Annotated in this window: 163 protein-coding genes and 19 pseudogenes (1 of these 182 cut by a window edge); 86 read left to right on the top strand and 96 right to left on the bottom strand. The window is 63.7% G+C overall.

Features of this window, described 5'->3' with window-relative positions; translation table 11 throughout:
* The 6 genes from tssG to tssB all read right to left on the bottom strand — a co-directional run.
* Positions 1–190, bottom strand: partial view of a type VI secretion system baseplate subunit TssG gene (tssG, locus tag OEJ37_RS02190; protein WP_263343027.1) — the beginning only. It extends 833 nt beyond the left edge of the window; only the first 190 of its 1,023 coding nucleotides appear in the window; its start codon is at positions 188–190; its stop codon lies off the left edge, out of view.
* Positions 178–1,920, bottom strand: a complete 1,743-nt coding sequence (gene tssF / locus OEJ37_RS02185; protein WP_263343026.1) for a type VI secretion system baseplate subunit TssF — start codon at positions 1,918–1,920, stop codon at positions 178–180. The genes tssG and tssF overlap by 13 nt, the downstream gene beginning before the upstream one ends.
* Before the next feature lie 25 nt (positions 1,921–1,945).
* Positions 1,946–2,392, bottom strand: a complete 447-nt coding sequence (gene tssE, locus OEJ37_RS02180; protein WP_175919789.1) for a type VI secretion system baseplate subunit TssE — start codon at positions 2,390–2,392, stop codon at positions 1,946–1,948.
* On the bottom strand, positions 2,385–2,876 hold the full coding sequence (tssD, locus tag OEJ37_RS02175) for a type VI secretion system tube protein TssD (RefSeq protein WP_174421098.1): 492 nt from the start codon (positions 2,874–2,876) through the stop codon (positions 2,385–2,387). Before tssD ends, tssE begins: the two co-directional genes overlap by 8 nt.
* A 216-nt stretch (positions 2,877–3,092) precedes the next feature.
* Positions 3,093–4,607 carry a type VI secretion system contractile sheath large subunit gene (tssC, locus tag OEJ37_RS02170; RefSeq protein WP_411859228.1) on the bottom strand — a complete coding sequence of 505 codons (1,515 nt, stop codon included), beginning with the start codon at positions 4,605–4,607 and terminating at the stop codon, positions 3,093–3,095.
* A gap of 23 nt (positions 4,608–4,630) precedes the next feature.
* Complete coding sequence (gene tssB / locus OEJ37_RS02165; protein ID WP_174421090.1) at positions 4,631–5,125, bottom strand: type VI secretion system contractile sheath small subunit; 495 nt, start codon at positions 5,123–5,125, stop codon at positions 4,631–4,633.
* Positions 5,126–5,471: 346 nt separating this feature from the next.
* Between tssB and OEJ37_RS02160 the strand changes: the two genes are divergently transcribed.
* The 4 genes from OEJ37_RS02160 (at position 5,472) to tssA (ending at position 10,546) form a co-directional block, all read left to right on the top strand.
* Positions 5,472–6,283 (top strand): IS5 family transposase gene (locus tag OEJ37_RS02160; protein ID WP_263343024.1). Its coding sequence is split into 2 segments (ribosomal slippage): positions 5,472–5,820 and positions 5,820–6,283, totalling 813 coding nucleotides; the frame shifts between segments, so codons are not numbered across the junction.
* A gap of 8 nt (positions 6,284–6,291) precedes the next feature.
* Positions 6,292–8,082: an ATP-binding protein gene (locus OEJ37_RS02155; protein ID WP_263343023.1), complete on the top strand. Its 1,791-nt coding sequence runs from the start codon at positions 6,292–6,294 to the stop codon at positions 8,080–8,082.
* Positions 8,079–8,816 (top strand): response regulator transcription factor, encoded by a 738-nt coding sequence (locus OEJ37_RS02150; protein ID WP_174421093.1) that lies wholly within the window; start codon positions 8,079–8,081, stop codon positions 8,814–8,816. The genes OEJ37_RS02155 and OEJ37_RS02150 overlap by 4 nt, the downstream gene beginning before the upstream one ends.
* Positions 8,807–10,546, top strand: a complete 1,740-nt coding sequence (tssA, locus tag OEJ37_RS02145) for a type VI secretion system protein TssA (RefSeq protein ID WP_175919785.1) — start codon at positions 8,807–8,809, stop codon at positions 10,544–10,546. Before OEJ37_RS02150 ends, tssA begins: the two co-directional genes overlap by 10 nt.
* Before the next feature lie 252 nt (positions 10,547–10,798).
* Here the strand turns inward: tssA and OEJ37_RS02140 are convergent.
* The 10 genes and pseudogenes from OEJ37_RS02140 to OEJ37_RS02100 all read right to left on the bottom strand — a co-directional run bounded on the left by OEJ37_RS02140 (position 10,799) and on the right by OEJ37_RS02100 (position 19,415).
* Positions 10,799–11,114: pseudogene (locus OEJ37_RS02140) on the bottom strand (hypothetical protein).
* 62 nt (positions 11,115–11,176) lie between these two features.
* Positions 11,177–12,379, bottom strand: coding sequence for a YadA-like family protein (locus tag OEJ37_RS02135; protein WP_411859227.1), 1,203 nt, complete (start codon positions 12,377–12,379; stop codon positions 11,177–11,179).
* Positions 12,380–13,201: 822 nt separating this feature from the next.
* A pseudogene (locus tag OEJ37_RS35010) lies at positions 13,202–13,873 on the bottom strand (WH2 domain-containing protein); the annotation flags it as partial.
* 128 nt (positions 13,874–14,001) lie between these two features.
* Positions 14,002–14,375, bottom strand: a pseudogene (locus OEJ37_RS02130) (autotransporter strand-loop-strand O-heptosyltransferase); the annotation flags it as partial.
* A gap of 48 nt (positions 14,376–14,423) precedes the next feature.
* Positions 14,424–14,760, bottom strand: a pseudogene (locus OEJ37_RS02125) (N-acetylmuramoyl-L-alanine amidase); the annotation flags it as partial.
* Positions 14,761–15,123: 363 nt separating this feature from the next.
* Positions 15,124–15,405 (bottom strand): LacI family DNA-binding transcriptional regulator, encoded by a 282-nt coding sequence (locus OEJ37_RS02120; protein WP_263343019.1) that lies wholly within the window; start codon positions 15,403–15,405, stop codon positions 15,124–15,126.
* 82 nt (positions 15,406–15,487) lie between these two features.
* A pseudogene (locus OEJ37_RS02115) lies at positions 15,488–15,835 on the bottom strand (transposase); the annotation flags it as partial.
* A gap of 90 nt (positions 15,836–15,925) precedes the next feature.
* Positions 15,926–17,962 (bottom strand): WD40/YVTN/BNR-like repeat-containing protein, encoded by a 2,037-nt coding sequence (locus OEJ37_RS02110; protein ID WP_175919783.1) that lies wholly within the window; start codon positions 17,960–17,962, stop codon positions 15,926–15,928.
* Positions 17,963–18,056: 94 nt separating this feature from the next.
* Positions 18,057–18,409 (bottom strand): annotated as a pseudogene (locus OEJ37_RS02105) (transposase); the annotation flags it as partial.
* Between the two features lie 244 nt (positions 18,410–18,653).
* Entirely contained in the window at positions 18,654–19,415 is a 762-nt protein-coding gene (locus OEJ37_RS02100; RefSeq protein WP_174418859.1) for a YdcF family protein, read from the bottom strand.
* 709 nt (positions 19,416–20,124) lie between these two features.
* Between OEJ37_RS02100 and OEJ37_RS02095 the strand changes: the two are divergent.
* From OEJ37_RS02095 to OEJ37_RS02085, 3 genes and pseudogenes are all read left to right on the top strand, one after another.
* Positions 20,125–20,380 (top strand): annotated as a pseudogene (locus tag OEJ37_RS02095) (IS6 family transposase); the annotation flags it as partial.
* A gap of 44 nt (positions 20,381–20,424) precedes the next feature.
* On the top strand, positions 20,425–22,089 hold the full coding sequence (locus tag OEJ37_RS02090; protein WP_175919858.1) for a ShlB/FhaC/HecB family hemolysin secretion/activation protein: 1,665 nt from the start codon (positions 20,425–20,427) through the stop codon (positions 22,087–22,089).
* Between the two features lie 112 nt (positions 22,090–22,201).
* Positions 22,202–24,727 carry an inositol polyphosphate kinase family protein gene (locus tag OEJ37_RS02085; RefSeq protein WP_244130804.1) on the top strand — a complete coding sequence of 842 codons (2,526 nt, stop codon included), beginning with the start codon at positions 22,202–22,204 and terminating at the stop codon, positions 24,725–24,727.
* 162 nt (positions 24,728–24,889) lie between these two features.
* Here the strand turns inward: OEJ37_RS02085 and OEJ37_RS02080 are convergent.
* A pseudogene (locus tag OEJ37_RS02080) lies at positions 24,890–25,788 on the bottom strand (IS3 family transposase); the annotation flags it as partial.
* A gap of 761 nt (positions 25,789–26,549) precedes the next feature.
* Here OEJ37_RS02080 and OEJ37_RS02075 point away from each other — a divergent pair.
* A complete protein-coding gene (locus tag OEJ37_RS02075) occupies positions 26,550–26,936 on the top strand; it encodes a cupin domain-containing protein (protein WP_244130796.1) in 387 nt (128 codons plus the stop codon).
* Here the strand turns inward: OEJ37_RS02075 and OEJ37_RS02070 are convergent.
* A complete protein-coding gene (locus tag OEJ37_RS02070) occupies positions 26,917–27,138 on the bottom strand; it encodes a hypothetical protein (protein ID WP_175919779.1) in 222 nt (73 codons plus the stop codon). The genes OEJ37_RS02075 and OEJ37_RS02070 overlap by 20 nt on opposite strands.
* Before the next feature lie 210 nt (positions 27,139–27,348).
* On the opposite strand from OEJ37_RS02070, the gene folE reads away from it, so the two are divergent.
* Complete coding sequence (folE, locus tag OEJ37_RS02065) at positions 27,349–27,975, top strand: GTP cyclohydrolase I FolE (protein WP_175919778.1); 627 nt, start codon at positions 27,349–27,351, stop codon at positions 27,973–27,975.
* Positions 27,976–28,067: 92 nt separating this feature from the next.
* Here the strand turns inward: folE and OEJ37_RS02055 are convergent.
* Together OEJ37_RS02055 and OEJ37_RS02050 are read right to left on the bottom strand one after the other, a co-directional pair.
* Positions 28,068–28,319 (bottom strand): annotated as a pseudogene (locus OEJ37_RS02055) (transposase); the annotation flags it as partial.
* A 1-nt stretch (position 28,320) separates the two neighbouring features.
* The gene (locus tag OEJ37_RS02050) at positions 28,321–32,250 is read right to left on the bottom strand and encodes a hypothetical protein (RefSeq protein ID WP_263343017.1); all 3,930 of its coding nucleotides are present in this window, start codon (positions 32,248–32,250) and stop codon (positions 28,321–28,323) included.
* Positions 32,251–32,779: 529 nt separating this feature from the next.
* Here OEJ37_RS02050 and OEJ37_RS02045 point away from each other — a divergent pair.
* Positions 32,780–32,941 (top strand): annotated as a pseudogene (locus OEJ37_RS02045) (IS6 family transposase); the annotation flags it as partial.
* Between the two features lie 12 nt (positions 32,942–32,953).
* Here OEJ37_RS02045 and OEJ37_RS02040 read toward each other — a convergent pair.
* The 12 genes from OEJ37_RS02040 to sctU all read right to left on the bottom strand — a co-directional run bounded on the left by OEJ37_RS02040 (position 32,954) and on the right by sctU (position 43,866).
* On the bottom strand, positions 32,954–34,069 hold the full coding sequence (locus OEJ37_RS02040; RefSeq protein ID WP_175919776.1) for a hypothetical protein: 1,116 nt from the start codon (positions 34,067–34,069) through the stop codon (positions 32,954–32,956).
* A gap of 265 nt (positions 34,070–34,334) precedes the next feature.
* Positions 34,335–34,790: a CesT family type III secretion system chaperone gene (locus tag OEJ37_RS02035; RefSeq protein WP_174418850.1), complete on the bottom strand. Its 456-nt coding sequence runs from the start codon at positions 34,788–34,790 to the stop codon at positions 34,335–34,337.
* 112 nt (positions 34,791–34,902) lie between these two features.
* Entirely contained in the window at positions 34,903–35,190 is a 288-nt protein-coding gene (locus OEJ37_RS02030; RefSeq protein ID WP_174418849.1) for a hypothetical protein, read from the bottom strand.
* Between the two features lie 126 nt (positions 35,191–35,316).
* The gene (locus OEJ37_RS02025; RefSeq protein WP_174418848.1) at positions 35,317–35,565 is read right to left on the bottom strand and encodes a type III secretion protein; all 249 of its coding nucleotides are present in this window, start codon (positions 35,563–35,565) and stop codon (positions 35,317–35,319) included.
* A gap of 55 nt (positions 35,566–35,620) precedes the next feature.
* Positions 35,621–36,670, bottom strand: coding sequence for a secretion protein (locus tag OEJ37_RS02020; RefSeq protein WP_263343016.1), 1,050 nt, complete (start codon positions 36,668–36,670; stop codon positions 35,621–35,623).
* 141 nt (positions 36,671–36,811) lie between these two features.
* Positions 36,812–37,534 carry a hypothetical protein gene (locus tag OEJ37_RS02015; protein WP_244130794.1) on the bottom strand — a complete coding sequence of 241 codons (723 nt, stop codon included), beginning with the start codon at positions 37,532–37,534 and terminating at the stop codon, positions 36,812–36,814.
* Positions 37,535–37,769: 235 nt separating this feature from the next.
* Positions 37,770–38,033 carry a type III secretion system export apparatus subunit SctS gene (gene sctS, locus OEJ37_RS02010; protein WP_174418845.1) on the bottom strand — a complete coding sequence of 88 codons (264 nt, stop codon included), beginning with the start codon at positions 38,031–38,033 and terminating at the stop codon, positions 37,770–37,772.
* Between the two features lie 22 nt (positions 38,034–38,055).
* On the bottom strand, positions 38,056–38,706 hold the full coding sequence (sctR, locus tag OEJ37_RS02005; protein ID WP_174418844.1) for a type III secretion system export apparatus subunit SctR: 651 nt from the start codon (positions 38,704–38,706) through the stop codon (positions 38,056–38,058).
* The gene (gene sctQ, locus OEJ37_RS02000; RefSeq protein ID WP_244130793.1) at positions 38,690–39,691 is read right to left on the bottom strand and encodes a type III secretion system cytoplasmic ring protein SctQ; all 1,002 of its coding nucleotides are present in this window, start codon (positions 39,689–39,691) and stop codon (positions 38,690–38,692) included. Before sctQ ends, sctR begins: the two co-directional genes overlap by 17 nt.
* 299 nt (positions 39,692–39,990) lie before the next feature.
* Positions 39,991–40,665: a type III secretion system protein SctP gene (sctP, locus tag OEJ37_RS01995; protein WP_174418842.1), complete on the bottom strand. Its 675-nt coding sequence runs from the start codon at positions 40,663–40,665 to the stop codon at positions 39,991–39,993.
* A gap of 15 nt (positions 40,666–40,680) precedes the next feature.
* The gene (gene sctV / locus OEJ37_RS01990; protein ID WP_263343014.1) at positions 40,681–42,792 is read right to left on the bottom strand and encodes a type III secretion system export apparatus subunit SctV; all 2,112 of its coding nucleotides are present in this window, start codon (positions 42,790–42,792) and stop codon (positions 40,681–40,683) included.
* 15 nt (positions 42,793–42,807) lie between these two features.
* Positions 42,808–43,866, bottom strand: coding sequence for a type III secretion system export apparatus subunit SctU (sctU, locus tag OEJ37_RS01985; RefSeq protein WP_174418840.1), 1,059 nt, complete (start codon positions 43,864–43,866; stop codon positions 42,808–42,810).
* 286 nt (positions 43,867–44,152) lie between these two features.
* Between sctU and OEJ37_RS01980 the strand changes: the two genes are divergently transcribed.
* The 15 genes from OEJ37_RS01980 (at position 44,153) to OEJ37_RS01910 (ending at position 64,409) form a co-directional block, all read left to right on the top strand.
* On the top strand, positions 44,153–44,722 hold the full coding sequence (locus OEJ37_RS01980; RefSeq protein WP_175919770.1) for an HrpB1 family type III secretion system apparatus protein: 570 nt from the start codon (positions 44,153–44,155) through the stop codon (positions 44,720–44,722).
* 36 nt (positions 44,723–44,758) lie between these two features.
* Positions 44,759–45,145 (top strand): type III secretion protein HrpB2, encoded by a 387-nt coding sequence (locus tag OEJ37_RS01975; RefSeq protein WP_174418838.1) that lies wholly within the window; start codon positions 44,759–44,761, stop codon positions 45,143–45,145.
* Positions 45,146–45,181: 36 nt separating this feature from the next.
* A complete protein-coding gene (gene sctJ / locus OEJ37_RS01970) occupies positions 45,182–46,003 on the top strand; it encodes a type III secretion system inner membrane ring lipoprotein SctJ (protein ID WP_411859219.1) in 822 nt (273 codons plus the stop codon).
* Between the two features lie 14 nt (positions 46,004–46,017).
* Positions 46,018–46,785, top strand: a complete 768-nt coding sequence (locus tag OEJ37_RS01965; protein ID WP_175919769.1) for a type III secretion protein HrpB4 — start codon at positions 46,018–46,020, stop codon at positions 46,783–46,785.
* Complete coding sequence (gene sctL / locus OEJ37_RS01960; RefSeq protein WP_175919768.1) at positions 46,770–47,639, top strand: type III secretion system stator protein SctL; 870 nt, start codon at positions 46,770–46,772, stop codon at positions 47,637–47,639. The genes OEJ37_RS01965 and sctL overlap by 16 nt, the downstream gene beginning before the upstream one ends.
* Entirely contained in the window at positions 47,636–48,985 is a 1,350-nt protein-coding gene (gene sctN / locus OEJ37_RS01955; RefSeq protein WP_175919767.1) for a type III secretion system ATPase SctN, read from the top strand. The genes sctL and sctN overlap by 4 nt, the downstream gene beginning before the upstream one ends.
* A complete protein-coding gene (locus OEJ37_RS01950) occupies positions 48,985–49,512 on the top strand; it encodes a type III secretion protein HrpB7 (RefSeq protein ID WP_175919766.1) in 528 nt (175 codons plus the stop codon). Before sctN ends, OEJ37_RS01950 begins: the two co-directional genes overlap by 1 nt.
* On the top strand, positions 49,509–50,327 hold the full coding sequence (sctT, locus tag OEJ37_RS01945) for a type III secretion system export apparatus subunit SctT (RefSeq protein WP_411859218.1): 819 nt from the start codon (positions 49,509–49,511) through the stop codon (positions 50,325–50,327). The genes OEJ37_RS01950 and sctT overlap by 4 nt, the downstream gene beginning before the upstream one ends.
* 174 nt (positions 50,328–50,501) lie before the next feature.
* On the top strand, positions 50,502–51,953 hold the full coding sequence (locus OEJ37_RS01940; RefSeq protein ID WP_175919765.1) for a helix-turn-helix transcriptional regulator: 1,452 nt from the start codon (positions 50,502–50,504) through the stop codon (positions 51,951–51,953).
* 39 nt (positions 51,954–51,992) lie between these two features.
* Positions 51,993–53,765 carry a type III secretion system outer membrane ring subunit SctC gene (gene sctC, locus OEJ37_RS01935; protein ID WP_175919764.1) on the top strand — a complete coding sequence of 591 codons (1,773 nt, stop codon included), beginning with the start codon at positions 51,993–51,995 and terminating at the stop codon, positions 53,763–53,765.
* A gap of 276 nt (positions 53,766–54,041) precedes the next feature.
* Complete coding sequence (locus OEJ37_RS01930; RefSeq protein ID WP_175919763.1) at positions 54,042–55,439, top strand: hypothetical protein; 1,398 nt, start codon at positions 54,042–54,044, stop codon at positions 55,437–55,439.
* A 285-nt stretch (positions 55,440–55,724) separates the two neighbouring features.
* Positions 55,725–57,548 (top strand): type III effector HrpK domain-containing protein, encoded by a 1,824-nt coding sequence (locus tag OEJ37_RS01925; RefSeq protein ID WP_263343007.1) that lies wholly within the window; start codon positions 55,725–55,727, stop codon positions 57,546–57,548.
* 24 nt (positions 57,549–57,572) lie between these two features.
* Positions 57,573–58,106, top strand: a complete 534-nt coding sequence (locus tag OEJ37_RS01920) for a GNAT family N-acetyltransferase (protein ID WP_244130792.1) — start codon at positions 57,573–57,575, stop codon at positions 58,104–58,106.
* A 1,144-nt stretch (positions 58,107–59,250) separates the two neighbouring features.
* The gene (locus OEJ37_RS01915; RefSeq protein ID WP_174418828.1) at positions 59,251–60,555 is read left to right on the top strand and encodes an amidohydrolase family protein; all 1,305 of its coding nucleotides are present in this window, start codon (positions 59,251–59,253) and stop codon (positions 60,553–60,555) included.
* 218 nt (positions 60,556–60,773) lie between these two features.
* On the top strand, positions 60,774–64,409 hold the full coding sequence (locus OEJ37_RS01910) for a hypothetical protein (protein ID WP_263343005.1): 3,636 nt from the start codon (positions 60,774–60,776) through the stop codon (positions 64,407–64,409).
* A 289-nt stretch (positions 64,410–64,698) separates the two neighbouring features.
* On the opposite strand, the gene OEJ37_RS01905 is transcribed toward OEJ37_RS01910, so the two are convergent.
* The 4 genes from OEJ37_RS01905 to OEJ37_RS01890 all read right to left on the bottom strand — a co-directional run bounded on the left by OEJ37_RS01905 (position 64,699) and on the right by OEJ37_RS01890 (position 69,926).
* The gene (locus OEJ37_RS01905; protein ID WP_263343004.1) at positions 64,699–65,622 is read right to left on the bottom strand and encodes a chlorinating enzyme; all 924 of its coding nucleotides are present in this window, start codon (positions 65,620–65,622) and stop codon (positions 64,699–64,701) included.
* A 113-nt stretch (positions 65,623–65,735) separates the two neighbouring features.
* Positions 65,736–65,990, bottom strand: a complete 255-nt coding sequence (locus tag OEJ37_RS01900) for an acyl carrier protein (RefSeq protein ID WP_263343003.1) — start codon at positions 65,988–65,990, stop codon at positions 65,736–65,738.
* Positions 65,991–66,012: 22 nt separating this feature from the next.
* Positions 66,013–67,509, bottom strand: a complete 1,497-nt coding sequence (locus tag OEJ37_RS01895) for an amino acid adenylation domain-containing protein (protein ID WP_263343148.1) — start codon at positions 67,507–67,509, stop codon at positions 66,013–66,015.
* 350 nt (positions 67,510–67,859) lie between these two features.
* Positions 67,860–69,926, bottom strand: coding sequence for a M3 family metallopeptidase (locus OEJ37_RS01890; RefSeq protein WP_263343147.1), 2,067 nt, complete (start codon positions 69,924–69,926; stop codon positions 67,860–67,862).
* Between the two features lie 498 nt (positions 69,927–70,424).
* On the opposite strand from OEJ37_RS01890, the gene OEJ37_RS01885 reads away from it, so the two are divergent.
* Genes OEJ37_RS01885 through OEJ37_RS01845 form a run of 9 tightly spaced genes read left to right on the top strand, consistent with a single transcriptional unit; the run spans position 70,425 to position 93,726 of the window.
* Positions 70,425–74,897, top strand: a complete 4,473-nt coding sequence (locus OEJ37_RS01885) for an amino acid adenylation domain-containing protein (RefSeq protein ID WP_263343002.1) — start codon at positions 70,425–70,427, stop codon at positions 74,895–74,897.
* 7 nt (positions 74,898–74,904) lie between these two features.
* Entirely contained in the window at positions 74,905–79,437 is a 4,533-nt protein-coding gene (locus OEJ37_RS01880) for a type I polyketide synthase (protein WP_263343001.1), read from the top strand.
* Positions 79,424–83,407, top strand: coding sequence for an SDR family oxidoreductase (locus tag OEJ37_RS01875; protein ID WP_263343000.1), 3,984 nt, complete (start codon positions 79,424–79,426; stop codon positions 83,405–83,407). The genes OEJ37_RS01880 and OEJ37_RS01875 overlap by 14 nt, the downstream gene beginning before the upstream one ends.
* A gap of 42 nt (positions 83,408–83,449) precedes the next feature.
* The gene (locus OEJ37_RS01870) at positions 83,450–86,854 is read left to right on the top strand and encodes an amino acid adenylation domain-containing protein (RefSeq protein ID WP_263342999.1); all 3,405 of its coding nucleotides are present in this window, start codon (positions 83,450–83,452) and stop codon (positions 86,852–86,854) included.
* A complete protein-coding gene (locus OEJ37_RS01865; RefSeq protein WP_244130791.1) occupies positions 86,835–89,165 on the top strand; it encodes a beta-ketoacyl synthase N-terminal-like domain-containing protein in 2,331 nt (776 codons plus the stop codon). Before OEJ37_RS01870 ends, OEJ37_RS01865 begins: the two co-directional genes overlap by 20 nt.
* Before the next feature lie 12 nt (positions 89,166–89,177).
* Positions 89,178–90,770 (top strand): MBL fold metallo-hydrolase, encoded by a 1,593-nt coding sequence (locus OEJ37_RS01860; protein ID WP_263342998.1) that lies wholly within the window; start codon positions 89,178–89,180, stop codon positions 90,768–90,770.
* Positions 90,771–90,774: 4 nt separating this feature from the next.
* Complete coding sequence (locus OEJ37_RS01855) at positions 90,775–91,620, top strand: GNAT family N-acetyltransferase (RefSeq protein ID WP_263343146.1); 846 nt, start codon at positions 90,775–90,777, stop codon at positions 91,618–91,620.
* A complete protein-coding gene (locus tag OEJ37_RS01850) occupies positions 91,601–92,446 on the top strand; it encodes a thioesterase II family protein (protein WP_263342997.1) in 846 nt (281 codons plus the stop codon). Before OEJ37_RS01855 ends, OEJ37_RS01850 begins: the two co-directional genes overlap by 20 nt.
* Before the next feature lie 53 nt (positions 92,447–92,499).
* A complete protein-coding gene (locus OEJ37_RS01845; protein WP_263342996.1) occupies positions 92,500–93,726 on the top strand; it encodes an MFS transporter in 1,227 nt (408 codons plus the stop codon).
* 91 nt (positions 93,727–93,817) lie between these two features.
* Here OEJ37_RS01845 and OEJ37_RS01840 read toward each other — a convergent pair whose 3' ends face one another.
* Complete coding sequence (locus OEJ37_RS01840) at positions 93,818–94,663, bottom strand: TauD/TfdA dioxygenase family protein (protein ID WP_174418863.1); 846 nt, start codon at positions 94,661–94,663, stop codon at positions 93,818–93,820.
* A gap of 668 nt (positions 94,664–95,331) precedes the next feature.
* Here OEJ37_RS01840 and OEJ37_RS01835 point away from each other — a divergent pair.
* Positions 95,332–96,036 carry a LuxR family transcriptional regulator gene (locus OEJ37_RS01835; protein WP_174418816.1) on the top strand — a complete coding sequence of 235 codons (705 nt, stop codon included), beginning with the start codon at positions 95,332–95,334 and terminating at the stop codon, positions 96,034–96,036.
* Between the two features lie 28 nt (positions 96,037–96,064).
* Here the strand turns inward: OEJ37_RS01835 and OEJ37_RS01830 are convergent, their stop codons facing one another.
* The 9 genes from OEJ37_RS01830 to OEJ37_RS01790 form a co-directional block, all read right to left on the bottom strand.
* The gene (locus OEJ37_RS01830; RefSeq protein ID WP_263342995.1) at positions 96,065–96,916 is read right to left on the bottom strand and encodes an alpha/beta fold hydrolase; all 852 of its coding nucleotides are present in this window, start codon (positions 96,914–96,916) and stop codon (positions 96,065–96,067) included.
* A 50-nt stretch (positions 96,917–96,966) separates the two neighbouring features.
* Positions 96,967–98,199 (bottom strand): cation:proton antiporter, encoded by a 1,233-nt coding sequence (locus OEJ37_RS01825; protein WP_263342994.1) that lies wholly within the window; start codon positions 98,197–98,199, stop codon positions 96,967–96,969.
* Between the two features lie 365 nt (positions 98,200–98,564).
* Positions 98,565–100,703 carry a hypothetical protein gene (locus OEJ37_RS01820; protein ID WP_263342992.1) on the bottom strand — a complete coding sequence of 713 codons (2,139 nt, stop codon included), beginning with the start codon at positions 100,701–100,703 and terminating at the stop codon, positions 98,565–98,567.
* An 11-nt stretch (positions 100,704–100,714) separates the two neighbouring features.
* Positions 100,715–104,533: an AMP-binding protein gene (locus tag OEJ37_RS01815; protein WP_263343144.1), complete on the bottom strand. Its 3,819-nt coding sequence runs from the start codon at positions 104,531–104,533 to the stop codon at positions 100,715–100,717.
* Between the two features lie 89 nt (positions 104,534–104,622).
* Positions 104,623–105,519, bottom strand: a complete 897-nt coding sequence (locus tag OEJ37_RS01810; RefSeq protein ID WP_263342991.1) for an MBL fold metallo-hydrolase — start codon at positions 105,517–105,519, stop codon at positions 104,623–104,625.
* Positions 105,520–105,524: 5 nt separating this feature from the next.
* Positions 105,525–106,523 carry a ketoacyl-ACP synthase III gene (locus tag OEJ37_RS01805; protein WP_174418810.1) on the bottom strand — a complete coding sequence of 333 codons (999 nt, stop codon included), beginning with the start codon at positions 106,521–106,523 and terminating at the stop codon, positions 105,525–105,527.
* The gene (locus OEJ37_RS01800) at positions 106,520–107,629 is read right to left on the bottom strand and encodes a 3-oxoacyl-ACP synthase III family protein (protein WP_174418809.1); all 1,110 of its coding nucleotides are present in this window, start codon (positions 107,627–107,629) and stop codon (positions 106,520–106,522) included. Before OEJ37_RS01800 ends, OEJ37_RS01805 begins: the two co-directional genes overlap by 4 nt.
* Positions 107,629–108,516 (bottom strand): hypothetical protein, encoded by an 888-nt coding sequence (locus OEJ37_RS01795; RefSeq protein ID WP_174418808.1) that lies wholly within the window; start codon positions 108,514–108,516, stop codon positions 107,629–107,631. Before OEJ37_RS01795 ends, OEJ37_RS01800 begins: the two co-directional genes overlap by 1 nt.
* A complete protein-coding gene (locus OEJ37_RS01790) occupies positions 108,513–110,168 on the bottom strand; it encodes an AMP-binding protein (RefSeq protein WP_263343143.1) in 1,656 nt (551 codons plus the stop codon). Before OEJ37_RS01790 ends, OEJ37_RS01795 begins: the two co-directional genes overlap by 4 nt.
* Before the next feature lie 624 nt (positions 110,169–110,792).
* On the opposite strand from OEJ37_RS01790, the pseudogene OEJ37_RS01785 reads away from it, so the two are divergent.
* Positions 110,793–111,023 (top strand): annotated as a pseudogene (locus OEJ37_RS01785) (3-hydroxyacyl-CoA dehydrogenase family protein); the annotation flags it as partial.
* A gap of 316 nt (positions 111,024–111,339) precedes the next feature.
* Here OEJ37_RS01785 and OEJ37_RS01780 read toward each other — a convergent pair.
* The 4 genes from OEJ37_RS01780 to OEJ37_RS01765 form a co-directional block, all read right to left on the bottom strand.
* The gene (locus OEJ37_RS01780; protein ID WP_175919750.1) at positions 111,340–112,062 is read right to left on the bottom strand and encodes a hypothetical protein; all 723 of its coding nucleotides are present in this window, start codon (positions 112,060–112,062) and stop codon (positions 111,340–111,342) included.
* Complete coding sequence (locus tag OEJ37_RS01775; RefSeq protein ID WP_263342988.1) at positions 112,053–124,391, bottom strand: LysM peptidoglycan-binding domain-containing protein; 12,339 nt, start codon at positions 124,389–124,391, stop codon at positions 112,053–112,055. Before OEJ37_RS01775 ends, OEJ37_RS01780 begins: the two co-directional genes overlap by 10 nt.
* The gene (locus OEJ37_RS01770) at positions 124,388–127,966 is read right to left on the bottom strand and encodes a hypothetical protein (protein ID WP_254624573.1); all 3,579 of its coding nucleotides are present in this window, start codon (positions 127,964–127,966) and stop codon (positions 124,388–124,390) included. The genes OEJ37_RS01775 and OEJ37_RS01770 overlap by 4 nt, the downstream gene beginning before the upstream one ends.
* 127 nt (positions 127,967–128,093) lie before the next feature.
* Positions 128,094–128,789 (bottom strand): hypothetical protein, encoded by a 696-nt coding sequence (locus OEJ37_RS01765; RefSeq protein ID WP_174418806.1) that lies wholly within the window; start codon positions 128,787–128,789, stop codon positions 128,094–128,096.
* 335 nt (positions 128,790–129,124) lie between these two features.
* Between OEJ37_RS01765 and OEJ37_RS01760 the strand changes: the two genes are divergently transcribed.
* Genes OEJ37_RS01760 through OEJ37_RS01745 form a run of 4 tightly spaced genes read left to right on the top strand, consistent with a single transcriptional unit; the run spans position 129,125 to position 132,993 of the window.
* Positions 129,125–130,045: a DUF6071 family protein gene (locus OEJ37_RS01760; RefSeq protein WP_263342986.1), complete on the top strand. Its 921-nt coding sequence runs from the start codon at positions 129,125–129,127 to the stop codon at positions 130,043–130,045.
* Positions 130,046–130,066: 21 nt separating this feature from the next.
* A complete protein-coding gene (locus OEJ37_RS01755) occupies positions 130,067–131,536 on the top strand; it encodes a carbamoyltransferase (protein WP_175919748.1) in 1,470 nt (489 codons plus the stop codon).
* A gap of 3 nt (positions 131,537–131,539) precedes the next feature.
* Positions 131,540–132,250: a TylF/MycF/NovP-related O-methyltransferase gene (locus tag OEJ37_RS01750; RefSeq protein WP_175919747.1), complete on the top strand. Its 711-nt coding sequence runs from the start codon at positions 131,540–131,542 to the stop codon at positions 132,248–132,250.
* Positions 132,251–132,297: 47 nt separating this feature from the next.
* Positions 132,298–132,993, top strand: coding sequence for a class I SAM-dependent methyltransferase (locus tag OEJ37_RS01745; RefSeq protein WP_174418802.1), 696 nt, complete (start codon positions 132,298–132,300; stop codon positions 132,991–132,993).
* Between the two features lie 8 nt (positions 132,994–133,001).
* Here the strand turns inward: OEJ37_RS01745 and OEJ37_RS01740 are convergent, their stop codons facing one another.
* The 11 genes and pseudogenes from OEJ37_RS01740 to OEJ37_RS01690 all read right to left on the bottom strand — a co-directional run.
* Positions 133,002–133,505, bottom strand: a complete 504-nt coding sequence (locus tag OEJ37_RS01740) for a hypothetical protein (RefSeq protein ID WP_174418801.1) — start codon at positions 133,503–133,505, stop codon at positions 133,002–133,004.
* Entirely contained in the window at positions 133,505–134,101 is a 597-nt protein-coding gene (locus tag OEJ37_RS01735) for a hypothetical protein (RefSeq protein WP_263342982.1), read from the bottom strand. Before OEJ37_RS01735 ends, OEJ37_RS01740 begins: the two co-directional genes overlap by 1 nt.
* Positions 134,094–135,104, bottom strand: a complete 1,011-nt coding sequence (locus tag OEJ37_RS01730) for an NAD-dependent epimerase/dehydratase family protein (RefSeq protein WP_175919745.1) — start codon at positions 135,102–135,104, stop codon at positions 134,094–134,096. Before OEJ37_RS01730 ends, OEJ37_RS01735 begins: the two co-directional genes overlap by 8 nt.
* Entirely contained in the window at positions 135,104–135,763 is a 660-nt protein-coding gene (locus OEJ37_RS01725; RefSeq protein ID WP_263342981.1) for a 2OG-Fe(II) oxygenase family protein, read from the bottom strand. The genes OEJ37_RS01730 and OEJ37_RS01725 overlap by 1 nt, the downstream gene beginning before the upstream one ends.
* Positions 135,760–136,509, bottom strand: a complete 750-nt coding sequence (locus OEJ37_RS01720) for an SDR family NAD(P)-dependent oxidoreductase (RefSeq protein ID WP_263342980.1) — start codon at positions 136,507–136,509, stop codon at positions 135,760–135,762. Before OEJ37_RS01720 ends, OEJ37_RS01725 begins: the two co-directional genes overlap by 4 nt.
* Positions 136,510–136,529: 20 nt before the next feature.
* A complete protein-coding gene (locus OEJ37_RS01715) occupies positions 136,530–137,903 on the bottom strand; it encodes a hypothetical protein (protein ID WP_263342979.1) in 1,374 nt (457 codons plus the stop codon).
* The gene (locus OEJ37_RS01710) at positions 137,900–139,057 is read right to left on the bottom strand and encodes a pyridoxal phosphate-dependent aminotransferase (RefSeq protein ID WP_174418795.1); all 1,158 of its coding nucleotides are present in this window, start codon (positions 139,055–139,057) and stop codon (positions 137,900–137,902) included. Before OEJ37_RS01710 ends, OEJ37_RS01715 begins: the two co-directional genes overlap by 4 nt.
* Complete coding sequence (locus OEJ37_RS01705) at positions 139,050–140,369, bottom strand: B12-binding domain-containing radical SAM protein (RefSeq protein WP_263342976.1); 1,320 nt, start codon at positions 140,367–140,369, stop codon at positions 139,050–139,052. The genes OEJ37_RS01710 and OEJ37_RS01705 overlap by 8 nt, the downstream gene beginning before the upstream one ends.
* Positions 140,366–141,163, bottom strand: coding sequence for a tyrosine-protein phosphatase (locus OEJ37_RS01700; RefSeq protein ID WP_263342975.1), 798 nt, complete (start codon positions 141,161–141,163; stop codon positions 140,366–140,368). The genes OEJ37_RS01705 and OEJ37_RS01700 overlap by 4 nt, the downstream gene beginning before the upstream one ends.
* 16 nt (positions 141,164–141,179) lie before the next feature.
* Positions 141,180–141,824: a 2OG-Fe(II) oxygenase gene (locus tag OEJ37_RS01695; protein WP_174418792.1), complete on the bottom strand. Its 645-nt coding sequence runs from the start codon at positions 141,822–141,824 to the stop codon at positions 141,180–141,182.
* 861 nt (positions 141,825–142,685) lie between these two features.
* Positions 142,686–143,071, bottom strand: a pseudogene (locus OEJ37_RS01690) (ISNCY family transposase); the annotation flags it as partial.
* Positions 143,072–143,830: 759 nt separating this feature from the next.
* Between OEJ37_RS01690 and OEJ37_RS01685 the strand changes: the two are divergent.
* Positions 143,831–145,040, top strand: a protein-coding gene (locus OEJ37_RS01685) for an IS3 family transposase (RefSeq protein ID WP_263342974.1) whose coding sequence is annotated in 2 segments (ribosomal slippage) — positions 143,831–144,150 and positions 144,149–145,040 — 1,212 coding nt in all. Because the reading frame shifts where the segments join, the coding sequence is not laid out codon by codon here.
* A 55-nt stretch (positions 145,041–145,095) separates the two neighbouring features.
* Here the strand turns inward: OEJ37_RS01685 and OEJ37_RS01680 are convergent.
* Positions 145,096–145,236: pseudogene (locus tag OEJ37_RS01680) on the bottom strand (transposase domain-containing protein); the annotation flags it as partial.
* Positions 145,237–145,399: 163 nt separating this feature from the next.
* Between OEJ37_RS01680 and OEJ37_RS01675 the strand changes: the two are divergent.
* A complete protein-coding gene (locus OEJ37_RS01675) occupies positions 145,400–145,984 on the top strand; it encodes a hypothetical protein (RefSeq protein ID WP_263342973.1) in 585 nt (194 codons plus the stop codon).
* Positions 145,985–146,100: 116 nt separating this feature from the next.
* A pseudogene (locus tag OEJ37_RS01670) lies at positions 146,101–146,448 on the top strand (UTRA domain-containing protein); the annotation flags it as partial.
* Positions 146,449–146,605: 157 nt separating this feature from the next.
* On the opposite strand, the gene OEJ37_RS01665 reads toward OEJ37_RS01670, so the two are convergent.
* Positions 146,606–147,214: a recombinase family protein gene (locus OEJ37_RS01665; protein ID WP_174422096.1), complete on the bottom strand. Its 609-nt coding sequence runs from the start codon at positions 147,212–147,214 to the stop codon at positions 146,606–146,608.
* Positions 147,215–148,213: 999 nt separating this feature from the next.
* On the opposite strand from OEJ37_RS01665, the gene OEJ37_RS01660 reads away from it, so the two are divergent.
* From OEJ37_RS01660 to OEJ37_RS01625, 9 genes and pseudogenes are all read left to right on the top strand, one after another.
* Positions 148,214–148,645, top strand: a complete 432-nt coding sequence (locus OEJ37_RS01660; RefSeq protein ID WP_174422097.1) for a hypothetical protein — start codon at positions 148,214–148,216, stop codon at positions 148,643–148,645.
* A gap of 128 nt (positions 148,646–148,773) precedes the next feature.
* Positions 148,774–149,457 (top strand): annotated as a pseudogene (locus OEJ37_RS35005) (ESPR-type extended signal peptide-containing protein); the annotation flags it as partial.
* Between the two features lie 366 nt (positions 149,458–149,823).
* A complete protein-coding gene (locus OEJ37_RS01655; protein WP_411859226.1) occupies positions 149,824–155,634 on the top strand; it encodes a YadA-like family protein in 5,811 nt (1,936 codons plus the stop codon).
* 86 nt (positions 155,635–155,720) lie between these two features.
* Positions 155,721–156,392 (top strand): OmpA family protein, encoded by a 672-nt coding sequence (locus OEJ37_RS01650; protein WP_317891507.1) that lies wholly within the window; start codon positions 155,721–155,723, stop codon positions 156,390–156,392.
* Between the two features lie 214 nt (positions 156,393–156,606).
* Positions 156,607–157,194, top strand: a complete 588-nt coding sequence (locus OEJ37_RS01645) for a hypothetical protein (protein ID WP_263342969.1) — start codon at positions 156,607–156,609, stop codon at positions 157,192–157,194.
* A 77-nt stretch (positions 157,195–157,271) separates the two neighbouring features.
* Entirely contained in the window at positions 157,272–157,580 is a 309-nt protein-coding gene (locus OEJ37_RS01640) for an H-NS family nucleoid-associated regulatory protein (protein WP_175919734.1), read from the top strand.
* Between the two features lie 32 nt (positions 157,581–157,612).
* Positions 157,613–158,047, top strand: coding sequence for a hypothetical protein (locus OEJ37_RS01635; protein ID WP_263342968.1), 435 nt, complete (start codon positions 157,613–157,615; stop codon positions 158,045–158,047).
* A 254-nt stretch (positions 158,048–158,301) separates the two neighbouring features.
* Complete coding sequence (locus OEJ37_RS01630) at positions 158,302–159,816, top strand: PAS domain S-box protein (RefSeq protein WP_317891506.1); 1,515 nt, start codon at positions 158,302–158,304, stop codon at positions 159,814–159,816.
* A gap of 343 nt (positions 159,817–160,159) precedes the next feature.
* A pseudogene (locus tag OEJ37_RS01625) lies at positions 160,160–160,696 on the top strand (recombinase family protein); the annotation flags it as partial.
* A 126-nt stretch (positions 160,697–160,822) separates the two neighbouring features.
* On the opposite strand, the gene OEJ37_RS01620 reads toward OEJ37_RS01625, so the two are convergent.
* Positions 160,823–161,377: a recombinase family protein gene (locus OEJ37_RS01620; RefSeq protein ID WP_174418469.1), complete on the bottom strand. Its 555-nt coding sequence runs from the start codon at positions 161,375–161,377 to the stop codon at positions 160,823–160,825.
* A gap of 305 nt (positions 161,378–161,682) precedes the next feature.
* Positions 161,683–162,003 (bottom strand): annotated as a pseudogene (locus tag OEJ37_RS01615) (aldehyde dehydrogenase family protein); the annotation flags it as partial.
* A 550-nt stretch (positions 162,004–162,553) separates the two neighbouring features.
* Here OEJ37_RS01615 and OEJ37_RS01610 point away from each other — a divergent pair.
* The 4 genes from OEJ37_RS01610 (at position 162,554) to OEJ37_RS01595 (ending at position 165,495) form a co-directional block, all read left to right on the top strand.
* Positions 162,554–163,360: a transporter substrate-binding domain-containing protein gene (locus OEJ37_RS01610; protein ID WP_175919730.1), complete on the top strand. Its 807-nt coding sequence runs from the start codon at positions 162,554–162,556 to the stop codon at positions 163,358–163,360.
* Positions 163,361–163,425: 65 nt separating this feature from the next.
* Positions 163,426–164,112 carry an amino acid ABC transporter permease gene (locus tag OEJ37_RS01605; RefSeq protein WP_263342967.1) on the top strand — a complete coding sequence of 229 codons (687 nt, stop codon included), beginning with the start codon at positions 163,426–163,428 and terminating at the stop codon, positions 164,110–164,112.
* The gene (locus OEJ37_RS01600) at positions 164,109–164,759 is read left to right on the top strand and encodes an amino acid ABC transporter permease (RefSeq protein ID WP_152862232.1); all 651 of its coding nucleotides are present in this window, start codon (positions 164,109–164,111) and stop codon (positions 164,757–164,759) included. The genes OEJ37_RS01605 and OEJ37_RS01600 overlap by 4 nt, the downstream gene beginning before the upstream one ends.
* On the top strand, positions 164,746–165,495 hold the full coding sequence (locus OEJ37_RS01595) for an amino acid ABC transporter ATP-binding protein (RefSeq protein WP_175946199.1): 750 nt from the start codon (positions 164,746–164,748) through the stop codon (positions 165,493–165,495). The genes OEJ37_RS01600 and OEJ37_RS01595 overlap by 14 nt, the downstream gene beginning before the upstream one ends.
* A gap of 307 nt (positions 165,496–165,802) precedes the next feature.
* Here OEJ37_RS01595 and OEJ37_RS01590 read toward each other — a convergent pair whose 3' ends face one another.
* Together OEJ37_RS01590 and OEJ37_RS01585 are read right to left on the bottom strand one after the other, a co-directional pair.
* On the bottom strand, positions 165,803–166,480 hold the full coding sequence (locus tag OEJ37_RS01590) for a hypothetical protein (RefSeq protein WP_263342965.1): 678 nt from the start codon (positions 166,478–166,480) through the stop codon (positions 165,803–165,805).
* 63 nt (positions 166,481–166,543) lie between these two features.
* Positions 166,544–167,404 carry a PhzF family phenazine biosynthesis protein gene (locus OEJ37_RS01585; RefSeq protein ID WP_263343140.1) on the bottom strand — a complete coding sequence of 287 codons (861 nt, stop codon included), beginning with the start codon at positions 167,402–167,404 and terminating at the stop codon, positions 166,544–166,546.
* Positions 167,405–167,796: 392 nt separating this feature from the next.
* Between OEJ37_RS01585 and OEJ37_RS01580 the strand changes: the two genes are divergently transcribed.
* Positions 167,797–168,426 (top strand): NUDIX hydrolase, encoded by a 630-nt coding sequence (locus OEJ37_RS01580; RefSeq protein WP_263342964.1) that lies wholly within the window; start codon positions 167,797–167,799, stop codon positions 168,424–168,426.
* A gap of 36 nt (positions 168,427–168,462) precedes the next feature.
* Here the strand turns inward: OEJ37_RS01580 and OEJ37_RS01575 are convergent, their stop codons facing one another.
* Entirely contained in the window at positions 168,463–169,446 is a 984-nt protein-coding gene (locus OEJ37_RS01575; protein WP_263342963.1) for an AraC family transcriptional regulator, read from the bottom strand.
* A gap of 94 nt (positions 169,447–169,540) precedes the next feature.
* On the opposite strand from OEJ37_RS01575, the gene OEJ37_RS01570 reads away from it, so the two are divergent.
* Positions 169,541–170,374, top strand: a complete 834-nt coding sequence (locus OEJ37_RS01570) for an oxidoreductase (protein ID WP_263342962.1) — start codon at positions 169,541–169,543, stop codon at positions 170,372–170,374.
* Between the two features lie 289 nt (positions 170,375–170,663).
* On the top strand, positions 170,664–171,500 hold the full coding sequence (locus tag OEJ37_RS01565; protein WP_174418478.1) for an alpha/beta fold hydrolase: 837 nt from the start codon (positions 170,664–170,666) through the stop codon (positions 171,498–171,500).
* A gap of 129 nt (positions 171,501–171,629) precedes the next feature.
* Here OEJ37_RS01565 and OEJ37_RS01560 read toward each other — a convergent pair.
* The 9 genes and pseudogenes from OEJ37_RS01560 to OEJ37_RS01520 form a co-directional block, all read right to left on the bottom strand.
* Positions 171,630–171,935 (bottom strand): annotated as a pseudogene (locus tag OEJ37_RS01560) (integrase core domain-containing protein); the annotation flags it as partial.
* A gap of 269 nt (positions 171,936–172,204) precedes the next feature.
* Positions 172,205–172,477: a hypothetical protein gene (locus tag OEJ37_RS01555; RefSeq protein WP_174418479.1), complete on the bottom strand. Its 273-nt coding sequence runs from the start codon at positions 172,475–172,477 to the stop codon at positions 172,205–172,207.
* 560 nt (positions 172,478–173,037) lie between these two features.
* Positions 173,038–173,289, bottom strand: coding sequence for a hypothetical protein (locus OEJ37_RS01550; protein ID WP_263342961.1), 252 nt, complete (start codon positions 173,287–173,289; stop codon positions 173,038–173,040).
* Between the two features lie 174 nt (positions 173,290–173,463).
* Positions 173,464–174,117: a YitT family protein gene (locus tag OEJ37_RS01545; RefSeq protein WP_263342959.1), complete on the bottom strand. Its 654-nt coding sequence runs from the start codon at positions 174,115–174,117 to the stop codon at positions 173,464–173,466.
* A 396-nt stretch (positions 174,118–174,513) separates the two neighbouring features.
* Positions 174,514–175,221 carry a DUF3142 domain-containing protein gene (locus tag OEJ37_RS01540; protein WP_263342958.1) on the bottom strand — a complete coding sequence of 236 codons (708 nt, stop codon included), beginning with the start codon at positions 175,219–175,221 and terminating at the stop codon, positions 174,514–174,516.
* A 7-nt stretch (positions 175,222–175,228) separates the two neighbouring features.
* Positions 175,229–177,400 carry a hypothetical protein gene (locus OEJ37_RS01535; protein ID WP_263342957.1) on the bottom strand — a complete coding sequence of 724 codons (2,172 nt, stop codon included), beginning with the start codon at positions 177,398–177,400 and terminating at the stop codon, positions 175,229–175,231.
* Between the two features lie 247 nt (positions 177,401–177,647).
* The gene (locus OEJ37_RS01530) at positions 177,648–179,060 is read right to left on the bottom strand and encodes a 3-deoxy-D-arabino-heptulosonate 7-phosphate synthase (RefSeq protein WP_263342956.1); all 1,413 of its coding nucleotides are present in this window, start codon (positions 179,058–179,060) and stop codon (positions 177,648–177,650) included.
* Between the two features lie 69 nt (positions 179,061–179,129).
* A complete protein-coding gene (locus tag OEJ37_RS01525) occupies positions 179,130–179,465 on the bottom strand; it encodes a hypothetical protein (protein ID WP_263342955.1) in 336 nt (111 codons plus the stop codon).
* Positions 179,462–180,223 (bottom strand): 2-keto-4-pentenoate hydratase, encoded by a 762-nt coding sequence (locus OEJ37_RS01520; RefSeq protein ID WP_174418483.1) that lies wholly within the window; start codon positions 180,221–180,223, stop codon positions 179,462–179,464. Before OEJ37_RS01520 ends, OEJ37_RS01525 begins: the two co-directional genes overlap by 4 nt.
* 426 nt (positions 180,224–180,649) lie before the next feature.
* Here OEJ37_RS01520 and OEJ37_RS01515 point away from each other — a divergent pair, with 426 nt between their 5' ends.
* Together OEJ37_RS01515 and OEJ37_RS01510 are read left to right on the top strand one after the other, a co-directional pair.
* Positions 180,650–181,129, top strand: coding sequence for a universal stress protein (locus tag OEJ37_RS01515; protein WP_152862293.1), 480 nt, complete (start codon positions 180,650–180,652; stop codon positions 181,127–181,129).
* Between the two features lie 15 nt (positions 181,130–181,144).
* Complete coding sequence (locus OEJ37_RS01510) at positions 181,145–181,336, top strand: DUF2964 family protein (protein ID WP_034184541.1); 192 nt, start codon at positions 181,145–181,147, stop codon at positions 181,334–181,336.
* 126 nt (positions 181,337–181,462) lie between these two features.
* On the opposite strand, the gene OEJ37_RS01505 is transcribed toward OEJ37_RS01510, so the two are convergent.
* Positions 181,463–182,653, bottom strand: a complete 1,191-nt coding sequence (locus OEJ37_RS01505) for a tetratricopeptide repeat protein (RefSeq protein ID WP_263342953.1) — start codon at positions 182,651–182,653, stop codon at positions 181,463–181,465.
* A gap of 421 nt (positions 182,654–183,074) precedes the next feature.
* Between OEJ37_RS01505 and OEJ37_RS01500 the strand changes: the two genes are divergently transcribed.
* The 9 genes from OEJ37_RS01500 (at position 183,075) to OEJ37_RS01460 (ending at position 195,265) form a co-directional block, all read left to right on the top strand.
* A complete protein-coding gene (locus OEJ37_RS01500; RefSeq protein WP_263342952.1) occupies positions 183,075–186,845 on the top strand; it encodes a nitrate reductase subunit alpha in 3,771 nt (1,256 codons plus the stop codon).
* Positions 186,842–188,371, top strand: coding sequence for a nitrate reductase subunit beta (gene narH, locus OEJ37_RS01495; protein ID WP_263342951.1), 1,530 nt, complete (start codon positions 186,842–186,844; stop codon positions 188,369–188,371). Before OEJ37_RS01500 ends, narH begins: the two co-directional genes overlap by 4 nt.
* Positions 188,368–189,063, top strand: a complete 696-nt coding sequence (gene narJ / locus OEJ37_RS01490) for a nitrate reductase molybdenum cofactor assembly chaperone (protein ID WP_263342950.1) — start codon at positions 188,368–188,370, stop codon at positions 189,061–189,063. Before narH ends, narJ begins: the two co-directional genes overlap by 4 nt.
* 24 nt (positions 189,064–189,087) lie before the next feature.
* Positions 189,088–189,771 carry a respiratory nitrate reductase subunit gamma gene (gene narI, locus OEJ37_RS01485; protein WP_174418488.1) on the top strand — a complete coding sequence of 228 codons (684 nt, stop codon included), beginning with the start codon at positions 189,088–189,090 and terminating at the stop codon, positions 189,769–189,771.
* Between the two features lie 9 nt (positions 189,772–189,780).
* Complete coding sequence (locus tag OEJ37_RS01480) at positions 189,781–190,566, top strand: peptidylprolyl isomerase (protein WP_263342949.1); 786 nt, start codon at positions 189,781–189,783, stop codon at positions 190,564–190,566.
* 13 nt (positions 190,567–190,579) lie between these two features.
* A complete protein-coding gene (locus tag OEJ37_RS01475) occupies positions 190,580–191,845 on the top strand; it encodes an MFS transporter (RefSeq protein WP_263342948.1) in 1,266 nt (421 codons plus the stop codon).
* Positions 191,846–191,967: 122 nt separating this feature from the next.
* Entirely contained in the window at positions 191,968–193,689 is a 1,722-nt protein-coding gene (locus OEJ37_RS01470) for a site-specific integrase (RefSeq protein WP_263342947.1), read from the top strand.
* A gap of 240 nt (positions 193,690–193,929) precedes the next feature.
* A complete protein-coding gene (locus OEJ37_RS01465; RefSeq protein WP_175919718.1) occupies positions 193,930–194,253 on the top strand; it encodes a TfoX/Sxy family protein in 324 nt (107 codons plus the stop codon).
* A gap of 91 nt (positions 194,254–194,344) precedes the next feature.
* Positions 194,345–195,265, top strand: coding sequence for a hypothetical protein (locus OEJ37_RS01460; protein WP_175919717.1), 921 nt, complete (start codon positions 194,345–194,347; stop codon positions 195,263–195,265).
* A 25-nt stretch (positions 195,266–195,290) separates the two neighbouring features.
* Here the strand turns inward: OEJ37_RS01460 and OEJ37_RS01455 are convergent, their stop codons facing one another.
* Both OEJ37_RS01455 and OEJ37_RS01450 read right to left on the bottom strand, forming a co-directional pair.
* Positions 195,291–196,442, bottom strand: a complete 1,152-nt coding sequence (locus tag OEJ37_RS01455; RefSeq protein WP_174418494.1) for a branched-chain amino acid ABC transporter substrate-binding protein — start codon at positions 196,440–196,442, stop codon at positions 195,291–195,293.
* Between the two features lie 40 nt (positions 196,443–196,482).
* Complete coding sequence (locus tag OEJ37_RS01450; protein WP_263342945.1) at positions 196,483–197,712, bottom strand: NAD(P)/FAD-dependent oxidoreductase; 1,230 nt, start codon at positions 197,710–197,712, stop codon at positions 196,483–196,485.
* A 231-nt stretch (positions 197,713–197,943) separates the two neighbouring features.
* Here OEJ37_RS01450 and OEJ37_RS01445 point away from each other — a divergent pair, with 231 nt between their 5' ends.
* Positions 197,944–199,356 carry a PLP-dependent aminotransferase family protein gene (locus OEJ37_RS01445; protein ID WP_263342943.1) on the top strand — a complete coding sequence of 471 codons (1,413 nt, stop codon included), beginning with the start codon at positions 197,944–197,946 and terminating at the stop codon, positions 199,354–199,356.
* Between the two features lie 10 nt (positions 199,357–199,366).
* On the opposite strand, the gene OEJ37_RS01440 is transcribed toward OEJ37_RS01445, so the two are convergent.
* Both OEJ37_RS01440 and OEJ37_RS01435 read right to left on the bottom strand, forming a co-directional pair.
* Entirely contained in the window at positions 199,367–201,541 is a 2,175-nt protein-coding gene (locus OEJ37_RS01440) for a DUF4132 domain-containing protein (RefSeq protein ID WP_263342942.1), read from the bottom strand.
* Positions 201,534–201,848 carry a helix-turn-helix domain-containing protein gene (locus OEJ37_RS01435; protein WP_175919852.1) on the bottom strand — a complete coding sequence of 105 codons (315 nt, stop codon included), beginning with the start codon at positions 201,846–201,848 and terminating at the stop codon, positions 201,534–201,536. Before OEJ37_RS01435 ends, OEJ37_RS01440 begins: the two co-directional genes overlap by 8 nt.
* 447 nt (positions 201,849–202,295) lie before the next feature.
* Between OEJ37_RS01435 and OEJ37_RS01430 the strand changes: the two genes are divergently transcribed.
* A complete protein-coding gene (locus OEJ37_RS01430) occupies positions 202,296–203,720 on the top strand; it encodes a PLP-dependent aminotransferase family protein (protein ID WP_263342941.1) in 1,425 nt (474 codons plus the stop codon).
* A gap of 292 nt (positions 203,721–204,012) precedes the next feature.
* Here OEJ37_RS01430 and OEJ37_RS01425 read toward each other — a convergent pair whose 3' ends face one another.
* From OEJ37_RS01425 to OEJ37_RS01415, 3 genes are all read right to left on the bottom strand, one after another.
* Positions 204,013–204,396, bottom strand: a complete 384-nt coding sequence (locus OEJ37_RS01425) for an ATP-dependent protease (RefSeq protein WP_263342940.1) — start codon at positions 204,394–204,396, stop codon at positions 204,013–204,015.
* A 437-nt stretch (positions 204,397–204,833) separates the two neighbouring features.
* Positions 204,834–205,430, bottom strand: coding sequence for a hypothetical protein (locus tag OEJ37_RS01420; RefSeq protein WP_263342938.1), 597 nt, complete (start codon positions 205,428–205,430; stop codon positions 204,834–204,836).
* Positions 205,431–205,622: 192 nt separating this feature from the next.
* Positions 205,623–206,597 carry an alpha/beta fold hydrolase gene (locus OEJ37_RS01415; RefSeq protein ID WP_174418502.1) on the bottom strand — a complete coding sequence of 325 codons (975 nt, stop codon included), beginning with the start codon at positions 206,595–206,597 and terminating at the stop codon, positions 205,623–205,625.
* Positions 206,598–206,679: 82 nt separating this feature from the next.
* On the opposite strand from OEJ37_RS01415, the gene OEJ37_RS01410 reads away from it, so the two are divergent.
* Positions 206,680–207,117: an Rrf2 family transcriptional regulator gene (locus tag OEJ37_RS01410; RefSeq protein WP_263342937.1), complete on the top strand. Its 438-nt coding sequence runs from the start codon at positions 206,680–206,682 to the stop codon at positions 207,115–207,117.
* A gap of 266 nt (positions 207,118–207,383) precedes the next feature.
* Here OEJ37_RS01410 and OEJ37_RS01405 read toward each other — a convergent pair whose 3' ends face one another.
* Positions 207,384–208,292 carry a LysR family transcriptional regulator gene (locus OEJ37_RS01405; RefSeq protein ID WP_263342936.1) on the bottom strand — a complete coding sequence of 303 codons (909 nt, stop codon included), beginning with the start codon at positions 208,290–208,292 and terminating at the stop codon, positions 207,384–207,386.
* A gap of 102 nt (positions 208,293–208,394) precedes the next feature.
* On the opposite strand from OEJ37_RS01405, the gene OEJ37_RS01400 reads away from it, so the two are divergent.
* The 3 genes from OEJ37_RS01400 to OEJ37_RS01390 are packed head-to-tail and all read left to right on the top strand — an operon-like array spanning position 208,395 to position 210,221.
* Positions 208,395–208,838: a DoxX family protein gene (locus OEJ37_RS01400; RefSeq protein WP_411859217.1), complete on the top strand. Its 444-nt coding sequence runs from the start codon at positions 208,395–208,397 to the stop codon at positions 208,836–208,838.
* Positions 208,839–208,866: 28 nt separating this feature from the next.
* On the top strand, positions 208,867–209,295 hold the full coding sequence (locus tag OEJ37_RS01395; RefSeq protein WP_174418506.1) for a nuclear transport factor 2 family protein: 429 nt from the start codon (positions 208,867–208,869) through the stop codon (positions 209,293–209,295).
* Positions 209,295–210,221: an NADP-dependent oxidoreductase gene (locus tag OEJ37_RS01390; RefSeq protein ID WP_263342935.1), complete on the top strand. Its 927-nt coding sequence runs from the start codon at positions 209,295–209,297 to the stop codon at positions 210,219–210,221. The genes OEJ37_RS01395 and OEJ37_RS01390 overlap by 1 nt, the downstream gene beginning before the upstream one ends.
* A 9-nt stretch (positions 210,222–210,230) precedes the next feature.
* On the opposite strand, the pseudogene OEJ37_RS01385 reads toward OEJ37_RS01390, so the two are convergent.
* Positions 210,231–210,476 (bottom strand): annotated as a pseudogene (locus OEJ37_RS01385) (helix-turn-helix domain-containing protein); the annotation flags it as partial.
* Positions 210,477–211,015: 539 nt separating this feature from the next.
* Positions 211,016–212,320 (bottom strand): amino acid permease, encoded by a 1,305-nt coding sequence (locus OEJ37_RS01380; protein WP_254624562.1) that lies wholly within the window; start codon positions 212,318–212,320, stop codon positions 211,016–211,018.
* A 656-nt stretch (positions 212,321–212,976) separates the two neighbouring features.
* On the opposite strand from OEJ37_RS01380, the gene OEJ37_RS01375 reads away from it, so the two are divergent.
* The 3 genes from OEJ37_RS01375 (at position 212,977) to OEJ37_RS01365 (ending at position 215,744) form a co-directional block, all read left to right on the top strand.
* Entirely contained in the window at positions 212,977–214,299 is a 1,323-nt protein-coding gene (locus tag OEJ37_RS01375; protein ID WP_263342934.1) for an NAD(P)/FAD-dependent oxidoreductase, read from the top strand.
* A gap of 36 nt (positions 214,300–214,335) precedes the next feature.
* Positions 214,336–214,689 (top strand): RidA family protein, encoded by a 354-nt coding sequence (locus OEJ37_RS01370; RefSeq protein WP_263342933.1) that lies wholly within the window; start codon positions 214,336–214,338, stop codon positions 214,687–214,689.
* 149 nt (positions 214,690–214,838) lie between these two features.
* On the top strand, positions 214,839–215,744 hold the full coding sequence (locus OEJ37_RS01365) for a LysR substrate-binding domain-containing protein (protein WP_254624558.1): 906 nt from the start codon (positions 214,839–214,841) through the stop codon (positions 215,742–215,744).
* A gap of 200 nt (positions 215,745–215,944) precedes the next feature.
* Here the strand turns inward: OEJ37_RS01365 and OEJ37_RS01360 are convergent, their stop codons facing one another.
* Positions 215,945–216,958: a LysR family transcriptional regulator gene (locus OEJ37_RS01360; RefSeq protein WP_263342931.1), complete on the bottom strand. Its 1,014-nt coding sequence runs from the start codon at positions 216,956–216,958 to the stop codon at positions 215,945–215,947.
* 105 nt (positions 216,959–217,063) lie between these two features.
* Here OEJ37_RS01360 and OEJ37_RS01355 point away from each other — a divergent pair, with 105 nt between their 5' ends.
* The 3 genes from OEJ37_RS01355 to OEJ37_RS01345 are packed head-to-tail and all read left to right on the top strand — an operon-like array spanning position 217,064 to position 219,205.
* Positions 217,064–217,798 (top strand): SDR family NAD(P)-dependent oxidoreductase, encoded by a 735-nt coding sequence (locus OEJ37_RS01355; protein ID WP_174418513.1) that lies wholly within the window; start codon positions 217,064–217,066, stop codon positions 217,796–217,798.
* 12 nt (positions 217,799–217,810) lie between these two features.
* Complete coding sequence (locus OEJ37_RS01350) at positions 217,811–218,578, top strand: SDR family NAD(P)-dependent oxidoreductase (protein ID WP_263342930.1); 768 nt, start codon at positions 217,811–217,813, stop codon at positions 218,576–218,578.
* Between the two features lie 27 nt (positions 218,579–218,605).
* Positions 218,606–219,205, top strand: coding sequence for an NADPH-dependent F420 reductase (locus tag OEJ37_RS01345; RefSeq protein WP_174418515.1), 600 nt, complete (start codon positions 218,606–218,608; stop codon positions 219,203–219,205).
* A gap of 248 nt (positions 219,206–219,453) precedes the next feature.
* Here the strand turns inward: OEJ37_RS01345 and moaD are convergent, their stop codons facing one another.
* From moaD to fdhD, 5 genes are all read right to left on the bottom strand, one after another.
* Positions 219,454–219,711 carry a molybdopterin converting factor subunit 1 gene (moaD, locus tag OEJ37_RS01340; RefSeq protein ID WP_174418516.1) on the bottom strand — a complete coding sequence of 86 codons (258 nt, stop codon included), beginning with the start codon at positions 219,709–219,711 and terminating at the stop codon, positions 219,454–219,456.
* A gap of 58 nt (positions 219,712–219,769) precedes the next feature.
* On the bottom strand, positions 219,770–220,342 hold the full coding sequence (locus OEJ37_RS01335; RefSeq protein WP_174418517.1) for a molybdenum cofactor biosynthesis protein MoaE: 573 nt from the start codon (positions 220,340–220,342) through the stop codon (positions 219,770–219,772).
* Between the two features lie 46 nt (positions 220,343–220,388).
* Positions 220,389–221,513 carry a GTP 3',8-cyclase MoaA gene (gene moaA / locus OEJ37_RS01330; protein ID WP_263342929.1) on the bottom strand — a complete coding sequence of 375 codons (1,125 nt, stop codon included), beginning with the start codon at positions 221,511–221,513 and terminating at the stop codon, positions 220,389–220,391.
* 199 nt (positions 221,514–221,712) lie between these two features.
* A complete protein-coding gene (glp, locus tag OEJ37_RS01325) occupies positions 221,713–222,927 on the bottom strand; it encodes a gephyrin-like molybdotransferase Glp (protein ID WP_263342927.1) in 1,215 nt (404 codons plus the stop codon).
* Complete coding sequence (gene fdhD / locus OEJ37_RS01320) at positions 222,924–223,796, bottom strand: formate dehydrogenase accessory sulfurtransferase FdhD (RefSeq protein ID WP_263342926.1); 873 nt, start codon at positions 223,794–223,796, stop codon at positions 222,924–222,926. The genes glp and fdhD overlap by 4 nt, the downstream gene beginning before the upstream one ends.
* 422 nt (positions 223,797–224,218) lie before the next feature.
* Here fdhD and OEJ37_RS01315 point away from each other — a divergent pair, with 422 nt between their 5' ends.
* From OEJ37_RS01315 to OEJ37_RS01300, 4 genes are all read left to right on the top strand, one after another.
* Entirely contained in the window at positions 224,219–225,619 is a 1,401-nt protein-coding gene (locus tag OEJ37_RS01315; protein WP_263342925.1) for a cytochrome ubiquinol oxidase subunit I, read from the top strand.
* Positions 225,620–225,621: 2 nt separating this feature from the next.
* Positions 225,622–226,629 carry a cytochrome d ubiquinol oxidase subunit II gene (cydB, locus tag OEJ37_RS01310; protein ID WP_263342924.1) on the top strand — a complete coding sequence of 336 codons (1,008 nt, stop codon included), beginning with the start codon at positions 225,622–225,624 and terminating at the stop codon, positions 226,627–226,629.
* A gap of 163 nt (positions 226,630–226,792) precedes the next feature.
* A complete protein-coding gene (locus OEJ37_RS01305; protein WP_263342923.1) occupies positions 226,793–227,713 on the top strand; it encodes a bestrophin family protein in 921 nt (306 codons plus the stop codon).
* Between the two features lie 209 nt (positions 227,714–227,922).
* Positions 227,923–228,309 (top strand): VOC family protein, encoded by a 387-nt coding sequence (locus OEJ37_RS01300; RefSeq protein WP_174418523.1) that lies wholly within the window; start codon positions 227,923–227,925, stop codon positions 228,307–228,309.
* A gap of 127 nt (positions 228,310–228,436) precedes the next feature.
* Here OEJ37_RS01300 and trpS read toward each other — a convergent pair whose 3' ends face one another.
* Entirely contained in the window at positions 228,437–229,450 is a 1,014-nt protein-coding gene (trpS, locus tag OEJ37_RS01295) for a tryptophan--tRNA ligase (RefSeq protein ID WP_174418524.1), read from the bottom strand.
* 203 nt (positions 229,451–229,653) lie between these two features.
* Positions 229,654–229,809, bottom strand: a complete 156-nt coding sequence (locus OEJ37_RS01290; RefSeq protein WP_174418525.1) for a hypothetical protein — start codon at positions 229,807–229,809, stop codon at positions 229,654–229,656.
* Between the last annotated feature and the right edge of the window lie 877 nt (positions 229,810–230,686).

The raw sequence follows: 230,686 nt of genomic DNA, 5'->3' as shown, positions 1-230,686 counted from the left end.
CGATGCGCTCGACGTCGGTGTCCGGAAACGACAGCGCGAGATTCGGCCGCGTGTGGATCGGCATCGTCGAGGCGTTCGTGCTCGCGGCGTCGCCGCGCCGTTCGCGCACGATGCGCCGCAGCAGCCGGATCGCCTGGAAATACGCGAAGTGCTTGGCCTCGCCGAGCAGCACGGGTTCTAGAGCAGGCATTGCGCCCCCATCCGTGGCGGCCACGCGAAGCGCTCGCCGTCGGGCGACACGTCGATTTCGACGCGCGTGTACGTGTTGAGCGCCGCATATTCGGCCAAAAAGCGCTCGAGCACGCAGCCGAACAGATACAGCTCACCCGCGCCGCCGAACGCGTGAGCGCGGCAGCGCAGCGCGACGTGCTGGCCGCTCAGCATCCGCTCGCCGACGACATGCGTCTCGGGGCGCACGTCGACAGATTCGATGCCGTCGATGCGGCGGCGGTCGGCTTGTGCACGCGCGTCGTCGCAGCGCTCGCCGGACGCGTGGAGCGCGAGCATCTGCTTCAGGTTGTCGACGTTGCCAAGCGACAGGAAATTCAGCGCGAGGTGGCCGATGGTGCGCCACAGCAGCGGCTCGCCGAGTAGCGGATCGAGCGGCGCGCTCACGGGCGCGATGTTGGCGAACGTGAAGCGCTCGGGCGAGTTGTCGGTCGGGCGGCACACGTCGCCGATCTTCAGGTCTGTGGCCAGCGCGCCGTTCGTGCACGACAGGCCGATCGACAGCGTTTCCGTCGCGAGCGCCTCGCCGGTCGGATACGCGAGCGCGAGATGGACGTCGTGCCCGTGCCCGTCGAGCGCCGCGCGACGAATCAGGCGGTAGCTCGGGGCGCTCGCGTCGCCGGCCGCGACGCCTAACGGAACGTAATGCCGGTCGACGGGATGGCCCGGGCGATAGCCGACCACGTGATCGACCGAGTAGATCCGGCAGTGGCCGTTCGCGTCGCCTTCGGGTTGCAGCCGGTAGTCGGTCGCACGATGCTCGTGCTGGATCGGCACCGCCTCGTGCGCGAACAGGTTCAGCGCGGCGACGACGTTCAGCCGGAAGCTGTCGCGATCGATGCCGGGCAGCCACTCGGGCGCGCAATCGAGCGTGAGCCACACGCTGAACTGTGCGCCCGAGCGTGCGGCGCGCCAGCGCTCGAGGCCGTTCAGATCGACGAACAGGAATTTCTCCGCGAACGCGAAGTATTCGTGCAGCAGCCGAAAGCCGGGGAATGCGCGCTCGGGGCAGGGCAGCAGTGCGTCGTCGAAGCCAGCCGGCCGCAGCGCGCGGCTGCCAAGCGCGCTGCGCGGGCCGGGCAGATCCGGCGGGCCGCAGGCGATGTCGATCGAAACGACGTGCTGCATCACGAGCGCGAACAGCCGGCTCGCGTGCAGTCGCTCGCCGCCGACGAACAGGCGAATGCGCGTCGCGTCCCATTCGCTCACGTCGATGCCGAGCATCTCGAAGTCGAGCCGCAGCGCTGGCCCGCCGTCCGCGGGCGGCACGAACCGGCAGCCGGCGAGCGCGATCGGCTCGACGACGAGATCGCCGCAGGTGCGGAACCGGCAGGCCGTGCCGTCGACGGGCATCGATTCGATCTCGGTGCCGGCAGCGATCACTGCGCGCTCGCGCAGCGCGCCGCGCGGCTCGAAAGCGATCAGCGTCGCCGCCGGAACCGGGTGCAGCGAATGCGGAAACAGCAGGTGCGCGAGCTCTTGCACGAGCTCCGGCAGGCCGTCGTCGAGCTTCTGCCGCGTAAGCCCTGTCAGGAACGCGACGCCTTCGAGCAGTCGCTCGACGTCCGGGTCGCCCGACGGCGCGCCCAGCATAGGCGCGAGCAGCGGATGCGCGCGACCGAATTCGGCAGCGAGCTCGCGCAGGCGGACGAGTTCGTCCTCGTAATAGCGGTTCAGCGTGGTGGTGGCCATGATGGACGCGCGCGAAATCGCGCGCTCAGGAAATGGTTCGGATGTCGATCTTTCCGTTGCCGCTGACGGTCGTCATAAAGCGCGTCGGCACGCTGCGCGTATCGATCACGATCTGCGCGTCGAGACTGAACTCCAGCGTCGTCGCACCGGGTGCGCGCTCGGCGAGCGCGATGCGCGGCGCTTTCAGCCGCGGCTCGTAGCACGCGATCACGCGTTCGATCTGCGCCTCGATTTCGCTGGCGGACCCTTGTGCGAAGCCGCCCGCGAGATTCGTGAAGTCCGGCACGCCGAAGGCCGGATCGATCGGCACGTGGCCTTGCCTCGTGTTGAGGATGCGGCGAAGGTGATCGATGATCGAGCGCGTGAGCACGTCAGCGGGCGGCGAGCGCTCGCGCCCGCCGCCCGCTTCGCGCGCCGTGATCCGCTCGAGCAGTCGCTGCTCGAGGGCGCGCGCCGGCTCGCGATCAGCCACCGTTCCAGCTTGCTTCGCCCGAGACGCCCGATTCCTTGTGCTCCATATGGAACCCCTGGTACGCGAACGAAATGTCTTCCATGTGGCCGAGCACGCCGTCGCTGCCTTCCTCGTGCGGCTTGCGCGAGTATTCGTCGATGTGGACGACGAGGACGCCCTCGAGCTTGAGCGTGAACTCCAGTTCGGTCACGCCGGTGCCGTCCAGCTTCGGGCGGTAGATCTCCAGCTCGAAGTCGGTCAGCGTCTCGCGCTTGCCGAGCGCTTGCAGGAATTGCGGCGACGACCGGTCCATTTCCTTCGTCAACGTCAACACGCCGCGAGCGTTGGCGCCGGGCGTCATGCCTTCCTGCATCTTGGCTGGCATGTCGTAGTCGTGCTTGAAGGCATAGATGTGGATTTTTCCGTCGTGATTGTCCTGAACGACGGAGCCTTTGATTTCTCCCTGCGTTTTTCCTTTGACCTTCAGATACATTCCGGCCAGCATGGCGGTTTCCTTTTTTGCTTGGCGGCGCGATGCGCCGAGTTGACGGAGATGGCTTTGGCTTCGGTCACGCGCCGCCGGCATCGCGAACGGGATGCCGGCGACGGTTCGTCAGGTATCCGAAACCATCGGCGTGAATGGATTATTGGGCGACGGGGTTTCATTTTCGTTTCGTCGCGATGCGAGATTGTTTCCGATGAAATCCGCGCGACTCACTCGCTAGCGCTTTTCGAGCTTCCCGACGAGCGATAGCGTGAAAAAAGCGCCCATGTACTTGAAGTGCGGCCGCACCTTCATGTCAACGCGATACCAGCCGGGTTCGCCCTCGACGTCCGACACGAGGATCTGCGCCTGTCTCAGCGGGCGGCGGCTGCGCACGCTTTGCGACGGGTTGTCCATGTCGACGACGTATTGGCGGATCCATTGGTTGAGTTCCTGCTCGAGATCGGTGCGCTCTTTCCACGAGCCGATGTTCTCCCGCTGAATTACCTTGATGTAATGGGCGAGCCGGTTGACGACGAAGATGTACGGCAGTTGCGTGCTGAGCCGGTAGTTGAGCTCGGCTTCCTTGCCTTCCTTGCTGATGCCGAAGAACTTCGGCTTCTGCGTGGAATTCGCGGAGAAAAATGCGGCGTTGTCGCTGTTCTTGCGCATCGTCAGCGCGATGAAGCCCTGTTCGGCGAGCTCGAACTCGCGGCGCTCGGAAATCAGCACGTCGGTCGGGATCTTGTTCTGAATCTCGCCCATTGCCTCGTACGCATAGAGCGGCAGATCGGAGACCGTGCCGCCGCTCTTCGGGCCGATCACGTTCGCGCACCAGCGATAGTCGGCGAAGCTCGAGGTAAGGCGCGTGGCGAACGCGAACGCGGCGTTGCCCCACAGGAAATCCGCGTCGCCGGCGTCGACGCGCTCGTCGTAGTTGAAGCGCTTGACGGGCGTCGTGTTCGAACCGTACGGCAGCCGCAGCAGGAAGCGCGGCAGCGTGAGGCCGATGTAGCGCGCGTCCTCGCTTTCGCGAAACGCATTCCACTTCGTGAATTGCGGGCCTTCGAACAGCGACGCCAGGTCTTTCACGTTCGGCAGCTTGCCGAACGAATCGATGCCGAAGAACGCGGGGCCCGCCGCCGCGATGAACGGCGTGTGCGCCATCGCCGATGTGCTCGCGACGTATTGCAGCAGCTTGACGTCTGGCGCGCCGGGGCCGAACGTGTAGTTCGCGACGATCGCGCCGATCGGTTGGCCGCCGAACTGGCCGTATTCGGCCGTATAGACCTTCTGGTACAACCCGGATTTTGTGATGTCCGGCGAATCCTCGAAGTCGTCGAGCAACGCCGCCTTGCCGACGTCGAGGAATTGGATCTTGACGTTCTCGCGGAAGTCCGTTCGATCGATAAGGAACTTCAGCGAGCGCCACGTCGATTCGAGCTTCTGGAAATCCGCATGATGAAGGATCGCGTCGATCTGCCGGCACAGCTTGCGGTCGATCTCGGCGATCATGTCGTCGATCGTCGCCGGGCTCACGGTCTCGACCGGGCGTTTCGGTTGCGTTAGATGCGCGACGAACGCCTGAATGCCGTGGCGCGTGATCGGATAGGCGTCTTCGTCGCGCTTCACGCGCGCGGCCTCGATCAGCTCGTCGAGCAACGATGCGGACGCGGTGGGCGTCGCGACGTCGGTGCTCGCCGAGCTGATCTCGTCGGCATGCTGCGGGGATTGCTCGTGTTCGCCTTCCATGATGGTGTGTTCGGTGTCGCGGTTCATTGGTCGTCGAGATTGAGTTCGGCGAGCAGCTGCTTGCGCGCCGCCTTGTCGGTCACAATCTCCTGGATGCGTTTGCGAAAGCCCGGAATGTTGCCGAGCGGGCTTTTCAACGCCTTCAGCGCGTCACGCAGCTCGATCAGCTGTTTCAGCTCAGGCACCTTCTCGACGATCGCGTCGGGCGAGAAATCGGCGACCGATTCAAAGCCGAGCGTGACAGGCAGACGATCGTCCTCGCCCGCCTGCTCGTCGAGCAGGTTCGGCACGCTGAACGTGAGCTGCAGGCGCTGTGCCTTCATCACGTCGTTGAAGTCGTCCTTGTCGACGTTCACGGGGGCGAGCTCCTCAAGCGGCGGCTTGTCTTCGGCCGTCGAGAATTCGCCGAGCACGAGCACCTTGAGCGGTAGCTCGACTTCTGCGCTCGCGTCGCCCGTGGCCGGCCGATAGACGATGTTGACCCGCTCTTTCGGCGCGACGGATCCGTTCGTTGTCATGGTTGGTTCTCCTCTTCGTTGTCGCTCGCGTGCGACGGTCGTGTCCGGATGTTCTGGGCGTTTTGAATGAAACGTAAAAAGCCGCATCGGCGAGGCCAGTATCCAGGGAAAGACGGAACCGGCGTTAGCCGTCGGGTTCCAATTTTTGGTCGCCGCGTACCGCTTTTGTTGCAAATGAAAAGAACCGCGCGATGCATTGATAATATCGATTGATATTCAAAACAAAGACGGTTTAGTATTCGCCGACTTCTGAGACTTAGAATCTCTAACAAAATTATTTGAGGGGAGGCTGTTAACCCGACGAACGCTCTTTTAACCTCTTCGTTGTTTGGCCGACGAGGAGGCCATGACCAAACCGATACTCGATGACGAATTGTGGTCACTGATCCAACCGCTGCTGCCACCACTGAAGCCACGCCGGACGCGATACCCGGGACGCAAGCCGCTCGACCATCGCGCAGTGCTGACCGGCATTCTGTTCGTGCTGCAGTCCTGCATTCCCTGGGAGATGCTTCCGCAGGAAATGGGCTGCGGCTCGGGCATGAGCTGCTGGCGCAGACTGCGCTACTGGCAACAGGCGGGTGTCTGGGACCGGCTGCACGAGGTGCTGCCGGCGAAACTTCGAGCAGCCGATCGCATCGACTGGTCGCGTGTGGTCGTCGATTCGTCCTGCATTCGCGCAGTGGGATCAGGTCAAAAACAGGACCCAATCCCACCGATCGGGCGCGACACGGTTCAAAGCACCACCTCATTACCGAAGCGCACAGCATCCCGCTCGTGCTGATTCTCACGGGCACCAACCGCAACGGCGTCACCCAACTACTGCCTCTGATCGACGCCATCCCGCCCATTCGTGGCAAGCGGGGACGCCTGCTGTCCAAGCCGGTCATCGTGCAGGCCGAACGCGGCTACGATCAAGGCAAAGATCGAAACCCATTACACGATGTCGGCATCGCAACGCAGATCGCCCGTCGGGATGAGCCGAACGGCAGCGGTTTCGGAAAGACCCGATGGGTCGTCGAACGTACCTTCGCATGGCTTCACAACTTCAGACGCCTGCGCATCCGGTTTGAATGCCTCGCGGCCATCCACGAAGCATTCGTGAAAATCGCCGCTTGCGTCATCTGCTGGCGACACCTTCAAAATTCATTGTGTTAGAGCTTCTTATGCACAAAAATCCCATCGATGCCGGCTCGCCAGCGCGCGTCCGGCCCACACGCATCATGCAGGCGCCGCGCCGCGGTAACCTCGCATTCGCGCCGGGTGGCGCGCTGAACGCGGCGGCGCTGCTGCTGCTGCTGTTCTATGCGAATCATCTGCTGTCGCGGCCCGGCGCGTCCGTGTCGCTCAATCAAACGCTGTCGGCGGTCGTGTGGCCCGCGCCGGTGCTGGGCATCGCGTTGCTGCTGCACTGCCGGCGGCCGCTCGCCCGGTCGTTTGGCGCGGTGGCGCTGTTCGTCACGCTGCTCGCGGCAGGCTCGCTCGATTGGGTGCCGTGGCACATCGACGCGCTGTTCGCGGCCGTCAACGTAGGCGAGGCGATCGCGGGCGCGTGGCTCGCGCGGCGCTACCTGAAGCCAGGCGGCGGCGTGGACACGCTGCGCGGCTTCGCGATGTTCGTGTTGCTGCTGCCGCTCGGCATGGCGGCGATGCACGCGACGCTCGCGGCGGCGATCCTGTCGGTATGGACGAGTGATCGTGAATGGCTGAGCGAGTGGTCGCGCGCGTATGCGGCGAATGCGCTCGCGCTGCTCGTGTTGCTGCCGGTGCTTCTCACGTGGAATGCACGTGCCTGCGTTGCGGCGTGGTCGCGCAGCCGCAATCAACTGCCTGCGCTTGCGACGTTGGGTTCGCTGTGCTTCGCGTGGATTTGGGACGACCAGGTCGAGGTCGCGCGCGTGGTGCTCGTGCTGTCGCTCAGCTGGGCCGCGCTCGAAGGCGGCTTCGTGCTCGTGTCCCAGCTCAACGCGCTCTCGGCGATTGCGTTGATCGCGATGACGCTCGGCGGCCGCGGTCCGTATGCGCCGCATCACGACGGTCATGGTGTTTGGGCGCTGCAGGTCGATCTGATCGGTGTTGCGATCCTGTCGATGTGCATCGCGATCGCGACGGGCGAGCGGCGGCGGCTCGCGCGACAGATCGAACGATCGCGCCGCTTCGAGTCGCTAGGTTTTTTTGCGGGCGGGATCGTTCATGACTTCAACAATGTGCTGGCGGTGATCGATTGTCACGCCGAATACGCGATCGATCAGCTCGCGAGCGGCGCGCGCGCGGACGAATCGATCGGTGAGATTCATCGCGCGGTCGAGCGGGGCCGCGATCTGACGACGCAGATCCTGCTCGCCGCGCGCCGCGGCGAGCCCGTGTTGACGCGGGTGAGCGTCGACGAGATCGTTGACGATGCGCTAGCCGCGATGCCCGCGGCGGGGCTGCGGGGCATCGAGTTCGTTCGGTGTGGAGACGATGCATGCGGCGTCACGCGTCACGTCGCATTCGCCGATCGCAGCCAGATCGTGCGCGCCGTGATGAATCTCGTCGGCAATGCAATGCGCGCCGCGCGTTCGACGGTCGTCGTGCGCATCGGTGCGAACGGCGCAGCAACCGACGGCGGCGTGCCCGCCGACGATACGTTCGACGTCGCGATCGGCGAGCAGTCGATGCCGGGCGGCGTGTGGATCGAGGTGCGCGACGATGGCAACGGCATCGAGGCCGAGCCGCTTGACAGTATTTTCGAGCCGTTCACTTCAACCCGGTCCGGCGCACCGGGCACAGGGCTCGGCCTCGCGATCGTCGCGGGCGCGGCGATCGCGCATCGCGGGCAGATCGCCGTCGCGACGGATCGCGGCGCGGGGAGCCGCTTCAGGCTCACGTTGCCGGCGGCACACGGGACAGGCGCGTCAGGCATGACGGGAGAAGTGGACGCCGGCGCGCGTGGTGTAGTACAGAGGAGGAAATGATGAATGCGACAAGATCGCCGGCGGTGCTCGTCGTCGAGGATGACGAACCGTTGCGGTGCGTGCTGTGCAAATATTTGTCGGGCCATGGCATGGCCGTGGACGGCGTGGGGACGGCGGCCGCGGCCGTCGAATCGGTCGAGCGACGCGAATACGAAATGGTGCTGCTCGATCTCGGTCTGCCGGATGGGGACGGCATCGACGTGCTGCTGCGCTGGCGCGATTCGCAGCGCTTTCCGCTCATTTGTGTGACGGGCCGAAGCGAGGAGGCCGACCGCATCATGGGCCTCGAATTCGGCGCGGACGATTACGTCTTGAAGCCGTATTCGCTGCGCGAAGTGCTCGCGCGGATGCGCGCGCTGTGGCGGCGCGCCGATCCGGCTACGGCGCCCGTGCGGCGCGGCAGGCATCCGCGCGCATACCGCTTCGACGGCTGGACGCTGAACATGGATACGCGCCGTCTGTCGACGCCTGATGAGCAGGACATTCCGCTCACGGCCGGGGAATTCAATCTGTTGGCGTTTTTCCTCGGCTCGCCGTCGCGCGTCGTCACGCGCGCGCAATTGATCGAGTGCACGCGCGCGTTCGATGACGTGTTCGATCGGGCGATCGACGTGCAGATCTGGCGGTTGCGCAAGAAGATCGAGAAGTATCCCAAGTATCCCGAACTGATTCTAACCGAGCGAGGCGTCGGCTATTGCTTCGCCGCGAAGAACGTGGAGACGCTATGGGAATGAGCGAATTGCGTCGGGCGGGCGGCGCGGCGCCGGGTGCTCGCCCGCCGATGGATTTCGACACGCTCGCGGTGCTGGGGCGATCGGACGTCGATCCGGCTGTGCCCGCGGGCGCCGGCGTGCGCGCCGATGCACGGTTCGATGCGTTGCATGCAGAACTCACGAAGCTCGCATCGCCGGGCGCGAGTGGGCATGTCGACTGGAGTGCGGTATTGAATCTTGCCGCCGGATTGCTGCGCGAACGGGGCAAGGATCTGCTCGTCGGCTGCTATCTGGCGGGCGCGTTATTGCAGCTCGGCGGTGCGGCGGGACTGCGCTGCGGGCTCGAAGTCGTCGGCGATCTCGTCGAACGTCATTGGGATGCGATGTCGCCGCCAGTGTCGCGGATGCGGGCGCGGCGCGGGGCGCTGCAATGGCTGCTCGATCGCGTCGACGCGATGCGGGATGCCGCATGCGGCGGCGCTTATGCGGCTGAGCTGGTGGAGCAATTGCGCGACGCTGCGCGGCGGCTCGATGCGCTGCTGGCGCAGCGTGACGACGACGCGCCGACGATGCGCGCGGTAAATGCGTTCGCGAACCGGTTGCCGGTCGAGTCGATCGAGTCTGGCGACGCGAGCGAGACTTACGAGACGAAAGTAAGCGGCGCAATGGGCGAGTTTTCGGCGAGCGTCGCGGCTCCCGAAGTCGAGCACGCACCGGCTGAGCCGACCGGCCCACCGGCGTCGCGCGCGAACGCCGACGCCGCCCACGGACCGACATCGCTTGCCGAGGCGGCCGGCCGCGAACGTGCGCTCGCGGATGCGCTCGCGCAACTGCATCGCATCGCGACGGCGTTCTCGCAAGCCCACTGGGCCGACGTGCGCGGCTTCCGGCTGCGCCGCTTTGCGTGCTGGTCGAGCGTGCACACGCTGCCGGATACGGAAGAGGGCAGTGGCCGGACGCAGCTCGCCGCGCCGAATGCGCAGGTCGTCGACGTGGCGAAAGGCATCGACGGGCACGGCGAGCCTGCGGATGCCGTCCGCTTCGCCGAAGAGCAAGCGCAGGCATTCCCGCTCTGGCTGGATTTGCAGCGGATCGCCGCGCGTGCGCTGGCCCGCGTGGATGGCGATTGCACCGACGCGCAACGTGAAGTGGAAGCGGCGGTGCGTGCGCTGCTTGCGCGGCTGCCGGGCCTCGATTCGCTGAAATTTGCCGACGGCACGCCGTTCGCCGACGACGAGACGCGCGCGTGGCTCGCCGGGCTTGGCGAGCCGGGCGGCGCTGCGAAGGCGGCGTCGATTCCGCCTTCGTCGCCTGCGGCGCTCGCGCCGCCGCTACCGCTGTCGACGACGGGCGAGCCTGAACTGGCACCACGCGATGCGCACGTCGACGACACCGTCGACGATGCGCGCGCGCTCGCCGCAAGTGGTCAGTTCGATCTCGCGCTAGATGCGATTCAGCAGATGATCGATCGCGCGCCGAGCGCCGAACGCCGGTTGAAGGCGCGCATCCGGTTGTGCGAGCTCGCGCACGATCATTGCTCACATGAGATTCCCGACGCGTTCGCGCGCAGCGTGATCGAGCCGATCCGGCGGCATGATTTGCTCGCGTGGGATCCGGAGCTTGCGCTCGATGGCTTGTGTGCCGCCTATGCGCTGCTGATTCGGCGAGATCGCGATTCGGCGCTCGCACGGGCGGTACTCGACGAGATCGCGGGCGTCGACGCGGCGCGGGCAATGCGTTTGTCGATGTGACGCGACACGCTCGGGCCGCGGCGCGGCAGGGTGCCGGCTCGCGCATGCGCCGCGCGAGGCCGCGTCGTTCGATCGCGCGGCGGACGCAGGCGAAACTCGCGGGAAGGCGGCGCGGTTGCTGTCGCGGCGCATGCATCGCGCAGGCGATGAGCGATACGAGCGAAGAACGAGGAGAAGGGAGAGAGAGGCGAGCGAAAAATGCGCCGCGACGCGCCCTCCGCGAACGGTCGGGCGCGTCGCGGCGCGGCCGGATCAGGACATCCGTGAATCGGCGGCCACCGGAGCGGGCCGATGCGCTTGCGCGGTCGTGCGTTGCACGGCGCTCGCGCCGCTCGTGTCAACCAGCGCTATGCGCGCCGATGCGACCGGTTCGGCGGGCGGCGCGGCCTTGATCGTGTTGAAGACGCCCCAGCCGCGATTGATATACACGCCGGTCTCGTGCTCGCCGCTCATCGACCGGATGCTCTCGTTGAATTCCTCCATGTAGGCGGGCCCGCTCCGCGTCGCGAGTGCAGCCGCACAGGCCAGCGATCGACAAAGCGAGCCCCGGAAGGGCTGAGAGAAGGATCGGAAGGTCATCGTGTCGTTTGCCTCCTTGACGATGTGTGCGGTATGCGTTTGCGGACGCGCTTACCATTGCCAGCTCATGCCTACTCCGACCGCATTGCCGCCCTCGCTCATTGCGACGCCCGCGCGCAACTTGAGGTTTTCGCTGGCCCGCGCAGTTGCGCCGAGCGCGACGGCGCGATGGCCCTTGTAGACCGCACCGCCAATGCCGATCGACAAGGTCTTGCCGAGGTCGACATCGGGAATCATTGTCAGTGCGGTCGCTGCGGCGACGCCGGAATACGCGTCGCGCGCGGTGTCGGTGATGCTTTGCTGGAGATCGCCGATGCGCTGGTTCGTGTAGGCGTTCGAATTTGATACTGCGAAATTCAATTGATCGACGTTTACTGCGTCTTTGCCTTGCGTGCCAGGGGCGACATGCGCGATTTGGCGTTCGTTGCCGAGCTGCCCGACCGATACCGTGTTATCGCGGTCGGCCACGGAACCGGCGCCGAGCGCAACGGAGTTATGACCGGATGCGGTTGCTTCTGCGCCGGTCGCAACCGAGCGGGAGCCGTCTGCTCGTGCACGCCAGCCGATCGCAAGCGATTCCTCGCCTTGCGCTCTTGCGTTGGCACCAATCGCTATTGCGTTCAAGCCCGATGCGTCCGCGGCGGGCAACACGGAATTGACCGCGATGTATTTCGCGGATTGCGAAGCCGGCGTGGTGAGTTGGACCACCATTGGCTGAGCGGGCGCGTAACTGACAGGGGCTTCAGAAGAAGGAACCTTCTTAGGCCGGGCCGGGACCAGAGGCGGGGCTTGCAGCAGAAACGGCCCTTGCTGCGCGTCCTCCGGAGATGTGGCGGTCGGCGCAACAAGCTGCGACGCGGCCGGCGACTGTACCGAATCCTCGTGCCGTGGCGACGTTGACTCCTGCGAGGAAGTGGGACGGTTTGGATCCGGTTGCGTCGATTCGGCCGAAGGCAGGGGACGCGGCGATGCAACGTGCTGCGACGCGGCCGGCGACTGTACCGAGTCCTCGTGCAGCGGCGACGTTGACTCGTGCGAGGAAATGAGACGGCTCGGATCCGGTTGCGTCGATTCGGCCGAAGGTAGGGGACGCGGCGATGCAACGTGCTGCGACGCAGGCATTGGCTGAGGGAACGCGTAACCGTCAGGAGGGGCAGAAGAAGGAACCTTTGTACTCGAGGCCGAGACCGGCGGGGGGGGCGGCGGCGGCGGGAAGGGTATCAGAGCCGGGCTTTGCTGCGCATGCTCCTGCAGTGTGGCGGCCGGCGCAATGTGCGACGACGCGGTCTGCGATTGTACCGAGTCCTCGCGCAGTGGTGACGTTGCCCCCGGCGTGGTGGGCTGGGCCACCATTGGCTGAGCGGACGCGTAACCGACAGGAGGGGCAGAGGACGGAACCTTCGTACTCGAGGCCGAGACCGGCGGGGGGGGCGGCGGCGGCGGGAAGGGTATCAGAGCCGGGCTTTGCTGCGCATGCTCCTGCAGTGTGGCGGCCGGCGCAATGTGCGACGACGCGGTCTGCGATTGTACCGAGTCCTCGCGCAGTGGTGACGTTGCCCCCGGCGTGGTGGGCTGGGTCACCATTGGCTGAGCGGACGCGTAGCCGACAGGAGGGGCAGAGGACGGAACCTTCGTACGCCAGGGCGGGGTCCCAGGGGCGGGGGACAGCTGAAACGAACTTTGCTGCGCATGCTCCTGCAGTGCGGCGGCTGGCGCAACGTGCGACGACGCGGTCTGCGATTGTACCGAGTCCTCGTGCCGTGGCCACGTTGGCTTCGGCGCGGGAGTGGGGCGGTTCGGATGCGGTTGCGTCGATTCGGCCAAAGGCAGGGGATGCCGCGATACAACGCTCTGGGAATTTGGCGAAGTACGATGGCCCGGGTCGACCGGCGGAGACGCTGGCTGCGATGACAGTTGCGTTACGGTCGGCGTCGTTGGTGCAGAGTCGACCCACGATGACGCCGAGGGCGATGTGGGGGAGGGCGATTGCTGTTCGAGTACCTTCATCTTTTCGGCCATCGCGCGCTTCACCGCTTCCCCCAGGGGGCCGGCGTCCGAGCTGGGCGTGCTTCGTGCGCGGGTCTGAGCAGATTTCAGTTGCACACCGTTTCTTATATCGGCGAGCAGATCCCCGCGCGCATCTTTTGACGTGGCTCGATTGACTTCCGAAGTCTCTGCCCCGCCTGCGACGAGCGCATTCGCTGGAAGTCGCGTCGATTCGGCCGGAGGCACGGGAAGCAGCGACGCAACGCCCGGGGAATTTGGCGCAGAAGGATGGCGCGGGGAGACCAGCGAAGGCTCCGGATGCGATGACAGTTGCGTTACGGTCGGCGTGGTTGGAACAGAGTCGGCCCACGATGACGCCGAGGGCGAGGTGGGGGAGGGCGGATCCGATTCGAATGCCGATCGCCGTTTGCGCATCGTGGCCGCAATCATTGTCTCCGTAGAGGGGGCGTCGGCCGAGCTAGGCGTGCTTCGTGCGCGGGTCTGAGCAGATTTCAGTTGCACACCGTTTCTTATATCGGCGAGCAGATCCCCGCGCGCATCTTTTGACGTGGCTCGATTGACTTCCGAAGCTTCTGCCTCGCCTACGGCGAATGCCTCCGCTGGAAATCCGAGCGCGAGCGGAGCGATCGACGAACACAATAGACGCGCGAAGCGCCGAGATTGGACAGTCGATGCGCGTTGTCCGGAGTCTTGTCGAGCATGAGGGGGAGGAAGATTTCGATGTTTCGTAGTGGGTTTCATAGTGAGAATGTATGGAATGAATAAATGACCAGGTCAAAAAGCCTGCGCGGTACGCCTGAAGCTGTTCCAGCCGACGAGAGGTTGCCGGAATCAGTCGGCGATAGGATTGTTAGTTGTATGAAGAACCTGGCGATACCACGAACCGATCGAACTTTTCGCTTGATCTGCTCGGCACTCACGAGCCGCCCACATCCGTATTGCCGCAACGTGCCCGCGTGGCGCGGGCACGCCGACGCATCGGCATCGTCGAAGTTCGCGCTCACGCCGTTCCGGCAGCTGTTGCATACATGGGGATTGATCACTCGGTACAGCGTGTCGAACTCGCTGACCGGATGCGTGAATCCGCTGATGAGCACGACGGGTGCGCCGGAAGCCCATGCGAGCCACGCGAGCTCGCCGGGCACGCCTCATGCTGCAGCCACCGCGCGCGCTCGGTCCACGGTGTGCCGGGCGCAAGAGTGTGCGCGGCCTGCGCGAGCGCGCTGCTTTCGTCGGCAACCTCAGCGAACGCGTCGAACTGACGCCTGAAGACGCGCTTGCCGCCCGCGTCGATCTCGATGCCGATCGAGCTCGCATTGAGCAGGTGCTCGCCCTGCCAGTCGCTGATGCCCGCGTACCACGCGCGCGTCGATTCCGGCGCGCGCGTGTATACGCGAAGGCGCTTGCCTTCGTCGGCCGCATCGGGCACGAGATAGTGCGTGCTGACGGGCCGCGTCGGATCGGTGAGCAGCGCGACGGAGCGCGCGAGTCCTGGTTCGGGACGCAATCGACATGTCGATCACGACGCCATGCGCGCCGCCGGCGGTGCACAGCGATGCGCGCGCAATGAATCGGCGGCGTTTTGCGTTCGCGATACCGTCGCGTCGTGAGTGGCGTGGTTGGCTCATTTGGTGGTTCCTCTTGGGCGAGCGCCAGGCGCGATCCCGGTGACGGGACGACCGCGATTCGCATCGCGATGCGTACACCGACAGAGCAGATTCGGTAGCGGTGGCGCCGATCGCCCGGTAGATCAGTCAGCAGCGCGATTATTTCAAGCGGCCGGTATTTGGGCGTCGGGGAAACAACCGATATTGAGCGATTCGAGCGCGTCGCTTTGATCGATGTCGGAACGCGCGCGAGCGTCGGAAAGCCGCGCGGGCGGAATCGGCCGAAGGCCGGAGCCACGGTGCGAGCTCGACCACCTTACCTCCGTCGACTACGAGGCCAGGTTGATTGCCGCATAAGTTGCTGTACGTCAAAACGAGGCAGCGTCACATCGGTTCCAGCAGAACCTTGTAGCCGTGCGCGTGACATGTCAGGTTGACGACCGCAAGAAACCTCGGAATGTATGCATGTACATTGACGTTCGCGTGGTCGCCTTGCGGGATCAGGAGTGCGACGGGTCGTGTCGCACCGCTGACCAGCGAGCGTGCCATGGCGTTCGGCACATAGCTGAGCCGGTTTGCGGCAAGCAATATGCGTTCGCGCGTTTCGAGGCTGATTCCCGTGTCGGGCACGTTGTTCAGCACGAACGAAACGGCGGTGCGCGACACGCCCGCAGCTTTGCTACCTGTAGCAGCCCGATAGCATCCGACGCAGGAACCGATTGCAGCGGCTGTTTCGGGACCACATTGACTAAGAAACGGTTTCAAAAGAAGGCTGCTCGGCGCGCCGGAGGGTATTCGAGCAGATCAGGCAACAACCGAGTTTGAGGAACGCGTCGTGAATGTCAGCGCGCCGCTCGAAACGAATACGGAGGCGGCGCAAGTGATGCAGCCAGGCATGCGTGCGTTCAACGACCCAGCGATATTTGCCAAGGCCGCTGACGTGTTCGGTGCGGCGCCTGGCGATCACCGGCTCGATACCGCGCTTGCGCAACGCTCGTCGATGTCGCTCTGAGCCGTAACCTCGATCGGCGTAGACCGCACGCGGTCTGCGCAATGGATGGCCGCTCAATCCGCGAATCGGCGGAATCGCGTCGAGTCAGGTTACGCAATCGCTCTCAAACCCTCCACGGTTTTCCGCGATGAACCGAAAGTTAACAGCCCCACGGGGCCTTTTTGAAACCGTTTCTTACTGAAGCGGTATGCTGCTTTTCAGAATTCCCTGTCCATAGGTAGAGAAGTAAAGCAGGCCATTAAGCCACTGCACCCCGGTGAACTTATGGGTGATCAGCCCCGTGTCGAGGCGCTCCCAAGTCTCGCCCAGATCCTTCGACAGCCATGCGCCGTTGTTGCTGCTCGCCAGCGCAAGGTAGGGCGTGGGGTTGCCGGTGGAATTGATGGCGAGCATATTGAATGACGTTGCCGGGACAACGGCAACCTTGGTGAAATTGCGCCCGCCGTCGCTACTGCGGTAAACGCCCGTGCCGCCGCTGACGCTTGTCGCAGCCACCACCGTCTTGCCGTCCAGCGGATTGATCACTACGCTAATCGCCCCCGACGCAGGCAGTCCGCTTGCCTTGGTCCAGGTGGTACCGCCATCAAAGCTGAACGAGACGGCGTTGTTGCTTCCGCCATCGCCAACCGCAATATGTTTCCTGTCATTCGGGTCGATCACCACCAGATAGGCGTTGGTAAAGGGCCAACCCGTGTTGGAGAACGAATCAGTCCCATCAGGGTTCTTTAGCCCGCCAATCGTACTGATGACAACGGGGCCAGCCGCCACATACAGGGTGGTTGGTGTGACGGGATCGAAGGCGGCGAGACTCGCCTGTGTAACGTTCGATCCAAAGTTGGATTGCTTATTGACGGACTTGCAGCCATCCGTTGACGCGTAAAGCCCCCCATTAAAGCCATAGCAGCGCTGCGGATTCGTCGGGCTGAAGGCTGCACTTCCATCCTCACTGATACCCAGGCCATGCCAGGTCTGGCCCGCGTCATTGCTGGCCTGGGCCGAATAGTCCTGCACCATGGCAATCATCGATTGGCCGTCATTTGACACAGCAAACCCGGTGATCCAGCCAGCCTTGACGTTTGGAGTCATCGCAGTGAGTTTCCCCATGCCGGTCGAGCACGGGTCCAGCACATACAAGCCTTGATCCGACCCGAAGTAGCACCGGTCTTCGCCCGCCCCATTCGGTTCTACATCGATCTCACGGGTGTCGACGTTACCAGGTACGGAGGTATAGGTCGGTGGATTGCTGCCGTTTGCCGTTGTCCAGTTCGTGGTTCCGTCACCGGCAACGTAAACCCGGTCAGGATGGGTGCTGCTCGGAACGACAACTTGTACGCCAAGACCGTTATGCGGCAGCAGGGTGAAGGTTAGCCCGCTATCGGTCGATACATACAGCGAGCCACCATACCCACCGTCAAGTCTTGCGTAAATAATGCTCGGCTTGTCCCGCCGGATCGCTAGCTGGCGACCGGCAACGGGCTTGCCGGTGGAATCAAGCATCGTCGATATGTTGGTCCATTTTCCGGTCGCTGCAACCAGTGAGTACAGACTCGACCCAAGTGCCGCGAGGGTCGTGCCTCCCCCGGAATCGATTGCGGTCGCCGAACCCGCCAAGGACACACTCCAGGTCAGCCCCGCGTCGGTGGAAGCCAGAACGCCCGCATCGGTAGAGGCGTAAGTCGTTTTTCCTACTTGCACAAAACCGTTGACGCCGGCGCTACGGATTTTCGTCCAGCTTCGCCCGCCATCGGTTGAGCGATAGATGCTGCCGCTCGCCCCGACCAGCGCGACTGACGGCACCGCATTGGGAACGAACCACACCTTTCTGACCGAATTGGCGATGAGTCCATCCGGCGTGACGAGGCCTGTAGTCGCCGGCTGCCAGGTGCTGCCGCCATCCGCGCTGCGATACAGCCCGCCGTTCGCATCGCCAACCAGCATCTGCTTGGGATTGGACGGATCCTTGGAGAACGTCGTGAGTCTGCCGGTAACCGGGCCCACTGGAATCCAGGAAAGCTGCTCGGCGCCAGGAGGTGTGGTCCCGCCAGGAGGTGTGGTCCCGCCGGAAGGTGTGGTTCCGCCGGAAGGTGTGGTCCCGCCAGGTGGGGCAGATGCTCCGGGCGAAGAGGCGCCACTGCCGCCAGAGCCGTCGGGACAGGCAGTCAACATGATCGAAAAGAACAAAATCAAACCTGCGATACCTGTCTGGCGCATCGCCTCCTCCCTCATCCGTTGAAGTTATTGCGAGCCTTTCCTGGCCGCTGTTCAACGGAGTTTTCCAGAGGTACCGCTCTTCAATTCTGAACAATTATAAAAATAAGCGACGGTTTCCAAAAGGCTGCTCGGCGCGCCGGAGGTATTCCAGCAGATCAGGCAACAACCGAGTTTGAGGAACGCACCGTGAATGTCAGCACGGCGCTCGAAACGAATACGGAGGCGGCGCGAGTGATGCAGCCAGGCATGCGTGCGTTCAACGACCCAGCGATATTTGCCAAGGCCGCTGACGTGTTCGGTGCGGCGCCTGGCGATCACCGGCTCGATACCGCGCTTGCGCAACGCTCGTCGATGTCGCTCTGAGCCGTAACCTCGATCGGCGTAGACCGCACGCGGTCTGCGCAATGGATGGCCGCTCAATCCGCGAATCGGCGGAATCGCGTCGAGTCAGGTTACGCAATCGCTCTCAAACCCTCCACGGTTTTCCGCGATGAACCGAAAGTTAACAGCCCCACGGGGCCTTTTTGAAACCGTTTCTAAGGATATCGTCGGCTGCGGGACCACATTACGTGAGAACGAGCCCACATTATTTGAGAAAAGCCCGATAACCTCGGCGAGGATCCGCATTCCGTGAGAATTGCTGGAGAGGTACGCCGGGAGAGCTCAAAACGTTGCCCTCGCTGCTGCCGCACTATGCGTCACCCCGGTGCTGCCTCACTGGATTCCAGCCTAGCGCGCTGTACACATGGTAACGGGCGATACCGGTATATTCATGCAACGCGAAATCCGTGACGGTGAAATTGTACGACAGTGGCAGCGGAGACAGAATCGCACGTAGATAGTCCGCGCGCACCGGTGTCGCGGTGATCCCGAAGTGCGAGAAATACAGCATGCTGCGTCGCAAATGGATGCCTGACGACACCAGCAACGTGCGGCCCGCATCGTAGCGCTGAAGCGCAGCGCTGGTGAATTGAGCGTTCTGCCAGGTATTCATGCTGTCGGATTCGAGAAGCACATCAGTTGCCTTGATCCCGAGTCCGAGCAGGGATCTCCGATAGACGGCCGCTTCTGACAAGCCAGTTTTCTGCGCATCGCCGCCACTTACAACGATCTTGCAATCCGATTCCGTCTTTCGACAGTCGTTGTAGAGTTCTGCTGCTTCAGCGATGCGCGCATATGAGAACGTTCCCGGCTCGACTGAATTGGTCCGCGCGATTTTTTCGGTGCCGGCACCCAGCAGAACAATCGCATTGCGTTTGCTCCATTCGATTGTCGGTTTCACATCATAGGCTGATTGCAAGTTGCTCAGCAGCCATACAGGAATTGGTCCGCAGCCGATTGCCAGAAACAGGATGACCGATATAGCGCAGAGCGTTCTGCTTGTGCGGCGCCATTTGAGTGCTGCGCAACTGGTGGCGAGCACAATCACTATGACAAGCATCGTAAGCGTCATCCGAACTGCCTCCAATAAAAAGTAATCGCCAGTGGCAGGTCAGTCGGGATCGCCGTCCACCATTGCCGAGCTTGGGCCCGCATGGGTCGCATTTCGTTTCCTTGAGTTACCGAAGGGACGGGATTGGATGCCTGGTTCGAAAAAACGTTCATTTTATCGAACGCTTCGGCTTCAGCGCTTTCGGGAGAGCAGGTGCAGGTGGTTTGGCGCTCCGCTAGGAAATCACTGATTAATAGGCGATCGCTCGAGGTGGTCGGCAACTTCTGGTCCAGAAAACCCAGGCGGATCACCGAAGTAGCTGACGCTCTACAGCCGGGCAGCCGCCGAGCAGTGCAATTCGCCGGCTGTATAAGAAATCCTATTCAAGCAGGTACTTTCGTGGCCAATCGCTCTTGTGCCGACAAAACCCATCAGTGCCTTATGTCGGCCGGCGTGCCGTTGCGATCGCGGGGCGTCGAATGATTGAAGCGGAACTGAAATCTTTCGGTGACATGCACGCGATACCTTGGTGAAGGCGCACAAGCGTGGCGAGGAGGCAGTTCGGGCGACGCCCGTGACTATACGAGTGCGGCCGACTGGTCGTCGCTAGCCATCGCTCAAACGCACAGAAGAGGGAGCATCTGAGCAACCAAGAATCGATATGGTCGTGGATAGAAAGTGCGAGAGGTGCTCATCGCGGTTTTGTCGCGATGAAGCCGCGATGCGGGTGATGAGGCAACCGCTGAATTCGGTGTTGGCGAAGGTATTTCAGCGCCTGAATTACCTGTTCGACATGAATCTGGTGTTCGTGCGCTGGTACGCCGTCTACCCGCGGAGCTTGCGTCATATCGAGGAAATGATGGCCGAGCGGGACGTGCCGGTCGGTCGATCGTTCGACGGCGCATCGATGGGCCGTCAAGCGCCTGCCGGTGTTCGAAAAGGCGTTACGTTGGCGCAAGCGGCCAGTAGGGAAAGACTGGCGGATGGGACGTATGTGCGCGTGTTGAGGCATATCGTTTTGGCACTTGCCATGGGGGTGTTGCTGACGGGCCGGTCGGGGCCGGCAAGCGCGCGCGGGCCGACGGTGCAGGAGCGGGAGCGGGATCTAGAGGAGAAAGCGCGGCGGCAACAGATGATCGAACAGCATATGCGGGAGCGGGCAGCCGAGCCGGCGGTCGGGTTGCCGTCTCCTGTGCAAGCACCCGAGTTGGGCGGAGCGCGTTTCCCGATTACGCAAATCGAAGTGCGGGGCGGGGCGCGCCATTCCCGGGAGATTGGCCGGATTATCAAGCGCTACCAGGGCACGACCATGGGGAAAGCGGAGATTTTCGCGCTGTTGCGTGATCTGATGAATTTCTACTATGGCCGTGGTTATATCACGACCGGCGTGTCGCTCGCCGAGCAAAACCTGTCGAGCGGGAAGCTGATCCTGGTGGTCCATTGGGGCTACGTGAAGGGATGGCGCGTGAATGGCAAGGCGCCGGAGGGCATGCGGGAGCGATTGATGTTGAGTAGTGCGATGCCTGGAATAGTGGGGGCCGTTCTGAACATCCACGATATCGACCAGGCGATCGAGAATCTGAACGGCCTGGGGAAGGCCGCAAAGATCAACGTCGTTTCCGCAGAGGAAGCCGGGCATTCCTATCTGGACGTCGTCTTGCAACGTTCGAAGCCGTTTTCGGTGTCGGCGTTGGTCGATAACTCGGGTCTCAGCGATCAAGCGAGCGACGGTTTGTACAAGTATGGCGTCAATATCGCGGTTGCGGACTTGCTGGTCGGGAACGACGTGCTGACGCTGTCGGCTGGCCGTCGCCACTACAAAGACCCGGGCCATAACGCGTACGATTCACTGGATGTGTCATACGGATTGCGCGTGGGCCGCTGGAGTGCCGATCTGCGGTATATCGCGCAGCCGACCAAGAGCCTCCTTTCAGGAACCTATGGCGACTACCAACTGAGCGGAAATACGCAGGATGCCAACCTGCGCGTATCGCGCGTGCTTGAGCGCTGGCAGACCGGCAAGAATGCCGTCTACGTTGCGATCGACCGGAAGCGGGTGCGCAACTATATCGACGACACGCTGATCGAGATCAACAGCAACACCCATACAAGCGTCACGGTGGGTGTCAATCGGCAGGACAGTCTGTTCGGCGGAACCGTATTCGCGGATGGGGGCTGGACGAGGGGCGTGGGCTGGCTGGGGGCGAGTGAAGACCCGGTGTCTGCCGGGCAAGGGCCGATGTCGCGTTACGACAAATTCAACCTGAATCTGAACTGGTCAAGCGACTTCATGGCGAGACCGCTGCGAGCCCGGTACACGGTGGCAGTGGGGGCGCAGTATTCGAAGGATGACCTGTACTACGACAGCAAGTTTGCAATTGGCGACCAGTATACGGTGCGCGGTTTCAAGATCCGGTCTGCCTATGGGGATAGCGGTGTGTATGTTTCGAACACGCTGAGCTTTCCGCTTTTGACATCGATTGGATCGGTCACACCGTTGGTCGGTGTGGACTGGGGCGCGGTCGGGAACAAGGGCGAAACGGGCAATGGTGGCTGGATCGGCGGGGCTGCGGGCGGGGTCCGGGTGTCGACGAAATGGGCCAATGCGGCGATGACCATTGGCAAGCCGTTCAGGGCGCTTCCAGGCATAGGGTACGGCGTGGTCTGGTATTTGAGCGCATCGGTCAATTATTAGCCGCGGGCCACGCACATGCGAACTGGCGATCGTCTCGCCGAGATTCGAATCGACGCATGGCATGAGATGCAAATGATCAGCAATGCAGAGGAATTGAGTTGTGAACAGGAATATGTTTCGTTTGGTGCCGAGCATCGTGGCGGGCATGCCGGTGTCGGAGGTGTCGCGCGGGATCGGCAAGGGCGGTAGGGGTAGAACGCGGGCACAACGTCGTAGCGGTCTGGCGAGCGCGGCTTTGCTTGGGGTGATGGGGCCGTCATTGGTGTTCGCGGCGGTGGTGGCAGATCCGAGCGGGGGCGCGCAGCGGCCGGACATGAAGACGACGGCGAACGGGACGGACCTGGTCAATATCGTGGCGCCGAACGCCGCGGGGTTATCGCACAACAAGTTCAGCGAGTTCAGCCCGGTCGGGCGCGGGGTGGTGTTGAACAACAGCGTGCAGCCCGGGGAATCGCAGATTGGCGGCATGGCGGTGCAGAACCCGAACTTGATGCAGCCGGCTACAAGGGCGTTGTTGGAGGTGACGCAGCAACGCAGCGCGTTGCAGGGCACGCTGGAGGCGTTTGGCGGCAAGCTCGACGTGGTGGTGGCGAATCAGCACGGCGTGACGATCAACGGCTTGACGACGCTGAACGTGGGCCGGCTGGGCGTGACGACGGGGCAGGTGCTGCCGCAAGCGGACGGGACGTTGCGTTTTGGTGTGACACAAGGCGACGTGCTGATCGACCATGGGGGCATCGATACCACGGGCCTGAACATGTTTGACGTGGTGAGCCGAAGCATTGTCGTCACCGGGCCGATCAGCGACTCGAGTGGCGTGGGTGCCGACGTGCGTTTGGTGGCGGGGATGAATACCTACGATCCGCGGACCGGCCAGTACGAGGCGACGGCGCCGGACGGCGCGAAGGCACCGGCGTCGGGCATTAGCGGTGGGGCGCTGGGGGCGATGTACGGCCGGCACATTGTGCTGGCGAGCACGGAGTCGGGCGTGGGGGTGCGGCACGACGGCGCGATCACGTCGATGAATGACATCCGGGTAAATGCGAATGGCGAGGTGACGCTGGGCGGGCCGCTGCGGGCGGCCCGGCAGGTCACGATCGAAGCGTCGCAAGCAGGGTCTAGCGCGAGCGTGCAGGACGTGAGCGCGGACGGCGCGGTGATCGTGTCCGCAGGTGGGCACGTGGCGGTCAATGGGGCTGCTGCTGCGGGAGCTGATGTGGTGCTGCGGGGGGACAGTGTGAGGGCCGGCCAGTTGAACGCGCAGGGGGACGCATGGGTCGAGGCCCAAGGTCGCGTGGTGATCAATGGAGCGGTGACCGCGGGACAGGATGTGGTGCTGCAGGGGAGCAGGGTGACGGCCGGCCAGATGAGCGCGCAGCGCGATGTGTTGGTGTTGGCGGCAGATGAAGTGAAGTTCAATGGGCCGGTGAACGCGCAGCGCGACGTATTGGTCGATGCCGAAGGTGACGTAGTAGGCAGCGAGTGGGTCAAGGTTGGACGGAACGTGCAAGCCGGCGCGGCGGCGAATCCGGCGGGCGCGGTAGAGGTCGAAGATATGCAGCAACTCAAGGCCCAAGGTGACGTGGCGAATAGGCGGCGGGTCAAAGCCGGACAGAACGAGCAAGTCGGCACGGCCGCGAAGCTTCCGGCCGCGGGGGGACAGACGGCGGCCCTCACGGAGCCGACGCGTGAGGTCGAAGTGGGCGGCGATTGGCTGTCCAGGTCTGATGGTGCGCCAGGCATGCCGACGACGTTGTCAGGCGCGATCGAGCAAGTAATTTCCGACGATCCGACGACGGAGTCTGCGCAATCCGCTAGGTCTACGGCGACGGCGGGCGGGCATTCGGGTTCGTTCATACGCCTCGGAGATAGTCACATCGCCAAGTTGACCACTCCCCGGGAGGCGGAGACGTACGTGACGTACCGCGGTCTCCTTCGGGGCGTCGTTCCCGACACCGTATCGCTTGAAGGGGGGAATGAGCTCCCCGGTGTCACGTCTCGGCAGAAGCGGGCGCTGCAGGAATTGAGGGAGTGGGCGAATTGGAACGACAAGCGGGTTATCGTTATGCAGGCCCTGGGCGCGAAGATTCGAACGGAGGACAAGATAGAGCTGGACATCAAGATCGGTGCCAGTACAGTGTCGCGCACCGAGTTGATCCGCTCCGGGAGTACTCGCTTGCAGGCCATGAGCAAGAAGGCGAGGTTGACGACGGCTGACCTGCTGCGGCGCTCGCGCTCGCTGGTTGGAGATGATCGTGGCTATACGCTTGCCGGTCGCACAATTGGGGGGATTGCACTCGACGCGAAGAGCTCCCGCAACTCTGTTGGCCGTTCCAGCGAATCGCGAATTCGCGAGATGCTGGATTGCTCGCCCGATACACGTTGGCAGAACGCGCAGCACCTTCTCGGGCAGTTGAAGACGATTCGACAGACGATGATGGAGTTGCCTCTCACCTTCGTAGCCTCCAGCGTCCTGATTTCAATCGACAAACGGAATCCGGAGAACTCGGTCGCCCGGCTTATCGATCTCGCGCACCCGGTGCTACCTTCCGAAAATGATGACTATGAGAAAGTCAATCGCCGGTTCGAGAACGGTCTCAACAAACTTATTACACTCTTTGAGCAAGTGGAAAAATAAAAAGGGGCCGTTTTTCGAAACAGGGGTTGTCAGTGGCGTTGGTGCACTTGACGAATGCAGGGCAGACTCCCCCTGACCCTGCCTCGATTCCACGTACAGCAAGAAGTTTGATAACTTTTTGACTGCATTGACCCTGACCCGGAATGAGTCTCGGTCGAAAGTGGAGATTTCCGGCCTGGTTGAGTTGTCAGGCGAAGCGGATTCCCTTGCCTGACGGGCGAATTCGGCGGGCGTCATCCACTGCAATGCAGAGTGGGGACGAACCTCGTTACAGTACGTGCGCCAGTCATCGATTTTGCTCTGCGTGTCGGCCAATGACAAGAACCAATGCGCGTTCGGGCATTCCCGCTGGAAGCACCCGTTGAAGCTTTCGACCTTGGCATTGTCGGTGGGCGTGCCCGGTCGGCTGAAGTCCAGCTCGACGCCATGCTCATACGCCCAGCGATCCATTGCCTTCGCGATGAACTCGCTTCCGTTGTCGACCTCGATCGTGGCAGGGTGCCCACGCATGGCGGTGATACGCGTCAGCGCTTCGACCACGTGCTCCCCCTTCAGACTTTGTCCGACCTCGATGGCCGGACATTCCCGTGTGTAGTTGTCGACAACGGTCAGCGTCCGAAGACGACGCCCATGGACCATAGAAAATCCATGCTCCAGATTTCGTTGATCGCGGTCACGATATGCTTGGGCTGTCGCAGTCGAGCCGACTTGCTGCGTCGTGGCTGCTTATGTCGAAGCGCCAGGCCTTCCGCACGATACAGCCTGTAGACGCGCTTGCAATTGTCTCGCCGGCCTTTCCGTCGCAGGACCACGTGAATGCGTCGATACCCGTAATGCATGCGCGTGGCGGTGATCTCCTTGATACGCATGAGCAGCGTCGACAAATCGCACGCGACTGACTGATACCGATGCAGCGAACGAGACATGCCAAACGACGCGCAGACCTTCGTCAGACTCGTTCGATAGCGATCACGCAACTCATCGATCAACATGCGCCGACGGGCAGGCTTCAGAGCTTTTCTGCAAGTACGTCCATGCAGCATGGCCTTGTCCAGGCTCAGGAAATCCTGCCAACACAACAAGCAGGATAGGTTGATGACCTGGGTCAACTTTCTGTCGGCACACTCCCCGCAAGTGGCTCAATTCTCGGTCGACGTAAACAATTACTCATGGCAGATGATTTTAAGAACGCGTATATCGCGGTGATGTTCTTCGTGACAATCGTTGAGAATTTTATGGCTCAAAATGCGTAGCATATTTCTGTATAAAGATCGACAGAAGGATAACTATGTGTCGCGCCTTCGAATTCGATGCTTGGCGACTCGATATCCGGAAGCTATCGCCCGTATGTGCCGCGCTTGTACTCGCAGGATGTGGCCGTGACGATAGACTCGCTTCGTCGATCACCCGTACGTCTACACAGGTGACAGAATCCTGATCCGTACGGTCGATCGCGTGGCGGCAGGCCACGACACCCTTGCACCAACGTGGACAGACGCGACGAGATGGACGGCATACCCAGTGAAGGAGCACGCGGTAGCCAAGCACGGTGCTCTACCCATAGGGAAATCCGCTATGTGAAAAAGTTCGAGAAACGCGATCGGCATGCGAGAAAAACGTACCTCGATTGCGACGAATTCTTTCGTCATTCATACCGTTGGAAGCTGATTCGTCAGCAACGACGGCGATGGATCCACCGATCAGCGATTACCGGGTAACCTCATTGTTCAACGAAGGGGCTTGATCTATGATTTGCCATCCCTCAGTCCGAACGCGCGTTATACCAATCCTGGTATCTGCACTGCCTTTGCTTGCCGGTACCATGCATATTCCGACGGCGGTAGCGGTCGAGCCCCAGGTCGAAGTGACACAGTTGCTGAAAACAACGCGCTCGTGGGACGGCGTTCAATATCGAGCATATCCGGACGGCCAGCCAGAGATATCGGTACTGCGCTATAAGATCGCGGCACATAGCGAACTACCGTGGCATATCCATCCGGTAATCAACGTCGCCTATGTTCTTTCTGGCCACCTAGCGGTCATCCGAAAAAGCGACCGGAAGACAATAGTGATCGGCCCGGGAGACGTGTTACCTGAGATGGTTGACGCACCGCATCGGGGTCAAAGTGGTGACGAACCGGTTGAACTGATTGTGTTCTATGCCGGTACCCCGGACGCTCCGTTAACGATCAAGTCCAAGTCGGACTAATCGCGACCTGCGCAGGCTGGCCGGAAAGAACAAGTATCCAGATGAGTTGTTCGTCGACGAAACTCACGACCTGAACGGCAGTCCGTTCATCGGACGGAAGCACTTGATAGCGCTGGTCGAAGGTTGCGACAATCAACTTGCGGCCGTGGCCTTGCGTGACCGAATGCTGGTTGGCCGGACTGCTGATCTGAGCGATGTCCAATGCCGGTAATCTGGGTTTCGCGCGAGCTCTTCGCTGCGGTTACGGCCACCACTACTGGAGGCATTCCGCTGCCGTCATTCTGGCATCGAGGTATACGTCATAGAAAAGGCAAATGTTGAATTCGAGCAGGATCTAGTCGAACGGATAATGGCTTTTTCAACATGATAATGACATTTGAAAAATGGTTCGGCCTTTATAAGAGAAGACAGCATGCTTAAAAATGAAAGCGCATGCGATGCGCACAATCAATCGCCTATGGAAATTCGGCGTACCGGTCAGTTCGATCCCATCGCATTCGAAATGGCGATCGGTAGCCTGCTCAAAGCCAGCGGCATTGAAATAGACGCTTCACATACGGGCCGCACGGCACAACGTGTGTGCGAACTCTGGCAGAAACGTTTGCTCGACGGCTACGATGTTGATCCTGCTGAGGCGCTGGGCATGGGCTTCGATGATCATCGGAAAGATATGGTGATCATCCGCAGCATCGCTGTCCATGGTGTTTGCCCACATCATTTGCTGCCATTTCGCGGCGTAGCCCACGTGGCCTACCTGCCTGGAGGGCGCCTGCATGGCTTTGGACGTATCGCTCGGATGATCGATGCGATCAGCCATCGTTTCACGTACCAAGAGTGGATTACAAACGAGATTGCAACAGCACTTGTTAATTATGGTGAGGCACGGGGAGCAGCCTGCATGATCGAAGCCGAACAACTGTGCTTGCTCATGGGCGAAAATCGCCGCGGCGACGAGCGCGTAATCACGCAATCCTTCGTTGGCGAATTCGACCATAATGTCCAGGCTCGCAACGAGTTTCTTCGTGTCATCAATCGATAGTAGCCATTTTTGAGCGAGACTTGGCTCAAGCATGGCGAGCAGATCCCAATCAAGACGCTGGTAAACTGAGTGTGCGGCGATAGCTGCGCAACTGGTCGGTGACGATCCTGCGCGGTGCCGGGTTCGAACGCAGTACCCTGCGAAAGAAGCGCATCGCACCGTCGATTCATCATCGATTCGACGGCGGCTCGCGAAAAGTCGATTTGGTCTGCTGCTCGCAGCTTCGCGAGCAGCAACTCGTGCAAGCGATCCCATACGCCCGCAGCCTGCCAATCGCGTAGCCGTCGCCAGCAAGTCACACCCGAGCCGCGACCCATCTCGGCGGGCAGGTCGCGCCAGCGCAGTTTAATCCTCCGTAGGGGTGGAATGGCGGACCGATGGCTGCTTCTGCACTGTTTCGCTCACTTCCCGGATGATTTCGCCTTGCAGCTTGTTGATGCTAGCCGCGGCGCGTGCATCCGAGGGGGCTAGGGCTTTCAGAGCGAATTTTGCTGAGTTGAACGACTCCCTGAAGGCTTTTCCCACCTCGCCGGCAATGCGCCGTTTGGCAGAGCGGCCTTCACCAGCTTTTGCCTGCGATTCGATTTTATCGTAGCGTGCGCCTAAGTCGGGGTCAGCGACCTTCGGCATGCCCAGCATCTTGCCTTGGTGGGTGGGGTGCGGCAGCGTTCCACGGCGGTCCAAACTCATTGTCTTGTGGGTCGTCTTGCCCTGAAGCAGTTGACGCAGAAACTCGGCTGTATCGTTGTCCATCCGGCGAAGCGCGCCAGCCATCCCCTGTTCTCGGAACGTGAATGGAGCGTGGCCCTCCTGGTTCCGCAGATCGTCGGGCTTCAGCAACGGGCGTTCTGCTGCGCGGGACCGGGAGGCCGGCAGGAGGGGCGCCTGCGTCGGGTTGAGGGCCGAGGCGATTTGCCCGCCCATCGCCATGCCTGCACGGAATCCATTGTTGACAGCATTGTCTGTGCCCAGCAGGGGCTGCGCGGCGGACGAAAGGGCAGTCGAAACACCGCCTACTGCAGCGGATACGGTACCCCCGCTTGCCGCCATGGCCAGTCGTGCTCCTACGCGGGCCAAGCCGGGGCCGCTGACTTCAGCATAGCTGCGTGCCTGCATTTGCGACGAGTCATAGCTGACGTTCGCGCGGTGGTAGATATTGAAGCGATCGGAAACGTTATCAAATTGATCCTGCCTGTAGTGGAAGTGATCGGTGGCCAGTTGCGCGATGTCCGATTCGCAGACGGTGATCTGGGTTTGGTGCTTCCTGATCTCTTTCCGGATCGCGTTGAAGTCGTATGCCTGATGCGTGGGCAACCTTGATAGCTGCTCGACGAGAGAGAGGTCGTTACTTGGCGAGCCCGACAATACGTTGCCCTCTCCCAGACGCTGTCGGAACCGGTCCAGATCCTCCTTGCCTAGCGTGGCATTCGGATACACCAACGAGGTCACGAGGTTGGTCAGCGCATTCTCGTCCATGCGTACCCCATGGGTCTGATTCAGATGAATCGCGGCTCGCGCAAGATCGTCGAGCAGTTGCCGGCCCCGCCCTGCGACTTCTGGCAGCTTGCCCAATTGAGTATGTGCACCTCTGATCTTTTCTTCGAGGCGCTCGGACTTCGAGGATTTGCTCGAGCGAATGCTGCGGGTTGTGAACACCAGGTCGGCAGTATTCGCCGGCGGGTTTGCGCCAAGTGTCGTAGCGACATCGTGAATTTTGGCGACGTCGTCCTTCGCTTGCTTGATGACTGGCGCGATGGTCGCGCCGCGGCTGATGGTCCGTTCGGCGGTGTTGGTGTCGGCAACGTCTTTCTCATGCTGGACCATCAGTTCGAGGGCTGGCATCCGGCGTGCGATATCTGGGATGCCCATGTTGAGCAGCAGTCTGGCTTCAATGCTGCCGATTTGAGCACGGTGCTTTGCTACAGAGTCGGCCAAATCATCAATTCGGCTGATGACCACGGCATCGATCTGTGCGTCATGCTGCTTCTGCAGATTGGGCGCACAGGCTTGCTCGATATTCTTGGCGATAGCGTCGGCTGTCTTGGTGCCTTCGCCAGGCAAGATGGACTTGGACAATCGGGCGTCTACGGCTGCTTTGGCGTCGTATTTCACCACGGTTTCTCCAGCCACAAGCGCGCCAAGCTTGCCGAAGATATGGTTCGTCACAAGACTCACTGCCGCGCTCACGCCTGCGGTTCCCACGCCCGGCGCCGCAATCGTTCCTGCAACCGCACTCGGGATGGCGGCCACGAAGCCGCCTGCCGTGGGGATCACGGTGTTGACCATCGCTCCCCGGACAGTGCTTCGCGTCGAGGAGTCGGTGGCGGTGTGGTCCAGGAATTGGGTTTGTGCCGAAGACTTGGCGGCTTCCAGCCCTTTCAGATCCGCACTGATAGACACCATCATTTCGGCCGCATGCCTTGGATGAGTGATGACGTCGTCTTTGAGCGTGAGCGCTGCGGTATCGGCCGAGGCGCTGAGTCTTCTCTGTAAAGAGCTCTGCTTGTCGGCTGATCGAATCTGGCTGATTTGGTCCGCCGCGAACTGAGTCAGCATGTTGTGCGACCCCGCCGAGCCTCCATCCAAATCGAACATGAGTTCAATAAGGGCCAGCCGAAGAAAGGTCGCCTCATTGGACATCTTCCCGAAGGAACTTTTTGCAACTATGGTGTCCAGAATTTGGACCTCGTAGCCTAGTGGACCCTCCGATTTTAGCGCCGCGCATGTGTCTCTCAGAACGCTGATCAAGTGGTGGTTGTCCCTGAGGAACCGCGTGGCCGCGCCTGCAATGGCGAACCTTGTCTGCAAGTGATGCAAGAGGCCGCTGGTGCTCTCCGCGAGATTCCGAACTACGTCGGGTGGCGAGTCGGAGCGGTGAGCATGCCTTATGCGATCGATGACCTCTTCGCAGGTCTTGATGATCTCTCGGTTGGCCTTGAAGTTGGTGCTCTTGATGACGTTGGACCACAGTGATGGCGCAATATCCGCGTCGGGATAGCGTCGTAACATCTTGGCGTTGGAGGTGATGTCTCCCGAGAGTTGCTGGGTGGCTACGCCCATGGCGTTGGTGGCCATGGTGGCCGCGAACCTCGCCGTGCCTTTGACCAAATGCCCCGCGTAGGGAGCAAGCGCGAGGGCTTTGACGGTGGCACCATCCAGCAACTGAGTAGCAATGGTCGCCAGCGCGAGTGTGTTACCCGCAGTCGTGGTCATGCGTCCCACGCCATAGTTCAGGTCGGAGTGCTGCTGATTCATGTGCTTCAACATCCGGCTCTGTTGTGCATCCATGCCGACGTACTGGCCGCAGCGGTCATGGATCTCGGCCCACGCCTCCTTGCGCGCAGCCTCCAGGCTGGGTTTGACCTGCAGGTCGAATTCAGGGTCTTTGGATTCGTTCAGCGCTGCGCCGACTTTGCTCGCATATTTTGTCAGCGCAGCCTCGAAAACCTGAGCGTGCTGCCGCACGATCTCGGGACGGGGGCACATAAACGCGTCCACAAGCTTGAGAGCGGCCTTCTGCGTCAGGGCATCGCGGGCCAGCTCCTGGGCCGGAGTAAGGTTGCCTCCGCCAAGATGCCGCATTACGTCACTTTTCACCAGCAGCTTGTTCGAGACCCAGTCGATGGCGGTGTGGGGGCTTATTGATTCTGCTCCGGCCAGGTTCTGAACCGCTGCCTTGACATCCTCTGCGAATGCCTGACAATCCCGCCCGATCATCCTGCCAATGTTCTCGTGCGACATGACGGACCTGATGATCTCCGCCCGGCCAGAGGGCATCGAGTCGTGACCGAAGGTGTGCCGTCGGTCCACGCCCCGTCTCGCGTCCATCGATCGGACGGGTTTGCTGTCGACGACCGCGTTGTTGATGGCGCGCGAGGTCGAGAAATCCATAATTCCACAAATCTTGGCGTGAATACCGTCTTTATGTTCCTGCAGGATCTTGCCGATCTTGTCTACTGCAGTGGAAACCACGGCGCCGGCGAGCTGCTTTGCATCGACCTCGCTGATCCCGCAATCCTTTTGCAGCTGAGCAGATAGTTTCTCTTTGGCCAAGCCCAGCGACGAATCCGGTTTCTGCAAATCACTTGTGAGCAGAACGGTAGTTGACAGCCGCATGTCTTCGGCCGAAGGCCGACTTTCATGTTGGACACCAGCCTTGATCTTCTCGAATAGGTTGTTGGTTGCAAACCGGGTGTTCTGGACAACACCGACGAAGCCACTTTCTGCGGCCGTGGCATGCCCGTAGTTTAAGCGGTGCTCCAGCTTATTGAGCATGGATGCTCTTTGGCTGTGGCGATTCGCGGCAGTGTCGGCCACGACTGCCGCTCGCGCCGACTGTTGCGGGAAAACCTGGAGTGCCGGATGGGGTGCGAGCCGCGATGACATGTTGGCTGACGCACTCGGCATACCCGGCTGTGAGGGCGTGCGCGGCGTCAAGGGACTGATCGCCCCCGAGGGAGTCGGCGGGTTACGCGGATTCGTAGGGGAGGGAGTCGAATTCTGCGGAGAATTATCGGGATGCGAGCCCGAGTTGTTGTATCTGTTGCTAACGCTTGATGGCATGGAGACGATCCTTGGCCAAAAAAGGGGGGGCGGGTACGTCGCGCCACCCGCACGTCGGATTCTAAATACTAGCGCTCTGATCGATATGGATCGTCTGCAATGCGAAACGATCTCATCATATACGAATCTGGTTTCACACATGCGGGCGCGCTGTGGGCCCCAAGACTCCGCGTTTCTGTCGCGATAGAGCGTATTCGGTATACGGAAATTGACGAAGCCTGCGAAGGCCAACCGGACGAAGATGCTGCGAAAGACATTTCCATCCGGTATCGCCTGGGTACTGATACGACTGCACTATCCGCTGGACGTGATCCTGCGGTGTGTGCGGTGGTATGTGGCACGTGCAGTCGGCAAGAGTTGGCGGATGGACGAAACCTATATCAGGGTCAGCGGTGACCGGAAGCCTAGTCCCGCGCTACACCCTGAGCGCATTCGACAATTCCGGCCGCCATTTTTCCTTCAGCACGACACCGTGCTGCCGGTAGAACGCCTCAAGTTCCTCGGGCGTTTCGATCACGCTCCATGTCCCGCGATCACACATTGCAAGTGGGAACGACGCTTGTGCCATGGCTTTGTGGATCATGGCACCTGGCTCGTTCACCCGCATATGCGCGATGTAATTGTACTGAGGACCGTGCTGTATCAGCCTATGTGAGCCTGACGATGCCGTGCGTACCGGATCGATCGCACCGATGGCGACATTGAGCGTTTTCATGATGCGATGCTCGTCGCGACTGCCACTTGCCACAGGAGCGCGATGCCCCGCCATATTCAGCATGTCGTGCATGTCGTAGTCGCCTGTGTAGGGAAGGCTCTTCCAGAAACACCCGATCGTCCCCAATGGACCTGGCGTATTCTTGAGCAATGCCAGGCTGCCTTCGAGATCGTCGTGATTGACGGGATAGTAGCTCTGGCCCGAAGGTGTCGATTTCAGCGCGTGGAGCAACGCGGGTGTGTCGCGCTCATTCGCAGTTGGGCCCATATAGAGGCCGAGCAGCTTGTCGTCGGCCCAATGTCCGACATAGCCATCAATGTCCGCTCGTTCAATCTGCGCCAGCCTGCGTTGGGCATCCGCGCCGTAGGTTTCTTGCAGAGAACTGGGCTTTATCGTCTTTTCGAGGATGTCGTGGCCTTTGGCAGGCGCGCCGGAAGCCAAGCGCTTCAGAGTCAACTCGCCACTTGCGCGGAAGCTGACCGCAAAAGCGCCCGACCGGGCGGCTGCCGAAATTGCGCAAAGATGCTCTGGCCTGACAAACGTTCTCGCAATCTGGGCTTCGATGGACGTCAGTTGGTGGCTTGTGCCGAGGGGCGCGCGGCTCGTTACTGCCTGCACTTTCGTAGCCGAGCATCTGGGCGGTCGAACCGACACGCGCTGGACTACGTCAGTGTCAAGCGCGCTCAGTCCGGACAGCGAGCCAGCGGCACGGTCGGATCTTGCGACTTGCGGTGCTACGCGTGCGGTGTCATCGGGGGAAACGGATTGGGGGCGAAATGCATTTGCGATCACGCCGCGATTAGACCCAGCTTTCATGTTCCAGCTTTCCCTGGCAAGTTCTTGAAGTACTCTCTCGGGACGCGGTCGTGACCATTCCGAGGAGCCGCCGCGTCGGCTTGCTGTCCTGCTCGATCGTGAGACTGCCATGCTATTAGCGAATTGACCCCGTCGAAGAGTAGAGCAGACTATTCAAGGGCGGTCAGATAGCACCGGCCTCATGGCGGCACGGTCTCAACTTCCGAATGCCGTTGCCTACGGGGGATGCCTGCACATGGAACGGACCGCAGCGGCGGGCGGCGCGTCAGGCGCGCAGCCAGAAATATTCACCTGAAGCGATACCCTCGAACATTTCATCACTCGATTCGATAATGTTTTGCCGCCAGTAGCGACCATGTTCCGCGTAATGGGCGAGCAGGTCGGCCAGTTCCTGACCGTCGATACCGCTACTAAACGGCAACCGAATAATCAGAATGATGCCGCCCGTGTCTGTATCGATGCCGAGCTGGGCCTGATCCTGCGCATAGATGAGCAGATTCGCCTCGAGCATCAATCTGAATACTGTCAATGTCCGGCCAGCCGTTACCGTGCCGAAATGAAAATTGGCATACATCGCTTCTGCGTCGCTGTCGAAACAATCGAAGCGAACGTCAAAGCCTTCCACTTCAATCGTGCGGGCTTTCAGCACGTTGTCGACGTTGGAGAGTCCGACGATCGCACACAGATCCTGAATCAATCGGGTATAGCGCTCGGTGCTCATGCCATAAAAATACGATGGCCGATAGGCGTAGCAAAAAAAGAGCCGGCCAGTGTCCTGGAAGCTGGCCGGGTTCCCGGAGCCCGAAAGGTCGGGCATCCGGAATGCACGTCGATTAGCCGCCTTGCGCCGCGCTCTTGACGTTACTGGCACCGCTTTTCATCACGTTGGTGAGCGCCGCGGTCATCGCCTGCTGGAGCTGCATCTGCGCGGAAGCCAGCGTCATCGTGTTCATCTGGTTGCTGATCGATTGCATCTGGGCTTGGGTTGACGCCGCGTCGGTACCACCCTGCGTTGTGCTTGCCCCTCTGGCGGCGACATTTGATGCGGTGCTCGCCGCACTGTCGACCACGTCGAAACCACTTTTGAGATTATTGAGAGTATTGCCAAGTGAGAGTGCCATAGTGACCTCGCTCTAGTTTAAGACTACTTACGATCAATGCCGATTCTCCCGCGTTTGAACGTCGTCATCCACGCAGCAAGACAGGCTCGTGATGCAGGCAGGCATGACACCTGCAAGTGGCGCGCGTCAGGTTGCCGGCGCCTTTTCTGCTTCCTGCAATCCGGTGAGTACACGGGATGTCGCGAGAAACCCGCGATACAGCTTCGCGAGATTGCTTCGGTCGAAGTCGGTCAAGGCAGGTGCGGTGCCGAGGCGTTCCGCGACCGCTTCGATTGCGATGCACAGCTCGCGGAGCCGGCCATCGCCGGCTGGGTCGTCCAGCAGAGTACGGACTTCGTTGAAGTCTCGCGCAAAAGGTTCCAGTGGCTCATACATTGAAAGATTCTCCAGAGAGTAGGCGTGGCAGCGGCGTACGATCGGCCGCAGATGATCAACCCGGCATATTCGGTGGAAGCGGTGGCACGTCGTAGTGTGCAGGAGGCGCGTTGCCGCGGATGGGCGCGTTGTCTCCCGCCTTGGTCGGTTTATCGGTCACGTAGATGTGCTTTATGCCGTCAGAAGTCAGCGCGTATTGCACGTCGTCCGCCGAGACCATTTCCGCATACGACGTCGAATTTGCTGCTGCCGCCTCCGCGACCGATTCCGGCGCGGTGACGGTGACTTCCGTGACGTTCGGGTCGAGATCGGAGCGGACCCGTGCGACGGCTGCTTCAAGCGCTTCACGGCTGCCCGCCGAACCCTTTACCACGAAGCGGCCGCCGCCCGCATACTCGACCTGCGCACCAGGAACGCCGAGCGAATCCTCGATGTTGTGCGAAACCTGTTGCGCGATGTCGTATCGGCTCACGACGCCGGAAGTTGCGATTCCCGCGAGCAGCGTGCGCACAGCCGCGGCGTCGGTCGCGCGCGCGACCATCCCGGTTACGACGACTGCTTCGCCGACCGGGCGCGCTTGCAGCCCGTCAATGTGAGCGGCCGCGAGTGCCCCGACGATGCGCTGAGCGCGATAGCCGACGTTCGGCGGTGGAGCGGCCCGGCTCATTTGTGACGTCGATATTGCAACCACCGCAAGCACTAGCGAAACGAGCGCAATGCATGCCGTCGCCGTGCGCGCATAACGACGACCCCGGACAGGCTGGTTCTCACGCCGTAAAATCAGGGTCGACAGCAGGTCGAAGTCGGACGGCCATACGGTCGCGTCGGGCCCTACGCAGAGAACCGTGCCATCGAATTGCATCGGAACCAGGTCGACGAACTGAATCGCTTCGGGCGCGCCTGCTGCAGGCGTCGACCGTTCGACATCCGGCTCGACGAACTGTGCGTGCACGACGTCGTCTGTGACGTGCAGCAAAAGATCGGCGACGTGCCAGTCGGTCAAGCGGATGTCGGCACCGTCGTCAGAACCGATTCGATGCGTGCCGATCGCAAGCTGCAACTGCGCACCCGCGTGGACACCTGTCAGAATCCGTAACAGCTTCATGGTCTCATTCCAGGGCAATGATGGAAAATAGGGGAGATCCGCTCCTGGGAATCCACTGACTAATCGACAGTATAGGTACGCGTATCGGTTCTTTTGACGCAAATACGAAAGCGATAAGGGTTATGCGAAACGATTTATTTGTTATCCTATCGATGTGTCATGAATGGTCTGTTTCCGAACCGGCATGATCTCACTTGTTGCCGTCGAGTGGATTGGAAGTCCATTGCGGATCGCATGCAACGTGGCGATCTCGCGATCGAGACGAAGCGTTGTCCTCGGCATGCCAGCTTGTAACCACACTAACGGAAAGAGTAGATTGAAGCGCCGCATGTCGTCATGCGTTGTTTGGTCAGGCAGGCGATCAGCTTCGACAGCAACCTGAGCGTCAGGGGTAGAGTCGCGCAGCTTGGCGAGCGTGCTGATGGGAATCGGCCCGATGCGTCGCTGGACGAGAAGAAAATCCAACGATATCTCGAGCATCTCTGCCGCGCGCGGTGTATTTGGGGGGAGCATGCGGAGTCCACGCATTGCGCTTTCCCACGCTTTGGAAATTGCATCCGCGCGCTCGCCTTCCTGACCGGGTGTCGCATGCAGTTCGGCGATCACATCGAAACGACCGCGTAGTGGGGCTACGACGCGTGATTCGGCGATCCGTATGCGAGGTAGCGGCCGGCGAGGTGCCATGTCCGTAGGTTCGTCCTGCGGTTGCTCCCGCCCCCCCCGTCCACCGCGATCGCGGTCCACACCCAGTCCAGGATCGAAGCGAGGCACGGGCGCGTCGTCGCCGTCGTCGCCACCGCCGTTGCCGGCGACGTTCCGGCGCGACCGGTTCGCGATCTTGCGCTTTCTCGCGAGGGCATTCATCTTGGGGGAGCTCAGAGGCCTGCTGCCAGGTGCCGGGTCTTTGCTGTACGTGAAATTTGTTGTACCGCGATATAGCGCTGCTGTCAGCGCGCTGTTGCGCGCGGCCAACCGATCGGCGGTGCGCAGTTGTGCGTCTGCCGACTGTTGAAGCTGGGCTGACGGGGACGGATTATTAGGTATACGAAATGGTCGATTCATGAGAGCCGCCTCGGGAGAATCTCCCGCTGATAGGCATTCATTGCGGGACGGCAAGCTGCATCATCTGAACGGCGAAATGCAGGATCGCCGCGCAGCCTGTTGGTGCGGCGACGACGATCGTGATCGTGACCGCGATCAGCTTGACGACTTGCGGCAAGGTCTGATCCTGCAATGACGTGATCGCCTGCACGAACGACACGCCAAGCCCGACCACGGCAGCAACGATCACGGGCGGCAGCGAGACGGTCAGGCATAGCAGCATGGCCTGTGTGGAGAAACGGATCAGCGAGTCGATTTCCATGGCGATTGACGGTCGGGCGCGCTCATTTGTAAGTCATGACCAGGCCGTGGATCAGCGCGGACCAACCGTCCATGGCAACGAACAGCAGCAGCTTGAATGGTATGGCGACGTTGGTCGGTGTGATCTGATTGAGCCCCAGCGCGAGGAGCACATTGGCGATCACCAGATCGACGATGATGAACACGACGTAGAGCAGAAAGCCGATCTTGAACGCGTCAGTCAATTCCGATAGCGCGAACGCCGGGGCGAGAACGATGAGGTCGCGCTCGTTCAGGAGCGATGCTTCTTCTTTCGGCCAGACGACGGACGCGGATCGAATGAAGAAGCGCTTTTCGCGCTCTCGAGTGTGCTTCTCGAGAAACGACCGAAACGGCTCGCGTGCCGCACCGAGCGCCTGGATCACGGCCTGGGAGGATTGCGAGGCGAGTTGCTGTTCGTCGAGCGCCTTCGCCGCCTGCATGCCTACAGGCGCCATCACGTAGAGCGATACCAGAATCGCGATACCGTTGAGAACCATATTGGGTGGAACCTGCTGCACGCCAAGGGCATTGCGCAACAGCCCAAGCACGACGACAATCTTCGCGTAGGACGTAACGACCATCGCAATAAATGGCAACAAACTGATTGCGATGACAACGAGCAGCAGCCCGGTGATGTCACTGAACTGTACCATGACGATGCGCCATCCGGATGATGCGAACGCCGAGATGCTCGCCGACAGCCACGAGTTCCCCGTAGCCGACGGTTTGAGCATGCACGACGAGCCTCAGTTGTGCGTCCGCTACTGCCACTGGGAGTTCGATGACATAACCGGGTTCGAGCACCGACAGCTGCTCGATTGGCAGCGAAACAGTGTCGATCTCGAACTGCACCGGGAGCTCGAGTTCGCCGACCAGGGTGGGTTCTGATGTCGAGGCGATGTCGATCTCGGCACTTGCCGGGCTGGCTTCTTCTGACATGAAAGGCTCCTTTTCGATGACGAACGATCCATCATCAATTCGTACTGCTGCGTGAAGGCGTATATGTCCTCTCGCGCCCCATGCGGCTACGGCGCTCGGGGATCCCTTGGCTGGCATGCCATTCGGGAGCAGCGACGCGTCGAAGTGAGGAAATAGGCTTCGCAAGAGTACGTCGCCAGCTTCCAGGGCGTTGAGCGTGTCGACCGACAGAGGCCGTACGCCAATGATCAGAGCACCAGGTATCGACAGTGCCGGCCTGCGAGACGTGGGGTGCATCCGCAGCAGTGCGTCGACGATGTCGTAGCCCCGTATGGGCAGGCTGATCGCACAGTCGATGCGGCGTTCGTTGAGCGTCATCGACAGTCCCACGGCCGGGTGACCGGCCCAGTCGTCGGCGCGCTCTGCAGAGCACCGTCGCGTGACCGATACGACGCACGGCGAGGGAAGTCCGAGGTGATCAAGACACTTGACGAGCGGATCCAGCAAGATACCGGCGATGGATTGCCTTATCGCCATCTCCTCGGATGTCGCCGTGCGTGTGCACGCGTTGCCACGCTCCGGGTAAGCCGCGATGTCAAGATCGGGGTGTGCGTCGAGATCGATGGCGACGAAAACGGGAAATGCGCTCATATCGCCGGCTGCCCCAATAGACAGTTCGATCACCGCCGCGTCGACGAGACGATTGATGAAAACAAGCAAGTCGTCGACTACCGAGACATTCCATGATGTGAGCCCGGGTACAGACGCGGCAAGTGCTCCGACGCGGGCGTCGAATACGGTCCTCGATGCGCGTGCGACCGTGGGTTCAATCCGAGTCGGCGAGAACGGTGCAATGGCGGGCGCCTCATTTTGTCGCGCCGGAGGTTGCGACGACGCCGATCGATCTGCCGAGCCGCCGGATGCGTTTGATGGTTCGCCCGGCCCGAGGGCAACGAGGCCGCGGGGACGGAAGGTAGTCGGATCGACGTGAAATGGTGAGGCCATGCGTTAGGAGCTAGTTACCACACAGATAGGTGGATGTCGCGAGCCTCGCCCCAAGAGCGCATTACTTTGTCGAGTTCGCGTTCGAGCAGCACGCTATGCTTCAAGAGTAAATCACGGGTTTCGCCATCGGGAACGTCAAACCGAATTCTGATGTTGAAACGCGAAAGCGCGACATGCAGCGTCGTGTGTGGTAGCAGTTCAGGATCGAGCGGTACTTGTACTTCCCAATTGCCAGCTGACACGATCGCACGGTCGCTGCAGAATGTGCCGATCTCGCGCGTCAACAGGCTAACGATCTGCAGAGCGCGCTCCTGCCGTTCGAAGATGACTGACACGACAGGGGTGATCGCGTGACGGACATGCTCGAACGACTCATGCGTATCGACTGAGCACGTGGCTGGCCCCGTGACGGGATTGCCGTCAAGCGGTTCGTCGAACGACGCAGTCGGTGCGATTGTCGCGTTGCCGACATGAGGAGCTGCATCCGAATACGAGCCCGATTGCTGCGCGGGCGACAAACCCGCATCCGAGTCGGGCAGGGCCTGCGTGTCGATTCGTGTAGTCGAGCCGCGATGCTTTCGGCCCCGTGCGAGCGCAGCAAAGTTGAATCGACGTTCGCACGTTGCACTCGGCGCCGCGGTCGCGCTGCCCGGGATGATGCGCAATTGACGGAAAGTGATATGCGCCATGCTGCACCATCAACCCTAGAGCGACACGCGGCCCATCGGGCGCAACTCGATGTGTTCGCCGAGTTCCTGATACGAATACACGGCCAGCCAGTCGAGCCGCTGCTCGATCATTCGGCGTACATAACGGCGGATGTCCATCGAAGTTACGAGCGCGATATCAGTGCGGGGATCCGCGCCGACAAACGATTGAACGCGATCGATAAGCAGTGTCGCCTCGTTGGGAGGTAGCGCGAGGAAATTTCCTGTTGGCGTTTGCTTGATCGCCTGGCGGATGTGCTGTTCCACCTGCAGGTCAAACAGGACGGCGGACAACACGCGTTCGCCTTGCGCGGCACGATAGGCGAGAAAGCGCGACAGGTCGCCGCGAACGTATTCGGTCAACATCAGCATGTCTTTTTCCTTCGCTCCCCACGTGATCAGGCTTTCCATGATCGCACGCACATTGCGGATCGATATCTGCTCTTCGAGCAGACGACGCAGCACATCGGCAATCCGCGTCGACGGCAGGATCTTCAGCACTTCGGAGACGAGCCCCGGGGAGTCTGTCGCCATCTGATCGAGGATCCATTGAACCTCCTGGATACCAAGAAAGAGCGGCGCGTGAGTGCGTATCGCAGCAACCGATGCATACGCAATTATCTGTTCGGCGCGCCATACGATGTCTTTCGCCGTGGCATTTTGCTCGTCGATCCAATGGGTCGCTTGACCTCCTGCGTCGATTGGCGGGCCGGTTTCGCTTTGTTCGATCAAGTCCCGGCGACGCTCCTTCTGTACGTCTGTCAGTACGGTGTGACCGGGCGACAGGTGATGCTCATGCGGCAGCATCGTCTTGTGGGTCGGAAGCGTAACGGAAAGGTGCGGCACATCGTGGATCAGTACCTCGAAGGACGCCGCGGCGAGCGTTGGATGAATCCACATCGTCACGCCGGGAAAAGGAAGGCCTAGTTCGTCCTGCAGGCGTGCACGCTCGCGGTCGAGCGCTTCGTCGAGTCTCGGCAGCGCAAGACTGGACGCGAGATCCGGCGCGATCCGAACGCCGACAGCGCAAGCGAACTGAGGAGCACGAGGCAGGATCGGAGGGACGTCCGATTTTGCGCCCGAACGCTGCATCGCACGCAGCGCCTCCTGCTCTAGTCCGTGAGCCGCGCCGGACGATGGCGAGCCCTTTCGTGAAAGTCGATAGCCAGCGAATGCGAGCGCGACGGCGAGCACTACGAACAGCGCTGCGGGAAATCCCGGCACGGCGGCGAAGCCAAGCAGAAGAAACGCCGCAAAATACAAAGCGCGAGCGCTCGAACCGAGCTGATGACCGATCTCGTCGCCGAGCGAGCGCCGCTTTGGGTCGCGTTCGTCCGTGACTCGCGTGATCATCACGCCTGCGGCGACGGACAGCAGCAGTGACGGAATCTGCGACACCATCGCGTCGCCAATAGACAGCACGGAGAAGCGATTCGCCGCATCGCCCGCCGACATCGCGTGGTACGCAACGCCGACCGCAATTCCCGCAACGATGTTGATCATCGTGATGATGAGACCGGCGATCGCGTCACCTTTGACGAACTTCATCGCGCCGTCCATCCCGCCGTGCAATTGGCTTTCGACGGCGAGCGTCGCGCGCTTCTTTCGCGCCTCATCGGTGGTCAGCAGGCCGGAACGCAAATCGGCATCAATGCTCATTTGCTTGCCGGGCAGCGCATCCAGCGTGAAACGGGCACCAACTTCTGCAACACGCTCGGAGCCTTTCGCAATTACGATGAATTGCACGGTCGTGATGATTGCGAATACGACCAGGCCCACGACAAGGTTACCGCCCACGACAAGCTGGCCGAAACTCTCGATAATGCTTCCCGCCTCTGCATGCAGCAGAATCGACTTGGTAGACGCTATGTTGAGCGACAGCCGGAACAGCGTCGTGAACAGCAGCAACGAAGGGAACGCAGACAGCGAGGCAATGTCGGGGACGTACATCGTCACCATCAGGAGCGTAACGCTGATCGTGATATTGATTCCGAGCAGCAGGTCAATCACGGCCGGCGGAAGCGGTAGTATCATCAACGAGATGATTGCAATGACCAGGGCGACGATTCCGATTTCGCCACCTGCGGGGAGTTTCAACGACTTGAACATGGACGCTCCGGCGAATCAGTCCTGGTCGTTCCGACGCGGGCCGATCGCGTCGACCCAGCGCAGGATTGCTGCGACTATCTCGAACAGTTCTTCGGGTACCGGATCATCGACGCCAACTTTGAACAACGCGCGCGCAACAGGTGGATTGCCGATGATGGGTACGTTGGCGTTTTGCGCGGTCCGCCGCAATGCGATGGCCGCTTCGTCGACACCCTTCGCGACCACGCGGGGCAGCGGATGCTCGTCTGGAACGTAGCGAACCGCGACCGCGTAGTGGGTTGGATTGACGACGACGAAATTCGCCTGTGCGACCTGATGCTGTGGCGGTGCGGTCGCCAGTTCGCGCGCAATCCGCCTGCGCTCGCCTTTGAGAAGCGGATCACCTTCGTCGTTTTTGGATTCGCGCTTCACTTCGTCTTTCGTCATCTTCATCTTTTGCATGAACATGAAGCGCTGGAGCTTCACGTCGGCCGCACCCACCAGAACGAATAGACCCGCCGCCACCAACAGCAACTTCGCCACAATCTCCCAAAGTATTCGTGAAAGATCGAGCGGCGATTGGTACAGCGATCCGGCGATGAGCGGGAACAGCCATACGATCGTTTTCCACCCCACGCAGAATACGATAATGGCCTTGATGACCATCTTGATGGACTCGATCGCGGTGCGCGGCGAGAAAATCTTCTTCAATCCTTCGGACGGGTTGAGCGCGCCGATATTCGGCATGACCGGTTTCAGCGATATCTGCAGTCCAACTTGCAGGACCGACCCGCCGACGCCTGCGAGCGCCGCGACGAACAGGAGCGGCATGATCGCCCATAGCGCGATGCCGCCGAGTTTGTAGAGCTGCGCGGTCATCTCGACGAGCGAATGGTCGGCGGAAACGAACGCTAGAGCACCCTTGACGAGCGCGCGCATCGCATCGCCGAAATGACCGGCGGCCGCAACCAGAAATAGAACCGCAGTCGACATCGCCGCGGCGTCAGAGAAATCCGTACTGCGAGATACTTCACCGTCCCTACGCGCGTCACGCAGCTTCTTGTCGGTAGGTTCCTCGGTCTTTTCGTCGCTCATGCGTCGGCTCGGCTATCGAATACGGAATCTGCGCTCGGTGCGTCGTCCGAAGTTACCTTATCAGTCGCAGGATGGAAGACGAATCGCCCGTACGAATTAAGTGATCAGTTTGCGAAGCAGTGCGAACATCTAACGCATGAAATGTGCATGGATTTCGCATTTGCCGTATCCATTTCGCGATGGCGAGGACGTCGCGACTCGAAGATTGCTAAGGTTCAGTCGGGTATCGCGGCATGTCGGGGGCGCCGTGTTGATCAAATGAATTTCAGGTTCAGGAGGGTAAGAAATGAAAGCCGATGCACCGGAATACATGCAATGCCGCCCCGAGATCGTCGGTGGGTTGATCGAGACGGTGTCCACTGCGCTCCTACGGACTTTTCCGAAAGTGACGGCGGACCCGTACGACATTGAACTGATTCTCGATGCGTTGCGGGTGATGCGACCGAATGTGGCCGAAATTCAGATGCTCGATGGTGTTCTGTGCATGGCTTGCGAACGATGGGACGATGCCATTCGCACGCTGTCCGACGTTTGTGCAACTGCACCGCATTTCGTCTATGGGAAAGCCCTGCTCGCGTTTTGCCTGTCGACGAAGGGCGACGACGCGTGGAAACAGCACGCTGCCGAGGCCCTGGCGAACAATCCGAACGATGACACGTTGGTGCTCGTCAAGGCGCTTCAGGCGCGCGAGGACCTGGTGAAGGCAGTACAGGCGAATCGAAATGGTGGTCCGTTCGTTCCGCCGCCGTCGGTTCGCGAACTGAATTCCGAGCTTGAAAAGTCGACTCAGGAGGAAATGCAGCCGGTCACGGAGAGGATCGAAATAGCGCAATACGGCGCTACGTTGCGCGCATGAGCGGTCTCTGACACCCCCAATTTTTCGAGATCGGATATGACCGTGGACGTCAGTCGAACCGCGCTGAAAATGTCGCTTGAGCAACTCACGGATGGAACCGCAGGAAATGCGCAGCCTCATTTGGCAGAAAAATTCAGCGCATTGATGCGGAAGGCACCGATGGAACCCGTGCACGAGTCGCAGAGCACGAGGCTTGAGACTGTCTCAAGGCTTGCGGCCGCGCAGGACACGGAAATTCAAAATAGCGTAAACGACATCGCGGATGTCGAGCGACGAGCACCTATGCTCAGCCTGAGCGAGGTGAACGTCGAGACAATTCGTCTGACTTACGAGATCGCGAGTACCCAGCTTGACATGGAGGCGAAGATGAGCGTCGTCAACTCATCGAAAACTGCTATCGAGACGTTGATGAAAAACCAGTGACACCTGAGTCGGTGGCCGCCTGATGGACTGTAAAGAATGATATCTGGACGCATGTCGATTTACGGACTTGCTACGCGGCTTCTCTGCGTGTTCGCGTTGAGCTTTCAACTCGCCGGTTGCAAGAAGGAGTTGTACACCGGCCTGTCGGAGCAGGACGTCAACGAGATGGTGGTCGCCCTCCTCGAGAATGGCGTCGACGCATCGAAGGAGACGATGGACGGCGGCAAGAATTGGAAGCTCGACGTCGATGGCGATCAGCTTGTTCGCTCGATGGAGGTACTGCGCGCGCGCGGTTTGCCGCGCAGCAAGTTCGATGACCTCGGAAACCTTTTCAAGAAGGATGGCCTCGTTTCGACGCCGACCGAGGAACGAATTCGCTTTATTTACGGGATGTCTCAGGAGTTGTCGTCGACACTGTCGAGGATCGATGGTGTGCTGGTTGCACGTGTGCAGATCGTGCTTCCGAATAACGACCCGCTTGCGCAGACGGTCAAACCGTCATCAGCAGCCGTGTTCATCAAGTATCGGTCGAGCGCCGACATCGGCGCGCTGACTCCGCAGATCAAGACGCTCGTTATGCACAGCGTGGAGGGATTGACCTACGACCAGGTCAGCGTGACGGCGGTTGCCGCGGATTCTGTCGATCTTGCGCGACCGCATCCTGTGATGTCGTCCATGCCGTTCTGGCTGGCCGGTCTTCTGGTGGCCGCGGTGTCGGTCGTGGTGGCGACGCTGCTTATTCTGCTGTCGCGCCGTCGGGAGATTGCGGGCATGCATGAAGTCGGTGGCGGACAACGGTGGCGCGGGCGTGTTGCCGAACTTGCCGCGCACTTGCGCCGCCGTCAGCGGACAAACTGAGTGGGACGCAGTATATGGTCGCCGTATCGAGGACACCGCCACAACAGCGCGCCGCAGCCTTATTGGAAAGCTATCGGCGCAATTTCGCGAAAGCCGTATGTTGTGCCGATCCATCGTGGATCTGTACATTCCTCGGCATCGACGACTCGCGTTACGCTGTCTGGAGGACGACGCTCGAGCAGGCTGGAGAGGGCGTTCGCGACACATACTCGCAAGCGATCGCACGCGCTGCAAGTGTGACGCGGCCGTCGCTGGACAGGCTGCTCGAGCCGGCCTTGCGGGAGCCGACGCAGGGTTCGATCGTTGCCGCGCGAACACCGAATCTGGCGCTGCTGGACGTGCTGCCGCACGAGCTCGGGCTCGCCATACTGAGAATGCGCGCGCTGTCGCTGCGGAGTGCAGAAGTGCGGCTCCTGATCGACAAACAGACGCGATTGCAGATCTCGGCATGGACAGGAGTTCATCCGGACGTCTTCACGCAGGACTCGCATCGGGTCGGCGTTGCGGATGCTGGATGGTTGAAGACGGCCGCCAGGATGCCTCCGCTGGTATCTCACGATGCACTGACGCTGTCTATCGAGGGCTGGATACTGCTGTTGCGCGATATTGGCTCGGACCCGTTTTCGGACACGATTACATTGAGGCGGCTTGCCTTGCCGCGCAGTCTGGTCGTACCTCGCTGGCTGGTCGAATTGCCTGCACGGTTCGACGCATTCGGCAGCGAGCAACTCTTCGCTCGACTTCCTAGACTATTGCCGGAGTACGCATGGGTATTTGGTTGAGGCGTCCGCAGGTCACTGAAATTGGGCAACTCAAGCCGAGTAGCTGCGCTCGACTTGGTTTTTGCGGCGACGTTGTGCCGCGAGAACATTTCGGTGTATTGATGTCGATTGAGTCAGCTTACGCGGCGCTTGACGAGGACCGAGATGCGTTGCTCGCTGCCGCCCGTAGAGAGGCAGAGAGTGTCGTTGAGGGGGCGGCGGTGAGAGCGGAAGAGATGATCGCCGCCGCACGGAGCGAATACGACGCGGCCGCCGAGCGTGGCTATCGAGAAGGCTACGACCAAGCGTTCGGCAAGTGGCTTGACCGGCTTGCGGACGTCGCGGAAGTACAGAACCAGCTTCAACTCCGGATGCGCGAACGGCTGGCCGACATCGTCGCATCGGCGGTCGAGCAAATCGTGCGCGCAGAAAGCCGCGAAGCGCTGTTCGAGCGGGCACTTGCTTCGGTCGAGCGAATCGTGGATGGTGCGACATATTTGCGTGTCGCCGTACACGAGAACGATTTTGAACAAGCGACGGCGATATTCGCCACGTTCGAGAAGCGCTGGCGCGAGTTCGGCCGCCCGATCCCGATGTCGGTGGTAGCGGATAAGCGGCTCGCTCCCGGCAGTTGCATATGCGAGTCGGACTTCGGCACAATCGATGCGAGCCTGGATACTCAGCTGCGTGCGGTGCGCGGCGCCGTTGCGCGTGCACTCAAGCGTTCGATGGAGGAAGCCCGGGCGGGTAGCGTCGATACGATGCGCGGCGACGGATCGATCGACACCACTCCGGATCGGGATGGAGGGTACGAAAGGCAGGAAACCAAGCAGAGGGAGGGGGAAACGGACGCGAGTCACGGAGCGCAGACATGACCGCGGGTGAACCATTGAGCACGACCGGGTTCAGTCGCCTGGCGGATGCGATCGAGCGGGAAATTCTCGCGGTCTCGGGTGTCGTGCGCACGGGCCGAGTTCTCGAAGTGATCGGCACGCTGATCAAGGTATCTGGGCTCGACGTCGCGCTCGGAGAACTGTGCGAGCTCCGAACGTGCGAAGGCAAGCTGCTGCAACGGGCGGAAGTCGTCGGTTTTACGCGTGACGTGGCCCTGCTTTCGCCATTCTCGCAACTCGAGCAGATTTCGAGGACCACTCAGGTGATCGGGCTCGGCCACCCCTTGTCGATCCCGGTCGGCGACGCACTGCTTGGTCGTGTGATCGACGGCCTTGGAGAGCCGCTCGACGGCGGTCCGCCACTTGCGTCGGAAACGCTGCAGCCGCTGATCGCGGCTCCGCCCGATCCGATGAGCCGTCGAATGATTGACGCGACGATGCCTACGGGGGTGCGCGTCGTCGACGCGATGATGGCTCTCGGCGAGGGACAGCGGATGGGTATCTTCGCGCCGGCGGGCGTCGGCAAAAGCACGCTGCTGGGCATGTTTGCCCGCGGTGCCGCGTGTGATGTCAACGTTATCGCTTTGATCGGCGAGCGGGGCCGAGAGGTGCGCGAGTTCATCGAATTGATTCTCGGACCTGAAGGCATGTCGCGTTCGGTCGTCGTCTGCGCGACGTCGGATCGCTCGTCGATGGAGCGGGCGAAGGCGGCCTATGCGGCGACGGCGATCTCTGAATATTTCCGGGACCGGGGGCGACGCGTGCTGCTGATGATGGACTCGCTGACGCGTTTTGCGCGAGCCGGTCGCGAAATCGGTCTTGCTGCCGGCGAACCGCCTGCGCGGCGAGGTTTTCCTCCGTCGGTCTTCGCCGAATTGCCGCGCCTGCTCGAGCGCGCCGGAATGGGTAAAACCGGATCGATCACGGCGCTCTATACCGTGCTCGCGGAGGATGAAAGCGGCAGCGATCCCGTTGCCGAGGAAGTGCGCGGCATTCTCGACGGCCACATGATCCTGTCGCGGGAGGTCGCGGCAAAAAACCAGTATCCGGCAATCGATGTATTGGGGAGCCTGTCCCGTGTGATGCCGCTCGTTGTCGACGATGGGCACATGCGCGCGTCGGCACGGATTCGAGAACTGATGGCCAAACACCGGGAGGTGGAGGTTTTGCTGCAGATTGGAGAGTACAAGGCGGGTGCGAATCCAATTGCGGATGAGGCGATAGCGAAGGCTGATGCGATCAGGTCGTTCTTTTCGCAACGGACGGACGATTATGCCGCCTCCGAGGACACTGTTGCTCGGCTGTATGCATTGTGTGGGATGAGTTGATGGCAGGGAACGCGAAGTCGACGATGCGTGACCGTCGCGCAATGGCGTTTGCGCGGGCCAGCGAAAGGCGCCGCAGGCTAGACGTGACATTGCGTGAGGAGCTTGCCGCGCAGCGCGCAGAGTTGACGTCGCTCGAAATGATGCTGAAAGAAGCGGCACGTCAAGTCGAGCTGAAAGCAGCCGATGTGCATTGCCACGAGGCCCGAATCGACACACTGACAACCGGAACCGACTCTTTCTCGCTTGACGAGCTGACGGCATATCGAGCGTATCTCGACGTCGCTGGGGCGCGTCTACGTGCGCTCGAAATCGAGGAGGCGCGGCTGCGTGCCGCGTTCGATGCGCTCGCCGCCGCTATCGAGGAAAAGAATCTCGAGATCGCACGCAATCTGGGCCGAATCGATGCTTGCGACGAGGGTATCGTTCTGATTCGCAGGAAATACGAGCGGGCGGGCGACGAGGCGCTGGACGAGGAGATGGAAGAGGCGGCTCTTTCGCGGCGCATGCGAAGCAGGGGGGGCGCGTGACTTCCGCACTCTTCACTCTGCAGGGTTCGGCCGGCGCGCTGCTCGATGACGTTACGCTGCTCTGTATCTGCTCGGTTCGTCTCTTCATCGTCATGTCCGTCTTCCCGCCGACTGCCGACGGGCTGTCGCAGGGCCTCGTGCGCAATGCGATCGCGCTCCTGTTTGGATCGTACGTCGCATACGGACAACCGGCCGGTTTCGTGCAGACGTTGCACGGCGCGCCGCTGATCGTGACCGGTCTGCGAGAGGCGCTGATCGGAACCGTCCTCGGTATCGCCGCGTCCACGGTGTTCTGGGCGGTCGAAGGCGCGGGCTGCTATATCGACGATCTGACGGGATACAACAACGTGCAGATGACCAATCCCGCGCGTGGGGAGCAGTCGACACCGACGGCGACGCTGCTGACCCAGATCGCGACGGTGGCATTCTGGGTGTTTGGTGGCATGACGTTTCTGCTCGGTACGCTATATGAATCGTATCGATGGTGGCCGATTACGCTAGCGCTCCCCCGGATGCCGGCGCTTCTCGAGGCGTTCGCGGTGCACCAGACCGACAACTTGATGGAAATGGTCACGAAGCTCGCCGCGCCGATGATGCTCGTCCTGCTGCTGATCGATTTCGCGTTCGGCTTTGCCGCGAAGTCGGCTTCGAAGCTCGATCTCATGGGGTTGAGTCAGCCTGTCAAGGGAGCAATTACAGTGCTGATGCTTGCGTTGTTCGTCGGCATATTCGTTGATCAAGCGCGCGAGCAGGTCACGTTGTCTACGCTGTCAAAGCAACTTCGCGAGTGGTCGCACGTCATGTCGCACGAGTGACAAAAATAGGTGACATATGCAGTGCTCGGGCCCTGAGCGTGAATCGCAAAATCTTGTCAGATTAATCTCTTGTTCAGAGAGGTTGAGAACCCGCTTGTTTCATGGAGACTATATTGACGACTCGCGGTTCGGCTTGGTGAAAGCGTCAAATCTGACTAGACAAGGAGTCGTGTCATGTTTTCAATGCTCTACTTTCCGATCGCATCGGCCTTGAATCTGTTCGGTTCAGACGCGTCGACGCAGTTGCGGTCGCATCTGGCGTTGGTTCTCGAGGGCGAGTTCGAGGCGGCGCTCGAGAGATCCAGCGAATGGCTCGACGAGACGACGGCGTCGGAGCGAACATCATCCGATCTGCGATTGCATGCTGACCTGCAATTGGTGCTTGGCTTCGAAGCCGAGGCCGAAGAAAACTATCGGCGGTCCCAGCGGAAAATTCGTGACTCAAACTACAAGATTCGCATCGCGACCTGCCGGAACACCGCATGGCAGGCGTTGTTCCGCCACCGGGTCACCACCGCGCTTGCGTGTTTTTGCCGCATATGCGACGAGCCCGACATTCAAGCAGGCGAGCTAGCCGAGGCGCGTTTCGGGATTGCCTGTGCGCTGTATGAAATGGGACGGATAGACGATGCGTTTGACGTGATCGGTTCGATCGAGACGATCATCGAACAACAATTCTGCGATACACGCGCGCGCTGGCGAGACTTTATCGCCGTATTGCGCTTCGATCTTGTCGTGCAGACCGAATTACGCCGAGCTTCGACGTTCAGCGATCACGTGTACTGGCAATCTGCGCAGCCAATGAACCTGGCGGATCGCGCTCGAGGCGTGCTGGAGCCTGCCGTCTCCGTCGCGGCGCCGCTGCTGCGCGATCGCGTCGCATATCTGTTGAAGTTGAGATGCGTAGCTGCGGGAAATCGAGAAGCGCTCACCGACCTGGCGCGGTATTGCGATGCCGCGGGAGAGCAAGGCTTCGTCGGTTTTCGGTACACGCTACGCGTTGAGATTGCGCTCGCCTTGCTTGCAGGAAACGCGCCAAATCTGGCTCATTTTGTGCTGGAACCGATATCCGAGGCATTGCATGGCGGAGAATTGAGCCGCCGCTATCTCGAATACTTCTATTGCTCGGCCAAGATTCATCTGGCACAGGATCACACTAAGGAATCCTGGAATTTATACAGGCGTTACGCTCTCGTCGCGATGCAATGTTTGCGTGAGGATGCGCTGATGAGCAAGCCGTTCCTTGTTGGTCAGGAACTGAAGCAGCCACCTCAATCCGACGACGTGACTGTGCGGTTACCATTGAAATATCGTCGCGCCTATCACTATATTCTCCAGAATCTCAGTCGGAGCGACCTTTCGGTTCGGGAGATCGCGGCGGAGATCGGCGTCACGGAGCGCGCGCTGCAGAATGCGTTCAAGATCTACCTCGGGCTCTCGCCACGTGAAGTGATTCGCTCCCAGAGAATGGGGCGGATCCGCACGGAACTTGTCGATATCACGTTGACTAGCGAGCGGAGCGTAAAGGAGGCCGGCCGAAAATGGGGTGTTCAGAATGGGTCGACACTCGTAATCGCCTACCGGAAGGAGTTCGACGAAACCCCTTCGGAAACACTCGCGGGCTGATCCTGTCCGGTTCATCTCTTCCAACCCGGACGCAAAATAATGACGAAATCGAAAGCACTATTATGTGCGGCATGGTGTGTCGCGACACTTTTCATCACCGGAATCGATGCTGCAAACGCGATGCCTGTGCGATGGCGGAGCACGGTGGTGCACGTCGCGCTGGAAGGACGGGATCTGAAGGACGTGCTGAGAGATTTCGCGGCGAGTCAAGGCGTCGCGACATCGATCGCCGGCAACGTTCAAGGGACAGTCACGGGGCGATTCGACCTGTCGCCACAGCGTTTCCTCGATACGCTCGCAGCGACTTTCGGATTTGTATGGTTCTACGATGGCAATATCTTGTCAATAACAAATGCGAACGATATGACGCGGCAAGTCTTGCCGCTCGATCACGCCTCGATCGGTGAATTGCGTTCCGCGTTGCGCCAGATCGGTATAGACGACAAGCGTTTTCCGGTCTACTACGACGAGGCGTCCGGTACCGTACTCATCAGTGGCCCGGCGCAATTCGTTCAGATCGTAACCGATATCGCGCAGCGGCTCGACACGCTTACCGGACGTCGGAACGGTTCGACGATCCGTATTTTCAAGCTGATGCACGCATGGGCGGCGGACCGCAACGTGCAAATCGACGGAAGCACGGTGGCTATACCTGGGGTCGCGACTGTGCTGGCTAATTTGTACCGAGTGCGAGGAAGAACGGGAACCAGTCAACCGACCGCCGGGCCCGGCGTGCAGCGTGTGCAGTCAATGAACGATGTGTCGGGCGGAGCATACGGTGACAACCGACTGATGCCGCCATTGCCGCCGAGCATGAAGGGAGGGGAGCGCGGCGACGCGTTCGCCAAGGGAATACAGAGCGGCAGTGAAAACGGGGGATCAAGGACTGCCGCGGCGGGCGGCCCGCCCCAGACCGAAGACCGGTCTGAGGGGAGCGATGAGCTGCCGATCATCCAGCCCGACCCGACGACCAACTCGGTGTTGATCCGTGACATGCCCGACCGCCTCGCACAGTACGCGCCGCTTATTCGGCAGCTCGACGTACAACCCAAGCTCATCGAAATCCAGGCACATATCATGGAGATCGACGATGAGGTGCTTCGGGAGATTGGTGTCGACTGGAGCGCGCATAACAGCCATGGCGATATTCAGACAGGCACGGGCAAAACGGCGCAAAACAGCTATTTGAATGGCCAGGTCAATCCGCAATTCGGCACGACGCAGCTCGCAGGCAACGCGATTTTCAATGCAACACCGGTCGGCGCGTCAGTCACGGCAGTCGTGGGCGACGCGGCTCGATATTTGATGGCGCGCGTGAACGCGCTGCAGTCGACGTCGAAGGTGAAGATCGACGCGTCGCCACTTGTCGCAACACTCGACAACTCGGAGGCCGTGATGGACAACACGACGCGCTTCTTCGTCAAAGTCGCGGGGTATGCGTCGGCGGATCTTTACAGCGTGTCGACTGGTGTCTCGCTACGCGTTCTCCCGATGATCGTGAAAGACGGTCGCGAGACCCGGATCAAGATGAATGTTCACGTGATGGACGGACAGCTGATGGACAACATCCAGGTCGATAACCTCCCGGTCATCACGAGCAGCGAAATCAATACGCAAGCGTTCGTCGGTCAGGGGCAAAGCCTTCTGATAGCAGGATACAGTACGGATACGCGTGCAAACGGCGTGACAGGTGTGCCTTGGCTGTCAAAGATTCCATTGCTTGGCGCGCTGTTCCGAGACAACAGTGACTCGCAAAAACACATGGAGCGCGTGTTCCTGTTGTCGCCGCGGATCATCGATCCAGACATGTGAGCTTTGTGCTTCGTGGCCGTGTCGAGTCGATGCGACATGCAAGACGAGGGTGTCGGCCAATGGAGGTGGCAGCATTTTGCAGGCGCCGGAACAGTCGTTCATATCCCCTTCGATACGTGTGGTAGACGATCCGATTTCCATTCGTGTTTCGATGATGCGTTTCGGATTGGCAGGTTTGTCAACGCCGCATCCTGACTAATATTGGTATCAGTCGCAAGAGCGGCATCGCGGTTGGGTTGACAAACGATTGATGCATTGACTTTGACGGAGGCGGAAATGAGTGTAGGCACGGTAAATCGCAATTGCGTTGTTGTCGAGCTGGGTGGCCAGACGGACGGTGTGGATGCTCGGTCGCAAATCTCCGGTCTGGATCAGCAGATCATGGGGCTTCTCCGGCAGCAGTTGCAGAAGCGAGACGGCGCCGGCGGTGGCTCCCGTGAGACGATGACCGCGCAGTCGGCTGCGGGCGCGCTCGCCAGTTACATGAGCCAGAACAAGATGTCCGCGGTTGATCCGGATCTACTCTACAAATTCGCGATGAATCCGTCTTCGGGAACGCCTGAGGACGTATCGAAAGCCGCAAAGTTCATGCTTGACCACCCGGATACTTACCAGAAAATCGAAACACATGACGTTGCCGGTGCTGACGGCATTTCGGGGATCGGCAACTTTCAATGGGCGGCGCAAGGCGGACTCGATTCGGGTTCGGCTGCGAGGACGGCCGATACTGGCTCGGCCGAGGAAGTCAAGCTCGGGAGCCAGACGGAAATCAATGATGCGCCGATGACCGCACAGTCGGCCGCGGGTGCGCTCGGCAGTTACATGAGCCAGAACGGGCTCAGCACGGTCGATCCGAACAGGCTTTACCAGCTCGCGATGAATCCGTCTTCGGGAACACCTGGGGACGTGTCGAAGGCCGCAAAGTTCATGCTTGCCAACCCGGATACTTACCGGCAGCTCGAAACGCATGACGCTGCTGGTGCCGACGGTATTTCGGGGGTCGCCAACTTCCAGTGGGCGGCGCAAGGCGGACTTGATTCGGGTTCGGTTGCGCAGACGGCCGACGCGGGCTCGGCAGCGGAGGCAACGCTTGGCAGCGGTGCGGAAACCGAAGGTTCGGACTCGGACGGCAGCGATGCGGGAATCAACAATGCGTCGATGACCGCACAGTCGGCCGCGGGTGCGCTCGGTAGTTACATGAGCCAGAACGGGCTCAGCACGGTCGATCCGAACAGGCTTTACCAGCTCGCGATGAATCCGTCTTCGGGAACACCTGGGGACGTGTCGAAGGCCGCAAAGTTCATGCTTGCCAACCCGGATACTTACCGGCAGCTCGAAACGCATGACGCTGCTGGTGCCGATGGTATTTCGGGGGTCGCCAATTTCCAATGGGCGGCCCAGGGCGGGCTCGATTCTTTCGCGGCGGCTGACACGAAAATGGCTGCCGGCCCGATCCTGGCTGGCGCCACGGTCATGGCTGCAGGTCCCAGCTTGACTGCCGTCGCGAAATCGGAAGCAGGCATGAAATCGGAAGCGGGCGTGAAATCTGGCGGCTGGCAGAGTGCTATCGACGCGATGAACAGTGCCGCCGACCAGGCGGCGAAGGCGCAAACGGCTGCCAGCACGATCTCGGGCGCTGACCCGGCGGATTCGGCATCCGACGACAACGCGTAACCCGGCCGTTTGCGGGTGAAGTAAGGTGTCGGCGGACGCCCGCGTGTAGCGTCGGGGTTCGCCGGGTCCTTGCCTCGCGACGGCACGCGCTCGCCACCGTCACGAGCCTCGTTTCAGATCGCCATGTGGCGTGCCAGCGATGCGTTCGGCGCCTTATGGAATCGCGTGGCGTAGTCGACCCAAACCAGCGCATGAGGCCGTGGTAAGCATGAACTCGAAGCGCACCCGTGGGTGATCGACATTCAGGTACGTACCGGCATCAATATATAAGGATTCCTACGTTTCATGACTATCTCACCGACACTTGCGACGAACAGGCAAACCGTCGATTTGGGCGGCTACGAAAATGTGCCTGGTCCGGCCGCTGAGGCGCTACAGAGTGTTGACGCACAGCTTCATCAACTGATGGCGCGTCAGTTGCAGGGCGGTATTGCAACGGCACGACACCAGAACGTCGATTTCCGAGCGGCGCAATACGCTCCGCTCGACGACTACACCAAGATGTACGACCAGGCGGACCGGGACCGGTGGTCCGATCTTGCTGCGGTTGGTCAGGGCATGTCGCTCGAGCGGCCGCTGGCAGCGATGCAAATTCTGTCGGGAGAACGAAAGCCGTCTGCGGCACAGACCGCGGCTGCGCTGCAGTTCGTCAACGATAATCCATCGCTAAAAACCGCGATGCAGAACACCGGCGGGCTAAAGCCGGATGGCAGCGTCGACCAGGACAAAGTCGGAGATCTGCTGAAGGACGTCGAGGCGAATCTCGCTAAGGCGGACGACGACGTGAAGGCGTATCTGAAGGAGCATCCGAGAGCTGGTCGGGATGCGTTCAACACGGTCCGTGCGGCCGCATTGCTGGAAGCCTATGAGCCGATTGTTGGCGAGTCGGCGGGACACCAGTCGAGCGGAAAGAACAACAGCTATTCCACCGGTGGTAAAAACAATGGCGGCGGTCTGACGACAAAACAGCAAGTTGCCGATCTGCAAAAGAATGAAGGCTTCAGTTCGGCGCTGAGAAGCGCCTCGAAGGCGTGGTCGACGAGTGGGGCATTCGATGACCTTGATCGCGCCGGCGACGACAAGGCGACCGAAAAGGTCGACGACATCTTTTCGGCCGATAACCTGCATCACTTCATCACGAAGGACGCGCCGACCAGCGATGCGACCGAACATGCATTCCTAGAGAAAGCGAGCCTTGAGAACATCACGGCCGGCACCGATATCAGCAAGCTCAATCAGGACATCTTCGCCAATCCGCAAAACTATTCCCCGCAGCAAAAAGCTGCGGTGATGGTCAAGCTGATGGAGACGCTGGTCGACGTGCAAGCGGGTGGCGCCGACAAGCTGCGCGATGTTACCGCAACGGTGCTTGCGCTGAAGCAGGACATCATGATGCTGGCGAATGATCCGGCGACGAACGACTATCTGCACCAAATGGTGCCGCCGGAGATGCAGAATCTCGACGCGACGTTCGAGCAGGCGGGTGGTCTCGTGAGAGATTCCGAAGGGGAAGGTGGAATGGCCAGTGTAAACGGCACAACCCAAGTTTCCGCTCGCAATACCACAAACCAGGTGAAGGACGCACTCGACGAAGCGGAAAGGAACGCAAAGAGACTGGGCAAGTTGGGGAATGAAGGGGAAGTGGAACTGACGGATGCTACGGAGAGTATCGCTGATGGCGCGGAAACTGCGGAAAGCGCGGCGGACAGCGCAGTGGAAGCTACCGCGGAGGGGGTAGGAGAGGCAGCAACAGGCGCAGTCGACGGAACGGAAGGGGCGGTAACGAGCGTTGCGGAAGGCGCGGTTACAGGCGCTTCGGAGGGTGCGGTAACGGGCGTCGCGGAAGGCGTGGAGGGTGTACTGGCCGGAACCGAGGGAGCGGTAGTCGGCGCAGAGGCCGGCACCGGCGTGGCCGAAGGCGTGATGGGCGCCGTGGCGGGAGGAATGGCTGCGGCGGCTCCGGTGCTCGCAGTCGGCGCCGCGATTGCAGGGATCGCGGGCATCATACTGGCGATCGTCGAAGCAGTGAAAAAAGCACGGAATCAGAAGGCATTCGGCGAGAACGTCAATCCCACACTCAATCAATTCGGCATTCCATTGCCGAAATGAAAAGGCAGGTCGGAGGGGCATGCAATGCGCCGGGTGCTGCTGGATCGCAGTGAGGAAGTCATGCGCTTCGTCGCTGACAGGACTGGAGAGAGTCACTACGACGACTATGCGACGATCGGCCTCGAGAAGGACGGTTGCATTGTCGCGGGGGTTGTCTTTCAAGGACACAACGGCCCTAACGTGCTGATGCATTTCGCGCTCGATGGATCGCGCCATCTTATTACACCGGCATTCATCTGTGCCGTGTTTACCTATCCGTTCAAGGTACTGCGCTGTAGGCGAGTGACGGGTCTCGTGCGGACCGACAATCACGACGCGCAGCGGTTGGACGAGCATCTCGGCTTCGTGCGGGAGGGAGTGATGCGTGCAGGTGCGAACGACGGGACTGACTTTATCCTGTATGGGATGCTCAGGCACGAGTGCCGATTTCTGAGCGGTCGATATTTCGAAGCGCTGCGGATCGAGTTGCCGAGAATCGCCGACGGATGCTGCGAAGCGACTTCGTCGGCGAAAGGCGACGGGGTCAACGCAAGTCTATCGGGTGTGGTGAGCGGCTAATGCGACAATTCGACTGCCGCATTGGACGTTCCTATCGAGGCAATGCTTGGCATCGTCGAGCGATGGCGTGGTGTCCGACTCATTGCCCGCCAGTATGGTTTTCCGGACGGATGGTGACTTTCGATTATTTGGGGGGTGATGAGCCTATCCGAGGTCTGTCAGTAATTTCGGGTTCAACGCATATCATGCTCCTGAGGTGTGTCACTCGGATTAAACCGAGTCGCAATATGCTAACAAACTTCGCTTTCCGGACGGCATTCCACCGGAAATTCCCCTATATTTCGATATGAGGTGAGGCAGCCGTTGCACTGCATTACCCCCGTACCTATACAGCGGGTTGGTCCAAGCTGCCACCCAGCCCTTCTAACCCATGCCAACAAATGAGATTCGGTGGACCATCGAATAGCCGGCTGATACCGTACGAGCAAGACGCTTCGGGGAACGGGCATCTGCCTTCCGGCACGGACGTCGAGCCGTTTGGGCAGATCAACGGGAAATCAGACGCGTCGCAGCTCGATGGGCTGAAATCCCTGTGTTTTGCCGCTCAGGATTGGTCCGAGCGGAGCGTTGGCTTTGACACAAGCGGTTTCGGCGGCGGCTGTCCAGCCAACTGGCAAGAAGCGCGTTTCTCGTCGGGCCGCCCCACTGCCTTTCCATTGGCGCTGCCGTAGAAACGATCTTGACCCCATGGGCTAGGTACCGCACGGCGAACCGATCGAAGCACTGCCGACGTTGCCGCAGAAGCCATCGTATCAGATCAGGTTTCGTCGATTATATTGACAGTACTCCAAAGTATATGTGATCAAGGAAGTTGCCATACCGCAAGAGGAGAATCAGCGAAATGATTGAAAAAAAGTCTACTGTCCCCGTGGGTGTTCAGACAGAATGGTGTGATCCCCGCACGCCGGCGGAAACCGCTCAGCCTGCCCAGGGTCAACCACCTCGAAGCGCTGGCAATCCGAAATTAGAGCAACTCTCACGACGGACTGAAGTGGTATCGTCCCGGTTGGAGCCGGCACCAGGTTCTGTGAGTCGACTTGTACGGCAATTCGAAGCAGCTTCGTCTTCGTCCGGGAGGCGGAATTTCTCCATTTCGGCTAACGCACAGCCTCATTCGTATGCGGACGCTGGTACGCAGACGGCCATGCACGACATTCATAATCACTCTATTGGGCCAGGCTATGCGTCGTCCCAGGTCAACGACATAACCCTCACGCTGGCCGAAAACGCCAGAAAGCAGATGGCGTTGTTTGATGAGGCAGGCGTGGAGAAGTTTGTCTGGGCGCCCATTCCCACCGTGATCATCGAAGGAGAATCGATGTCGGTAGGCTGCTGTGGCAATGATGCTCACGAGCCGCAGCCCGGACATACACGACTAGAGCACAACGCACCTTCGATCGATGGCAAGACGTATTACATGGACGAAGCGTTCCGTAACGGCGCGCCTATGACCGGGGATGCCTTCGACCGGATCACCAGTCAAGGAAAACAGCATTACAACACCAGTGTCGACTGGCAGGTCGGGAAGGCATTCAATGAGCTTCGCGCATCCGACCCGCGCATAGCAGACCGCATCTATCCGGCCATCACTGGCATTAATCTTGGCGATGCCAATGCGGTTTCATCCATGCTCCGGTTAAAAAAGGAATATCCCGACACATTTCACATCATCGGTGAAGTCACAATGCATAAGGAGTTCGTGGACAAACAGAACCTCGACTACAAGCCAGAATTTGGGCCGGGCGCGCCGATCAACGATATTTTCAAGTTTGCAGGTCGCTCCGGGATGCCTGTCGTGCTCCATTGCGACTCCAGCGATGCGGAGAAATGCATCAAGAACAAAGCGCGGGGGCAAGGCGAATATTTTGACGGCATCGAACAGATGATCGAGCGTCACCCTGACACCAAGTTCGTGCATGCCCATATGGGTGGAATCGGCAAGTTTGCGCCTCCTGGCGACAACCATGTCGACAAGCTGCGACATTTGCTGAACACTTATCCGAACTACAGCGTGGACATGTCGTGGGATGTTGTCGCAGAAAGCTATTCGCCGAATTCAAAACTGGTCGATCCAAAGGAGAAGGCGGAAGACGAAGAGGAAAGACGCACGCGGATACAACAGATGGCAAATCTCATCGTAGAGTTTCCTGATCGATTCATCATGGGTAGTGATGCGTTGATTTCCCGCAACGCAAACTCGATCAGCGCGCCCCATAAGTTGTACGCCAATCTTGGTCAAGGGGGAGATTCGCGCGGCAAGGCCGGGCTTTTTGATTATCTCCCACCCGATTCCGTGCTTCCTAGAGTGCTTTCCGAGAACTTTGATCGCTTACTCACAACCGCTAAAGCCGACAGTCGCGGGTATGAGCAGGATGGCATGGCTAAGGATCTTGAACGCATACAGCGGCGTACCGAGGAAAACACTCGAACGCCGAACACGTGGCGGTAAGCGCCGCGATGGCACGGATTTACGGCCCGGTGCCTGTCGATGAGAGGACGTGTCCAAGAGACTTTGCGGCGCCGCTCGTTGGATGTCGCCCCGTGCACGACACCGGCATTGACGCTCGACATCGTGCGATCTTTGCTGCCGCGATAGATGGTGGCTTCAACGCATTTCCAGGCGGGCGGCCTCCGCAGATTTAGCATAGGGTAAAAGGAAGAGTTACTATGCTGGGAAGAATCAATAAAGCTTTCCGTTCTTCTACGGAAACGATTGCCTCTGAGTCCGATGCCCATCCCCCTCAATCAGCGGACAGCGCGCCGGACTTGCCACTGGAATTGCGTGGATTGCCAACGCGTGAGACGTCAACCGAGTCGCCTCACGGTTCGACCTCATCGCAGCAAAACGATGACGCGGTGCAGGAGAGTCGGGCCGAAATGGCGCTCGCGAATCAAGCCGAACCTCGTCGCAATATTGAACAGATACAAGAGACGGCCGACGTAGCGCCTTCCGCCACACCGAACGTGCCCGCCGCTCCGAGGCGCCGTTTCGGTCAAGCCCCTTTCCTCAACGAACGTGCTGTTTCGGATGCTCCTATAGCCGACCGTTTATATTATCGTGGATTTGGAATCACCTCGGTCACCCATGCGGTCACGCCATTTCACTCGACTACGAAGTCGGCCGAACCCGTGTTTTCTCCTCCTTTCCAGCCCACTCGGGCTCCGGAAACAACCGTTCTCCCGGCTCTTGCGGTGGAAAGCCAGTCGTCTCCGCGGGTTCGACCACCATCGAGTGGCGTGTTGGCGGAGCTGTCGCGTTCAGAACTCTTGCGTAACGTCTTCTGCGATCGGGCTGCCGCAGTTCAACGGGTACCAGGTAATGCAGGCGACGCCGACCTCGACGAGCTATTGGACGAGTTGGGGCACATTCAAGTACGCGTTGGACTCGACAACCCGCAAATAATGCTTGTGGGCATGACTTTACGAGAGTGTTTCGGTGAATCCTCGAAGGACTGCAAGGTGGCCTTGGTGACACTTCGAGGTATGAATCTTGTTGGCAAGCTACGCCATGCGACAGATGCTACAGGTCCGTCCGAAACAGACGACGTCGCTGATCGCGAAGACAAAGCGTGGCGCCTCGCACAAAAGCTCGTCAACGTTCCAGGCGGTGCAGGCATCAACCTGCTCGAGAAGTTGAGTTCTCCCGAAAATCGCCCCACTGACGTGCACCCGTCCGTTGCCGATAAGGAGCGCGTGATTCTGCGCAGCCTGCTGGTTGCGTCTGCGCACCTGACGATGACAGCGCAGCGCCGCGGCCAGAACCTTCGCAATGATCCCGCCTCGTTATTTTCATCGCCTTACCTGAATCTCGGCCGGGCAATTGCTGCGAGCGGCGAGGGCGGATGGCCGGGCCGGAACGGCGCGCCGACGCCATCTGAAATCCCTCTTAGTCTGGCGGAAAAGGCGCTGCTCGCAGCGAAAGAGGAATTGCTCGAATTGGACCAGCACGTTGGTTCGCCTGTCACGCGATCCAGACCATTCGAACGCGGAACTCATGGGTGTCGGTTCGCACTTTCCATGATGCGTAGTAACATGCCGACAGATGAAGATCGCAACAGCGACGGCACCCGCTCGGAATTCAGCCAGGTTGAAGGGCGGACACGTAAGACGGCACAACATCATCTGAACAGAGCGCTCAAGAAGCCGCATGGCCTGAATCGGATCAAACAAGCACTGCTTGACCATCTGAGGCCTAATAGCAACAAAAGCCCATTCAAGGCATACAACAAGCTGGTGGCTGATGGGGCCGGCGGGGTAACCATCACCCCCGGTCGCAACGCCGGGATGACGCTCAGTCACAGGTCGCCGATTGCAGACGGTCGCGCATATTCGGACATGATCGGTACGCTCGAGGCAGCAATTGATACGCACCTTAGAAGTAGCGATGGCATGGGGTCTGGACACGGACCCGTTTATGGAGAGGACAATAGAGTCGATTGCCTTCGTCTGACAGGGCAAGACGGCACCACTCTGCTGCAACTGCTTGCCAGATCGGCAATCCTGAAAACAACGCGAGCTGAAACCCGTTTGATGCCCCGTTTCGCGCGGCCACAGGGCCTCTCGCCCGCGGCGCAGGAACGGGCCGTAGGTGAAGTACTCAGCCAAATTCGTGCGCCGGGTGATGACTTCAATATGGACACGCTGCGCGCGGTCACGGCCGAGGTCGTCGCCCGCGAGAATGAGCCGCTTTCCGCCTCACGCTTACTGGCCTGGGGGGCAGCGTTGGGGGGGCCGGCAGACGCAGAAATGGCAAATCGTATTGCGGAAGGCGCATCAGATACGACGCCCGAATGGGCAATCTTTGCCAAAGGCTTCAATAGGATCGAAGCTGGCGTCGCGCCAAGGCTGCACACGCCATCGGTGGAAGGGATGAGTCGACACGACGCAGCAGAACTCGTCGCAAGTCTTGTTGAGCGGGAAGAACTCGGCTCCGGGTTTGCATTGAGCAACGGTGGCAATGTGCAAGCCAGTACCAAGAGCGTATCCGGTATTGTTTCGAGCGTACTGCTTGGTCTGACCTCCAGCATTCGGGTGGACCTTGGCGGCGGCAGGATTCGCCTGGTGACCTTTGAATCCTCGACGACTACTGATCGGAGTGCCCTGCGTATGGGAGTCGTAAGCCTCAAACGTCTTCAGGCGGGGGTTGGCGGTTCTGTCGGCCACACTTTTGGGCAACATGCGCCGGTAACGCTCAGCGCGGGCCTCGATGGCGGATACGCGTATCAGATCACGGACCAAGAAGGCGCAGTCTTCGGCTTCCCTCGTCACATTTCAGGCGGGGTTGCGGGTGACCGCGAAATCAATGCACAAAAGGCAAAGCTGGTGCGGATGCTGCTCGACGATCACGACGGCACGGCTTTGCCAAAGCCGGGAAACCCGGAGGACAGGAATTCACTGATCAAGAAGGCATACCAGGCATTTGGGGACCGCATCTCCATAGGTCGCTACGAAAGCAAGACGACCGACCATATCGGGACAATCGACGTTACGGGTGGAGCAGGCGTGCGATTCGGCGATTTCAGACTTGGACTGCCGAACGCCCGGCTTACCGGACTCGGGCAGGTTACCAAGGTCGACTACCGTGAGCATTCCGGCTGGCTGAAAAATGAAAAAATCACAGCCACCCGGAACTACAAACTTTCTGTCGGCGGAGTGTTGACGAGCTTGAACGGGTTGATTGGCGCGGCTGACGGGAATATCAAGGGGTTCGTGCAATTCGCCGTCGGAAACGGTGCAAGTGAAAGTGCGGATTTCTTTCACTATCGCGAAACAGATCTTCATTCAAGCATTTTGAGTGATGGACAGGAGCTGCCGACAAGTTTTGCTACCCGGAGTTACAGCAACCCGGCAGCGTTCGTTGCTTCTCTGGCAAACCATATCAATGATCTGGCCGATGACAAGAGCCGCCAATTCTTCGCTGATCAATATGGGGACGAGGGCAGTCGCCAGAGAGTTGTCGAGAATGAAAAGAAGGCCATCGGTGAGATGGTCGAGCAATATCTCCGTGAGAAGGATCTGACTGCGACGCCTCAGATTTATTGGGAATTTGGCGATCACAATAACACCGCAAACCGGCTGAGAGCAGTCCGTCATTTGGCAGAAAAAACCGGAGATGACACGCTGAAGAAGCGTGCGTCATCAGAACTTGACGAACTTCATACCGACCTTCGGTTTCGGGAAGGAAGGTTTCTCATCAACACTAAACTACGGTCTCGAGTTGACGATTCAGGAGTTAATGGGATACTAGGCATCAGCTACAGCGCTCGCAATCAGTTTACTGAGCAAAGCATATCATTTACATGATTAACCGTGAATGGCGCTGTCACGTTGAGTTGTCCGCGACGCAATAGGAGAGGGGACACACGCTTGCTCAGAAAGCGGACGGATCTTGAGTGGGGGCTCTGTCAAGTTGGCAGGCGTAGGCTACCGGAAAGGTTCAGGCCGCGCATTCTTTTCGAGTCGCGAGCCGCATCCGAAAGATGCGAATCGATACGAGGCGTCTAAGCGGGCCAGCCTCACCCCGGAGGTTGGGCTGGATTTCGGTCCGGCCTCCGGGGTATTTCTTTGAATCCGACTCATCGCCGCGGCGTGTTTACACCTCGGCGTGCCGGCTGAACGGCGTGCCGCGCGCGTTGGATTCCACACGGCGGTTATGCCGGAAGTGGTCTTCGCCCGACACCAGCACCACACCGTATTTGTCGAGGTTCACTTCGCTGCCGTACTCGCTGACGGTTTCGGTGTCTGGGTAGATCTTGACGGCGGCGGGCACATAGCGGCACGCATAGCCGAGGCGGGTGCGGTCTTTCGTCGAGTTGGGGAACGACGAGTGCATCAGCGTCGACCAGAAGATCACGAACTCGCCGGGCTTCATCACGAGTGACACGGCCTTGCTCTCGTCGGGCTTCCAGTTCGCGTCCTTCTGCAGGCTGCGGTAGTCGTAGCCGAAGAAGCCGCGCTTGATGCCGTCCTTCTCGAGCGCGTTGATCTTCGTCGGATCGAATGCCATCTTCTTCGACTCGTCGTAGAACATTTCCTCGTGCGTGCCCGGTACGAAGCGCAGGCAGCCGTTCTGTTCGTCGCAGTCGGTGAAGGCCGTCCATACGGTTACCGCGCCGCCGAAGCGGCCGTCGCCGGGCCACACGATCTGCGGCTTGCCCGACGCATGCGCGAACGTGTCGGCCTGGTGCCAGTCGGTGCCTTCGTCGCCTGGATACTTGGGGAACATCTCCGATCGCCAGCAAATGAGATCTGGGCCCAGGATCGAGTTGAGCTTGTGGACGATCTCCGAGCGCATGATGTGCTCGCTCAGCAGGTTCACGTCGAGATGCCGGTCGTAGTTGGCGATCGGGCTGTTCGGCGGCAAATCGTAGATCGCGTACTCGCGGTCGAACAGCTGCGACCGGATCTGGCGGTATCGATCTCTTGCTTCGTCCTCCGAATAGAGTTTGAACGGGCCGATGTAGCCCTGGGCACGGAAGCGGGCGATCTCTTCCTTCGTCAATTGGAAATTCTGCATCCTGGGTTGCTCCTTTGGATTTTCGTTAACGCTTGCCTGGTATGGCGTCTGCTTGGACGAGGCGATCGGTATCCGTGCGCCCCGTTTTCTTCGAAGATCTCCGCCCGACGCGGTTACTGCGGCACCGTTACCGCGGCGGCCGTCGTCAGGTAAGCGCGCGCCCATCCGTCCACGGAGGGCGCCGCCATCAGCTGACTCGTGGGCACTTTCAACTGCAGTTGCTCTTCGATCTGGATCTGCAGTTCGACGATGGCCAGCGAACTCGCGCCGCGTTCGAAGAAGTCCTCGCCGGGTTGCAGGTCGGGCAGCCCGAGCGTGTCGCGGCAGGTGCTCAGAATTGTTTCGATGATGTCGGTCGTATTGGTCATGGCTTGTTTCCCTCCGGATGATTTATATCTCGCCGATCGGCAACGGGTTGCGGTCCAGCTTGCCGTTCGCATTGAGCGGGATATGCTGAAAAACCTGGATGTCGTCGGGGATCTGGAACGGCGGCGCCAGTTTGACGAGTTCGCTGCGGACGAAAGCCTTCATGTCCGGCCGCCCGCCGGCGGACTGGATGATCGCGCTGAGGCGCTTTTCGCCGGTCGCATCCTCCGACACCTTGACGATGACTTCCTCGACGCCGGGAATGCCGGCGATGAGGGCCTGAAGCTCGTCGAGCGACACGCGGTAGCCGCGTATCTTCACGAGCCGGTCGCGCCGCCCGAGGAATTCGATCAGGCCGTCCGGCCTGCGTCGTGCCCGATCGCCGGTGCGATACAGCAGGCCGTCGACGGGCCGATGGTCGATGAATGCCGCGCGCGTCGCCTCCGGCGCATTCAGATAGCCGAGCGCTACGCCATCGCCGCTTGCGCACAGCTCGCCTTCGGCGCCGTCCGGCACTTCGCGCAGCGCGCTGTCGAGAATGTGGAGCCGGGTGCCTGAAATGGCGCGGCCAATCGGAACCGGATCGACTGGCCGGTTCGCGGCGGTCATCACGTGACAGCACGTGAAGGTCGTGTTCTCGGTCGGACCGTAACCGTTGATGACGGTAATCGACGGGAACGCGTCGAATACTGCGTTGACGGCGGCCGCATTCAGCACGTCGCCGCCTGCCAGTAATGTGCGAAGCCCCGCGAGCATCCGGATGTAGCGCCGCACGACGAGATGGAACAGCGCGGCGGTGAGCCAGAGCACGCTGACCCGCTCGCGCTCGATCAGCTCGCTGACGAGGTTCGGATCGAACGTCGCTTCCTCGTGTATCGCGAGCCGGGCGCCGTTCAGCAGCGCGCCCCAGATTTCGAACGTGGATGCATCGAAGGTGATCGGGGACAGCAGCAGCAGCGTGTCGGCGGGCGTGACCCGGATGTAGTTCGTATTGCAGACCAGGCGGATGACGCCGCGGTGGGCGACGACCACGCCTTTCGGCCGGCCCGTGCTCCCGGAGGTGAACATCACGTAGATCGCGCTTGCGCCCTCGTGCCCCGCATCGACGTCGGCGCCATGGTCGTCGCGGCCCGCAGCGAGATCGTCGGCTTCGATGACTTGCCGCGATGCGCTGCGGAAGGCCCCGGCGTCGGTCGGCCGAGCGATGACGTGCCGTGCGCCGCTGTCGTTCGCATGCCTCTGCTTGACCGACTCGGAGTAGGTCGGGTCGACCGGTACGAAAGCCGCACCGGTCTTGATGATCGCGAGCATCGCGATGACGGCGTCAATCGACCGCGGCAGGCACAGCAGCACGCGGTCGTGCGCCTGCACGCCGCGATTGATCAGGTGCCGCGCGAGATGATTGGCGCTGCGGTCGAGTTCGCCGTACGTCAAGCGCCTGTCGCCGCCGACCAGGGCGATCGCATCGGGCGCGCGACGGACCTGCGCGGTAAATAGACGATTGACGCTAACTGGAGTCACGAATTTTCTCGGTCCGTGGAAAAATGAAATGACGCATCTGGCGAACGCGGGCGATGCATCGCGCGATGCCGGACTCTGCGCGTTATGAATGGCGAAGCGGATTCTTTGCACGCTTGGCGCGGGGTCGTATATTCATGTGTGCATGCTCCTGACGGATACGCACATTAGAGTCGACATGCCGCATTTGCGAAACTACGAATTCCCATAGGTTTCGATCGTGAATCGGCGCGACGTGCCCGGCGCCGGCGTCTATTCGGCAAGGTTGAGGAGCACTGGATGGCGAAGAATTTCGGTGTGGAATTCAGGATTGCAAAACTGCTGACCGCATGGTCGATACGCCGAACGTTACCCTAACGTCTTGTCTCGACAGAATCCCGAAACAGCGCATCGAGGTCCGGCGCGCGGCCGCGAAATGCGATGAACGATTCCACGGCAGGTCGACTGCCCCCGGACCCCAGAATTTCCGTCCGATAGCGCTTTCCGATTTCGCGTCTGCCGGCGTTCGCATGCGTGGCGCCGGCGTTTTCCAGCGCGGCATAGGCATCGGCCGCGAGGACCTTCGCCCATTGATAACTGTAATAGGCCGCTGCGTAGTCGCCGGCGAAGATATGCCCGAAGGTGTTCACGCTTCTTGAAAGCGGGTCCGGCGGCGTGGCCTCGTATGCTTGATGAATGGCTTCCACCCAATGGAGGATCGACTGGTTCGAGGCCATCGCGCGCGCGGAATGCAGTTGGAGGTCCAGCGCCGACAACGCAATCTGATGCGCCATCTCGATGCCATGGTCGACATGGCGTGCCGCCAGCATGCGGTCGAACAGCGTACGCGGCAGCGCTGCGCCTGTCTCTACGTGAGCGCTCAACGCGACAATCACCTCCCACTCCCGACAGAATTGCTCCATGAATTGCGAGGGGAATTCGACGGCATCCCATTCGACGCCTTTCGCACCCGACACCGCGCTTTCGGTGACGTCGGTCAGCATGTGATGGAGACAGTGGCCCATCTCGTGAAACAGCGTGACCACCTGTTCGAACGAGAAGCAGGCCGGCTCCGCTGCGGCGACGTTGCACATCAGATAGGCCGCGGGCAGCCGGATCGCGCCGTCTACGCGCGTGCTGCGCGATCCGCCGCTGGCTGCCCATGCGCCGTCCCGTTTTCCCGGACGCGCGTACAGGTCCAGATAGAGATGGGCGACCGGATGGCCACGTGCGTCGTCCAGCCGGTACAGCCGGACATCTTCGTGCCAGACGCTGCCGGTCGCGGGGAGGACCTTGATGTCGAACAGCGTCTCGACCAGCTTGAACAGCCCATGCAGCACGGCTTGTTCGGGGAAGTACCGGCGGACCTCGTCCGTCGAGACGCCGAAGCGCTGCCTGCGCAGGTGTTCCATCGTGAAAGGGAGATCCCACGGCTGCAGCTCGCGAATGCCGAGGGCATCGCGGGCGAAGGATTGCAGCGCTTGCCATTCGGCGGCCACCTGCGGGCGAATGCGCCGATGCAGATCGTCCAGAAACGACTGCGCGCATTCGGGGGAGCGCGCCATCTTCTGCTCGAGCGAGAGGCCGGCGAAATCCCGATGGCCGAGCAGTTGGGCCTCTTCGTGCCGCAGGGCCAGCAGTTCGGTCATGACGGGCGTGTTGTCCCACGCCGCCGCGCCGTCGGCATAGCGTCCGCCCAGCTCGGATGCCCGGACTGACCGGGCCCGATACAAGCGTTCCCGTAGCGCACGGCACTCGGAGAACTGCATGACCGGATGGTACGACGCGAAATCCAGCGTGAAGAGATGGCCGTCGCGGCCGCATTGCCGCGCAGCCGCCCGTGCGGCGACGCGCACGTGATCGGGCAGGCCGGCCAGTTCGTCGTCCGCCGTCACGGCGTACGAATAAGCGCGGGTAGCATCGGCGATGTTGTCCTGGAACGTCTTCGCGAGCAGCGCCTGGCGTTCGCGTATGCAGTTCAGCCGCATGCGCGGGCCGGGCGGCAGCTCGCCACCCGTCAGCTGCGCGTCGCGGATCAGATTGCGCAGAACCTGCTGCCGCTCGGCGGACAGGGTCGCGAACGCGTCGGATCCGATGATGGCCTGGTATCGTCCGAGCAGCGCGGTGTCCTGACGGAAGCGCGACAACGCGGACGACACGAGGCCCACACATCCCCCATAGGCGGCGCGCAAGGCCGCCGAATCGCGAACCGTGACAAGGTGGGTGACGATGCCCCACGTGTATTCGAGCGCCTCGATCGCCAGGCAGATCGGTTCGATCACGTTCGCCCAGCTCGACCGGAGCGGCGCCGCACCGGCCTGCTCGATCGCGTTGTCGAGCTCGAGCAGGCAGGCGTCAACGGCGGGGCGCACATGGAACGCGCGAATGGCCTCGAAGCAAGGTAGCTGCGATCGATCCAGAAGGGGATTGACGAAATGCATTGAGCGCAAGAACTTGCTCCGTTTCCGAAGTCGCTGAACGATAGCGGCGATTATATGACGGGAATTCGGTGCGCAACACGCTTATCGACCTATTACTTATTGCAGTTACTGCTGAGGGAGTGTCGCGTTATTCTTTTTTCTGATTTATCGAGATTTTCTGAAAACATGTCGATGGAAATGACGATTGATCGAAGGCGCATGTGATTATGATGCATAGTGTTCGGATACCGAAACAATGCGATGTCATTCTGAGAAGCTTGATCCCGGGATGCGCGTCATCTATCGGATATTTTCCACATGTGACGGACTGCCCTGATTCGGGCGCGGCCGGTTTCGCGCGATAGCCCGATCCTTCGGCGGCTGGCCCTGCATAGCCCCGATCTTTCGTTGCCTGCCCGTGCTTTCCGCTTTGATGGGGATTTGTATGGCAATGGACGATGCGACGAAGATACGTGTTCGCGTCGGCCTGATTCTTCAACGCAGCCTCAGGAATGCCGCATGCCAATTGCCGTGAATGACGTATTGCCACTCACTAATAGTCAAAGGGTGATGTGGTTGCAATGGAAATATGCGCCTCATGACCCCGCGTATAACAATCCGCTGCTTTTCGAGCTCGACGGGAATCTCGACGTCGATCGGCTCAAGCGGGCATTTGTCGCGGTAGCCGGCGCGCATCCGGCGATCCGGATGCGTTTCATCGAACAGGCCGGCGAGCCGCTTCAGTCTGCCGACCGGCTTTCGCACGACCCGCTCGAGTTCATCGATCTGTCGGGTCTCGAATCGTCGGCACGGCTGCAACGGATCGAAGCGGCGCTTGATGCCTGCCTGCTGGCGCCTTTCGATTTGCATGGCGAACCGGTGTTCCGGTTCCTGCTGATCCGGAGCAGTCCGAACGGTTATCTCCTGGCGTTGAATATCCACCATATCTGCGTGGATGGTACGTCGGCGCTGATGCTGCTGAACGACATTTCGTCGGCGTACAACAATCACGCGGCCTATGTGGCGGCGCCGGAGACCCGCGCGAGCCAGGGGTTTTCCGACACGCTGGACTGGGAACGGCAACGCTGGGCCGACGGCGCCCATCAGGAAACCGAGGCGGCGTGGCGTGCATACCTGTCGGGGCGCGCATGTTCCGTCGACTTCGGCAAACTGGTGTTCGACGGCGAGCGACCGGCCCGCGCGGGCGCCTGCCAGTATCGCTGGAGCCTGCCCGGCACCCTGCAGGCAAGGCTCAAGAGCATGAACCGAAAAACCAGGACGACACCGTTCGTGGTCCTGATGAGTGCATTCAGCGTGCTGCTGCACCGGTACCTGCAACAGGACGCGCTGGCGATCGCCTATCCGGTGGACACGAGGCCCGGCGGGTTCGAGCGGATATTCGGTTCATTCATCAATTACGTGCCGGCGTTCGTGGACGTGACGCCGGATATGACGGTCGATGCGTTGTTCGAGCGGGTGCGGCAGCAGCGCCGGAAAACGAAATCGATCGTGGATTTCCCGCAGTTGGACCTGATGCGGCTCGTGCGGCAGAACCTGGCCGACCCGGCGTCGCCATGCCTCAACGTGGCGCTCATTCCCGCGCGGTTCGCGCTCGATTCGCTGCGGCTGAATGGCATCGATGTCGAACAGACGCCGCGTTTCGTCGGTTCGGCGAAGCAGGACCTTGCGCTCCTTTACGACGGCGACGACGCGCTCAGCCTGATCCTCGAATACCGCGACGGGCTGCTGAGCGAATCGATGGCACAGCAGTTGGCGCGCGATTTCAGCGACCTCGTCGAGCGCATGGTCGACCGGCAGGATGTGCGGATAGGCGATCTCGAACTGGGCGGCCAGCGAGCCTTTGCCGGCTGCCATGCCGTGCTGGCCGATCCCGCGCCGCAGCTGTCGGCCGGCGCATTGATCGAGGCTGCGCTGCGCGAGCAGCCGGGTCGGCAGGCAGTCGGGGAGCCTGGCCGGACGATAACGAATCGGGCGCTGCTCGAGGCGGCGAATCGGGTCGCGTGGAAGCTGGCGGCGGCGAACGTGAAAGCAGGCGACCGCGTCGGCGTGGCCATGCATCGGAGTGGCGCGCTGCTGGCCGCGCTGCTCGGCATCTGGCAGGCCGGCGCGATCTACGTTCCGCTTCCCACGAATCTGCCGGCTGCGCGCCGCGCGCATATCGCGCGAGACGCCGAGCTGGCCGTCTATCTTCACCAGGACGCGCCGGCCGCGGCTTCGCCACTGGATCTCGTCCTGACCGACGATCTGTTCGACGATGCGGATGCCGACACGTTTCCCGCCGTCGCGGTCGATCCGGACAGCCCCGCTTACCTGATCTACACGTCGGGGTCCACCGGCAGTCCGAAAGGCGTCGAGGTGACCCATCGCAACGTCGCCGGCTTCCTGTCCGCGATGCGGCGCGCACTGCCGATGAGTCGCGACGATCGCCTGCTCGCGACCACCACGATCGGCTTCGACATATCGCTGCTGGAACTGCTGCTGCCGCTCATGGTCGGCGCAGCCGTCGTCCCCTGTCCTGAGCACGTCCGCCTCGACGCGAAAGCGCTCGATGCTGTGATCGAGCGCGAACGCATTTCGTGGCTGCAGGGCACGCCTTCGTACTTCAACGTGCTGCGCGCGGGCGGCTGGCGCGGCGCGCGCCAATTGAACGTCCTGTGCGGCGGTGAATCGATCGACGCGTCCACGCACGGCTTCCTGCGCGACACGTGCGCGGCAGCCTGGCAGGTCTACGGTCCGACGGAAGCGACGATCTGGTCGATGATCGCCGCGCCCGACGCGGATCCCGCGGCCGGCCTCGGCAAGCCGCTCGGCAACACCACGATCCATCTGCTGGACGCGCACGGCCAGACCGTGCCGCGTTTCAGCAAGGGCGAGATCTGCATCGGCGGGCATGGCGTTGCCCGCGGCTATCGCAATCGTCGCGCACTGACTGACGAACGCTTCGTCGAGATCCCCGGCGCGGGCCGCGTGTATCGCACCGGCGACTTTGCTTTTCGCGATATGAACGAGCGCCTGCGATTCCTGGGGCGCGAGGACGGGCAGGTCAAGATTCGCGGCTTCCGGGTCGAGCTGGGCGAGATTGAAACGCAGATCGAAGCGCTCGGCCAGGTGCGCAAGGCGGTCGTCCAGGTGAGATCGTCTCCGGCGGAGGAACCGAAGCTGCTCGCGTGGGTCGAGCCGATTCCGGATGGCGTGCGAGATTCCGCGGCCTTGAGCGATGCGTTGTCGTTGGCGTTGCCCGCCTACATGGTGCCCACGCAAATCGAGTGGGTCGACGCATGGCCGCTGAACGCGAACGGCAAGATCGATCGCGGGGCCCTGCCGGAGCGGGCGCAGCCGGCCGCGGCCGCGCGGGATGTCCGGCCGCTCGATCCGTTGGCCCCGACCCTCCAGGCCATCTACGCCGATGCGCTCGGCCTGGAAACGATCGATCCCGATGCGACGCTGATGTCGCTGGGCGGCCATTCGCTGTCTGCGGTTCGCATCCTCGCGCAGATCCGCCAGAAGCTCGATATCGAGGTCAGCCTGGAGGCGTTCATGACGCACTCGAGCGTGACGGCGCTGGTCGAACATCTGCGTGCGTCCTGGTTGGCGCCGGCTGGCGCCGATGCAAAGGCGCGCGCGCCAGCGGGCGAAACGCCGCCGCGGTCGGCGCACGGCGGCGTGCCCGCGCCGGCCCTGACGCTGGATGTGCTCGCCCCTTCCGCGGGCGAACGGGCGCTGTATTTTCTCGACAGCGTGGCCACCGTGCGCGAAACCTACAACATTCCGGTGGGGCTGCATTTTCCGGCGGGCGTGGCGATCGACGTCCTCGAACGCGCGCTGAGACAGGTGCTGGACGCTCACGAATCGCTGCGGGCGGCGTTCGAGCCCACCGCGGCGGGCCTCGTCAAGCGGATCCATCCGACACCCGCGGGCGCGCTGGTCGAGCGCCATGGCGCGACGGATTGGGCCGTGCTTCGGCCCATGCTGAACCGGTTATTGCGCGAGCCATTCGACCTGCATTGCAGCCCGCTGCTGCGGGTCCATTACTTTCCGCTGCTGGACGGCGGGGCCGCGGTGTTCTATCTGTTCCATCACATCGTGGTGGACGGCATCGGCTGCGGCAACTTCCTGAGGGAGATGGCGCACGCGTATGAAGCGATGCTCGCCGGGGTCGCGCCAAGCCGTCCTCCCGAACCCGCTGCCGAGGCGGGCGGCCAGCCGACGGACGCCTCGGCTCGCGCCGATGAACTGATCGGCCGGTTCGGGCTGGTCGATCGCGTGCTGAATCTGCCGTATCGCGCGCCTTTTCCCGAGGTGCGCACGCTTGCGGGCGACAGTTTTCCGCTCGTGATCCCGGCTGCATTACGCGCGGAACTGGACGACTACTCGCGCACCGTGGGCGTGCCGCTCGCGACGCTGTTCCTGAGCGCGTTCGCCCTCGCGCTGCATCACTTCAGTCGCGACAGGGTGGTCAATATCGGGTTGGCGGCCATGAACCGCACGCCCGAGACGCTCCAGGCAATCGGCCTGTATACGAACACGATCGTGCTGCCGGTCGACATCGATCCGGCGGACCGGCTGGGCGATTTCGTCAATCGGGTGACCGGCTCGCTGTTTTCGATCTACGGGTATGCGGACGTGCCGTTCGAGGAGGTCGCAAGCCGGCTGGTCGAGTACGCGACGCTCGGCCGGACCCCCGTTTTCCAGGCATTTTTCAACTTCATCGATCGCTCGATGTACGCGTTCTCGATAGCGGGTCTCCCGGTCTCGGAGATTCCGCTGCGACCGACCGGCTCGAAGTTCGAGCTGTCGCTCGAGGTCAACGACTTCCGGACGCATACGCAGGTTTTTATCGAATACAGCGCGGACGTCTTCGACGTCGCGCAGATCGACGATATCGCATCCGAGTTCAACCGGATTCTGTTCGAGTGCGTACGGTCGCCCGGCGAGACGGTCGAGCGGCTGGCACTGACTACGCATCCTTGAGGAAAACATGGAACAGGTGGCACTGATTGGATCCAGATTGCGCTTGCCGGGCGCCGACACCGTCGACGCGTTCTGGCAGAGCGTCCTCGCCGGGCGAGACTGCATCGCGTCGCTGTCCGACGCCGAACTGCTCGACGCGGGCGCCGATCCGGCGGCGCTGGCGCAGCCGGACTATGTCAGGCGCGCCGGCGTGCTGAATGACATCGACCGGTTCGATTACCGCTTCTTCGGCTATACGTTCCGCGAAGCCCAGGCGATCGATCCGCAGCAGCGCGTGCTGCTGACCTTGGCGCACCAGTTGCTGGAGCAGGTCGGGGCGGCGAACCGCGAGATCGGCGTATATGTGTCGGTGGGGTTTCCGCACTACCTGCTGAACAACCTGATGACCCAGCCGCCCGACAGGGTGCCGTTGTCCGATGTGGTATTCGGCAACAGCGGCGACTGTGCGTCCACCCGGATCGCGTACAAGCTGGACCTGCACGGCCCGGCGATGTCGATCCAGTCGGGCTGTTCGTCGGCGCTGCAGGCGTTGCACACGGCGCGTGTCGCCATTCTCACCGGACAGTGCCGGATGGCGCTCGTCGGCGCCGCGGCGATCCGCACGCCGCAAAAGGAAGGCTACCTGTACCAGCGGGACGGCGTGCTGGCGAAGGACGGCGTATGCCGTCCGTTCGACGCCAGCGCCACGGGCACGGTGTTCACCAACGGCGCGATCGTGCTCGCGCTGAAAGCGCTGTCCGCCGCGCAGCGCGACGGGGACGACATCCTCGGCGTGATTCGCGGTTCGGCGATCAACAACGACGGCCAGCGCAAATCGGGTTTCACCGCGCCCAGCGTCGCGGGACAAAGCGAGGCGATCCGGCGCACGTACGAGCGCAGCGGCGTTGCGCCGGCCACGATCGGCTATCTGGAAACGCACGGGACCGGCACCGCACTCGGCGACCCGATCGAGATCCAGGCGCTGAAGGATGCGTACGGCGGGTCAGGCGGCGTCCACGCGCATTGCGCACTGGGTTCCGTGAAGGCGAACATCGGCCATACGGACGTCGCCGCGGGCCTGGTCGGCGTGCTGAAAGCGGCGCTGTGTCTCAAGCACCAGGTCAAGCCGCCGCTCGCGGGCTTCGTGCAGGCCAACCCGAATCTCGCGCTCGAAGAGGGGCCGTTCTATATCCCCACCGCACCCGAACCGTGGCCCGCCGCCGCGGGTCAGCCCCGGCGCGCTGCCGTCAGCGCGCTCGGCGTCGGCGGCAGCAACGCCCACGTCATTCTCGAAGAGGCGCCGGGCCGGGACCTGACGCGCCGCGTCGACGCGGGCCCGCTGCTGATGTCCGCGCAGACGCCGGCGGCGCTGGCGGCGCTCGAGCAGGCGGTCGAGCGCGCGCTGTCCGGCCGCACGCTTGCGCTCGGGGATGCGCGCTACACCTCCCAACTGTTCCAGCGGCATTACCCGGAGAAGCGCGCGCTCGTATCCGGCCGCGCGTCCGCCGACCCGACCCGCGTGGCGCCGACGGCCGACTGGCGCCATGGGCAGGTTGCGCTGCTGTTCCCGGGACAGGGCAACCAGTTTCCCGGTATGGGCCGGGCACTCTACGAACGCGGCGGGCATTTCCGCTCGGTATTCGACGATTGCGCCGACCGCTTCGTGCGCGCGGGCTGCGCGGATCCGCGCGCGCTGCTGAACGCGGGCGAGGCCGAGATTCGCGACACCGCCGCGCTGCAGCCGTACCTGTTTGCGCTTGAATATGCGCTGGGCTCGACGCTGCTGGCGATGCGGCTGCCGGTCGCCGCGATGGTCGGGCACAGCATCGGCGAATACGTGGCCGCGACGCTTGCCGGCGTGTTCGACCTGGCGGATGCCGTGCCGATTGTCGCCACCCGCTCGCGGATCATGAGCCGCGCGCCGCGCGGCGCGATGCTGGCGGTGCTGGCCGCCGAGGAGCAGGTCAGTGCGTTTCTGCACGAGGGGCTGTCGCTGTGCGTCGTCAACAGCGACATGTCCTGTGTCGTGGGCGGCACCGAGCAGGACATCGACGCGCTGGCGCCTCGCCTTGCAGCAGCCCGGCTTCACGCGGTCAGGCTGCCGACCTCGCACGCGTTCCACTCGTACCTGATGGATGCCAGCAGCCGCGAATTCGCGGCTGCATTCGACGGCATCGAACTGCAAGTGCCGCGCAGCCCGATCGTCTCCAACCTCGACGGGCGCGCCGACCTGCCGGAACGCTTCGCGACCGCCGATTACTGGGTCGACCATTTGCGGCGCACGGTGCGATTCAGCGCTTGCCTGGAGACGCTGGCCGCGCTCGTGCCGTCGGGCGCGTGGGTCGAGGCGGGACCCGGCAAGTCGATCGCCAATGCGCTGGGGAGGCTGACGCTGCCCGACGTCAGGCACTTCTCGATCGTTCTGCCGGACGACGAAGCGGCAGGGCTCGACACGCTGCTTGCCCAATGCTGGGCAAACGGCATGACCGTCGACTGGGAGCCGCTCTACGGCGCGACACGCGGCAACATCGTGCCGCTGGCCCCGCATCCGCTCGACGAGATCTCATGCTGGGTCGACGCGCCGGCGAAACGCGAGGTCGTCGCGCAGGCGCCTGCCTACCGGAAGCAGGACGATCTCGATCAATGGTTCTACGCGTACGACTGGGCGCCCGTGCCGGACATCGGCGCCGTCGCGGCGCGCCCCCCGTCCGTGGCGCCGGTGCTGCTGATCGGCGACGGCAGCCGGCATGCCGGCCGGCTCGCCGAGCGACTCGCGAAGCAGGCGGGCGAGTGGGTCCTGCTGGACGCTTCACGGCCCGAAGCGCTCGAGGCCGCGTTGCGGCAGCGCTTTGCGAAGACGGGCGACGCGCTGGCGCGCGGCGCGGTCACGCGCGTGGTGGTGGTGACGCCGGCGCAGCCGGGGGAGGCGTCCGACGTGCCGGCGGCGTGCGGTCATCTGCTCGCGGACATGCTCTCGATGCAGCGCACGTTCAATACGCTGCGCGCGGCGGTGCCCGGCACGCTGGACATCACGCTGGTCGCAGTCGCCGACGTCCCCGGCGGCGATGCCATGCCGACCGCCGGCGCCGCGTGGGTCGACAGCTTCGCGACGGTCGTGCAGCAGGAATTCCCCCGCGTGACCTGCCGGGCGATCCAGATCGACGCGGCGTTGCTGGACGCCGACGAAGCTCCGGATTCCGGCGGCCGCGACGCCGGCTTGCTGGCCGACGCGTGCCTGCATTCATCCGCGCGCTTCATCCGGGTCGAGCGCGACCGGCTGGTCGAACGGAAGCTGTGCCGCAGCGACCCGCGTCGCGGCGACGGCCCCGCGCAGGCCGCTGCGTTGTCGAAGCCGCCTCGTACCGTGCTGATCGTCGGCGGGGTGGGCAATGTCGGGATGATCTACGCCGCATTCTTCTCGATCGTCGTCGGCGCGGATGTCGCGATCGTCAGCCGCCACGCCACCGCGTTCGCGAACACGCTGCGCGAGCCGTCCGCCGCGGCGGACCGCGCCGTCAGGCGCCGCAAGGGCCTGTACGAACGCATGGTCGCGGCCGGCCACCGGATCGAGTTCGTCGATGCCGATGCGACCGATCCGCAGCAGCTCGAGCGCGCCGCGCAGTCGATCGTACAGGCGCTCGGCCCGATCGATCTCGTCGTCCATGCGGCGGGCGCACCGGCCGACATGCACTACCGAACCTTCGCGGAAACCGATGCGGCCTACCTGGACGCACTCGTCTCGCCGAAGCTCGGCGTGTGCGCGAACCTGCACGCGTTGACCCGGTCGCTGCGCATTCCACGCGTGATGATCGTCTCGTCGATCTCCGCGACGCTCGGCGGGATCGGGCTGTTCGGCTATGCGACCTCCCATTGCCTGCTGAACGCCTATGCGCGGTCTGCGAGCCGCGCGGACTGCGAATGGACCGTGATCGACTGGGATGCGTGGGAGTTCTTCAAGGACACGCGCGACGAATCGAACGACGACATCGGCATCGACCACTACGCGATCAGCGAGCAGGAGGGGCTATCCGTGCTGGAACGGCTCGCCGCGCTGGACTGGCCCGCACACGTCATCGTGGCGAGCGGCGACCTTGTCGCGCGTTACCGGAACTGGGTGCTGTCCGAGCGCGACGAGCCCCTCGACGTCCGGCAGGTTGTCGCACCGCGTCCCCAATTGAAGGACGACATGGTGCCGCCGCGCACGCGTACCGAACAGGCACTCGCGAAGCTGTGGGGCGAATGCATCGGTGTCGAGCCGGTCGGCATCCGCGACAACTTCTTCGAACTGGGCGGCCACTCGCTGATCGCGTTGAAGCTGATCGATCAGATCAACCAGACCCTCGACTGGGATCTGTCGGCGGTCGACATGTTCAAGTTCCCGACCATCGAACGCCTGGCCGAAGCCAGGGAACCGGAGGCGGCTCGCGTCGTCGGCGAGGCCGCAGACGAAGATCGGGAAACGCCGGCGGCGCCCGCTGCCGACAGGCGGACGGAGCGTCTGCGCCGCAACTATTACCAAAGCCGCAAGCACGGCATGGAGTCGAAAATTGAACAATCTTGACGTCGCGATCATCGGGATGAGCGGAGCATTTCCGGGTGCTTCCAATGTTCAGGAGTTCTGGCGGAATCTGGAAGCCGGCCGGTGCTCGCTGGAACGCTACAGCGAGCAGGAATTGCTCGATGCTGGCGTCGATCCCGCGCATCTCGCGTCGGCGCATTATGTGCCGGTCGGCGGCCGTTTGCGCGACATCGAGCTGTTCGACAACGAATTCTTCGGGCTCAGCAATCACGACGCGCGGCTGATGGACCCGCAGCAGCGGGTGTTCCTGCAACTGGCGTGGCATGCGTTCGAGGACGCCGGCTACGTGCCGGGCGCGCACGTAGGGCGGGTCGGCGTCTACGCGGGCGTGAGCCTGAACAGTTACCTGCATACGGTCGTATTCCGGTCCGATGAAGTGGATCTCGACCGGGACGGGCAAAGCATCCTGTTCGGCAATTTGAGCGATTACCTGACGACCCGGCTGTCCTACCTGCTGGATCTGAAGGGGCCGAGCGTCAATGTCCAGACCGCCTGCTCGACTTCGCTCGTCGCGATTCACGAGGCCTGTCAGGGCCTGCTGAGCTATCAGGCCGACGTGGCGCTGGCCGGCGCCTGTTCGATCAACGTGCCCAATACGCGTGGTTATCTCTACAGCCAGGACAGTTTTTTCTCTCCCGACGGGCAGGTGCGCGCGTTCGACGAACAGGCCGCCGGCACGGTGTTCAGCAACGGCGCGGGGCTGGTCGTGCTGAAGCGCCTGGACGACGCGTTGCGCGACCACGACCAGATCTATGCGGTATTGAAGGGCAGCGCCATCAACAACGACGGCTCGGACAAGGTCGGGTACGCGGCGCCCAGCGTGTCCGGCCAGAGCGCCGTGATCCGCGATGCGCTGCAGGCGAGCGACGTGAGCCCCGGGCAGATCCAGTATGTCGAGGCACACGGAACCGGGACGTCGCTGGGCGATCCGATCGAGATCGCCGCGCTGACGCACGCCTATGTCGGCGAGCGGCGCGCGCAGGCGGGGACACGCGAAGCGACGTGCGCGATCGGTTCGGTCAAGACGAATATCGGACATATCGACGTCGCGGCCGGCGTGGCCGGTGTAATCAAGACTGCGCTGTCGCTGCGCTATCGAACGCTGCCCGCTTCGCTGGGCTTCGAGAAGGCGAACCCGCGCCTCGGGCTGGAGAACAGTCCGTTTCACGTCAACGCGCGCACGCGTGCGTGGGTGTCGGACGCCAGGCGGCTGGCCGCCGTGAGCAGCTTCGGGATCGGCGGCACCAATGCGCATGCGATCCTCGAGGAGGCGCCGCCGCTCGAACCGCTACCCGCGACGAAAGACGCCTACTGCGTGACGCTGTCGGCACGTTCCGCCGAGTCGCTGGACGCGCTCCGCGCGAAGTACGTGGCGTTCCTGCGGGACGAAGCCTGTCCGGCGTTCGCGGATCTCTGCTACACGTCCAACGTGGGGCGCAAGGCATTTCCTCACCGGCTTGCGATTGCCGCGGCCGGCGCCGGCGAAGCTGCGGAGAAGCTGGCCGCGGCGACGCTGAACGCGACCGACGGCGCACCGCGCCGGCTGCTCGTGGCGGTGCGGCCGGCCGACGCGGATGCGGCATGGCAAGCCGTTCGGCAGGGCGACGCGAGCCGGTACGCGCCGTTGCTCGACGCGGTGGCGCGTCACGATGTGCCGCAACGCCTGGCGGTGTATGCGGTGCTGCTGGCGGCGCAGCTTCGGCGGCTCGGGATCGCGGCGCATCTGCAGCAGCCGGCGACGTTGCCGGCGGATCTCGTCGAGCGCCTGAGCGCGCACGGCGACGACGGAATCACGCGCTTGCTGGCCGAAACGCCGGTCGACGCGGCGCCGTCGGATGCGCTGCTGACGCTGTCGGACGCCCCGCGCCTGCAAGTCGCATCGAACGCGATCGAGCTCGGCGCGCCCGCGCTGCAAGGGCGCTTCCTGGCCGACATACTCGCGTCCTGCTGGGCGGCGGGCATGACGGTCGACTGGCCGGCGTACTACGCGGACGAGGCGCGGCGCAAGGTCTCGCTGCCGGCCTACGCGTTTGCCAGAAAGGTCCAGTGGCTGTCGGTCGCGACCGAGGCCGAACGCCGTAACCGGAAGATCGACGATGTCGGTCAATGGTTCTACAAGCCGACGTGGCGCGAAGCAGCCGCGCTCGCCGCGCGGACGCAACGCGTCGCCGAACCGGCGGATGCCGCTTTGCTGGTGTTCGCCACGGATCGCGCGCATCGGCTCAACGCGCCGTGGGCCGCGACGACGCGCGCCATCCACGTGGTTCCGGGCGACGCATTCGCGCAGCTGGACGACACCACTTATTGCATCGATCCCGTGTCGGAGCAGGATTACCAGCGGTTGCTCGAAGCGCTTGACGAGCGCGGCTGCCTGCCGCGCCATGTCGTGCACGCGTGGCTCGCGGCCGAAGCGGAATGGGATGGCACGCCGGCGAATTTCGAGCGCTGCCAGACGCTCGGCCTGTTCAGCCTGATTTTCTTCGCGCGATCGCTGCACCGAGTGACGGTGGGGGGCGCTGCGTGCTCGATCATCGTCGCCGCGTCGCAGATGGCCGCGTTGACGCCGCAGGACGAGGTGAACCCGGACAAGGCGACCGTGCTCGGCATCAGCCGGACCTTGCAGAAGGAATATCCGCTCGTCGACTGCCGGATCGTCGATATCCCGTCGCAAGAGCTGTTCAACGCCACGGATTCGGCGATGCAGCTCGGCCTGGAGTTCTTCGCGCCGCTCATCCCCGCGAACGAATTCGTGGTGCTGCGCCGCGGCCGGCGGTGGCAGACCACGTATCAGCGCTTCGCCGTACCCGCCGCGTGTGAGCCCGAGGTGCGGGCGGGCGGCGTCTACGTCGTGTTCGGTGGACTCGGGGAGCTCGGGCTGGGTGTCGCCGAATACCTGGCCAGCCGTGCGCCGTGCCGGCTCCTGCTGGTCAACTCGAAGCGCTTCGTCGGCCGCGACGCGTGGCCGGCATGGATCGCCGAACACGGTCCCGACCATCCTTACTCGAAGAAGATCGAGCGGATTCGCAGGATCGAGCGGACCGGCGCGACGGTACAACTGGCGCAATGCGACATCGGCGACACGGAGCAGGTGGACGCGGCGCTCGACGACGCGCGCGAACGCTACGGGGTCATCCATTCCATCATCCATGCCGCCGGGCTGGTCGAAAACGGCATGATCGAGAACAAGGACATCGGCCATTTCTCGAAGGTGTTCCGCGCGAAGGTGTACGGCACCTGCAACCTGTTGTCGTACCTGACGCGCAATCCGGTGAGCAAGGTCGTGCTCTGTTCGAGCATGAACTCGATCATCGGCGGGTTGGGCCAGATCGACAATGCGGCGGCGAACGCGTTCGTCGACGCGGTGGCCCAGACCGCGCTGGCGGCGTCGCTGGGCGACATCTGCTCGACCAACTGGGGCGCGGTCAACGCGGAACGGCTCGGCCGTCCCAATGTGCTGCCGCAATTCGCGGACCTGAGCCGCGAGCACATGCGCAACCACATGACCGAACGCGAGATCGCCGCGGTGTACGACCGCATCCTGCACTGGAATTTCGGCCCCCGGCTGGTGATTTCCACGATCGATTTCGACTCGGTGCTCGAGCGCTGGGGGGAAGTCAGCAAGGTCACGGAACTCGCGCGGCTGCGCGACGTGGCGTCCGCGCCGCTGGCCGCCGCGCCGGACGACGACTATCCGTACCGGTCCGACGCACATCGATTCGTCGAGACGAGCTGGGCACGAATCCTGGGCGTCGCGCACATCGAATGGGAGGAGGGGCTGCTCGAACTGGGCGCGCATTCGCTCAGCGCGGTCCAGTTCGTGTCGATGGTCAAGGACCGCTACGACGTCAGCCTGCACGCAATGATCATCTACGAAATCAGGACCCTGGGCCGGCTGGTCGAGCATATCGAAACGAAGCTGCTCGAAAAGGCGGCCCAGCTCGAGGTCGACTAAGGCTGCGATGAACAAGACATTCAATTCCGATGGAGCCGCGTAATGACCCACTCAGCTTTCGCCCAATTCCAGCAAATCTGCCGCAACCACCCTCAAGCGATCGCGCTGGAGTGTGGGCAGGACCGCCTTTCCTACGCGACGCTGCATGACATGACGACGTCGATCGGCGCGCGCATCGCCGCCGCGGGCGTGACGCCCGGCGCGCTGCTCGGCATTTTCCTGCCGCGCGACGTCCGGCTGCCCGCGACGATCCTGGCATCGCTTGGCGCGGGCACCGTCTACGTACCGCTGACCGAGAAATATCCGCCTGAACGGCTGCGCGACATCATCGTCGCGCACGACATCCGGCAGGTCGTCACGACCGCGGAGCTGGCCGCACAACTGCCGCCATCGTGCGGCAAGATCATTCTGCCCGCCGGCGACACGGCGCCGGCCGACTGGCAGCCCGCCGGCGAGCGCCCGGCCGATGCGCCCGTGTACGTCGTGTTTACGTCGGGGTCCACCGGTAGCCCGAAAGGGGTGCTGATCGGCGAGCACAATCTCGCGAACCTGATCGACTGGTACAGGTCATCGTTTACCGACACGCAGCGGCGCTCGGTGCTGGCGTCCACGCAGATCACGTTCGACCTGTCGGTGTTCGAGCTGATCTGCACGCTGTGCACGGGCAGCAAGGTGGTGCTGGTCGACACGATCCTGCAGTTGCTGGACGAAGGGGCGAGCTTCGACGTCAGCATGATCAACACGGTGCCGTCGGCGGCCCGCGAACTGGTGCGTCATCGCCGGTTCCCGCCGGGGACGGAAGTGGTGAACCTGGCCGGCGAGGCGCTTTACCAGGATCTCGTCGACGATATCTACGCCGTGGCGCCGCAGGTCGCCCAGGTGTTCAATCTCTACGGCCCGTCCGAAGACACGACGTACTCGACGGGTTACGCGGTGCCGTGCCACGACGCGAGCCGTACGGTCAGCATCGGCCGTTCGCTGCCGGGCAAGCACGCGTACATCCTGTCCGCTGACCTGACGCCGGTCGAGCCGGGCGAGGTCGGCGAGATCGTGCTCGGTGGCGCAGGGGTGGCGCTGGGCTATCTGAATGACGCCGGCCTGACGGCCGAGAAATTTCCGACGATCCATCACGGCCCGCTGAAGGGGCGGCGCGTCTATCGAACCGGCGATCTCGGCAGCTACGACGGCGACGGGCTGCTGCGCTATCTGGGGCGCGCCGACCGGCAGGTGAAGGTGCGCGGCGTGCGGATCGAACCTGGCGAAGTCGAGGTCGCGCTGCGCAGCATCGACGGCGTGGCGGACGCGGCCGTGGTGAAGGTGCTCGATCTGGCGCGGAACGATCAACTGGTGGCGCTGATCGTCGCGCAACCGCATTGCCCGCCGCTCGACGCCGTTCTGGATCAGTTGCAGATGCAGATTCCGGCGTTCATGGTGCCGTCGCGGATCGAGTTGATCGACGCGATTCCGCTGAACACCAACGGCAAGACCGATCGCACCCGGCTCGAACAGTACGCCGGCGGGCTGTTCGGCGCGGCACCGGCCAACGACGGCATCGAGGACAAGGTTCTGGGTATCGTTTCGAAACTGATGTCGCGGCAGGACATCTCCGCAGATGCCGATTTCTTCCGGATCGGCGGCAACTCGCTGCTCAGCGCCCAGCTGACCTTCGTGCTGCAGAAGGAATTCGCGGTGCCGCTCAACATCGCGGACGTGTTCCAGCACCGGACCATCCAGGCGCTGGCGGCCATCATTCGGGAACGTACCCGGAAAGCGCCTGAAACCGCGCCGCCTGCACGCGGCCTGCAACCGGAGCCGGATGCCGGCGGCGCAGCCGCTGCCGAGGCAGGCTTCGCGACGGCCGCGCAGCGCGGCATCTGGCTGCTCGAGAACAGCCCGGGCGGCCGGGCGGTGTCCAACGCGCCGCTGGTGTTCGAGTACGCGGGCGTCCTGGACCGCGCGTTGCTCGAACGCTGCCTGCAGCAGTTGATGGATCGTCACGCGATCCTGCGCAGCAACTATCTGTGGGAAAGCGGCAACCTGAGGATCCGGGTCGGGGGCCGCGCGCCGTTCGAGCTGCGCACGCTCGAGCTGACCTCGATGCAGCCGGACGAACGGCAGGCGAAGGCGGATGAATGGATCGCGCAGGAGGTCATGCGCCCGTTCGACCTGCGGCGCGATCCGATGCTGCGCGCGACCGACATTCGCTTCAACGCGGCGGCGGGCCGGCTGGTTTTCGTGTTTCACCACATCGCGGTCGACGACCGCGCGCTCAACCTGCTGTTCACGGAGCTGCAACGCCTGTACGACGCAGGCGGCGATCCGGCGGCGATCGGCGCCGCGCCGGCCCGGCAATTCGCGGACTACGCAGCCGCGTCCCGCCAAGCCGGCGAAACGCTCGGCGCCAACCTCGAGTACTGGACGCGCAAGCTCGCGGATTATCGTGGCGCGACCCCGTATCTGGTCGATCCGGCGGTGCGGCCGGCGTCACGGTTCGCCGGACGGCTCCATTTTCATGCCGTGCCGCAGTCGATCAGCCGGACGCTCGATGCGGCGGCCGCGCAGCGCGCGCTCACGCCATTCGCGCTGTTCACGGCCGCGGTGGCCTGCCTGGTGCAGAAGGCGTCGGGTAGCGACGATGTCTGCATCGGGACGTTCTTTTCCAATCGGGATCATTTCACGGAACACGAGTTGGTCGGTTTCTTCGTCAACACCTTGCCGCTGCGTGTGCGGATCGACTCGGCGTGGAACGGCGACCAGCTCGCGCAGGCCGTGTCGGCGACGCTCGCGGACGCGCATTCGCACCGCAACGTGACGACCGAGGACGTGTTCGACGCGTTGCAGATCAACAATACGCTGCGCCGCACCGCGTTTCGCGTGATGGTCAACCTGGAGCCGGAGCAGGCCGAGGTGCTGACGATGGGGGCGCTGACCGCCCGCCGCATGCTGCTCGATCGGCATGTCGCGAAATACGACCTGCTGTTCTCGCTGCGCAAGGAGGAGGGCGACTACCGCGTGCTGGTCGAATACAACACCGATCTCTACGACGGCGATGTCGTTCTCGGGATCTGCACGAACCTCGACAAGGTGCTCGCGGCATTGACGTCCCCCGCGGCTGTCCGTCTTGATTCGATCGCGCTGTCGAACCCGCTCGAGCCCGCCGGCGAGGCGGCGTCGGTCGACGTCGCCGACATCGATTTTCGCGCGGTGGTACGGGCGATCTGGGCCGACGAGGTCGGGAGCCAGGCGTTCGGCGACGATGACAACTTCTTCGACGTCGGCGGCAGTTCGCTGAAGATCATGACGGTCTACGAGAAGCTGTCGAATCTGCTCAAGGATCACGGCGTGGAGAAGGAGATCGACATTGTCGATCTGTTCGAACACGTGACGGTCGCGATGCTCTCCGATTACCTCCACGGACTGATCGAACATGACGCACTTGCACAGTGACATGAGTGACATGGATGCGTGCGCAGCCGGCGTGCCGGACGCACGTCCGGTCGATATCGCGATCATCGGGGTGAGCGCGCGCGTGCCCGGCGCCCGCGACGTCGACGCGCTGTGGTCCCTGCTGATGTCGGGCGAGGACGGCCTGTCGACGTTCGCGCCGCACGAGGTGGCGGCGGAGCTGGCGCAGTTGAACGAGGCGGACCGGGCGCGCTACGTCGCCCGCCGCGGCGTGCTGCCGGGCATCGAGGAGTTCGATGCGGGGTTCTTCAACCTGTCGGCCGCGGAAGCGACCCTGCTGGATCCGCAGCACCGGGTGCTGATGGAGATCGTGTGGGAGGCACTGGAGGATGCCGGCGCCGCGGATTGCGCCGGGCGCAACGTCGGGGTGTTCGCCACCTCGGGCCTGAGCCAATACCTGATCAAGCATCTCCTGTCCGATCCGGCGATTGGCGAGCAGCACGGCCAGTTGCAGCTGCTGATGCTGAACGACAAGGATTTCCTCGCCACCCGGATCGCCTATTTCCTCAACGTGCACGGGCCTGCCGTCAACGTGCAGACCGGCTGTTCCAGCTCGCTGGTCGCGTTGCACTACGCGTGCCTGTCGCTGCTGCACGGGGATTGCGAGATGGCGGTCGTCGGCGGCGTGTCGATCGCGCTGCCGCAGCAGTCGGGCTATGTCTTCGCGGAAAACATGATCGGCTCGCGGGACGGCTTCTGCCGCGCGTTCGACCGCGACGCATCGGGAACGGTGCGTGGCAACGGGGCGTGCGCGGTGGTCCTGAAGCCGCTTGCGCAGGCCCTCGCGGACCGGGACCCGATCTGGGCCGTGATCAAGGGCACCGCGCTCAACAACGACGGCCGCGACAAGGTGGGTTTCACCGCGCCGAGCCCGAAGTGGCAGGCCGACGTGATCGCCGCCGCGTATCGCCGCAGCGGGACAGCGCTCGACGACATCGATCTGGTCGAGGCGCATGGAACCGGCACGCCGCTCGGCGACCCGATCGAGGCGCGCGCGCTCAATCAGGTCTTCGCGCAGGCGGGCGCGAAGCGCACCCGCTATCTCGGCGCGCTGAAAACGCAACTCGGCCACCTGGATACCGCCGCCGGCCTTGCCGGCCTGATCAAGCTGTGTCTCGCGCTCAGGCACGGCGTGATCCCGTCGACCGCGCACTTCCGCGAGCTGAGTCCGCGCATTTCGTTCGACGACGCGCCATTCGCGATCAATACGGAGCCGGTCGCGTGGCCGCGCGGCGCGCGACCGCGATGCGCGGCGCTCAGCTCGTTCGGTATTGGCGGCACCAATGCGCATGTGGTCGTCGCCGAAGGACCGGCGGCGGGTGCCGCTGTCGTCGGGCCCGGCCCGCACGTCATCGTCGCGTCGGCGAAAAGCGCGACGTCGTTGTCGATGCTGCGGCAAGCGTATATCGACGCGCTCGAGGCCCTCGACGACGAGGCAGCGCTCGCGGACTTCGCCTGTTCGACGCGCGTCGGCCGGAAGGCGTTCGAGCACCGGCTGGCCGTGTGCGCCGCCAGTCGGGCGGAGGCGCTCGCCGAACTCCGCGCGGCGCATGGCCAGTTCAGCCCGAAGCCGGTGAGCGGCGTGGCGGTCGAAGCCGGCGACGCACCGGCGTTGGCGACGCTGCTGGGCGTCGAGCCGCGGCTCGGGATCGACGGCGTCAGGGCGCGGCTCGCGGAGTGGGGCATCGCGCTCGACGCCGGTGCGGCGGTCCGGCTGTCAGCCGCGGGCAGCGGGCTGTGCATCGCGCTGCCGGGATCGCCGCCCGTGGCGGTTAGCGCCGGCGCCGGCCAGCTTCAGGCGGCGCTGTGGCGCGCCGGCGTCGCGGTCGACTTCGGTCGCGCGACCGGTGCCGGCTCGGGCAGGCGGACGCGGATTCCCACCTACCGCTTCGACCGCCAACGATACTGGGTCGAACCCGCTCGCGCCCCGCGCGACACCGGACCAACCGGCCGCGTCGCGGCGGCCGGCGCGACGGCCAAGCGACCGGCCAGTCTGGCCGCGCTTGAAGCAACGCTGCTGGCCCAATGGCGCACCTTGCTGGGCGCGCCGGCGTTGCGCGGCACCGACAACGTTTTCGAGCACGGCGCGGATTCGCTGACGGTCGGCCAGTTCGTGTCGCAGTTGATCTCGGAACACGCGCTGCCGATGCACGTGGTGGACTGCTACAGCCAACCCAGCGTCAGCGGGCAGGCACGCCTGATCGGCGAGCGCATTGGGCTGGACGCGGGCCCGACGAAGCTGGCGGCGGCGGGCCCGCGTGAGATCGAAGTCGAGAAATTTGAAAATCTTTGAAGCGAGACAGCCGTGAAGAGCACTCTTTTCCTCAAGAAGAACGTCAAGATCGAGCCGCTGGTGAACCGCTGGCATGCGAATCCGTGGCTGGTCTATCCGCCCACGGCCGCCTATCTGATGCGGCATCACCTGAACATCATGATGTCCTTCGTCAAGCACGCGGCATTGCACGAGAAGGCGTCCGCGAACCCGAAGATGCGCGGCGGCCCGTTCGCGCAGGGCCTCGGCGTTGCCGACGTGCCGGCGATGGAAGCGCTGATCGACGCGACGCGTCGCGCCGGCGCCCACCTGTTCGAGCTGGCCGACGATCTGGATGCGCTGCTGGCACTGCTCGGCGCGGCGGACGGGCACAGTCTCGTGCCGTTCTACGAGCAGGTTCCGCCGCGTTTGCGCGGACTCGTCGAACTGGCCTACCAGGCAGGCAACATCGCCTATCCGCGCCTGCTGGAAGGGCTGTTCTACGACCAGTACGACACCCGGGCGCTGCAGTCCTTCGCGCTCGCCCCGCTGTGGGACGACAGCCGGCCGTTCTGTCTCAGCACGCCTCGGCTCGACACCAGCGGCGACGTGCTGCTGGACATCCCGTTCTCGGACCCCCTGGCGATCGCGCTGACTGCGTCGCGCCGGCAGGGGCTCGACCAGGCGCAGTTCGAGGCGATCCTGGACCGGCGCTCGAAGGGCGTCCGCGCAGAAGCGGTGGCCGCGTTGTTCTCGGAGACCGCGCCCGAGCGGCGCCCGAGCGCCGGGCACGAGGCCCGGGTTCGCTACTTCGGCCACGCGTGCGTGCTGGTCCAGACCGGCGCCGAGAACCTCCTGTTCGATCCGCTGATCAGCTATCCGTTTCCGGGCCAGTCGCCCCGGTTTACGTATGACGACCTGCCCGACGTGATCGACTATGTCGTGATCACGCATGCGCATCACGATCATTTCGTGCTGGAGACATTGCTGCAGATTCGCGACCGCGTGAAGACGATCGTGGTGCCGCAGAATACGCCCGGCGAACTGATGGATCCTTCGCTGAAGCAGAGCGCGCATGCGCTGGGCTTCGAGAACGTCATCACGATGAGCGAATTCGACACGTTACGGCTGGGCGGCGGGACGCTTCACGCGTTGCCGTTTTTTGGCGAACATGGCGACCTGAATATTCGCAGCAAGCTCGGATTCATGGTCGAAACGGGTGAGCGACGGGTGCTGATGGTCGCCGACAGCAACAATCTCGACGACAGGCTCTACGAGCAGGTCCGGCGCCGCTACGGAAAGATCGACACGCTCTTCATCGGCATGGAATGCGAGGGCGCGCCTGTCTCGTGGCTGTACGGCCCGATGCTGAAGACGAAGCTGACGCGTTCGATGGACGACAGCCGGCGGCTCAACGGCTCCGACTCCCGCGCCGGCTTCCGGCTGGCGCAGATCATTGGCGCGGAGCGCGTGTTCATCTACGCGATGGCCCAGGAGCCGTGGTTGACCTTCATCAGCAGTCTCGAATATGACGAAAGTTCCTTTGCGATGCAGGAGGCGCGGAAGATGATCGCCGCCTGTCGGCAGGCCGGTGTCGACGCCAGCCTGCTCAATGGTTGTATCGATATCCCCTTGCAAGCAGGTTGACCGAATGAATCGAATCCGACAGAACCTTGCCCCGCAGATCGCCACGCTGCTGGACGGCATGATCAAGAAGAACGCCTATTTTCCGCGCCGCATCGGCGGCACGATGCAGGCGCACGAGCATCCCGACCATGCTGTCGTTGACAGCGGACTCGCGACCGATACCTTCAACCTGGTGATCAGCAAGGCCGCCGGTCAGCCTCAGGCGGCGGCGACCGCGAGCATCGCGCAGCGCTTCAACGATGCGGGCCTGCCGGCTGCCTGGTGGACCTGTCGCGAGCTTGCCGACCCCGCGTTTCCACAGGTGCTCCGCGAGCATGGCTTCCTGGAAGACGAAACGAGCGTCGGGATGCTCGCCGGGCTGGACCTGCTGCCGCCCGTCGACTATCCGGCGGGGTTCGGCGTGCGCCAGATCAGCGCCCCGGAAGACGTCGCGCGATTCGGCGCGCTGATCGGCGCGCTGTTCGATCCGCCCGACGCGTACGTCGACGCGTTCTACCGGAACGTCGCGGCGCTGGCGATCGATGCGGCGGAACCGCTGAAGCTGTTCGTCGGCGAGATCGACGGCGAGGCGGTGAGCACGGCCGCGATGTATCTCGACGGGGACACCGCGCATATTTTCGATATCAGCACGTCGGCCGCCGTCCGCAAGCGCGGCTTCGCGTCCGCCACCACGCATTTCGTGCTGACGCACGCCAGGGAACGACTCGGCGCAAAGCGGGCCGCGTTGCAGGCGTCCCCGGACGGGCTCAATGTGTATCTGCGCCTGGGCTTCGAGCCGGTATGCGAATTCCTGGTGTATTCGAACCGGGCCGTGATCCAGGAGAGAAGCCATGACCAGCATCGCGCCTAGACTCGACCGGTTCTCGCACGCGAGCGGTGATGCGCCGGCGCTGCCTCGGAAGATGTCGCCGCCAACCGCACCGGACATCGGCGGCACGATCAGGAACCTGGTCCGCCCGTCCGCGCACGGCGCCCATGTCCTGTGCATTCCGTGGGCCGGCGCGAGCATCGAGCGCTTTTTCGGCTGGAAGCAACATCTGCCGGACGGCGTCGGTTTGTCGGGGGTTCAATTGCCGGGGCGCGGCGCACGTGCGCATGAAGCGCTGCCGACCGACCTGCCGGCGCTGCTCGACGAGATCGCTGCCGACTACCTGAAGTTGCCCGATCCGCCGCGCATCCTGCTCGGCCACAGTTTCGGCGCGCTGATTGCCTACGAACTGGCGATGCGCGTCAACGACGCAGCCGGCGCCGCGCCGATCGCGCGTATCGTGGCCTCGGGGTTGTCCGCCCCCAGGGTGATCGCCGAAGAACGGCGGATCGCGCATCTGGACGACGACGCGTTCGGCGCGGAAGTGCTCGCGCTGAACGGCATGCCGCGGGACCTGACCAGCAACCCCGAGTTGCTGCGCTATTTCATGGATATCCTGCGCTGCGACTTCAGGCTGTTCGAGTCCTATCGCTTCAATCCCGACCGGCCGCTGCTGCGCTGCCCGATTTTCGTCTGCAATGGGCGCGCCGATCCCGGCATATCGGAGCAGAGCGTGCGCGCCTGGGCGTCGTTGACCACCGGCGAGTGCAGGTTCCATGACTTCGACGGCGACCATTTCTTCATCACGTCGAACGCGGGCGCGATGCTGCGCCTGACGCTGGAGGCCGACACGGCTTCAGCCTGCTGATTCGACGCGCGGCCACGCCGCGATCCGCATTGCCGAATCCCGCGAAAAAAATCATGAGCACGAACCTGAAGCACAATCAAGCGCTGGTATTGATCCTGATCCCGGTTGCGGCACTCGGCCAGCTGTCGATGGACATGTACTTGCCCGCGCTGAAGAGCCTCCAGGCAGGGATGCGCGCCACCGCCAGCGAGATCCAGCTGACGCTCAGCGCGTTCGTCGTCTGTCTCGGCGTGTCGCAGTTCGCGGTCGGCGAGCTTGCGCGCCGTGTCGGGCGGGGGCGGGCGATCCTGATCGCGCTGATTGCTTTCGTCGTCGCGACGGCCGGTTGCGCGTTGACGTCGGAGATCCGCGTGTTCATTGTGTGCCGCGCCATCCAGGGCATCGCCACGGCGGTTTGCGTGGCCTTGTCGTATGCGGCAATCACCGACAACGCACAGGACAGTCAACAAAGCATGCGTGGCGTGACGGCGCTGACGGTCTGCTCGATGATCTCGCCGCTGATCGCGCCGGTGATCGGGTCGCAGGTCCTGCAGTTCTCCGGTTCGTGGCGGAGCGTGTTCCTGCTGCTGCTCGGCCTGTCGCTGGCCGCGCTCCTGCTGTTCTGCGTGCAGCCGACGGGCCGTTTCGATGCGCGCGCGCCAGCCGAGCCGACGCCGGGCAGGACGGCCTATCTCGCGATCGTCGGTTCCTCTCGTTTCTGGCGATACGCGGTGCTGTGTTCGATCGGAACGACGATCAATTTCTGCTTCGTCTCGTTCCTGCCCGGGATCCTGCTGGTCCAGCACGCGGTCACGCAGAACGCATTTTCGGCGGCGCTTGTCTCGTGCGCGCTGGCCGAAATCGTCGGCGCGCTGCTGGCGCCCCGGCTCAGCAAACGGATCGGTCTGCCCGGCTTGACGGGGCTGGCCTGCGTTTGCTGCGCGCTCGGCGGTGCGGGCGTCACGTATTTCTCGACGGTACCCGATGCCGTGGCACGGGTGGTCGCCGCGTTTGCGCTGGTGGAGCTGGGAACCGGCATGCTGATCGCGCCGTGCTTCTCCGCCGCGCTGTACCTGTTCCGGTCGACGTCGAACGAGGCGTCGTCGATCTGCGGGTTCCAGCAATTCGTGATCGCCGCCGGCATGGCGACGCTCGCGACGGCGATGCAGTGGCAGTCGGGGTATGCACTGGGCAGCCTGATCATGGCGGCTGCGCTGGTCGGCGCTGCAATCTGCTGCACGCTGCCCGGGGAGGCCGGCGCCGGCCTGGAGGGGGCGCAGTCGCCCGCGGGGTCCGAGTAAGGAACCTGCCTGCTGTTTCGCCGTGCGGCGGGAGCGGGGCGATGCGGCAGCAGCCGGGGTCGACATCGTCGAATCCCGGCTGCTGGGGGGGTTACTGATAGAACGGCTTCGCGCCGGTCACCATCACGCGCCGCATGATCCGGTTGCCGACGGGCGGCGTCGGGGAGTTCGTGTGGATCAACGACGCGTTGTCCCAGATCACGAGATCCGCCGCGGCGTAGCGATGCCGGTAGATGAACGCCTCGTTCGTACAGTGCGTGAAGATGCGGTCCAGAATGTCGTCGCTTTCCTCCGGCGAATAACCTTCGATTCGATCCGTATGTGCCCAGTTGACGAAAATCGAGCGCTTGCGCGTTTCCGGATGGGCGCGCACCGCGGGATGCGAGACCGTCGGCTTGAAATCCTCCTCGGCGATGTTGAGGTCGAAGCCTTTCTTCCTGCACCGCTTCACCAGGCTGCCGTCGAGGCTGAAGATCGCATTCCTGCCTTCGATCGCCGCCTTCAGATCGTCGGGCAGCGTTTCATAGGCATCGAACATGTTGGCGAACCAGGTGTCGCCGTGCGCTTCCGGGACTGACTCGGCATAGAAGAACGTCATTTTCGCCGGATGCTCGAGATAGCACAGATCCGAATGCCACAGCTCGAACGGCGGCGTCGGATAGCCCACCGGCTTGCCGTCGACCGTCACGTTCGACACCACGGTGATTTCCGGAAACGCGGAGGTATTGGTCGTCATCGGATGCGGTTCGAGCGCACCGAAGTCCCGGCATGCGGCGACCTGCTGCCCGCACGACAGACGCTGTCCGGGAAAGACCAGCAGTTGATGTTCCGCCAGAAGCCCGACGATGTCGTCACGGGTCTGAGGCGACTGGGGTTGCGAGAAATCGATCCCGGTGATTTCCGCGCCGAGGGCGGACGACAGTTTGCGTAGTTTCATTTGGAGTCCTTTGATGATGCAGGATGAGCGTGGTGTGTAGGCTTGGAAATGATGACGGATGGCGCGTCGTGCGCGCGTGCACGCTTGATGAAGGGCGTCAAGAAGGAAGTTGAAGCCGATTAAAAAATATCGTCCGCCCAGGTGCATGTCTAGCTATGAACTCTCACAGGTCGCATGTAGTTGCGTACGCATCTAAGTCGGAACGATCGGACGGAGTCGGTGGACGTTGCTTCGGATGGGTTGACTCGGGCGTGAAGTGCGGAAGGAGTCCGTAGCGAATTCGACGGCGATCTGCTCGCCACGACCCTCCGCAACGCGTTGTCGTGGCCAATTCGATACGTTTGCATCAACAAAATCAAGTATTACGCATAATTATGTTCAATATGATAGATTCGGTTGCCTAAATAATTACATTCCTGACAAATTTAACAGTTATACTTAAACCTTGCGAATCGTTACATTCGGGGGGGCAATAAATCCATTTCTCGTTGAATAGGAGGGGACGTGAATCATCGAACCCGGTTGGGTGGGTTGTTTTCAAGGGTGATTTCAAGCGCGACCGCAATAATCGGGCGAGTGGCTATTGATGCCTACCCAGGAGCGCGGGAAATCCGCTTCTCCATTGAAAATAGAAGCGGTTCGCCGGGGGCGCTTGCGAGGATGCAGACATGCACGCTTTGATTAAATTTTGGCTAAATGAATTTTCGGCCAGTGAAAATCCGGATCACATCAATTCTGTCTTGACACATGCGGCATCGGCACTGGGCCTCGAGTATGCGACATACGCGATGAGGCGGCCCTTTCCGATCCGCAATCGCCAGATCGTCATGGTGTCGAACTGCCCGGTTCGGTGGCGGGAACGCTGTATAGACGCGCAATTCGTCAATATCGACCCGGTTTTCAAGGCGGCGATCGGCAGCGACAAGCCGGTAGTGTGGTCCGCCCAGCACGGTGCGTCGAGGAGCCGGTTCTGGGACGAAGCGCTGTCGTTCGGCATCGCTCACGGCTGGTCGTCGGCATCAAGGGGCGCAGACGGCACGCTCGGCATTCTTACCCTGTCCAGAAGCGGCGATCCGATCGAGCCCGCCGAGAAGATCCTCAATCAGAGCACCGTACACTGGCTGGCTCACGCCGCGCACGTCGCGATGGCGCCCTTTCTGCCGGCCGGCGACGAATTCGATCCGACGCTTACGCAGCGAGAGACCGATGTCCTGAAGTGGACTGCCGACGGAAAGACGGCCTACGAGATCTCGCTCATTCTCAGCATTTCGGAAAGCACCGTTAATTTTCACGTCAAGAACATCGTGTCCAAGCTGGGCACGGCCAACAAGGTCCATGCGGTCGCCAAAGCCGCGCTGATGGGCATGCTCTGACGAATCGGCGCGGATGAAGTCGAAGCAGTCACATCGACGCGTCGACCTCATGCGCGACGAGAAAGTCGACGATGTGCTTCACGACATCGGCGTTGCCGCGGCACAGCGCGTAGTGATCGCCCGAAATGGCAACGCTGCCGGCGCTATGGCGCAAGCGCCCGCCGATCGCAAGCGACCCCGCCGGATCGACATGCCTGTCCTCCGTCGCAACGATCGACAACGCCTGGTGCTCGATTTTCTTCGCGACGTCGATCAGGTCGACGTCGCGATACGCAAGGTAATTGATGCCATACCTGTGCAGATGCGGGCCGGATGAAAACGGCTCGGACAGGAACGCCTGGAACTCGTTCGGGTTCCTCAACTGCGCCGCCGAGATCTTCTCCTGGACCGAACCGGCGAGCGTGGGACTGCGCGCCGCCAGCGACAACAGGATGTCCATTTGCCGCTGAACGTCGGTCGGCGCGGATACCGCCGCCGGCAACAGATATTCGCCACTGACCAGCACCATGCGCGCGATGGTCTCGGGATGGTGAAGCGCCGCCAACATCGCGACGCCCGCGCCCGAACAATAGGCGATCACGTCGACGGGCCCCGATCTGCCGCCCGGTCGCGCGCCGCGGATCACGCTGGCCAGATCACTCGCGTGCGTGTGCACGGCAAATCCGTCCGTGTGCGCATCCCGCTCGATGTCCAGCACGAAGCGCGACTCCCACGTCACGACGTTGAAATGCGGCCGGAGCGCGGCGTAGCATCGCTCCAGCATCGCCTGCCTTGCACCAAACGGCAGCACGACCACGACATCCGGCGCGTCGGGATGGTCGACGGAAATGAACGCATTCAGTTCACGTCCGTCGTGGGCAACGATCGATCTTCGATGCATGTCGGGAAACCGGGTGAGGTTGCGGACCGAGGGAACAGGGTGCAAGCGCGTCAGGCCGGGCGCAACGCGCCGCGCCGCCATAATCTGACGAAGGGCGACGTCATGGCGGTCGTGCCCAGCGCGACCAGCAGCAGAACCGCATACGAGCTCCGCGACAGCGCGTGGATCTGCAGGCCGGCGGCCAGCACCACCAGTTCCACGAGCCCGCGCGTGTTCATCAGCGAGCCGACCAGCGCGGCGTCGCGCCGGGTCAGTCCGCACACTCTTGCGCCTAGGTAGGCGCCACCGAACTTGCCGAAGAACGCAACGCACATGAACGGCAGGAACCACTGCCACAGCGACGATCCATCAAAATGCTCGAAGGTCACGGACAACCCGGAATAGACGAAGAACACCGGCAACAGCACCGTGTTCACAAAGCCTTCCATCTTCGACTCCCACTGCTCTCGCAGGCCCGGCACATCGCGCAGCATCACGGCGGCCAGCAACGCGCCGAACGCCGAGTGGGTGCCGATCTCCGTGGTCGCCCATGCCGACAGCAACACATACGGAACGACCACACTCAGCAACATCGCCGACGACGCATTCTTCACGGCATCGGCTGCCAACGGCAACACGACGAAGCGGACGACGATCTTCGAGATCAACAGGAACACAGCGATGCCGGCGACGATCTTCCATGTCCCGGACGCATCCGGTCCCGCCATCGCCACCGCGGAGACGAACGCCAGCATTACCCAGCCGACAAGATCGGTCAGCATCGCGGCGGACAGAGCGAGCATCGAGGGCGGCACGTCGACGAGATCCATGTCCACGACGATCCTGGCCATCACCGGCAGTGCGGAAACCGACAGGGCGACGCCGCAGAACAGCACATAGGGCAACTCGGCGATCTGCGGCGCGAGTGCGTCGTGCGACAGATAGCCGATCGCCATGCCGCCGACCAGGGGCAGCAGCATGCCGGCCAGCGCGACCACGGCGGAGGCCGGCACCTTCTTCAGCGATCCGGGGTTCGACATCTCGCCGAGGTTCATGTGCAGACCGATCTGGAACATCAGCGCGATCACGCCGAGCTCGCCGAGATGGGACAGGCCGACGGACGCGGCCGGCCCGAAGATGGCCTGATAGAAAGGCATATCGAGCGCTCCCAGTACGGCGGGCCCGAGTACGATGCCCGCGGCCAGTTCGCCGACGACCTTCGCCTGCCCCATCCGTTGCGCCAGCCAGCCGAAGCAACTGCAAGCGGTGAGAATCAAGGCCAACTGCATCAACCACATAACCATCCAAAGCCTCCTCGGCTCGATCGAAATGAAGGCGGGTAATCCATCCCGGGAATGCGTTCGCTCCTGCACGGCGGTGCGCGAAGCATCGCCAGTACAAAGCAATCCCCGACGTCCGGCAACTGCGAACTCTGATAGTCGAGCGATGTCATGCGGCCGGGCATCCGATCGACGCCGACGTCTTCAAGGTGCATTCGCCATACCGGCGCGAGCCCATCAACCGGGCTCGGGGCCTGTCTGCCGGATCGCCGGCGGAGGTGTCACCGCTTGCCCCAAGCATCGATTTTAATTTTTGAATCGATCGCTTAGGGGCACTCGGCGAAAAGTCGCGAATCGCGGCCGACCCACCTGTGGCGGGGGATCAGCAGTCACGGATACGACGTTACGATCGGCTCGGCAACATAGTTTGCGATACTGAAGAATCGATAGTTGCTCAGCAGATCCGGCGCCGGGAACCCCTCCGGATGAATCCGCCCGTAAATCGGGCTGTCGGGGCGCAGGCCGGCCAGGGTCAACGCGAGCGTGAATTCGTTGAACGGCGCCATGAACTGACGCGACACGAAATGCATGCCCCAGTTGAACACCGACGGGAGCTGCTCGGTGCGCAACCACGTGTCCGGCCCGCCCGGCGCACGCGCGCAAAGATTCTCCGCCCACGGGCTATGTCCTTCCACGATGAGAAAGCCGTGCTTCGCGTGGCGCTTCCAGCGGGTCAGGAAATCGATGAGATCCGCAGCCGCCACGTAACCGGGAACAAGGCCTTCCGCATCGCTGTACGCCACCTTGAACGCACGCTTGATCTGGTCGAGCGCGATCGGCAACCCGGCCTCATCCGATACTGTCAGGATGCCTGCATAGTGCTGGTCGATAACCGCGCGCAGGCGAGCTCGATCGACGGTGCGGAGATGGCGCTCGAGGATCGCTTCGGCGGCGTCCTTGCGCCGGATGCTCAACCGGCGGTTGTGGACCAGGAACATGAAGGTATGCAACAGGTCGCTCAGCCGCGCCGGGCGCACGCTGCCGTCCGGCTGCCTGACGGTCAAGCCGCTTTCGGCCACGGCTTCGTCGTAGCGGTCGGGCTGGGAAATGTCGGCGGCGATCACGCGTACCTGCACACCGGGGATGTCCTTCAGCACAGACAGCGTGGCGGCGGCGCGACCGCGCGCGGATTCGTTGTAGTCCGCGCCGATCACGAGCAGCGGATAGGTCGCGAGGTGTCGGCCGCGCCGCGTCGACGTAATGACGTATTCCGCCAGGCGCTTCACTGCGCTGCCGTCGCCGCAGCCCATGTCGGCGATGCCGGCCGGCTGGCGATCCAGCGGCGTGTCGTCGAACAGCTCGCGCAGGATTTTCGTCGTGATCTCCTGCGACGCCGGCCCCGACCCCGCGCCGCTCGACGCATACACGTTCATCACGCGATCGATGTGGCCGTCGCTATCGATATCGAGCGGATCGGGGTTGCCGAACAGGAGTTCGTCGAGCAGCGCATACGAACGCAGATAGGATGCGGGCAACCCCGCGTATGGGGCGGCAATCGGCCGGTGAATCCGGCCCGACTCGGTGAGGCGCACCTTTTCCCGATCGATTTCCGCCATGCCGAACTTGCACATCAGCGCCCATGCCGCGTGCAGGACGACAGGATCAGCATGCGGCCAGGCGCCGACCGCAACCCCGCCGGGCTGCTCGTCGAACTTGCCGAGGATTCCGGGCGCCGACTGCGAGTACTGGCCATCCGGCTGTCTGTCGAACACCGGCATATCGAGCGCGACCCAGGTCGGGCCGAGCAGCAGGCCGTCCATCGCCGTGCGTAGCTGTCCATTCACCTGGCGCTCCAGATCGGTGGCCGGGGGCGGAAGCTCCGGCCAACCCGCCACGCAGATCCGCGCGAGCTGCGCATACAGCACGCTGTCTTTGGCCGCCACGCGCGTTCGATGACATAGTGCATGCAGATGCTGGAGCACCGACGTGGCATCCGCCAGTTGCTCGAACAGCGGCCGGGCGCGCTCGACGCACGCGACGACATATTCACCGGCCGGGGTGAGCGCATATTCGGCGTCTTCGTCGCCGCGATCGAGGGTCAGCCAGCCGGCCAGGCTCAACAGGTTGAGGGCGCCCCACAGCACCCCCAGGTTACGGGTCGGGTCGGGCTGGCGGGACTTCGCGAACGCGCGCATCGAGCGGGGCACTCCGGCCCGCAGGCCGCGGAACGCGCCGGCAAACACCAGGCGCGCCAGCGTCGGCACCAGCACGATGCCGCTTGCCCAGTTGCAACTGCGCGTATAGGCCATCACGCGCTGCGCATCGTGTCGGCCGATGCGCAGCGTGGCCGCATGCGTGTGTTGCTCGAGCTTGACCGGCAGCTCCATGTCGAGCACCTCGACGCCGATCGAGGTACCGGCCGACAGGCCGAGCAATGTGCACGTTTCGTCGGGATATGCGTCGAGATAGCGTTCGAGCTGCCGGGCCAGCGCGGTGGTGGAATCACTCAGGTCGAATCGGGCGTGCATGTTGGACGGTCTCACAGGGTCGAAGGTTGAGCTGCAATGGGTGAAGGTGCATCCGAATCGGCGTGCGCTACGGCAACCGCCGGCGCGGCGCCGCGAGTCCGCGGCGCGAGATGGGCGGCCAGCGCGCGAATGGACGGGTAGTCCCAGACCGCGGACGGATCGACGGTCACGCCGAACGTCTCGCTGAATACGATCGTCATTTCGACGGCGAGGATCGAGTCGAAGCCGATCTCGGCGAACGTCGACTCGCGCGTCAATCGAACCTTGCGGTGCTTGAGGCGCTCACCCAGCCACGCGATGAGCCATTGTTCGACGGCATGAACCTGCTGGCGATCGATCAGGCTCGCCGGCTCGTTCACGATCGGGGCCGCCGCCGAACCGACGTCTTCGCCGGCTGGCGCGTCGGGCGCGCGGGAGACCGAACGCGCGTCGGCATTGGCGTCCAGCAACGGATCGACGAGTTGGCTTGCGCCCGGGATCGTTTGCTCGATCGAGCCGATCTCGAACCCGGTGCGCGCTGCCCAGTCGTTCAATTCCGCCGACGTGGCCAGGGCAGAGCGCAGGCCGACCTGCCGCTGCGCCGCCTCGATCGCGAGTTCGTACTGGCTCTGCGCCCAGCGCAGCGCGCCGTCGTCGATGCGCTGCTGCGCAGCCGCGCGTTCGATCACCGCCAGCAGCAGTCCCCATTGCGCGACCGTGCCGAGCCAGTAATTGACCCAGACGGCGGCGTGCGCGGCGCCGCCGAGTTTCGACGCATTGGCGAGCCCGTCTTGTGACAGCTGTGCGCCCAGCTGGCGCAGCTCCATGGCCAGCGCGCCCGCGCTCAGCGCACTCTCCAGATAGCGCAGCAAATCGTCGCTTCCGTTGAGCAGACGGCTGCCCAGGTGAACCAGCAGCGTTTCGGTCGGCCCCTCGAAGATGCGGGTCAGGCGCGCGTCCCGGAAGATTTGCGGCGCCAGATTGGTCTCGATATAACCGCGGCCACCCAGGAACTGCATCATCTCGTCAGCCGATTGCGACAGCAGCTCGGAGCCGAGAATCTTCGATATCAGCAGGCAGTCTTCAGGCAGCGCGACGCCGAGGTCCAGCTCGGCGGCCAGGTGCTCGACCAGCGCGTTGAGCCCGTCGATGCGGTCCCGCAGCTCGCCCAGGCGCAGGCGGCTCAGCGGATTGTCCAGCAGCAGTCCGGTGCCGATCTGGCGCCGCGTCCCGAAGCGATGCATCAGCTGCGCACAGCGTTTCATTCCGCCTACGCAGACGGCAGCGATGCCGAGGCGCGCGATGTTCATCGCGTGCTGCGCCACGCCCATCCCTTGCCCGATGTCGCCGAGCCGGTACGCGTCGCTGATCCGTGCGCGATCCAGATGCAGCGAATTCTGGGTCATGCCGCGCACGCCCATCGTCAGCTCCTCGGCGCCGATCCGCACGCCCGGCGTGCCGGGTCTCACCGCCAGGCCGACCATCCCCGTGCCGTCGGCCTGCCTCGCGAACACATTGATGATCCCCGCCCACGCGGATGAGCCGCTCCAGCTCTTGTTCCCCGTGACCAGCCAGTCGCCGGACTCGATGCGCTGCGCGCGGGTGGCAATCGCGCGCACATGCGAGCCCGCGGCCGGCTCCGTGATCGCGAATGCGGCGAGCATCCGGCCGCTCGCGAGGCTCGGCAGCAATTCCTCGCGCAATGGCGGCTGCGCATGCTGCATGATCGGCATGATCCCGAGCGTGTTGTTCAAGGCGACGAAGAAAGCAAGGGTCGAATCGATCGCAGCCAACTGCGCAAACACGCGCGACATGTCGCGCTGGCCGAGGCCGAGGCCGCCGTACGAACGGTCGATCGGCATGCCGAGCAGGCCCCGGTTCCCGAAATCGAGCACGACGTGCGGCGGAATGGTGCGACGCTCGTCGATGGTTCGCGAATCGATCCGCGTGCGGGCGTAGTGCCTGAGCCAGTCGTTCAGTTCGTCGACGGTGGCGCTGTCCTCGCGCCGGCGCTCGTTGGCCGCCGGCTTGTCGATGCCGGTGGGCGGGCGCGCGGGTTGCCGGCGATCGGGCGCCGGCGCGTGCGTGCCGGCGTCGACGTCCCACTGCGCAAGGATCGTCAGCGTGCCGTCGTGCAGCTGCGTGCGGCACGTGCTGCGGCGCACCTTGCCGCTCGACGTTTTCGGCACGCTGCCGGGCGACACCAGCACGATCGCGCTCGGGCCGATGTCGAGGCGGTTCCAGATCGCCTGGCGAATCGCGTCGATGAAGCTGTCGAGATTGCCCTTGCGCTGCGTGCGCTCGACTTCCGCCACGACGATCAGGCGCTCGGCGTCGACCTGGTCGTCCATGAAGGCCGCGCAGCCGTTCGGCACGAGTTCCGGCACGCCGACGATCAGCGCGTACTCGATGTCTTCCGAGTAGTAGTTGCGGCCGGCCAGGATCACCATGTCCTTGAGCCGGCCGGTGACGTAAAGCTCGTTGCCAAGAATGAAGCCGAGATCGCCGGTGCGCATGAACACCTGATCCCGATGGCCCGCCAGACTGTGCTGGAAGGTCGAATGCGTCTGCTCGTCCAGATGCCAGTAGCCGGCGGCGACGCTCGGGCCGGCCACGCAGATTTCGCCGATGGTCCGATCGGCGCAACGCTCGTTCGTCTCCAGGTCGCGCACGATCACCTGTTGTTCGCCGTCGGTGCGGCCCACGCTGACCAGGACCCGTTCGCCCGGGCGATCCAGCGGCTGAGGCGACACGCCCAGGAACTCGCTGCGCGGCACCACGGATTGCCGCTGGAGGGCGGCCTGGTCGACGCACAGCGTCCGGATCGGATGCTGCTCCGTGCGCCCGGCGACGTACAGCGTCCCCTCCGCCAGCCCGTAGCACGGCAGGAAACCGTCGGCGCCGAAGCCAGCGGCGGCGAAGCGCCGCGCGAAATCCGTCAAGGTGCTGGCGCGCACCGACTCGGCGCCGTTATAGGCGACCCGCAGGCACGACAGGTCGAGCGTCGCCAGCTGTTCGTCGGAGATTCGCCGGCAGCACATCCGGTATGCGAAATCCGGCGCGCCCGTCAGATCCGCACGGTACCGACTGATCGCACGCAACCACAGATACGGATGCTGGATGAAGCGTTCCGGGGCCATCAGCACGCTCCGGAAGCCGCCGTAGAGCGACGTCAGGATCACGCTGATCAGGCCCATGTCGTGGTACGGCGGCAGCCAGCTGACGATCGTGCTCTGCTCGTCATAGGCGAGCCATTCGCGCATCAGCCCCAGGTTATGCATCAGGTTGCCGTGCGACACCATCACGCCCTTGGGGCTACCGGTGGTCCCCGACGTGTATTGCAGAAAGGCGATCTGGGATGGCTGCACGCGGGCGGGCGAATGCACGGGATCCAGCATCTGCGCACCCCCGACGTCGAGCAGCGTGCTGCCGGATGCGTCGGTATCGGCGAGCCAGGTCGTGCAGCGCGCATGGTCCTCGGCCGAACACAGAATCGTGTTCGCGCCTGCGCTCTCGACGATGCCGGCGATCCGCACCATATGCTGCCTGTTGCGCGGCGGGTAGGCGGGAACCGCGATGGCGCCCGCATACAGGCACCCCATGAAGGCACTGACATAGTCGAGCCCCGGCCGGCACAGCAGCAGGACCCGGTCGCCGATGTCGACCGCGTTCTGCTGCAGCAGCGCGGCGACCCGGCGGGCGCGCGTGTCGAGCTCCGCGAAGGTCATCGATTCGGCCTGTTCCTGTTCGGGCGGGCCGCTCAGGAACACGTAGGCGGTTTTGTCGCCGAGCGTGGCGGCCCGGTTCTGAAGCAATTCGCTAAGCGTGGTCGGCAGGGTCGCAGTGGTCATGATGTCGTCGGAAGAGGAATGAAAACAGCGAGCGGCGGCCTGACGCCGGCCGGCGCCCATGCATTGCTGCGGCGGGAATCCACAGGAGGCTATTCGGCGCGATGGAACAGATCGATCATGTGCATCATGCTTTTGAGATGCAGGAAATGCGGCACCACCCGTTCGCTCCTTGCCGCATAACGCGCAGTCCAGTGGTGGGCCAGTTCGTGCGTGGCGGTGGCGTTGCCGCGAACCGCGCGTGCGTTGGCCTCGCGCGCATCGAGGCACGCACGTGCATGCCGCACGGCCGATCGGGCGAACTCGCCGGTGAGGATGCCGTGATGCCCCAATGCGAGCCGCGGCGCCTGCAGTTGCTCGATGACGTCCAGCGAGTGCCGATAGGCAAACAGGTCCTGAAAGACCAGCGGCAGCCAGCTGGTGGCGCCGTGAAACTCGCCGAGCGCATCCGACACGAAACCGATGTCCAGCTGCGGGCAGTAGTAGCCGAACTGGCAACGGCTGTGGCCCGGCAGCGCGATCGTGCGAATCTGCATCCCGTCGCCGATGTCGAGCTGCGTGCCCGGATTGACCGGGTAGAACGGCAGGTCGGACAACTCGGTGAAATCGACACCGACGGCGGGATCCCACGACCGTGACGCCTGCGCGTCGAGCTGACGGATGGTTCGGCAGGCCGACGGGCTCTGGAACGCATCGAACGCGTCGGGAGAACCGGATACATGGAGCCACGGCATGCGCGACTTGAGCGTCATCAGCAGGCTGCAATGGTCATAGTGCGAGTGGGTGATCAGCCAGTAGCGCAAATGCCGGATGCCGCCGAAGTCCCGCAGCAGGTCGTGAAGCTGCTGCCACACGAGCTCCGTCATGCCGCTCAGGCCGCCCTCGATCAGCGTCGCGGCCTCGTCGTTGACGATCACGTACAGCGGCACGTCAGCCGTGCCGACGAGGGCCAGCCGCTGATCGATCCACCCCGGAGAAGCGTTCAGCATGTCGTTCAGCTCCGGTAGAGCGCACAGGCCCATGTCGCGCCCGCGCCGTAGGTCACGAGGAGGTTGATCTGCCCGGCCGGCATGCGGCCTTGCTCGCGTGCGATGGCCAGCGCGACCGGAAACGCCGCGCTCGCCATGTTGCCCAGCTGATCGACGGAAATCATGCACCGCTCGCGGGGCAGCCCGAGTTGCCCGATGACCGCGTCGAGGATGCGCAGGTTCGGCTGGTGCGGCACGACCAGGCCGATATCCCCAATCGTCAGCCGGTGCTTGTCGAGCATCTGCCGGCACGCGTCGACGATGCGCCGCGTGGCGTCTTCGAACATCGGCCTGCCTTTCATCCGGAAATGGTGCCGGCCGGCCGCGATGTCGTCTTCGTCGATGAAGCGTGGGCGTCGCGCGCCGGGCGCTTCCGTGCTGAGCAGGTCGAACTGGGTGCCGTCGGCGCCGAGCGTCAGGTCGATCAGCCCGTGCGCCGGGTGGTCCGTCGCTTGCAGCAGCAGCGCGGCGGCGCCGTCGCTCAGCAGGATCGACAGATTGCGGCCGGCATTGCTGGAGTCGATCCGCCGCGACAGGGCCTCGGCGCAGATCAGCAGCACGTTGCGATACAGGCCACTCGCGAGGAAGTGGCGCGCGATCTCGATTCCGTAGAGCCCGCCGCTGCATTGCGCGCGGATATCGAAGCACGGAATCTCCCGCAATCCGAGCCGGGGCTGGATGTAGCACGCTTGCGACGGATCGTGATGATCCGGCGACAGCGTATTGACGATCAGCAGATCGACGTCGCGCGCCGTGACGCCGGCGTCGGCCATCGCCCGTTCCGCGGCGGGGCACGCAAGATCCGCCAGATGCTGATCGGGGGCAAGATAGCGTCGCGTCACGACGCCGGTTCGTTCGCGAATGAACGCGTCGCTGGTGTCGATCATGCCGGCGACTTCGTCGTTGCCGACGATCCGGTCCGGCAGTGCGTGGCCCATCCCGGCGATGACGAGTCTGGCGGTCATGTCCGCACCTCCTGCTCCGTCACGGCGGCGACGGCATCGCCCGCATCGGTCACGACGGTTTCGCCCCAGCGCCACAATTGCGCGCCGAAGCCCCAGCCGGCGCCTGCGCCGGCAATCACGACCAACGATCCCGGCCGGATCACGCCTTCCCGGATCGACTCGACCAGCGCAAACGGCACGGCGGCCGACACGAGGCACGCACAATCGGCGACGCGAATCACGTATTGGTCGGGCTTGAGCCCGAGCCGCTGCGCCCACGCGCGCACGAGCAGCGCCGACGGTTGATGGAACACCATCGCATCGATGTCGGCGATGCCCGTTCCGCTCCGGTGCAACAGCCGCTCGACGATATCGGGAATGGCCACCGGCATGAAACGCGAAATCGCCTCCTGCGCTTCGGGCTTGAGCGTGAAATACACGCCGAACGGGTTGTCGGCGTCGGTTGCCGCGTCGTCGTCTGCCGCAGCCCGCGCGTTGCGCCACTGCATCGTCACGAGGTCGTAGCGGGTTGCATCGCTGTGATACGCGGCATCCAGCCAATCAGCGCCGTCGGGATCGGCCGGCTCGGCGACGAGCACGGCCGCGGCCGCGCCATCGCCGAAGTTCGTCGACGATTTACTGGTGTAGTCGACCACTGCCGACATGCGCTCCGACGAGCACACCAGGGCCCGCTTCACCCGTCCCTGCTTGATGAGGTTGGTGGCGATCTGCAGTTGCAGCACGAAGCTCGCGCATTCCATCTCGACATCGGCGTCGAGCGCGCGCGTGGCGCCGAGCCTGTCGCGCAGCGCACGCGCCAGCCGCGGCGCGAAACGGCGCCGGCCGTCGGCGAGCGAGACGAACGGCGACGTCATGTTGAACAGCACCAGATCGAGTTCGGCGGCCTCCACGCCAGCACGGGCGAGTGCGTCGCGGGCCGTGCGCTCGGCCAGCGCAAGCTCGGATTCGCCGGCATCGGGATCGATCATGTAGCGCGATTCGATGCCCCAGAATTGCCACCATTCCGACGGAATGGGCTCGACGCGCGCGAAGACGGGATCGTCGTTGGGTACCTGGCGTGCCGGCAGGCGGCAGGCCAGACTTGCGATTCGGACGTTGTGCACCATCAGACCTCCATCGTGCTGCAGGCGATGCGCGGCCTGAACGGATCCAGCGTCATGGCGACCACCGTATGTTCATCGTCACGCAACGACATTGAATTTGCGACGCGGGACGCGAGCCACGCGGGCAACTGGAACGGATTCGGGATGTCCGTCGAACCGGCGACGACATCGACGTGGAAATCGCGACCCACGCCGGTGGCGATCGATGGCCATCCGCTCAACCACGATTCGCAAAACAGCGTGGCGGCGCGCCGGTCGATGCGGCTCTGCACCGCGTCGACCATCGCACGCACCGCGGCGGCGGCATTGGCCGGTTCGGCGTCGAATCGACCGGTTGCGTGATCGAACCGGCTCTCGAAGCGGGCCAGTGACAGGATGCCGTTCACGCGCCGGGCGGGAAGCGCGTCGAGCGTCGCGAACGGGGGCGACTCGAGGTCCGCGTAGCGGCCGGCATAAACGCGGTCATGGCCGGAAGGCGTCAGGACGATCGCCCCCGCGCCGTCGGCGAAGCCGCTCGTGGTCACCTGTTCGACATCCGCGAGCGCCTCCGCGCGAACGACGAGCGCGCGTCGATAGCCGAGCTGTTTGCAATGGCTTTGCGCGAGATCGAGTGCGAGCGCCCAGTCTGCGTCGAGCAGATCGAACACGGCCGCATGTCGTGCACGCAGGTCGCGCTGCACCGGGTGCGCCAGCCGCGGCCCGGCGATCGTCGGTGCGTCCGCCATCCGGCTGGGAGAAATCGACAGGCTGACGATCAGATCCAGTTCCGACGGCAGGCAACCGGCTTGCTGCAGCGCCTGCCTGGCTGCCTTGATCGCGTAATCGTTGGCGCAGGATTGCGCGGTGGTCGCGGGGTCCGGAATGGCCACCGCGGCTCCGAGAATTTTCATAGGGCGTGCTCGTTCTGGACTGCTTGATTTACGGGACGCGTCGCGCCATGACCCGCCTGCCGGAGCACGGCGCGACGCAATTTGCCCGATTCGTTGCGCGGCAGACTGCCGGCGTGATAGGCAATACGATGCGGACACTTGTACGGCGCAATCACGCTCTTGACGTGCTGCTGCAGCTGCGTCGTCAACGCCTCCGAGCCGTCGACGCCCGGCCGCAGCACCACATGCGCGCAGATGAGCGTGCCGCCCCATTCGTCGATCTGTCCGACGACGCCGCATTCGGCGATATCGGGATGGCGCAGCAGCACCTGCTCCACTTCGCCGGGAGACACCGTGTAGCCGGAGCTGATGATCATGTCGTCCGCGCGCGCCTGATAGAACAGATAGCCGTCCTCGTCCAGGTAGGCGCTGTCGCCCGTCAGGTTCCAGCCGTGCTTGACGTAGTCGCGTTGCCGCGCGTCATTCAGGTAGCGGCACCCGGTCGGCCCCTGCACGGCCAGATAGCCGATTTCGTAGGGCGGCAGGCATTGGCCGTGCTCGTCCACGACGGCAAGGCGGTAACCGGGCACCGCCTTGCCGATCGCGCCGTCCTTCGCGCCGGTGTCGCCTGTCGACGCGAAGATATGCAGCATCTCGGTCGACCCGATTCCGTCGATCAGGTGCAGGCCGGTGCGCTCCTGCCATGCGTCGCGCGTCCACGACGGAAGTGCCTCACCCGCCGACACGCATTTGCGCAGGGACGACATGTCATGCCTGTCGAGATGGTCGAGCATGGACCGATAGGCCGCCGGTGCCGTAAACAGGATGCTGACCCGATGCCGGTCGACGGCGGCCAGCAGCCGTTCCGGGCTCGTTTTCGGCAACAGCACGACGCTCGCGCCGACACTGATCGGAAACAGCAGCAGCGCGCCGAGGCCGAACGTGAACGCGAGCGGCGGCGACCCGCAGAAGACGTCATCGGCCGTGGGCCGGAGTACGTGCTGCGGAAAGCAGTGGCAGGCTGCCATCACGTCTCGATGAAAATGGACGGTTGCCTTCGGTTCCCCGGTCGTCCCCGACGTGAACGCGATGAGGCAAGGGTCGTCCGCGCGCGTTTCGGCGGCCGCGAATTCCGCTGAATAGCCGCCGAGCCAGCGCGCGTGCGGATGCGTGTCGTCCGTCTCGTAGCGCCGAACTTCGCCGCGCCACTGCATGCTCGCCATCGCCGCGTCGAGCTCGGTCGACAGACCGGCTTCGCAGATGACGTGCGTGACCCGGGCTCGCCCGATGATGGTCGACAGTTCTCCCGCGCGCAGCTTCGGCATCGTCGCGACGGCCACGCCACCGGCCTTGACCACGCCGAACCACGCGGCGGCAAGCATCGGGTGATTGGCGCCGTGCATCAGCACCCGATTGCCGGCCACCAGGCCCGCATCGCGGACCAGCATGTTGGCGATCCGGTTGCCGGCATCGCGCAATTCGCGATACGACCATGCGATGCCCGACTCGGTCCTGATCGCAATGCGATCGCCCCAGCCCCGTTCTTCGACTGCGGTATCCAGCAGCGCGGCGGCGCAATTGAGAAACGGCGGAAACTGCAGCCCCGGCAACTCAAAGACAAACGTCGGCCAATCCTCGGCAGGGGGCAAGTTCGCGCGGCAAAAGTCGTCCATCGTCAGCGCTCGCAAGAGTGTGAGTTCGAAGTCCGCAATAGCAGTGCGGCGCCGGCCGGGCCATATGATCGGGCCCGTCCCGCACAGCCTGAATCGCGATGCCAAAGAGATGTGGTCGAGGCGGCAGGCACATGTCGCCGAGCGACGCACAGAGAGCCCGGTCAATCACATGATGGCTTGCCGGTTTTTATAGATTCATTTCGTCTCATTTCATTTTCAAAATAAACAATAATCAATCTATTTAATGCAGATCAATCGAGATTCTTAATTCTTGGATCGTTGCAATGGGTGCCGAAAAATTCTTGCCGCAAGCTTAACGGAAGTAAGATTGGAAAGTAAACATTCATATTGATGAATGGCTCTATTTATTGATTGGAATCGATGCCATCAAACATCTTAATTTGATTGAATTAATCGACTCCGGTTAATCATCTCGGGATTTGTTGACTCCGGTTGAGCATGGTTACCGGGGCGGTGAATAAAACATCGCGAAGTTCACCGAGGCGAAACGAGCGTCGCTTCACGAAGCGGATTGCCCCGCGCGAAAGGCCCGCGCTCCCGGGAGCAGCGGAGCCTTGGGTCGGTTTGGATGGGGAATCAGGGATCCTGCGCGCGGCTTTTGGCGGCAACCCGATCGGCGTGCGCAACACGCCGGGGGGCGTCGTCAATCGCATTCTGGTGCCGATGATCGACGAGGCGTTCTTCGTGCTCGCCGAAGGGATCGCGTCGGCCGAGGGGATTGACCAGGGGATGATGCTCGGCGCGAGCCACCCGATCGGGCCGCTCGCGCTGGCGGACCTGGCGGGGCTCGACGTGTGCCTCGCGGTGATGGACGTGTTTGTGAAGGACTCCGGCACCGCATGTCATACCTGGAGCGCGCCGGGCGGCGCGCGGGCGGCGACGGCCGCAACGAATCCCGCTGTCGTCGGCGCGGTGTCCGTGCGGGCCGCCGCGCTGCTCGTCGCCGGGCAGGACCCGGGGCGGCGGATCGTCGTCAAGCACGCTGGCGGATGCGTGGCGACATCAGGCGCTGGCCCGGAGCACGGCGAGGATCGCATTCGCGCGCAAGGCGGGCACGAATGAGGCCGATCCCGGCGATGCCGGAGCAGATCGACCGGCTGCCGTCCGGCACGGCGCGGCAGCGTCATGATGCGTGACGACGCTCCCCGGCTCAACGCGCCGGAACGGTGAACGTAAGCAGCACGGCAGCGGTCGTGAGCGGTTGACCCATGAAGTAGACCGCCGTGTACACGTTTCCTGCCGCCAACGTCACGCCGTCGATCGTCACACTGTCGTCCGTCACGTCTTGCGCGACCTTCGCGCGCGCGAGCGGCGGCGGCGCGTTGTAAGGGCTCGCGCGCCCGCGCCAGAGGCCGATCCAGTTTCCCTCCGTGGCGGGACGATACCCGGACAGCGTGTGATAGCGAAACGTGACCGCACTGACGCCGAGCGAGGCCAGTTCGAGGGAGACGGTGTCGACGATACCCGTCGAGCCGTCGGGGGCGAGCAGCGCCGACGCACACGCGTCGCCCGTCTTGGGGCCGACGCTATAGGCCACGGTGTACGGCATGCGGCTGATGGAGACGCCCACCAGCACCACGCTCCCCATCTCGGCGTTGGTCGGGATGTCGAGCCGTGCGTCCGGGGCCACCGTCCACGGGATGACACTGCTCGCCCAGAGCGCCACGAAGTCGCCATAGCTCCTGGGCTGGTTCCCCGGGAGTCCCGCGTAGCTGACGTCAACCGTCGTTCCCGACGAAGCGGTGATGGCGACGGAACACAGCGAAATCGCCGGCCCGGGTGTCTGCGCCGCAACGAAACCGGCCAGCAGAAACCCGAGCAGCGGCGTCGCCATCCGCGCCCGCGCGGCCATACTGCGTCGCGCTAGCGGCACGGCAGTGGCGGCTCTACCTGTCGGATGGGCAGCATCAGCCGCCGCAACCGCAGAAGCGGCATCGCCTGGCCGGTGAGGTTCGACATCAGCGTCAGGTCCATCCACAGCGTTCCGCCGCACGCCGGCAGATACGCCGAGAACCACGCGTCGATCGCGCCGGCCCAGTCGGACGTCATCCCCGCCAGGGTGCCCGCACCCGTTCCCGCCACGTTGACCGTCAGCGGCGCCTGCATGAGCACCGGAAGGACGACGCGTTCGAGCGCGGCGTTCAGCGCGTACTCGTAGGTTACCTCGACCTGCGCGACGATCTGCGGTTGCGTGTTGTTCGCCAGCAAGTCGGCGAACAGCGCATCCAGATGGGCCTGCAGCGGCCGCGAAACCGGCTTGCCGGTCGGCACCTTCGAAACGTCCACTTCGGCGTCGGCGTCGTTCGTGGGGAACAGCGGGTTCGCGAAACGGACCTCCGGCGTGGTGTAGACGAACGCATCGGCCGAAGGCTTGCCGGGCACCAGTTCGCGGTTGCGCTCGACCCGGACGGTAGACCAGGCGTCCTGACGCTGCAGGATATCGAGCGCGGGGAGCCGCACCGTGCGATCGGGGATGGTCTGCCCGTTCGCCGCCGTGAGGTACGCGCCGTCGGGCCCTGGCCCGGCCTTGAGCTTGTAGACGTAGTAGATGCGATCGACCGGGCCGGATGTGCCGCCGGTGGGCATCCATTCCTGCGCCTCGTAGATCGCCGGGTTCACGTCCACCACGGGCCGGCCCATTCCGTCCGGAACAGCGCCGGACAGCGACACGACGAGCGCGCCTTCGGTATCGCCCACGCGCGCGGAACCTTCCTCGACGAAGAACGCGTAGGTGAGCGTCGGGTCGCCTGTCAGCAATCGCGGCTCCGGCGCAAAACGCAGGCCGGGGCCGGCGGAATCGCGCTCACCTCCGGTCGAGTCGCCGCCGCCCGCCGCCTGGACGAGATCGCCGACGAGCCGGATGAACGACTGCAACGCGACGGCGGCCTCATCGATCTTCTGCTGGTCCCTGACCGGCTCCGCCGTGGCGTCGATCCCGGCCAGGATCGTCTGCAGGTCGGCGTTCACTTCGGGGAACACGGTCACGAACTCGGCGAGCTGCGCGAAAGCGTCGGGGAAGCTCGCCAGCGCCCGCGGCCGCTGGCGCAAGTTGAATTCCACCGTGCCGTACACGCGGTCTTGCGGATAGTGGAAGGGCAGCGAGTAGGTGAACGCGTAGTCCCACTGCTTGAGCTGGGACAGGCTCGCGTGGTCGAGGTCGTAGGTCGGGGCGCCGTCCTGCGCCGTCATGCCGGGACTCGCAGGGAACGCGCGCAGCACCATCGGCACGGCGAAGCTCCCGAGCCCGGCCGTGAGCGGCCCGTCGGCATCGGGGACGACGAAGCTGAGCCACGTGGAGGCCTGGTAGTCTTCGATGCCGGGGAGCGCGCCGATCTGGTGCTCGATCTGGCTGCCCTGGTACGCCATGTCCAGCTCAACGTAGGACACCAGTTCACCGCCGGCTCCACGAACCGAGTCCGGCGCATTGACGAGGTAAGTCAGGTTGCGCGCGTCGCCCGTCTGCAGCGTGAGCTTCGGCGAGCTGAAGGCGAGGGTGCTCGCGGGCAGGCCCGCGGATCCGGTCGTGACCGTGCGCACGAGCGGCGGACGCACCGCGCGTCCCGATGCATCCTTGACGCCGCTGACGGTGACGGTCGTTTGTCCCGGCTGCACGTCCGTCGCCAGCACGAGTGTGACCGTGGCGTCGGCGACGGTGGCCGACAGCACGCCGATGCCGTCGCTCAGCACATAGTTCGCGACGTTCCCGGCGCTGACGGGATCCATCGGATTGCTGAACAGCAGGAAGACCGTGTCGAATGCATCCGCCGCCACGGTCGCGGCCTCGAACGCGGGCCCGAGTCGCACCGCCGGCCCGAACAGCCGCGGCGGGCCGTCCGCTCCGGGTTCGACGACGTCCGCCGTCACGCTTGCGTGGAATTCCACGGCGGCACGCGTCGTATAGGCGGCCGACAGCCGCACGAGAAGCTGCTGGTAGAACGCCGCGCGCGCAGCGTCCGGATCGGCGCTGTCGCCCGCGAAGACGGGGATCATCCACAGCTTCGCGAGTTGCGCCAACCCCTTCTTGCCGTCGAGGATCGACTGCAGGTAATCGGCGGACTTCAATTCGCCGACGATCTGGATCGGCGCGGTGAATTGCGGCGTGAGCAGCCCGTCGACTGCCGCGAAGACCTGGGCGCACCAGGTGTCCAGATCCACGTCCGTGAAGTCGGTGTGACGCGAAGGGGTGGCGCTGATACCCTTTCCCGTCGTGTAGTCGTAGATCGGTACCTGCGTGCGGCTGATGAGCCGGTTGCTGGCCGGCTGCGGCGCGAAGACGGCCGGATGGCCCGCGTCGGTAATCGCATACGAGATCGCCTGCCCGGCCGCCAGCCCCAGCCGCACGGCCCAGACCGAGCTGCCTGCTCCGCTGAGGGCGGGAAGGGTGCGATCCATGCCGGTGGCGACCTTCAGCCGGAACGCGCCGGGTGTCGACAACGCCTGCTCGAAGGTCGTGGCGAACGCCGCGAGCCCCAGCGTGTCGCCGGCAGCGCCGAATGCGTCTTGCAACGGCGCGACGCGCGTGCTGGCGCTGCGGATTCCCGCGACGGTCTCGAGGCCCGGCAGCACCGTGCCACGGCCGCGCGTGAGCGTGAACGAGGTCCAGAGGGGGAACACCTGCGCCGCGTTCAAATCCTCCGGCTTCAGATCCACGTCGAGCGGCAGCGCGGCCGCCGGCGCCGCCGCGGCGGTCCCGAACTGCGCGCGGTCCAGCACGAACGCATAAGCGCTGGCCGATCCGCTCGTGCCGAACAGCCAGTTCATCAGCGCGTCGACGCCACTTGCCGGCAGCGGCAGGCTTCCCGCCTGTCCGTCGTCGCCGATGAGGAGCGTCGACTGGACCGCGAGCGCCATCCCGGCCGGATCCGTGAGCTGGTAGTAGAGCTGCGTGTAGACGTGCAGATCCTGCGCCGCGTTCTGCTGCACCGTGCTGCTGCGCTGCGCCGGATGGTCAGGCCAGTCGAACGACGCCTGTCCGCTGTAGCGCGTATCGCTTCCCTTCGCCTTCACGTCGGTGGCTATCACCGTGTGGCGCACGTCCTGCGCCAGCTGGGAGACCGTGAGCGTGACCGTTTTTTCGTCCGCGCCGAGCGACGCGGACTCGACGGTTCCCTGTACAAGTTGCCAGTGCGAGAGCTCGCTTGCCGACGCGGCGTCGAGCGCGTCGGTGAAGACGGCGACGATCGTCGTGGTCGCGCTCGCCGATGCCTGCAACAGTCCTTGATAACGACTGGGGTCGAACGTCAGCCCGATCCGCAGCCGCGGCATTCCCCCATCGGTTGGCGGCGCGACCTGCCAGCTCGATGCGACGGACGGCCATTGCGAGAGCGCCACGAGCGGATCGGTGTAACCGGTGAGAAGGGGCCTGTCGTTGTACGGTTGCGGATCTCCCGCGCGGGGATCCGAGAGCGGCGTCGACAACACGTTGCCGTAGTAGTCCTGCCACGAGAAGGAGACTTGCAGAATGCCGCCCACCCCGAGGTATGGGCTGTCCTTCGCCGGAGGAAGCACGCTGCTGTCGAGTTGGGGCACATGCTTCGCGAAGCGGGCGTACGGAAGCGCCTGGCCGAAGTTCCAGGTTTCGACCTGGTCCGCCGGCGTCGCGATGCGCACCTTGTCGTTGCCGTTGTCGGCCAGGGGCGTGGTGGTGGGCCCCGCCGGAAGTCCGGGCGGGTTGCTCGGCCGGAAGTCGACGTTCTCGACCACCTGCTGATTGAGCAGGCTGAAGTTGTTCAGCAGCAAGTCCGTCCCGTAGGCGGGCGAGGCCCCGTCCACCTGCGGCGGCGCGGGGCGGAGCGCAGCGAGCGCCTGTACGCCGGGCTGTACGCTGGCGGTGCGCACGCGCGGCCCGCCCGGGATCACGAGCGCCGTGCCGGTCGCGAACAGCCCCGGCACCAGCAGGTTGTGCGCCGCGAGCGCGGCCACCGGCTCGCCGTACCAGCCGGCCAGGTCCGCGAGCGACGCCGTGTGCAGGCTGACGCCCGCCGTGAGCGTCAGGTCGGGAACGCGGATCGCCGCCGGGAACGGCAGCGGATCGGGGAGGCCGCCCCAGAGCGGGTTGGCCTCGTTCAGCTTCTGCACGGTGGTCCCGAAGCGCTGCTCGAGATCCTTCAGCGAAACGCCGCCCGGAGGAGCCTGATAGACGCCTTCGCTCACGCGCACCGGCGCGCCCTGGCGGAGCGCCGCACTCGCGTTGGCTTCGGCGACGTCGGCCGGGTCGGAGAACCATGCCTGCGCCAGTGCCGCGAGCGTTTGCGCGGCAGCCGTCACCGTAGCCGGAATGGGCGCCGCTTCCGCGAACAGGACGGCATTGACGCTGCCGACGGTCTCCGCCGTGGCCACTGCGTTCATGTAGCTTGCCACGCAATCCTGCTCTGCCTCGCTCGCGGGCTTCGCGTAGAGGACGACGAGCGTGAGGGCCGCTTCGTTGCGATCGTTGAACGCGTGCTCCGGCAGCCCGCGCCCCGACGCGCGATCGTAGTAGTACAGGAAGAAGCCGCTCGAGCGGGTGATGCTGGCTTCCCACAGCAGCCGCACGAACTCCGACGGCGGATTGAGGAGCGTGAGTTCGGGCTGCTCGAGCGCCTTCTCGAGCATCGCCGCCATCGCGAGCCCCGCCGGCGGGCGGGTTTCGGTCGAAAGGTTGACCTGCGCGATTCCCAGGGTCACGTTCGCTGCCGCGTCCGTCTGCACGCCCTCGCCGGCACTTGACGATCCGTCGGGCGGGTATCCGACCAGCAGACTGTAATAGGCGGCATCGTTCGCCTGCAGTTGGCTCAGCAACCGTTCCAGCAGCACGATCGACGCGCCGCCCGCGCCGACCACCTCGTAGGTGGTGGCCGAAGCGGGGCTTCCCGCCACCGGCGGAATGCGGCGCACGGTGAAGTCGATCGTAGAGGCCCACCCGTACGCGCTCACCTTCGCCGTCTCGGTGGCGCCGGTGGCGTCGTCGTAGCGGGCCACCTGCAGCGAAAAGCGCGGGTTCACCGCATGCGTGACGGGGTCGGGCAGTGCCGCGAGCGCATCCGGCAGCCGCCACAGGCGCAGTGACTGCGCGCTTGCCGGCGCCTGTCCGTACGGAAGCGACACCGGCCCCGCGCTCAGCCACTGCAGCGCGGACGTGAACGGATACGTCGCGAGCGCGGCATGGAACATTTCGCCCGCGCCGAGCGCGTCGAGCGGCACGTCGAGCCGCGTCCGGGCCGCCTGGGTCACCTGGGTGATGCGCGTGGCATCGGCGGAACCGGGCGCGACGGACAGGGTCACGTGGTCGGACGGAGCGCCCTTCGCGTCCACGAAGCGTAGCCAGGATGTATCGACGCCGTCGACCCGGTCGAACGTTGCGGAGAAGGGCTCGGTTCCCAGCGCGGGAAGCGGGAACTGCTGCCCGGTCAGGGCATAGAGCCCCGCCTGCGGCGGGAGCGTCAGCTTGCCGTCGATGTCCCGCACCCACATGCCCATCGCATTCGGGACGATCGACCATGCGCCGCCCGTGTCGGTACGGCCCGACGTGGGGAAGCGCATCCCGTGCATCGTGTAGCTGCTCGCCATCCCGGACAGATGCTGCAGCGCACCCGTGCGCTGAGCCTCGGCCAGCAGTTCGCCGACCGGGAATTGCGGCAGGTGCGGCAAATCCAGCGGAGCATCGGCGGCGAAGAGCCCGGCCACGCCACCGTTGACGGGCTGATCCGAGAGGACGGAGACGTCCACCGCGAAGCGCGACGCCACCTGGGCCAGCGTGTCGTTCTGCTGCGTCGCATACCGGAACGGCGGGACGGCGAGCGACGCGACCGGCGCCAGGAGCCCGGCCTGCGTCAGCACGGCGCTCTTTGCCAGCAAGTCGGGCACCGGGACGCCGAACGCATTCGCGACGTCGCCCAGCGTGTCGCGGGGCTGAACCAGGTACGGCGTCTTCCCGGGGTACTCGACTTTCGCGCCTTCGAGCAGTACGCCGCGCCCCGCGTTCGTGGTGGCGAGCGCGGCGGCGGTGAAGCCGCCTGCGTAGACCGGCCGCGCGGCGACGGACGCAAACGTGTCGGTCGCCAGCGACGTGCAGGTCGTGAACGGGAAGTTCGCCGTCGCGCCGTCTTTCAGCAGCGCGCCGGCGACGAGAACGTCCGAGTTCGCCAGCAGCACGTTGAGCTTCACCGCGTAACGCGCGGCGATGCTCACGAGCGTGTCGCCCGCCGCCACCGTGTAGGGCGCGTGCGGGGCGAAAGTGATCGTTGCCCCGGCCCGCAGCAGTGCCGGGTCGGCCGCGTTGGCTTCCGCCAGCACGCTGGCGGGGAAGGTTGCGTCGAACAGTTCGGCGAGCGACGCGAAGGTGTTGCCCGTGCGGGCCGCGGCGATCTCGACCGTCACGCCGACGGTCAGCGTCTTCCCTGCAACGAGCGCGTGCTGCGGATTGGCGGCGAAGACATCGTGCAACGTATAGAGCTCGCCGAGCTGGCCAGTGCCGTTCACCCAGGCCACGACGGCATCCGGCGTCTCGCTCCCGGTGAGCGGGTACTTGTAGTCGCGCAGCGCCTCCTGCGCGGCTTTCACCATTTGGCGGGCCAGCAGCAGGAAATAGTCGGCGAACATCCATCCGGCCATCGATAGCGGCGCTTCCGCTTCCAGCGTCCGTGGCCGCGCCCCGTTTGCCTGCTGCTCGCGCTCTACCTGCACCGCGAGCTGATCGAACCACGCGCGCAACTCGCCGAGCGTGCCCTGCCCGAGCGAGTTGTAGGTCCCCAGGTCGTATTTCACGCCCGGATAACCCTCGCCGCAGGCGGGGATCGTCAACCGCAGTTGCGGAGGCGCGGGGAAGTACGTCGCGTCGGCCGACGCATCCTGATCCGTCGGCGGCACCCGCAGATTGACGCGGAACTGGGTCGTCAGAAAAGCCTGCACGGCATCGAGCGGAATCGGCGCGGGATTGTCGCCGGTGCTCACCAGAACCTCGGTGGCCAGCCAGTCGAGCAGGGTGGCGGAGATCGGGTACCGGTCGACTTCCGCCGGCGTCATCGGGCCGTGAACAGCCGCGATTGCCCAGCGAAGCACCATCTTCGCAAGCGCTTCGAACGACGTGTCGACCGCATCGCCCGCGGCCTTGCGCGCGCTTGCATCGCCGTCCTGCCCCGCAGGCGGCACGGATTCGATGAGCAGGAGCGCGACCCAGCAGGGAAGCTGGCCGGCCGGCGTCCCTGTCTGCGTCCACTCGTCGCGTGCGGCGGTGAGCCCCGGGACCAGGTAGCCCCACAGGTCAACCCCACCGCCGGGTTGCAGGTTTCGCCAGTCGGGCGCGCCATAGACCGTGGAACTGAGCGCCCGTGCCAACGCAAAGGCGGAAAGGCGGCGCTCCACGGGCGCGCGCAGCACCCCGCGCACCGGACGGCCGTCGCCGAACCAGGGCGCCGTGCCGGTGTTCTCGATCGCGAAGGTTTCCTTGAGCCGCATCGAGAACGAAAACGAGATGGTGATCTTGAAGAGCCCCAGGTTGATGCGCACGCTGACCGACACGTCGACCGACGCGATGACGGTGATCGTGATCGACACGTAGGATTCGTACGTGAGCTGCAGCAGCAGCTTGACGGTCAGGTTGACGTCGGCCTTCACGATCGCGAAGTCGACCGTGCCATACACCTTGCCGACGATGCCGACCGTGCCGCGCAGCCAGAAATAGTAATCGCCCTGAAGCTGGGTGGACGGCTCGCGGCCGGCGTCGGTGAGCCGATAGGGGTTCCACTTGGCGAGCACGCCCTCGAGGATGCCGACCACGGTGACGCTGAAGCCGGCGGACAGGATGCCGTACTCGATCGACTTGCCGAACCCCACCTGCATGCCGAAGCCGAACACGAGCACGGGGTTGAAGGTGCCGAGCGACGACGCGGGGACGCGGTTCGTGCTCGCGCTGGAGAGCTTGCCGAAATAGAAGCCGGCCGACCCGATCACCGGGATGCCGGGTGGAATGATCGCCTCGATCGTGAAGGAGCGCGAAAAGTTTTCGTTCCACGGAAAGCCGATGTCCGCCTGGAAGTCGCCGTTGGTATAGACGGCGATCCCGAACACCGGGAGCGTAAGCGAATAAGCGCCGACCGTGAGGTGGCGCATGAGGTCCGGGAGGGTGATCTCGGCCTGGTACACCCCCACCGTATCGCTCACTTGGCGGTACATGATCTGGAAGTCGAGCCCCTTGAAAACCTTGGCCGCCGGGCCGTCGAGCTTCACCCTCAGCCCGTACAGGTGCGGGTCGTTGAACACGGCCTGCAGCGTCAGCACGTAGCCGGGCGCCGCGGCGGGCGCGCCGCCGCGCGTCGTCGTCAGCGCCGTGCCGCTGCGGTTCCCCGACTCTCCGGTATCGATCTTCAGTACACCGAAGTCCGTGCCGATGAGCCATGCACTCTGCGGGTCGAAGGTGACCCGCGGCAGCTCGCCCGGCGTGGGGGCGGGCAGCGTCGCCATGCAGTCGATCGCCTTTTGCACGGTGTCGGCCGTGGCGAAGCAGGGCAGCGTAATGTGCTGCCCCATCGCCAGCAGCCGCAGGTCCAGGTACTTGTTGCCGTTCCCCGGAGGCGTGGGAGCCGTTCCCGGCTTGCTGGCGTCCCATGCGAGCGGCTCGCTCGGGTTCGATTGCCAGAAGAACGCCCCCTTGAGCGACACCATCACGCCGCGGTCCTTTCCGGTGGACGCATAGCCGACGTCGATGCTGTCGATTCGCGCGAAGCCGAGATTGATCGGGCCGATCGCGACGGAGAAGCTGACCTTGTTGCGGCTCGAATCCGTCTTGTTGAACGTGTATTCGAGCGCAAGGCCCGACAGCGGGATGGCGTTCAGGAAGTCCCACGGTGACTCGAGCCCGAACTTCGAGCCGGTCGCCCACGACACCATCGTCTCGATGATGGAGCCGAGCGAGGTGTTCTGCGTGAAGCGGAGCGTGGCCGTCCAGTCCTGCGTGGCGGGGTCGGGGCCGCGGACGATCCCTTCCAGGAGCCCCCAGGTGATGCCGTACTGGTTGACGTCCGGGTTGTAGTCGAACCAGACGGTGAGGTCGATGTTCTGCCAGATCCAGCGGGTCTCGACCCGCGCGAAGTAACCGCCCGCCGCCGGCGCGCCCGCCGGCGCCACGGGCAGGGTGCGCGCTTGCGCCGGGCTGCGATAGCCGGCGCGCAGCGACGCCGAAACGCCGAGACCGGAGATGAACGGCACTTCCCAGCGCTCGGCGGTCTTGCCGGTGAACGTCCAGTCCGAGTTCCGGGTGGCCAGCGTGAGCCCGAGGCCGTCGATGCCGAGCGCCTGCCCGACGCTCCAGCCCATGTAGCGCTCGAGCAGCGCGCCCAGCGAGACCACGCCGCTCGTCTGCTCCCCGCTGAACACCCAGCCCGGGTCGCTGTATGCCGCCTTCAGCGAGAGCCCCACCGCGTCGCTCGTATCGGGGAGGATGATCGTGGTTCCGGACAGGGAGACGGTGAACTTGTCGCGCCCGCCTTGCACGTTGAACCCGAGGCCGGTGATGGTGAACAGCGTGGTGCCGCCGACCGAGATCGGCCAGTCGGCGGTGAGCGTCGTCGTGATGTCGTAGGCGCTGGTCGGGGGCTGCACGAACAGATCGAACTGGGTGACCGCCGAGGCCAGGTCCACGGTCACGCCGAACAGCTTCGCCAGGTCGCTCAGGTCGATCACGCCGTCGGAGAGCGCGCCGACGAGCTGGAAATCCGGGTATTGCGCGGTGATGCTGATGGTGCCGCTGCCGATCGTGAAATCGCCGGCGATCCGATACGACGTGGTGCGCGTCTTCAAGTTGCCCGGATCGCGGATGAGCGCCGTGACGCGCGGCTGCACCTGCAGTTTCGGCGTCGAGACGATGGTCCACGGCTGGCTGGTCCGGAACTCGAAGAGCAGGGACCTGATGCGGGACACCGTCGTGTCGTAGATCGTCTGCGACCGGCTGAGCCCGAAGCCGGCCAGCGTGTTGAGCGGCGCGGGCATGCTCTGCACGAGGTTGATGCCCCCCGCCATCGCGTAGAACGTGGCGATGCCCGGATAGGGCGGGGCGAAGCTGCCGCTGATCACCCACGTGTCGTCCACCGGGTAGCGAATCTCGAGCGTGAGGCCCGTGCCGCGCACGGTTCCCACGGCACCGCCGATCACGGGCAGCGGCGACTCCGGCACGTCCATGTCGAAGCCCGGCGCTTCGAGCGCGATCCACGGCACGCCGCCCAGCTCCCAGGTGTCGGTCGAGCGGCATTGCATCCGCGAGCGCACCGGCCCCTGGGTTGCGGCGAATTCCAGCGTCATGCCGAACGGCACGCCGAACGCTTTCGTTGCGCCGTTGCGCAGCAGGACGGCCGTTACCGCGCCGCTGCCGTCCTTTTGCTCGACGATGTCGTCTTTGGCGACCGCCACCGGCAGCGACGCGCCCACGACGGGCGTGTAGAAAGCGGCCAGCGCCGTGCCGGGGAGCGCCGCCAGCAAGTCCACGCTGCCGTCGCGCCATGCGTCCGTGAGCGCCGTATAGATCTGCTCGAGCGTCAGCGGCTCGGCGTCGGTCGCCGGGTAGATCAGCTTCAGCGCCAGCGGTTCGACATCGGCTTCGGGGGCCAGCAAGCCGAGGCCGCGCGTGGTCGCGTCGACGGGAACGGATGTCGCCGCGCTGTTCAGTCCTGCACAACCGAGCAGAATCTTGTCGTTCAGGTCGTTCTGGAAATACTTGCCGAGCGACTGGAAATACACTTGGAATGCTTCGCCGTCCTTGTAAGCACCGCTCGTCCAGCCGGCCAGCTCGTCGAGCACCGTACGGTACAGCGCCGAATTGTTGATATTGATGTAACTGGAGAGGCTGTCCCGCAGATTCTGGCTTTGCTTGGCGCAGGCGGCGGAACATGGTCCCGCCTGAGAATACGAGAGTGGCAAGTCGGGATAGTTGTTTGCGTCGACCCCGGTCTTGGGCGTTTGCAAGTACGGCAACCCCAGGCTGATGACCAGGCTCGAGGTTCCCTGCCCCTCGAAAACCGGGGGAAGGGTGGCTGCGGCATACAGCGCGTTGAATACCTCCTGTGGCACCGGGCCGACAGCCGCCAGCAGGAACTGGTTCGAGCCCAGCTTGCCGACTTCCTCCTCGATCTTCTCGGGCGTGATGGCGTTGTATAGCAACGTGCAATGGTGTACCGGATCGAGTTCGTCCACGAGCTTGTCGACGACGTCGACCATCTGTTGCGCGGACTGCTTTTTCTGAGGGGAGGCCTTGACATATTCGGAATCTGCGTAGTCCGCGGTGATGATCTCTTTGATCTCTTTCTTGTTGCCAGCCACGAACGCTTCCACCAGGTTCATTTGCAGCTGAGTGGCGTCGTTCAGCAGCGCGAGGACGATCGGGCGCGTGTCCCCCGAAGCACGTTGCACAAGCAGTGCCAGCGCGGTGAGCGTGAGCAGCATGTCGCGCCCTCTGTCCTCATCCTCCCCGAACTGATGCAATCCGTATATGGGCCACAGCCGCACCGACTCGCTCATCGCTCCGAGCAGCGCCTTTGCGTTGTTCGTGCGCGCCGCCAGAAAGGCGTCGTATTTCTGTTCGCTGATGTACCAATTCCAGACCGCGTCCGGCACCGCTTTCGTGGGAGCCGCGAGGTATCTGAACGGCAGCAGCGGAAAGACGGTGGAGGTCGAGGCCGCCAAGTCGATGCTTTCGCGGTGGACGTCTCCGAACTCGATGGTATTGGCGACGAACTCGCCTCCGACCTTCTTCCACATGAAGGGTTGCAGCCGCAGAAAGAACTGGACCTTGAGCTCCGTGGCCAGATTCTCGCCGACATTGTCGGCGCCGCCGGTAAAGCCGAGCACTGCGTTGTTCAGGGCGGCGCGGTGATCCCAGGCGACAAATCTGATGTCCTGGCACGTGCCGTATGCGATGGTGGCCGTCGCGATGTCGGCCGGCACCAGCCCGGTCAGCAGCAGGGCCAGCTTGGCCGGCGTGGATTGCTTGCCCGCAGGGGCGTTCTGGTACACGATCCTGACCGCGCCCTTGTAGCCGAAGTGATCGATCAATCGCTTCAAGACATAGATCGTGCTGGCCTGATGCCCGAAGTTGGGCGTCCCGTCCACGTAGAAACGGATCTCGCTCTGCTCGTACAGCAGTTTTCCGAACCCGACGATTCCCGCCTCCGCGGCGCTCTCGCTCGCCGGGGCGCCCTTCATGAGCTTCGCGAGCAAGTCCAGGAATTCTTTCATCTCTGTCTCTCGGCAAGTGAGCGCCCGATGTCGGCGGGCGGGGACGTGAGATCGGCGTTGCCGGCGTCGGTCTGGCTGTACTGGGCATACCATCCCAGCCCCGACGCTTTGCCGTCGCTCCTGGGGTTACCGAACAGGTAGAACAGCGTGGAGCCGCTCGGCGGAATCTTGAGCAGGCCCATGAACTTGAGTGCGATCTCGGTGAGCATCAGCAGGAACGAGCTCTTCTTCCGGTCATAGGTCAACCATATCTGCCCGATCGAGAGCCGCAGCACGTTCTGCAGGCTGATCACCTTCGCGCCGCCGCCGGCGCCGGGCAACTGGATGCCCAGCATGGCGCGGTAGCGCCCGGCGTCGGGGCTCTCGGGCGCCCAGGCGGTCAGTAGCCCCGAGGTCAGCCCGACCGTCCCCGCCAGGTTGCCGGGCGTCCCCATGTTCAGCTGGTAGGACAGCCCGTACCATTTGCCCTCGTCGACGCCCGTGAGGGTGGCGTCGGTGACGACGTTCAGAAAGCCGACGGACTCGGGCGACGATTCCGTCGCGCCCTGGGCCAGGCCCTGCAGGCTCAGCGCGAAGTTCACGAACAGGCTTCCCGGACGCGGTGTGCTCGTCTGCGTATCGAAGCGGACCTCGGCCGCCGAGAACTCGAAGGCCACAGCCGTGGGGTCCGCCACCGGGAACGTCATCAGCAGCCCCAGGTTCGAGTAGGCCAGCCCGCGGCGCAACTGATCGGGCTGCCCCTCGTCGCTGCCGAAGGAGAAGAGGTCGAAGTCGCCCCCGCCGTTTGCCTGCACCACCGCGAAGTCGAGGAAGCCCGACAGCGCGAACCACGACACGACCTTTCCGTTCGCACCCGCGTCACGGGTGGACATCTGCGCACTGTCCACCTCGATCTTGTTGAACAGGTTGTTGGCGAAATGGAAGGTGCTGGTGGCCGTGGTGCCGAGGCTGTAGACCGCACGGCCGCCGTTGTCCTGGTAGCTCCCCCGCAACACGATGGTCGCGTACGGATTGCCGCCGTCGCCCATCCGTACCACGGGCATGTCCAGCAGCGTTCCCAGCGTGAGCTGGGCATAGCTCTGGAAGCGCTGCACGGCCGTGTTCTCGAAGAGCGCCTTGAGCGTGAGAACGCGGAACTGATAGACGTCGCCCTGCGTGGGCGGTACCGGCTGCGGGTCGGCCCCGACGGGTGGCGCGACGTAGTCGGGGTCCACGTAGTAAATCAGGCCGAACATGGCACTGCTCGTCGTCAGCTCGATGTCGTTCGCGGCGGGATCGTTCTCCACCTGGCTGATCTCGATGCCGAGGTGGTGCGCGTTGAAACGATCGCGCGCCTGCACGCCGGCCGTGAGTCCGACCAGGTCGTCCGGGATCTCGGCGATCTTCATCCGCAGGAACAGGATGCCCGTCCACGCGGGGTCTTTCGCGATGGCGTTGAACTTCGCGAAGTATTCGGGCTCCGCCTGGTCCAGCGCGTCCTGGAAGTAACGCTGCAACCATGACGATAGCGCCGTCAGTTCGTCCGGGTTCGGCTCGCCGGGGAGCGCGGAGTCGGGCGCTCGATCGCTGGGCGCGGCGAAGCTGTCCTTCTGCGTCCACATCTCGGGGCTAGCGACGAGGCTTTGCTCCGGATTCGCCGGGTCCCACAGCGGGCCGCGCCGCCCCTTGACGATCATCACGTCGGCGTAGTCGTCGTATTGGTTGTTCTGCCCGACCGCGGCCTCGAACCACCATTTGTCGATGTTGATCCGGTTTTTGAACGCCGCATGCTTGCCGCCGTCGTCGCACTTGCTGCACTTGGCACTCCCGTCCGCGGAGAAGGCGCCCAGATGCTTCGCGTTGGCCACGACGAGGAACAGGCTGCTGGTTGCGAAGGCCTGTTGCAGCTCGGCGACGGGACAGCAGAAGCCCATTTGCTGGAGATCGGGCTGCAGGTTCTGCCCAAGGAGGATCTTGCTCCATCTGCCGTCCGCTTCGACGCTCACCAGCAGTCCCGTCGGCGTCGTCGTGTTGTAGGGCTTGACGTCCTCGGCGGCGGCCAGGCCCAGCGCATGCGCCTTCGTCGGAACGACGCGCGCTCCGGCGTCGGCGATGCGGCGGCGGCGCGTGGGCGAGATCACCTGGCGCTCGAACTGCGCCATCTCGTCCGCCGTGAATGCCGTTACGCCATTGCCCGGCGATGCGCCCGTGTACGGCGCGATCGGGAACGCGGCCGCGGGAAGCGCCACCGCGGGCGACATCGGCCCGAAGAGCGTCTTCTGCGTCAGCGGATGGATCAGCGCGTCGCGGCCGTAGAGTGCCGCCCCCTTCGGTTGCGCCACGTACGCAGGTGTGCCGTCCGCGGCTGGCGCCCGCACGACGGTTCCCCACGAGGTCGTGTAAGTCGTGTCGAGCAGCGGCGCATTCAAGTCGACGGGCGGCCCGACGGGCGACACCTCCGTAAAGGGATAACGCGCGGCGTAGGCGGGCGAGCGTGCGGTGAATTGCATGCGGTCGCCGGCATAGCCGCCCTCGACAAACGGTTGGAAGGCGACGAACTCGGTTCCCTGCAAGCCGCAGATCAGGTCGTACGTCGCGCCGTTCGCCGCGCCGTCCGCATGAATCACGAAATCGCCGTCGGGCGCGAGCTGGAAGTCACGGTTTCCCTTTTCATTGGGCGCGCCGCGATTGAAGAGAAAGCGGGCGGCTCGCGGTTGCGCGTCGAGCGGGCCGGGAACGGGCACCAGCGTGAGCGGCTCGCCGTAGGTCGTCGCGTAGCACGACGCCAGCTTCGTCGCGGCCCCGTCCTGGTTCTGTCCGGTGAAAACGAGCACGCTGCGATTGGCTTCGGCCGCGACCGCGTTCCATGGGTCGCTCGGGTCGTAAGCGACCGCGAACCCGAGCATCTCGCCCGCGTCGGGCAGATAGCCGAACGCCAGCGGCAACCACTCGCCGATCTCGGGGCGTACCTGATCGTCGTTGGGAGTCTGGAACTGGAAGCCCCAGTTCCAGCCGTCATGCAGGAATTGCCGCTGCAGGAAGACCGAAAAGCGGATGCATCCTCGCGCCGCCCCGGACAACGGAAGATCGCCGCCGGGCACCTGGCTCGCCTGCGTGGCGCCGGGCGCCGACGCGCCGCTGAAGAAGATCCCGTTCGGCGTGCCGAGCTGCAGTGTCTCGCCGTCCAGCTTTAGCGTGACGCCGGCACGAACGCTAAGCGACAGCGTTTCGAAAATGGGGGCGTCCAGCCCGTTCGACACATACGCGCCGTCGGAGGCGATTCCCATCAACGGCGTGTTGGATGGCGTCGGAGCATTGGCGTCGATCAGCCACAGGAAACCCCGATCGGCCGGCGACCGCGCGATGACCTTGTCCACGGCGTCGATGAACGCGTCGAGCGCCTGCGTCGTCGCAAGGTCGGGCACGGCGGCGCAGAAGAGGAACGATCCCGCGTGTTGCGTGAGCGCGGGATCGAGTTCGATTCCTTGTCCCGGCGACAAGGCGGTGGGGAGCAGGTATGCCAGCCATCCGGCCTCGCCAGGCGCCGAGGAGGCCGTGTAAAGCCGCGACCCTTGGTACTGCGTAAAGAAGCTCATGAAGCCGCTCCCGACTGCAGATCCATCGTTGGTTCGGATTCCGGGAGGGGGCGACATCTCCCCGGACGCGGTGAATGCGGGAACAGGCGTCCGGGCGGCGTCGAACCGCCCGGACGCGTTCACTCGCTCAGCCCGTGAACGTCGTGCTGGCGGCGAGCGTGGTCTGCTTGGGACTGGTCTGCGCGTAGCCGCCCTTGAAATAGCCGAGGGTGTACATGGTGCCGCGCTGGATGTTCCCGCTGGAAAGGTTGAGCCCCCAGTTCCCCTGGTTGGCGTTGCTGCCCAACTGCGCGAACCAGGTGGGCGGCTGGCTGTAGAGCACCGATTGCCCTTGGCCTTGCCACAGTCCGACCCAGTCGCCGTCGTTCTGCGGCGTCATGCCTACCGGCGTGACGTACGAGAACGACACGGAAGTCGCGCCGTAGCTGGTGACGAGGATCGACGGAGCCTGCGTTGGGACGACCGGGTTGGCAGAATGGCCGTCGGTGGCCGGGATGTACACCGAAGCGACGATGTTCTTCACGGCATTCCCCACCGCATAAGCCACCAGGTAGGACTCGGAACTCACTGAGAGCCCCATGAACACGTTCGAGCCGTTTGGCTGGTTGCTGGAGATGAGCTGCGAGTTGAGAGGCTGGGTGTTGACCGGGATCGCCTCCTGCGATGTTTGCCACAGGAAGACGGTGTTGCCGTACGAGTTTGGCTGATTTCCCGCCATCGAGTCGTAGTGGAACGTGATCTGCGTGCCGGTCACGTCTTGCGGCTGAATCAAGAAGCCGGTGGCCAGTGCGTTCTGCGATGGGACGTTGAGTTCTTTAGGCATGATTTCCTCGTAGTTCGAGTGGTTCGGGGGACTACTCTTGATCAAAGGCGAGGATTATTCCCAGGCATTGTTCAATTCGCTCAAATGCCGCCGCATCACGTTGAATGAAGTGTAGAAACGGATTGCCGAAAGCCTAGCTGGAAGAACTGACAGGAGGAGGCAAAAGCGACCGATGCGATTCGCATTCCTGTCGTTCGCGCGGCGCTCGGGTGATGGATGCATCGCACATTTGAATGCCGGCGCAACGTTGGCTATGATCCAGATCGTTGCGGTGCGTCGACGCCGCGGCCACGAAGCGGCGGTGGCGGCAGCTCGGTCACCAGGAACGCATTCGAATGCAACGAATCTGTCCGGGGGGCGGCGTCATGAAGGAAGCGACGAGTATTACGCATGCGCGTCACGCTCTTCAGTCGGGCGAGGTCGGGCAGGTCGGCGTGCTGTACGCGAACGGCTGCTCGATGACCTACGGGTATGAGTTGATCGACGACCCGCAAACGCATGTTTGCCTGGACGATGCTTACCGTGAGGCGCACGCGTGGCCCGGCCGGCTCGCGGTTCGGGTCGGCGCGGAAAAGGTGGTCAACGACAGCATCCCGGGCGGCTCCAACGACCGCATTCTGCGCACGACGATCCAGTGGGTGACCGACTTCCTCGGTGCCGGGGGCGACGCAGCGCGAAGATCGCTGTTGGTGGTGATCGGCTGGTCGGACCCGATGCGCCGCGAGTACTTCGTCGGCGACGAGTGGAAACAGACGATCCCCTATCACGACTACCCGGATCTGCCGGCGCTCGATCGCCTGAACAAGGTCTATCGCGAGGTCGCGTGGAACGATCATGAATCGGCATGCCGATTCGCCACGCAGGCGCTGGCACTACAGGCATTCCTGCAGCACCATCGGGTGCGCTTCCTGTTCTTCGATGCACTGAAGTCGTGCCAGGAAACCTTTGCGGCGGCGCGACAGGCGGTCGCGCACACGCGGGCGCTCAACGCTCGTACGTACCTGCATTTCGGCGACTGCGGCGGCAGCATGGCCTCCATCCTCTCGGCCGAGACCCCGCACTGGAAAGGGCGCCATCCGGCCGAGGACGGACACGACTACTGGGCCGGCGTACTGGCGGGCCACTTGCGACGTGAAGCGTTGCTCGCTCTCGAGCCAGGTGCCGACGCAGCGTTCCGGTCCGCATGGTTCGCGAGGCTGCGTGCGGCGGTTCGCCACCGAAGGGGCGTCGAACGGGGTCCCTTCATTTACCCTTGACCCGACTTGCGAGCGCTCCCGATGGACGACACGATCTACGGAATCAGTTGCCTCGGTCACGACGCCGCGCTGGCTGTGATACGGGGCGACCGCATACTGTTTGCCGCGCATGCCGAGCGCTATTCGAAAATCAAGAACGATGCGCTGCTGAACGATGGGTTGCTCGACGATGCGTTGAGCGTCGCGGGCCCGCCGACACGGATCGTTTTCCACGAGCGTCCGTGGCGAACCCGGGTATGCCATGCGTACGCCGGCCAGTGGCGCAAGGCGCTGGCGCGCTCGCCGATCGCCTACATCCGGTCGTTCGACGCGCTTGCCGGGTGCCCGGTGAGCACCGTCGGCCACCACGAGGCGCATGCCGCCGCCGGCATGTTCACCGCGCCTTTCGACGAAGCCGCGGTCGTCGTGATCGATGCGATTGGCGAATGGGACACGGTTTCGATCTGGCACGGACAGGGCACGCAGCTCCAGCGCGTTTTCGTGCAGCGCTATCCGCATAGCCTCGGTCTCTTCTACGCGGCATTGACGCAGCGTTGCGGCCTCAAGCCCAACGAGGAAGAGTTCATCATGATGGCGATGGCGGCGCTCGGCGAGCCCGTCCATCGCGACGCGATCGTCCGGGAACTGATCCGTCCTCATCCGCGGCATTTTCGGCTCAGGCGCAACGTTCATCGGGGGCTCGGCGGCTGGCATCCGGAGTGGCGCGAGCCGGAGCACATCGCCGCGAGCGCGCAGGCCATCGCCGAGGACGCGTTGCTGAACCTGATGACGTGGGTAGTGACGAAAGTCCCGAGCCGCAATCTGGTGCTCGCCGGCGGCTTTGCGCTGAACTGCGTCGCCAATGAGAAGCTTTGCCGCAGCGGCTTGTTCGACCGGCTCTGGATCATGCCCAATCCGGGCGACGCGGGAAACGCACTGGGTGCGGCGCTGGCGTCCAGCAAGCGCCCGATGCGCTGGGATGGGCCGTATCTCGGGCACGAACTTGGCCGCGGCGCGAACGTTCAGGGTGCACTTGCCGCGTTGCAGGACGGTCGCATCGCCGGTTTTGCGCACGGGCGCGCCGAGTATGGTCCCCGTGCGCTCGGCAACCGCAGCCTGCTCGCCGATCCCCGCGAGCCCCGCATGAAAGATCGCGTGAACGAGGTCAAGCGGCGGGAGCCGTTCCGCCCGTTCGCGCCGGCGATTCCGGCCGAACTGGCCGGCCGGTTCTTCGATCTTCCGGTGCCGGCTTCGCCGTACATGCAGGTCACCGGCCGGTGCCGCTTTCCGGAGCGTTTTCCCGCCGTCTGCCACGTCGACGGGTCAAGCCGGGTACAGACAGTCGACGCCGCACAGAATGCGCCGTTTCATGAACTGCTGATGTCGTTCTACCGCAGTACCGGCTGCCCGATGCTCCTGAACACGAGCCTGAACGTGAAGGGGATGCCGATCGCCAACGATCAAGCGGATATCGATGCGTTTACCCGCGAAACCGGTATCGAGGTGTTCTGATCCATGAAAAAAAACGCACTTCCGTCCGGGTTCGTTCAAACCGTCGATCGGTACGTGTTCCGACGTTTCGGTCTGAGCTTGCGGCCGCTGTCCCATCCGACGCCGCCGATCGAACCCTGGCTGACCGATCCCGGCTTTCTCGCGGTATGGCGGCGCATCGAGGGACGCACGCTGGTCGAGCCGCCGAGTGCCTATCTGCTGCACCTGCTGGCGGCCCATTGCCGCGGCCTGGATGGCGACGTGGCGGAGGTGGGCAGCTATCGCGGCGGCTCGGCCTATTTGCTCGCGACAGGCTCCGCGTGCCCGGTTCACGTGTTCGACACGTTCACCGGTATGCCGCCGACCGATCCCGAGCGGGACATTTTCCGCGAGGGCGACTTCGGCGACACGTCGCTCGACGACGTATCCGAGTTCCTCGCGGGACTGCCGCACGTCACGCTTTACCCCGGCGTATTCCCGCACACCGCGGGCCCGGTCGCCGCGAGAAGCTTCCGCCTGGTGCATGTCGATGTGGACATCTACCGGTCGGTGCTCGACTGCTGCGAGTTCTTTTATCCGCGCATGGTGCCGGGTGGCATTCTGGTCTTCGACGACTACGGCTACCTGAAATGTCCCGGCGCCAGGCTCGCCGTGGACCAGTTCTTTCGCGATCTTCCCGAAACGCCGCTGTACACTCCGAATGGTCAGGCAATCGTCTGCCGGCTGGGCCAATGATCGATCGTGTCGTGCGACGGAAGAGGGGCACGGCTTCTGCGAGACCCATGATGGATTTCCCCTCGTTTGCGGCGGCTTACGACCACTTCAGCCGCGACAACGCCTACAACGAGTTGTATGAGCGGCCCGCGATGCGTGCGCTGCTGCCGGCCGATCTCCGCGGCCTGACGATACTCGACGCCGGTTGCGCCGGCGGGCTTCAGGCCGAATGGATGGCGCAGCGTGGCGCACGCGTCGTTGCAGTCGACTGCGATGCCGACATGACGGCCATCGCGGAACGCCGATTGGCGGGCAGGGCCCGCGTCGTGCGGGCGGATCTCGTGGAGCCGCTCGCCTTCATCGACGACCGTTCGATCGACTACGTGTTCTGTTCGCTGACGCTCCACTATCTACGGGACTGGGGCCCCACGCTAAGCGAATTTCGCCGGGTGCTCGCCGATGGAGGCCGCCTGCTCGTTTCCACCCATCATCCTTGTGCAGATTGCACGTGGGGCGGGACCGACTACTTCGAGATCGAGCAGTTGACCCAGGTGTGGACCGAATTCGGCGACACGCACTATGAGGTCACCTTCTATCGCCGCCCGCTGTCGGAGACGGTGGCGGCATTGCAGCGTGCCGGGTTCCTGCTCGAGCGCGTGGTCGAGCCGAAGCCGCAGCCTGCGATGATGCAGTCGGAGCCAAGGACGTTCGACAAGCTCTCGCGCCAGCCGTGGTTCATCATCTTCGATGCGCTCGCGCGTTAGCGCCGAAGTTAGCGCCGAATGCCGCAGCTCGCCAACTTGCTCACCGCGGTGGCGAGGTCGAACTGGCGCAGCCGCCGCTGGGCGAGCGCGACGAGCCAGGGGTTGACGTCCGCCCCCGGGCGTTGCGCAAGGACGGCGCTCAGTTGTTGCACCTCCGATCCGGGGCCGGCGAGCAAGCAGCCGAGCAGCCACGCGACAGTCGGCCCCCGCGACAGCCCCGCGTCACAATGCACGACTGCGGCACCGGTGCGCCCCTGCAATCGCCGTGCAAAGCCCGGAAGCGCCATGACGTGCACCGATGACGGGCCGGGCTTGCCGTCGACCGCGCACGCATCGTAGCGATCGAGGAATTCGAGTCGCAGCACAGGGCAGCGCAGCGTGTCGATCGCTTCGGGCGCCATCGAGCCGGGGTCGCCGATGCTCACCACGCCCCGCAGCGGATAGTCGTCGGACAGATGCCCCAGCCAGTGAACGAACTCGGCCTTGCCGAACACGAGGACGTCGGATTCCATTAGCCGCACCTGCGCTTCGTTGCCGCGAGAAATGCCGCGACGTCGTCCGGCGTGTGCAGTACGACGAGCCGTATGCCCGTGTGTGCGCCGATTTCGTCGAGCATCGCCGGAACAACGCGGCGGCGGAAGCCAAGGATCAATGCCCAGAAACGCCAGTCCAGCCGCCGCCCGCGGCGATCGCCCGAGTCTGCGACGGCCGCAGGCAGGCTTGCCCGCTCGCCGCGGGCACGTCGCCATCCGCGGACCAGCGCACGCGTCGCGCACCGCCACGTCGGCAAGTCGAGAAATACGACCGTATCGGCCCGCGACAGACGGACGCCGAGGCAGCGACGATAGTTGCCGTCGATCAGCCATGCCGGCTCGCCGACGGCGGCATCGAGACGTGCGAGAAACGCCTGTTCTGCAGGGCGGCGCCATCCGGCTTGCCAGTAGAGATCGTCGAGTTTGACGTGCGGCAGCCGAAGCGTCGCGGCGAGTTGCCATGACAGGGTGGTTTTGCCGCTGCCGGGGCAGCCGAGCACGATGACTCTTCGGGCTGCGCGGTCGAGTCCGGCCCCCGGGCAGATGCCCCACGCTTTTGAAGTCGCGCTATCCATGCGCAAACCGGCCGCGCGACCAGTCATGACGTTGTTGCGGGATGAGATTGCGGTAGGCGGGATTGCTCTGCGGATCGACCAGCCAGCCGCGCGCGATCGCCGCCGTCACTTCTTGCGCAGCATCGACGAGCGACAGGCGAGGACGAAATCCCAGCGTCGCTTCGACGCGCCGCGAAGAGACGCGGTAGGAGCGGGCGTCATGGTTTTCGTCGTCGGCCATGCCGACCGTCACGTCGGCGCCGATGTGGCCGGCGATCGCGTGTGCCGAATCGGCGAGCGTCCGGTTGCCGTATGCCGCATTGAACACACGGCCCGCAGCGGCCTCGGCCGGTATTTCCAGCAAGCGCGTGTACAGCGTAACCAGATCGGCCAACGCAATGAACGGGCGATACCGATCCCCGCCGCGGACGACGATCCGGCGCGCGACGCAGCCGTCCGTCGCAAAGCGGTTGAAGGTCAGGTCGAGGCGCTGGCGGCGGGCATAGCCGCACACCGTTGCCGCGCGCACGCCGATGGGGTAGAAGCCGCACCGATCGGCATCGAAAAGCAGCCGTTCGCAAGCTACCTTGTGTACCGCATAGTCAGTCAGCGGGTTCGGCTCGCAGCGTTCGTCGACCTCGTCGCCTTGCCGTTCTGTCGCCCCGTAGACGCTGCACGAGGATGCCAGCACGAAACGCTCGACGCCGCACGACAACGCCACATCGAGCACGACCTTGAAGCCGCCCAGGTTGACGTCCTCGCAGAGGGCGGGTGACAGACGGAAGCCCGGATCGTTAGACAGGAACGCAAGATGAATCACGGCCTGTTGTCCCCGGATCGCGTCCCGCACGCGGCGGACGTCGCGGATATCTCCGATGATCATGCGCAGCGACGGGTGGGCGTCGAGCGTGTCGCCGCCGAACACGCACGCGTCGTAGACGGTCACGTCGTGACCATTTGCGAGCAAGGCCGGAATCAGGCGGCTCCCGATGTAGCCGGCGCCGCCGGTCACGAGAACGCGCATCAGCCGTGCCTCCACGTTGGCCGCCAGGTCTCGATCTGCAACGTCAAACGAAGCGACGCCGCAGCGGGCGACACGGCATTCACGCCGTGCCAGGAGAGGGCGTCTGGCACCAGCAGCAGCGCGTTTCCGACGACCGGCAGGACACGCTCGAATGCGTCGAAGCGGCCGTCCAGCCGACGCCGGTACAGGCAGAGCTCGCCGCCCCATTCCGGTTGCCACGCGGGACTGAAATAGATCACGTTGGTGGTCGCCTTCGTCAAATGGTCCGTATGAATCGAAATGTCGTTGCCGCTCGCGAAGACGAAGAAGCCGATGTCCATCTCATAGTCGTCGATGGATTCCGCGGTCAGGTCGCCGAGCAGCTTGCGATACGCCGGCCCCGTCAGCACCGAGAGGAACGCCTGCCATGCAGGGCTCAGGCTGTCGAACGACGGCAAGCAGCGATTTTTCTCGATCGCCGTGCGGACCAGAAAATTGTAGGTCTTGCTGCCGCCGCTCTTTCGCTCGCTGCGCACGAAGCCGTCCGTCGGGAACTCGGCCGCGAGACGCTGTGCCATGGCGGGCGGAATGGCGTTGCGCCAGATCGAGAAGCGAAACGGCTCGGTGGCGAGTGGCGCACCGCGTATCGCGTCGAAGTCGAGGTACGCGCCGACCGTCATGATGACGCCCCTGTGCCGGGGGCAACGATCTCGGGACAACGCGGACCATACTCGACGATGGGCGCGCTGCCGGGCACCACCGGTTTTTGCCGCATGACCTGGATTTCCGCAAAAGGTGCGGATTGCGACATCGCGGCGTCCCAGACGAGACGGGCGACGACGCCCGCATCAAGAAAGCCGGTCAGATCCTGCGGCGCTTTCTCCCAGAACGTCGGCACGTTGAGGCCACCCGGATTGACCAGCGTCACGCGCGAGCCTGGGCGGTCGCGCACCAGCTCGACGGCGAGGTTGCGCGTGAATGCAGCCTGCGCTGCCTTGAGCGCGCAATAGAGCGCCTCGTCTTCACGCAGCCGCCATGACGACACGGACCCGATGGTGACCAGATTGAAGGGGCCGGCCTGATGACGCAGGAAACGTCGCAGGAACTGAATGGGACCACGAAGGTGCAGGTCGATGTACAGGTCGATGTCGTCGGCTGAGGTTCGGGCGAGCGGCGCCTTCAGGAAAGCGCCGGCTATCCAGAAGAACCAGCCGACAGGATGTTCGGGCAGCGGCGCGTGCGCCACGCTATCGGGGATCTGCAGATCGAGTACATGGAGCGTCGCGCCCTGCGGCGCGTCGGCGATCGCCCCCGGTTGATCGGCACTGCGCCCGTATATGACGGGAGCGATGCGTCGCCGAACCGAGTCGCGTGCAAGTTCGAGCCCAAGCCCTTTCGTCGCTCCGAGCAGCAGCGCGGATGTCATCGCGAATGTCCTCGTCTCTTTCAGGCGGTTGACGGAGCGGCGTGTTCCGCCGATACCAGATGATCCGGCGGCAGCCATTCGACGCGTGCGCCGAGGCGCTGCAACGCAGACGGAAGATCGGGATATCCGCGCGCCAAGTGGTGGGCATTGCGCACGATCGTCGTGCCGGGTATGCCCAATGCGGCGACCGTGAGCACCGCGGCAGCGCGCAGGTCGTCGGCGACGACCGTCTGCCCCGTTTCGGCCAGCGACGATGGCGTCACGACAATGGCGTTCTGATCCTGAACGATGCGTGCGCCGAGGCGGTTCAATTCATTGGCGTACGAAAAGCGCTTTTTCCAGACGAGCTCGCGAATGTGCGACGGACCGTCGGCGCGCAACAGCATCAGCGCGAAAAACGGCTGATGATCGGAATAGATGCCCGCACTCGTGACTTCGATATCCGTCGCGCGCAGCCGCCGGGCGGGCCCGACGACGAGTTCGCTGTCGCGCCATTCGAGCGGCACGTCCATTGCATTGAGCAAGGACAGCTCGGCGGCAAGCCCGCTGCGCAGGCGCTCGGTCGTGAGGCCGCGCAGGGTAAGCGGTACGCGGCAGTGTTGAGCGAGCGCAATATACGTCATCACCTCGCTGAGGCAGGAGACGAGGTGATGGCGTACCGGATGCCGGTCGGAGGCGGCGCAACGGCTCACGGTCACGTCGTCGCCGTCGACACGCACATCGAAACCCGCTTTGAGCAAGAACGCCAGCAACTCGGTGACGTCCGGCTTGCGGTAGAAATTTCGAATGCGCGTCTCGCCGTCGCGAACGCATGCCGCAGCGAGAATTGCCGTCTTCGTCGCACCGGACACCAGCGGCCCGGTCAGCACATCGGCACGGTCCGAATAGTCCATGAAGTCGATTTCGCATGCATGGAAGCCGCCGGCCGTGCCGTCGATAACGTGGTCACGCGACTCGACCCGCGCGCCGAAGCGCTCCAGTACCGACAACATGTGGTGTACCGGACGCTGGGGGCCGGCGCCGCTTCCGTCCAGCGCGCAACCGCCGCTTTCGCGGAGTCTCACTGCGCCGAACCGCCCGAGCAACACGGGCAGCAAATAGAGCACGCCGTGCACGCGGCGGCTCAACGACTCCGGAATGACCGGCGGTCGAAACTCGCGCGTGTCGATGTGCAACACCCCGGCATCCAACTGCGCAAGGCCGCCCCCGTCGCGAATGATTTGGCATAGCACCGCGACGTCTTCGATATCCGGCACGTTGCTCAGAACGACCGGGCGATTCAGTGCGATCGACGCGGCGATCAGCCCCACCGCGGCGTGCTTGTAGCCGCTCACAGTCAACGGGACCGGGCGCAGCGCCGACGAAGTGACGTGCAAATCGGACGGTGTTGTCATTGTGCAGGCTCCCGTGTGCTGACGAATTTTTGCAGTTCGGCGCGAACCCTGTTCATGATTTCCGCGTCGGAGACGGTCATTCTCAGGCAGCCGCGCAGGCCCGCCGGGCCTTGGCGAAAATGCCGGACGACGATGAGTCGCGTGGCCAGGTGCTCGGCCACCGCATCGGCGACTTCCGCGGACCCCGTGTCGAGCAGCAGAAAGTTCGCCGACGACGGTGGGACGCGCCAGTGACGGAATGTATGCCGGATGTCCGTCGCGAATCGATTTCGGACGGCATCGACCAGTGAGCGTTGCGCGCCCACTTCGTCCGGTCGAGCCATGCAGTACGACAGAAACCCGGTCGCGATCGCGCTCACACCATTGACGCCGCAGCCGCGGCGCAAGTGCGCGATGATGCGGCTGTCCGCGATCGCGAGGCCCAGTCGCAGCCCCGCCATGCCGCAAGACTTGGAGAAACTGCGAACGATGACCACGCCTTCGTAGCGATCCAACAGCGATCGGTGCGGAATCACGCCGAACGGCGCATAAGCCTCGTCGATGACCAGCACATGGTTGTGCTGCGCGCACAGATCGCACAGCGATGCCATTTCGGAAAGAGGAATCGACGTTCCGGTGAACCCGTTCGGGCTGGTGACGACGACGAGCGCCGGCGGGCTCGCGCTCAGCAGCGGCTGCGCGAGATCGGCCACCGTTTCGCCCCACTGGTCGGCTGGATGTCGAAGCGCAATGATCTGGCATCCCGCCATGGATGCGTAGTAACGGTAGTTGGGATAGTTCGGCTCCTGCAGGATGACGCGTCCGCATGCACGGCCGAGCAGACTCAGAATAGTGCGAATGGCGCCGTCGGAGCCGGCATCGAATGCGACGTTCGAGTCGCGAACGCCATAGAACGCCGCAGTCTCGTCGATGTGACGAGGCCAGTCAGGGTAGCGCGTCGCGACAGTTTCAGGCGCAGCATCGAGATAGCGGCGGAACAGTGTGCGCAGCCCGGCAAGGTCCGATTCGTTGCTCGACAAATTGACGACGTGCCGGTAGTCCGCTTTCTGCTTGAGGTCGAGCGCCGACACGCGCGGATCGAAGAACGGCGACGGGTCGAACGGAAACGCGGGCAGGGCAGTGGCGGGCGCATTGCCCGACGCCAGTTCAGTCACCGTATGCCTCCTGCTTGCGCGGTATCGCGTCCATCACGCGGGTCGGCATCGTGTCGCGCCCGAAGAATAGCTGGTAGTAGGCAGCGCGCGCGTCTCCGTCGGGATGCGCGTCGACGAACAACTGGCGGTTGTAGCGAGCTGCGGCCTCGCCGCTCATGTCGGCCGTCATCAGGTGATAGGGCGTGTAGATCGAGGTCCGCAGGCGCGCGCCGGCATCGCGAACGGCATCGACCGTGGTGCGTACGCCGGCGAGCGAATCGCCGGGCAATCCGAGTATGACGAAGCAGTTGAGCTCCACGCCGGCCTCGCGGCACCACGCGGCGAGACGGTCGAATTCGGCCTGCTGCGTCTGCTTGAGCACCGGCAGCCCGCGGGACGCGGCGGGCTCGAGAGATTCGAGGCCGATGCTGATTCGCACGCAGCCCGCCCTTGCCATCAATGCCACTCTGTCCCGGTCGAGGTGACGCAGCGTCGTCACGCACTTCCAGGGCCACGGACTGCCCTCGTCAATCATCTTCTCGCACAATTCCTGTAGCCAGCTTGCCTTGAGCGTGAACGTGGGAGCGTAGAAGCTGACGTACTCGAAAGGCTTGCGACTGAACGCGTCGCGTATGTACGTCAGCGTGCGCGTGACGCTCAGTCGTCTTTCGCTCGTTCCCTGGAGCGTCGGCACATCGCAGAATGCACATCCGACCGGACAGCCGCGTGCGACCGGCACGACGAGCTCAAGCCGATCGGGGATGCCGCAGAATTTGTGCAGGTCGTCGAGGTAGAGGCGACTGTACGTTTCATGCGGGATTTCGGCGACGTCGGGCAACACCCACTCTTCGGCGGGCAGTGCGATGCCGGTGCCTGGCGCCGAATACGTGCCGTCCGGACGACGTACGGCGACCCCGTTGACCGTGCGATCGGCACCCATCGAACTCGCATAAGCCAATGCCGCCGCTTCCGGATCGCCACCGGCATGTATGGCGTCGAGGTCGAAACGTTCGAAATATCCCGGTAGTCGCGAGCTCAGGCGACCCACTGTCATGATGCGCGCGCTCGGGCTCAGCTCCCGAACATAGGCGATCGTGCGCGCGAATGTATCGATGCCGTCGAAGTCGTTGACCAGGATCACCAAATCGAAGCCAGGGACGAGTATCTCGCCCAGTGCGCGCCACGTCAGGTTGAGCGATCCGCCATCGACGCATTTGACTTCTGCGTTGTTCAGCCGCTCGCGCAGGAACGCGCCTGTCATGAACACCGGCAGATGATGACCGGCATTGAAATAGCTGGGAACTTGCGGCGGAATGAGACAAAGAATCTTCATGGCGTGAGTCCGTTTTGGCCGTTCGCATAGTGATGCCGGATCGATCGCAGATCGTCGGCGGCGACTCCGCTTCGTGTCAGATAACCGCCGACGCCTCCGTGGTCGGTGTTCAGTTCGCAGATGACTTGTCGCATGGTTTCCGCTCGGGTCAGCAATCGAACCGCATAGTCGTCGCGCGTTTCGCCCTTGCTTTCCCAATGCGCGCGAAACCGGTCGAGACGACGGAGCAGGTACGGGCCGCTGCGTTGATAATCCTGCGCGATGACCTCGGCGCTCGCGCCGCACGCGTGCAACAACAGCATGGCGACAAGGCCTGTCCTGTCCTTGCCGGCGTGGCATCCGAACAGGAACGGCACGCCTTTCATCGAGGCAATGCACGAAAAGAGTTCCGCTACGCGCAGCTGCATACTTTCGAGAATTGCCAGGTAGTAGCGTACATACGCGTCGCTCCCCGGACGCCGGACGACAATGGCGGACTGGTCGTTCGACGCGATCGCACAGGTTGTAATCGCGATACCGGCGGCGCGAAGCGCGGTGGCGTCTCCGTGGCGTTGCCGCTCGCCGGAGGTTCGCAAGTCGATATAGCGGGAAATCTCGAACTCGTCCCGCAGCCTTCGCGCGCCATCGAAATCAATGGCTGTTACGTCGCCCGTCCGATAGATGCCGTGGCACACTCCCGCGCCGTCCGCCAGCGCGCGGAAATTGACGCCAATCTCGTGCGCCGTTACCACCGGGGCGGCGACGTGCCGTGCGTCGGTCATGCGGATCTTCGCGCGTGATTGACCGCGGACCATGTCGTGTCCTTGGCGCCTAGCGAACGGGAAGATCCTTCGAGGTCGTACCTGGGTGATAGAAGTTGATGGTCAGCGTGTTGCGCGAATCAGGGGCCGTGGAGCTGATTGGCGTGATGTTGTGCCACGATACCGGCGAGCGGGCGATGAATACCGACAGGCCGAACCTGGGAAGCACTTCGAAAGCGACGTCGGACTCGTTTTCCGATGCCAGGATCTGAAGCTTGCCGCCATCCTCCGCCGTCCAGCCGTGATTGAGGTAGATCACGTGGGTGAGCAGTTTCGGCTCGCTGTCAAGGTGCATCCGAAGTTCGGTCGCCGCGTCGGACCGCCACAATGCCGCATCCATCGGCGAGCCTTCGAGATCAATGCCCGTCGCGTTCGACACGGCATTGCGGTACGCGGAACTTGTCAGGTCGCTGGCCAGCTCGCGATAGGCATCGGACAGCTCTTCGCCGCGATAGGCATCCTGGGCATCGAGTTCGACGAGCGGCCGGCGCAAGTAGCGGCCGCTCAGATACCGCCTGTAACGGAACGAATCGATCGGAAATTCATCGCACATCTGCACGCCTTGTTGATCGGCGGACAACAGGCCGTCGGCAATCCCCCATTTAAACGGGAACTCAAACACCTTTGCATTCGATATTGCACCAAGGTTTATCATGATATTCCTTCCCAAAGAAGTTTTATTTATGGTTAATTCCATTGCGTCGCACCAATATCTGGCAGCGACAGCCCGTCAAATAAACGCTGTACCCCGGCGTTTGTCTCAACATTCCTCCATTTTTTTCCGGCTATGGAAAATATCATTCCGTGAAGCCCGAACCGGATTGCAACACGCATAGTGATCTTGATAGGTTACTTCGACCGGAATGTCAAACATCCGATAGTGACTGCCTTGGACAAGTCGTAACGCATGGAAACCCAGCATGCGACGCTTAAACCCCATGCGGGGCGGACATTCTTCCGCCATGCGCGTTGTCGACTCATGTTCAGTGGCCTGTCAAGCGCTTGGCGGCGTCGACCGGAATTCGCGCATTTTCTGTCAATATTTATTTCCAGCGTCGCTTTAAAACGGGGCTTTTACGCGTTCCGTCGCTGACTTTGCCAATCACCGGGGCGCATCGGAAAATAAGCAGCCCCGATCCTGCGGAATTTCCATTTTTTTAGTTAATTGGGGGGAATATTTCGAATTGAGCGGCCGGTCGCATGCTGGATGCATGGTGACTGCGCACATATAATTTCATACCCGGATTCAGATGTCGTAGCGCCAGCTAAATACGGATGTCGTATTTTTCATCGGTTTCCCGTCATTCAGGGTTGAAACGCCGAGCCTGAAGCAGCAGGGCGCTTACGGTCAATTAGCGGGCCTTGGTTGACCGCCGGTCAGTTCCTTCCTGAAATGCGACCTGCTGAATCGCCGTCTCCATGTCAGCCACCGTGAGCCGGCGTGGCTTCTTTGCGCCGGATTGCGCTTCGTTCTCCCGCTCCGGAAGCCCTCGATGGGTTCGCGACGGCGCTGTCCCATCTGGATCAGTTCGCCCAGGCACGCCCGGCGCGCTCGCGGCTGGTAGACCTTGGGTGGACGCTGCCGGCGCGGAATCCACAATCCAGCCTCCGTCATGAGCTTCCTGACCATTTCCTTGGCCACAGGCGAATCCCGTGATATTCCCAGAGCTTCTCGCAGGTCAGCGTCGGTCCGAAATCGGCGTAGCGATCACGGATGATCGACAGCGCCCGGTCAGTAATTACAGCGTCCAGCCGATTGTTGCCGGGCTTCGCAAACCGTCCCGACACGAGACCTTGAGGTACGTGTTCTCGCAGCCGGGCGACCAGCAGGTGAACCTGCCGCGTCGTCGGTTTCAGCCGTTCCGCCGCGCGCCATGGCTTGAGCATGCCGTCCGCGATCATAGGTAGCCTGAATAATTTTACATAAGCCTTATAGCCAGTCCACGCCGAGCGGCGTATCCAGCTTGACGAGGCGGTTGTATTGTGCGTCCCCGAGACGCAAGGCTTGGTATAGCGTGCTGTGGCCCATACTGCATGCCCTTATTGGTTTTTGGATGGGGCAGTGGCTACTCTCGCTCAAGGGTCACAGCGACGCAATACGCTCGCGCCCCTCTTGCGATTATCGCAATAATCGCGACAATGTAATGCCCCTTCCTGCGTACATCGAATTTCCCCACGTCGGCGTAAAGGTAAAATATGACAAAACCCTGACAGTCGCGGGAATATCACGAATTTCTACTCTAATCCGCCCTCGGATATCGCACCGTGTTAAGGTAAATTGAACGACGGCACGCGGTAGATATCAAATCACGTCGATCATATCGGATTTACCGCCAGCGCCTCTTAAATATTGTTAAATCCTGGATGCCGGCGTAGATTAATTGGGGGTAGGTCTGTTGATGCCCGCCGAGGCGCGTCAGGGGGTACCTTTGATTCCCGCGCGTTTTTCCGGTTAGACACCTTTAGACCTGGTAAGGCTTTGCCTGGCGACCCCAAATAAATATTTATATAAAACAATGGGTTTGCGTCTACCCCTTATCCGAAGAGCTGTGACCGTTTTGGAGGCGTGGAGCAGCCCCCTGAAGCGCCGGACACAGTCACCCACTTACAATAACGGGTAGGCATAAGACTGTGTTTTTGACTAACACCAGGCAGGAAGTGATGGAAGTGTTGACGGTCCCGGAGCGCCGGCGGCGCTGGACGGCGGAGCAGAAGCTGGCGATGGTTCGCGAGAGTTTGGAGCCGGGGAAATCGGTTTCGATGGTCGCGCGCCAGCACGGCGTGAATCCGAACCAACTGTTCCACTGGCGCAAGTTGTACCAGGATGGGAGCCTGTCAGCGGTCAAGGCTGGGGAGGAAGTAGTTCCGGCCTCGGAACTGGCCGACGCGCTCAAGCAGATTCGTGAGCTGCAACGGATGCTCGGCAAGAAGACCATGGAGAACGAGATTCTCCGCGAAGCAGTCGAGTACGGCCGGGCAAAAAATGGATAGCGCACTCGCCCTCGCTGCCGGAGGACGACCAGTGAAACTGGTTTGTGAAGTTCTCGGCGTGTCGCGCTCGAACGTATCGGCACGACTGTCGCGTCCGGCGACGTGGCGCGATGGCCGTCAATCGAGGCAGACTGACGACGCGGTCGCGGCCGAGGAAATCCGCCGGGTCATCGGCGATTTGCCCAGCTATGGCTATCGCCGGGTTTGGGGCATATTGCGCAACGAGCGCGTCGCGGTTGGGCTGGTGCCGTTCAATGCCAAGCGCATCTATCGCGTCATGCGCACACATGGGTTGCTGATGCAGCGTCGACCGATTCCGCCTCGCCCCCAACGTCGACACGACGGCAAGGTGGCCGTAGCGCGCAGCAATCAGCGATGGTGCTCCGATGGATTCGAGTTTCGCTGTGACAACGGCGAGCCGCTGCGCGTGACGTTTGCGCTGGACTGCTGCGACCGCGAGGCGATGAGCTGGGCGCCCACGACGGCAGGCCACAGCGGTGACATCGTGCGCGACGTGATGCTGGCTGCAGTGGAAAATCGGTTTGGCAACGAACTGCGTACCCCGTCCGAAATCGAGTGGCTGAGCGACAACGGTTCGGGCTACACGGCCGACGACACGCGTCGGTTCGCACCGGCCATCGGCCTGAAGCCATTGACCACGCCGGTGTGCAGCCCACAAAGTAACGGGATGGCCGAGAGCTTCGTGAAGACGATGAAACGCGACTACGTCGCCTTCATGCCGAAGCCGAACGCAGCGACTGCTGCACGCAACTTGGCCATCGCGTTCGAGCATTACAACGAGAAGCATCCCCATAGCGCGCTGAAATACCGCTCGCCTCGCGAGTTCCGGCGCTCGATGGATTCAGCAACCTTAGTGTGACCCTGTGTCCGGTATTACAGGGGCAACTCCACCCAAGATCGTGAGTTGCCGCCAATCAAGTCGTGGTGGGCGTCCAGGGATGCGGAAGTAGCGAAGCGGTGTCGTCGGCGCGATGCGTATGCAGTCGGGTGAGCACGTCTTTCAGGTAGACGTATGGATCACGACCGTTAAGCAACGCCGACTCGGACGTCGAGATTTCCTATGTGACTCGCAGACTGGATACATCGGCTGGGATCCCAACGATCCTAAGAACGCGGGGAAGGCCGAAGCAGAACTCCATGAGCGCGACAAGGACCAGTACAAGAAGATGAAGGCGGGTCAGGACAAAAATCATCGTTGGATGTATTCCGGAATTTGCTATGTCGATCACATTTTCGGTAACTAAATGGTTGGTGTTTACGGTGGTCATTTCGATCGCCGCAAGCGCTTTCGCAGAGACGGCGGCCCCCGCCTCGGTCCGGCTCTCCAATGGCCGTGAGTTGCAACAAGATGGAAAGCGACTGGTCGAATTGGATGTCGCGCATCATCGCTCGAAGACGTTGCAGCTGCCGACCGCACTTCGTCGGGCCGTGGCCTCGGCGTCGAGCATCGGCTTTCCGTCCGCGAGCTCGAAAGTCGTCGACGGAAAGGAGTTCATCCTGGTTGTCGTGAATCAGTCGTCGAGCAACAATCCAATGGGTTTTTGCGGTGCGGGAGAGGAAAGCACCCTATATGCGCTGCAGGTCAAGGGCAACGTTGCCTCGTCTAAGTACGCAATGCCTGTGCAGAGTTGTCTGCATAGCGTGTCGCTCGATACCGACGTGAACAATCGATCTCATTGGCTTGCGATTGAATGGGTCGAGAATCCGGTCGGGTTCAAGATTACCTGGACCAACATTGACGATGCCGGTCCCGCGACCCGCGAGTACCGCTACAACGGCAACACATTTGTGCAAAGCAAGTAGAGGCGCGCATCGTTGCGATTCAGCAGAACTCCCGCACTGACGTCGGTAGCGCCCCGAGTAGCTCGGTCCGGTCGACGAGCTTGCTCGCAATCAGATGCCGCACCTTGCCTTCGGTGCTGCGTTCGGGGCCGGTGTTCCATTCGCGCATCGTGCATTACGAGGAAGACGAGCCGATCCAGTTCGAGGATCGTTACGTCAATCCGGCATTGTTTCCCGCGTATCTGGAACAGGACTTCACGGTCGAGACGCCGAATCACTACATGGTGCGGCTCGCGCCGATCCAGCGCGCGGAGTTCCGGAGCTACGCGCAGAAGCCCGACGCGCAGGTGCGCCGGCACCTCGTGATGGAAATCGGCGAGCCGTGCCTGTTGCTCAAGCGCCGCACGTGGGTCGGCGAGCAGGTCGCGACGTCGGTGCGGTTGTGGCATCCGGCGTCGCGGTTTCATCTGACGGGGAAGGTGTGACGGCGCGGCGGAGGCATAGGGCCTGTTTACGCCAATAACGGGCTTGCGCTGGCCTCGGGCAACGATGCTTCGGCATCGAATCCCACCTCGTAGCATCGCTCATATCCGCTGTCAGCAAGAGCGCGAACGGCTTACGGTCCTGATCGAGCCGGATCCTTCAGTCGTCGGTCGATTCCTCGATTCGGCTGCACGTGGTAAGCAAGCACGATTTCGTCACCGTCTCGTCGGCCACGATGCGTTTCAAGGTGCGTGGATGAACTTTGAAGCGTGCGGCGACATCTATAAGCGAGTTCTGCTTCAGCAACTTCAGCGCTTCTGCGCGTTGCTCATCATCCAGGGCTCGTTTGCGGCCGATGGGCTTACCTCGGGCACGTGCCGCTGCCATTCCTGCGCGAGTGCGTTCGCTGATAAGGCTGCGTTCGAATTGAGCAAGCGCAGCCATCAGATGAAAAATCAGCACACCGCCGGAGGAGTTGGTATTAATCGACTCCATGATCGAGCCGAACTGGACGCTTCGACCTTCGAGATGTGTGACCAAGTCGATGAGTTTGCTTAGCGAACGACCGAGGCGATCCAGTCGCCAGACCATTAACGTATCGCCGGCGGATAACGTGGTGAGGGCGGCGTCGAGACCGGGACGCGAAAAATCGGCACCCGAAACCCCCTGGTCGGTATGGATAGTCTCGCAGCCTGCACGGGTCAGCGCGTCTATTTGAAGCTCGAGACTCTGTTCATCCGTGGAAACACGTGCGTAGCCGACTATCATGTCCGCCACTCCAAGCCTGCCAATTCCGACGTAAGCCCCTGCTGCCCTTGATGTGCGACGACGGATACATCATGTCGGAGTGCTGCTTGTCGGAGGATCTGCTGTTCTGTATCCAACGTACTCAATTTCATCTCTCATTGGAGTAGGTTTGCTGCCGGACTGGTCAAGTGGCAGTTATTGATTGTCTGTGGCGATCTCATCGAGAGAGGTCGTTAGCTCGTTCCGCCCGTTCATTTCTGTCTCGTGTTCCGTTGTGTCGAAGTATTGGCAGTGCCGGATCGGACATAAAACCTGTTTTTTTCCTTTTCATTAGTTAAAGATTCGTCTGATAAAAATACATGGTTGCTAGTGGAAACCCTAAAAGCGGCGATAAAAGCGTTTCAACGGTGAAACGTAATTCCTGACAAAACCCATCAATCGTTAAGAAGAGTTAACTGGAGGGTGGTTTCGCGGATTCTACTGGACAAAAAGGTTCCTTTATTTCCACAGCCAATCGGGAGGCAGCGGTCCTTGTCAGTGGAGGCTGACAGCGATCCGAGGGCTGTTTCTACGAATTTGATACAAGGGAACGTTTGTGTTCAGGCCCCTAAATAGGCAAAACAGATGAAAAATCAGACTGGACAAGGCGTTTCCGGGGAGGTTGTTACCTGCGTGTGTGACGAAAATCGGCCGAATCGGCAGCAATTGCCGAAATGGTTGTAGGGGAATCGTAGGATTTTGGATCGTGATCGTCGGTAGAGCGCTTTTGTTGCTGACGCACAACAAACGCTGGATGAGTCCCGGATGCTGGCTGCGGGCTGGCTAGGTCAGGGATTGAAATTCGGGAGACAGTCGGCGCAATTATTGGAAATTGATGATTACGATTTTGCTATGAGAATCATTATTTATAGAAAATCGAATGAGTCTACTTCTGGTTAATTTTCGGTGGCTTGGGGTTTCGATGGGCGGTCAGGGAAGCTCGATATTTGCAAATGGTGGAATGAAATGAATAGGCGAAACTTGGATCCGATGTTTGCAAGCGAAGCGTGCAGACTGGTTCAGTCGAGTCAGATATTGGCTCATTTGCTGAATGCTACGCCCCCTGACGGTCTCAAAGACGTGGACGCATATGTCAATGCGATTGAGTCAATTGTTTTCGAACTGTTGGCACGACACCTCGACAGCGCGAGCAGAAGTTGTGCGCAGCGGGCCTACCAGGCGGGCATCGCAGCTGGGCTGTACGACGAGAATTCAGACGCTGGTGGCGCAGCCGTGCAGGACGAGGCGGAAGGCGAGCGATCCGGCGCACTGTTGAAAGTGATAGCGCGGGCAGGGTGGGAACACGGCCAGGCGATCCGACACTGGATTGTGCTGCAGCACACTCAGGAAAATTCTATTCCGGGCGATAGCGACAGCGCGGGATTTCGAGGCGCAACAAGCGCCTCTCTATAACACCTAGGATGATGCAGCGCCTTCGGTTGATGGATGTTTAATAAGCATTCCTGTTTAATATTATAGGCCGATGCGAGAAATCTACGCCTGTGTCGTGAGACAGCGCATGAGCCAATGAGGTGGCGAAAATGAATAGGTCATACAGAACTATCTGGAATGAGGCGCTTGGGGCATGGGTTGCGGCGTCGGAACTTGCCATGGCGCGAGGCAAATCGAACAAGTCGACCGTCGTGAAGGCCGTTGCGGCCGCCGTGCTCACCGCGGCTGCTCAAGGTGGCTATGCCAGCACGATCGGAGTGGGTTCGCTCGCGGTCGCGGGCGGCTCGGCGTGCGGTTCCTCCGGCGTTGGCCCGGACGGCACGACCAACTACACCAGCCGCGCGATCACGGACGGTAACGGCAGCTTCTCCACGGTTGCGGGTTGCTCCGCCAACGGCAATCTCAATTTGGGTGTCACGCTGTACGGTTTTTACACGACCGTCACTGGCGCCGGCGGCACGGCGATTGGCTTGGGTGCGGACGCTGCCAAATGGGCAACCGGTGTCGGTTTGCAGGCGACTGCGTCGGGAGAGGCAAGTAGTGCGTTCGGATTTAACGCATTGGCCAGTGGCACAAATTCACTGGCTCTGGGCACGGTAGCTACTGCTTCGGCAGCCAATGGCATTGCCATTGGGGTTAACGCGCTCGCATCCAGCGGCGTAATTGGATTCAGCACGGCGATAGGTACCAATGCCACTGCGTCAGCCCAGAACACGATGGCGATTGGGGATTCCTCGACAGCTAGCGGAGTCGATGCCGTCGCGCTTGGATACAATAACAAAGCCAGCGGAAATTTCTCATATGCGAGCGGTATTTCTAATATTGCTAATGCCAGCAATTCCGTATCCGATGGGCAAGACAATTTGGCGTCTGGAGTCAACTCGGTCGCATATGGGATATCCAATACGGCAGGTGGGAGTTATGCGGAGACGATTGGCCAGGGAAATACCGGTAGCGCCAACAATACTGTGGTAATGGGACTAAACAATCGGAGCTATATAGATTCCTCGGTTGCAGTTGGTTCTTCAAATACTATCGGATCTACTGCAACCGCCGCCAGGGGGACGACGGATGTTGTATTTGGTACTAATAACGTTGTAAATGCTGCAGACACTGGGTTTTCCATAGCAGTGGTGGGGATGTCAAACACCGCGGCTGGTGTAGCTAATTTGGCGATCGGAATATCTAACAACATCGTTGGCGGTGGCAACGCAGAGGCAATTGGTGTTGCCAACGTGGTTGGCGTAGCGGGCGACGCCACCAATTATTATGACGCTTACGGGCAGCGCAATACAGTAACCGGCATTCAGTCCGTCGCGCTGGGAAATTTCAATACAGCTACCGGCGCAAATGCGCTCGCACTGGGGCGCGTTAACGTAGCCTCAGGCCAAACCAGCTTCGCGGCCGGCAATGCGTCGACCGCGAGCGGCGCCACTACCGTCGCGATTGGCAATACCTCAACGGCAGCTGCAGCTTCGACGGTAGCGCTTGGCGACACGAATACAATTGCCGCCGCTGCCGGTACCGGCTCGACGGCGATCGGCTACAAATCAAGCGTGACGAGCGGCACCGGCGCGGTTGCGATCGGCAGCCAGCAGACCGCTAGCGGTAACGGTGCCGTTGCCATCGGCGATCCGAACAGCGCGACCGGCACGGGCGCGGTGGCCGTCGGCGCAAACAATACGGCGAACGGGCAGGGCGCGGTCGCGGAAGGTAACAGCAACACGGCAACCGGTCAGGGATCGGTTGCCCTGGGCAATACGTCGACCGCCGCCAGCGCGGGTTCCCTGGCAATGGGCGATACGGCGAGCGTTGTCACGGCCGCGACGAATGGCGTGGCGCTGGGCTCTGGCGCTGTAGTAAACAACGCGAATGCCGTGGCGTTGGGTTCCGGTTCGGTGACGGCGGCGGCGAATCCGACCGCGACGGGCACGATCGGCGGCGTGACGTACAACTACGCGGGTACGACGCCTTCGAGCGTGGTGAGCGTGGGTGCGCCGGGCGCGGAACGCCAGGTGACGAACGTGGCGGCAGGGCGAGTATCGGCGACGAGCACGGACGCGATCAACGGTTCGCAGCTGTTCGCGACGAACACGGCGATCAACAGCCTGTCGACCTCGACTTCTACGGGCATCAGCTCGCTGTCAACGGGCCTGAGCTCGACCAACAGCACGGTGACGTCGCTGTCGACGTCGGCGTCCACGGGTATCAGCTCGCTGTCGACGGGCTTGAGCTCGACCAACAGCACGGTGACGTCGCTGTCGACCTCGGCGTCGACAGGAATTTCTTCGGCCAACAGTGCGATCACGTCGCTGTCGACGTCGACGTCCACGGGCATCAGCTCGCTGTCGACGGGCTTGAGTTCGACCAACAGCACGGTGACGTCGCTGTCGACGTCGACGTCCACGGGCATCAGTTCGCTGTCGACGGGCCTGAGTTCGACCAACAGCACGGTGACGTCGCTGTCGACGTCGACGTCCACGGGTATCAGTTCGCTGTCGACGAGCCTGAGTTCGACCAACAGCACGGTGACGTCGCTGTCGACGTCGACGTCCACGGGTATCAGCTCGCTGTCGACGGGTTTGAGCTCGACCAACAGCACGGTGACGTCGCTGTCGACCTCGACTTCGACGGGCATCAGTTCTCTGTCGACGGCAACCAACAATCTTGGCAGCAGCACCGCCTCGGCACTCGGCGGTGGCGCGGCCTACAATCCGGCGACTGGCACGATTTCGGCACCGTCGTACACCACGTACAACGCGAACGGAACGACGACGACTGCCAACAACGTCGGCACGGCGATCGACAACATCAACAGCCAGGGCATCAAGTACTTCCACGCGAACTCGACCGCGCCGGACAGTGAGGCATTAGGCACCAACTCGGTCGCGATCGGACCGAATGCGGTGGCGAACAATACCGGTGACGTCGCACTGGGCTCGAACTCGGTGACGGCGGCAGCGAATCCGACGGCGACGGGCACGATCGGTGGCGTGACGTACAACTACGCGGGCACCAATCCGACGAGCGTGGTGAGCGTCGGCGCACCGGGTGTGGAGCGTCAGATCACGAACGTGGCGGCCGGTCAGGTGACGGCGACCAGTACGGACGCGATCAACGGGTCGCAACTGTTCGCGACGAACACGGCGATCGACAGTCTGTCGACTTCGACATCGACCGGTCTGTCGAGCGCGACGAGTTCGATCACGTCGCTGTCCACGTCGACCTCGACGGGCATCGGTTCGCTGTCGACGGGCCTGTCGTCGACGGACAGCAGCGTGACGTCCTTGTCGACGTCGACGTCGACCGGCATCGGTTCATTGTCGACCGGGTTGTCGTCGACGAACAGCAGTGTCACGTCCCTGTCTACGTCGACTTCGTCGAGCATCAGTTCGCTGTCGACGTCGACGTCGACAGCGATCGACGCAGCCAAGACGCACTACTACAGCGTGAACGACAACGGTACGCAGCAAGGGAACTACAACAACGACGGCGCGACGGGCATCAACGCGCTGGCGGCAGGCACGAACGCCACGGCGGCCGGCGCAAGCTCGGTGGCAGTCGGCGACGGCGCGAACGCAAACTCGGGTGGCGCGGTGGCGATCGGCCAAAATGCGATGGCGACCGGCGGGCAGGCTGTGTCGATCGGTGTAGGCAACACGGCAAGCGGCGACGGTGCAGTGGCAATCGGCGACCCGAACGTCGCGACGGGCACGGGTGCGGTCGCGATGGGGGCGAACAACACGGCGAACGGTCAAGGGGCGGTGTCGTTAGGCAATGCAAATACCGCGACGGGTCAGGGTTCCGTGTCGCTGGGCAATACGTCGACGGCGAACGGTGCTGGCTCGATCGCGCTGGGTTCGAGCGCGGTGGCGAACAACGCGAACGACGTGGCGCTGGGCTCGAACTCGGTGACGGCGGCGGCGAATCCGACGGCGACGGGCACGATCGGTGGCGTGACGTACAACTACGCGGGCACCAATCCGACGAGCGTGGTGAGCGTCGGCGCACCGGGTGTGGAGCGTCAGATCACGAACGTGGCGGCCGGTCAGGTGACGGCGACCAGTACGGACGCGATCAACGGGTCGCAACTGTTCGCGACGAACACGGCGATCGACAGTCTGTCGACTTCGACATCGACCGGTCTGTCGAGCGCGACGAGTTCGATCACGTCGCTGTCCACATCGACCTCGACGGGCATCGGTTCGCTGTCGACGAGCTTGTCGTCAACAGACAGCAGCGTGACCTCGCTGTCCACTTCGACGTCGACCGGCATCGGTTCGTTGTCGACCGGGTTGTCGTCGACGAACAGCAGCGTGGCCTCGTTGTCGACGTCAACGTCGACCGCGATCAACGCGGCGAAGACGCACTACTACAGCGTGAACGACAACGGCACGCAGCAAGGGAACTACAACAACGACGGCGCGACGGGTATCAACGCGCTGGCGGCAGGCACCAACGCCACGGCGGCCGGCGCGAGCTCGGTGGCAGTCGGCGACGGCGCGAACGCAAACTCGGGTGGCGCGGTGGCGATCGGCCAGAATGCGATGGCGACCGGCGGGCAGGCTGTGTCGATTGGCGTAGGCAACACGGCAAGCGGCGACGGTGCGGTGGCAATCGGTGACCCGAACACGGCGATCGGCACGGGCGCGGTGGCGATGGGGGCGAACAACACGGCGAACGGGCAAGGTGCCGTGTCGTTGGGCAACGCGAACATTGCGACTGGCCAGGGTTCCGTGGCACTGGGTAACACATCGTCCGCGAACGGTGCGGGTTCGATCGCGCTCGGTTCGAGTGCGGTGGCGAACAACGCCGGCGATGTGGCGCTGGGCTCGAACTCGGTGACGGCGGCACCGAACCCGACGTCGTCGAGCACGATCGGCGGCACGACGTACACCTTTGCCGGCGCGTCGCCGACGAGTGTCGTGAGTGTGGGCGCACCGGGTGCGGAGCGCCAGATCACGAACGTGGCGGCCGGTCAGGTGACGGCGACGAGCACGGACGCAGTCAACGGCTCGCAACTGTTCGCGACGAATACGGCGATCGGCAGCCTGTCGACTTCGACGTCGACGGGGCTGTCGAGCGCGACGAGTTCGATCACGTCGCTGTCCACGTCGACCTCGACGGGTATCGGATCGCTGTCGACCAGCCTGTCGTCGACAAGCAGCAGCGTGGTCTCGCTGTCGACTTCGACCTCCACCGGCCTGTCGAGCGCGACAAGTTCGATCACGTCGTTGTCCACGTCGACCTCGACCGGCATCGGCTCGCTGTCGACCGGCCTGTCGACGACAAACAGCAGTGTCACGTCCCTGTCTACGTCGACTTCGTCGAGCATCAGTTCGCTGTCGACGTCGACGTCGACAGCGATCGACGCAGCCAAGACGCACTACTACAGCGTGAACGACAACGGTACGCAGCAAGGGAACTACAACAACGACGGCGCGACGGGCATCAATGCGCTGGCGGCAGGCACGAACGCCACGGCGGCAGGTGCGAGCGCGGTCGCAGTCGGCGACGGTGCGCACGCCAATGCGGCTGGCACGGTGGCGCTCGGTCAGAACGCGGTGGCGAGCAACGCCGGCGACGTGGCGCTGGGCTCGAACTCGGTGACGGCAGCAGCCAATCCGACCGCATCGGGCACGATCAACGGCGCGAACTACGCATATGCCGGTGCGACGCCGGCGAGCGTGGTGAGCGTCGGTGTGCCGGGCGCGGAACGCCAGATCACGAACGTCGCGGCGGGCCGCGTGTCGGCGACCAGCACCGACGCCGTGAACGGGTCGCAGTTGTATGCGACCAATCAGGCGGTCGACACCCTGGGCAATACCGTCAACAACATCGAGAACGGCGGCGGGATCAAGTATTTCCACGCGAACTCGACGTTGCCGGACAGCCAGGCGCTCGCTACGAACAGCGTGGCGATCGGGCCGAACGCAATCGCGACCAACGCGGGCGACGTGGCGCTCGGCGCGGGCGCGGTGACGGCGGCGGCGAACCCGACGGCGTCGGGCACGATCGGCGGCGTAACGTACAACTATGCCGGCGCGACGCCGACGAGCGTGGTGAGCGTCGGGGCGCCGGGGGCGGAACGCCAGATCACGAACGTGGCGGCCGGACGCGTGTCGTCGACCAGCACGGACGCGATCAACGGATCGCAGCTCAACACGGCGATCCAGGCGATCAACAGCCTGTCGACCTCGACGATGTCAAACATTGCGTCGCTGTCGACCAGCGAAGGCGGGGACAGTTCGTTGATCACGTCGCTGTCGACGACGATCAGCCGGCTGTCGACGACGACCATCGCGAACGGCTCGCACTACTACAGCGTGAACGACGGTAGCGCGCAACAGGGCAACTACGACAACAGCGGCGCGACGGGTTCGAACGCAATGGCGCTCGGCCCGAACGCGGTGGCGTCCGGCGCGAACGGAGTGGCGATCGGCAGCGGCGCGAACGCAAACTCGGACGGCGGCACGGTGATCGGTGCGAACGCGTTGGTCTCGGGCAGCAAGGGTACAGCGATCGGCACGGGCGCGACGGCATCGGCGGCCGGCTCGGTTGCGCTGGGCGCGAACTCGGTGGCGAGCGAGGCGAACACAGTGTCGGTCGGTGCGCCGGGCAGCGAGCGGCGGATCACCAACGTCGCGCCGGGCATCAATCCGACCGATGCGGTGAACGTGTCGCAACTGGGGGCGGTCCAGCAGGACGTCAACAACGTGGCACGCAAGGCCTACGCGGGCGTCGCGGCAGCCACCGCGCTGACGATGATTCCCGAGGTCGATGCCGGCAAGACGCTGGCGGTCGGGATCGGCGGAGCGAGCTACCAGGGCTATAGCGCGGTTGCGATCGGCTTCACGGCGCGCCTGACGGAGAACCTCAAGCTGAAGGGCGGAGTGAGCGGCAGCAGCGCCGGCTATACGTACGGCGCGGGTCTGGGCTATCAGTGGTAACGCGCAATGCGCGCGGTGGCGCGCCTGTCCTCTGTGGAAGGACATCACGTTTGAAAGGGGCAATCATGTCTACTGCAAGAACTGGAGTGCTGCTCGCCACCGTGCTGCTGGCCGGATGCACGGCTGCGTCGGGGCCGACCTACAGCGCGTATTCGGTGGCATTGCCCGACGGGGCGTACGCCTATCGCGTCACCTGCTACGGCCTGCTCGAAGGGCCTGGCGCCTGCCGCAAGGAGGCGGCGTCGATTTGCAAGGATCAGACGGTGACGGTACTCGAGGCTCAATCGGGTCTCGGCGCCACGTCCGGCGGCCAGCCGGACGACCGTTCCCTGCTGTTCCGCTGCGGCGCACCCACGGCTGCCGCTGCGCCGGGTGCGCAGCAGCCGTCTCCCGTGCCGGTGCCGCCTGAGGTGACGACTTTTGCCGCCGACACGAACTTCGACACCGATCGCGCCGATCTGAAGCCGGTCGCGCGAGACCGGCTGGACCGGCTGATCTCCGAGTCGCGCGGGGCGCGGATCCGTACCGTGACGGTCAATGGCTATACCGATTCGGTCGGCCCGGACGACTACAACGTCGGGCTGTCCGAGCGGCGCGCCCGGGCGGTCGGCGCGTACCTGCAGTCGCACGGGCTGAGCGCCGAGCGGTTCGTCAGTCGCGGATACGGCAAGGCCGATCCGGTCGATTCGAACGAGACGGCAGCCGGACGCGCACACAATCGCCGCGTCGAGGTGCGGATGGATGTCGATCGGCAATAGCCGGCACCGAGAGCGTTGACAGGCAGTTCGTCGGCTATCGCGCCGGTGTGTCTTCCCCCCCGTAAGCGCATCGGACGAGACGAAAAGCCCTGGTTGGTCGTCACGTCGCCGTGACGGCTCTTTTTACAAGGCGGAGCATCCCGTCCGGTAACGGTAGCGCGCGGCCCGCGTGCCGGGTCGACCTTCGGGAGAAGCAGAAAGGACGGATAGGGACATGGCAATCAACGGAACGATCGCGTATCTGGCGGTGGTGCTGGTCGCGTGCACGGCGACGATGCCGGCGCGAGCCGGGGGGCTCGAATCACTGCCGCCGGCCGGCCCGGCGGCTGCGCCGGCGATACCGGCTGCACCGGGTGCCACCGTGCTCGCGCAGGCGGCGCAGGCAGTCGGTATTCGACGCTGTTATGCGGCGGTGGACCAGGTATCGACCCGCATGCTCGCGGGCACGCGGCGCACCGATGTCGCGCTGGATTGGGATCGCCGCGATCCGGACGGCGAGCCGTTCTTCGCCGTCGCCGGCCTCGAGTATCAGAGCGAGTCGGCCGTGCTGTCGCTGACGACGGTACCCGCGCCGACGGGCGGCTGCACGATCCTCGTCGAACGCGTGTCGAGCGCGCCGTTGCCGTGCAAGGCGGTTGCCGCGGCGCAATTGCGCGACTACACGAGGACGCCGCTCGTGAAAGCGGTCGCCGTCTACACCCACCCTGGCCGCCCACGGGAAACCGTCACGCTGGTGGACACGCCACCGGCCTGCCTGATCGTCAGGCGCCAGGTACAGTTCAGATGGGGCGCTGCGCAGTGACGAGCGTAGCGCTGCCCGATCGCTTGCCGCGCGGGAAGTCGCATCAACAGGAAACGGATCGTGCAGAGGAACGTGTCATGAAGTCCTATAGCGAACTGCTGGAGCAATTGGACCAGTTGAGAAAGGAGATCGATATCGCGCGCGAGCACGAAGCTCGGCGCATTGCGCAACGCGTTCTGGAGGTACTCGCGGAAAACGGAGTGAACGTCCAGGAGCTCGCGACGCACTCGTCGCGCGGCCCACGGCGCGGCACCAAGCTCGAACCGAAATACTGGAATCCGGATACCGGCGCGACGTGGGCAGGGCGGGGGCGCATGCCCAGCTGGCTGGTCGGGCAGGATCTCAAGCGATTTCTTATTCATCAGGATAATGAAAAGATTTACTAAGAAAAGACAATTTAATTTTCTTGATTATAAAAATGGCAAAAGAAATAGAGCATGGGTTGCCGATAAAAATAAGCGCGCATTGCAAGGAGACTTTGTATCGCGCTGTATGGAGATCAACCGATGGCCCAATCACCGTCTATGTGCACGCTGAGGATGTTCATGCCGCCAGGAGTCGACTCTCGATAACCCTTGGGTGTCTAGTGTCGGACCAGGCTGGTGCCATTGATCTCGGCGAGGTGTATTCCTATGCAGAATTGCTTCGGATGGGGACGAGTGATCGGGAGGATCTCCGTATTTTTGAAACTGGACGCACTGGCGACGCGGTGGTCGAGTGGGTCGATCGTCCACTTTTCCTCAGTACCGATCAGACGCTGATTGCGCAGTGGGTGATGTTATTGATGTATCGGGTTCGGCTGGTCGCGCGAGCAATCGACGTTCCGGAGAGGGGGGCAGGAGGACGGGAATGAGCCACGGAACTCCTTGCTCAAACCAAGGCGAAATTGTCCAGATGAAACGCTAATAATCCGGATTTTTTGTGAAAATCAAGGTGACTTTTTATATCAAATAAATATTGTGAGCGAGGGAAGTCGAATTTCGACTGGCGTGGGTATTTCGCTAGCAGGCTGGCGAATGGAATCAATGCGAGACAAGTCTGGTTTGAGGCTGGAGGCCCGAGAGTCGTTTCTCCATTCGGCAAACGAAGACATCGGGCAACAGTATCATGGACGTATTGACCGCTACTTGTATGGTCCTTCTATTCGGAGGCCAGGTATGGTTTTTCCGGAAAGCGAGGCGTCTGGCCATTTCCGAGCATCTGGCGAAAGCCGCCGTGAACATCACCGCCGATGCTATCCTCGCGACGGACAATCAGGACCATATCGTCCTGTTCAACTGCGCGGCCGAGCGTTTGTTCGGACGGAGCGCGCCGTCCGTGATGGGCACCGATATCACGGCGCTCATGCCGGAATATCGTTCGGTATGCCGCGGCCAGACCGGGTCGGGGACAAGGGAAACAGATCGTATCGCGCCCGATGTGTCCAGCCTGAAGGCGCTGTATCCGGACGGTGCAGCGTTTTTCGTCGATGCGACCGTTTCGAAGACCATCGTCGGCAGAAAGACGTTTCGAACGATCGTCGTGCGAGACGTCAGCGAGCAACGCAGTCTGTACGAAGCGTCCAGCGACAGCGAAGCGCACTACCGTGAGCTCGTCGAACTCAGTCCCGTCGCGACATGGTTGAGCCGCGATGGAACGATCGTCTACGTGAACCCGGCATGCGTCGCCTTGCTCGGCGCAACCGAGTCGGCGGAGGTGATCGGGAGCCCCTCGTCAGACTGGCTCGATCCGGACGGCCGCGTTGGCGTGCGCCGGCAGGTTTCAGGTGCGTTGCATGCGCCGGGAATGGCGACCAGGCCGACGAGCGGCAGGGTGACCCGGGTTGACGGGCTGGCGCGGGATGTCGAGGTCCTGGCGACTGCGTTCGCCCAAGCGCGCCCCGCGTCGATTTTGGTCACCTTGCTGGATGTCACCTTGCACAATACGACCGAACGCGAACTACGCGAGTCGCGGCATGCGTTGCGCGAACTGGCCCGCGCGCTGCAGATCGCACGCGAGGCCGAGCGAACGAATCTTGCCCGGCAACTGCACGACGAGCTCGCGCAACAGCTCAACGTTGTCAAGATGGAAGTCGCCGCACTGAATGCCGGTCGCAATCCGCAACCGTCACGGGACGCGTTCGCGAACCCGGACGGCCACAGGATTGGCGCACAACTGGACGATCTTGTCGATCGGGTGCGCCGCATCACGGCCGATCTTCGGCCGCCGATGCTCGATGATCTCGGACTCGTTGCGACCCTCGAATGGCTCGCACAGGACCTGCGCTCTCGATATGGGCTGCGGATAGATACCAACCTGCGCGAGACGGGCATCGACACGGCTGCCTCGTGCGTCCTGTACCGGATCGCGCGGGACGCACTCGAGCGCGCGCGGCTCCACGCGTCGAATTCCCGTATTTCGCTGCACTTGCTGGAGTCCGGCGGCTTCGTCAGGCTGACGGTGCGCGAGGACGACTTCATCGACGACGAGCTCGCCAACGGGTTGCCACCTGCAATGCTGTTCGCCATACGGGAACAGGCCGCGATGGTGGGCGGCGACGTGGAATGGAAAGCCCTTCGGGCCGGCGGTCAGGAACTCGTCGTTCACTTGTCGTTGCTGGGCCGCCGTAGCGACCATCCGTGACCGCGAGTGCCCGTCCGCGTCGTGTTGTCGATACCACGCGATCGTAGGGGCCTTTGATTTCCGCGCGTCTTTCCGGTTAGCCCCCTTTAAGCCTGGTAATGGTTTGCCTTGCGGTCACACATTCATATTGAAATCAAAAGGTCGGTCGACAACCTACGCAACTCTACCGCGTCGTCGAGCTTGCAGATTGAATTAATGAAAAAAACATCGGGTAATACCGAGTATGTCGAGTGCATATCATCTCGTCTATAACACGATAACAAAATACGCACATCAAAAACCGATCCGAAAAACTGTCCGGCCGCGAACCTGAGAGTATCTTTTTCGTGATTGGGGATCATTCATGAAAGTTGGATACGCGAGGGTATCGACGGACGAGCAGCACCTCGACTTGCAAGTCGAGGCATTGCGTGCCTACGGTTGTGATCCGATTTATTCAGATAAAGGAGTCTCGGGTGCATGTTTCGAGCGCCCAGGGTTGACTGCCGCATTGCGGCAGTCAACCGACGGAAGTACATTCGTTGTGTGGCGCCTCGATCGACTGGGGCGATCACTCACCCACCTCATCACCATCATCGGCCAACTTGCCGCTGCAAATGTGCAGTTCGCTTCGATTACCGAGACCATAGATACCAATACGCCTGTTGGACGTTTTACCTTCCACATGATCGCGGCGCTGGCCGAGTTCGAACGCTCGCTCATCAGCGAGCGCACGCGCGCCGGCCTCGCAAGTGCCAGACAGCGCGGCAGCAGATTAGGACGGCCACCTGCTCTCGATGTAGTAGAGCGACAGCATGCACTTGCGCTACTGGTCACTCATACGGAAGCGCAAGTGGCGGACATGCTTCAAGTTCACAGCCGCACGCTTCGACGAAGTCTTGGCCCGGCGCACCATTACGAATATGAATCTTGGAGGTCAGTTCAAAAACCCTGCTCGGCTTGCCTGAAGCTGTTCCGGCAGACGAGCGCACAGCCAGGTTTCAAGAATGCTCGATATTCAACACGGTTACTCAGGTCGCTTCCTAAGGTACCGGCGCAGCGTCCGAACATGAACACAATAGAGAGCCGCCACCTCTGCCTCCGTGCAGATTTCCAATAGTACCCGCGCTCGAACTTGATCTTGTGTAGAGAGGGAAAATGGGCGCCCAAGCTTGCTACCTCGACGTCTTGCAGCCGATAGTCCGGCTCGGGTACGCTCGCTAATCAACGCACGCTCGAACTCTGCCAGGGCAGCTATCATGTGAAACGTGAAGCGGCCGACCGGGGAACCCGTATCGATACACTCGGTGAGCGACACGAACTCGACGCCCGTTTCGCCAAGCTGCGTGATGATCTGGATCAAATGGCTGATCGACCGCCCCAGTCGGTCCAGGCGCCAAACGACCAAGGTGCTCCCATCCGATATCGCACCAAGTGCCTCTCTCAGCCCGGGCCGGTCACAGCAAATACCTGAAATTCCTTGATCAGAGAAAATGACATCGCATCCGTAACCTTGTAAAGCCGAAACCTGGAGATCAAGGTGTTGCTCTTCAGTTGAGACCCGCGCGTAGCCGACCTTCATGGTTTCTCCCAACAATTGTGTCGCGGTAAGGTCTGTAAGAAGATAAACTTTTGATAGAAAGGATTCCTTACGATACTGACGAATAGAACCGAGTGGTAACTGTTCGCGCGATGCCGTTGTCCTTCATCTATCCAGTTACGAACCTGGTTCGATCGCCTGATTTTACCTGACCTCCCTGGTGCGAAAGAATCCGATTGCTTGCTTCTTTCTGTACTTTCTGTATTGAATCGATCGGGAGCGCACGTCCAGATCGTTACGCTAACCGGGCGCCACGAGGATCCCGCGGCGCTCCCGCCACCCCGACCTCACCGTAACCGGACGATCGTCGACTTCAACTCCATATATTTCTCCAGCGCGTGCAGCGAGTTGTCGCTCCCGTTGCCCGACTCCTTGAAGCCGCCGAACGGGAAGTTCATGTCGTCGGTTTCCTCGTAGCCGTTCACCCATACCGTGCCGGCACGCAACCGGCGTGCGGTTTCGTGCGCGGTCGTCAGGTTTGCCGTCCACACCGATGCCGCGAGCCCGTAGCGCGTGTCGTTCGCGAGCGCGACGGTCGCGTCGAGATCGTCGAATGCCGTGACCGCAAGCACGGACCCGAAGATTTCCTCGCGCACGATCCGCGCGTCGGCACGGGGGCAGGTCACACGTACTATCACGAGGTTCGTCCCCACTCCGCATTGCAGTGGATGACACCTGCCGAATTCGCCCGTCAGGCAAGGGAATCCGCCTCGCCTGACAACTCAACCAAGCCGGACATCTCCACTTCCGACCGGGACTAATTCTGGTTCAGGGTCAGGCGCCCCAACAGAAGTACGCGCTTTCCCCGGCCATCGGGAGCGTGGCTCTCGGTCGGAAGAGTGAGGATGTACGGGATTATTCAGTGTGTTCCTTTTTGTTGCTTCAGAGGGGAGCCGGTGTGTCCTTCCGCAACCGCCGGCCGATTCGTCTGGTCAGACTGGTCGGATGGTTTGGTGCATGGGCGCGCGCCGCGAACGGGCAACCGCGGCGTTCGGCATCGATTCGTGCACCGAAATGAGGAATGCATTTCGGCACGCTTGGCGGCTATTGCTGACAATTGAAGCGTTAAGCGGGGGTGGCCCGGTTTTTGCTGAAGTGGGCATGGCCGCGCAACGGTTGCGCGCTGCCCGACGACAGACGAGACAAGGAAGACTTACCGTGAATTCGATCACCCGACCGTTCCCCCGACGCGCATGGCTGGCTGCGCTGATCGCCGCGCCCGTGATGGCGTTGTTTGCCGCCGCACCTGCGCGTGCCGACGCGCTCGACACCATTGCGAAAAGCGGCACGCTGCGCGTTGCGGTGCCGGAGGACTATCCGCCGTTCGGCTCGATCGGTACGGACATGCAACCGCAGGGCTACGACATCGACATGGCCGCGCTGCTTGCGAAATCGTTCGGCGTGAAGCTGAAGCTGGTGCCAGTGAACAGTGCGAACCGGATTCCGTACCTGACGACCGACAAGGTCGACATGGTGATCTCGTCGCTCGGCAAGACGCCGGAGCGCGAGAAGGTCATCGATTTCTCGACCGCCTACGCACCGTATTTCCAGGGTGTGTTCGGGCCGGCCGACGTGAAAGTGAGCGCGCCCGCCGACCTGAATGGCAAGACAGTCGGCGCCACGCGCGGCGCACTCGAGGAGATCGCGCTGTCGCAGCTTGCACCGAACGCGACGATCAAGCGCTTCGAGGACAACAACGCGACGATCCAGGCGTTCCTGTCAGGGCAGGTGCAGTTGATCGCGGCCGGCAACATCGTCGCAGCGGCGATTCTCGCGAAGAATCCGCCGCGCCGGCCCGAGGTCAAGTTCGTGATCAAGAATTCGCCGTGCTTCGTCGGCGTGAACAAGAACGAAGCACGCCTGCTCGCGAAGATCGACGACGCGATCGCACATGCGAAACAGGACGGCACGCTGAGCGCGATGTCGAAGAAGTGGCTCGGCCAGCCGTTGCCTGCCGGCCTGTGAGCGATCGCCGCCGTGCCTGCGACGGCGCGGCGATCGTCGTCTGAACCCGATCCTTCCCATCTGTCATGAGCTATCAGCTTCAGTTCGGCGAGCTCGCCGAATACGCCGGCATGTTCGCGAGCGGCGCCGCGACCACGTTCGCGCTGACCGCCGTCGCGACCGTGCTCGGCGTTTCGATCGGCGTGCTCGGCGCGGCCGCGTACAGTGCCGACGTGCGTGCGGCCGTGCGGCTGCGCCCGTTGGTCGGCGCGTACGTCGAGGCGGTTCGCAATACGCCGTTCGTCGTCCAGCTATTCTTTATCTTCTTCGGATTGCCCGCGCTCGGCGTGCGCATCGACGAATACACGGCCGCGATTCTCGCGATGACGCTGAATCTCGGCGCGTACTCGGTCGAGATCGTGCGCGCGGGCGTCGTCGCCGTGCCGAAGGGGCATCTCGAGGCGGCCGCCGCGCTTGCGATGTCGCGCGCGCAGATGCTGCGCCACGTCGTGTTGCCGCAAGCGCTCGCGAAGGTGTTTCCGGCGCTCGCGAGCCAGATCGTCATCACGATGCTCGGCTCGGCCGTCGTGTCGCAGATTTCGGTGGCCGATCTCACCTATGCGGCGAGTTATATCCAGTCGCGCAATTTCCGCTCGTTCGAAACGTACTTCGTGATCGCGCTCGCGTATCTGGCGATGGCGCTGCTGCTGCGCGCCGTGCTTGGCTCGATGGGGCGTCGCCTGTTCTCCCGCCGTGTGCGAGGTGCGCGATGACCGATTTCACGTTCGGGCAGATTCTTGCAAACCTGCTGCTCGCCGCACGCTGGACGGTCGTGCTGTCGATCGTGTCATTTCTGTCCGGCGGTCTCGTCGGCCTCGGGTTGCTCGTGATGCGCGTGTCGAACTCGCGCGTGCTGCGCAGTTGCGCGAAGCTGTACATCGAGGTGTTCCAGGGAACCCCATTGCTGATGCAACTGTTCGTCGTGTTCTTCGGCCTGCCGCTCATCGGTCTCGATGTGTCGCCGTGGGTTGCGGCCACGGCCGGCCTCACGTTCTTCACGAGCGCGTATCTCGCGGAAATCTGGCGCGGCTGCGTCGAGGCGGTGCCGAAAGGGCAGTGGGAGGCATCGGCAAGCCTCGCGATGAGCTACGTCGAGCAGTTGCGTCATGTGATCCTCCCGCAGGCCGCGCGCATCGCGATCGCGCCGACGGTCGGCTTCGGCGTGCAGGCCGTGAAGGACACGGCGCTGGTGTCGATCATCGGCTTCACCGAGCTGACCAAGGTCGGCGTCGCGATCTCGAACGCGACGTTCCGTCCGTTCGTCGTGTACGGGCTCGTCGCGCTCATCTATTTCGCACTCTGTTATCCGCTTACCCGTTACGCGCGCACGTTGCAAAGGAGATGGAATGCCGCTCGTTGAAACCCGTGGTCTCGAAAAGAATTTCGGTACCCATCATGTGCTCAAGGGCATCGATTTCTCCGTCGAACGCGGGCAAGTCGTGTCGATCATCGGCCGCAGCGGCTCGGGCAAGAGCACGCTGCTGCGCACGCTCAACGGGCTCGAGAGCATCGACGCGGGCACGATCGCGATCGACGGCGAACGCGTCGATGCGCGACACGCGGACTTGCGTGCACTGCGGCTCAAGGTCGGAATGGTGTTCCAGCAATACAACCTGTTTCCGCATTTGAGCGCCGGGCAAAACGTGATGCTCGCGCAGTCGGTCGTGAAGAAGTCGCATCGCCAGCAGGCGCGCGCGATCGCGGAGCTGATGCTCGAGCGTGTCGGCCTCGGCGACAAATTCGACGCGTTTCCGGAACAGCTGTCGGGCGGTCAGCAGCAGCGCGTCGCGATTGCGCGCGCGCTCGCGATGAAGCCGAGCGTGCTGTTATGCGACGAAATCACGTCGGCGCTCGATCCGGAACTGGTCGGCGAGGTGCTGGGTGTGGTCGAGCAGCTCGCGCGCGACGACATGACGTTGATCATGGTCACGCACGAGATGAACTTCGCGCGCGCGGTGAGCGACAAGGTGGTGTTCATGCATCAGGGCAGGGTCTGGGAGAGCGGGACGCCGGAGGAGATCTTCGTGCGACCGGGGACGGTGGAGTTGAAGCGGTTCCTTGGAGGGCTTCAGAAGACGGAAGAGTTCGCGAGCTGACGCCGGTCCGCTCCGCGGATGTTCGTGACGGTGCTTGATCTGCTCCGAGCGGCGGCGGCGTGTTGCTCGCGGCGCACGTGAGTTCGCTCGGCGCGGCCGTCACGCTGATCGCGAGCCTGTTCGCGTTCGTGGCGCCGCAGGCGTGGTGGTCGCTGCTGAAGGAGATCGTGCCGCGGGATCGAGCTCGTGGTGGCTGGCGCGTCGGCGCTCGCCGGTGCGGTGATTCTCGCGTTCGCGGTGGGCTCGCGTGCGGTCACGCAGATGCGCGACGCCGTGTGACGAAACTACGCGGCGGTGCGCACGAAGCTCACGCGTATGCGTGGATCAGCGTGTCGAGATTGCGTTGCGCGAGCGGCGTGAGCGGCGCGAATTCTGCCGATTGAAACAGCGGGACTTGCCCGCGCAGCTGTTCGAGCGCCTGCTTGCGGCCCGCGCGAAAGGTTGCCGACGGCGCATCGGGATCCTGCGCCCATTCGCGTGCGATCGCGCGGTCGTATTCGCGCAGCCGGTCGGGCGTGGATGCGAGGATCGCGAGATCGGCGTCGAGAAAAATCCGCCCGGCGCGCTGCAAGTCCGGATCGGGCGCGAACGTATCGGGCAGCCGGTGCGACTTCGTCGCGAGCACGAGGTCGTGTGCAGCGGACACATGCGATGCGTGCGCATGCAACCACGGCTCGGTGCAGCGTTCGTTCGTGACCTGCACGAGCCAGTGCGCGCTGCGCGCTTCGTTGTCCGCATAGTCCGGCAGCGTCGTCGCGTAGACGAAATCGTGCGCCCATACGGCGAGCTCGATGGCTGGCCACAGCGGTTCCGTGCGATACGGCGCGAGGTGTGCGAACAATTCCGCCAGGTGCGCGAGCGTGTGGTAGAAACGCTGCGGCTCGCTGTATGCACGCTCGACGAGCGGCCAGACCGCGGCTGTGCCGAAGCAGGCGTCGCAGGATGCGCGCAGCGTGCGGGCGAGGTCGGAGGTGAGGGTGTTCATGTCGACGATCGTTTCGGGCAAGCGCTGCGCGCAGCATAACAAACGCGGCGGCGCGTGCAGTTTCTACACGTTGACGGTACCGCGCCCGAGTTCGATCACGCGCCCCCCGACACCGATTTCGCCGTTTGCGCCGACCGACAACCGCAGCCTGCAAGGCCGGCCGACGGCGTCGCCTTGCTCGACCTGAAAGGCCGCAGGCAGATCGTGTTTGGCGGCAAGCAGCCAGCCACCGAGGTTTGCGCAAGCCGATCCGGTGCCCGGGTCTTCCGAAATGCCGCCGCCTTGTTTCACGAAGAAATAGCGGGAGACCACTTTCCCGGGGCGCTCGGCGTCGAACGCGAACACGTAGGCGGTCTTGCGGCCGAGGCTGCTTTTCGGCCAGATGTCGAGGTATGCGCTGTCGGGCTGTGCGCGGCGCACGGCGTCGGTGTCCTTGAGTGCGACCAGCAGTTGATCGGCGCCTGTATCGACCCAGATCGGTGGCGCGAGCAGTTCGTCTGCTGTCAGCCCAAGCAGTGCCGCCGTCCGCGCATCGGACAACTCGCACGCTGCCGTTTTCGGCATGCCCACGTGCGGCGCGATGAACGTCCACGTGTCGTCGTGCGCATTGACGTTGACAACCCCGGCCTTGAATTCGAGCGTGAGGTCATCGCCTGCTTCGAACAGATCTCGCACGACATGCGCTGTGCCGAGCGTGGGATGGCCTGCGAAGGCCATTTCATACCCCGGCGTGAAGATGCGGACCCGTGCATGCGCGCGGTCCGACGGCAGCACGAAGGTCGTTTCGGACAGGTTGAACTGCACGGCGAGTGCCTGCATGGTCGCGTCGTCCATGCCTCGCGCATCTTCGAATACGCAAAGCGGGTTGCCGCCGAACGTGGCTTCGGCGAATACATTCAGCAGGCGGAAGGCATACGTGGTCATTTGAATCTCGCGTGGATGCAACGATCACCGGATTGGGGGCAAGGGCGTGTCGGCTGTTTGCGTCGGAGCCGTGAACGCATGTCGTTGCGATGCAGTACGCCATTGTGCCTGCAAGATTCGATCAAGGGCGCAGCACACGTGCCGTCTGTTTTTCATGCATGATCGGGTTTCTCCGGTTGGTCGACGGTGATCCGATCCGGGAATTCAAATTCCCGCGACACGGGCAGATATTTTTGCGTTCGAGCAGGCAGTCGCGCCCGAGCGCGCGCCGTTTGCGGCCGCATGCGAACACGGATTCACCCGATTTCGCGGCAACGACGCCGTTCCCCGGCAACCCATGTCGGGTTCGGTATCGCCCGGAGCTTGCAGATTCAAGCGTGCAGGAGGACGACATGGCATCCGACAGCAGTGTCCTGGGAACGATCGTACGCGGCGTGGAAGGCTTCCGGATCCCTGCCGAAACGGATTGGCTCGCGGCGAAGCAATATCTGACCGACAACGATCGACAGTGGAAATTCTCGGCTGTCCTGGTGGCGATCGTCGCGCGGCGCGAGCCGACGATCCTGCTGACCAAGCGTTCGTCGGGGCTCAGCGAATACTCGTCGCATGTGAGTTTCCCGGGCGGACGTCCGGCGGATTCCGACGGCAGCATCGGCGCGACCGCGCTGCGCGAAGCGTTCGAGGAAATCCGCCTCGAGCCCGGCGCGATTCGGGTGGTCGGGTGCCTGCCGATTCATAAAACCAGAAAGCGCAATCACGCGATCTTTCCCGTGATCGGCATCGTGCCGGAATCGGCCGAATGGGAGGCGGCACCGGCCGAAGTCGACGAGATCTTCGAGTTTCCGTTCTCCACGCTGCTGAATCCGGATCTGCTGCGGCAATACACTGACGGCGAACGCGCGGGCGCCTGGTACTGGGCGGATCAGGCGCAGGACATCTGGGGCGTGACCGCGCTCATCCTGAAGTCGCTGGCAAGTCTGGTTCTCGATGCTGCGCGCGGTGGGGCCACACGTCGCGACTAGGTTCGCGCGCCGGACCGTCATCCGGCCACGCGCACCTCAATGCGACGACACGAACACCGCATCCTCGAACGCCTCCGGAATCGCGAAGCTGTCGCGCATGCGCTGCGTTTCCTTCGCCGGCGTCAGGCCGAACAGACGCTTGAATTCCCGGCTGAACTGCGACGGGCTCGTATAACCGACCGCGTAGCCGGCCGCCTCGGCCGTCAGATCCTGGCGCACCATCAGCAGCCGCGCCTGATGCAGGCGCGTCGACTTCAGGTACTGCATCGGCGACACCTGCGTGATCGCCTTGAAGTGGCTGTGAAAGCTCGGCACGCTCATGCCGGCCTCGTCGGCCAGTTGCGATACGTCGAGCGGCTGCGCGTAATCGGCATGGATCACGCGCAGCGACCGGCCGATCCGGCCGAACTGCCCGCGCATCGCGAGTGCGCTTCGCATCGCGCTTCCCTGCGCGCCGGTCAGTACGCGGAAATACAGCTCGCGAAGCAGCGCCGGGCCGAGCACCGCGGCTTCGAGCGGCCGCTGCATCGCCTCGACGAAGCGCAGCACCGACGCGTGCATCGCTTCATCCATCGGCGTCGACATCATGCTCCTGGGCGCCTGCACGTGTTCCGCCACGCCTTCGCGGTCGATCTGCGCCGCGAGCTCGGCGGCCATCGTGAAATCGAGGTGCAGGTACAGCGCGAGAAGCGGGCGCTCGGGCGTCGCGTCGGTTTCCATGCTGAACGGGACGGGCACGGACACGGCGAGGTAGTGGTGCTCGTCGTATAGATAGCGTTCGCCGCCGAAGTAGCCGCGCTTGCGGCCCTGGCACACGATCACGATGCCCGGGTCGTACAGCACCGGCGTGCGCGACAGCGCGCGGTTCGAGCGCAGGATGCGCACGCTCGGCAGCGCCGTCAGGTTGTAGCCTTCGTCGGGCGCCAGCGCGCGCAGCAGCGTGACCAGGCGTTTGCGGTTTCGCGGTGACGGCGACGACGGCGACGACGGGTGTCGGGCGGAGGAGGGCTCGGCGCTCATAGTTTTGTGCAAGAAATCAAGCGGAATCGCGCTTATTCGACGTTGATCGTCAGACTAGTATGCATGCTTCAATCGACATTCGGGAGAAGCGAACATGGCATCCGGCAACATCATGCTCATCACCGGCGTCAGCAGCGGCTTCGGCCGCGCGCTTGCACGGGAGGCGCTCGCGGCCGGCTACACGGTGGTCGGTACCGTGAGAAGCGCGCAGGCGGCGCGGGAATTCGAAGCGCTGGCCGCGCAGGCGGCTTTCGCGCGTGTGCTCGACGTGACCGATTTCGACCGCATCGACGGCATCGTCGCGGAAATCGAAGCGAACGTCGGGCCCGTCGACGTGCTGGTGAACAACGCCGGCTACGGGCACGAAGGCATCATGGAAGAAGCGCCGCTCGCCGAGATGCGCCGGCAGTTCGACGTGAACGTATTCGGCGCGGTCGCGATGACGAAGGCCGTCGTGCCGTTCATGCGCGCGCGCCGGCGCGGCCGCATCCTGAACATCACGTCGATGGGCGGCCACATCACGATGCCGGGAATCGCTTATTACTGCGGCAGCAAATTCGCGCTGGAAGGCATTTCCGAAACCCTCGGCAAGGAACTCAAGCCCTTCGGGATCGCCGTGACGGCCGTGGCGCCCGGTTCGTTCCGCACCGACTGGGCCGGCCGCTCGATGGCGCGCACCCCCCGCTCGATCGCCGACTACGATGCGATCTTCGACCCGATCCGCCAGGCGCGCGAGGAGAAGAGCGGCAAGCAGTTGGGCGATCCCGCGAAAGCCGCGCGGGCGATGCTCGCAGTCATCGCGACGGAACATCCGCCCGCGCACCTGTTGCTCGGCAGCGATGCGCTGCGGCTGGTGCGGAACAAGTTGGCGGCGCTGGAACAGGAAATCCGTGCATGGGAGGCCGTGACGGTGTCGACGGACGGCTGACGATCGGTCGGGCGGGGCGCGCGAATCCGGGTGCCCCATTGCCGGTGTTTCGCACGGGCATCGTCGACGCGACGCCGCACGGCAAGAATGTGCGTCGATCGACAGTCGGTGCGACTTGCCGTGCATCTCGGCCGGGCGCACCGGCGTCGTTCGGATCCCGGGCGTTTGTTTCCCGTCAGTGGATGGTCGGCGGTCGCGGCGCACCGCTGCATCGCGGTTTCACAGTAATGGCTGATAATGGCTGCCGGCCGTTACGCCGAGTTCGTCCACCTCACAGGAGTCAATCGCGATGCCATACGTCACTACGAAGGATAACGTCGAGATCTTCTACAAGGACTGGGGCCCGAAGGATGCACAGCCCATCGTCTTCCATCATGGCTGGCCGCTGTCTTCCGACGACTGGGATGCGCAGATGCTCTTCTTCGTTCAGAAGGGCTATCGCGTGATTGCGCACGACCGGCGCGGCCACGGCCGGTCGGCGCAGGTGTCGGACGGCCATGACATGGATCATTACGCAGCGGACGCGTTCGCGGTCGTCGAGGCGCTCGACCTGCGCAATGCGGTGCATATCGGTCATTCGACCGGCGGCGGCGAAGTGGCCCGCTACGTCGCGAAGCACGGTCAGCCGGCCGGTCGCGTCGCGAAGGCGGTGCTGGTCAGTGCGGTGCCGCCGCTGATGCTGAAAACCGAATCGAACCCCGAAGGCTTGCCGATCGACGTGTTCGACGGCTTCCGGAAGGCGCTCGCCGACAATCGCGCGCAGTTCTTCCTGGACGTGCCGAGCGGCCCGTTCTACGGTTTCAACCGTGCCGGCGCGACGGTGCATCAGGGCGTGATCCGGAACTGGTGGCGGCAGGGGATGGCGGGCAGCGCGAAGGCGCACTACGAAGGCATCAAGGCGTTTTCGGAAACGGATCAGACCGACGACTTGAAGTCGATCACCGTCCCGACGCTCGTGCTGCATGGCGAAGACGACCAGATCGTGCCGATCGCGGATGCCGCGCTGAAGTCGATCAAGCTGCTGCAGAACGGCACGCTCAAAACCTATCCGGGTTATTCGCACGGCATGCTGACGGTCAATGCGGACGTGCTCAACGCCGACCTGCTGGCGTTCGTGCAGGCGTAACGGTGTCGGCGGCGATCCGGCAGCGCCGTTGGAAACGGCTGCCGGATCGCCTGCCGCGTCCATCAGTCTTGATCGCATCGAAGCGGACGCCCGGATACGTGACCTGAAGCGGAATTTTGTGACCGATCTGGCAGTGAGTCTCGCGTCGATATTGTCGGAATCCAGCCGGGCTCGACGGACCGTGGCCGGAGGCTGATAGCGAGGCGCGCGATGGGGCCGGCGCTCGTTGTAGAACTGCCGCCGGCGCTCGATGAGCACCCTGGCCTCGGCACAGTGGTGGAACCATTCCCGGTTCGGCAATTTGACATGCAGCCTGCCGTTGAAGTTCGCGACGAACCCGTTTTGCCACGGACTGTCGGGCGCGATAAACGTCGGACCGATTACGGCATCCCGCAGCCAGCGCATGACCTCGGCAGCGGTGAATTCGGAGCCGTTGCCACCCGGCGATTCAGCCCCGGATAACAACATGCGTTGCATTGCGATAGCCGCCGCCGAGTCTGTTCTCCGATTCCAACTCCTTGAGCCGACGGGCGTCGATTACATCCATGCCGCCGAACTTGTCGATCGAAAGAAGCGCCGCGTTGCGGGCGTGAGTGTGTCATGCCTCATCGTTTTTGGAACTGCAATAAACAACGGGGCTGGATTGAAAAATGAAAATCCAGCCCCTGGCGCCGAATGTCGGTAATTTGAGGATTGTTTATAGTTTATCGAATGGCAAAGCGGGTGGCAGGTGAGCCATTCGCACAATTATTGCCATAGATAAACATATTTCTATTTTCGGAATATGCCGAGTAAATCAGCGGATAAACTTCCTTGGCGCCGAATGAATAGACTCCGTCGGCAATGGTCACCAGCAGGTTGCCCGTGGCGTCGGTTTCGATCTTGTCGATCTTGCCGGCCTTGCAAAGTGCCTGCGCGGAAGCGAACGAGGAGGCGAGCATCAGGGCTGAAAACAGCACGGTCGCAATCTTTTTCATGTTTTGTCCTAGGGTAATAATGAGTGGGGTAACGCGGTTTGGTGTTGCATTGCCATGCCCGGAACTACATGCCTGATTTTCCAGATCGATGATTCTCGAGTGTCGAGAAATCTGCGATGGCCTGGTCAGGATTAAAAACTCAAGACAATTGATTATTGAAATAATCTTTTCGGCGCCGCCGTTATCTCGTCGATTTGGAATCGTGATGTTGCGGCGCGGAACACAGACTATTGATTGAAATTGATGGATTCCAATCGAATTAATTTATCGTCAACTTGATCCGATAATTTTTCGTATTAACTCTGTTTTCGTAAATTTTCCGTGAGGTTGTTTTTATTTATTGATTGCTGTTGGAATTTGAATAATCGAAGGTGAATATTCATTCGATGGTTGATGGTGTGGTGCGCTGGCAGGCCGAGCGCACGGGATCCATGCCGGAAATGTTGACGGTCAAGTGGAGCGGCACGGGCCGGAATTCATGTCTTGCCGTGTACCGGGGAGCCCCCGACGACATTCGGCGTCGTCTTTTCGGTCGCGAACTTCGAGCGCGATCTCCGGCGCTACGGATGAATCGCACGGCAAACGGCTGCCGGATCGCCGGCCGCACGTTTCGGCGCAATCCGTTGAAGCGTTTGCCCGGATACGTCAGCCGCGGCATCCGGCTTTCGAGGAATCCGTGCAGTTCGCGCACCTGCGATCAGCCATTCGTCGAACAGCTTCACGCAGTGCGTGTTCTCGCCGAACTTGCCTGCGCCGAGCAGGATCGCGCAATCGCAGGATTCGCGGAAAAGATCGACGGTATCGACATCCATCCATACGCTCGCGATCTGCGCCGCGAAGGCGGGCCGCGTCTCGCGAAACGTGGCGAGCGCATCAACTGCGCCGGGGACTTGCGTTTGATATGTCCAATGGCTTTCCCTCGCTTTCGTCGGCATGAGGCTGCCGATGCCGCCTGGACGCGATGCGCCGGTATGTCGACCGGGCGCTCAGGGCGCGGTACCGGTATAGCGGCCCGGACGATGCCATGCGACGACCATCGCGCTCATGGCGACGGCGCTGATCGCCGACCAGCCGACGCGATCGGCCTGAATGACCAGCGTGGACGTCAGCAGGATCATCGCGTCGATACACACTTGCGTAATACCGGCGTTAACGCCTCGCACGCGCTGCAGCCACAATGTGACGACACCGGTGCCGCCGACGCCCGCGCCGTGCCGCGCGAGCGCGAGAATGCCCATGCCGCACAGCGTGCCGCCCACCAATGCCGCGAACAGCGGGTTCACGAAGGCAATTTTCAGCGTCCGGGGCATCGCCGCGAGGGCAAACGTGATGCCGCAGCTCGCGATCGTCGATTTGATCGCGAAACGTGGCCCCATCACGACGTGCGCGAAGATGAAGAACGGCAGGTTGACCAGCGTGAAGATCGTACCCACCGATAATGGACAGACGTACGAGACGAGCAGCGCAATGCCGGCGATCCCGCCGGTGACAAGTCCGGCCGCCTTGAGCAGGACGAGCCCGATAACCACAAAGGCCATGCCGACTATCATCCCGTAGATGTCTTCGAGCACGGAGTGCGGCGTTGCGCTTGTGTCGCGTGTCGGAACGGCGCCGGATACGACGCTTGATTCATGCTTCATGATGTCTGCAGCCACATCGGGACGGCGGATCGAATCCTCCCAGAGCGATCGCGCCGCAGGTTACTGATACGTGCCGATGTCTCCTGGCGGCGCGCGTCAGGCAGCTTACTCAGGCAATATTATTTGGGCAAATGGCTCAAGCGACGTCGCGAGCGTATCCGGAAATCATCGGCGGGGCGAGCGACGTGGAGAGGCAGGCGCAGTTTGTTGGCAATGCAGAGCGGATTTTTCGCATCCGATACTCCAGCACGCGGACGACTACGAAGTCGACGCGTATCGCCGCGATCGCGTCGTACTCGAGTCGGGCGTCGCGGCGTGGGTGTACGTGGACGCCAGTTCGCCGCCCGGACCGAATCCGGTTCGCGGGCGGGACCAATGTTGGCGCGTTTCCGCCCGCTAGCCGTTGCGCAGGAACACGACATAGCCGCGGAACCACGGATTGGTCGCGAGGTACGGCGGCGCGTCCCACTCGCCGCCCTGGATCACGCCGATGCGAAACGGCAGTTGCAGCCGCGCGACGCGCGGCAGGTAGGCCGCATAGTCGGGGATCGTGCTGCGCCCCTGGTAGGTCTGCACGACCACCTCGTCGACGATTCCCCTGAGCTGGTTGACCTGGTCGGCATCGATGCGGCTGCTCCAGTCGAGCAGCCCCGTGATGCTCAACCGGCAATCGGCGGGCAGGGTCTCGCGCAGCGTGCGCAGGAATTCGACGTAGTCCTGCAGATGGCGCGTACGCGCATCGAAGTCGATCTGGATACCGGCGATCGTGCGGCCCGACGCACGCCAGCGCGTGAGCTGCGCCAGCATGATCTGCGTGACGCGCGGCGTCCAGCGCAGCGTATGCGCACGATAGACGAGCCAGACGCGCGCGTTCGGCGCGGGCGGCAGTGCGACACCCTGCGCGATGACGCGTACCTGCGATTCGTCCCGCGGCGACGCTTCGATCTGCCCTTGCAGCACGTAGACGGCGCGCGCGCCGTGTACGACCGCCTGCGGCTTCACGCCGGCCCACAGCCAGAACGCGTCGTACTGCGCGGCATCGACGGTGCCGGCCAGCGCGACGCGTCCGGCCAGCAGCAGCGCGATGCACGCGATGCGCTTCACGCCGCGCTCACCAGTAGTAGCGGAGCTTCTGCGCCCACGGGCTGCCCGGATAGGTGGCCTTCAGCGTATCGAACCAGCGCTTGCGGGTGTTCTTCGGTACGTCCTTGCCGCCGCATTCGTTGCTGCCCGACGGCGCATAGCACTTGATTGCGCGGTAGAACGCGTAAGCGCGGTCGTTCGGGTTCGCCTGCGCATCGGCCATCACCGTCACGTAGCTCGACATCCGCTCGTACGGCTTGCCCGTGAACTGCGACGGCGCCCCGCCGAGCGTCGGCGGCATACGCGTGGCGGACGCCGCCGACGCGTTGCGTATCCACGGCGGCACTGGATCGCCTTCGAGCCCGGACGCGGGCGGATGGAGACGCACCAAATCGGCGAGACAGTTCAACCCTTTCGCGTCGCCGGGATTCTGCTGGAGCGCCGCGGCGATGTCGCGTGCGGACAAACACGCGTAACCGTCTTCGTTTTTGGCGCCGGGTGCGGTGAACGGCTTCAGCGCATCGGCGGGCGCGCCGGACACCAGCGCGGCATCGGCGATGAAGTCGGCGTAGTGCGAGCGCGTGAGCTCCTTGTACAGCAGCGTGTACAGCGCGGTGTCGCGCAGCAGGCCGCCGGTCGCCTGGTTCTGCGCCTGCGCGCGCAGCAGGTCCGCATTGGCCGTGCGCTGCAGCAGGACCGCACGGATCGCGGCGTTCTGCACGAGCGAATCGTCGGCGAACACGTCGTTGACGAGCCCGGCCTGCTCCAGGTTGATCGCGAGCGCGAGTTCCAGCGCTTCGCGCTGGAAGCGGAATTTCGCGAGCGGGATCAGGTCGCGCCACAGCTGGCGGGCCTTGTCGGTCTGGCCGCTGTCCTCCAGCGCGAACGCGCGCAGCGTCTGCTGGCTCAGGCCGAAGTAGTCGAGCGGCGCCGCAGGCGCCTGCGGCAGCAATTCGAGCGCGGCGTCCGGCTTGTGCCCGATATACACGTACCAGGTCGCGAGCAGATAGTCGTGGAGCGCGGGCGCGTTCGCGAAGCGCGGCTTCTGCGCCTGCAGATCGTCGAGCGCCAGCGGCTTGTCGCGGCTCGAGTCGCCGCTGTTCGACGTGCGCATGCGCAGCAGGTCGACGGTCGCGAGCACGGTCGGCGACTGGATCTGGCGCGCGTCGAGCTCCGACCCGAACAGCAGCTTGCTGTCGAGTTCGTTCGCCAGTTGCATCAGCGGCACGTTCGAGGTTTTCGGCGACCAGCGCGCGAGCGCGTTGCCGTACAGGTCGGCCTGCTGCGTGACGTTGCCGCCGAGCCACGCGACGCGCCGCAACAGCCCCGCCGCGGACACCGCATAGCGCCCCTGCGGATACACCTTCAGGTAGGTGCGAAACACCGTGTTCGCGGCGTCGAGCGACACCTTTGCCACGCGAGCGCGCGACGGCGTGGGGCTGTCGTTGTCGAACACATTGGCCTGCGCCGCGTTCAACTGCGCGCGCCCGGCCATGTAGAGGCCGGTTTCCTTCAGCCACGGGTTCGCGCTGTGCGATGCATTCGCGAACGCTTTGGTCGCGGTGAGGAAGTCGGCGCGGTAGAACGCGTTCGTGCCGTCGAGGTAGGCCGCGAACTGCTGGCCGAGCGGCGACTTGACCGGCGGCTTCGTCCATGCGGCGCTCGCGCCGCCCGCGGCGCAGGTCTTCTGCGCGATGTCGGCGCGCGCCGCGCGCAGGCGCGCGGCTTCGTCGGCGGGGATGCCGCCGGCACCGCTAAGTGCGTCGTTGAACGCGTCCGCGCCGGCGTTCATGCTGCGGCAGATGCTGCCTTCGCCGTCGGCGTACCGGTTCGACGGCGCATCGGCATCCGACGCGCCGCTCGCCCGATCGGGCTGTTTCTGGCCGATGTCGATCCACCCGGAAAAGTCCAGCGGGAACGGCACGATGATCTGGTTGATCCGGTCTTTCGCCGGGATCGTCTTCGGGTCCGGGAACACCTGCGCGACCTTGCCGCTGTCGACCATCAGCAGCATCGCGTTGATGCGCGTGTCGTTGGCGGGGCTCAGCATCGGCAGGTTGCCGCACGAGTAGCCGTTTTGCCGGAGCGTGGCCGGTGCATAACAGCTGTCGTCGCTGCTGGCATGGGCGGCGGGGATCCAGAGCAGGCCGGCCGCCAGTGCGGCGAGCAGGTTTCGGTTCAGCGTCGGTTTTGTTGGCATTTTTCTTGTGCTGGGGTGGGGCCGCGATGGCCGGTTCTCTCAGGGGGCATCGTGCCCCGGCGCGTATCGTACCAAACGGGCGGGGGCGGATAACGCTGGGTTACATCGCGCTCAAGTTCGCAAGTTGCGTCGATCGCCGGCCCGGCTAAACGGAAGTTCAGTCAGCGTGGGCGTAATGCCATATCGATTCGGGATGCAAACTACCTGAGCGGGTGCGTTGCCGTTGTGCGGCAGCCCGGCTCGCGCATCACGCACACACGCTGCTTGCAACGTCACCTTCATCTACGTCGTCAATCGCGGCCCGCAAGTCGTCGATCGCCACCATCAGTTCGCGGACCTGCCGCAACGACGGGTATTGATGCAACACGGCATGCCATTGCGGCAGCGTCAGCAGCGCGTGCCAGATGACGCCGAGGCCGCGTGGATCGGCGTCCGGCTGCCGTGCGAGCGCGCTTGCGTATTCGAGGCTCGCCTGCGCCGACAGCAACTGCATCCGGCTCGCGGCACCCAGCAAGCGCGGCGTCGCGTCCGCGGACGCATCGCAGCAATAGAGCACTTCCCGTTGCAGCGCCGCGTCGTCGGTCGTCAACGCGCGCAGCGACGCGCCGTGCACGCGCACCGTGCCCTGGTGCGTCTCGAATGAATAGATCGTGTCCGCGTCGGCTTGCGCGAGCAGGTTCAGGCCGCGCAGCAGCCGCGGCAAATCGGTCGTCGCGGCATCCGCCGATGCCTTCGCTTCGACGAGGAAGCGAACGTTCCATGCGGGCGCCGGTTCGTCGCCACGCGTGCGTTCGAGCAGGATCGCGTCCCATTCGGTCTTTGCGCGATCGTGCCGGCCCGGTATCGATGACGGCACGCGCATCGATGTGACCACCCGGTACGTGCGCCGCTCGTCCACGGCGTCGAGCCTGCCGGCCAACGCGTCGAGCACCTGTGCGGCCAGCGCTTCGACGGCCGCGCCGCGCTGCTGCGACGCGACGCCCTGCGCGACCGCGATCGTGCTGCCTTCGAGCGGACCCTGGCGCACCCACAGTGCGTGGTATCGCCGGACGTGCGCGTCCGACGCCAGCGCATCGAGACGCAGCAGGCGTTCGAGCGCCGCACCATCCTTCAGCTTGACGATGTCCTGCGCGAAAGCGGCGTCGGTCGCCATGTCGGGCAGCACGAGCAGTTGCTGCAGCGTCGCGTGGAGATCGGCCCACGACGCGGACGTTGCGGCCGCATGCAGCCGCGCGAGCCCGTCGCGTTGCCACGCCTGGGCGCTGCGCTCGAGTTTGGCCGGATGCGCGATCGCGTTGACGGCCGAGTGCAGCGCGCGCCGGTCCTGCTCGGCGTGCGCGTGCAACGACGCGTATTCGCGCACGCTCGGCGCGTCGTGCCGCAGTACCGCGGCCTGGAAGGCGGGATCGCCGGATTGCCTGTCCATCGCGTCGCGGATCATCCGTGCGAGCGCATCGACGAAGCGTTGCTGCAGTTCCGCGCCGGGAGCTTGTCCGTCGCTCCGCAACCGGCGCGCTTCCTCGATCACGATGGCAAGGGTGGCGGCCGGGTTCGCGGCTTCGGCCGGCGACGACGCGCTGTCGAGCGGCGGCAGCCGATAACGGCGAGCGACGGTGCGCAGGACTTCGTCGAGCAGGGCGGGAAGCGGTGTCAGCGACATGGCGGGTATCGGGGTGGAAGCGGTTCGTGCGATCGGGGTCGGGGCCTGGGCGAGCGATGTTGTGCAACGTTAGCACGCCGGGCTGAAGGGAGAGGCCGGCCTCGCGACGATTCTCAATTCCGCTTCGCCTGTCCTCGCGTTTCTCGGCACCCGGCTGATTACCCGTGATGAACCACTGACGCCGCGGAAGCTGCGCGGTGTCGTCGCGGGGCTCGTCGGCATCTCGCGGGTGGTCGGCGTCAGCGCATTCGAAGGACTGGGGCAGCAACGCGTGCCGCAACTGGCGATCGTCGCGGCGACTGTCTGCTGCGCGGATGCCGCGATCGACGGGCGGTCGTTCAACCGGCTGTCGCCCGCGGCGCCGGCCGCGGGCTCCGTCATCGTCGGCACGATCGTGCCGGTCACGCCGTCAACGTCACCGACAAACTGCCGAGTTCGCCGAAGCGGACCGTCAGCGCATCGCCGAGCGGCACGTCGATCGCGCCCGCGTACGAGCCGGTCGTCACGATCTGGCCGGCGCGCACCGCATCGCCGCGCGACGCGAGGAAATTGACGAGCCACACGAGCGGCTTCAGCGGATCGCCGTCCGGATGGCGGCCGTCGATCGCGCGGTTCAGCGCGCCTTCAAACGTCAGCGCCAGCGTCGCGAGCGGCACGTTCAGCCCGTCGTGCACGACGGGGCCGACGCACAGCCCCTGGTTGAACTGCCCGTCGGCGAGCAGCTCGAACTTCGACGCGCGCGCCGGCTCCGCATAACGACAGCCGAGCACTTCGAGCACGATGCGCACCTCGCGGATCGCGCCGCGCACGTCGTTCTCGTCGTACGGCCGTTCGCGCGCGGGCAGGTCGCGGTCGAGCACGAACGCGATTTCCGGTTCGATCCGCACGATCGGCCCGCCGACGACGCGGTACGGCGCATCGGCTTCGCGGATCGTCGACGCGAAGATCGGCGCGAGGATCACGCGGTCGGGCGGCGGCAGCGCGCATTTCCATCCGCCGACGGGTTCGCCGAGCAGGTCGGCGACGCGCTGCTGGATCGCCAGCGCGGTGTCGACGTCCTCGGGGCGCAGTGCATCGGGCAGCAGCGGGCCGGGCGAGCCGGCATGGCGGGCGGCGACGAGATGCTGGGCGGCGCCGTCCACGCGTTCGGTAGTCGTTGTCATGTCGGTTGAGCGAGTTGAAAGTGAGCCGGCAAAAAAGGGCCGGACGAAAGTCGAAGCTTTGATGATAGCGCCTTCGGCACGATGGCTGCTCGATCCGGTCGCGTATTGGCGGCCCGCGGCCGCCGCACGCCACTCTCGGGATCTCCGCTGGACTGTCGGCTTGCCCCGGTGCCAGCAAGCCCGGCACGTTGTGCGACGCAACAGGGAAAGCGTCTTCCCGAGTGAATCGAACGACGCGAAATGCGGGTTTTCCGTGCTGCGCGGCGGCCGAACGCCGCGCGCGTGGCGGGCGCCTGCGTCGCCGGGGCGCGGATCGAATACCGGCCTGGCTTGATCGTCATCAACAACCGAACCCGCCAGCCGCCGATGATGGCGACATAGCCGCGCGCGATACGGCGCGCGGCAGTTCACCCCAGCGAGGTTTGCATGTACGAGAAGATCATGGTGGCCGTCGACGGCAGCGCTACGTCGAAACAGGCGCTTGCCGAGGCAGTGAAGATGGCACTGGCGGGCGACGCGCACGTCAGCGTCGTGTATGTGGTCGACAAGTCGGTGCTGTTTACTTACGCGGGCCGTTTCGACCCGCATGCGCTCATCGAGGAAATCCGCGCCGACGGGTTCAAGGTGCTGCGCGAAGCCGAACAGGTCGTCGCGGCCGCCGGCGCGAAGGGCGAGGCCGAACTCGTCGAGACCGAGAGCATCGGCGAGGACATCGCGGAACGCCTGCAGCGTTATGTGAAGGAACGCGGGATCGATCTCGCGGTGGTCGGCACGCACGGGCGGCGCGGCATCCGGCGCATGCTGCTCGGCAGCGTCGCCGAGCGCTTCGTGCGCGGCTCGAAATGCCCGGTGCTGCTGATTCGCGGCGACGATGCCGACGTGCCGGCCGCGGCCGCCGCAGCATAACGCGGCGGGTGCGAGATGATACGCCGCCAGTACCGGATCGTCGTCGCGGCGATCGCCGTGTTCGTGTCGCTTGCGGGGATGATGGCCGTCGTGACGGGGCTGCTGTTCGATGAAGCGATGGCGCTGCGCGGCGGCGCGATCGCGTTGATCGTCGGCGTGGCCGGCTTCGTCGTGATGCTCAATCCGGGCGTGAAAGGCGAGGAGTGACGCGGGCGTGTTTTGCCCGCGTCTCCCGGTCGACAGGGCCCGACGGGTCCGGCGGCCGTCTGCCGAAAAGCCGGCGGTAGCCGTCGCCGCGCCGGCCACGTTGCTTCGCGCCGCTGCCCGGCGCCGTTACTCCGTTTGCCCGCCTGCCGTTCCCGGCGCCTTCGCGCCGTCCTGCCCGATCTGTATCTCCAGCCGCTTCACCGTTTCCTCCAGCTCCGCGTTTTTCGGCTGAATCTTCCGCGCCCGCGCGAACGCAGCGCGCGCCTCATCCTGGCGTCCCAGCTTCCACAGCACTTCGCCCTTGTGCGTCAGGCCGGTCGCATAGGCTTCGTGCGCGTCGCCGTCGTCGCCGTCCTTCGCGAAGATCGCGATCGACCGGTCGAACCACGCGAGCGCTTCGTCGTTGCGGCCGAGGCGATACAGCGCCCAGCCCTTGCTGTCGAGCGCATACGCATCGTCCGGTGACTTCGCGAGATGCGCGTCGATCATCGCGAGCCCGCGATCGACTTCCACACCCGCGTCGACGAGCCGATAGCCGATGTCGTTCAGGCGACCATCGGGGATCTCGCCGAGATCGAGCACCGCGGCGACGCGGCCCGCGTCGTGCCCGGCGATCGCGAGCGACAGCAGCTTGGTGACGATTTGTTGCCGCAATTCGACGCTGATCCGGCTGCCGTTGGCTACCAGGCTGCCGAGGTATTGCGTGTACAGGTCCGGCGCGCCGGGATCGCTCGCGCCGTTCGCGATGGCCGCGCCCGGGCCCGCGCACCAGTCGTCGTCGGCGGACCCGGCCAGCGTTCCGGCATAAAGACTGATGTTCCGCGGCGTGCGCGATTGCGCGTAGTAGGTGTAGCCGCTCGCATCCGAGTAGCCGCACGCCAGATATTCGTTTTCCACGTCCAGTACATACGGGAAGTTGCCGAGCGGCTCGTTGCCGGATGGATCGACCAGCCGGAACGATTCGCCCATGTCGCCTTCGCCGACGATCGGGTTGAACACCCACTGCTTCTGCGGATGAACCTTCGGCAGCCGGATCTTAACGGTGCGCCCGGCGGCGTCGGTCGTGCCGAAGATCACGCTGTCGTGCTGGTCCGGCTTGACGGGCAGGCCCGCGATGACCTGGCCGGGCAGGAACAGCCGGTACCGCGCATTGGGCAGCGGCTGGTGCGTGACGGGGTCGCGCAGCACGAACTGGTGAACATGGGCGCCTTTTCCGAACGACTGCGTCGATGCGACGTAGGTGCGCGCATGGGCGGCGGGCAGCGCGGTGCAGCTCAAGGCCGCGGCAACGAGCGCGGCGAGAAGGCGTGATGTCATGGAATTGTGGTTCTTATATGTAAGGGTTTTATAGACCGACGGCCGGAAATGCACTGAACAACCTGCGCAAGCTTCGATAAACAACGGGCTGCGGCTTGCTGCCGGATCGTCCAGCGCAATTCGACGCGGCGCCCGCCCGCCGCACCGTGATGCGAGGAACACGCGAGCGGGTGACGCGCGAATGCAGTGCGCAGCATAACAGGCGGGCGTCGCGTACTCCCTCCCCATCGGGTTTCGTTGCTGCCGCCGGATCAACGACAACGTGATTTGTATCAAATCATGATATGTCGATCCACACGACAATCGCTTCGAGCACGGTGAAGCAGGGTGGGGCGACCGAAATCAAGTCGTCCTTTGCAACCGGTATTTCGCCTCCTTGAATAATCAGGGTCTGCCAAAAGACCGGAAAAACGAGATCCCCATGAGCCATTTCCTGGACAGATTGCGTTATTTCTCCACCACGCGGCCACGCTTCTCCGACGGACACGGCGCTGTCACGGACGAAGACCGAACATGGGAAGACGGCTACCGGATGCGCTGGCAGCACGACAAGATCGTCCGCTCGACCCATGGCGTGAACTGCACGGGCTCGTGCTCGTGGAAGGTCTACGTGAAAGGCGGGATCGTCACGTGGGAAACCCAGCAGACCGACTATCCGCGCACGCGCCCCGACATGCCGAACCACGAGCCGCGCGGCTGCTCGCGCGGTGCTTCGTACTCCTGGTATCTATATAGCGCGAACCGGCTCAAGCATCCGCTCGTGCGCAGCGCGCTCGTGAAGCTGTGGCGCGAGCGCCGGCGTACGCTGGCGCCGGTCGACGCGTGGCGCTCGATCGTCGACGACGAAGAGGCCCGCCGCGCGTACCAGAGCCGGCGCGGGCTCGGCGGCTTCGTGCGCGCGAGCTGGGACGAGGTCAACGAGATCGTCGCGGCGGCCAACGTGCACACGGTGGAGCGGCACGGCCCCGATCGCGTGGTCGGCTTCTCGCCGATTCCGGCGATGTCGATGGTGTCGTATGCGGCAGGTTCCCGCTACCTGTCGCTGATCGGCGGCGTGTGCCTGAGCTTCTACGACTGGTATTGCGACCTGCCTCCGGCATCGCCGCAAACGTGGGGCGAGCAGACCGACGTGCCGGAATCGGCCGACTGGTACAACTCGACGTTCATCATCATGTGGGGCTCCAATGTCCCGCAGACGCGCACGCCGGACGCGCACTTCCTCGTCGAGGCGCGCTATCGCGGCACCAAGGTCGTGTCGGTGTTCCCCGACTACGCGGAAGGCGCGAAGTTCGGCGACCTGTGGCTGCACCCGAAGCAGGGCACCGACGCGGCGCTCGCGCTCGCGATGGGCCATGTGATCCTCAAGGAATTCCATCTGGCGGGGAAGAGCGACTACTTCGCCGACTACTGCAAGCGCTATACCGACATGCCGTGCCTCGTGCGCCTGGTGCCGCACGGCGACGGCTATGTGCCCGAGCGACTCGTGCGCGCGTCCGACTTCGACGACGCGCTCGACGAGGCCGCGCATCCGGACTGGAAGACCGTGATGATCGACGACGCGACCGGCGAGTTCGTCGTGCCGGTCGGCTCGGTGGGCTTCCGCTGGGGGCAGCAGAACGACGCCGACAAGGGCAAGTGGAACCTGCGCGGCGAGACGTCGAAGGGCGCGGCGCTGTCGCCGCGGCTGTCTTGCACGGCCGCGCACGACGACGTGGTCGACGTGCTGTTCCCGTACTTCGGCAACCAGCCGCATGCGCACTTCAACTCGACGCAGCATGCTTCCGAGCTGTCGCGCCGGATCGGCGTGCGGCGCGTCGCGACGCGCAACGGCGACATGCTGGTCGCGACCGTCTACGACCTGTTCGTCGCGAACTACGGGCTCGACCAGGGCCTCGGCGGCCGCGACGTGGCCGCGAGCTACGACGACGACCTGCCCTACACGCCGGCGTGGCAGGAGGCGATCACCGGCGTGAAGCGCGCGGACGTGATCTCGGTCGCGCGGCAGTTCGCGGAGAACGCGCACAAGACGCAGGGCAAGTCGATGGTGATCATCGGTGCGGGGATCAACCACTGGTTCCACATGGACATGTCGTACCGCGCGATCATCAACATGCTGATCATGTGCGGCTGCATCGGCAAGCCGGGCGGCGGCTGGTCGCACTACGTGGGCCAGGAGAAGCTGCGGCCGCAGACGGGCTGGACCGCACTCGCGTTCGCGCTCGACTGGAACCGTCCGCCGCGCCAGATGAACGCGACGTCGTTCTTCTACGCGCACACCGACCAGTGGCGCTACGACCCGATGGACCCGGCCACGCTGCTGTCGCCGCTCGCGGACAAGTCGCAGTTCCACGGCGCGCCGATCGACTACAACGTGCGCGCGGAACGGATGGGCTGGCTGCCGTCCGCGCCGCAGCTCGCGGTGAATCCGCTGAAGGCCGGCGCGGCGCTTGCCGATCCCGCGCACGCCGGCGCCGATATCGCGCAGCAATTGAAATCGGGCGCGCTGAGGATGGCGAGCGAAGACCCGGATGCCCCCGGCAACTTCCCGCGGAACCTGTTCGTGTGGCGCTCGAACCTGCTCGGCTCGTCCGGCAAGGGGCACGAGTATTTCCTGAAGCACCTGCTCGGCACGACCAACGGCGTGCAGGGCGAGGACCTCGGCGCGACGGGCGGCACGCGCCCCGAGGAGGTGACGTGGCATGACGAGGCGCCGCGCGGCAAGCTCGACCTGCTCGTGACGCTCGACTTCCGGATGTCGACCACCTGCATGTATTCGGACGTCGTGCTGCCGACCGCGACGTGGTACGAGAAGGACGACATGAACACGTCCGACATGCACCCGTTCATCCATCCGCTGTCGGCGGCGGTCGATCCCGCGTGGGAATCGAAGAGCGACTGGGAAATCTTCAAGGGGATCGCGAAGCGCTTCTCCGAGTTGTGCGACGGGCATCTGGGCGTCGAGCGCGACGTCGTGCTCGCGCCGATCGCGCACGATACGCCGGGCGAACTCGCGCAGCCGTTCGACGTGCAGGACTGGAAGCGCGGCGAATGCGAGCCGGTGCCGGGCCGCACGATGCCGACCGTGACCGTCGTCGAGCGCGACTATCCGAACACGTATGCGCGCTTCACGTCGCTCGGGCCGCTGATGGACAAGCTCGGCAACGGCGGCAAGGGCATCGGCTGGGACACGAAGGACGAGGTGAAGCTGCTCGGCGAGCTCAACTACAAGGTGGCCGACGGCGCCGCGCACGGGCGGCCGCGCATCGACACGGCGCTCGATGCGGCCGAGGTGATCCTCGCGCTCGCGCCCGAGACCAACGGCGAAGTGGCGGTGAAGGCGTGGCGTGCGCTGTCCGGCATCACCGGCATCGACCATACGCACCTGGCCGCCGCGCGCGCGGACGAGAAGATCCGCTTCCGCGACATCCAGGCGCAGCCGCGCAAGATCATCTCGTCGCCGACGTGGAGCGGGATCGAATCCGAGCACGTGTCGTACAACGCCGGCTACGTGAACGTGCACGAACTGGTGCCGTGGCGCACGATGACCGGCCGCCAGCAGCTTTACCAGGATCACGCGTGGATGCGCGCGTTCGGCGAATCGCTGTGCGCGTACAAGCCGCCGGTCGATACGGGCAGCTATGCGCACATGGTCGGCAAGCGCTCGAACGGCAACCCCGAGCGCGTGCTGAACTTCCTGACGCCGCACCAGAAGTGGGGGATCCACAGCACGTACACGGACAACCTGCTGATGCTGACGCTGTCGCGCGGCGGCCCGATCGTGTGGATGTCGGAAGACGACGCGAAGGCGATCGGCGTGGCCGACAACGACTGGATCGAGTGCTACAACTCGAACGGTGCATTGTGCGCACGGGCCGTCGTCAGCCAGCGGATTCCGTCCGGGATGGTGATGATGTACCACGCGCAGGAGAAGATCGTGAACACGCCAGGCTCCGAGATCACCGGCACGCGCGGCGGCATCCACAACTCGGTCACGCGCATCGCGCTGAAGCCCACGCACATGATCGGCGGCTACGCGCAGCTCGCGTACGGTTTCAACTACTACGGCACGGTCGGCTCGAATCGCGACGAGTTCCTGATCGTGCGCAGGATGAACAAGATCGACTGGCTCGATGGTGAAGAGACCGCGGTCGACCCGACAACTCAGGCCGTACGGACCGGAGAAACGTCATGAAGGTACGCGCACAGATCGCGATGGTGCTGAACCTCGACAAGTGCATCGGCTGCCATACCTGCTCGGTGACCTGCAAGAACGTATGGACGAGCCGCGAGGGGATGGAGTACGCGTGGTTCAACAACGTCGGGACGAAACCGGGCATCGGCTACCCGAAGGACTGGGAGAACCAGGACCGCTGGCGCGGCGGCTGGCAGCGGCGCGCGGACGGCAGGATCGAGCCGCGCCTCGGCGGCAAGTGGCGATTGCTCGCGCAGATCTTCGCGAACCCGCACCTGCCCGAGATCGACGATTACTACGAGCCGTTCACGTTCGACTACGCGCATCTGCAGGAAGCCGGCAACACGCGCGCAATGCCGGTCGCGCGGCCGCGCTCGCTGATCAGCGGCCAGCGGCTCGAGAAGATCGAGTGGGGGCCGAACTGGGAGGAAATCCTCGGCGGCGAATTCGAGAAGCGCGCGAAGGACTACAACTTCGAATCGGTGCAGAAGGACATCTACGGGCAGTTCGAGAACACCTTCATGATGTACCTGCCGCGCCTGTGCGAGCACTGCCTGAACCCGGCGTGCGTCGCGGCGTGCCCGTCGGGCTCGATCTACAAGCGCGAGGAAGACGGCATCGTGCTGATCGACCAGGACAAGTGCCGCGGCTGGCGCATGTGCGTGTCGGGATGCCCGTACAAGAAGATCTACTACAACTGGCAAAGCGGCAAGGCCGAGAAGTGCATCTTCTGCTATCCGCGCATCGAGGCCGGCCAGCCGACCGTGTGTTCGGAAACCTGCGTGGGCCGCATTCGTTATCTCGGCGTGCTGCTCTACGACGCCGACCGGATCAGCGAGGCGGCCAGCGCGGAGAACGAAAAGGACCTGTACGAAGCGCAGCTGTCGCTGTTCCTCGACCCGGAGGATCCTGCCGTGATCGCTCAGGCCGAGCGCGACGGTGTACCGGCCGCGTGGATCGACGCCGCGCGGCGTTCGCCGACCTACAAGATGGCGATCGGCTGGAAGATCGCGTTCCCGCTGCATCCGGAATACCGGACGCTGCCGATGGTGTGGTACGTGCCGCCGCTGTCGCCGATCAACGCGGCCGCGAACAGCGGCGCGCTCGGGATGAACGGCTACCTGCCGGACGTCGAATCGCTGCGCATTCCGCTGCGTTATCTCGCGAACCTGCTGACGGCCGGCGACGAGGCGCCCGTGAAGCTCGCGCTCGAACGGCTGCTCGCGATGCGCGCATTCATGCGCGCGCGTCACGTGGACGGCGTCGATGCGCGCGGCGTGCTCGACCAGGTCGGGCTGTCGCTCGCGCAGGTCGAGGAGATGTATCGCTACCTCGCGATCGCGAACTACGAGGATCGCTTCGTGATCCCGACCACGCACCGCGAGTATGCGGAGAACGCGTACGACCTGCGCGCATCGTGCGGCTTCTCGTTCGGCAACGGCTGTTCGGACGGCCGTTCCGAAGCGAGCCTGTTCAGCACGAAGAAAGGCACGAAGACGATTCCGATCCACGAGGCCTCCCGATGAGCACCGCAACCGATCCGACCTATGCGGCGCTCGCGGCGCTGCTCGACTATCCCGACGATGCGCTCGTCGCCGCGCTCGACTCGATCGAAGCGCATCTGCGCGACAGTGCGCGTTTGCCGAAAACGGTGCGCGCGGGCCTCGACCGGTTCTTTGGCTACATGCGCGAACGCGATTTGCTCACGCTGCAGGAGAACTATGTCGGGCTGTTCGACCGTGGCCGCGCGACGTCGCTGTACCTGTTCGAGCACGTGCACGGCGAATCGCGCGACCGCGGACAGGCGATGGTCGACCTGCTGCAGATGTACGAGCGGCACGGGCTGTTCCTGAACCGGGGCGAATTGCCCGACTACCTGCCCGTGTTCCTCGAATACCTGTCGCGGCTGCCGGCGCCCGACGCGCGCAAGCTGCTCGCCGAAACCGGCGAGATTCTGTGCGCGCTGGCCGAAGCGCTTGCACAGCGCGGCAGCCATTACAGCTTCGTGGTCGGCGCGTTGCTGCCGATGGCCGGACTCGCGCCGGTCGACGCGCCGGATGCCGCCGCCGACGACGTCGCCGCCGAGCGGCCGAGCGCCGACGATTACCGCACGCTCGATGCGTCGTATGCGGACGAGGCCGTGCGCTTCGTCGGTGCGGCGACACCGGCGGAGCAGACGGTGCGGTTCCACGACAAGCGGCCGGCTCGCGGCGCGTAAGCGTGGGCCCAACTGGGGAAACACATGAACGACACTCTGCATCGGTTCCTGTTCGGGATCTACCCGTACATCTGCCTCGCCGTGCTGCTGGTGGGCAGCCTGATCCGCTTCGACCGCGAGCAGTACACGTGGAAAAGCGATTCGTCGCAGTTGCTGCGGCACGGCATGCTGCGGCTCGGCAGCAACCTGTTCCACTGGGGTGTGCTAGTCGTCGTACTAGGGCACTTCGGCGGTTTTCTCGCGCCGCACTGGCTCGTGTCGCCGTTCCTGTCGGCGTCCGGGCACCAACTCGTCGCGATGGTCGCGGGGGGCGCTGCCGGCGTCGCCGCGATCATCGGGCTGACGATCCTGATCTGGCGTCGCCTCGGCGACCCGCGCATCCGCCGCAACAGCCGCAAGTCTGACATCGTGATCGTGCTGATGCTGTGGGTGCAGCTCGCGCTCGGGCTCGGCACCGTCGTGCTGTCGACGCGCCACATGGACGGCGCGATGTTCGAGCAGCTCACCGACTATGTGAAGGGCGTCGTCACGTTCCGGCCGGACATCGCGAGCCTGCTCGTCGGCGTGCCGCTCACGTACCGGCTGCATATCCTGCTCGGCTTCACGATCTTCCTCGTGTCGCCGTTCACGCGGATGGTGCATATCTGGAGCGGCATCGCGTCGGTCGCGTACCTGATCCGCCCGTACCAGCTCGTGCGCAAGCGCTGAGGAGGCCGCATGAACGACGTTCTCTCCGACGCGCCGGTCGCGTTGAGCATCAACGGTGTCGCGATCGACGACGATGCAATCGCGGCCGAGGCCGCGCATCACGGCGACGCACCCGATCCGCTCGATGCGGCACGGCGCGTGCTCGCGGTGCGCGAGTTGCTGAGGCAGCGCGCGGTGTCGCTCGCGCTGCTCGACGAACACGCGCCGCTCGACGACGCGGCCGTCGACGCGTTGCTCGAACGCGAGCTGACCCACGTGCCCGAACCCGACCGAGCGGATTGCGAGCGCTATTACGCGCAGCATCCGGCGCGCTTTCGCCACAACGACATCGTCTATGCGAGCCATGTGCTGTTCGCGGTGACGGACCGCGTGCCGCTCGCGCCGCTGCGGCAGCGCGCGGAAAGCGCGTTGGCCGACGTGGTCGCCGCGCCCGACACGTTCGAAGCGGTCGCGCGCGCGTCGTCGAACTGCCCGTCGGCGGAAGTCGGCGGCAGCCTCGGGCAACTGCTGCGCGGCGACACGGTGCCGGAATTCGAAGCCGCATTGTTCGATACGGAAGGGCTCGGCGTGCTGCCGAAACTGGTCAACACGCGCTTCGGCTTCCACATCGTGCGGATCGAGCGCCGTGTACCGGGCGACGCGGTGCCGTTCGACGAAGCCGCCGCGCAGATCGCCGCGTACCTGTCGGAACGCGTGCGGCAGCGGGCGATGCGGCAGTACGTGGCGATTCTCGCGGGCAGTGCGCGCGTCGAAGGCGTCGAATTCGACGGCGCAAACGGGCCGCTGGTCCAATAACGGGGTTTTGCATATGGCAACTCAACAAGGCAACGCCGGGCCGGTCGCGAACGCGCCGGCCATCCCGCTGCGCGCGTGGTCGGTGCTGGCCGCGAGCACGCTCGCGTTCATGGTGTGTTTCGTCGTGTGGATGATGTTCGGCGTGCTCGGCGTGCAGCTGCGCACCGACCTCGGGCTGAACAGCACGGAGTTCGGGATGCTCACGGCGACACCCGTGCTGACCGGCGCGCTGATGCGTCTGCCGCTCGGCACGTGGACCGACCGCTTCGGCGGCCGCATCGTGATGACGGTGCTGCTCGTCGTGTGCGCGGTGCCCGTCTATATCGTCAGCTATGCGACGCAGCTCTGGCAGTTCCTGCTGATCGGGCTGTTTCTCGGCTGCGTCGGCGCGTCGTTCGCGGTCGGCACACCGTATGTCGCGCGCTTCTTCCCGCCGCAGCGGCGCGGGCTCGCGATGGGCGTGTTCGGCGCGGGCACGTGCGGCGCTGCAGTCAACCTGTTCGTCACGCCGCTGCTGCTAAATGCGTACGGCTGGCGCTTCGTGCCGCGCGTCTATGCGGTCGCGCTGCTCGTCACGGCCGCGATCTTCTGGTTCGCGTCGGCGCCCGATCCGGGCGCGGGCAAGCGCGGCGGCTCGTGGCTCGATTCGTTCAAGGTGCTGCGCGACCCGCGCGTGTGGCGGCTCTGCCAGTACTACTCGATCACGTTCGGCGGCTTTACCGCGCTGTCGCTGTGGATGCCGCAGTACCTGAAAAGCGAATACGGGATGTCGCTCGTGATGGCGTCCGCGTTCGCGGCCGGCTTCTCGCTGCCGGGTTCCGTGCTGCGCGCGCTCGGCGGCGCGCTGTCCGACCGCTTCGGCGCGCATGCGGTCACGTGGTGGGGGCTGTGGGTCGCGTGGATCGCGCTGTTCCTGCTGTCGTATCCGGCCACCGACTTCGTGATCCACACGATCGACGGCACCGCGACGCTGAACGTGTCGATGCCGGTGGCCGGCTTCGTCGCGCTGACCTTCGCGCTCGGCGCGGTGTTCGCGTTCGGGATGGCGTCGACCTTCAAGTACGTCGCCGACGATTTCGCGGACAACATGGGCGTCGTCACGGGCATCGTCGGCCTCGCGGGCGGGCTCGGCGGCTTCCTGCTGCCGATCCTGTTCGGCGCGCTGCTCGACCTGCTGCGCGTGCGCACGACCTGCTTCATGTTCCTGTACGGGATCGTGTGGGTGTCGCTGATCCTGATCTACCTGTCGGAAGTGCGGCGCACGCCGGTCACGGGCTGACGGGTTCGATCGATGCGCTTGCGCGATGCCGGAACGGTTCGGCATCGCGCATCGCCATCGTCGTGACGGGAACGCCGCGCGCGGCGTTTCCGGCCGCGCGCGCTTCTGTCAAACTGGCGCCCATGAAACCGCGCCTCGCCTCACCGCCTTCCCCCGATTCCGCGCCTGCGCCCGCAGGCTTTCCCGACGCCGACGAACTGGCCGCGCTGCGCGGGTGGTACGCAGGCATGACCGTGCGCCAGGCCGTCGAACGCTACCTGCCCGATCGTCTCGGCGCAGGGCGCTCGGCGCGCGGCGTGATCGGCGGCATTCGCCGTCGCCTCGTGCGCGTCGCGCGGCTGGCCGGCCGGCCCGATCTCGCGGAACGGCTCGCTCATCCCGACGGTGAGCGTGTGCGGCAGGCGAAGGCCGCAACCGAAGCGATCGGGCTGCTGCGTCATGCGCGCGCGCCGGTCCCGCAGATCAGCGACGACGTCGGCCTGTGGCTGCCCGCGCGCGCGGTCGCCGCGCTGCGTGCGCACGGGATCGCGACGCTCGCCGATCTGACCGTGCGGATTCCGCGCCGGCGCCAGTGGTGGAGCGCGATTGCGGGGCTCGGCATGGCCAGCGCGCGACGCATCGAGGCGTTTTTCGCCGCGCATCCGGACCTGACCGAACGGGCGCGCGCGCTGATCGCCGCGACGCCACGCGGCAGCATCGTGCCGTGGGAGCAGTTGAAGCTGCCGCACGAGGTCGACGGCTCGGCCGGCACGTTTCGCGCACCGCGTGCGACCAGCACGCTCGACGCGGACAACGATTACGCGGCCGTGCACGCGTGGCTGTCGCTGCACGAATCGGCCGCGACGCGGCGCGCGTACCGGAAGGAGGCCGAGCGGCTGATCCTGTGGGCGATCGTCGAGCGCGGCCGCGCGCTGTCGTCGCTGACGACCGAGGATGCGGTCGCGTATCGCGCATTCGTGCGGCGCCCGACGCCGCACGAGCGCTGGGTCGGGCCCGTGCGGCCGCGCGGCGCGCCCGACTGGCGGCCGTTCTCGGGCGGGCTCTCTGCGCGTTCGGCGGCGTACACGCTGTCGGTGCTCGGCGCGCTGTTCCGCTGGCTGATCGAGCAGCGCTACCTGCTCGCCAATCCGTTCGCGGGCGTCAAGGTGCGCGACACGCGCGGCCCGAACGCACTCGACACGTCGCATGCGTTCACCGAAGGCGAGTGGCTGCTGGTCCGCACGATCGCCGACGGGCTCGAGTTCCGCAAGGAAGCGTCGTCCGGTTGGACGCTCGCCGCCGCGCAGCGGCTGCGCTTCATCCTTGATTTCGGTTATGCGACCGGGCTGCGCGCGAGCGAGCTGGTCGGCGCGACGCTCGGCGACATCGAGACGGACGCGCACGGCGACGCGTGGCTGAAGGTGATCGGCAAGGGGCGCAAGGCCGCGCGCGTCGCGCTGCCGCCGCTGGCGCGCACGGCGCTCGATCGTCACCTGGTCGCGCGCCGGTTGCCGGTCACGCCGGCGCGCTGGCGGCCCGACACGCCGCTGATCCCGAGCCTCGCGGAAGACGGCGCGGCCGCGATTACGAGCGTACGGCTGTGGAAGGTGATGCAGCGCTTTTTCGCGCAGACGGCCGATGTCGTCGATGCCGATAACCCGGCGCTCGCGCAGAAGCTGCGGCAGGCGAGCCCGCACTGGATGCGTCATACGCATGCGACGCACGCGCTCGCGCGCGGGGCCGAGTTGACGACGGTGCGCGACAACCTGCGGCATGCGTCGATTTCGACGACGTCGATTTATCTGCATGGCGACGATGTGAAGCGGGCGCGGCAGATGTCGAGTGCGTTTGCGGCCGACAAGTAGGTGGGATGCGCGGGGGCGTCATGTCGGCGCCATTTTGTAATGAAGCGCTATCGGGCGATTCATCGCGCCGAGATGTAACTGTCAGGTGTGTCAGGAGATTGTTGGCCGGGAAGGTCCGCACACGCGTGCCTGTGTGCGCTTTCCATCGACGGGCTGATGACGCACCGCAGCGTATCCGCCGACAAGACGGAACGGTCCGGCGCACACGACGGTCATAAGCTTTTTCACCAGGAGCGGCGGATGGCATCGAGCCAGGGCACGGTCGATTTCATCGTCGAGCAGATGGCGGCGGCCGGCACGGTATCGGCCCGCAAGATGGTCGGCGAATACGGCATCTATTGCGACGGCAAGATGGTCGCGCTCGTCTGCGACGACCGGCTGTTCGTCAAGCCGACACCCGAAGGCCGCGCGTTTCTCGGCACCTGCGACGAAGGTCCGCCGTATCCGACCGCGAAGCCGCACCTCGTCATAGCCGGCGATCGCTGGGACGACCGCGAATGGCTGTCGGCGCTGATCCGGATCACCGCCGCGCAGTTGCCGGTGCCGGTGAAGCGAAGCCGATAGCGGCCGTGCGCGATGCGCCACGTCGTGCAGCGCGCAGGCGTATTCTGTGACACATGCGCGCGACCAGCGCGCGCCCGGAGGGAGCACAAGAATGGAGACATCCGGACATCCGCGCGGCACGCAGCTTGCGCGTCGCGCCTGGCACGCGCTCGTCGCGGCCCTTTGTGTCGGCTGGAGCGCGCTGGCGTTCGGCGCGGAAGGCGTAGGCGGCGCAGCGGCGCTGCTCGACCGCTACCACAGCCTCGGCGCGCAACTTAAGGACAACGTGTTTCACCGGCCGCTGTACCTCGAATCGTCGGAGGCGTCGTCGTCGCTGAAGGGCGACATCTACGCGGTGGTCGACTATCCGTTCGCGGTCGTGAACGGCCAGCTCGACGATCCCGCGCAGGGCCCGGCGAACTGGTGCGCGGTGCTGATCCTGCACCTGAACACGAAGTATTGCCATGCGTCGAGCGGCAGCAACGGCCCGGTGCTCGACGTGAACCTCGGCCGCAAGATCCAGCAGAAGCTGCCGGATACCTATCGCCTGCAGTTCCGCTATCGCGTGGCGGCCGCAGCGCCCGACTACTTCCAGGTCGACCTGACCGCCGACAGCGGACCGATGGGCACGAAGGATTACCGGATCGCGCTGGAGGCCGTGCCGGTCGGCGCGTCGCGCACGTTCCTGCACCTCACGTATTCGTACGGCTTCGGCACGGTCGGCAGGATGGCGATGAAGACCTACCTTGCGACGGTCGGCAGCGACAAGGTCGGGTTCACGGCCGCCAGCGGCGCATCGGCCGCGCAGCCGCAGTACATCGGCGGCGTGCGCGGGCTGCTGGAGCGCAACACGATGCGCTACTACCTCGCGATCGACACGTATCTCGCGACGCTCGACAAGCCGCTCGACCAGCGCCTCGCACGCTGGTTCGATGCGACCGAGCAGTATCCGCAGCAACTGCACGAAGTGGAAAAGAGCGCGTATCTGCAGATGAAAGCGCAGGAGATACAGCGCCAGCAGGCGGCGCGATAGGCGCCGCCGCCTGCTGTCCTGCCGCTCAGTTCGACGCGCCGCCGACCGTGCGGATGCTGCGCCACTGCCCCTGTTCGACGCGGAACAGCGTGTAGGGCGGCTTGATCAGGTCGCCGCGCTCGTCGAACGAGATCTTTCCGGTCACGCCGGTGACCGACACGCCGGGCAGGCTCGCGACGATCCTGGCGCGATCGACCGAATCGGCCTTGCGGATCGCCGCGATCATCGCGAGCGCCGCGTCGTACGCGAACGGCGCATACAGCTCGACATCCTGGTTGAAACGCGCCTTGTAGCGCTGCGCGAACGCGACGGCGGACGGCAGCTTGTCGAGCGCGGGGCCTGGTTCGAGATCCTGCGTGCCTTCGCCCGAATTGCCGGCGATCTTCAGGAATGCGTTGCTTTTCAGCGCGCCGGCGCCGAACAGTTGCGCGCGGATGCCGAGCGAGCGCATCTGCTTGACGAGCATCGCGCCCTGTTCGTCGAGCCCGCCGAAGAACAGCAGGTCGACGTTGTTGCTCTTCATGGTCGTCAGGATGCCGCGGAAATCGACAGCCTTGTCGTTCGTGTATTCGCGGTCGACGACGCTGCCGTGCGCATCCTTCACGCCTTTCTCGAACGCGTCGGCAAGCCCCTGGCCGAACGCGGTGCGATCGTCGATGATGCCGATCCGCTTCGCCTTCAACTGCTCGACCGCGAAGCGGCCGGCCACCACGCCGCCGATGCCGTCGTGCCCCATCGTGCGGAACACGTTCTTGAAGCCCTGCATCGTCAGTTGCGGATTGGTCGAGCCGGGCGTGATCATCGCGACGTTCGCCTGCCGGTAGACGGCCGACGCGGGGATGCTGCAGCCCGAGTTGTAGTGGCCGATCACGCCGACCACGCCGTCGTCGACGAGTTTCTGCGCGACCTGGATCGCGATGCGCGGATCGGCCTGGTCGTCCTGCACGTCGAGCGCGAAGCGCACCGGCTTGCCGCCGATGGTCGGATGCTTCGCGTTCTCCTCGTCGAGCGCGAGCTGCGCACCGTATTGCAGGTCCTTGCCGACGCGCGCGACGGGCCCCGTCAGCGGGCCGGCGAAGCCGATCTTGATGGTTTCCGGGTCCGCGGCCTGCGCGGACGCGGCGACCGTGCCGAGCGAGCAGACGGCCAGCCAAACCAGCCAGTTACGACGATTCATGATGCATGCCTCCTTGCAGTGGTTGAAATCGCGGCGCGCGTCAGAATCGCGCGGCCCGGTATGGCGTGAGGTCCAGCGGCGGTGCGCGCTGGGCGACGAGGTCGGCGACGATCCGCCCGGTGATGCCGGCGAGCGTCACGCCGAGATGCTGATGGCCGAATGCGTGAATCACGCGCGCGCTGTCGCGTGCGCGGCCGATGACCGGCACGCCGTCCGGCAGCGTCGGCCGGAAGCCGAGCCAACTGCGCGTCGGCGCGCCGAGCGACGGCAGCGCCTCGCGTGCCGAGCGCGTGAGCAGCGCGACGAGCGAGTGGTTCATCGGCGCGCCGAAGCCGCCGAGCTCGACGGTGCCGGCGGCGCGCAGCCCTTCGTCGAGCGGCGTCATGTAGAAACCGCGCTCGGCCCAGCCGACCGGCCGCGTGACGATCTGCTCATGCGCGGCGAACTGCACGTGATAACCGCGCTCGGTATCGAGCGGCACCGTGTCGCCGCACATGGCCGCGAATTCACGCGAGCGGGCGCCCGCGGCAACGACGACGTGATCGAAGGTGCGCACCGAACCGCCCGCGTGCACGTTCACGCCGTCGCCGACGGGCTCGATCCGCTCGACGCGCTCGCGTTCGAGCGTCGCGCCGCTGGTGGCGAGATGTGCGAACAGTTCGCCGAGAAACCCGTGCGGATCGGAGAAAAACCAGCTTCCGACGAACAGCACGCCGCGCGCGAAGATCGGCGCGAGCGCGGGCTCGAGCCGGCGGATCGCGCTCGCGTCGAGCAACTCGAACGGCACGCCGAGCCGGCGCCGCAGCGCGAGCGACGGCTGCGCGGCATCGAACGACGCCTGCCGCGCGTACAGGTACAGGCACTCGCGCGGCCGCACGAACGCAGCGAGTCGCGGCGGGGCGAGCAGCGGCGCATAGCCGTCGGCCGCGCGCGACAGCAGCGCGGCCAGTGCGCTCGCGCTGCTTGCGTGGCGCGCGGGTGTCGATGCGAGCAGGAACCGCGCGAGCCACGGCGCGCCGCGCAGCAGGTACGGCCAGCGGATGCGCAGCGGGCTGTCGGCGGCGAACAGGAAGTGCGGGATGTTGCGGAACACGGACGGGCCGTTCACCGGCACGCAGCCGTACGGCGCGAACGTCGCGGCGTTGCCGAACGACGCGCCGTGGCCGACGCCGGCCGGATCGAACAGCGTCACGCGATGCCCGTCGCGCTGCAGCCATGCTGCCGCGCCGAGCCCGATGAAGCCTGCACCCACGATGGCGATATTCGCCATGACGCATTCCCTCCGGCACACATGGTTCACACAAAGTTGAGATAAAGAATCACACAGTAATTTTTTGTGTGCAATCAAAATGAGATTGTGTGGTGCTAGTGTTTACCCGATTTCAATTGGCTGATTCAACAGACTTTTCCGCTGACGTTTGACGGGGAGGGGATGTCATATACAATCGCTGGGCAGGCCAAAATGGCAGACAAACGCTTTTTGTGTGGTCACAGGCGATAAATGGCATCAGACAAACTTTCTGGCGAGCGCGACGGCGGTGCGCCGGTGCAGGCAAAGCGGCCGACTTATGTCGAGGTATCGAGCTCGATCGAGGAGGAAATCCGCAACGGCACGTATCCGCCGGGCAGCCGCCTGCCGCCGCAGCGCCAGCTCGCGACCGAGCTCGGCATCAACGTGTCGACCGTGTCCCGCGCGTACAAGGAACTGCAACTGCGCGGCCTCGTGATCGGCAGCAAGCGCCGCGGCTCGCTCGTCACCGGCGGCGCGATGCCGAGCATCGCGCCGGCCCGCGCGGCGCTCGCGGCGGGCAACGGCGTGATCGACCTGACCGTGAACCGCCCGGCGACCGGCGAGTTTCTCGCGAGCCTCGCGCAGACGTTCGCCACGCTGTCGAACGACCCGCGTTTCGCCGCGCTGCAGGAATACCAGCCGCCGCAGGGGCCCGACTGGGCACGCGCGGCCGGCGCGCAGTGGCTTGCCGCGCCCGGCTTCGCGCCGTCGCGCGACCAGGTGGTCGTCACGAGCGGCGCGCAGCACGGGCTGTATGCGGTGCTGAACAGCCTGATCGGCACCGACGGCGTGATCGTCGCCGATCGCCTCACGTATTACGGGCTCAAGGCGCTCGCGCCGGTGTTCCAGTTCGAGATCGTCAGCGCGCCGGCCGACGACGACGGCCTGCTGCCCGACGAGATCGAACGGATCTGCCTGCGCATGCCGGTCAAGGCGATCTTCGTCGTGCCGAACCTGCAGAACCCGACCGTGACGACGATGAGCCTCGCGCGCCGGATGGCGCTCGTCGACGTCGCGCGGCGCCATCACGTGACGATCATCGAGGACGATGTGTACGGCCCGCTCGTGCGCGACCGGCTGCCGGCGATCGCGGGGCTGTGCCCCGAGCTGACGTTCCATATCGGCGCGACGTCGAAGGTCCTCGCGCCGGGGTTGCGCCTCGGCTACCTGAGCTGCCCGCGCGACAGCGTCGCGCTGTGCGCGGAAGCGGTGCGCACGACCGCATGGATGCCCGCGCCCACGTCGATGCTGATCGCGACGGTATGGATCGAGGACGGCACCGCCGAGCGGATCATGGCCGCGCAACTCGCGGAGATCCGCGCACGCGTCGATCTCGCGCGGGAACTGCTGCCGGCCGGGCAGTTGAAGTCCGATCCCGCATGCATGTTCGTGTGGCTGCGGCTGCCGCCGCCGTGGCGCGCCGACGACTTCGCCGCGAACGCGAAGGCGCGCGGCGTGATCGTGATGCCGTCGTCGACGTTCGCGGTCGATCGCGCGGAAATCGAGCACGGCGTGCGCATCAACCTCGCGTGCCCGGCCACGCGCGACGAACTCGTCAACGGGCTGCGGATTCTGTCCGGCACGCTGAAGGACCGGCCGCGCGCACTGTTCGGTTCGATCTGACGGCGGGCGCTCAGTCGAGCAAGCCCGCGACGACGTCGACGATCCGCTGCAGCAGCGCTTCGTCGTAAGGCAGCCACGGCACCGCGCGCAGCGGCGACGGCGGCGGCTCGGTCGCGGGTTCGACGGGTTCGCCGTCACGTGTCACGCGGCCGGTCGCGCAATGCACCGACCACGCGCCGACGCGCACATGACGTTCGTCGATCGACATCCTTCCTTGCGCAATCGCGTCGGCGAACACGAGCGACAGCACGTGCTTGCGATGCCGAGCCATCACGCCCAGCGGCAAATCCGACAGCCGGTTCAGGCGCTGCCAGCGTTCCGCTTCGATTTCGCGCTGGCGGATCGGGTCGACCGTTTGTGCGGAGGCTGCCGCGCGCGTCGCGTCGTCGTCGAGCGCGAACGCGGCCACGCTGACGAGCAGGTCGACCGCGCGCGCCGCTTCCGAGAACACGACACGATCGATCTCGCCGATCGGCACTGGCACCCAGCGTCGTTCGCGCCGGCGTTCGAAGTACAGCCGGCGCGACGTGCCGTGGCTCTCCGAGCCGGGATAGAGCCGAGCATCGACGAGGAAGGTTGCACGCACGTCGCCGAACTCGCGGACGAGCCCGTCGTCGTACGCGCGGATCGACCAGCCTTCGCGGCGTGCGACGCCGAGCAGCGGCCGGCTCGACAGCACATGACCTTCGAACATCGCGGAATCGCTGGCTGCGGCGTCGCCGTCGGCCGGCACGTAGTATTCGCGGAATGCCTGCCTGACCGGCTGCCGCAGCGCGCGGCCGACGATCGCTTGCTGCCACGCGAGCCGCTCGTCCGCATCGGCCAGCAGCGGGTGCCATAAGCGGATGTCGCTGTCATCGGCGACGTCGCACGCGCGCCCGGCCGCGTCGCGCAGCACGACCTTGCCTTTCGTGACTTCAGGCATGAACGACTGCGTCGATCCATCGCTGCCGCACGCTTGCCAGATCATGCGCGCCGAGAACGCGGCGCCGGCCGGCGCATCGACGAGCCGCTCGCGCCATTCGGCATGGCCGAGCGTCATCGGCTGCCAGAAGCCCGCTTCCATGCACGCGGCGAGCATCGCGAGCTGCTTCTTGTCGGGCTTCGCGTCGAGCGTCATGCGCAGCGCGGTATGCGGCCGCTCGCCGAGCGCGCGTTCGGCCGGCTTCAGGTTGCGCGCGAGCTTCTTCTGCACGCCGGCGTGGCGCACGGCGGCCAGCGCGTCGCGCAGTGCACGCACGCTCTCGGGTGTCGGGATCGTCTCGACCGCGTGGCCGAGCGCGATCGCGAGCGACTGCGACGGTGCCGTCTTTGCGGCGGTCGGCGCGACGCACACGCCCGTCAGCAGCGGCCCGATCAGCGGGCGCAGCCACGCTTCGTCGCGATAGGCGGCCACGCGCGCCGCGCGGGCGACGACCTGCGCGTCGTCGGTCGTGAACGCGCGATCGGCCTCGTACGGAACGGTGCCGGCATGAATCGCCGCGACCTGCCGTGCGGCCTCGGTCAGCGCGTCGCGCGCGAATTCGACGTACGCGGCGTCTTCCGCGAGCGTGACGGCCGGATCGCTGAAGTCGATCCACAGCCGCTTCGGCGCGAAATAGCCGTCGTTCGTCGCGGCCAGCGCGAGCAGCGCGGCCGGCCCGAGCTCGGGCAGCACGTCGAGTTCGCGCACGCGAAACGGCGAATCGGCCAGCGCTTGCGCATACGCGTCGCGCCGCGCCGAGAAGTCGCGGCGGCCGGCGAACCAGTCGAGCGCATAGGCGCCGTACGCGGACGCGGCGCGCAGGCTGCCTTCCTCCGGCTCGCCCGCGATGCGCGCAAGTTCGGCCTGCAGCGCGGGCGACGGCAGCGCGTCGAGGCAGGGCAGTTCCTCCAGCGCACGCTTCCATGCGCCGGGCGGGACGTCGCGGAACAGTTCGAGCGCGGCATCGGCGCTGACGAGCGGCACGAGACCGAGCGCATCGATCTGCCCGCGCAGCCAGCGCGCGAATTCGGCGCGCGGATCGTCGTATGCGTAATCAGGCGGCTTGATCTCGTGCTCGGTGCGGCGCAGCGCCGGCCACACCGTGCCGAGCGTGTGCGCGTCGAGCGTCGACAGGTCGATCGGCGTGCCGGTGAAGCGCGGATGGTCGGCGGTGCCGGTCAGCCGCGCGACGAGCAAGGCGATGAGCGCGCGATCAGTCATGCGTGCTCTCCTTGCCGGCGGCGCGCGATGCGCGGATGTCGGCGCGGTGGTTCGCGCATGCCGATTCACGTTCGGGCAGTTCGCCGCGCGCATCGAGGAGGTCGACGGCGATCCGTACGCCGAGCCCCTGCAGGACCTGGAACACCTTGCCCCGCTGGACGGTGTCCGCGCCGCATTCGGCCCTGACCATGAACGACTCGCTGGCGCCGACGCGGCCGGCTGTGTCGTTCCGGCGCCAGTTCTGTATTTTCCGGGCCGCGCGGATCACGCCGCCGCGGCCGGATGCCTGTTCGATCGTGTGCTGCATGGTTTGAATCCACCCGTGAAAACCGTGCGATCGCACAGTATTGCACCCCAATTGCGCTAGTCCGATGAAAGGCCGTGCGGCCGTCGCTTCGGGCCGGCGCCGGCGGTGCCGCGCAAGGCTTCCGGCCACCCGGGAATTTCATAAGACGTACAGTTCTCTCTCCCGGCGCGATTCGCGCCGAACTGTACTCTTGTTCGCGCGATCGATGTGTGTACTCGTCGCCGACTGTTCTGCTTTTAAGATTCCATCATCAAGTGCACAGTGCCGCAGATCCAGTCGTATCGGACCCCTGCCGGCGCATCTTCAAGAGAGAGCCAGTGCGATGGAAAAGGCAAAACCGGAGGGAAAGATCAGGAATCACGACGGCCCGGTCGGCGGGCGGAACACGTGCGATTCGAACGCGCACGGAATGGCGACGCGGTGGCGCATGCCGGCGGGAGGCGCGCGATGAAGCTCTATGAAAAACTCGCGGACGATATCGAGCGCCTGATCCGCCAGGGCGTGTACCGGCACGGCGACCGGATTCCGTCGGTGCGGCAGGCGAGCCAGCAGCACCGGATCAGCATCACGACCGTGCTGCATGCGTACCTGCTGCTCGAAAGCCGCGGGCTGCTGGAAAGCCGGCCGCAGTCGGGCTATTTCGTGAACCTGCGCCGCGACGACGGCCATGCGCCGGTGCGCGAGTTGCGGCCGTCGAAGCCGATCGCGATCTCGTCGTCGGTCGACGTGAGCCGGCTCGTACTGTCGACGCTGCGCTCGATCGGAACCGACGACGCGGTGCCGCTCGGCTCGCCGTATCCGGACCCGAGCCTGTTCCCGTTCGAGAAGCTGAACCGCTATGCGTACGCGGCCGGCCGCGACAAATCGCTTTGGGGTGTGACGGACGGGCTGCCGCCCGGCCATCCACGGCTGATCCGGCAGATCGCGCGCCGCTACCTGGAAAACGGGATGTCGGTGGACCCGAACGAGATCATCGTGACGGTCGGCGCGACGGAGGCGATCAACCTGTGTCTGCAGGCGGTGGCGAAGCCGGGCGATACGATCGCGGTGGAGTCGCCGACGTTCTACGCGATGCTGCACGCGATCGAGCGGATGGGGATGAAGGCGATCGAGGTCGCGACGCATCCGGAATACGGGATCGACATCGCGGCGCTGGCCGCGATCGCGAAGTCGCAGCCGATCGCCGCATGCATGGTGATGCCGAACTTCCAGAACCCGCTCGGCTTTCAGATGCCCGACGAGCGCAAGCGCGAGCTGGTTGAGTTCGCAACGAAGGCTGGCATGCCGATCATCGAGAACGGTGTGTATAACGAACTGTATTTCGGCGATGTGCATCCGAGTTCGCTGAAGTCCTACGACCGCAGCGGAATCGTGCTGCACTGCTCGTCGTTCTCGAAGAGCCTGACGGCTGCATACCGGATCGGCTGGGCGTTGCCTGGACGTTATCGCGATCAGGTCGAGAAGCTGAAATTCCTGAACACGCTCGCGACGCCGTCGTTGCCGCAACTCGCGATCGCGGAGTTTCTCGAACGCGACGGCTACGAGCATCACCTGCGGCGCTTGCGCAAGGCGTATGCACAGCAGGCGAACCTGATGCGTGCGATGGTGTCGCGGTTCTTTCCGGAGGGCACGCGCATTTCGAGCCCGGCCGGCGGGTATGTGCTGTGGGTCGAACTGCCCGCGCAGGTCGACGCGATGCGGTTGTATCAGCTCGCGCTGGAGCAGGGGATCACGATCGGGCCCGGCTACATGTTCTCGATTACCGACAGCTACCGGAACTTCATCCGGCTGAACTACAGCAGCCCGTGGTCACCGGAAATCGAGCAGGCGGTGATCGCGGTCGGGAAGCTGGCCGCGGCGTGCATGCGGTGATGGGGCATGCGTTGTCTTTTGTGCTTCGACGACGAAGCCGGCCTGGTGCCGGCTTTTTCTTGGGGCTTCGTGCGTTCCCGTGGATGTTGCTTGCCGACCCGTTGCTGCCGGTCGAGCCGTTGCACCTCCGAGGGCAAATGTCAGAGCACAGCGGTCACTCGTTTCGAAGATCCGAAAGCTTGTTCTTCCTTAACGGATCGGTTGCAGCAACCGAGAGCCCGGCGCACCACGCGACCGACCTGACACCAGCCCCGTACCCAGCACGACTCGAGACCCCAATGGGAAGCGATGATCAGAGATCTCCACGCACTTCACCGGTTCCCAGCGCGCTCCGCTGCCGGTTGACTTCCGCCCAAAGCTCATCGCTGTCGTCATTGCGCAGCACGGCCATCCAACCCAGTTGATTGTCCGTCACGCCGAAGTATTCCAGGATTTCCAGGCGAACCGCATCGACGAATTGCGCGTATTCGGGGGTTGCCTGGGCCTGCGCGTGCAAGGCGTCGTATGCTGCATCGTCCGCGCCGCCGCCGTGTTCGTCGATATAGCGCGAGATCCACTGGTCTCGTTCACGGTCGTAATCGGCCTCGGCACGCATCGCTTGCACAGCCGTGTAGAAATCCAATTGCGCAAACGCGACGATCGCCGCCGTTGTCGCCTCGTCGAATGTCGTCGTCATTTCATCTCTCATGTCGGTCATGGCACATCATCGCATGGGCCGCACCGGGGCAGATGCCTCGAATCCGGACGGTGCAACACGCTGCCTGGCGCCGACGTTTGGCCAGAGCAAAGGCACCATGATCGGGAAGTTCACGCCTTCCAGTGGGCCACTGATCGGGGACGCTCGGGCAACAGGACGCTCATTTTGCTGCACGGCAAGCACCGCGACGAAAACAACCGGGCGCGGCAGATTGCGGAACAAGTTTCGGGCGTATCGCCGCAAGCGTCACTGCGGCACTTAAGCGCCGGTGCGGGCGCTGGTCGCGAATGGCTCGTGATGGCCGAACCGGACTCCGCCGGGTACCTCCCCGGGGTGCCTTGGGCGGCTCAAAACGACCCGCAAGCGGACATCGGTCTTGCTCCGAAGCAGTCATTCGGTGCGGCCGCAATGCGAGGTCAGACAACACGGCCGGCACGCGGCTTCCAGATGTTCGTACGTGGCACGTATTTCTCATATCCCGTTCCGTCATCAACGCCGACGACTCGATGGCCGAAACACTCAACCAGCGCAACAAGACTGCCGGTGCCGCCATATGGGTAACCATGCGGGTTGAACTCCAACACATGCCGTGTCGCTCGCGGTCGGATTGCGATGAGGTCGTAGTCCGCATTCCAGAATGCATCAAGCATGGAAGCGAAGTCCCACTGCGGCGTCAGCATCTCAGGGGAATGTCGCTTCGGAAGCGGAGTGGAGAACCAATATTCGTTCCACTCAGCCACTTCTTCCGCGGTCAGGTTCGAAAAGTAGGAACGCTCACAATCGGTCAGATAAGCCGATAGTTGCGACTCGTCGGCGGGTTCATCGCTATCTTTCGCCGCCTTCACGAGGTCAAGGAATTCCGTCAGCCGCTGTAAAGCCTTCTCGCCATTCGATTCGAATTCAACGCGGCAGTAAACCTGACCGCCTGGATCGGCCGCAGCCTCTACGACCTTTTCCGAGGGCGGGGCGGGGTGTGCTGGCGACGCGGCCGCGCGCTTTTTGAAGGGCCACATATATGGTTCGAATCAGTTGAGTGACGGAAGCACGGACCGGTCATGGCCGACTCCGGCCCGACGGTGGCCCGATGCCAGATGTCGGCGTTGAGCCGAATGCACCCGGCGGAAGTCGACCCTTCTCCGACATACCGTTCTGCGGGCGGAATGGCCGCTAACCGTAGTTGAACCGTCAGATCGCGCCCGTGTACATCAAAGATCGCGGAGAAAGTCAATCAATGCCGCGTTGACGAAATCCGGCGCCTCCTGTTGCAGCCAATGCCCTGCTCGCGGAACGACCCGAGAAGCCGACAGCCTGGGCACGATCAGGGGCATGCCGTCGATAATTTCGTGCATGCCTGGCATTGCCAGACCTGTGTCTCGCTCGCCGACAAGGTACAGGGCGGGAACCTCGACGAGCAGGCCCTCCAAAGCCGATTGCACTTCCCAATTTCGATCGAGGTTGCGGTAGTAATTCAATCCACCGCGAAAGCCAGAAATGCTGAATGCTTGCACAAACTTGTCGAGGTCGGTGGGTGCGAGCCACGCGGGCAACAAAGGTGGATCAATCAGAGAGTCAAGGAGTCCACCACTCCGCGGCACGAGTCCGAATGGATTGGGCGTATTTACGTCGCGGGCTCCGACGTCGCCTGATGCGGAAAAATAGATCTTGCGCAATGTCGTGGCAACGTCACGCTCAAGTTCGGTTTCGGCCAACCCAGGTTCGGAAAAGTAATGCGTATAGAACCTCGTTTGGTCGGTCTGCGGAAAAAGCCGGCTCGGCGTCATCGGCGCGCGGCCCATCATTGGCACCCCGAGCGCAACGACAGCGCGAAAGCGGTCAGGCCGAAGCAACGCGGCTTGCCACGCAATGGTTGCACCCCAATCGTTTCCTACAACAACTGCGTCGCGTTCTCCAAGAATGTCAACGAGCGCCACCAGGTCACCGACAACGTCTAACGTTGTGTACTGTCCGATTGCCGTTGGGCATTCGCTTGATCCGTAGCCACGCAGATCCGGTGCTATTGCGCGGAAGCCGGCGTGCGCAAGTGCCGCCAGTTGATGGCGCCAAGCATGCGAGGTCTCAGGAAAGCCGTGACAAAGGAGCACCAACGGGCCGTCGCCCTGTTCAGCGACATGCAGGCGAATTCCGTTTGCTTCAATAAAGGTTTGACGGTATGCGGTCATGGTTGCTCTGGCAGAGATGGATGCACACAAGGATCCCGAGATAGCGTAACATTAAAAGTTGCACATTACCAAGCTTCCGAATATGCAACGCGATACCAGACTGGCTCGACTTCTGCACATCCTCATCCACATGCATCTTCGAGGAGGTGTGACCACCTCAGAGACGATTGCGCTGATGCTGCATACGAACCCCGTCTTTGTCCGCCGAACGATGGCCGCGCTACGCGAATCGGGGTACGTAAAGTCGACTGGTGGTCCAGGCGGAGGCTGGGCGCTCGCCTGTGACCTCAATGATCTTACGGTGAGAGATGTCTACGAGGCCATTGGACATACCGCGCCGTTTGTGATCGGCCTAGCCGACGACAATCACACTTGTCCGGTGGAGGCGGCGGTAAATCGCCACATCAATGAGGCGTTGGGTTCAGCGGAAAATACGTTGCTTCAATTGCTTGGTGACAAGCTACTCTCCGAGATCGCGCACGACGTGACGTCGTCAAAGTCGCGCAAAACGAGTAGGTAATCTCGCGGAGCAACGGAATGGGTGGCAATGGAGGCTAGCATCAAGCACCTGGCCGATAGCGATTTGCGGCATGAAAGTGTGTCAGCTTCCAGCCCGCAAGCGGCCGTCGGTTTGCGTGCCGTCAATGCCTCTTGATGGCCGAACCCGGTCGGTGCCCGCTCCGACAAACCGCGACTGGCTCAACCCGGCCCTTATCGACCAGTCGTGTCGGCCCCGTGTCCGACCGAAACTGGATGGGAAGGAGACGCCCGGAGTGATCCAGCCGGTCACGGTTCATCCGTGCCACGCGCACCCTTGAGCCGTTTGAGAAACCATCGACCGGCAGGGCCAGGTGGTGTGTCTTTCCGATAAACCGCAAACATGGCAATCGGCGGCGTATGCGGTTGAAAGGCCTCGATCCTCAAAGGAACCAGGGTGCCGGCGTCCAGATCCGCCTGAACCATTGCCACCGGCATATGACCCCATCCGAATCCGGCACGCAGGAATGCATGCTTGGCGCCCAGATCGGCAAGCCGCCAGATCTGCGGGGAGAACACGCCGAAGGTCGCGCCTTCGGTTAGCGTCGTGCGGTCGGTAAGCACCAGTTGGACTTGGTCCTTGAGTTCGCCTGTCCGGATGATTCCCTTGCGGGATGCCAACGCATGCGAAGACGCGGCGACCGTGACCATGGGCACATCAAGCATCTTCTCCGCATCCAGAATTTCCGGCACCGATGGCATCGAGCCGCTGATCCCGAGCCGGCACGTCTGTGCGAGTACGGGTTGCATGACGGCGCCAAGCGCCTCCACGTAAAGCCGCAGCGGCGTGTGAGGAAATTCGCTGCGGAATGCTCCGACGGCATCGGTCAGCGACGCCATCGGATACATGACATCCACCACGACCGACAACTCGGGTTCGAGTCCGTCGGCAATCGCTCGCGCCTTGGACTTGAAGCCGTCCATGCCACTTACCACCAGCCGCGCCTGCGCGAGCAGTACCGTCCCTTGCTCCGTCAGCCGAGGGTAGCGCCCGGTGCGATCGAATAGCTGCACACCGATCTGGCGTTCCAGATTGGCCAGCGTATGGCTGACGACCGACTGCGCGCGCAGCAGTTTGCGGCCCGCCGCGGAAAAGCTGCCCTCATCCGCGGCGGCGATGAAGGTACGGAGCTGGTCCAGCGAGACGGCGTCGAGCATGTATCTATCCGCTAGATGGATAGCATCTAGAAATATAGGCTTCCTGGATATCTGTCAAGTCTCTACTCTTCGGTCATCCACTCTTTGAAAAGGATGACCAAGATGAACTCGAACCTGAACGTCAACATCAACGCCAACATCAACAGCCGTTCCGCCGTGCCGGCGATCGGCCGCACGCTCATTGCCGTCATTTTCCTTGTCAGCGGCATCGGCAAACTTCTGGCCCCGGGGGCAACCATGGGCTACATCGGATCGCTGGGCCTGCCAGCGCCCGCACTGGGCCTGATCGGCGCAACGGTACTGGAACTGGCTGGCGCCGTGCTGCTGGCAGCCGGCTACAAGACGCGGCTGGTTGCGCTGCTGTTGGCGGCATACGCCGTGGTGACCGCGCTGATTTTTCACCACGCGCTGGCCGACCAGAACCAGATGTTCCATTTCCTGAAAAACCTCGCTATGGCCGGCGGCCTGTTGCAGGTCGCGGCGTTCGGCGCCGGAGCCTTCAGCGTTGACAACCGCCGCGCGCCGGCCCGGCGGATAGTTGCCTGACGGTATTCATCCAGAGGAGAAAAGCATCATGAGCATCGCAACAGAACTTTTGCAGCAACACCTCCAATGGCTGGTGGGCGATCAGCAGCAATGGCAGGAACTGATCGCCGACGACATCGTGTGGGATTTGCCCTACGCTCCCAGCCTGGGCCATCCGTTGCAGCTCGACGGACGCGACGCCGTGCGGCGGCATGTGAACTGGTTCGTGGGCGCGGTCAAGGACTTCCGCTTCTTCGACGCCGTGGTCATCGCCACCGACGACCCCCAGCGTGCCGTCGCGCGAGTGCGTGCCGAAGGGCTGATTTCCGCCACTGGTCGGACCTACCGGCAGGAGTACGTCGTATTCCTTACCGCCCGTGATGGCCGAATCGCGCACCTGCGCGAGTATTTCGATCCGGTGCAGGCCGCACTCGCACTCGATGCCCCCATCGTGGGTGTCTCTTCCAGGAGCATCTAATGAAAGCCATACGTGTTGCTGCCTATGGCAGCCCGGACATCATGACGCTGGCCGAACTGGACGACCCCGTGCCCGGCGATAACGAAGTGCTGATCGATGTCGCCGCTGCGTCCGTGAATCCGATCGACTGGAAAATTATCAGCGGCGCAATGAAGGCGTTCATACCGTTGCCGTTACCGTTCACGCCAGGCGTGGATGCCGCGGGCACCGTCATCGCAGTCGGGCGCAACGTCACCACGTTGGCGCCAGGAGACGAGGTGATGGGATTTATCGGCATCGTCGGCGCCTTCGCCACGCGCGCTGTTGTCGACGCTGCTCGGCTTGCGCGCAAACCGGCGTCTCTTGGTTTCCTGGAGGCGGCCGCTATTCCGGCTGCGTCGCTTACGGCCTGGCAGGCGCTGCACGAACATGGCGCGTTGCAGGCCGGTCAATCAGTTCTGGTTCATGCTGCGGCAGGTGGTGTGGGCAGCGTTGCCGTGCAGCTCGCCAAACTGGCCGGCGCCCGCGTGACCGGCACCGCGTCGGGCGGCAATCGGGACTACGTGCAAAGCCTCGGTGCCACGGACGTGATCGACTACGCCGCGGAAGATTTTGCGGCGCGCGCGTCGAAATTTGATGTGGTGCTGGACCTCCTGGGCGGCGATACGCAGGCGCGATCATGGTCCGTGCTGGCGCCGGGCGGAATACTGGTGTCCACCGTCAGCAGGCCGGACCCTGCGCGCGGCCACGATGTCGGGGCCACGGGCAAAAACTTCGCTACCCGTGCCGACGGATCGCTGCTTGCAACGTTGGCCGCACTTTATGCCTCAGGCGAATTGCGCACCCACATTGATTCGGTCTTTTCCTTTCCGAAGGCAAGCCATGCCCTTGCACGGAGCATGAGCGGCCACGTGCGCGGGAAGGTGACACTCGATGTAGCCGCTTAGCAAAGCCTGCGTCCCGAAGCGGACCGCCGGCGAGAGCGTGAATGATTCGCGCATGTCGCGCGCTTCCTCGACCGGCGTCCGGCCAACCAGGCGCTTGAACTCCCGGCTGAACTGGGACGCGCTTTCGTATCCAACGCGTCCCGCTGCCGCGGTTACGCCGTCGCGGATCATCATGAGACGCACCTGATGAAGTGGAGTGGACTTGATGTACTGGATCGACGATGTCTGCGTCACGGTACGAAAGTTGGTGTGATCGACGACTACTCGGAGGCCAGGGCGTCGCTCGACCTGCATCTTGGCATGCTGCACGGCCATCAGGCCTGAGACCCTGACAAGCTGGCACTGCTGATCATCCAGGCAGCCAGTGCGAGACGCCGCCGCTGCATCTGTCTGGCAGCAAGATCGCCAACGAACTCGCGGCAGTCAAGGCTAACGCTGTCGCGACAGATCTCGACGCGTGGAGAGGCCCTTCCGAAGCTACCGATTTCGCGAATTGATTGAGGGGTGTGCGAATGCCCCGGCCTTGCCGGGACACTTTTTCGACGACGCGGCAATGCAACGCACGAGATGAGAGGGGTGCAGGCCGGTTCCGAATACCGTCTCTCGGGCGCCCATTAGCGGCGGATTCGCTCAGACAGCTATCACCAAGAAGCGACATTCAATCGGGTAGCTATGTCTCAAACTGGCGGCGGCCCCAGCGGACCGTGACCGGTTCAACCCTAGGCGGACACTCGCGTTGATCTTGCGAATGGCCGCTCCAGGCTGCACCGCAGCCCGCCGCACTCGGCTAACCGTTATCGGATACGCTTACGGCCCTGTTGCCAGTGGCCGAACGCCGCCAGTGCCGCGCTGAAACCAATAGTCGCGATGACTTCCTGCCGATGGTCTTCGCTGCGAACCATGACGACAAATGCGCCGATGATGAGTGCCACCACCAGAAGCCCGAGCCAAGGATGAAGCCACATCTTGACCTTGAGCTTCGATTCGGCGACCAGCCGAGCGCGGAGCTTCAATTGGCTCAATGCTATAACCAGATAGACCACTAGCGCGATAGCACCTGTTGTAGACAGCAGCGTATCGAACACGTACTTCGGAGCAAGATAGTTCGCCGCTACCACCACGAACGCGACGAGCGTCGAGCCGATCACCGCCACGACCGGAGCACCGACGGCACTGGTTTTCGTGACGATTTCGGGGGCCTGTCCTCGTGACGCGAGCGAGTACAGCATGCGCGAGGCCGTATACAAGGCAGAATTCAAACAGCTTCCGACTGCCACAAGAACCAGCATATCTGTGAACAGCTTCGCATAGGGAACGTGAAGGATTTTCAGTGTGGCCTGATACGAACCGATCTGCGTAAGCTGCGGGTCACTCCATGGAACAATGCAAATAATGACCAGAACAGAGCCGATATAGAACAGAGAGATACGCCACACCACAGACGTGATAGCTCGCGAAATCTCTCGGGCGGGATTGGTAGACTCTGCCGCAGCGATCGTTACAACCTCGGTTCCCAAATAGGTGAACATCGTCGTAAGCAGTGCTGCGACAATCGGAGTCCAGCCGCGAGGCATGAAGCCACCGTGACTCGTCAGGTTCGCCGTCGGATTGATGTGGACGCCGGGGATAACACCGCATATCGCCAGAATGCCGCAACCGATAAACAGAAGAATGCCCGTCACCTTAATGACCGAGAACCAGAATTCGAGTTCACCGTAGTGCTTCACGCTGGCGAGATTGGTGCCCGTGAGCAGCAGCGTCACGAAGAGGCAGAACTCCCACATCGGAATCTGAGGAAACCAGCCGCTCAGTATGTTGGCCGCCGCCGTCGCTTCAAGCGGAATAACCAGCACCCAAAACCACCAATACAGCCAGCCAATCGTGAAGCCCGCCCACGGTCCAATCGCTTTATCAGCGTATGTGGAAAACGAACCTGAATCAGGCATCGCGCAGGCCATCTCTCCCAGCATCCGCATGACCAGCACGACGAGAATGCTGGCGAAAACATAGGCAAGAATGGCCGCTGGTCCGGCTTCTGAAATCGCGTGGCCGGAACCGACGAAGAGTCCGGCTCCGATACTGCCGCCAATCGACAGCATGACGACGTGACGCTGCTTTAGTCCGCGTCCCAGGGTGTGGTGTTCTGCATCCGAAGTGCGGGCATTACTCGTCGCGTGATCTTGAGCAAACGCGTCAAATTGCACGACCGCTTCGGGTCGCGGTCTCCGTACGGAAGGTTCCATTGTCTCGTCCCATGCCTCATGTAATTGAATGTGCTGGAAGCTCGACCGCAACGCGCAGCTTCCAACCACTTGCAAGATGCACTCACGCTGGCGGATGCCGCGAGCGCCACTCGATGCGCCGAACGATGCAGGCGTCGTTCGACACGCGACCGACACGCAATCAAGTCAACGCGACCCGTGAATGCGACCGTGGATCTCCCGGCTGGATGCCATGCTGAACTTACATTTGCAGTGGGGAAGGCTATGCGCCAGCAATGGGACGCACAAGCGATATTCCTTCATGGGGTCTTCCGTTCTGGAATGACTTTCGCGTTCGACAACTCCGTTGCCCCCGTTGCGTCACTTTACCCGGCGGCCCCATGAACGCATTCGACACGGGACTGTCCGGGCGGCACGAAGTGTCTTTTTGTGCGACGAGATATTCCAGGATGGAATGACTGATGCGAATATTTCGTTTGTGGGCTAGCCCAATCCGATGCACCTTAACGCCAAAGCATATTTCGGAGGCTACCGTGCGTAACAGGATTGAGAAATTTCCCCAGGTCGACGGCGATCTCGGCTGGCTCGAAACGACGCCTGACTTCAATGCGTCGCTCGGCCAGCGCGCAAAGGGCGCACACGAATTTGACGTTGCAGTGATAGGTGCTGGCTTCACCGGCATTTCGCTCGCGCTGCGCTACGCCGAACTTGAACCGTCAGCGCGCATTGCCGTGATCGATGCCTTGCGCGTTGGCGAAGGCACGTCGGGCCGTAACGCTGGCTTCCTGATCGACCTCCCTCACAATCTCGACGGGGGCAAGACGAATGTGACCTATGCGCGTGCGCTCTACAAACTGAACGTGTTCGCCATCAACCGGCTGCGCGAGTACAAGGACCGGTTTGCTATCCCGTTCTGGGATGACGCTGGCAAGTACATGTCGGCGCACGAAGAGGAGAACGAGTCCGGCCTCACGAGCTTTGTGAAAATGCTTGGCGCAGCTGGCTTCGAGTACGAGCAGTTATCCGGTCGCGATCTCGAAAAGCGACTCGGCACGAACTACTATCGGTCGGCTGTCTACACACCCGGAAACGTTCTGGTCAATCCTGCTGCGCTTGTCCGCGGTCTCACGAAGGCTCTGCCGAAAAGCGTAACGCTATTCGAGAACAGCCCCGTAACCGGCATCGAATACGGAAAGCGGCACCGCTTGCAGTTCGTTGGCGGCAGCATTACTGCGCCTATCGTCGTGCAAGCGACGAATTCGTTTTCTGAAGAATTCGGAAAGCTGTCTCGTCGTCTCGCGCCGGTCTTCACCTACGCGAGCTTGACGCCCAAACTGTCGGGCGAGCTGATCAGGAGGCACTTCAAAGGCGTGAAATCTTGGGGCACTACCTCTGCACATCCGGCTGGCAGCACTGTGCGCTTCACGGTGGACAAGCGGATTTTCGTTCGCAATACGCTCGACTTCCTGCCTGAACTCAAGAGCACGCGTGCGGGGCTTGATAACGCATGGAAGCAGCATCGGAAATCGTTCGAAGCACGCTTCCCGTTCCTGAAAGAGATGGCCTTTGAATACACGTGGGGCGGCATGCTCGCGATGACGCTCAATCATGAGCCGGTGTTCGCGGACGCTGGAGAGGGTGTTTACGTGATAGGTGGTTGCAACGGGGTTGGGGTCGTCAAAGGTACCTATCTCGGCTACTACATGGCGGAGCATATCAACAAGATCAAGAGCGACAACCTGACGTTCATCCAGCAGAACGCCAGTCCGTCCTGGATTCCGCCTGACCCACTGCGAACCGCCGGCGCTCGCCTGCGTCTGGCGCGAGAGTCAGGGAACGCTGGCGGGGACATATAAGCGCGAACAACCAATTTCATCGACATGGGAGTTCGGATGATCAAGCGGATTCAACAGAACGCCAGAATGTCGCAGGCGGTCGAGTACAACGGCTGTTTCGAAACCGCCGGACAAGTGGCAAACAACCCATCTGCGGGCATTGCCGAGCAGACGCAACAGATTCTTGAGTCAATAGACAGTCTGCTGTCGGCGGTCGGCGGCACGAAGAACGACCTCACGCGCGTTCAAATCTGGCTTTCGAATATCCAGTATTTTGACGAAATGAATGTTGTCTATGAGCGCTGGCTCGAAGGGTTTGAGAAGCCTGTACGTGCTTGCGTGGAAAGCAGGCTTGCCGGCGCCGAGTACCTGATCGAGGTACAGGCGTTCGGCTACATTTCCTCTCGATAGCACCGCTCTCTTCGTCGGGCTGGATCGCACGCGCAGCCAGCCCGACCGCGCGTCGCCGCATTCCGACACGGAATGTCAACCGCACGCCCCCTTTTGCTGATGTATGCTCATGAAAGCAAACACTTTCATGGATGGAATGTATTGCGCTGATGAAAGCCAAAAATCTCCGTCTGCTCAGTACTTTGCCCCCGATTGAGACCTTGGTGTGCTTTGAGACTGTCGCACGCTGCGGCAGCTTCACGCAGGCGGCACGAGAGCTTTTGCTCACGCAAAGCGCAGTGAGCAAACAGATAAAGGCACTTGAGGAAGTGCTGCATTGCGCACTGTTTGACCGGCACGCGCGTGGAATCCAGTTGAGCGCCGCTGGGGCAAAATTTCTCGAAGAAGTCGAGCCGCTACTCTACAAGCTGCAACGTGCGGTGCTGAAAGCGCGAGATGAGCAGGATAGTCAGGCCGTATCGATCGCTTGCACGCAGGCAGTAGCGCACTTCTGGCTGTTCCCGAGGATCGTGCGATTCAATCAGCTTTACCCGGACATAACGGTCAACGTCATATCGGCAAACGCCATCAACGAGCGCAGTTGCAGTGAAAGCGACTTCGGCATTCTCTACGGCGATGGCGACTGGCCGACACTTGAGGGTACGCCACTGTTCCCCGAAATTGTGTATCCGATCTGTAGCGCCGCATTGGACATTGCATCGCCGACCAAGCCCGAAGACTTGATCGGGTTGCCGCTGATACAACTCGACTCCAGCCAGTGGGATTGCCTCGACTGGCAAGACTGGTTCGATCACTTTCACGTGCGGTATCAGATTCCCCGAAACGCGATCACTTTCAATCAGGTCACGTTGTCGTTCAACGCGGCCCTGGAAGGCCTTGGTGTGACGCTCGGATGGGATTTTATGGCGCGACAAGCCATCGAGTCGGGAGCATTGAGGAAGTTAGGTGACTTTTCTTACGAGACAGGCCGATCTGATTTTCTTGTCCACGCCAAGTATCGTCCGCTCTCCGCACCAGCTTGCACTTTTAGAGACTGGTTGATGTCGACCATCTGATTCGGATAGCTACTGTCGCCTTTTCGATCTTGAAGCGGACACTCGTGTCGAGTGTATGGGCGTCCGTTCATGGCCGCACAGAGTCCGACCGCGCCCGGCTCAGGACGACCCGTTTCAGCCGGTTGATTCTCAAGGATACGACTGGCTCGATTCTGAGCATTGCTGCCATCGAAGATTCCAGAAAGCGGACTTCCGGCCATCTACTTTGCGGACGTCCGCCGAGGAGCGACAGGCCGTACTGGTTGCTCCTCAGGCTTGGCGGGCTTTCTGGCTTTTTTAGTTTTGTGTAAGACCGAGCTCCGGGTAGCATCCTTCGGGCAGCTCTGGCGATCGCCCAGACGCTCAACGAGTCGTGCCTCGCATTCGGAAATCGTGTACCCGCGCCGCAGCGAGATCATGAAGGTGAGAGGACGCATGTGCCATGCGCGCCGCTGGAGTTCGACAAGTGTTCCCTTCGCGAGGTCTTCATCGACCATATGGCGCGGCATGTGGCCCCAGCACAAGCCTCCCTTGAGCAGATCGTGCTTCGCGCCGAGGTCATTCACCCACCACTGGCGTTCACTGGCGACCCCCTGTTGCGACTTTTCCGCATCGGGCTGATTGTCCGTTACAACAAGCTGGATGTGCCGGCCAAATTCCTCCCGCGGGATTGGCCCCGCGATCGAGGCCAGCGGATGCGATGGTGCACAGACGGTCACCATTTGCGAGTCACATAGATGCTGCCGTTCTATGGTGCCGGGGCTCAGCTCCGGCACGTCCGTGATCGTCACCGCCAATGCGCACGTGCCTTCGAGAACCAAACGCTCGCCACCCTGCATGGTTGTCATGCGCAGATTGATTGCAACCGTTGGAAAGTCCGCCTGCAAGGTGCGCAGGCATTCGATCAGGTGCACACGTGGGAAATAGGTATCCACGGCAACCGAGACCTGTGGGACTCCGGCTTCGGCAATCGCAACCGCACGCATCTTCATTTCCTCGGTGCGTGAGATCACCCCACGCGCGTCAGGCAGGAGGCTGCGGCCCGCGGCCGTCAGCGTCGCTTTGCGAGTGTTGCGCTCGAACAGCACCACATCAAAGGCGCTCTCGAGTGCGCTGATCGCATGACTGATCGCGGACTGGGCACGCCTTAGCTGCCGTGCCGCTCCGGAAAAGCTCCCCTGGTCACACACGGCGACGAATGCCCGAAGTTGATTGATGGTGACGTTGTCCAACATATTTATCTAGAAAGTAGATGGTATTTATAGATATTCAGTCAATTGGCTTTATGAATCAAGGGCCTCAGAATCGGTTTGTCGCTTTTGTTTCGAAGGATGCAGGGCATGAACAGACTGAATGGAAAGACCGCGGTGATCACCGGTGGCGCTACCGGCATCGGCCGCGCCGCGGCAAAGCGCTTCATAGAGGAGGGCGCCTTCGTCTTCATCTTCGGCCGCCGGCAGGAAGCACTCGACGCCGCCGTGGCCGACCTCGGGCCCAATGCCCGCGCAGTGAATGGCTCGGTCTCCGACCTGGCCGACCTCGACCGGCTCTACGCGGCGGTGAAGGCCGAACGCGGAACCCTTGACGTCGTCTTCGCCAATGCCGGGACGGGAAGCCAGCTGCCACTCGGCCAGATTACCGCCGGGCACATCGACGAAATCTTCGACACCAACGTGAAGGGTTCGATCTTCACGGTCCAGAAGGCGCTACCTCTGATGGGCCAGGGCGGTTCGATCATCCTGACCGGATCGAGCGCCGGCACCACGGGCGCCCCGGCATTCAGCGCCTACAGCGCGAGCAAGGCGGCCGTGCGCAACCTCGCACGGACCTGGGCAGAGGACCTGAAGGGCACCGGTATCCGGGTGAACGTGCTGTCCCCTGGGCCGACTGCGACCGAACTCGCGAAGGAAGCGCTAGGCGAGGAAGGCATGAAGGTCTTCGCTTCGCTCAATCCGCTCCAGCGTATGGCCGATCCGGCGGAGATCGGGGCGGTGGCCGCCTTTCTTGCGTCGTCGGACAGCAGCTTCATGACCGCCAGCGAGATCGCCGTTGACGGTGGCCTCGCACAACTCTGAGGAAATAAACGAATGACTCAATCTCTAAAGGGCAAGACAGCGCTCGTTACCGGGGCATCGCGGGGCATTGGCCGCGCCATCGCCGAACGTCTTGCAAAGGACGGTGCGATGGTCGCGCTGACCTACAATGCCAGCAAATCCGGCGCAGACGAGGCGGTCGCGGCCATCGAGAAAGCGGGAGGCACCGCGTTCGCGATCCATGCGAATCTCGTCGACCCGGCGACCGTGCCGGCCTTGTTCGAGAGACTTGACGACGAGTTCACCAGGCGGAACGGAAGCAAGGCCCTCGACATTCTGGTCAACAACGCTGGCAATTCCGGCTGGGTTGGCTTCAAGGACGCGACGCCGGAGAGTTGGGACACCCTGATGGCGGTCTATGCCCGCGCGCCCTTCTTCATCATTCAGGCCGCTCTCGATCGTCTCGCCGATGGTGGACGCATCATCAACATTTCTTCCGCTGCCGCCACGAAGCCCGTGACGGCCGCGCCCGTCTACTCGATGGCGAAAGCGGCCATCAACACCTTGACCCATACGCTCGCAATCGAACTGGGGCCGCGTGGCATCACCGCGAACGCCGTGGCGCCGGGCTACACGCGAACGGATGCGAACGCAGCCTTGCGGGAGAACCCCGAACTCGTCAAGGCGCTCGAGGCCCAAATCGCGCTGGGACGCTGTGGCGAGCCTTCGGAAATCGCCGCCGTCGTGGCGTTCCTGGCTTCCGATGATGGCCATTGGGTGACTGGCCAGACGATCGAAGCGAGCGGCGGTTACAAGCTCTGATCGCGCCGGGAACCGAAGGAGAAACTCATGAGCTACGCAATCATTGGCTTCGGCAAGATTGGCCACGCACTTGCCAAGGCGTTCGCCCGCAACGGTATCGAAGTAGCCGTTGCAACCACGCGCGACCCGAAAAGCTTTGCAGCCGAGGCAGCCGCGATCGGGCCCACGATTGTTCCCAAAACCCTGACTGAAGCCGTCAAGGCGGACATCATCTTTCTGGCAGTTCGTTTCGAGTCCCACCCGGAGGTCGCAAAAGCACTACCCGACTGGACGGGGAAGACCATCGTCGACGCGATGAACACGCAGGCCCCGCTTGAGGAACTGAGCGGTCTTCCGTCCTCTGCCTTCGTCGCGAAGGTGTTCACCGGAGCCAGGCTGGTGAAAGGCTTCAACCATCTGGTCGCGGCCGTCCTTGATCAGGATCCGGCCGTCCACGGCGGCAGGAGAGTCGTGTTCCTCGCGAGCGACGACGACGGCGCCGCAGCGAAGATTGGCGAGCTTGCGGAAAATCTCGGTTTCGCGCCAATCGAACTTGGCGGGCTTTCGGAAGGTGGACTGCTTGTGCATGCGCGCGGGAAAAGCTGGGGGCGGCTGATCTTCAAGGACTTGATCAAGTTCGACCGATGACAACGGCTTCCGGCTATTTCGCTGAGTCGAATGGCCGATTACCGGTGCGGACTCAACCCGTCGATGCAACGGCCCCGCGATCACGGCCTCCAGGAGCATGAACACCGTGATCCGGGTGAACACGCCGGGCACGCCGAAGTCCTTCAGCAGCGCCGCGACGCCGACCGCGCGGCGGTAATTCTCGAAACCCGCGGGCGTGTGCTGCGCGGGTCCGTCGACGTCGTGACGAATTGCGGCCCATCGTCATGTCACCCGCCCGTCACCGGCGGGAAAAACGCCACCTCGCTATCTTCCCGCACGACGAAGCCGCCCGTCACCATCTCGAGATTGACGGCCGCCCGCACGGGCCGGTCCATCCGCAACGCTTCCGCGCTACGAACGTCGCGCGCGGCCAGCGTGCTGCGCAACGCATCGACGGTGAGTTCGCGCGCATCGATCTCGACGATTTCCTCGTCGGTATCGAGTTGCTCGCGAATGCTTGCAAAGTATTTGATTGTCAGTTTCATCGCGATGTCTTGAATGGAATCGGCGTAATCGGAATCGGAACAAGCGACGCTTGCGCGGTCAGCCCCAGCGCCGCATTGCCTGGTCGTCGTGCGCCTTCGCCTCGACCCAGCCGGATTCGCCGTCGTGGCGGATCTCCTTCTTCCAGAACGGCGCGTGGGTCTTCAGGAAGTCCATCAGGAATTCGCACGCGTCGAACGCGGACCCGCGATGCGCGGCGGCCACCACGACCAGCACGACCGCCTGGCCGAGCGGAATGCGCCCGACGCGGTGCACGATCCTGACCGCTTCGAGCCGCCAGCGCGCGCTGGCTTCCTCGACGATGCTCCACAGAGCCTGTTCGGTCATCGTCGGGTAGTGCTCGATCTCGAGCGCGACGACGTCGTCGACGTCGCCTTCGTTGCGCACGACACCGAGGAAATTCACGACCGCGCCGACATTCGGATTGCGAACGATCGGTGCAAGCTCGGCACCCGCGTCGATCGCCGCATACTGCACGCGCACTTCGAAGCCGGCGGCAATCGCCGGCGGCGGCTCGGTGTGCGGGTCGGCCGTGTCGGCGGGATGGGAATGACTGCCGGCGCGCAGCGGGTCGTCCGGCAGCCCGGCGCGGGATTCGGTGAAGGTCGTCATCACGGTTCTCCTGTAGGCGGTGCGTCCTGGGTCGCGCGGCGACCCGTCAGCCGCCGACGAGCGACATGCGCACGGTCGGATAGGTCTTGCCCGGTGCACGGGCCGGCCGTGCGGCGCGGCGCTCGGAATAGCGGTCGTCGCGCCGCGTCCAGCGATCGCGCACGGCGGCGGCGAGCGTGTCGACCGGCGCTGCATCGTCGAGCCACGGCCGCAGGTCGGTGCCCTGGGTCGCGAACAGGCACGTATAAAGCTTGCCGTCGGCAGACACGCGTGCGCGCGAGCAGGTGCCGCAGAACGGATGCGACACGCTCGCGATGAAGCCGACCTCGCCCGCACCGTCGATGTGCGCGCAACGGATCGCGGTCGCGTCGTGCCCCGGTTCGCCGACCAGCACGAGCGGATAGTGCTCGTCGATCAGCTCGCGCATGCGCGCGGCCGGCACGACCTTGTCGCCGGACCAGAAGCTTGCGCCGCCGACGTCCATGTATTCGATGAAGCGCACTGCCACGCCGGTATGCCGGAAGTGACGCACAAGCGGCAGGATCTGATCGTCGTTCGCGCCGCGTTCGATCACCGCGTTGACCTTGACCGGCGCGAGCCCGGCCGCATGCGCGGCTTCGATGCCGGCCAGCACGCGCGACACGGGCACGTCGGCGTCGCTCATCCGGCGGAACACCGCGTCGTCGAGCGCATCGAGGCTCACGGTCACGCGCGACAGCCCCGCGTCGCGCAGCGAGCGTGCTTTCGCGGCGAGCAGCGAACCGTTGGTCGTCAGCGCGATTTCGACGGGCTTGCCGTCCACGGTCGTCAGTGCGGCAAGCCGTTCGATCAACGCTTCGAGATTGCGGCGCAACAGCGGCTCGCCGCCGGTGATGCGGATTTTTTCGACACCGAGCGACGTGAACGCGCGTGCGATCCTTTCCAGTTGCGCGAACGACAGCCGCTCGGACGACGGCATGAATGCGTAGCCGGCGCCGAAGCTTTCGCGCGGCATGCAGTAGCCGCAGCGGAAATTGCACTGGTCGATCACGGACAGGCGCAGGTCGCGCAGCGGGCGGCCGAGCGTGTCGGTCGTGCGGAGAAAGGCGCCGGGCGATGCGCCGCCGGAGGAAGCGGCGGCGGCCGGCGCGGCGGAAACGATGGCATTCACGATCTGGTCGTCGGCCTGCATGAAGTAAGCGGAGGGGCGTCGCCGATCGGCCGCGCGTGTGCCGACGTGTCGGCGCACGGGTCGTGACGAGCCTCATCGTGAGGATAGTCCGCCGGACTTTTCCGGCAGGGACACAATCGCGTCCGAATTGCAGGAATACAGTTCGCCGTGCGGGGTGCGCGGCGAATGCGCGGCATCGGGCGGTTATCCGGCGTCGCGATCATGCGAGCCAGTGCGCGAATTCGTAATACGGCTGCGCGTCGCCGCGCGCGATGCGCTTCCCGGCCGGCAGCCGCGCGAGCCCGCTCGCCTGCACGAGCGACTGCAGCGTGCCCGCGCCTTGCTGCCGCAGCGTGTCGAGCACGGCCGAGCCGTCGGCGCCGATGGCGCAACGCACGCGCACGAAGCGCTCGCGCTGCGCATCGGGCTCGAAGTCCACGTCGATCGGCAGCGACGGCACGATCGGCATGCACGCGTCGCGCCCTTGCAGGCAGCGGATCAGCGGCGCGACGAACAGCGCGAACGCCGTCATCGCGGCGCCCGGATTGCCCGGCAGCAGTACCACGGGCCGCGCGTCGAGCCGTGCGAGCGCGACCGGCTTGCCGGGTTTCATGCGCACGCCGCTGACGACGAACGATGCGCCGAGCGCGGCCAGCGTGGGGCGCAGCAGATCCTTGTCACCGACCGATGCACCGCCGACGCAGATCACCAGGTCGCAACACGCGTGCAGGTCGCGCAGCGCACGATCGACGGCGCTCGCCGTATCGGCCGCATGCAGGCTCATTGCTACGCCGGCACCGGTTCCCGATACCAGCGCGGCCAGCATCGGCGCATTGCTGTTGTAGATCTGCTGCGGTGCACGTGGCTCGCCGCACGCGACGAGTTCGTCGCCGGTCGTCAGGATGCCGACACGCAGTGCCGGGCGCACGTCGACGCGCGCGAAACCTTGCGCGGCGGCCACACCCAAGTGCATCGGGCCCATCCGCACGCCGGCCGGCACGAGCAGGTCGCCGGCACGCACTTCCTCGCCCCGGCGGCGGATATGCGAGCCGCTGCGCTGCGGCGCGTCGAACGCGACCCAGCCGTCCTGTTCGCGCGCACGCTCCTGCATCACGACGGTGTCGGCGCCGGGCGGAATCAGGCTGCCGGTGAAGATGCGTGCGGCCGTGCGTGCGGCCAGTGGCGCCGGCGTGTCGCCTGCATAGCAGCGCTGCGTGACGCGCAGCGGCTCGCCGTGCGCGAGGTCCGCGTGATGCACGGCGTAGCCGTCCATCGCGCTCTGGTCGGCCGGCGGCTGGTCGAGCACGGCGGTCAGCGGCGCGGCCAGCACGTGGCCGGCCGCGTCTGTCACCGGAATGGAGGCGGCCGCAGCAAGCGGCGCAAATGCGCCGGAGAAATGCTGCTGCGCGGTATCGAAATCGATCAGTTGTTTCATGACGAGAGAGCCGGATGCGCTTGCGAAAGCGCCGGTTGTTCGCGACGAGCGGCGTCGGGCGACACGTATTCGACGAAGCCGTCGTTGCGGCAGAAGCCGAGCAGCCGCACGCCGGCTTCGCGGGCGACGTCGATCGCCAGCGACGTCGGCGCCGAGATCGTCGCGATCATCGGGATGCCGACCCGTGCGGCCTTGCGCACCAGTTCGTAGCTCGCGCGGCTCGACAGGAACACGAAACCTGCGCGCAAGTCGGCGCGGCGCCGCGCGAGCCGGCCGATCAGCTTGTCGAGCGCGTTGTGGCGGCCGACATCCTCGAACAAGTCGAGCACGGCGCCGCCGCGGTCGCACCATGCGGCCGCGTGGATGCCACCCGTCTCGCGCATCAGCGTCTGGTGGGCCGGCAACGCGCGCGCGGCGCGTGCGATCGCGTCGGCGCCGATGTCGGCGGCCGCGCCTGCGGCATCGATGCGCGGCGGGTGCAGGTCGAGCTGCGCGATGCTTTCGATCCCGCATACGCCGCAGCCCGTGCGGCCGGCCAGCGCGCGGCGGTGCGCCTTCAGCGCCATGAACGCCTGCTGCGACACGGTGAGCCGCACTTCGGCGCTGCCGGGCCGGCATTCGCTCTCGATGTCGAACACGTCGGACGCGCGCTCGACGATGCCTTCGCTCAGCGCGAAGCCGAGCCCGAACGCGTCGAGGTCGATCGGCGTCGCCATCATGACCGTATGCGAGATGCCGTTGAACACGAGTGCAACCGGCGTTTCGTCGACGATGCGATCGACGGTGTCGCGCGCTTCGCCGGCACGATGGCGCGTCACATGACACGCGGTGCTGCCGGTCGGATCGTCGCGGCGGATGCAGGACTCCATGCGGTTTTCTCCAGGCGGATCGGCCGGCGTGCCGGCCGGGCTCGGCGCGTACGCCGAGCGACGGAAATCGATGCTGCCGGGCGGGCGCGGAGGGGCGCGCCGTTGCCGCGGGCAGGCGTTGCATCACATGGTAAGGGCGGTGAACAGCGGGCCGCAGGCACAGCGTCGCAACGCGGAAAGCAGTACAGCTTGCGACGCCCGGCGCCGGTTGTGTCTTTTCCGGACACACATCTTTGCCGGGACGGAAAGCACAGTTTCAGGACGCGTTCGCGCGATTGCGAGTATCGTGGCAAACGCGATATCGTCATTCACGCTTCGATGCCATGCGAGTGACCGTTGGTGTTCGCATGTGTTGTCGCCAAGCCGTCGCGCGATTTCCTGCTTCGGGCGGACGTTCTCACAATCACGAGCAAATTACGGTCATGGAAATCTTCGATGCGTTCCATCTCGCACGATTGCAATTCGCGTTCACGGTGTCGTTCCACATCGTGTTTCCCGCGATCAGCATCGGCATGGCGAGCTTCCTGGCGGTGCTGGAATGGCGTTATCTCGTCACCGGCGACGCCGCCTACAAATCCATGTTCCAGTTCTGGTCGAAGATCTTCGCGATCGGCTTCGGGATGGGGGTGGTGTCCGGCGTCGTGATGGCATACGAGTTCGGCACGAACTGGGCCGGCTTCTCGCGCGTCGCGGGCAACATCACGGGCCCGCTGCTCACGTATGAAGTGCTGACGGCGTTCTTCCTCGAGGCCGGCTTCCTCGGCGTGATGCTGTTCGGCTGGCAGCGCGTGAGCCCGCGCGCACACTTCTTCGCGACGCTGATGGTCGCGGTCGGCACGCTGATCTCGACGTTCTGGATTCTCGCGTCGAACAGCTTCATGCAGACGCCGCAGGGCTACAAGATCGAGAACGGCCTCGTCGTGCCGGTCGACTGGTTCAAGGTCATCTTCAATCCGTCGTTCCCGTACCGTCTCGTGCACATGACGATCGCGGCGTTCATCGTCGCGGGCTTCATCGTCGCCGCGTGCGGCGCGTGGCACCTGCTGAAGGGGCGCCGCGACGAGCCGGTGAAGCGCAGCTTCTCGATGGCGCTGTGGATGCTGCTGCTGCTCGCGCCGATCCAGATCGTCGTCGGCGATGCGCACGGGTTGAACACGCGCGAATACCAGCCGGCGAAGATCGCGGCGATCGAGGGGCTGTGGGAGACCGAGAAGGGCGGCACCGCGCTGAACCTCGTCGGGCTGCCCGACATGCAGGCCGAAGCCACGCGCTATGCGATCCAGGTGCCGCACCTCGGCAGCCTGATCCTCACGCACAGCTGGGATGGCGAGATCCGCGGGCTGAAGGAATTCCCGCCGCAGGACCGCCCGTATTCGCCGATCGTGTTCTGGACGTTCCGGATCATGGCGGGCCTCGGGATGCTGATGCTGCTGACCGCGCTGCTCGGGCTGCTGCTGAGAAAGGGCGGGCGCCTGTATGAAACGCGCTGGTTCCAGTGGTTCGTGGTGGGCATGGGGCCGTCGGGCATCGTCGCGCTGCTGGCCGGCTGGATCACGACCGAGGTCGGGCGGCAGCCGTGGACCGTGTACGGCGTGCTGCGCACCGTCGATTCGGTTGCGCCGCTCAGCGCGCAGCAGGTGGGCGTGTCGCTGCTGATCTTCGTGGTCGTGTACTTCCTGGTATTCGGAACGGGTATCTACTACATGATGAAACTGATGAAGCACGGGCCGGCAGCACACGCCGGGTACATCGAGCTCCACCGGCATCCGGGCCTGCGCAACCGCGCGCTGGCCGCGTCGCTGGATACCACCGAGGCGGAGTAACCATGCAAATCGATCTTCCTGTCGTGTGGGCCGCGATCATCGGCCTCGGCGTATTCATCTACGTGATGCTGGACGGCTTCGATCTCGGCATCGGCCTGCTGTTTCCGTTCTTCGATGCGAAAGCCGAGCGGCAAGTGATGCTCGATACCGTCGCGCCGGTGTGGGACGGCAACGAGACGTTCCTGGTGCTCGGCGGCGCGGGGCTCTACGGCGCGTTCCCGGTCGTGTATTCGACGCTGCTGCCCGCGAATTACCTGCCGCTGGTGCTGATGCTGGTCGGGCTGATCTTCCGCGGCGCCGCGTTCGAACTGCGTGCGAAGGCCACCCGCACGCAACACATGTGGGATCTCGCGTTCATCGGCGGCTCTGCGCTCGCGGCGTTCTGCCAGGGGATCGTGCTCGGTTCGCTGCTGCAGGGCATCAAGATCGAGAACAACCAGTTCGCGGGCGGGCCGTTCGACTGGCTGTCGCCGTTCAGCCTGCTCTGCGGGATCGGCGTGCTCGTCACGTATGCGACGCTCGGCTGCGGCTGGCTGATCCTGAAGGTCGACGGCGAACTGCAGCGCAAGATGCGGCTGCTGATGAAGCCGCTCGCGGGTGTGCTGCTCGCCGTGATGGCCGTCGTCAGCCTGTGGACCGTGATCGGGCTGCCCGCCGTCGCGCACCGCTGGTTCGGCAGCGGCAACCTCGGCTGGTTCCTGCCGGTGCCGATCCTCGTCGTCGCGTGCGTATGGGGCATCTTTCACACGGTGAAGCGCCAGCACGAGGCCACGCCGTTCCTGCTGACGCTCGCGCTCGTGTTCCTCGGTTACACGGGGCTCGTGATCAGCATCTGGCCGAACATCGTGCCGCCGTCGCTGACGATCTGGGACGCGTCGTCCAGCCATTCGAGCCAGTTGTTCGCGCTCGTCGGCACCGTGATCGTGCTGCCGATCATCCTCGTGTACAACGCGATGCAGTACCGCGTGTTCCGCGGCAAGGTGCGCGAGGGCGATATCGGCTATCACTGAGCGGCACGCGATGTGATGGGGCGCGGTGTGCGCGGGCGTATCGTCACGCGCAACGCGGCCCCGGCACGGCACCTGCCCGAAAGCGGCCCGCCATGCGCGGGCCGTTGCGCATCGGGTTCGGGCAGTCCGTGCTGCGTATTTCTTTGGCAGTCGGGAAACAATCATGATCGTCAGACCACGACAGAACTGGCTCAGGATGCTGTTCGTATGGAACGGCTCCGTGCTGCAATCGATCATTCCGCAACTGGTGTTCATGGCGATCGTCAGCACGCTGGCGGTCTTCACGAACGGGCGCATCTTCGGCGAGAAGATCCCGCTCAACACCGCGCCGTTCACGCTGTTCGGGCTCGCGCTCGCGATCTTCCTCGCGTTTCGCAACAACGCGAGCTTCGAGCGTTTCAAGGAGGCGCGGCATCTGTGGGGCAACCTGCTGATCGCGGCGCGCACCGTGACGTCGCAACTGAATCGCTACCTGCCCGACAGCGTCGGCGATGCCGAGCGCAACCGGCTCGCCGATCTGCTGATCGCGTTCACGTATGCGCTGAAGCATCAGCTGCGCCATACCGATCCGACCGAAGACCTGCAGCGGATTCTCGGCGCGGAGCGTGCCGGCGAGTTCGCGCGCAAGTGCTTCAAGCCGGTCGCGATCCTCGACGAGCTGCGCGGCGGCATCGTCCGCGCGCTGGGCCGCGCGCCCGGCAGCGACGCGACGTGCTGGATGTTCGAGACGCAGCTCGACGAACTGGGCAAGTCGGTGGGTGGTTGCGAGCGCATCCTGTCGACGCCGATCCCGTTCTCGTACAGCGTGCTGCTGCACCGCACGGTGTATGCGTACTGCGTGCTGCTGCCGTTCGGCCTCGTCGATTCGACGGAATTCTTCACGCCGCTGATCTGCGTGTTCATCTCGTACACGTTGATTGCGCTCGAAGCGATCGCGAACGAGGTCGCCGAACCGTTCGGCCTCGCGCCGAATGCACTCGCGCTCGATGCGATGGCGCGCACGATCGAGCGGTCGGTGCTCGAACTGGGCAATCGGCCGATGCCGGAGGAGTTCGTGCCGGCGTCGACGTATCAGATTACGTAAGCGGGCACGCGCAACGCGTCGGTTATCCGGCTGGCCTACGCGGTGATCGGCGATGACTTCGACGGCTGCCTGCACAAGCCGATCGACGGCGGTTATGCGTTTGTCATCGATTTCGACGAAGAATAGCGGCACGGGCGTTGCCTGTTATCGATGATGCAGCGTGACCGTACGAACGGCGATTGCCGATTGCCGCTTCAGGAGAGATTGAAATGCGAATCTACGTGACGAGTATTTTTGTCGACGATCAGGACAAGGCGTTGACGTTCTATATCGACAAGCTCGGCTTCAGGCTGAAGAACAACATCCCGGTGGGCGACTACCGCTGGCTGACCGTCGTGTCGAAGGACCAGCCGGACGGCACCGAACTGCTGCTCGAGCCGAGCAGCCATCGTGCGGTGGGGCCTTACAAACAGGCGCTGTATGAAGACGGCATTCCGGCGGCGTCGTTCCAGGTCGACGATCTCGATGGCGAGTTCGCACGGCTTACTGCGCACGGCGTGCGGTTCACGCTGGAGCCGATGGACGCGGGGCCCGTACGCGTCGCCGTGATCGACGATACGTGCGGGAACCTCATTCAACTGATGCAGATGAAGTAACGCGTTGCGCGGGCGTGGTCAGTGCGCCACGACCGGCGGCGCGTTGTGCATCCGGTTGCGCATCCTGGATGCCGCTCCGGCTTTCCGCCGCGCATCGTCCTCGCACCGCGTTTGCCGCCTGCGCCGCTCAATCGAAATACGTGAGCCCCAGCGCGCCCTTCACCTCCGCGAGCGTCGCACCCGCGACTTCCCGCGCATGCAGCGTGCCGCGCTTCAGGATCGCCATCACCTCGGCCTTGTCGGCCTCGAATTCGCGGCGGCGCGCACGGATCGGCTCGATCAGCGCCTGCAGCCGTTCGTTCAGCACGCGCTTGACGACGCTGTCGCCGAGGCCGCCGCGCCGATAGTGCGCCTTCAGTTCATCGACCTTCTGCACGTCCGGCTCGAACGCGTCGAGGAACGTGAACACGACGTTGCCATCGACCTGACCGGGGTCGCTCACGCGCAGGTGGTTCGGGTCCGTGTACATGTCCTTCACGGCCTGCGCGATCTCGTCCGGCGTCGAGCCGAGCGTGATCGCATTGCCGAGCGACTTGCTCATCTTCGCCTTGCCGTCGATGCCCGGCAGCCGCGTGACCGCCGACAGCACGGCCTCGCATTCGACCAGCACCGGCTGGTCGACGGTCGCGTTGAAGCGACGCACGAGTTCGTTGGTCTGCTCGATCATCGGCAACTGGTCGTCGCCGACGGGCACGTGCGTCGCCTTGAATGCGGTGATGTCGGCGGCCTGGCTCACCGGGTAGGTCAGGAAGCCGGCCGGGATATCGCGCTCGAAGCCGCGCAGGCGGATCTCTTCCTTGATGGTCGGATTGCGTTCGAGGCGCGCGACCGTGACGAGGTTGAGCAGGTATTGCGACAGCTCGGCGAGCTCGGGCACCTGCGACTGCACGACGATCGTCGAGATCGCCGGATCGATGCCGACGGCGAGATAGTCGAGCGCGACCTCGATCACGTTCTCGGTGACGCGCTGGCGGCGGCCCATGTTGTCGGTCAGCGCCTGCGTATCGGCGAGCAGCAGGAATTGCCGCGCTTCGTGCTGCATCTGCACGCGTGCGCGCAGCGAGCCGATGTAGTGGCCGAGGTGCAGCGGGCCGGTGGTGCGGTCGCCGGTAAGGATGGTCGGGCGGTTCGGGTGGGTCATGGTGGTCGTTGGCTCCGGGTTGTCGAAGCCGCCAGCCATGATGTCAGCGCAGAAACGCGAATGCCGCCATGGCTGGCGGCATCACGTTTGGGACATGCAAAAGGAAACGGGCCGCCTGGGTCAGGCGCGCCACCAGCAATGCAGGTTCGGCAGGGCAGGTTTGGTTTCCATCGCCAAAGTATAACGTAGCGCCGGGCTGAGCGTCAGCGCACCACCGACTCCATCGCGACGTACGCGGTTTCGGCGGACGGCCACAGCAGGTACAGCAGGCCGGCCATCAGCAGCAGCGCACCCGCGCGCACCAGTGGCGTACGGTCTTTGTTGCGCGGGGGGCGGGTGGGCGGTTTCAATCTCTTCATGCTTGCTGGCGCGCGAGGCGCCACTCCAACGGTTGCTGCAACGGGTCGGGTGGGGCGACGCCGGGGTGTTGCGGGGTTCAACGGGGGCTGGGGTGCGGTTGGAGCACCGTGTCGCCTGGGCGGGACGGCAGGGTTGACCGGTTGCGGGCATAAAAAAGGGACGGTTGAACGTCCTCTGGCTGCCGTGTCTGCCGAGGCGACGGGCATCCTACCAGTTCGGCGGTGTGGGCACAGTCAAGAATTGTCGGGGATAGGGGCCGCGGGGGGAACGTCGAATGGCCTTTCCGTCGACCGTCGTGGTCTGCGGCCGGTCAGCTATCGACACAAACAGCATTCGCGTGTTTCCGCTGCGATCGACCCGTGCCCGGCGTACGCACCGGTTGGCTGTCGGTGGCTCGACAATCCGCGCCCCCCGGCCGGAAACGATGACACCGGCCGAGCGACAGCCGACGCTCGTAAGGTACCCGTCGGCCGATTGCATTAATAAACGCCGTTACGCACCTGCGATTTTCCGGCGCCGGGTTTTTACGATCGCGTCGCAAATGGCCACGATCCTTTCTGAAAATTAAACGGGTCAATCACCACTTCCGCCTCCAGATTTTTTTGATAATTCCGCTCGCCTTCTCCTTGCGAAAACCAATTCCATCTGCTTTATTTACTCATACCAAATCAGGATAAAACGCTATCGGGGTATCACGGCCACTTTGCCAGGCATTTGTGCCTGCCGAACCGGTATCGATTCACCACGGCATCCCTACGATCTGAAGGCGCAGCCCCTTTTCAGAGGGCGTGCTGCGCCTGTTGCGCGTGTCCACGCCACCCATGGAGGCGATCAGGTGACCACGCGGGCTTGCCTATGGTCCGCTGATTAATGCTT

Origin of the sequence: Burkholderia sp. BKH01 (assembly GCF_025685725.1) — a bacterium.
Taxonomy (GTDB): domain Bacteria; phylum Pseudomonadota; class Gammaproteobacteria; order Burkholderiales; family Burkholderiaceae; genus Burkholderia; species Burkholderia pyrrocinia_C.
This window is presented reverse-complemented; position numbering and strand designations above follow the sequence as displayed.

What these genes read in the sequence shown, in the direction of transcription:
- OEJ37_RS01900 (WP_263343003.1), bottom strand. Translation starts at nt 65,990, where the DNA reads ATGACCAATACGACCGACATCATCGAAACAATTCTGAGCACCTGCCGC.
- glp (WP_263342927.1), bottom strand. Translation starts at nt 222,927, where the DNA reads ATGAAACAACTGATCGATTTCGATACCGCGCAGCAGCATTTCTCCGGC.
- sctU (WP_174418840.1), bottom strand. Translation starts at nt 43,866, where the DNA reads ATGAGCGACGAAAAGACCGAGGAACCTACCGACAAGAAGCTGCGTGAC.
- OEJ37_RS01420 (WP_263342938.1), bottom strand. Translation starts at nt 205,430, where the DNA reads ATGTGGCCCTTCAAAAAGCGCGCGGCCGCGTCGCCAGCACACCCCGCC.
- OEJ37_RS02100 (WP_174418859.1), bottom strand. Translation starts at nt 19,415, where the DNA reads ATGACGCTTACGATGCTTGTCATAGTGATTGTGCTCGCCACCAGTTGC.
- OEJ37_RS01570 (WP_263342962.1), top strand. Translation starts at nt 169,541, where the DNA reads ATGGCATCCGGCAACATCATGCTCATCACCGGCGTCAGCAGCGGCTTC.
- OEJ37_RS01980 (WP_175919770.1), top strand. Translation starts at nt 44,153, where the DNA reads ATGAAAGCCGATGCACCGGAATACATGCAATGCCGCCCCGAGATCGTC.
- OEJ37_RS02040 (WP_175919776.1), bottom strand. Translation starts at nt 34,069, where the DNA reads ATGAAAGCTGGGTCTAATCGCGGCGTGATCGCAAATGCATTTCGCCCC.
- OEJ37_RS01430 (WP_263342941.1), top strand. Translation starts at nt 202,296, where the DNA reads ATGAAGCTCTATGAAAAACTCGCGGACGATATCGAGCGCCTGATCCGC.
- narI (WP_174418488.1), top strand. Translation starts at nt 189,088, where the DNA reads ATGAACGACACTCTGCATCGGTTCCTGTTCGGGATCTACCCGTACATC.
- OEJ37_RS02030 (WP_174418849.1), bottom strand. Translation starts at nt 35,190, where the DNA reads ATGGCACTCTCACTTGGCAATACTCTCAATAATCTCAAAAGTGGTTTC.
- OEJ37_RS01455 (WP_174418494.1), bottom strand. Translation starts at nt 196,442, where the DNA reads ATGAATCGTCGTAACTGGCTGGTTTGGCTGGCCGTCTGCTCGCTCGGC.
- OEJ37_RS01565 (WP_174418478.1), top strand. Translation starts at nt 170,664, where the DNA reads ATGCCATACGTCACTACGAAGGATAACGTCGAGATCTTCTACAAGGAC.
- OEJ37_RS01520 (WP_174418483.1), bottom strand. Translation starts at nt 180,223, where the DNA reads ATGACAACGACTACCGAACGCGTGGACGGCGCCGCCCAGCATCTCGTC.
- OEJ37_RS01360 (WP_263342931.1), bottom strand. Translation starts at nt 216,958, where the DNA reads ATGTTGGACAACGTCACCATCAATCAACTTCGGGCATTCGTCGCCGTG.
- trpS (WP_174418524.1), bottom strand. Translation starts at nt 229,450, where the DNA reads ATGACCCACCCGAACCGCCCGACCATCCTTACCGGCGACCGCACCACC.
- OEJ37_RS01790 (WP_263343143.1), bottom strand. Translation starts at nt 110,168, where the DNA reads ATGGACGACTTTTGCCGCGCGAACTTGCCCCCTGCCGAGGATTGGCCG.
- OEJ37_RS01775 (WP_263342988.1), bottom strand. Translation starts at nt 124,391, where the DNA reads ATGAAAGAATTCCTGGACTTGCTCGCGAAGCTCATGAAGGGCGCCCCG.
- OEJ37_RS02085 (WP_244130804.1), top strand. Translation starts at nt 22,202, where the DNA reads ATGTTTCGTTTGGTGCCGAGCATCGTGGCGGGCATGCCGGTGTCGGAG.
- OEJ37_RS01590 (WP_263342965.1), bottom strand. Translation starts at nt 166,480, where the DNA reads ATGAACACCCTCACCTCCGACCTCGCCCGCACGCTGCGCGCATCCTGC.
- OEJ37_RS01335 (WP_174418517.1), bottom strand. Translation starts at nt 220,342, where the DNA reads ATGACGACCTTCACCGAATCCCGCGCCGGGCTGCCGGACGACCCGCTG.
- OEJ37_RS01840 (WP_174418863.1), bottom strand. Translation starts at nt 94,663, where the DNA reads ATGAAACTACGCAAACTGTCGTCCGCCCTCGGCGCGGAAATCACCGGG.
- OEJ37_RS01290 (WP_174418525.1), bottom strand. Translation starts at nt 229,809, where the DNA reads ATGAAGAGATTGAAACCGCCCACCCGCCCCCCGCGCAACAAAGACCGT.
- OEJ37_RS01745 (WP_174418802.1), top strand. Translation starts at nt 132,298, where the DNA reads ATGATGGATTTCCCCTCGTTTGCGGCGGCTTACGACCACTTCAGCCGC.
- OEJ37_RS01355 (WP_174418513.1), top strand. Translation starts at nt 217,064, where the DNA reads ATGAACAGACTGAATGGAAAGACCGCGGTGATCACCGGTGGCGCTACC.
- OEJ37_RS01380 (WP_254624562.1), bottom strand. Translation starts at nt 212,320, where the DNA reads ATGCTGTCGATTGGCGGCAGTATCGGAGCCGGACTCTTCGTCGGTTCC.
- OEJ37_RS02020 (WP_263343016.1), bottom strand. Translation starts at nt 36,670, where the DNA reads ATGAAGCTGTTACGGATTCTGACAGGTGTCCACGCGGGTGCGCAGTTG.
- OEJ37_RS01810 (WP_263342991.1), bottom strand. Translation starts at nt 105,519, where the DNA reads ATGCTGAACGCTTCTCCGGGGTGGATCGATCAGCGGCTGGCCCTCGTC.
- OEJ37_RS01920 (WP_244130792.1), top strand. Translation starts at nt 57,573, where the DNA reads ATGCGCCGGGTGCTGCTGGATCGCAGTGAGGAAGTCATGCGCTTCGTC.
- OEJ37_RS01480 (WP_263342949.1), top strand. Translation starts at nt 189,781, where the DNA reads ATGAACGACGTTCTCTCCGACGCGCCGGTCGCGTTGAGCATCAACGGT.
- OEJ37_RS01305 (WP_263342923.1), top strand. Translation starts at nt 226,793, where the DNA reads ATGATCGTCAGACCACGACAGAACTGGCTCAGGATGCTGTTCGTATGG.
- OEJ37_RS01390 (WP_263342935.1), top strand. Translation starts at nt 209,295, where the DNA reads ATGAAAGCCATACGTGTTGCTGCCTATGGCAGCCCGGACATCATGACG.
- OEJ37_RS01475 (WP_263342948.1), top strand. Translation starts at nt 190,580, where the DNA reads ATGGCAACTCAACAAGGCAACGCCGGGCCGGTCGCGAACGCGCCGGCC.
- OEJ37_RS01950 (WP_175919766.1), top strand. Translation starts at nt 48,985, where the DNA reads ATGGCAGGGAACGCGAAGTCGACGATGCGTGACCGTCGCGCAATGGCG.
- sctJ (WP_411859219.1), top strand. Translation starts at nt 45,182, where the DNA reads ATGATATCTGGACGCATGTCGATTTACGGACTTGCTACGCGGCTTCTC.
- OEJ37_RS01460 (WP_175919717.1), top strand. Translation starts at nt 194,345, where the DNA reads ATGGAGACATCCGGACATCCGCGCGGCACGCAGCTTGCGCGTCGCGCC.
- OEJ37_RS01865 (WP_244130791.1), top strand. Translation starts at nt 86,835, where the DNA reads ATGACGCACTTGCACAGTGACATGAGTGACATGGATGCGTGCGCAGCC.
- OEJ37_RS01820 (WP_263342992.1), bottom strand. Translation starts at nt 100,703, where the DNA reads ATGCACGCCCGATTCGACCTGAGTGATTCCACCACCGCGCTGGCCCGG.
- OEJ37_RS01555 (WP_174418479.1), bottom strand. Translation starts at nt 172,477, where the DNA reads ATGAAAAAGATTGCGACCGTGCTGTTTTCAGCCCTGATGCTCGCCTCC.
- OEJ37_RS01925 (WP_263343007.1), top strand. Translation starts at nt 55,725, where the DNA reads ATGACTATCTCACCGACACTTGCGACGAACAGGCAAACCGTCGATTTG.
- tssC (WP_411859228.1), bottom strand. Translation starts at nt 4,607, where the DNA reads ATGGAAGGCGAACACGAGCAATCCCCGCAGCATGCCGACGAGATCAGC.
- OEJ37_RS01415 (WP_174418502.1), bottom strand. Translation starts at nt 206,597, where the DNA reads ATGACCGCATACCGTCAAACCTTTATTGAAGCAAACGGAATTCGCCTG.
- sctV (WP_263343014.1), bottom strand. Translation starts at nt 42,792, where the DNA reads ATGTTCAAGTCGTTGAAACTCCCCGCAGGTGGCGAAATCGGAATCGTC.
- OEJ37_RS01450 (WP_263342945.1), bottom strand. Translation starts at nt 197,712, where the DNA reads ATGGCGAATATCGCCATCGTGGGTGCAGGCTTCATCGGGCTCGGCGCG.
- OEJ37_RS02075 (WP_244130796.1), top strand. Translation starts at nt 26,550, where the DNA reads ATGCATATTCCGACGGCGGTAGCGGTCGAGCCCCAGGTCGAAGTGACA.
- OEJ37_RS01815 (WP_263343144.1), bottom strand. Translation starts at nt 104,533, where the DNA reads ATGACCACTGCGACCCTGCCGACCACGCTTAGCGAATTGCTTCAGAAC.
- OEJ37_RS01835 (WP_174418816.1), top strand. Translation starts at nt 95,332, where the DNA reads ATGCACGCTTTGATTAAATTTTGGCTAAATGAATTTTCGGCCAGTGAA.
- OEJ37_RS01315 (WP_263342925.1), top strand. Translation starts at nt 224,219, where the DNA reads ATGGAAATCTTCGATGCGTTCCATCTCGCACGATTGCAATTCGCGTTC.
- OEJ37_RS01880 (WP_263343001.1), top strand. Translation starts at nt 74,905, where the DNA reads ATGGAACAGGTGGCACTGATTGGATCCAGATTGCGCTTGCCGGGCGCC.
- OEJ37_RS01760 (WP_263342986.1), top strand. Translation starts at nt 129,125, where the DNA reads ATGCAACGAATCTGTCCGGGGGGCGGCGTCATGAAGGAAGCGACGAGT.
- moaA (WP_263342929.1), bottom strand. Translation starts at nt 221,513, where the DNA reads ATGCAGGCCGACGACCAGATCGTGAATGCCATCGTTTCCGCCGCGCCG.
- OEJ37_RS01655 (WP_411859226.1), top strand. Translation starts at nt 149,824, where the DNA reads ATGTCAAACACCGCGGCTGGTGTAGCTAATTTGGCGATCGGAATATCT.
- OEJ37_RS01530 (WP_263342956.1), bottom strand. Translation starts at nt 179,060, where the DNA reads ATGTCGCTGACACCGCTTCCCGCCCTGCTCGACGAAGTCCTGCGCACC.
- OEJ37_RS01465 (WP_175919718.1), top strand. Translation starts at nt 193,930, where the DNA reads ATGGCATCGAGCCAGGGCACGGTCGATTTCATCGTCGAGCAGATGGCG.
- OEJ37_RS01395 (WP_174418506.1), top strand. Translation starts at nt 208,867, where the DNA reads ATGAGCATCGCAACAGAACTTTTGCAGCAACACCTCCAATGGCTGGTG.
- OEJ37_RS01300 (WP_174418523.1), top strand. Translation starts at nt 227,923, where the DNA reads ATGCGAATCTACGTGACGAGTATTTTTGTCGACGATCAGGACAAGGCG.
- OEJ37_RS01915 (WP_174418828.1), top strand. Translation starts at nt 59,251, where the DNA reads ATGCACGACATTCATAATCACTCTATTGGGCCAGGCTATGCGTCGTCC.
- narJ (WP_263342950.1), top strand. Translation starts at nt 188,368, where the DNA reads ATGAGCACCGCAACCGATCCGACCTATGCGGCGCTCGCGGCGCTGCTC.
- OEJ37_RS01410 (WP_263342937.1), top strand. Translation starts at nt 206,680, where the DNA reads ATGCAACGCGATACCAGACTGGCTCGACTTCTGCACATCCTCATCCAC.
- OEJ37_RS01370 (WP_263342933.1), top strand. Translation starts at nt 214,336, where the DNA reads ATGATCAAGCGGATTCAACAGAACGCCAGAATGTCGCAGGCGGTCGAG.
- OEJ37_RS01800 (WP_174418809.1), bottom strand. Translation starts at nt 107,629, where the DNA reads ATGGTGCACAACGTCCGAATCGCAAGTCTGGCCTGCCGCCTGCCGGCA.
- OEJ37_RS01975 (WP_174418838.1), top strand. Translation starts at nt 44,759, where the DNA reads ATGACCGTGGACGTCAGTCGAACCGCGCTGAAAATGTCGCTTGAGCAA.
- OEJ37_RS02035 (WP_174418850.1), bottom strand. Translation starts at nt 34,790, where the DNA reads ATGAGCACCGAGCGCTATACCCGATTGATTCAGGATCTGTGTGCGATC.
- tssD (WP_174421098.1), bottom strand. Translation starts at nt 2,876, where the DNA reads ATGCTGGCCGGAATGTATCTGAAGGTCAAAGGAAAAACGCAGGGAGAA.
- OEJ37_RS01795 (WP_174418808.1), bottom strand. Translation starts at nt 108,516, where the DNA reads ATGAAAATTCTCGGAGCCGCGGTGGCCATTCCGGACCCCGCGACCACC.
- OEJ37_RS01505 (WP_263342953.1), bottom strand. Translation starts at nt 182,653, where the DNA reads ATGACATCACGCCTTCTCGCCGCGCTCGTTGCCGCGGCCTTGAGCTGC.
- OEJ37_RS01345 (WP_174418515.1), top strand. Translation starts at nt 218,606, where the DNA reads ATGAGCTACGCAATCATTGGCTTCGGCAAGATTGGCCACGCACTTGCC.
- OEJ37_RS01585 (WP_263343140.1), bottom strand. Translation starts at nt 167,404, where the DNA reads ATGACCACGTATGCCTTCCGCCTGCTGAATGTATTCGCCGAAGCCACG.
- OEJ37_RS01765 (WP_174418806.1), bottom strand. Translation starts at nt 128,789, where the DNA reads ATGCCTAAAGAACTCAACGTCCCATCGCAGAACGCACTGGCCACCGGC.
- OEJ37_RS01425 (WP_263342940.1), bottom strand. Translation starts at nt 204,396, where the DNA reads ATGACGACGACATTCGACGAGGCGACAACGGCGGCGATCGTCGCGTTT.
- sctR (WP_174418844.1), bottom strand. Translation starts at nt 38,706, where the DNA reads ATGGTACAGTTCAGTGACATCACCGGGCTGCTGCTCGTTGTCATCGCA.
- sctL (WP_175919768.1), top strand. Translation starts at nt 46,770, where the DNA reads ATGGGTATTTGGTTGAGGCGTCCGCAGGTCACTGAAATTGGGCAACTC.
- OEJ37_RS02050 (WP_263343017.1), bottom strand. Translation starts at nt 32,250, where the DNA reads ATGCTCAATAAGCTGGAGCACCGCTTAAACTACGGGCATGCCACGGCC.
- OEJ37_RS01600 (WP_152862232.1), top strand. Translation starts at nt 164,109, where the DNA reads ATGACCGATTTCACGTTCGGGCAGATTCTTGCAAACCTGCTGCTCGCC.
- tssB (WP_174421090.1), bottom strand. Translation starts at nt 5,125, where the DNA reads ATGACAACGAACGGATCCGTCGCGCCGAAAGAGCGGGTCAACATCGTC.
- OEJ37_RS01830 (WP_263342995.1), bottom strand. Translation starts at nt 96,916, where the DNA reads ATGCATCGAAGATCGATCGTTGCCCACGACGGACGTGAACTGAATGCG.
- OEJ37_RS01870 (WP_263342999.1), top strand. Translation starts at nt 83,450, where the DNA reads ATGACCCACTCAGCTTTCGCCCAATTCCAGCAAATCTGCCGCAACCAC.
- tssA (WP_175919785.1), top strand. Translation starts at nt 8,807, where the DNA reads ATGGGAATGAGCGAATTGCGTCGGGCGGGCGGCGCGGCGCCGGGTGCT.
- OEJ37_RS02025 (WP_174418848.1), bottom strand. Translation starts at nt 35,565, where the DNA reads ATGTATGAGCCACTGGAACCTTTTGCGCGAGACTTCAACGAAGTCCGT.
- OEJ37_RS01890 (WP_263343147.1), bottom strand. Translation starts at nt 69,926, where the DNA reads ATGCATTTCGTCAATCCCCTTCTGGATCGATCGCAGCTACCTTGCTTC.
- OEJ37_RS01940 (WP_175919765.1), top strand. Translation starts at nt 50,502, where the DNA reads ATGTTTTCAATGCTCTACTTTCCGATCGCATCGGCCTTGAATCTGTTC.
- OEJ37_RS01550 (WP_263342961.1), bottom strand. Translation starts at nt 173,289, where the DNA reads ATGGATGTCGATACCGTCGATCTTTTCCGCGAATCCTGCGATTGCGCG.
- OEJ37_RS01740 (WP_174418801.1), bottom strand. Translation starts at nt 133,505, where the DNA reads ATGGAATCCGACGTCCTCGTGTTCGGCAAGGCCGAGTTCGTTCACTGG.
- OEJ37_RS01580 (WP_263342964.1), top strand. Translation starts at nt 167,797, where the DNA reads ATGGCATCCGACAGCAGTGTCCTGGGAACGATCGTACGCGGCGTGGAA.
- OEJ37_RS02150 (WP_174421093.1), top strand. Translation starts at nt 8,079, where the DNA reads ATGATGAATGCGACAAGATCGCCGGCGGTGCTCGTCGTCGAGGATGAC.
- OEJ37_RS01500 (WP_263342952.1), top strand. Translation starts at nt 183,075, where the DNA reads ATGAGCCATTTCCTGGACAGATTGCGTTATTTCTCCACCACGCGGCCA.
- OEJ37_RS01545 (WP_263342959.1), bottom strand. Translation starts at nt 174,117, where the DNA reads ATGAAGCATGAATCAAGCGTCGTATCCGGCGCCGTTCCGACACGCGAC.
- OEJ37_RS02110 (WP_175919783.1), bottom strand. Translation starts at nt 17,962, where the DNA reads ATGCGCCAGACAGGTATCGCAGGTTTGATTTTGTTCTTTTCGATCATG.
- sctC (WP_175919764.1), top strand. Translation starts at nt 51,993, where the DNA reads ATGACGAAATCGAAAGCACTATTATGTGCGGCATGGTGTGTCGCGACA.
- OEJ37_RS01805 (WP_174418810.1), bottom strand. Translation starts at nt 106,523, where the DNA reads ATGACCGCCAGACTCGTCATCGCCGGGATGGGCCACGCACTGCCGGAC.
- OEJ37_RS01470 (WP_263342947.1), top strand. Translation starts at nt 191,968, where the DNA reads ATGAAACCGCGCCTCGCCTCACCGCCTTCCCCCGATTCCGCGCCTGCG.
- OEJ37_RS01705 (WP_263342976.1), bottom strand. Translation starts at nt 140,369, where the DNA reads ATGAAGATTCTTTGTCTCATTCCGCCGCAAGTTCCCAGCTATTTCAAT.
- OEJ37_RS01510 (WP_034184541.1), top strand. Translation starts at nt 181,145, where the DNA reads ATGATACGCCGCCAGTACCGGATCGTCGTCGCGGCGATCGCCGTGTTC.
- OEJ37_RS02090 (WP_175919858.1), top strand. Translation starts at nt 20,425, where the DNA reads ATGGGGGTGTTGCTGACGGGCCGGTCGGGGCCGGCAAGCGCGCGCGGG.
- OEJ37_RS01750 (WP_175919747.1), top strand. Translation starts at nt 131,540, where the DNA reads ATGAAAAAAAACGCACTTCCGTCCGGGTTCGTTCAAACCGTCGATCGG.
- OEJ37_RS01350 (WP_263342930.1), top strand. Translation starts at nt 217,811, where the DNA reads ATGACTCAATCTCTAAAGGGCAAGACAGCGCTCGTTACCGGGGCATCG.
- OEJ37_RS02015 (WP_244130794.1), bottom strand. Translation starts at nt 37,534, where the DNA reads ATGAATGCCCTCGCGAGAAAGCGCAAGATCGCGAACCGGTCGCGCCGG.
- OEJ37_RS01885 (WP_263343002.1), top strand. Translation starts at nt 70,425, where the DNA reads ATGCCAATTGCCGTGAATGACGTATTGCCACTCACTAATAGTCAAAGG.
- OEJ37_RS01440 (WP_263342942.1), bottom strand. Translation starts at nt 201,541, where the DNA reads ATGACTGATCGCGCGCTCATCGCCTTGCTCGTCGCGCGGCTGACCGGC.
- OEJ37_RS01575 (WP_263342963.1), bottom strand. Translation starts at nt 169,446, where the DNA reads ATGAGCGCCGAGCCCTCCTCCGCCCGACACCCGTCGTCGCCGTCGTCG.
- OEJ37_RS01635 (WP_263342968.1), top strand. Translation starts at nt 157,613, where the DNA reads ATGGCAAAAGAAATAGAGCATGGGTTGCCGATAAAAATAAGCGCGCAT.
- OEJ37_RS01445 (WP_263342943.1), top strand. Translation starts at nt 197,944, where the DNA reads ATGGCATCAGACAAACTTTCTGGCGAGCGCGACGGCGGTGCGCCGGTG.
- sctP (WP_174418842.1), bottom strand. Translation starts at nt 40,665, where the DNA reads ATGGCGCATATCACTTTCCGTCAATTGCGCATCATCCCGGGCAGCGCG.
- OEJ37_RS01855 (WP_263343146.1), top strand. Translation starts at nt 90,775, where the DNA reads ATGAATCGAATCCGACAGAACCTTGCCCCGCAGATCGCCACGCTGCTG.
- cydB (WP_263342924.1), top strand. Translation starts at nt 225,622, where the DNA reads ATGCAAATCGATCTTCCTGTCGTGTGGGCCGCGATCATCGGCCTCGGC.
- OEJ37_RS01715 (WP_263342979.1), bottom strand. Translation starts at nt 137,903, where the DNA reads ATGACAACACCGTCCGATTTGCACGTCACTTCGTCGGCGCTGCGCCCG.
- moaD (WP_174418516.1), bottom strand. Translation starts at nt 219,711, where the DNA reads ATGAAACTGACAATCAAATACTTTGCAAGCATTCGCGAGCAACTCGAT.
- OEJ37_RS01630 (WP_317891506.1), top strand. Translation starts at nt 158,302, where the DNA reads ATGGACGTATTGACCGCTACTTGTATGGTCCTTCTATTCGGAGGCCAG.
- OEJ37_RS01930 (WP_175919763.1), top strand. Translation starts at nt 54,042, where the DNA reads ATGAGTGTAGGCACGGTAAATCGCAATTGCGTTGTTGTCGAGCTGGGT.
- OEJ37_RS01675 (WP_263342973.1), top strand. Translation starts at nt 145,400, where the DNA reads ATGTCGATCACATTTTCGGTAACTAAATGGTTGGTGTTTACGGTGGTC.
- OEJ37_RS01755 (WP_175919748.1), top strand. Translation starts at nt 130,067, where the DNA reads ATGGACGACACGATCTACGGAATCAGTTGCCTCGGTCACGACGCCGCG.
- OEJ37_RS01400 (WP_411859217.1), top strand. Translation starts at nt 208,395, where the DNA reads ATGAACTCGAACCTGAACGTCAACATCAACGCCAACATCAACAGCCGT.
- OEJ37_RS01905 (WP_263343004.1), bottom strand. Translation starts at nt 65,622, where the DNA reads ATGCAGAATTTCCAATTGACGAAGGAAGAGATCGCCCGCTTCCGTGCC.
- sctN (WP_175919767.1), top strand. Translation starts at nt 47,636, where the DNA reads ATGACCGCGGGTGAACCATTGAGCACGACCGGGTTCAGTCGCCTGGCG.
- OEJ37_RS01435 (WP_175919852.1), bottom strand. Translation starts at nt 201,848, where the DNA reads ATGCAGCACACGATCGAACAGGCATCCGGCCGCGGCGGCGTGATCCGC.
- OEJ37_RS01725 (WP_263342981.1), bottom strand. Translation starts at nt 135,763, where the DNA reads ATGACGGTCGGCGCGTACCTCGACTTCGACGCGATACGCGGTGCGCCA.
- OEJ37_RS01595 (WP_175946199.1), top strand. Translation starts at nt 164,746, where the DNA reads ATGCCGCTCGTTGAAACCCGTGGTCTCGAAAAGAATTTCGGTACCCAT.
- OEJ37_RS01405 (WP_263342936.1), bottom strand. Translation starts at nt 208,292, where the DNA reads ATGCTCGACGCCGTCTCGCTGGACCAGCTCCGTACCTTCATCGCCGCC.
- OEJ37_RS01720 (WP_263342980.1), bottom strand. Translation starts at nt 136,509, where the DNA reads ATGACATCCGCGCTGCTGCTCGGAGCGACGAAAGGGCTTGGGCTCGAA.
- OEJ37_RS01730 (WP_175919745.1), bottom strand. Translation starts at nt 135,104, where the DNA reads ATGCGCGTTCTCGTGACCGGCGGCGCCGGCTACATCGGGAGCCGCCTG.
- OEJ37_RS01605 (WP_263342967.1), top strand. Translation starts at nt 163,426, where the DNA reads ATGAGCTATCAGCTTCAGTTCGGCGAGCTCGCCGAATACGCCGGCATG.
- fdhD (WP_263342926.1), bottom strand. Translation starts at nt 223,796, where the DNA reads ATGGAGTCCTGCATCCGCCGCGACGATCCGACCGGCAGCACCGCGTGT.
- OEJ37_RS01645 (WP_263342969.1), top strand. Translation starts at nt 156,607, where the DNA reads ATGGCAATCAACGGAACGATCGCGTATCTGGCGGTGGTGCTGGTCGCG.
- OEJ37_RS01700 (WP_263342975.1), bottom strand. Translation starts at nt 141,163, where the DNA reads ATGGTCCGCGGTCAATCACGCGCGAAGATCCGCATGACCGACGCACGG.
- OEJ37_RS01845 (WP_263342996.1), top strand. Translation starts at nt 92,500, where the DNA reads ATGAGCACGAACCTGAAGCACAATCAAGCGCTGGTATTGATCCTGATC.
- OEJ37_RS01695 (WP_174418792.1), bottom strand. Translation starts at nt 141,824, where the DNA reads ATGATAAACCTTGGTGCAATATCGAATGCAAAGGTGTTTGAGTTCCCG.
- OEJ37_RS01735 (WP_263342982.1), bottom strand. Translation starts at nt 134,101, where the DNA reads ATGGATAGCGCGACTTCAAAAGCGTGGGGCATCTGCCCGGGGGCCGGA.
- OEJ37_RS01770 (WP_254624573.1), bottom strand. Translation starts at nt 127,966, where the DNA reads ATGAGCTTCTTTACGCAGTACCAAGGGTCGCGGCTTTACACGGCCTCC.
- OEJ37_RS01965 (WP_175919769.1), top strand. Translation starts at nt 46,018, where the DNA reads ATGGTCGCCGTATCGAGGACACCGCCACAACAGCGCGCCGCAGCCTTA.
- OEJ37_RS01910 (WP_263343005.1), top strand. Translation starts at nt 60,774, where the DNA reads ATGCTGGGAAGAATCAATAAAGCTTTCCGTTCTTCTACGGAAACGATT.
- OEJ37_RS01665 (WP_174422096.1), bottom strand. Translation starts at nt 147,214, where the DNA reads ATGATAGTCGGCTACGCACGTGTTTCCACGGATGAACAGAGTCTCGAG.
- tssF (WP_263343026.1), bottom strand. Translation starts at nt 1,920, where the DNA reads ATGGCCACCACCACGCTGAACCGCTATTACGAGGACGAACTCGTCCGC.
- sctS (WP_174418845.1), bottom strand. Translation starts at nt 38,033, where the DNA reads ATGGAAATCGACTCGCTGATCCGTTTCTCCACACAGGCCATGCTGCTA.
- OEJ37_RS01825 (WP_263342994.1), bottom strand. Translation starts at nt 98,199, where the DNA reads ATGGTTATGTGGTTGATGCAGTTGGCCTTGATTCTCACCGCTTGCAGT.
- OEJ37_RS01620 (WP_174418469.1), bottom strand. Translation starts at nt 161,377, where the DNA reads ATGAAGGTCGGCTACGCGCGGGTCTCAACTGAAGAGCAACACCTTGAT.
- OEJ37_RS01640 (WP_175919734.1), top strand. Translation starts at nt 157,272, where the DNA reads ATGAAGTCCTATAGCGAACTGCTGGAGCAATTGGACCAGTTGAGAAAG.
- OEJ37_RS01365 (WP_254624558.1), top strand. Translation starts at nt 214,839, where the DNA reads ATGAAAGCCAAAAATCTCCGTCTGCTCAGTACTTTGCCCCCGATTGAG.
- OEJ37_RS01850 (WP_263342997.1), top strand. Translation starts at nt 91,601, where the DNA reads ATGACCAGCATCGCGCCTAGACTCGACCGGTTCTCGCACGCGAGCGGT.
- folE (WP_175919778.1), top strand. Translation starts at nt 27,349, where the DNA reads ATGCTTAAAAATGAAAGCGCATGCGATGCGCACAATCAATCGCCTATG.
- OEJ37_RS01535 (WP_263342957.1), bottom strand. Translation starts at nt 177,400, where the DNA reads ATGCCAACAAAACCGACGCTGAACCGAAACCTGCTCGCCGCACTGGCG.
- OEJ37_RS01515 (WP_152862293.1), top strand. Translation starts at nt 180,650, where the DNA reads ATGTACGAGAAGATCATGGTGGCCGTCGACGGCAGCGCTACGTCGAAA.
- OEJ37_RS02155 (WP_263343023.1), top strand. Translation starts at nt 6,292, where the DNA reads ATGCACAAAAATCCCATCGATGCCGGCTCGCCAGCGCGCGTCCGGCCC.
- narH (WP_263342951.1), top strand. Translation starts at nt 186,842, where the DNA reads ATGAAGGTACGCGCACAGATCGCGATGGTGCTGAACCTCGACAAGTGC.